The organism is Pasteurellaceae bacterium RH1A, from assembly GCA_012221805.1.
Classification (GTDB): domain Bacteria; phylum Pseudomonadota; class Gammaproteobacteria; order Enterobacterales; family Pasteurellaceae; genus RH1A.
On sequence record CP015195.1, the window covers coordinates 1034514 to 1265199 of the forward strand.

Sequence of the window (230686 nt, forward strand, 5' to 3'; positions counted from 1 at the left end):
CCGCCCCGCCTGGGTTGGCCACGGTGAAGAGGCGTTCATAGAGGCGGAATTCGGCTGGTTGGTTGTTGCTGGCCGATACCCAGTGAATTACGCCCTTGACCTTACGCCCGTCCGCTGGGTTCTTGCCCAAGGTTTCAGGGTCGTAGCTGCAGAAAATGGTGGTAATCTTACCGCTTGCATCCTTTTCCACTCGTTCAGCTTTAATCACATAGGCATTACGCAAACGCACTTCCTTGCCTAGCACCAAGCGTTTGTAGTGCTTGTTGGCCTCTTCACGGAAATCGGCTTCGTCAATGTAAAGCTCTTTAGTAAAAGGCAGTTGGCGGTCGCCTAATTCTGGACGATTTGGGTGGTTTGGTGCGGTTAAGAGTTCCTCACCCTCAAAGTTTTCAATCACCACTTTTACTGGGTTGATCACAGCCATAGCCCGAGGGGCATTTTCGTTAAGATCTTCACGAATACAGGCCTCAAGGGCAGAGTATTCCACCACGTTGTCCTGCTTGGTCACCCCGATACGGCGGCAGAATTCACGCAGGGAGGCAGGCGTGTAGCCACGGCGGCGTAGGCCAGAAATGGTCGGCATACGCGGGTCGTTCCAGCCATCTACAATCCCATCTTGCACTAGCTTGAGTAACTTACGCTTAGAGGTCAGCGTGCCCTCTAAATTGAGGCGAGAGAACTCGTACTGGTGCGGCAGTGGCCGCTCAATCGAAATGTTTTCCAGCACCCAGTCGTAAAGACGGCGGTTGTCTTGGAATTCCAGGGTACAGAGCGAGTGGGTAATGCGTTCGATGGCATCGGAAATACAGTGGGTGAAGTCGTACATTGGGTAAATGCACCACTTGTCGCCTGTTTGGTGGTGGCTGGCGAATTTAATGCGGTAAATGACTGGGTCACGCATCACAATAAAAGGGGAAGCCATATCAATCTTAGCCCGTAAGCAGGCCTTGCCCTCTTCAAACTCGCCATTTTTCATTTTCTCAAAGAGAGCCAAATTCTCTTCAACCGAGCGGTCACGATAAGGACTGTTCTTGCCTGGTTCGGTCAGGGTTCCACGGTATTCACGAATTTGGTCTGGCGAAAGCTCGTCCACATAGGCCAGGCCCTTTTCGATTAACTCAATGGCATAGGCGTAGAGTTGATCGAAGTAGTCAGAGGCATAGCGTGGTTCGCCCTCCCATTTAAAGCCCAACCATTCTACATCGGCCTTGATGGAATCCACATATTCCACATCTTCTTTAACAGGGTTGGTGTCGTCAAAACGCAGATTACAAAGGCCCTGATAGTCACGGGCAATGCCGAAGTTGAGGCAGATAGATTTGGCGTGGCCAATGTGTAAATAGCCGTTTGGCTCAGGCGGGAAGCGGGTGTAAACGTTATTATGTTTACCTGTTTTTAAGTCTTCATCAATAATATGGGTAATAAAGTTGGCACGAGGTTCGTTCTCGTTATGTAAAATTGTATCGCTCATTGTTCAACCTTTTTTAAGAAAATATTGCACCGTATTCTACACGTTTTTAGGCCTAATTCAATTCTCAAGGCCTGCCTATGGCAATAAAAAAAGCCACCGCAAAGGGTGGCTCAAGGAAGGAATTTGCTTAGGGCATATCCTCAATTTGCTCACGGCGGTATTTTCGGCAAAAATTCGTCATCTACTTTGTCAAAAATACTCGCCAAATTTCAATTTGTCTGCGTTTTTTTCCTCGTATCTGTCGCTTTTTGCTCGAAAAACCGACTCGTTTTCAAATTGAGGACACGCCCTAGTTTCTGATTTTTAAGAAACGTAAGATATAAATCAATAAACTTGCACCTAGCACGCCGAAGAGGAGGCCTGAGAAGGTGAAGGCGCCTGCTGCTTGGGCAGAACCGATGCCGAGTAGGTCGCCAAAGACCCAGCGGCCTAAAGAAGAACCGACAATACCGATGATGATGTTCATCAACAAGCCCATATCACTTTTCATTACTTTTTCGGCAATCCAACCAATGAGTGCACCGACAATAATTGCTGCAATCCAGCCCATAAAATACTCCTATAAGTCGTGAAAATGAAAGAAAATGCTTTTTTTGTGTGATGATAACGCTGTTACCAGACCCTTAAAAAGTAACATAAATTTTACAATTAAACAAGGCCAGAACCTTAAACCAAGTTAAACTTGGGTTAAGTCAAAGCGGATTTTTGTAAAAATTCCCCCAAAACCCACCGCTTGTTGCCTATCCATTTGAGCCAAAATCGCCTATAATTGTCTGTATTTTTATTTATAGGTAGTTAAAAAATGTCTGAACAAGAAAATCAAGAAATCGATCTGAACGGCGAAATGTTGGCCCGCCGTGAAAAATTAGCCGAACTCCGCCGCCGTGGCAATGCTTTCCCCAATACCTTCCGCCGTGAACACAAGGCAGCCGACCTGCACGCCCAATACGACAGCCTTGACGGCGAAGCCCTCAAGGAACAGGAAATTCCAGCCGTAGTGGCAGGCCGGATTATGCTGCGCCGTGCCATGGGCAAGGCCACCTTTATTACCATCCAAGATGTCAGCGGCCAAATCCAGCTCTATGTGGCCCGTGATAGCCTGCCAGAGGGCGAATATGCCAACACGGTTGCTATGTTGGACTTGGGCGATATTATCGGCGTGAAAGGCACGCTCTTTAAAACCAAAACTGGCGAATTAACCGTGCGTGCCAGCGAGCTACAAATTCTTACCAAGGCCCTACGCCCACTGCCAGACAAGCACAAGGGCTTGACCGACCAAGAAACCCGATACCGTCAGCGTTATTTAGATCTGATTGCCAATGAAGAATCCCGCCGTGCCTTTATTATCCGCTCTAAAGTGGTGTCTGGCATTCGTCAATTCTTCCTTGATAAGGACTTTATTGAAGTCGAAACCCCAATGTTGCAAGTTATTCCAGGCGGTGCGGCAGCCAAGCCGTTTGTGACCCACCACAATGCCTTAGATGTGGATATGTACCTGCGAATTGCGCCAGAACTCTACCTCAAACGCCTGACTGTAGGCGGCTTTGAGCGGGTCTTTGAGCTTAACCGTAACTTCCGTAATGAAGGGGTGTCGGTACGCCACAATCCTGAATTCACCATGATTGAGTACTATCAGGCCTATGCCACCTACCACGATTTGATGGACAATACCGAAGAACTTCTGCGTAAACTGGCCATCGACATTCTAGGCACCACCACCGTGCCTTACGGCGAATATGTTTTTGACTTTGGTAAACCATTTGAGCGGATCACCATGCACGATGCCGTGGTTAAATATGGCAAGGGCATTAAACGTGAAGACCTAGATAACTTTGACAAGGCAGTGGAAATTGCCAAGGGCTTGGGTATTGAGATCCAAAAATCCTGGGGCTTGGGTTCAGTCGTCAATGCCATTTTTGAAGAAGTGGCCGAGCACCAACTCATTCAGCCAACCTTCCTCATGGCCCACCCAGCGGAAATTTCCCCACTGGCCCGCCGTAACGATGAAAACCCAGAGGTCACCGACCGCTTTGAACTCTTTATCGGCGGCCGTGAAATCGGCAACGGCTTCTCAGAATTAAATGATGCCGAAGATCAGGCCGAACGCTTCCAAGCCCAAGTGGCCGCAAAAGAAGCAGGCGATGACGAAGCCATGTTCTACGATGACGACTACATCGTCGCCCTCGAACACGGCCTGCCACCAACCGCAGGCGAAGGCTTAGGCATTGACCGCTTGGCCATGATCTACGCCAATGCCCCATCTATTCGGGATGTGATCCTCTTCCCAGCTATGCGGCAGAAATAAGATGTGCTTACTAGGCCCTGTTGAAAAACAGGGCTTTTTTATGCTGTTTTAGATAAAGGACAAGAAGAGAGTGGATTAAGATTTTTATAGAAAAGTCGTAATGGAGGCGTGTCCCGGAGTCGAACCGAGCTACATGGATTTGCAATCCAGTGCATAACCGCTTTGCTAACACGCCGATGAGGAGAAAAAATGGAGCGGGAAACGAGGCTCGAACTCGCGACCCCGACCTTGGCAAGGTCGTGCTCTACCAACTGAGCTATTCCCGCATTGAATTGTTCGAAAGAACAGGGCTGTATTTTACGAGTTTTGCCTTGGCTGTCAAATGGAATTTGATAAAAATCAGTTATGTGCCGAAAAAAAGGGCGTTATGGCGATTTTTTGGTAAATTTTGTTGCCTCTTGGCTTGAAAAGTTTTACTTTATTGAAAATCACTCTTATTTATTCTTTCTCTATTTTCAATAAAGGAGCCTCCTATGCGTTTAAAAACCTTAGCCATTGCTATTTCTAGTCTTTTTTTAGCCAGCCAAGTGAATGCGGCTGATTTTTCCAAGGAAACCGAAGCCTACAAGCAGTTTGTGATTGCCCAAATTGATAATTTAGTGACGGATACGGAAAAATTTGTTGGCTACCTCAAACAGGGCGATGTGCAAAAAGCCAAGCAAATTTACCCGCTTGCACGGATGTATTTTGAACGTTCCGAGCCTATTGCCGAGAGTTTTGGCGACTTAGACCCTCGCATTGATGCCCGTTTGGCGGATTTGGCTGAAGAGGGTAAAACTGAAAAAGATTGGTCTGGCTTCCACAAGATTGAGAAGGTGCTTTGGGAGCAAAACACCACCAAGGGCACAGAAGCAACGGCCGATCAGCTCTTAAAAGATGTTAAAGAATTACGGGCCAAGATCCCAACGGCAGAAGTGACGCCAGAGCTGATGATTACGGGGGCAGTGGACTTGCTCAATGAAGTTTCCACTTCAAAAGTGACCGGTGAGGAAGAAATTTTCTCTAAAACCGACCTTTACGACTTCAAGGCCAATATTGAGGGGGCGGAGAAGATTTTTGAGATCTTCCGCCCAGCTGTGGAAGCCAAAAATAAGGATTTAGCCAAGGATATTGAGAGCAAATTTGCCGCAGTCAATATGTTGTTAGATAAGCACAACCAGGCCAAGGGCAGCTTTGATTATGTGGGCTATGATAAACTGTCTGAAGCCGACATCAAGGCCCTAGCAGAAGCCGTGAATAAATTGGGCGAGCCGCTTGCCCAAATGGGTGTAATTTTAGAATAAGGACATCCTATGAGCACGCATCATGCCAATGAGCGGCGGGATTTCCTCAAACAAGCAACATTCCTCGGTGCTGGCCTTATGGCTGGCACCTCGGCCCTTGCCTTGGAACCTCGCCCTGCTCCTAAAATTCACAATGCCTTTCCTTTTTTCGGCCAGCACCAACAGGGCATTGCCACACCCGCCCAAAAGCATATCTATTTTATGGTCTTAGACCTCCACACCCAGGAGCTAGCACCCATCCAGCAAATGTTTAAGACCTGGACCCACTATGCCGCCCAGCTGACAAGCGGTAAAAATGTCAAAGAATATAGCAAAAATGCCTATGTGCCACCGGCCGATACGGGCGAAGCCGATGGGCTTAATCCATATAACCTAACCCTAACCTTTGGGGTAAGTAGCAGCTTCTTTGATAAGCTCCAACTTAATCAATATAAGCCTAAGGAACTGGCCGATCTGCCCCATTTCCCTCGGGATCAGCTCCAAGCTAACTACACAGGGGGCGATATTTGTATCCAAGCCTGTGCAGATGATCCCCAGGTGGCCTTTCATGCGGTGCGGAACCTTGTTCGAGTGGCCCGTAGCCACATTACCATGAAATGGAGCCAGATGGGCTTTAATTCCTTTGAGGGTTCAGACACGCCCCGCAATCTCTTTGGCTTTAAGGACGGCACGGCCAACTCCACTAAGCAAGAAGACTTGGATGCCACGGTTTGGGTGGACAGCCCAGATTGGCTAAGGGGCGGTTCCTACTTGGCCGTCCGCCGGATTAAGACCTTCCTAGAAACCTGGGACAGAACCAACCTCTTTTCCCAGGAAGAAACCTTCGGCCGCCACCGTGATACAGGCGCCCCAATCGGCAGCCACAAGGAATTTGACCCAGTTGATATTCATAAGAAGAACGATAAGGGCGAACCCCTTATCCCTGAGCCTTCCCACGTCCATTTGGCCAAAAAGGCCGGCGTGCCTATTTTACGCCGCTCCTTCTCCTATGCCAGCGGGGTGGATGACAAGGGCCAGTTTGATGCAGGCCTGCTTTTTATCTCCTTCCAAAAAGACCCGGCCCAGTTCATCAAGATCCAAAATACTTTTGGCAATATTGACAAGCTCAATGAATACATCACCCATATAGGCAGCGGTTTGTTTGCCTGCTTTGCGGGGGTAAAGGATGAGCAGGATTATTTGGGCAGAGCCTTGTTTGAGGCGGTGCAAGCAGGGTAGAAATAAGGGATTTATATCTTATTTGCCCCCCTCCGCCTTCGGCACCTCCCCCCGCAAGCGGGTGGAGGGAAGTCTATCTTGATTTTTCGCTCCCTCCGTTTACGGGGGGAGCTGCCCGAAGGGCTGAGGGGGAATCAGAGGGGTTTTATGCCTAAAATTATATTTTTAATATTGGCTTTCTTTAGCAGTACCTTAGCTTTCGCCAAGGTCGATACCAGCCCGCTTTTTGTGCATTTATCAGATGCCATGGCAGCGGTGAAGCGGCAGGATGCGGAGGCAGCCAAGCCCTATTTGCAGGCGCTTGAGCAGGGCTTCATCGCCCTGCCTGACCATACTTCTGCTGCAGGCAAGCAGGTGGAAAGTAGCCTGGCTCAGTCTTTAACCAGCCCAAACTTGGCCAACTTTGAGCAGCTTTCCAAGGCCCTTTATGCCTTTGAAAAGGAACAAAACCCGGTCGATTACACCCAAAAACGCCAGACCTTTGCCAAACGGGTGATGCCTGTTTACCAAAAGCTGCAACAAGCGGTGCAAAATCAGGAGTTATCTGCAATTCAGGCCGAATACAAGCGTTTTAACACCACTTGGACGATAAACGAAAAGGTGGTGCGGGAAACCAGCCTGGGCCATTATGGCCAAATTGAAACGGCCATTACCCTCTTGCGGATTGCCATGCTGTCGGAGCCGGCTAACTTTCCTGACATGGCTAAACAGGCCGAGGTGCTAGGCCAGGCACTGGCAGATTTCAAGGCGGGTAAGGTGCTTCAACCCCAACAATCTACGGTTGCCAATGCGCCACAAACCCTGCCTGAGGGCATTGCCTTGCTTGAGAAAAGCTACCGCCATTTTGAGCAAGATCAGCTGGAAGAGGGCAGAGCCGACATTACTCTCTTTATCCAGCAATGGGCTATTTTTGAAGGGGAAGTCCGCACCCGTGATGGAGGGCTTTATACCCGTGTAGAAAGCGACTTGCCGCTGATTATGGTGAAAGGCAATGAGCCGAGTAACCTGGCTCGTTTTCAAGGCCTGATCAGCGATCTCAATCGCCTAGATCTGGCCGGGGCTTATGGGGTGGTGGATGCCATGCTGATCCTGCTGCGTGAAGGCATAGAAGCCCTCCTCATCATTATGGCCCTGCTCACCGCCCTTAAGGCCGCCCAACAGCCCAAGGCCAAGCGTTGGGTTTATGCGGGAGCAGGTTTGGGACTTTTTGCCAGCCTGCTTGGGGCCATCGCCTTACAGCAGTTCTTTCCTGCCCTGTCAGCCGGCACTAGCCGAGAAATTTTAGAGGGCGTTGTGGGGATTGTGGCCGTGGTTATGATGCTCTTTGTTGGCGCCTGGCTGCATAGCAAATCTTCCCTTCTTGGCTGGAAACGTTTTATCGACAAACAGGTCGCCCAGGCCCTGGCCACGGGCAGTTTGGTGTCTATGCTAACGCTCAGCTTCCTCTCCGTCTTTCGAGAGGGGGCAGAAACCATTCTCTTCTATGCGGGTATGATGCCCCTCATTAGCCTTGAGGATCTGCTCTTAGGCATTGGGCTGGCCTTGGTCTTGCTTGGCTTGATCGCCTTACTTATCAAGCAAACCGCCCAATGGCTGCCCCTTCATCATCTTTTTAAGGCCATGACCGCACTTATCTACCTCTTGGGCTTTAAGATCTTGGGGGTTAGCGTTCACGCTCTACAACTGACCAATGTTTTCCCAACCAGCCTAGTTGAAGGCCTGCCTAATCTCCCGCTGATTGGCTTTTACGCCAACTGGCAAGGCATAGGGGCGCAGGTGGTTTATTTGATTTTAATTCCTGTGGTTGCAAGAATGTTTAGAAAATAGACCGCTTGTAGCCTTAGAGGTTGTTGATAATTCAAGAAAAATGCTTGTTAGATAAGAAATAGGGAAGTGAAAACCTGTGAGATCCACTCCCCTCTTTAGCAAAGAGGGGCAGGGGGAGATTTGGCAGAAGAAATAGCAACGAGAGATCTAGGCATATAGGACAAAATAGTTGGTCTTTTTGCACTTTATGCCTCTATAGGACAAAAAAGTTGGTAAAGATTATTTTAACAGATCCTTACCAACTCTTTTTGTTCAAAAAGTCCTGTATAAACAAGATCTTATGCTTTCTTGTTAAACCGCTGTGCGGACGTAATTTGTCTTTTAGTTCCTTAAATAAACCTTCAATCCTATTTGTTGTCTTTTCAATATTTAATTCAGGATATTTCTCATAAGTAAAAATATATTCATAATAACGCTTAATACTCGCAGCAGCACTTCTTACACTTCGATGTTTATAAGGGTATTTCCCTTTTTCATTTGGTTTATCTGACCGTTCACTTAAAAACTCCTGGTGTTTTCTCTTCCATTCATATATTTTTAAATAAAATTCATTTTTAGAGCTGGTTTTAAGCGTCTTAATAATACTTTTTAATTCTCTTCCTGCATGTGATTGATGTTTTTTTCTCAATGCCCTCATTACGATTGCTACAAGATGAAACTGACACATCTGTGTTGGTGTATTGAACAAATCTTTTAAGAGGCCTCTACGCCCATCACAGGTAACTGATTGAATAATATAATTTCTTTCCCTTAAACGGTTCATGGCCTTCTTGTAATAGATATCTTTTTCTGTTTTGACTATTTGGTGATAAACCACCTTTTTTGTAGAGCTATCAATAAACACCATTACACCAAAATCTCGGTGAAAGAATGTTGTATCAATAATTAAGTTCAAGTATGTATTTTGAGGTTTATTTAAGGAGGATTTAGGGTGCTTCTCTAAATATCTTCGAATAGTTCGAGAAGAGCAAGAATATTTTTCTGCTAACTGTACTTGTGTTTGTTTTCCAGATGAATAATCAAGCCAAATTTTTTCAGGATCTAATTTATTCTTAAAGGTAAATGTTTTATTACAGCTAAGACATTTGTAACGCTGTACATTATTTTGTTTGCCATACTTCTGGATCGGGGAATGTTGGCAGAAAGGACAGTTTTTTGTGCATATTTCAAAAAGAGGGCTTAAAGCCTTGTACTATAAGGCTTTAAGCCACTTTTTACCAACTATTTTGTCCTATATGCCGAGATCTATTTTCGGAGAAAAAACAAACAAGATAATTTCTTACTAATTATTCCCTCACTCCGCTATCACTACTGCCAAATCTCCCCTGCCCCCTCTTTGCTAAAGAGGGGAATTACATCTCTAGTTCATCAGAGATCACGACAACCGCAAATTTTTCCGAATTATCAACAACCCCTAGGCAATTTCCTTAAATTGGATAAGCCCATTTTGGCTGTAGTCGGTCAAGTCTTCTTCATCTTGCACCACTGGCGTATTGGGAATATCAGCCTTGTCGAAGGCGATGTCTCCTTCAAGGCCCTCAATCAGCTGGCCGCGTTTAAGCCCTTTAAAATCAAAGAGTTTTGGGTCACAAAGGTGCGATGGCGTGATGTTTTGTAGGGCGCTGAACATGGTTTCAATCCGTCCTGGGTAGAGCCTGTCCCAGTTTTGGAGCATTTCCTTGACCACCTGGCGTTGCAGGTTGGGCTGGGAGCCGCAGAGGTTACATGGAATAATGGGGAACTGCTTGGCCTCGGCATAGCGTTCGATGTCCTTTTCCTTGCAGTAGGCTAGGGGGCGGATAACAATCTGCTTGCCATCGTCACTAATAAGTTTGGGCGGCATACTTTTCATCTTGCCGCCATAGAACATATTAAGAAAGAGGGTTTCCAGCATATCATCACGGTGGTGGCCCAGGGCGATTTTGGTCGCACCCAGTTCGGTTGCGGTGCGGTAGAGAATGCCACGGCGCAGGCGGGAGCAGAGCGAGCAGGTGGTTTTGCCCTCAGGGATTTTTTCTTTCACGATCCCGTAGGTGTTTTCTTCCACAATCTTATAATCCACCCCAATACTCTTGAGATATTCAGGTAAGATATGCTCAGGAAAGCCGGGCTGCTTTTGGTCTAGATTGACGGCCACGATGTCAAAATGGATAGGGGCATTAAGGCGGAGGTTGAGCAAAATATCCAAGAGGGTGTAGCTGTCCTTGCCGCCCGAGAGGCAGACCATCACCTTGTCGCCCTCTTCAATCATATTGAAATCAGCAATGGCATTGCCCACATTGCGGCGGAGTCTTTTATGTAACTTGTTGATGTTATAGGCAATTTTCTTTTCGTCTTTGGAGGTTTGTTCTAAATGCATGGCTTAATAAATGGGGTTTTAAAAAAGAATGGTGCATAGTAAAGATTTGGCTATTTTTTGCAAGGGTTAAGTGTTGATTTGGCGCAGATAAATTTGCAAAAAATTGATGAAAATAAACCGCTTGTTTGATGCAATCGTTTGCTTAAGTGGGTTAATTTGGGTAAAATCTCGCCCTCTTTTTTATTCGAGGTCTCCTTATGTCTTTATTTCAACTTGAAGCCCGTGGCTCTTCTGTTCGTCAGGAAGTGGTTGCAGGCTTAACCACCTTCTTGGCCATGGTCTATTCGGTTATCGTTGTGCCTAATATGCTCAGTGCCGCTGGCTTTCCTGCCGATTCAGTCTTTATCGCCACCTGTTTGGTGTCGGGCTTGGGGTCGATTTTGATTGGCCTGTGGGCCAACGTGCCCATGGCCATTGGTGCGGCCATTTCCCTAACCGCCTTTACTGCCTTTAGCCTGGTGCTGGGCCAGGGTATTTCTATTCCTGTTGCCTTGGGGGCCATTTTCCTGATGGGGGTGGTCTTTACCCTGGTTTCGGTAACAGGCATTCGGGCCTGGATTCTCCGTAACCTGCCTGCCAGCATTGCCCATGGGGCGGGGATTGGTATTGGCCTCTTCCTCTTGCTTATCGCCGCTAACGGCGTAGGCCTGGTTGTGGGTAACCAAGCTGGCCTGCCGGTCAAGATGGGCGAGTTTACCTCCTTCCCTGTGCTGATGGCCTTGCTTGGCCTGGCTGCCATTATTGGCTTGGAACGTTTGCAGGTCAAAGGCTCTATCCTTTGGGTGATTATTGCCATCACGGTGATTGGTTTGATTTTTGACCCTAATGTAAAATTCAGCGGCCAGATTTTTAAAATGCCAAGTTTTGGGGAAAACTCCCTCTTCCTTAATTTGGATCTTATGGGCGCCCTTAACACGGCCATTCTGCCTGTGGTGTTTGCCCTGGTGATGACGGCCATTTTTGATGCCACAGGCACCATTCGTGCAGTGGCAGGCCAGGCCAACTTGTTAGACAAGGACGGCCAGATTATTAACGGCGGCCGTGCCTTGACCTCCGACTCCTTGGGCAGCGTGCTGTCTGGCCTCTTCGGCACAGCCCCTGCTGCGGTTTATATTGAGTCTGCCGCAGGCACTGCCGTGGGTGGCAAAACAGGCTTAACCGCGGTTGTGGTGGGCGTGCTTTTCCTACTTATGCTCTTCTTCCAGCCGCTGGCCTTCTTGGTGCCTGGCTATGCCACCGCCCCTGCCCTTATGTATGTGGGCTTGCTCATGTTAAGCAATGTGTCTAAATTGGATTTTGAGGATTTTGTTGGTGCCATGTCTGGCCTGGTTTGTGCGGTCTTTATCGTGCTTACCGCCAACATCGTGACGGGGATTATGTTGGGCTTTGCCGTCTTGGTGATTGGCCGTGTGATTTCAGGCGAATTCAAGAAACTCAATATCGGCACGGTGATTATTGCTGTTGCTCTTGTGGCCTTCTATGCCTTGGGTTGGGCCATTTAGGTAAAGAAAATGGTGGGTTTTGACCCACCATTTTTTTAGAGCTCAACACTTAACTTATCATAAGCCCGTTTAGCCTTTTCTCTGGCCTTTTCCACGCTCTCATCTCGAGCCAATACCACACCTAAACGGCGGTGGCCATTGACTTCGCCCTTGCCAAAGAGGCGGATATTGGTGCCAGCCTCTTCCAAGACCTTATCTAAATTGCCAAAACTCACCTGCTTGGATTTCCCCTCAACCACCACAGCCCGGGAGGCTGATGGGCTGATGAGGGCGATTTCAGGAATAGGCAGGCCTAAAATAGCCCGAGCATGGAGGGCGAATTCAGACAGTTCTTGCGAAATCAGGGTTACCATGCCGGTGTCATGCGGGCGTGGGGAGACCTCGTTAAAGATGATTTCATCGCCACAAACAAAGAGTTCCACCCCGAAAATCCCCCTTCCGCCCAGGGCAGTGGTAATCTTTTCGGCCGTTTCTTGGGCTCGCTTGAGGGCCAGATCTGACATTGCCTGGGGCTGCCAGGATTCACGATAATCCCCGTCCACTTGAACGTGGCCGATTGGGGCCAGGAAGGAGGTTCCATGGATATGGCGAACAGTGAGAAGGGTGATTTCATAATCGAACTTGATAAAGCCTTCTACAATCACACGGCCACCACCAGCCCGGCCACCTTCCTGAGAATAATCCCAAGCCTTTTGGATATCGGCTTCTGACTTAACCACACTTTGGCCGTGGCCAGAGGAGGACATAATGGGCTTGACCACGCAAGGGATACCAATCTCTGAAACCGCTTGTTGGAAGGCCTCAAAATTCTCCACAAAGCGATAAGGCGAGGTTTTCAAGCCCAGCTCTTCAGCGGCCAAACGGCGAATGCCCTCACGGTTCATGGTCAGTTGGGTGGCCTTGGCGGTTGGGATGATCGTGTAGCCTTCTGCTTCGAGTTCAACAAGGGTTGCGGTGGCAATGGCTTCCACTTCTGGCACGATAAAATCAGGCTTTTCCTGTTCAACTAGGGCTCTAAGGGCCTGGCCGTCTAACATGGAAATGGTATAGGCCCGGTGGGCGACCTGCTGGGCTGGGGCGTTTTCATAGCGATCAACGGCGATCACTTCCACGCCTAAGCGTTGGAGTTCAATGACGACTTCCTTGCCCAGTTCGCCTGAGCCGAGCATCATTACTTTAGTCGCTTTGGGGGTAAGAGGGGTTCCGAGGGTTATCATGTTTGTTTCCTTTTCTTGTGTTTAAATAAGAAAAACCTCCCAACAAGCGGGAGGTTTTGGGCCAATTTATGCAAATAGGTGTTGGTGGGCGGCCAACTGTTCACGGGTCAGGCTAAATACGCCTAGGCCGCCGTTTTTAAACTCGATCCAGTTAAAAGGCACGCTTGGGAATTGTTCCATCAAATGCACCATGGAGTTGCCGACTTCGCAAACCAGCACGCCATTGTCGCTTAAATAAGCAGAAGCGGTTGCTAAAATGCGTTTGGTGATTTCTAGGCCATCGTGGCCTGAGCCTAGCGCCATTTCAGGCTCGTGGTGATATTCTTCTGGCATATCGCCTAGGTCTTCGGCATCCACATAAGGCGGGTTGGTGACGATCAGGTCGTACTTGTCTTGGGCTAGATCGTTAAAGAGATCGGATTGGAAAGGGTAAACTCGCTCGATCATTTGGTGGCGGTCGATATTGATTTCCGTAACGTTAAGGGCATCGGCAGACAGATCAACGGCATCCACAATGGCATTGGGGAAGCGGTCGGCACAGGCAATAGCAATGCAGCCCGAGCCGGTACACATATCCAAAATCCGTTGTGGTTCTGCCCGTAAAATGCCGGTGAAGCCTTGGCCAATCAGTTCGCCAATGGGGGAGCGGGGCACGATGACCCGTTCATCCACATAAAATTCCAAACCACAGAACCAGGCTGAATTGGTTAAATAGGCTACAGGTTTACGCCAGCCCAAGCGTTGTTCCACCATATTGATAAGGCGTTGTTTTTCGGTCAGGGTCAGGCGGGAGGCATAGAAGGTTTCAGGCACATCAATGGGCAGATAAAGACCGCTTAAAATTAACTGATGGGCCTCGTCCCAGGCATTGTCGTAGCCGTGGCCGTAATAGAGATCGGAGGCGTTAAAGCAGCTATAGGCCCAGCGCATCATATCCAAAATGCTGTGCAGCTCATCGGCAGCATTGGAGGCCTGGATCTCATCGAGGAGATCCAAATTATATTGAGGGTCAATCATAAGATTCTCGTTTATCCAAACATGGCAGTGTTATACCATATTTTGCTTTGTGTTAGAATGTTGCGGATTGATTAGAGGTAAAAAAATGTTAAATGAAGAAGAATTAGCCCTTTTTCGTGAAGCCGTAAAGGGCACGAAAAAGATCAAGCAAGACACCTTTGTGGCCAAAACCCAGCCCCGCAAGAAGGTTAATGAAGTACGGGCCTTGCAGGAGCAGAAGGACACGCTTTTCTACTTTTCGGACGAGTATGAACCGCTCTTGAGTGAAGAAAATGACAAGGTTAAATACCGCCGCTCGGATGTTGATCCGCATATCCTCAAGCAGCTCCGCAGGGGGGATTTCCAGCCCGAACTCTTTTTAGACTTACACGGCCTGACCCGGGAAAAGGCCAAACTAGAGCTGGCCAGCCTGATCTTGGCCTGCGAAAAGGAAAAGGTCTTTTGTGCCAGCATTATGACCGGCTTCGGCACCTGTACCCTCAAACAGCAGATTCCCCGCTGGTTGGTGCAACACCCCAAGGTTATGGCACTGCATCAAGCCCCTAGAGAATGGGGCGGGGATGCGGCCATTCTCATTTTGATTGAGCAAGAAAGCTAGCCATCTTTATTGCCGTGGGTAACGAGTTACCCACGGTTAGGCATCATCATTCCCCTTTGGGGAATTAAAGTTTAAGATTATTTTAAGATTTGCCTGCTTAAATAGCAGGTATCATTATTCGGAAGGCAAAAACCATGAAAAAACTCCTGATTTTACTGCTCCTCGCTCTAGCAGCTGGTGCAGGCTACTACTATTGGCAGGATAACCAAACGCCTGCAACAACCTACTTAACCGAACCTGTCCAACGGGGCAATGTGGAAAAAAGCGTGATCGCCACAGGCTCGATTGAAAGCACCAACGAGGTGGATGTGGGGGCCCAGGTGTCGGGCAAGGTGATTAAGCTCTATGTCAAACTTGGGCAGGAAGTGAATAAGGGCGATTTAATTGCCGAAATTGACTCCACCACCCAGGTCAATAACCTCAACACCAAAAAGGCCCAATTAGCCAGCTACAAGGCCCAGCTCAAGGCCAAGCAAACTGCCCATACCATTGCCACAACCAACTATAATCGCCTGGCCAAGCTCTACAGCCAAAAATCGGCTTCACAGGTAGAAATGGAAAATGCTAAGAACACCCTTGATGCCGCCAAGGCCGAAATTGAAGCCCTGCAAGAAAGCATTAAGCAGGCTGAAATTGAGGTGGACACGGCTCAAACCAATGTGGGCTACACCAAAATTACCTCGCCGATTGACGGCACGGTGATTTCAACCCCGATTTCAGAGGGCCAGACGGTCAATTCCAACCAATCCACTCCAACCATCGTGAAAGTGGCTAATCTGGATAAAATGCTGATCAAGCCTGAAATTTCAGAAGGCGACATTACCAAGGTTAAGGCCGGCCAAGCGGTGACCTTTACCATTTTATCTGACAGCCGCACCCAGTATGATGCGGTGGTCGATTCGGTTGATCCTGCCACAACCACCATCAGCGATAACAGCTCAAGCACCACAACCAGCACCAGTTCCAGTGCCTCAGCGGTTTATTACTACGCCAATTTAGTGGTGGACAACCCCAACCGTGTGCTACGCATTGGGATGACCACCGAAAACAGCATCAAAATCGCCCAGGCCAATGATGTGCTTTATGTCAGCAATATGGCCCTACAACGCCAGGGCAAGGCCTATTTTGTCAATGTATTGAACGGCCAAAACCAGCCAGAAAAACGTGAGGTGGAAATTGGGGTGCAAAACGACTTCCAAACTGAAATTAAATCAGGCCTAAATGAGGGCGAGGAGGTTATCGTTTCCCAAGTTGCCGCAGGCGAGAAGGTGGGCAGTGCTGGGCGTGGGCCGAGGATATTTTAAGTAAGTGATGCTAAGTAAATTCCCTCCCCCGCTTGCGGGGGAGGGAGTTCCCTTAAGAGAAAACAAAATGAACATCATCGAAATCAAAAACCTCAACCGCTATTTTGGTGAGGGGGAAAATCGGGTGCATATCTTAAAGGATGTGTCGCTTTCGATTGAAAAGGGCGATTTTGTCGCCATTATCGGCCAGTCGGGGTCGGGCAAATCGACCCTGATGAACATCATCGGCTGTTTAGACACGGCCACCAGCGGATCTTACAAGATCGATGGCAAGGAAACCGCCCAGCTTTCGGGCGATCAGCTCTCAGATCTGAGAAGCCAAAAATTCGGCTTCATCTTCCAACGCTACAACCTCCTTTCCAGCCTGACCGCAGCCGAAAATGTTGCCTTGCCGGCTATTTATGCAGGTAAATCACAAAAGGAACGCTTGGAAGGGGCTGTGCAGCTTCTGCATAAACTGGGCTTAGACGGCAAAGAGGCCAACAAGCCCAGCCAGCTTTCAGGCGGTCAGCAACAGCGGGTCAGTATCGCCCGTGCCTTGATGAATGGCGGCGAAATTATCCTGGCCGATGAACCGACAGGGGCCTTGGACTCGGGCAGTGGGGCAAACGTGATGGAAATCCTCCGCCAGCTCCACAGCGAAGGCCATACCATTATTATGGTCACTCACGATAAAGATATTGCCGCCTCGGCCAATCGGGTCATTGAGATTAAAGATGGTGAGATTATCGGCGACAGCCAAAAAGAGGCGGTGCAAGCGGTCAAAAATGGCCAAAAACCTGCAAAAATGCGTTTTGGCTTCAGCAAGGATCAGCTGGTCGAAGCCTTTAGGATGTCGGTCAGTGCCATCATCGCCCACAAAATGCGGTCGCTTTTGACCATGCTGGGGATCATTATCGGCATTACCTCGGTGGTGTCGGTGGTGGCTTTGGGTAACGGCTCCCAACAAAAAATCCTGGAAAATATCAGGGGGATTGGCACCAACACCATGTCTATTTTTAACGGCACGGGCTTTGGCGACCGCCGTGCCCTGCCTAATTTAACGGTGGGCGATGCCAATGCCTTAGCCAAGCAAAGTTATGTGCAGAGCGTAACGCCCAACTCATCGTCTAGCGGCACCCTGATTTACGGCAACCAATCTTTTTCTTCCACCAGCTTGCGTGGGGTGGGTGAACAGTATTTTGATGTGGAAGGGCTTAAACTTAGACAGGGCAGTCTGATTTCTGCCCAAGATATTGAGGAAAATGCCCAGGTAGTCTTGATTGATGAAAGTGCCAAGCGGGCCATTTTTGCCGATGAAAACCCGTTGGGCAGGGTGGTGATTTTTAATAAACGCCCCTTGCGGATTATCGGCGTGGTGAGCAACCGCCAGCAAATGGGCGGGGCCAGCAGCTCGCTTAACCTTTATGCCCCTTATACCACGGTGCTTAATAAGGTGACAGGTGGGACGACCATCTCTTCCATTACGGTGAAAATTGCTGATAACGTCAATACCACCGTGGCAGAGAAAAGCCTGACCGAATTTCTAACCATGCGACACGGCAAAAAGGACTTCTTTATCATGAACAGCGACACCATCAAGCAGACCGTGGAAAGCACCACTGGCACCATGAAGCTCTTGATTTCCTCTATCGCCTTTATCTCCCTCATTGTGGGTGGGATTGGTGTGATGAACATTATGCTAGTGTCTGTTACTGAGCGTACCAAGGAAATCGGCGTGCGGATGGCCATTGGAGCCAGGCAGTCCAACATTCTGCAACAGTTTTTGATTGAAGCAGTGCTGATTTGTATGATTGGTGGTGTAACAGGCATTTTGCTCTCTTCTGCCATCGGCCTCTTATTCAACACCTTTATGAGCGATTTCAGCATGGCCTTTTCCACAGGCTCTATTATCGCTGCCGTTGCCTTCTCAACCCTAATCGGCGTGGTCTTCGGCTATATGCCGGCCAAAAAAGCCTCCCAGCTTAATCCCATTATGGCGCTTGCGAGGGAGTAGTTTTCTTCTCTTTTTTCTGTCAAGTGCTGGTAGGGTGGGCATCCTTGCCCACCGATTCAACACAGTTATCAATGGTGGGCAAGGATGCCCACCCTACAGGCGAGCTAATTTACACTAAGCCTGATTGCTTTTCTTGCGACTAAATACCCTATTTCCATCCCTTTTTGGTCTTTTTTAAGGCTTAAACTGCTTAAAATTCACAATCTTATTGTGCAAAAAAAACCAGTGTAAAATGTTGAAATTGCAATCGTTTGCTAAGGTCTGTTGATGTTTCAAGCATAAAAATCAACCTATTTATTGCCTAGTACGGCTCTGCCGTGCTGGGGATAAAGGATTAGATAAATTTGCTTATTTTATATACTTAAAACATTAACACGCCCTATTTTTAACTTACTATTTTGGAGCTTTCTATGCGTATTAAGAACACTTTAGGCCTTTTGGTTTCGCTTGCTTTGTCAGTCGGCTTTTCTCAAACCACCCTTGCTCAAGACTTTCAGAATATGAATAAGGAAAGGTTGAGTTTTTATGCTGAGGGAGGGAATGCGGAGGCGCAAGTTTATTTAGGTCATAAATATTACCTTATTCAAGATTATTCAGAGGCCTTTAAGTGGTTTAAGAAGGCTGCAGAACAGAGAGATATGTACGCTCAATATAATCTTGGGGTGATGTATTATCGAGGAGAAGGCGTAAAACAAAACTATAAACAGGCTTTTGTGTGGGTTAAAAAAGCAGCTGAACAGGGTTATAAACAGGCTCAATTCATGATTGGCCATATGTATAGTACAGGGGAAGGTATCAAGAAAAATTATGAACAAGCTTTTATGTGGCTTAAAAAAGCAGCTGAGCAAGGGCATAAAGATGCTCAATCTGATATTGGCACTATGTATTACGCTGGAGAGGGTATAAAACAAAATTATGAGCAGGCTTTTATTTGGCTCAAAAAAGCTGCTGAACATGGAGATACATGGGCTCAATACGGTCTTGCTGGAATGTATTATTATGGTCAAGGGGTTACAAAAGATCTAACTAAGGCCAGGGAGTATTGGACTTTATCTTGTAATCAAGGCCATAAAAATGCCTGTGAAAATTTGAAGCAACTATCTTCTCAATAAGCTGACCACTTATTTCCCCAAGGCTGTTGATATTCTAACCATTATCTTGGATAATTCTTCAGCCTTGCTGAACTTGTTTATACACAGTGGGTTGCCAGTCAATTTCTGATGTGAAGGAAAATTTATGCCCCAGTTTATCTCTAAATCTAGCCTAGCAGCCCTGCTAGGCTCGTTTTTATTTGCCCCCGCCTTGTTGGCACAAGAGAAACCAGCCAAAAACTATGAGATCGTATGCTCTTATCAGGCACGGATTTCCAATATTGATAAGGTCAATCACAAGGGGGAAAGCCTGGTGTCAGGCCACAATGCTGCCAGTGTGGTGGCCATGATTCGTCAAGACAGGGCCAATGTGAATAAGTACGACATCCGCAACCGAGAAGATGTGGGCGACTGCGGCTTTGACACTGTGGCCTCCCGCAACCAGTTGGAACAAGCCTTCCACCGCCTCAAGCCCAGCCCAGAAACCATCAAGGCCTTTGTGGAGGGCAATCCACTTATTCATGCCTACTTGGTTAAGGGTAAGTTGACGGGGCAGTATTATTTTTTCCCTCGGGTGGTAAACGAGGCCGACATGAAAAAAAGTGAGCCTGAGAAACAAGTGGCCAAGCCGCAACCAGCTTCGCCTAACAAGCCTACCCCTCAGCCTGAACCCCCTGAAAAAGAAGCCAGTCTGCCTGAAGTGGATCTGGTGGTGCCTAAGGGGTCGGATGGCATTTATTTCTAAATAATCAGAAGCGAAGAAAAGAATGAACGTGAAAAAAAGTATGCTTATGCTTTGCCTCTTGGCAGGTTTTTCGAGTGCCCAAGCCTGGGCTGAGGCGCCAGCAGAAAGCCTTGAAAAGATGGTTGAACGGGTTAAGCCCTCTATGGTAACGATTTGGGATCTCCGAAATTTATATTTCCCAACCTTCAAGAAACAACAGGAGCTTGCAGCCTATTGCAAGTTAAAGAGAGAAGGGAAGAGCGAGAAAAAGATTAAGCAAGAATTGGCAGAAGATACGCTTGATCTGAAAGCCCTTTTTTCCGCCATGGTTGAGGGGCGGAAAAAGCGGGGTTCTTTGATTTCCCCTGCAAAATTAAGCACCTATACCCAAAAAGCCAGTATGGGCTATTTTTTGAGTGGGAATGGTTCTGGTGTGGTCGTGGATGAAACTCATGGTTATATTCTAACCAATAATCACGTTGTGGTGCAGAATGCCTTAAGTCCTACTTGTGAAGAATTGGAGACAGAATTCGACTTGCTCTTGGTTCAATTTGAGGATGGCCGCCTCTATCGAGCCTTTGTGGTCGGGCGGGATGATAAAACCGATCTGGCTCTGCTGAAATTAGTCGATAGCCCAGAGAATCTTAGTGCGGTGCCTTTTGCAGACTCTGATGAACTTCAGGTGGGGCAGGCCTCCGTGGCTATTGGCTCGCCACATGGCTTAGATCAAACCGTGACCAAGGGGATTATTTCAAGCCTAGATCGGTTCTCAAGCAACCCAAGCTATAAACTCTATATGCAGCTGGGGATGGAAAATGAGCAGTATAAAAAGGAAGAGCGTTTTATCACCTATATCCAAACCGATGCAGCCATTAATAGCGGAAATTCAGGCGGTGCCTTGCTTAACCTCAAGGGCGAGCTTATCGGTATTAACACAGCCAAGCATTCCAAGGGCGAAAGTATTGGCTATGCCGTGCCAAGCAATATTGTAAAAGGGATGCTGGCCCAATTTAAGGAATATGGCTTTGGCAATTTTGGCGCCCTGGGAGCCATGGGAAATCAAATTAATGATGGGCTAAGACGCTCCTATAAATTAGCCAACAACATCAAAGGCCTCTTTATTACCGAAGTGCTGCCCAATTCGGCTTCTGCCAAAGCGGGCTTGAAGGTGGGGGATATTTTAACCAGCTTCAACGGCAAGGAAATTAGCGATCCCTTTGCCTTTCGAGCCATGGTTGCCACCAGCGGTGCCAACAGTCAGGCCACGATTAAGTTACTGAGCAAGGATGAGAGTGGCCAATATATGCCTAAGACACTTTATCTTACCCTAGATAGCCGAGCCTTAGATAAAAAAGCCTTGGCTCATCAGCTTATTTCCTTGCCGCAATTTGGGTTTGACTTGAGCTTTGATCCTGAAACCAAAAAAGGCTGTGTGATTTCAATTAAAGATAAACAGGCCAAGGCTTATGGCTTTGAAGATAAAGATCGTATTACGGAAGTCAATGGCAAGCCCGTTGGGCAATTTAGGGAATGCTTTATGGAAATGGAAAGGGCCTATGATATTGATCAGGCAGATTTGCATTTCACTATTGATCGCAAGGGACTGTCTAGGGTGGTATCTATTAAGCAATAGCTAAACCCTTGGAACAAGCGGTGCAGAAAATCCAACTTTTTGCACCGCTTGTGTTCTTAAAAAGCCCTAGGGTCTGTTGATAATTTGCTTAAAGGTCATTAAATCCCCCCCTCCGCCTGTACAACATAAACATCCTTTACATTTTTCTCTAAGGACATCGTTTACATTGTATGGTTAATATGCCAGCTACTTGCTGGAGTAATTTTCTTCTCTCGGTCATCCATTTGACCCAGAAAATGAAAACGGTAATAAATGTGCCAAATACCATCGGCGTAAGGCACAAAAGCAACGGTTTCTTGCTTTAAAATTTGGCTCAGGTAGTAAATTTCACCTTGCCAACAGAGTTCGCCACTGGGTTTAACTCGACGAAGTTCAACACCTTGACCGTAGTCATAGTCTTCAATCTTGCCGGTATAAATACGACTTGAGGGCTGATAAAGACTTGCTGGCGTCTGACGTTTTTTGTCATCATCAAGCAGGCTTTCGTGGCTACGCTCATGGTTATATTCGTGCACAAAAGCATCGAACATGGCCTGTTGGTCTGCAAGATTCCCTGCAATGGCCTCACGCTTGAGTAAACAAGCCTTGAGGCTACGGTGCATTCGCTCATGATGCCCATTTTGTTCGGGGTGGGCGGGGCGAATACGCTCGGGCCGAATGCCCAGGTCAATCCACCATTTGGCCAGCTTGCTTAAGCCACCCAGGGCAGTTGAGGCAAAGGGCGAGCCATTGTCGCTACGAATATTCCAAGGCAGCCCGAACTCGTAAAAAAGTCGTTCAAACTGGGCTTTTACAGGGTCACCCAAGGTATTGGGCAGGGCCTGACAAAGCAATAAGTAACGGCAAAACTGGTCGCTCACCGTTAGCGGGTAGCACCATTTCTGGTCACCTAGCTGGAATTGCCCCTTGAAATCCACGCACCAGGTTGTATTAGGGGCGTCACATTCGGCAAAGGGCAAGCTGTCTGCTGGCGTGTGACGGCGAACCTTGCGGGGCTTGACCAGTCCTGCTCGAGCCAAGATTAAATCGCCTGTGCTATCAGCCGGTTTCTTGGCTTCAGGAAAGCGTTGCTCAAACAGGTCAAGCAGCTTTTTTGCCCCCCAATCGGGGCGTTTGCGTCGCTCACTGACCAGCCACTCAACAATCCATTGTGGCGTGGCATTGGGCGAATAATGTGGCTTTCTGGATAGCTCTTGCAAACCAGGAAAGCCGCCTTGTTTAAAGCGTTCAATCCATTTATTGGCTGTTGGACGACTGATTCCGAACTGTTCACACAGGTCGGATTTTGTAAAGCGTTGGGACAACCAAGCCTTGATAAATAACGTTTTTTGTTCCATAGGATTCGTTTGTTTCCAAGCCATTTTCTTCACCAAAGATAAGATGTTTGGTGCGATTTTACGGCAAAGAATGTAAACGATGTCCTTGGGTTATGATGTAAAGGATGTTATCAGGTTGTACCCGCCTTCGGCACCTCCCCCGCAAGCGGGTGGAGGGAAGTTTTTCATCAAGATTTTGTCTAACTTTCGCTCCCTCCGCTTGCGGGGGGAGCTGCCCGAAGGGCTGAGGGGGGAATTATCAACAGTCCCTAGTACCCCATGGTTTTGCCTTCTGGGTTGCGAGGGTCGGAGTAGCCGTAGAAGCCGTCTTCACGGGCTTGGATGATCTGCACACGGCCCATTGGGGCTTTTTCGCTGATCTTATAGCCTTTCTCCTTCAAAATGGCCAAGGTGTCTGGGCTGAGGCCTTCCTCCACCCGCAATTCATCAGGCAACCATTGGTGGTGAACCCGTGGGGTGACAATGGCTTCAGCAGGGTTGAGCTTGTGGTCGATGGTGTTGATAACACTTTGCAGCACGGTGGTAATAATTCTTGCCCCGCCTGGGCTGCCGGTGACCAACCAAGGCTTATCATCTTTCATCACCAGGGTTGGGGTCATGGAGGAAAGTGGGCGTTTTTTGGCCGCAATAGAATTGGCCTCGCCCCCAATCAAGCCAAAGGCATTGGCCACGCCTGGCTTGGCCGAGAAGTCGTCCATTTCATTGTTGAGTAGGATGCCCGTGCCTTCCGCCACAATGCCGCTGCCAAAGTTGAGGTTGAGGGTATAGGTCACGGCCACGGCATTGCCGTTTTTGTCCATCACGGAATAGTGGGTGGTTTGGTCGCTTTCATAAGGCTGAGGTTGGCCAGGCTTGATTTCACTGGATGGACGAACCTGGTTCGGGTCGATTTTGCCAGCTAATTCATCGGCGTATTTTTTGGAGGTTAAGCCCGCAGCCGGCACCTTAACGAAATCTGGGTCGCCCAAGTATTCGGAGCGGTCGGCATAGGCCAATTTCATGGCTTCGGCCATGTGGTGGATGGTTTTGGCACTGTTGAGGCCGTAGTCAGCCAGCGGATAGCGTTCAAGCATATTGAGGATTTGTACTAGGTGGATCCCGCCCGAGCTTGGTGGTGGCATGGTAACCACCTTGTAGCCCCGATATTGGCCCTCAATCGGTGCACGCTCTATGGCTTGATAGCCCTTCATATCTTCAAGGCTAATCAGGCCTTTGTGTTTTTCCATTTCGGCCACAATTTTTTGGGCAATATCGCCTTCATAAAAGGCCTTGGCTCCGTCTTTGGCAATGAGTTTTAAGGATTGAGCCAGATCAGCCTGCACCAAGAGATCGCCCTCTTTGAGTACTTCGCCATTTTTAAAGAAAATGGCCTTGGAGCTTTCCCATTTGCCCAAATTATCGGTTTCAGCTGCTAGGGTCTTGGCCAGGGCAGGGCCAACAATAAAGCCTTCTTCGGCCAGCTTGATGGCCGGTTCAATCACTTCAGCCAGGCTCATGGTTCCCCATTTTTTCAGGGCATATTCCATGCCTGCCACCGTGCCAGGCACGCCGACTGCAAAATGGGTGTAGAGGGAACGGCCGTCAATCACCTTGCCCTCTTGGTCTAGGTACATATCACGGCTGGCCTTGAGCGGCGCTACTTCACGGAAATCGACCGAGAAATTCTTGCCCGACTGGGCATCGTGCAGGACCATAAAGCCGCCCCCGCCGATATTACCCGCATTTGGCAGTACAACCGCCAGGGCAAAGCCCACAGCCACACTGGCATCTACCGCATTGCCGCCCCGTTTTAAGATTTCCAGGCCGACCGCTGTTGCCAAGTGTTGCTCACTGGCCACCATGCCATTTTTGGCATAAACGGGGTGGAAGATGTCCTTACTGCTGTCGTAACGAATGGCCGCTTGCTCAGTGGCAGACGGCATAGCAGGGGCATTGGCGAAAGCCGTTGCCGCCCCCAAAATCAGGGCTGCAACCAGGCTCTTTTTAGCAAATTTTTTCATTGTTCCTCCTTTTTGAAAGTGCCCTTGAGAGTAGCGAAATCCCTGTAGAAAAACAATAACATTTCATTAACATTTTTCTAAAATGTGATCATCATCACATTGCTTTTTCAAGAGAGGATTTGCAAAAAAGAAGGAATTTTTTACCGCTTGTTGGCTTATTGAAACCTTAAATTGCCCTGATTGCCCAATTCGCCCATTGAAATCATCGCCGACAGCACCCGTCAGGGCCTGGGCATTGGGCGGATTTTTGAAGTGAATATGGCGCAATTTACTGATAAGGACGACTTTATCCCCATTCTCAAACGCCACTGGCGACAATATCCGCCCCTTTATCTCTATTATGTGCAGACCCAACACCGCCCACAGAAGGTGCAGGTGGTGATTGAGTTTTTGTTGGAGAAGAGTGGGCAGGGCTAGATTTAGCAATACCCAAACAATAATTGTGATCCTGATCGAAAAATTAAACATCCAGTATTGAACTGGATAAAAAGATGATTATACTAGCCCTATAAAACTGACAATAAAACCAGTATTAAAAGGCGAAAAATGAGTGAAATTAAGTTGTTTGAAGAACAGAAAGTACGGTCAATTTGGGACGAAGATCAGGAAAAATGGTATTTTTCCATTGTGGATGTGGTTGCTATTTTAACGGAAAGTGTTGATCCAACCGCATATTGGTGTAAGCTCAAACAACGTCTCAAGGTAGAAGGTAATGAAACCGTGACAAATTGTCACGGGTTGAAATTACTTAGGGACAAATTGTCCCCAAGTAAGTATGTTGACATATCAGACAAAGCACAGCCGTTTTGCAAAATTTCTCGCAAAATCGACCGCTTGTCCTTACCAGTGTAACACCGCAGATTCTTCCACAGGCACACGCCCTAGGTGTTTTTTATTCTGCTGAGCATCCCAATCTGGGTGGCCGAAGGCGATGCCGTGTAGTAGCTTGTAATTTTCAGGTACGCCCAATTCACGGCGAATATCATCGGCAAACATCGATAAAAAGAGCATTGGAATACCGCCAAAACCACGAGCCGTTAAAGAGAGTAGGAAGGTTTGCGAATACATACCAACGTCGCTGGCAAGATTTACATCGTGGTTATCAATGCTTGGCATAAATAAAAAGGCCATATGTGCCGCACCGTAGCCTGTGATGTTTTGTTCAATGACAGGCTGACGGCCTGCCTTGTCTTCACGGGATACGCCAAAGCTGGTGGTAAAGACATGGGCATATTGCTCACGCCAGCGTGGCTCATAAATGCCTGTGTACTTCATCTGGTTAAATTCAAAGTCAGGGCTGAATTTACCTTCCGCAAAACGTTCAGCAAAGATCTTATGCAAACGCTGTAAGGTTTCGCCTGATGCAATATGCACCAGCCAAGGCTGGGTATTACAGGCGGACGGGGCATTTTGAGCATCAGCTAAAATTTGTTTGATTTCACTTTCTGTCATCGGGGTCGGCAGAAATTTGCGGATGGATTGACGGGTTTTTACCGTGGTTTCAAAATCTAACATTGTTTTTTCCTTTCTTCTGAAATGTCTTGATGGCGGCTATTCTAGCTCTTAAAAACAGATGGATGAATAGTCAAAAGTGGGAAGATGATTTTCATATTTGGAAAGCTAAGCCTGGCCGTATTTTTCTTGAATATGAAATGCCTAACTCTTAAAATAAGGCAACTCTTAGCAAATATGGAAAGACTATGAACCTAAACGCCCTTCGTCTCTTTGTTTCTGTCGTCCAAGATGGCAGCTTGTCCAAAACGGCCGAACGCCTGTCTGTGCCCATTGCTACCATCAGCCGTCAGATTGTCGATCTGGAAAAATCCCTGAAAATTCAACTCTTTGACCGCCAGAAAACGGGGGTGAAACCCACTGTGGCTGGGCAGAAACTCTATGAGCAGGTCTATCAAAGTATGGATAATTTGCTGCAGGTTGAGCAGGCTTTTGGTGAAAGTTCTGACGAATTGAGTGGAAAATTGCGGATTTCCACCAGTGCCGGGGCGGAAAAAATTTGGGGCTGGATTGATGAGTTTTGTGCCCTGTATCCGCAGGTCAGCGTGAATTTGCAGGTAACCGACCGCCTGTTGGATTTGGTGGAAGATGGCATTGATTTCGCCTTTCGCAGTGGCGATTTACACACCGACAATGTGGTCGCCAAACGGGTGATGACCGCCCGAGCCAAATGGCTGGCCCATCCTGATCTGCTGGCACGTTTCGGCAGGCCCCAAAGCCCGGCTGATTTGGTCAAGTTCCCCTTGGTCGCCTGGACTAAGGGCGATCAAAAAACCGCCCAAATCCCAATGGGCAAGAAGATCCTGTCCCTGCCCTATGCCTTTGCATCCAACGATATGTACGCCATCATCTACGCCATCAAAAGCGGGCGGGGTCTGGGCCTGTTAGATGAAAACTTCGCCAACCGCCTAATTCAAGAAAATGGACTGATCGAAGTCTTGCCAGACCACCCAATGGACGACTACCCTGTGCATTTGATCTACCTAAGACACCGCCACCAGTCAGCGGTAATGCGGGCTTTTTTGGATTTTATTGATAGCAAGGTGGCTGGGGCTTTATAGGACGCTGGAATAACTTGGATGAATTTGAAACCGTGACAAATTGTCACGGGTTGAAATTGTCTACTGCAAACAGCAAAGAGCGGTCGTTTTGCAAAATCTTTCACAAAAACAACCACTTGCTGTTTATCACAAGCCATTTGACAAGCCCTGACTGCTCGCCCAGAATGATTGATATTGCTAAGGACTAATTCAAAAAGATGACCACACTTGAACCAGAACAACGCCTAGAAGTTGCCGCCACCTTGACCTTTCTTGGCGGCTTTATCGACAGCTATACCTATTTAAATTTCGACCGAGCCATCCCCTTAACACAAACGGGCAATGTGCTTTTTCTCACCCACGATTTTGTTGAACAAAATTGGACAGGGGCAGGAGTTAAGCTTGCCAGCCTGATTAGCTTTATTATCGGCATTGCCCTGGCTCGTTGGGTCAGCCACAAAATGCAGGGCCGGTTTTGGCAGCCTGTGATTTTAAGCCTATTTGCCCTTTTGAGCCTGCTGGCTTATGCCCTAATCAGCCTAGCCCAGCCGATTTTGGTCTTAATTCCGCTGGCCCTTGGACTGGCCTTGACGACAGGGTCCTTTACCAAGGTCAATAACCAGGCTTTTAACGATTCCTTTACCACCGGCAATATCAAAAAAGCTGTCTTTCATTGGAGCAATTATTGCCTGTCTAAAGCCCCACAGGAAAGGAGCATTGCTGGCATTTTTACCCTGCTCGCCCTTGCCTTTATTTCGGGAGCGGTTACTTCAGCCTACCTACAACCCCTGCTTGCTGCCGAAACCCTGCTTATTGCTCCCCTAATAAGTCTCTTACTGGCAGCTTACTTGGCCTATTTGAAAGGAAGGTAGTCTAGGAAAGGTAAAGGGAAATCAAGTACGGTCGTTTTGCAAGAATTTTGACAAAAACGACCGCTTGCTCTGCTTATTTCAAATTCTTCTTAAAGAACTCATCAAACTTGTCGTAAGGCACCTTGCCAGCGGCATCATCATAGAGATCTACGTGAGTGGCGTTTGGTACGATGTAAAGTTCCTTATCTTTTGAGCCCAGTGAGGCAAAGGCTTCTTCCGCAAAGTAGCGTGAATGGGCATTTTCGCCGTGAACCACCAGGGCTGGGGTACGCATTTCAGCTGCTCGTTGCAGGATTGGCATATTCAAGAAGGACAAGCCCATTGTTTTTGACCAACCTGCGGTTGAATTGACCGAACGAGCGTGGTGGCCACGAGAGGTCTTATAGAAATCCGCATACTCTTTCACAAATTTTGGCGTGTCGGCCGTGTGGGTTTCAGGTGCTGGCAGGTGGTCGTTGGCTGCGGTATAAGCTAGCTCACCACTTTCTGCATCTGCCCAGCGTTGGGCATTCATTGTTTCCTTCATTTTATAGCGATCTTCTGCGGTCATCGCTGGTTTACGATCATAGGTGCCTTGGGCGTTCGGGGTGAAGTCGATTTCATAACCCTGAGCCATCACCTTGGTCATATCGTACATTGTAGAAACCGCCACGGCTTTGACACGGGTATCGGAAATCGCTGCATTAAGGGCGAAGCCACCCCAGCCACAAATACCTAAAATCCCGATTTGATCACGATTAACGAAATCTTGTAAGCCTAGGAAATCCACCGCGGCTGAGAAGTCTTCGGTGTTGATGTCTGGGCTGGCAATGTTGCGTGGTTCGCCGCCGCTTTCGCCCGTGTAAGAGCCGTCAAAGGCAAGAGTGACAAAGCCACGTTCTGCCAAGTGTTGGGCATATAGGCCTGATGATTGTTCCTTCACCGCACCAAATGGGCCACTGACCGCAATGGCAGGCAATTTGCCCTTGGCATTTTTCGGCACATAGAGATCGCCCACGATGGTAATGCCGTAGCGGTTTTTAAATTGCACCTTGTGGTGTTCGACTTTATCAGATTGTTTGAAAATCTTATCCCAGTTATTGGTCACTTGCACGGTTTCTACCCCCTTCATTGCGGTGATGTTTACGTCTGCCAAGGCAGATGTACTGAAAGTCGCTGCCATTGTTGCAGCCAGTAAAGTGGTTTTTAAAAATTTAGTCATTTGCTTTTCCTTTCTGTAAATGGTTAAAAAGAACAGGCGAATTGCCTTGGAATGGGGGCATTATAGGCAGGGAATATTGAAAATAAAATTGCTAATTTACGAATAGACTGTTCTTGTTTTGAGAATAATTCTAACGTAAGATGCTTGTAAATTTTTTGATTTTGACGACCGCTTGTTGTCTGCCAAGGAAGCCTATGAACAAATTTGATGCTATTCAATACTTCTGTATTGCTGCTGAAACCCAGAATTTTCGGGAAACAGCCAATCGCTTGGCCATTTCGCCCTCCGTGATCACCCGTGTGATTAACGAGTTAGAAGCCCAACTAGGCGAACAACTCTTTAAACGCAATACACGCAATATCAAGCTCACTGCCTTCGGCGAGGCCTTTTTGCCCAAGGCAGAGCAGTGGTTAAAAGACAGTGAACGGCTCTTTATCAAGGCAAAAGAACAGGATGAAATGGCAGGCATTGTGCGGATTACTGTCCCAGCCTGGCGACATAATGATTTGATATTAAAGGCACTTTTTGAAGCCACTGCGCCTTATCCAGACTTAATTATTGATTGGCGAGATGATATGAACAAGCTGGATTTGGTAGAACATCGCATAGATATGGGCTTACGCATTGGGCTGGAGCCCAACCATGATTTCATCGTGCGAACCATTACGCAAATCGGTGATGTGCTGGTAGCACGCCCCAACCTAATTGCCGAATTGGGGCCGCCACAAGATCTGGAGGACTTTGCCCAGCGTTACCCTTTTGTAGCGCCCATCAATCCAGCCACCGGCAGGCCTTGGCACTTGCAGCTTAATCCTGAGCAAGCGCTCTTGCCACGCCGCATTAATTTCTACCATAGCGAACCTTACAGCGGTTTACAGGCCATTTTAAGTGGCAAGTCAGCTGGGTTGGTCAGCGATTTTATTGCCAAACCCTATCTTGAAAGTGGCGAATTGCAGCAGCTTCTTCCTCAAATCCCCATTCAAAAATGGCAGCTCTTTTTATACCGCCCCTATCAAACCGTCACCAGTACAAGGGTGTTAAGGGTGTTTGACTTGATGACGGAAATTTTGCATAGGGTCTTCAGGCCTGGCTAGATAGAGGGGAAGAGCAAATTAAAGATCTTTGGGTTGCCAGGCCTCAATCTTGAAAGAAGTTATCCAGCACGCAAGCTTTTCTGTACGCCGTAAATGGAAATCAGGGCCAGTGCAAAACCGAGTAGGGCTTTGCCGCCCATGCTTTGCCCTAAGAACAACCAGCCAAGTACAAAGGCACAGACTGGGCTGAGTAAGCCGAGTGAGGAGACGGCGGCGGGCGGAAGTTTGTTAATGCCACGAAAATAGAGAAAATAAGACAGGACTGCACCAAAGAGGCAGAGATAGAGATAGCCACCGATGTTGGCAAGGCTGAGTCTATCGGGCAGGGTTTCATAGGTGAGTGCCACAGGGACGAGTACTAGCCCGCCAAGCAACAACTGCCAGCCGGTAAAGGCCAGTATGGAAAGGCTGTGCTGCCATTGTTTGGAAAAATACACCCCCAGTGCCATGGAAAAGGCCCCGGCCAGGGCGGCCATGATGCCTATGCTGTCAAAGGCAGCCTGTGGCGAAAGTACCAAAAGCCCAATGCCGATCACGCCAAGTGCCGCAGCTCCCCAGGCCGTTTTGGGCGGCCTTTGCTTGCCAATTAGCCACATGAGTGCCAGCACCATCAAGGTTTGTGTGGAAGAGAGAATGGCCGCCACACCACCTGGCAAGCGGTAAGCGGCAATAAACAACATGGCCTGGAAAAAGCCAAGATTAAGCACAGCAAGCATGAATAGCTTCAGCCATTCGTTTCGTTTAGGCAGCTCACGAGTGTAGAGTAGCAGTAGCAAGCCAGCAGGCAGGCAACGCAGGAGGGCCGCAGTAAAGGGGCGGTCGGGCGGCAGAAATTCGGTGGTGACTAGATAGGTGCTGCCCCAAATCAGCGGTGCCAGAGCAGTGGTGAAAATAATGGCCAAAGGATGGTTCATAATGCTCTCCTTATTCTACTGATTGCACAAGGCGATGAATGCTTGGCGGATTTTGGGGCTGTTTGTAAACATGATAAACTCCTTTAAAATATAAATAGATTAAATTGTCTTGAAATCAAGATATTTTTACTATATTGATAAATTATCTTGATGTCAAGATAAGTAATCGACTTTTACTAAGAGAGCAGCAAAGCATGAATACAGCCCAAGATGCCCACGATGCTGTTGATGCCATCGTGGCACAATGGAAGCAAGAAATCCCGACACTGGCCAGCGAAAACATGGCTTTGATTGGCAGAATTCGCCGCATCAGTATGATGTTGAATGCCTATTTAGAGCAGGAATTCGTTAAACACAGCCTCAATAACTGGCAATTCGATGTACTCGCCACTCTGCGCCGTAGCGGCCCGCCCTATACGCTGACACCAACCGCCCTATTTTCCAGCATGATGGTCAGCTCTGGCACCATGAGTACCCGCCTAAAACACCTGGAGGCCGATGGCCTGATCGAACGCCTGCCCAACCCCGAAGATGCACGCAGCCTGTTGGTAAAATTAAGTGATAAGGGATTTGAGTTGATCGAAAAAGCGGTATTTCCGCATGTGGACAATGAAGCACGCTTGCTGGCCAGCCTGCCTCAAGAGGTGCGCCAGCGGCTGGAGGCGGATGTGAAGTTACTGTTGAAGGTGGTGGAAGAGGCAGTTGGGGGTTGAGGTAGAGCAACAAGCGGTCATTTTTGCAAGATTTTTCGCAAAAACGACCGCTTGTTGATGAGAATGCAAAGGTGTTTTTCGTAAATCTATTCCACCCCTTCCCACCAAGGATCAAACTGATAAATCTCAGGCTGGTACTTTTCGCCCTGCTTCGGCACATCAAGCCGCAGCTGTTTTGTCTGAGCGGTTTGAACCGCCAGTTTAATGGACTGATCCCAAGGGTTTTTGCCTAGGTTAAACACGCCCCAGTGGATAGGCAGCATGGTTTTTGCATTCAGATCCAGGCTGGCTTGTACGGCTTGGTCGGGGAACATATGGGTGTTGGGCCAGCCTGGGTTGGCGGCGTCGATTTCCATAAAGGCCAGGTCAAAACTGCCGTATTTCTGCCCTAGTTGGGAGAAGTGCTTACCGTAGCCTGAATCGCCACTCCAAAAGAGCCGCTTGCCTGCTCCTTCAAAGACAAAGGAGGCCCAGAGGGTCTTATCTCGGTCATCTCGCCAACGGGACGAATAATGCACCGCAGGCTCGGCTGTGTAGGTTACTCCAGCAAGCGTGATGGACTCGCCCCAGCCTAGCTCGGTGATTTTATCCGCAGGCACGCCCCAGGATTGCAGGCGAGCACCTACGCCCAGTGGGGTAACAAAATGAGGAACCTTGTCTGCCAAGTAACGCATGGTTGCGGTTTCTAGGTGATCATAGTGATCGTGGGTAATGATTACCACATCTAGGGCAGGCAGGTCTTGGCGAGCTAATGGCGCAGGCTGAAAGCGAGGGACAAGAAAGGGCAGAGCAATCGGAGCAGCGTTGTCGAACACGGGGTCAATCAAGATCCGTTGCTTGTTTAGCTCCAAAATGGCCGATGAATGCCCCAGCCAATAATAGGCTAAGTCTTCAGGCGATCCAAAGCTGTTCTTATCCAAATTGACCACTGGCAGGGGAGATTTGGGAGCATAAGGCTTGTGTGGCACCCAACTGCCTTCGCCCGTTACTTTATCGGCATAAAAAACCAAGGGTTCAGGGCTTTGGAACTGGCCATTTTGATAGTAGGGCAGGTGTTCAAAACGCTTGCCATCAGGCAGGTCACCAATGTTCTGATAAACGCTATAAGCCGCTATACCTAAACCAAGCCCAACCACACCTAGGGTTGATAGGCTATACTTTAACCATTTTTTCATTTGCTTTCCTGTTTGAAATTAAAAAAAGGGTATTTTACACCTATTTGCTGTGTTTAGCTCAAACTATCATCAAAATACCGAGCCTGATAATCCAGCCTATCCTGCTCGGTAATGGCTCGAACCACACGGCAGGGATTGCCCATGGCCAGGCTATTGGCTGGAATATCTTTGGTTACCACCGAACCTGCGGCAATCACCACATTATCCCCAATGGTTACGCCACCTAAGATCACAATACTTCCGCACACCCAAACATTATTGCCAATCACAATGGGCTTGGCAGTTTCCCAGCCTTCAGCCCTTAAGCTTGGGTCAAGGGGATGATTTACGGTATAAAGGCTGACATTGGGGCCGAACATCACATTATCACCGATTGTCACACCACCGTTGTCTAAAATGATGCAGTTGGCATTAGCATAAAAGTGCTTGCCCACCTCAATAAATCTACCGTAATCGCAATGGAAAGGGGAGTTGATCTTGGTGGTTTCATCTGCCTTGCCTAGAATTTGCTGGAGTAGGGCCTGTTTTTCCGCCTTTTGGCTGGGGCGGAGGACATAGTTATAGTCAAAGAGCCTTTCTCTGTTGGCTTGCCGTAGGGTGGTTAGTTCATTTTCATAAGGCTGATGGGCTAAGCCCTGAAGCATTTTTTCTTTTTCGGTCAGCATTGTTTTTCCTATTTTTGGGTTAAATCATAAGACCAATCGATTAGTTTGCGCATTTCATCCCAGTCAAAACCACGGTCTAGCACAATGGTCAGCCAGTGTTTTTTGTTCATGTGGTAGGCAGGCAAAACGTTTTTATCTTGTTGCAGAATGCTCACCATATCTGGCACACATTTAAGGTTGAGAAAATCGGTTTCCCCCGCTTCTGGAAGCCCCAATTTTGCCTTGCTTATTCTACCAATCAGGGCGAACCACTTGCCTTTGGCGCTGGCGTGGCGAAGCACGGCATAATCAGGCAGGTTTTGCCAGAGATATTCAGCTTGCACGCTATATTGGTTGGCAGCGTAGTCTAAGATGGTTTGGCGTTGGGACATGGTTCTTCCTTTTAAAGGTTTGTATGTAGGGATATTACATCAAGAATCCACACTTTTTTATTTTTGCAAGCAATAAAAATAAATTTTTCGATCGGGATCGCAAAATTACTTATCCAGTATTGCACTGGATGTTTTTTTATTTATACTAAAGAACTGTAAATTCAATCAGTATCTAAGGACAAGATGATGAACGAGATTAAGCTCTTTGAAAGCCAACAAGTGCGGTCGGTTTGGGACGAAGAAAGGGAAGAGTGGTTCTTTTCGGTTGTGGATATAGTGCAAGTTCTAACTGGCTCAGATAATCCACGTCGTTATTGGAGCGATTTAAAGCGAAAGATGAAGAAAGAAGGAGTAGAAGATCAGTTGTACGAAAAAATCGTACAACTGAAGTTGCCATCTTCAGATGGAAAATCCTATAAGACGGATGTGGCTGATACACAAACGGTTTTCCGTGTTATCCAATCCATCCCCAGCCCCAAAGCAGAGCCCTTTAAACTCTGGTTGGCAGAAGTAGGCAAGGAACGTTTAGACGAAATGCAAGACCCTGAACTTTCTATAGACCGAGCGTTGGCCCAATATCTCAAGTTAGGTTATTCAGAAAGCTGGATTAACCAGCGTTTAAAAAGCATTGAAATTCGCAAGGAATTGACTGATGAATGGCAGAAACGGGGCGTGCAGGGCAAAGAATTTGCCTTGTTGACGGATTTACTCACTAAAACCTGGTCGGGCAAGAGCACCAAGGAATATAAGGTTTTGAAGGGGCTGAAGAAGGAAAACCTGCGAGACAATATGACCAACACCGAGCTGATTTTAAATATGTTGGCGGAAGCATCCACCAAGGACATTTCCCAAGCCCTTGAGCCAGAAACCTTGGCGGAAAATATGCAGGTTGCCCAGCAGGGTGGCGATGTGGCAAAAACGGCGCGAGAAGCCTTGGAAGCCCGTACAGGCAAGAAGGTGGTCACATCTGCCAATGCGACAACAGCAATGCTGGGGCAGTCTAAGGGCTTGAAAAAGGCTTAATCAAGGAGCAATTATGAACGAGATTAAATTATTTGAAAGCCAACAAGTGCGGTCAATTTGGGATGAAGAACGGGAAGAGTGGTTCTTTTCGGTGATTGATGTGGTGCAAATTCTAACCGACAGTGCTGATCCCAAGCAATATGTCAAGAAAATGCGTAGCCGTGATCCTGAGCTCAATCTCAAGTGGGGTACAATTTGTACCCCAGTTCAAATGCTGGGCTTAGATGGAAAGAAACGTAAAATTCAGGCGGCAACAATACAAGGCATTTTCCGTATTATCCAATCCATTCCATCACCCAAGGCAGAGCCTTTTAAGATGTGGTTGGCGGAAGTGGGCAAGGAGCGGATTGATGAGATTATCGACCCTGAATTGACCATCGACCGTGCCTTGGCAACCTATCTGAAAAAGGGTTATTCACGGGAGTGGATCAACCAACGCCTGCAAGCCATTCAGGTACGTAAGGAGCTGACCGACACCTGGCAGGATCATGGGGTGAAAGAAGGGCGGGAGTTTGCCATTCTAACCAATGAAATTTCTAAGGCTTGGAGCGGAATGACCACCCGAGAATATAAGGATTTCAAGGGCTTAAAGAAGGAAAACCTGCGGGATAATATGTCCACGCTGGAGCTGGTGCTCAATATGTTGGCAGAAGCAACCACAACGGAGCTAACCAAGGCAGCCGATCCCCAAGGCTTAGAAGAGAATAAAAAAGTGGCACAAGAAGGCGGTAGCATTGCAGGTGACGCACGGCGTGCTATTGAAAGCAAAACCGGCAAGCCTGTGGTTAGCCCGAAGAATGCAGTGGATTTTTCAAGGCTGATTGAAGATGTGGTCAAGGCGGTGGAGGAGAAGTGATGCAAGCGGGGTAATTTGGGGAAAATTCTGCAAGATAGGTTGTGCTTGGGTTTCCCTATTCTATAGCTTATCCCTTCCCACTCTAGCCAAACAAAACTCCACAAAAGCCTTCACCAAAGCCGACGGATGCCTGTGTGCCAGATAAAGAATATGCAGATCGAACACGGGCTTGTCAAAATCTGCCAGTATTTCCTGCAAGCCCTGTTCGGCAATCAGGCGATTGACATTTAAGCCTATGAAGCTTCTCATTTTGAAATTAATAGGTGTATTATGCAAATTTGCTTTTATTTGAAAAAATTTAGTTAATTTTAAGACTACTTATCCCCGCCCCAACCTGCTACAATTTCCCAAAAAGCAACAAAGGAAAGCGTATGAACGGTTTTGATCTTATCGGCGCCCACATCGGTGAAATTGACACAATGATTGATGACTGGATTAGCCAGTTGGGTTTGGGCTATAACCATTTTGCGGTCTTGCACACCCTTGCCAGCAGCCCCGATGGGCAGTGCACCCAAAAGCAGATCTGCCAAGCCTACTACCTGCCTAAGCAAACGGTTTTTAATGTCTGCAAGGAATATAAGGAAAAGGGCTGGATTGACTTTCAACCCAGCCCGCAAGATAAGCGTGAACGCCTAATGCAGCTCACCGAGTTGGGCAAGCAGCAGGCGGAGCCGATTGTAAGGCGGACCAACCAGCTCTTTGATGGGGCCTTGGCTCAATTTGGCGCCGAAAAAAGTGCCCTGCTCTTTAGCCTGATGAGCGAATTTTGTCAGGTTTGCTATGCTCAAATGGATAAGCTTAAGGAAGGATAGTCTTAAAATTTACTTGTTAAAAGTCCTAAAAATGACTATTATAGCCACCATATAGTAAATTTTAGGACTTATTTTATGCAGACAACCCAATTATCCCTTGAAAATCCTTCCCCCAATGCCCTTCGCACCCTAAAGCAGATTGCCTATAACTACCGCCACAAGCTGCTCTACACCTTTGGCTTGGTTGCCTTGGAAAATGGCTTATTCCTGCTCTATCCCTTGGTCGGCAGCTTTGCGGTGAATGCCGTCTTGCAGGGCAAGACTTGGCAGGCTCTGCTGTATGCCTTAATGATTTTAGTGATTTGGGTGGTCGGCTCTGCCCGTCGGGCGGTGGATACCCGCACCTTCGTGCATATCTATGCCAGCCTTGCCGTGCCCGTGATTCTCAATCAAAAAGCCAAGGGAACTACATCGTCCGCCACCGCCCACGCCGCCCTTTCACGCCAGTTCGTGACCTTTTTTGAAGAACACCTACCCGTGCTGATTACCGCGATTTTCTCCATTGTCGGCTCGGTGATAATGCTGCTCTTGATCGAATTTTGGGTTGGTTTGACCGCACTTTTGGTCTTGATAGGCTTTGCCTTGGTGCTGCCTAATTATATGAAAATCAACGACCGCCTGTATTTCAAACTCAACAACCGCCTTGAAAACGAAGTCAAGGTGATTGAAGGCAACCGCTCCCACGCCCTTAACAAGCACTACGGCCTGCTATCCAAAATTCGCATTGCCATATCCAACCGAGAAGCCAGTAGCTATCTCTTTATCGGGCTGGCAATGGCCGTGCTTTTTGCCACCAGCCTGATTAGCCTAAGCCAGCAAGCCGACGTGCAGGCAGGGCATATTTATGCCGTTATCACTTATTTATGGATCTTTGCAATGTCGCTAGATGATATGCCCCGTTTGGTGGAACAGTTCTCCGAGCTCAAGGACATTGGCCAGCGAGTGGAAGTGTAGGGCAAGCGGTGCAAAATCCTTGATTTTTTGCACCGCTTGCAAGCCTTTAAACCATCTCCTTTCCCCCAAAACTCCCCCGCCATTCACTAGGGCTCACCTTAAACCTTGCCTTAAAACGTTCCCGAAAATGTGTTACCGTGCCGAAACCCACTTGGTAGGCGATTTGTTCAATGGTTAGCCCGCTATTTTCCAATAATTCTTGGCTGCGGTTCAGGCGTGCCACCGTTAGCCATTCCACTAGGTTCATTCCTGTTGCCTTGTGAAAATGGCGACTAAAGGTGCGGCGGCTCATTTGGCTGCGGTCGGCCAGATCGGCTAGCGAATGGGCTTGGTCCAGATGGGTTTGCAGGTAGTCTAGTAGGCGGTTGATCCGCTCATCGGGGGTGTTTTTCGGCACTTGCATTTGGATAAACTGTGCCTGGCCGCCCGTGCGGTGGGGGGCGGAAACCAAGATTCGGGCTAAGCGGTTGGCAACATTCGCCCCTTTTATTTCACGGATCAGGTGCAGGCAACAATCCAGCCCTGCCATCGCCCCTGCTGATGTGGTGATCTGACCGTCAGTGATGTAAAGGCTGTTGGTGTCTAACCGAGCCTTTGGAAAACGAGCGGCGAAATCCTGCTCTGCCAGCCAGTGGGTGGCGGTTTGCTTGCCGTCCAGTAAACCTGCATAAGCCAAGCCATAAGCCCCATAACAAAGCCCAACCAATTTTGCCCCACGCTGGTAGGCGGTTTGCAATTTTTCCATAAAGTCGCTTGATGGCATACCGCCAGCCCAGCCTGCAATCACGATCATCTCTGCCCAGTCAAAAAGCGACAAATCCCCGTCCACAGGCACAATCGTCCCCAGGTCGCTGACCTGATTTTCTCCCGTCTCGGACGCAATTTTCAGCTCAAACAGGGGAAAGCCGTCCAGTTCCGCCTTAAAGAGCGAATGGGGAATGCTGAACACGATATGGTTGAATTGGGGATAGGCGTATAAGACGATTTTTTGCATAAATTGAGTTCATTTTGAGTGACAAGTGGTCGCATTTTAGCAAAATCTTGCAAATTGGCACAATTATTTCTCTCTTTGGCATAAATGCCACTTTTGACCTATCTATAAATCCGTAAAATAGGCTACGTTCATTCAACATCTTAACAAAGGAAAATTTTATGAAATTGAAAGCAAAATTAACCGCACTTCTTATCAGCTCAACCCTTGCGATGTCTGCCTTCGCCCAAGACAGCTACCAGCATATCCGCAATGCTACGGCAAAAATTGAATACGCAGGGCAGACCTTTTTGGTCGATCCTTTCTTTGCTAAAAAAGACTCAATGGCAGGTTTTGCAGGCACATTTAATGAAGAAAAACGTATGCCGCTGGTAGATCTACCGATGTCCACCGACAAGGTTTTAGACGGTGTAGAGGCGGTGATCGTGACCCACACCCACGAAGATCACTGGGACGAAACGGCTGCCCAAACCATTCCTAAAGACTTGCCGATTTTTGTGCAACATCAGGCTGATGCCGAGAAGATCCGCAACCAAGGCTTTAAAAATGTGCAAGTGCTTAACGGATCAGCCGAGTTTAATGGCGTGAAATTAAGCAAAACAGGCGGTTCTCACGGGACAATCGAAATGTATGCGATCCCTGAACTGGCGAAAGGGTTAGGCGATGCAATGGGCGTAGTTTTCCAAAAGGACGGACATAAAACCGCCTACATTATGGGCGATACCATTTGGACGGCAGACGTGCATAAGGCACTCACCACCTATCAGCCAGATATTCTAGTGATGAACACAGGCTTTGCCCGCATTAAGGGAATGGAAGACGGCATTATTATGGGCGTAGAAGATGTCGCCAAAGCCAGCCGTTTTGCGCCGAAGGCTCAAATTATCACGGTACATATGGACACCGTAAACCACACAGCCACCAGCCGTGCAGATATGCGGAAATTCGTCCAAGGCGAAGGCATTGCAGATAAGGTCGCTGTGCCTGAAGATGGGGAAGTGATTAAGTTTTAAGCTTGCAAGCGGTGTAAATTTTTGGAGAATTTGCACCGCTTGCTTTCTCCTACTCCCCCAAAAGTGGCAAACTATGTAACAAGTTCCGCAACTTAATCACTTCTCTTGGCATTGGCTCGGCGATGGTTAAGCCTACCAGATCATAGGCCTGGGCAATGTCGCCAATCAAACGGCTGACGGCGGCCACCTTAATTCCATCAGGATCTGCCGCCACGGCAGTGCGAAGATCGGCAGGATCAAGGGCGTCTAAATCCAGATGGATCAGCACCTTACGCTTGCCTGTTGCTTGCAAGAAGGCCAGCACATCATCGCTCTTAGCATTCACACTGGCAGAACTGATCTTGGTCACGCCAAATTTTTCCACCCGTTCCACATCTGCAGGATAAGAGCGAAAGCCCACAATGGCCGCATTTTTAGGCTCAATAAAGGCAGGTAGCTTGCCGATAATCTGCTCATCACCCTTGCCAGCCAAGGCAGAGAGTGCCATTGCGTGATAGCCCACATAGCCTTCATTGGGCAGGGTCAAATCGGGGTGGGCGTCAATCCAAACCACCGCCACATCGCCCTGATACTTGTCCGCCAAATAGCTAAAAGGAGCAACGCTGACCGAGCATTCCCCTCCCAACGTAACAATGCGGTCAGGCTGGTGCTGCTTGATAATGTCCAATGCGGCTTGCAGTTGGGCAGTGACGGCAGGATAGGCATAAATCCCCTGCTGGGTCGCCACCTGTTCGCCTGTATAGTCAAGGCTAACAGGCACGGTCGCCTTGGCCGCCTTGCTTGCAGGGGCCAGCCATTCCAGCAGTTGCGAGCCGATAAAATAGCCCTGGGCCGCATCTTGCTGGCTGAGTTCTGGCACAAGTGGTTGCATAATGGCAGGATCTGCCCCCTGCCATTGGGGAAAGGTTAAGCGTAGGGTCTTGTTCATTTTTCTTCCTTTAAGTGAATTGCAAAGTGCGGTCATCTTAAGGGGGATTTTATCCCTTGTATATGAATTATTCTTTCTGCTTAGAAAAATCCATTTTTATGATGAGTTAAGAAAAAACTTGCAAATAGTCTATAACAGGACTAAAATAGTCCTGTTTTAGACTTTAATTCACTAAAGAGGTAATATAATGAACCAAAATCAAGCTATCCCAATGAGCCTTAAAGAGCGTCTCTTTCACTCGGTCTTATTTGAACTGGGGGCGATTGCTGTCTCTAGTCTCTTAGTCTTAGCCTTTTCAAATGTGGAGACTGGCACAGCACTTAGCGCAGGTATTGCCATGGCAATCATGGCCATGGTGTGGAACTTTGTGTTTAACTATGGCTTTGACAAGATCTTTACCGCTCCTCGTGAAACACGGGGCTTGGGCTTACGGATTTTTCACACCATCAGCTTTGAAGCAGGCTTGCTGATTTTTACCATTCCGATGATTGCCTATCTCTTGGATTTAAGCCTCTGGCAGGCCTTTTTAGCTGATGTGGGGCTGACTGTGGTTATCACCGTTTATGCCCTGATTTTCAACTGGGTTTACGACAATCTGCGCCTGAAATTTGTGGGAGGTCAATATGAGCCAGTTTGATCACCTAGGCCAAACCGCCAGCCACCTGTTCGGGCTTTATGAAGGCTGGGCCAAGAGCAAGGGGCTGAACTATGCCAGCCTTGCCGTCCTGCATGCCTTGGTTAAAAACACGGCCAGCACCCAAAAGCAGATTGGCCGCCAGTGGGCCTTGCCCAAACAAACCCTGTCTGCCACCTGCCAAAAGCTGGCAAAGGACGGCTTAATTGGCTTTTCCAACACGGAAACAGACGGCAGGGAAAAGCAGCTCTACCTGACAGAACAGGGCAAAGCCTTCGCTACTTCCCTCATTTATGAGCTAGATGAACTTGAGCAACAGGCCCTTGACGACTTTGGGCGTAAAAGGGCGGATAAGTTTGTGGGGGAAATGATGATTTTTGTGGAAAAGCTAGAAGGCCTTATGCAAAAAGCCTCTTAGGCAGGCTCCGATTTACCCTTAAGATAGGGAAAGTTAAAGCCTTGTACAGTCTTCCTGTGCAAGGCTTTTTTGTGGAGCAAGCGGGTCAATTTCAGTCAAAATTTGCAAGAAATTTGGTGAAATTGACCGCTTGTTAGGCCTTATTGGGTCTTAATGCCTAAGGCGTGGGCGGCAGCACGGAAGACGTCGGTGTTATCGACATAGAACTGGCTGGCCTTCGGTGCGTTGTAGTAGCGGCCGAGGTTAGGTTCTTCTTTGGCGATACTGGTGAAGTAGTCTGAGCCTGCGCCCTTGGCGAAGAGCGGGACCAGTTCACGGGTGTGGTTGTCGGAGTACCAACGCACCAGTGGTAGGGCGCCTGCGCCTTGGTTGATGATTGGGGCGTAGATGTTTTGGTTGGAATCTGGGCCTTGGAGCAAGCCGTTGCCGTGGTCAGTGGTGACAACCACCATGGTTTCCTCCCAGGAGCTGTTTTTCTCAACCCAATCCACCACAGCTTCAACAGCCAGGTTGAAGTCGATTTGCTCTTCCACCAAGCGAGGCAGGTTGTTGGCGTGGGCTGCCCAGTCCACCGCACCGCCTTCCACCATGAGGAAGAAGCCCTTAGGGTTTTGGCTCACAATGTTGAGAGCACCCTTGGTCATGGTGGCTAAATCAGGTTGATTGTCCAGTAAATTGCCTGCAGCCACACCCGTGCGGTTAAATTGCAGGGTGGCGTGGTTTTGCACCGTGCCGATGAGCTTGGTTTTGCCTTTGAGATCTAACTTGCCAGCAGCCAAGGCCTCAAAGTCGGCCTTGCTGTCAATCAGGGCATAGTCGGTTTTGCCAGCGGCCAGGCGATCCCAAGCCTCCTTGCCGCCTACATAACGGAAGGCTTTTTCATCTTTAGGTTCGGTTTTCTTGCCGTTTTGGTCGTAATAAGGGTGGCCGGCGCCCATGATGACCGAGGCCAGGCCAGAGTCAATGGCTTCTTTGGCGATGTCGGCATAGTTGTTGCGGTTAGGCGTGTGGGCTAGGAAGCCTGCGGGTGTGGCGTGTGACCACTGCACCGAGGTAATCACGCCCAGGGCCTTGCCCTGCTCCACCACATATTCGCCGATGTGTTTGAGGCGGGTGTCATCGTTAGACCAGTTGATGGCGCTGTTGTAGGTTTTTTGTCCAGTGGCAAGGGCTGTGGCGGCTGCAGCACTGTCGGTGAAGTCGGCACGGGAGTAGTCGTAGCCCTTGAAGAAGCTAGGGTAGTTGCCTAGGTTGCCCTTGTAGCCCAGGTCAGACTTGCTGTCGTCCCAGAGTGATTTGGAGTCGAACTGAACCGAGCCTTCTAGGCTCTTGGTCGGCTTTTTGGAGGTGTTGAGCGGGTGGGTGGAGGCGAAGAGTTGGACGTCAAATTTATCGTAGGCTTCACGGCCTAGGGCGCCGTGGCGGTAGTAGCTGGCGGCGTGCCAGGTGTTGATGCCGGCACCGTCGGTAATCAGTAAAATCACGTTTTTAGCCTTGCCCGATTCAGGGGCTTGGGCGGTGTTGGCCAGAGTGGCCTGGCTGCTTGCAAGGCCTGCTAGGATGGCGGCAGTGATTTTCAAAGATGATTTCAGTTGCATAATGGTTCCTCTTAGTTGAAGCATGTTGAATGCGGGGCTAAGAGTAGCAAGGCAAGATGACAGTTTGATTACATAGAAAAATTTTTTTAGGCAGAAAAGCAAACAGACCGACAAGCGGTCTGTTTTCGTGCTTATTTTACAAAGCTGTCGAAGGTCAGCTCGTAGTTGTCGCCGTCACGGTTATAGGAAATATAGCGTGGGAATTTTTCATCAGCGTGTTTTTTAACCATAATGTCCTTATTACCAGTTTTGAATTTATAGGTAATTTCTTGCGTGGTTTGACCATTCTTTTTCACGGCCTTTTGGGTCTTGTTAATAACCACATTTTCCATTGGGTAGAGCTTCTTGCCGTTGGTGATTTGGAAGCTCTGCGGCAGCTTGTCGTAATAGCTTAATTGAAAGGCCATGGTAAAGAGATCGAAGGTTGGCAGGGTGAGTGCCTCAGACTTAGGCTTGCCGTCTTTTACCTTGCCATATTGAATGGTTTTGGAGTCGATTTCACTCATGGCATAGGTTTTGCCGTTGCGGGTGTCACGGTAGCTCAGCATATTGAACTGGTTATTGCGTTCCGTTCCCTTGGAGGCAAAGACAATGTTATACAAAGGCACGTTGATCTTGGCCTGAATGGTGTAGTTGCCCCCGCCATTGTTGAAATGAACATAAGCCGGCATCAGGTAGTTGGAGCTGTATTTAATGTTGAAACTTTCCGCCATCACACTGGATGAAAAGGCAAGCAAGGCAGCTAAAACATACTTGAAAGATTTAAACATTTATTTTTCCTCTAATTGGGTGCGTTCAAACAGACGCAAAATGGCGTTGTTGTCCCGCAGTTGCTCAGCCTCTTCCACCTTCATTTTGCTTAAATGCGGTGAAAAATACTGAATAAAATCATACATATAATTGCGTAAAAACATACCACGTTTAAAGGCAATTTGGGTCATGCTGGATTGGAAAATATGGCTAGCCTTGATGGCAACCAAGTCGCTATCGGCTGGCGTATGCGCCATAGAAGCCATAATCCCCACCCCCAAACCTAGGCGAACATAGGTTTTGATGACATCCGCATCGGTGGCGGTAAATACGATATTGGGCAGGATTCCACTCTTGTTAAAGGCGTGATCCAAGTCCGACTGACCAGTAAAGCCAAAGGTGTAGGTAATTAAATCGTATTTTCCAAGCTCTTCGACAGTCAGTTGCTCGTTTTGGTTCACAAATTTTGCCAGCGGATGGTCAGGTTTCACAATAACTGAGCGATTCCAAAGGTAGCAAGGCAGGAGAATGGCATCTTCAAAGAGATATTGGGCCTCGGTGGTAATAGCAAAATCCACCTCACCATTAAGGAGAGCAGAATAAATTTGGCTGGGCGAACCCTGGTGTAAATGTAGGCTAACTTCAGGATACTTGTTTTTAAATTTCTCAATCACAGCCGGCAGCATATAGCGGGCTTGGGTGTTGGTGGTGGCAATCCTAAGTGTGCCTCGATTAGGCCGGGTCTGTTCTTCGGCGACAGACTTAATGCTTTGGGCCTTAACCAAAAGCTCACGGGCAATGGCCACAATCTTTTCCCCCGCAGGAGTCAGGGCCTTAATATGCTTGCCGTTACGCTCAAAAATATTGATGCCTAGCTCACTTTCCAGCAAACGCACCTGCTTGCTGATCCCAGGTTGAGAGGTATAGAGGACTTCAGCCGCCTCAGTGATATTGAGGTTTTGATTGACGATTTCGACAATATAACGCAGTTGTTGGAGTTTCATGTTTGCCTTCCTGTTAGATGTATAAAAGGGATTTTATAGTACAAAAAGGCATAAGAATAGGGCAGTTTTGCAAAAAATCAGCCCAATTGGGCCGCTTGTTTATAACCGATTTTTATAAGATATAAGGAAATGTAAATCCTTGCCCTAGGTAACCTTGTTAGCTGAGGGAATAAAGCTTTGTGCTCTCGCCCAAAATTTGCTACCCTGCACCGATTTTTTCAACAGAGACTTTCCATGACTGAACAAACCTTTATTTTGGGTAAAGATGCCGCCCTTGAAGAGAGCATTGCAAAATTCCAAGCCAAACTGACCGCTTTGGGCTTTAACATTGAAGAAGCCTCCTGGCTCAGCCCTGTGCCTAATGTTTGGTCTGTCCATATTCGGGATGCCGACTGCCCGCAGTGCTTCTCCAATGGTAAGGGGGCTAGTAAAAAGGCAGCCCTTGCTTCAGCGCTAGGCGAGTATTTCGAGCGTTTGTCCACCAACTACTTCTGGGCCGATTTCTACCTGGGGAAGGACTTTGCCGAGGGTGATTTTGTCCACTACCCAAGCGAAAAATGGTTTGAAATCCAGGATGAAGAGAGCCTGCCAGAAGGGATTTTAGACCCATTCTTGCACAGCTACTTCAACCCAACCGGCGAACTCACGCCAGATCTGCTGATTGACTTGCAATCAGGCAACTACGACCGTGGTATTGTGACCCTGCCTTATACTCGCCAATCCGACCAGGCCACGGTTTACATTCCACAAAGCATTATCGCCAATCTCTTTGTGTCTAACGGGATGTCGGCCGGCAACACCAAGAACGAAGCTCGGGTGCAAGGCCTGTCTGAGGTCTTTGAGCGTTTTGTTAAAAACCGCATTATTGTAGATGCCATCAGCCTGCCTGAAATTCCGCAAAGCGTGATTGATGGCTACCCAAGCATCAAGGCCTCAATTGAAAAATTGGAGCAAGAGGGTTTCCCAATCCTCTGCTACGATGCCTCTCTAGGTGGCCAGTTCCCAGTGATTTGCGTGATCTTGCTCAACCCAAATAACGGCACTTGCTTTGCCTCTTTTGGTGCCCACCCGAATTTCCAAGTGGCTTTTGAGCGGACGGTAACTGAATTGCTCCAAGGCCGTAGCCTCAAGGACTTGGACGTATTCGCTCCACCATCCTTTAGTAATGAAGATGTGGCCGATCACGCCAATTTAGAAACCCACTTTATCGACTCAAGCGGTCTGATTTCCTGGGATCTTTTCAAATCGGAAGCCGACTACCCTTTCGTCCACTGGGATTTCTCTGGCACCACCGAGCAGGAATTTAATAACCTAATGGCTATCTTCAAGGAACTAGGCCAAGAGGTCTATATTATGGACTACGAGCACTTAGGCGTATATGCCTGCCGTATCCTGGCCCCGGGTATGTCTAACATCTACCCTGCAGACGACCTCATTTATGCCAACAACAATATGGGCATGGACTGGCGGGAAATCCTCCTTGATCTACCGCATTTCCACCACGACAAGGCAACCTATCAGGAACTCTTGGACGAATTAGACGAACAGGGCATTGATGACCTAACCCGTGTGCGTGAGTTCCTCGGTATCGTGGCTGAAAAGGGTTCTGCCCTCCAAACCCTGCGGATTGGCGAGCTGAAATCCATGTTGCATTTGGCGCTAGGTAACCTAGAAGAAGCCCTAGACTGGGCCAACTGGACAGCCAATATGAATGCCTCTGTATTCAGCCCTGAGCGGAACAACTACTACCGCTGCCTCATTCAATCGCTTGAACTCTTCTTAGATGAAGAGCGTGAACCAGAGCAATATCGCATGGTCTTTGACAAGATGTATGGAAAAGAAGATGTTGCGGCTGCCTGGAGGGTCATTAGAGGCGAAAATCCTTTTGATGGCTTGGTTGCGACCGATGAGAGTTTGGAAAATATGCAGGCCCACCAGAAGTTGTTGAATGCCTATCGCAAGTTGCATGTGGCCAAGCAGAAAGCCTAAAACAGCTTTTTAGATGGCGCCAGCCTCCAGGCTGGTGCTTTTAATATCAATGAGTTATCAGCACCAGCCTGGAGGCTGGCGCTATCGGTGTATGATTGAGAAATTAAGCCAAAGCCTCTCTCTGCACAATAAAGAGCTGCTCAATGCCCTGTTGGGCCAGCTCTAGCAGTTGTAACAATTCCATATGGGAGAAAGGCTCGCCTTCCGCAGTGCCTTGAACTTCCACCAAACGGCCGTCTTCAACCATAACCACGTTCATATCGGTTTCGGCGTTTGAGTCTTCCACATATTCCAAATCACACACGGCTTGGCCATCCACAATGCCGACAGAAATGGCTGCTACCAAGCCCTTCATTGGGTTGGTTTTTAGCACACCATCGGCTACCAGTTTATTAAGGGCATCAGCCAAGGCTACACAAGCCCCGGTGATGGAGGCGGTGCGGGTGCCGCCGTCTGCCTGGATAACATCGCAATCTACCGTAATGGTGCGTTCTCCTAGGGCTTGTAAATCGACTACGGCTCTTAGTGAACGGGCGATCAGGCGTTGAATTTCTAGGGTGCGACCGCCTTGTTTACCCTTGGCGGCCTCCCGTTGGGTGCGGCTGTGGGTGGCACGAGGAAGCATGCCATATTCTGCCGTCACCCAGCCCTGTTGCTTGCCCTTTAAGAAGCGGGGAACGGTGTCTTCCACGGTGGCGTTACATAAAACCTTGGTTTCGCCGAACTCAATCAGCACTGAACCTTCGGCATAGCGGGTGTAGTTACGGGTGATTTTGACAGGACGGGTTTGGTGGGCGGGGCGATCGTTAGGACGCATGGTTTCCTCTTTTTATGCTAAAAAATTTCGCCCATTCTAGCAAAAAACAGTACAATGTGCGGAATTTTTGTTAAAAGAGGACAACAAAATGATTTACAGTATGACAGCCTTTGCTCATTTAGAGCTAAAAAAAGACTGGGGCAATGCCGTGTGGGAGTTGCGTTCGGTCAATCAACGCTTTTTAGATACCTACTTCCGCCTGCCGGAAAACTTCCGCAACTTAGAAGCCACTCTGCGTGAAAAATTGCGTAATGCCCTAACCCGGGGCAAGGTGGAATGCAGCCTGCGGATTGAATTTAACGCCGTCCAAAATGCTGAATTGGCCCTTAATCAGGACTATGCCAAGCAGGTGCTTAATTCCCTTAAATGGCTCAAAGAAACCGCTAACGAGGGCGAAATCAACCTGGTTGATGTCCTGCGTTACCCAGGTGTGGTGGACAGCCAGACCCAGGATTTAGACCAAATCACCCAAGACTTACTTGAGGGCTTTGAGCAAATCCTAGCCGACTTTATCGCCATGCGGGGCCGTGAAGGGGCCAACCTACACCAGCTTATTCAGCAGCGTTTGGAGGCCATTTCCCATGAAGCTGCCAAGGTGCAGGTGCAGATGCCGTCCATCCTGCAATGGCAAAAGGAACGCCTACAACAACGCTTTGAAGAACTCAACCTGCAACTGGAGCCTCAACGCCTAGAGCAGGAAATGGTCTTGCTGGCTCAAAGGGTGGATGTGGCCGAGGAGCTGGATCGCCTACGCCTGCACGTTAAGGAAACCACTTCCGTGCTTAACAAGGGTGGGGCCGTGGGCCGTAAGCTGGACTTTATGATGCAGGAACTCAACCGTGAGGCCAACACCCTAGCGTCTAAGTCCATCAATGCCGATGTGACCAATTCTGCGGTCGAAATCAAGGTGCTTATCGAACAAATGCGTGAGCAAATTCAGAATTTAGAATAAGGATATCCCATGACCTGCCAATGCCAAAAACTGACTACCCAAGAGCCAAACCTCTGCCTGCCGCTGACTCAGTATCGCCTGATCGAGATCGCAGGGGCGGATGCTGAGAAATATCTCCAAGGCCAATTAACCTGCGATGTTGCCAAGTTAGAAATCGGCCAGCAAACCTTAACCAGCCACTGCGACCCCAAGGGCAAAATGAGCGCCATTTTCCGCCTTTATCGTGCGAGGGCTGAGCAATTTGTCGCCCTTATTCATGCTGATCTTCTGCCTGAAGCCTTGGTGCAGCTGAAAAAATATGCGGTCTTCTCTAAGGTGACCTTCACCGAGCTGGACACGCCTATTTTCGGCACCACAAGCGGGTCAATTTTTGCAGAATTTTGCAAAAATGCCACCGCTTGTAAGATTGAAGGCGGCCAAACCCGCTACCTTCTATGGGGCGATCTTGCCTTGCAAACTAATGGAGAAGCCGAGTTATGGGAACTCATGGATATACAAGATGGCCTCCCCGTCTTGCTCAAGCCCAACCAGTTCGAGCATATTCCCCAAGCCGTCAATCTTCAGGCCTTGGATCAGGCTATTTCCTTTAGCAAGGGCTGCTACATCGGCCAAGAAACCGTGGCTCGGGCCAAGTACCGTGGAGCTAACAAACGGGCCATGTTTACCCTAGCTGGCCACTTTGAGAACGAAATTGTTCTGCCTGAAACGGCAGCCAGCGTGGAATTGCAACTGGGCGAAAACTGGAAATCCACCGGCACCATCTTGCGGGCCATTGCCCACCAAAATACCCTTTGGGTGCAGGTTATCCTCAACAAGGATATTGAGCCAGACAGCCGCTTCCGTGTGAACGGGGTGGAGCTTGCCATTTGCCCACTCCCTTACAGCTTAACGGACTAAGCCCATGAAATATGATTGGATTCTCTTTGACGCCGATGAAACCCTCTATTCCTATAATTCCTTCATCGGCCTCAAGTCAATGCTGGCCCGCTATGGCCTGGATTTCACGCCCCAGGACTATGAGGCCTTCCAAGCGGTCAATAAGCCCCTTTGGGTGGCCTATCAAAACAAGGAAATTGAGGCGGCGGATATTCAACGTATCCGCTTTGAAAAACTTGCCCAAGAGACCGGCCAGGATGTCTTTAAGCTCAATCAAGAGCTGATGGCCGAAATGGCCACCGTCAGCTTGCCCCTGGACGGCACCATGGAGGCTCTTGACGCCCTGCATGGTAGGGTCAAAATGGGTATTATCACCAACGGCTTTACCGCCCTGCAGGAAGCCCGGCTCAATAACACCCAAACCACCAAGTATTTCGACCTGCTGGTGGTATCCGAACAGGTAGGCGTGGCCAAGCCCGATCGCAGGGTCTTTGAACACGCCTTTGAGCAGATGGGGGACTTTGAGCTAAGCAAGGTTTTGATGGTGGGTGATACCTTGGCTTCCGATATTCTAGGAGCAAACGGGGTAGGGATTGATTCCTGCTGGCTCAATGCCCATGGACAGGCCAATGATACGGAAATTGTGCCGACTTATGAGATTACGAATTTGCGGGAGTTGATTTCACTTGTGAATAAGGAATCAATGTAGATAAGCTACTGTTTACAAGTGTAAACAAAGTGATTATAATTTCTTCAATTAAAAAGGTTGGCTATGGCAAAACATCCCAATAAACATATTCAAGCTGCATTAGAGTATGCTCAAGACCATGGCTGGGAAATTGTGCCATCAGGCAAGTCAGCCCATGCTTTTTGTCGATTACGTTGCACACAAGGGCATACGGAACATCAAATGAGTATATGGAGTACACCTAAAAGCCCTGAAAACCATGCCAAGCAAATATTGCGTAAAGTAAAAGAGTGCGGAGAATAATCATGAACCTTTATCATTTTTCTATTTTGATTCGTGATGCCAACAAGGCCACTGAAGCATTAGAAGATAGGCTATTTGAAGCAGGCTGTGATGATGCCTTGATCTGTTTTAATAATCAGACGGTCTATTTGGAATTCGATCGTGAGGCAGAAACAGCCAAGGAAGCTATTGAATCAGCCATGAGTGATATTCGTGCAGCAGGTTTTAAGGATCTGATTTTACAAGAGTCAGGGGTTAGTTCCTTGGCTGAAATTGCCAGCCGTGCAGGTTTAACAAGGGCGGCTATTTCCAATTATGCAAGAGGGAAACGGGGAGAAGGCTTCCCGATGCCAGTTTATGGTGTGGCAAGCGGTTCTCCGCTTTATTCTTGGCGTGAAGTGGCTAATTGGCTCTATGAACATAAGCACTTGCCCAAAACCCAAGTTGAAATTGCTAATTTTGTGTGCTAGATAAAGTTGTGTTGGTATTTATCTGCTAATTATTTTTATAAAAGAAGAAAAAACCTATGAACGGAGCAGAACTTTTAGTCAATGTCACCCCCAGTGAAACTCGGGTGGCCTTGGTGGAAAACGGAATTTTAAAGGAAGTCCATATTGAGCGGGAGGCCAAGCGGGGCCTGGTTGGCAATATTTACAAGGGCAAGGTTACCCGGGTTTTGCCGGGGATGCAGTCGGCCTTTGTGGATATTGGCCTGGAAAAGGCTGCCTTCTTGCACGCCTCAGACATTGTCTCCCACACCGAATGTGTCGATGAAAACGAGAAGAAGCAGTTTGTCGCCAAGGACATTCGGGAGCTGGTGCGGGAAGGCCAGGACATTGTGGTGCAAGTGGTCAAAGACCCACTGGGCACCAAGGGCGCCCGGCTGACTACCGACATTACCCTCCCTTCCCGCTACCTGGTCTTTATGCCTGAAAATAGCCATGTGGGCGTGTCCCAGCGGATTGAAAGCGAGGAGGAACGCAACCGCCTCAAGGCCTTAACCGAGCCCTATTGTGATGAGCTGGGCGGCTTTATTGTTCGCACGGCGGCCGAAGAAGTGAGTGAAGAGAGCCTAGAGCAGGATGCCCTCTTCCTCAAACGCCTCTGGCGTAAGGTGATGGAGCGCCGGGCCAAATACCCCAGCAAGTCCATGCTTTATGGCGAATTAGCTCTGGCCCAACGGGTCTTGCGAGACTTTGTCGGCACCCACATCAATTCCATTAAGATCGACTCCAAGATCACCTATGAGCAGGTGACTGAATTCTTGTGTGAATTTATGCCTGAGCTAACCAACTCGGTCGATCTTTACACCGGCACCCAGCCTCTTTTTGATGCCTACGGGGTGGAAGAGGGGATTCAGAAGGCCCTGGACAAGCGGGTCAATCTCAAGTCGGGTGGCTATCTCATTATTGAGCAGACCGAGGCCATGACCACGATTGACATCAATACCGGGGCCTTTGTTGGCCACCGCAACTTGGCCCAGACCATCTTTAACACCAATATCGAAGCCACCCAGGCTATCGCCCACCAGCTCCAACTGCGAAACCTGGGTGGAATTATCATCATTGATTTTATTGATATGCTGGACGATGAGCATCGGGAGCGGGTGCTGCAATCCCTGCAAGAGGCCCTGAAAGGAGATCGGGTTAAAACCAACGTTAATGGCTTTACCCAGCTGGGTTTAGTTGAAATGACCCGTAAACGCACCCGGGAAAGCTTGGAGCGAGTGCTCTGTGCCGACTGCCCAGCCTGCCGAGGCAAAGGGACGCAAAAAACCGTGGAGACGGTCTGTTATGAGATCCTGCGTGAAATCGTCCGCCTCAACCACCTCTATAAGACCGAACGCTTTGTGGTCTATGCCTCCAAGGATGTGGGCGAATACCTGATCAACGAAGAATCCCACGCCCTCCTAGCCGAATTAGAGGTCTTTATCGGCAAGAAGGTGGAAATTAAAATTGAGCCCTATTACTGCCAAGAGCAGTTTGATGTGGTGGTGATGTAAAATTATTTAGAAATGCCCTGCTTAGTGAATAAAGCAGGGCATTTTTCATATAAATATTCATAAGGTTTGCATATTTTGAGCTTTTTTGTGAATAAGATCACAAATTAGACAAAAGGCGCTTGATATATGGTCTTTAAACCGACAAAATTCAAACTATGTAATGTTTGTAACAAAGCGTAAATAATGTTACAGAAATATTACAAAGGGCGATCTGGCTAAATTTAGCAGGTTTCTTTCCCACTTATCAGTAGGATATTTCTATGAAAAAACATTTGATTTCGGCAGCATTTGCCAGTTTGGTGATTGGCCTGTCCTCCCAAGCCTTTGCAAAAACCAAGATTGTTTTCTCCCATTATCTTAACAAGGATTATGTCAATAGTATGGTAGAGGGCTTTGAAAAGGCCAACCCTGATATTGATGTGGTGATAATGAACTGTGGATTTAGAGATTGCCATGATAAGCTCACCACCGCACTTGCAGTAGGTGAAGGGGCACCAGATGTGGTGACCATCAGCACCATTAAATTAGGCACCTTTGCCAATTCAGGTGGCTTGGCCAATCTTAAGGCTGAGCCTTATCATATGGAAAAATTGGGCTGGAAATTTGATGAGTCCATGCTAACGCTTTCAGAAGATGCCAAGGGCAATATTTACGGGGTGCCTTTTGATACCGGCCCTGTCGTTATGGTTTACCGTAAGGACTTGTTGGATGCTACGGGTATGACCATTGAAGAAGCAACCAAAGACTGGGATGCCTTTATTGCCTTTGCTGAAAAACTTAAACAAACCACAGGCGCCTATGTCCTGCCTGCGGCTACCAGCTTGATTAACCCATTGGTAGTTGGCACCAACAATGACCCAGGCAAAACTGTTTACCTCAAAGACGGCAAGCCAAACTTGGCCTCTAAGGAAATCAAGTTCTTGGTCAATATCGTCAAACAACTCTATGATAAAAAACTGGTGGCCAATTTAGACGGTGCCTCCAACGATCAGGAATTTATCAAGCTCTACCGTGAGGGCAAGCTTTTTGCCGATATTGATGGCCCTTGGATTGACGGCCGGGTTACCCTCGAATACGATCCAGAAGGGGCGAAAAAAGGCCTCTGGCGGGTATCGGGTGTGCCGAGTAACACCAACGTGAATGCAGGTGGCACGGTTTTCTCCATTCCAAACCAAAGCAAACACAAGCCAGAGGCTTGGAAGTTTGTGCAATATCTAATGGAAGATAAGAACCTCTTAGAAATTGCCAAGGTTGGCACCCTGCCAGCTCGGACAGAAATCTATTCTGATCCTTACTTCGACCAGCCAAATCCATCCTTTGGTGGCCAACATACCATGAAACTTTATACGGAATTGGTACAGAAAAATAAACCTTATTTAGCCTCTTCAGTCGATAATGTGGCCAATGAAATTCTAAATAGCGCCATTAAGAAAATCTTGGCTGAAAATGCCGATATGGATAAAACCTTAGAAGATGCCAATAAATTATTGCAACGCAGAATGCGTTCCATTAAATAAGCCCCTGCCCATACACAAAGGCTTGTGTATGGGCTTCCTTTTCTGTTGAGTTGAGTGAGTATGAAGAAATTAAGCCGAATTTTATATGATCATCGGGTGGCTTATATTTTATTGTTACCCTTCTTAATTTTATATTTAACCTTTAATGTCTTTCCTATTTTCTTCTCAGGGCTTTTATCTTTTTATACCTGGAACCCTGTTATGGGCTTGGAGTCCATGGAATTTATTGGTTGGGAGAATTATTATTTTGCCTTAACCGATGAAATCTTTTGGCTATCCCTTTGGAATACCGTCAAGATTTCTTTTATTTCAGGCCTATCACAACATATCTTAGCTATTTCGCTGGCCTATTTCTTGCTCCATATTATTCGCCGTGGGGCGGAGTTTTTTAAGGCGGCCATTTTCCTGCCCTATATTACCTCAAGTGTCGCAGTCAGTTTGGTGGTCTTTAATATTTTTGCCCCATCAGGTGTGGTGAATGCTTTTTTAAGCCAGCTTGCCAACTGGCTCTATTTAGAGGATTTATTAGCTCGCCTGCCTCTGGATTTCTTCGATACAGAATGGATTCGCTTAACCATTGCCAATCAGGTTACCTGGAAATATACCGGCATTAATACCGTGATTTACATGACAGGTATTGCCTCGGTTTCCAAAGAACTTTATGAAGCCATTGATATTGATGGTGCCAATAAATGGCAAAAATTCCGCTATATTACCCTGCCGCTCTTAGCGCCTTATATTTTCTTCGCTACGCTTATGACCATTATCGGCAATATGCAAATGTTTGAAGAACCGATGATGCTAACCCACGGCACAGGCGGAATTTCTAATTCGGGTATGACAGTTTCGCTTTATTTATATAAGATGGGTTGGGACTGGAATGATATGGGCACAGCTTCTGCCATTGCCTGGATTCTCTTTATTATTACCTCCCTCTTTAGTGCCTTATTTTTCTGGTTATTTGGCAAACGTGGATTTAAAAAGGACGGTATATGATTAGAACGCATTTTCGTATAGATATTGTCCAAGTTATTATCTATATTTTTGTGTCAATCTTGGCCTTTATTTCTATCTTCCCTTTTTTCTGGTCGGCTCTTCTCTCCACGCAGGATAATTCCTCTATTTTGGGGATGTCTTTTGCGGTGGGCGATCAGTTTTTCCAAAATTATCAGGACTTGGCCAAGGATATTCCCTTTAACCGAGCCATGCTCAACACCTTTATTATCACCCTGCTTTCCACCATTAACTCAGTGGTCTTATCCGCAGCGGCAGGTTATGCCTTTGCGGTCTATAATTTTAAGGGCAAGAATATCCTCTTTACCCTGCTTTTACTGACCATGATGGTGCCTTCCGTGGTTAATTTGGTGCCTTATTTCTTTATTATTAAGCATTTGTCTCTCATCAACACCCTCACGGCCATTTGGTTGCCGGCAGGGGTTAATATTTTTGGGATTTTCCTGGTGCGCCAATATGTGTCTTCCTCCATTCCTAAAGAGATCTTTGACAGTGCCAGAGTGGACGGCCTCAATGAATTGCAAATCTTTTGGCGTATGGGCCTGCCCATGATGCGTTCTTGCCTCTTAACCATTGCCATTATGGTGATTGTGGCGGCTTGGAATAACTTTATGCTGCCTCTTATTGCCCTGCAAACGCCAGACACGCAGATCTTAACCCTGGTGCTACGCTCCCTAAATGGTGCACATGCAACACCATGGAACCTAGTGATGACAGGCAGTTTCCTGGCCATGTTGCCGCTCTTGATTATTTTCATGCTTTTCTCCAAAAAAATGATGGAAAGTTTAACTGAAGGTGCTGTAAAAGGATAAGACCATGCAAGAACTCACATTTTTATTTCCAAACCAAACACAAGCCGCCAAAACCCTTTATATCGGCTTGGGTGACCAAGAAAAATTGACCCTAGATAGTCAAAGTGAACAATATGATGCTCAGTGCATCAAAACTGCCTTTAGCATTGCCGATCTTCAAGACTTAGGCACCTTGGCGGCTAGCCAATTTAGCCGTGCCCAAGCCCTCAACTTTGTTTTTGACCTCAAAGTCTTTGAACAAATTAGCCCTGTTGAAGTGGCCCAGTGGCTGGCCTTTGGCCTGCATGTAGCTTCTTACAAATATCAGCACAAGACCAAGGCGGCCATTGACCTGCCAGCCTGTGCTTTTAGCCTGTCTTCAGATGATCAACACCTGCAACAAGCGGTTAAAAATGGCCAAATTCTTGCAAATGCCCAGCTCATTTCCCGTGAGCTAATGAACCTGCCGGCCAATGTGCTTTACCCTGTGGCCTTTGTGGGTGCCGTTAAGGCCCTGGGTTTACCTGGCATTGAATGTGAGGTCTTGAGTGAAAAAGCCCTCGAAGAGCAAAAATTCGGCGGCCTCTTATCCATTTCCCAGGGCAGTGCCAAGGAAGCTCAAGTGCTCATCTTGCGTTACCGCCCAGCTGTTGCCCAGGCCAGCAAGCATCTGGCCTTGGTTGGTAAGGGCGTAACCTTTGACACGGGCGGCATTAGCATTAAACCTGCCCGTTTTATGAGCACCATGAAGTTTGATATGGGCGGAGCAGCCGCTGTGATTGGGGCCATGTATGCGATTTCAGCCTTGGCTTTGCCCCTTAATGTCACAGGCTTGTGTGGCCTGGTGGAAAATATGCCATCTAGCACGGCCATTAAGCCAGGCGATGTGGTTATGATGCGTAGCGGCACCAGCGTAGAATTTATTTCCACCGATGCAGAAGGCCGTATGGTCTTGGCGGATGTCTTAGATTACGCTCAAGAAACCTTGGCGCCTGACTACCTGATTGATATTGCCACCCTAACAGGCGGAGCCGGCATCGCTTTGGGCAAGGGTTATTCGGCCTTAATGGGCAATCATGATGATTTTATCAGCCAGATTAAGGCCGCAGGCAAGACCTGTGGCGAGCCAGTTTGGCATATGCCAACTGGAGATTGGTTTAAACGCCCGCTTGAATGCCATTTTGCTGATCTTCGCCACGGTGGCGAAGATCCACACGGCAGCCCTTGTGTAGCGGCCACCTTCCTAGAGTATTTTGTCAAGCCCAACCAGCCCTGGGCCCATTTAGATATTGCCGCCATGTCCTATGAAATGGGGCATCGTAAGATCTACGGTGAAACAGCCTCAGGCTATGGTGCCTTGCTCTTGACCCATGTTTGCCAACACTTGAGCCAGCAAGAAGGCGGGGAGGAATAAGATGGCCTATGTAGAAGTCAAAGCCCTGGCCAAAACCTATAAAAACGGGTATCAGGCCATTAAAAATGCCAGCCTTGAGATTGAACAGGGCGAATTTATTATCCTCTTGGGGCCATCAGGCTGTGGTAAATCAACCCTTTTGCGGATGATCGCCGGCCTTGAAAGCATCAGTGCAGGCGATCTGATTATTGACGGCCAGCGTATGAATGATGAGCTGCCCAAGGATCGGGATATTGCCATGGTCTTCCAAAGTTATGCCCTTTACCCCCACATGACCGTTTACGACAACATGGCCCTGGCCCTTAAAATCCGTAAAGTGCCCAAGGAAGAGATTGATAAGCTCATTAAAAACATTGCAGAAATGCTCAATCTCACCCCCTTCTTGCAGGTCAAGCCTGGCCAGCTTTCAGGTGGCCAACGCCAGCGGGTTGCCCTGGGCCGAGCCATTGTCCGCCGGCCTAAGGTCTTTTTATTTGATGAACCCCTTTCCAACCTAGATGCCAAGTTGCGCAGCAAAATGCGTCAGGAAATCTGTGCCCTGCACAAGGAAATTGGGGCAACCATTATTTATGTAACCCACGATCAGGTTGAAGCCATGACCATGGGGGATAAGGTGGTGGTGCTAGACCAAGGCGTTATCCAGCAAATCGGCAGCCCTAAAGATCTCTATGAGCAGCCAGACAACAAGTTTGTGGCAGGCTTTATTGGCTCGCCTATGATCAACTTTATTGAGGTCTTAGTTGAGGTGGAAGCAGAGCAAATTGTGTTGAGTGCAGAAAACAGTTACCGCCAAAGCCTGCCTCGGGCCGATTTTGAATACCTGGTGGCTTATGATGGGCAAAAGGTCTGTTTGGGGATTCGGCCTGAAGATCTGGAAGTTAGCCAGAGCGATCAGGGTTTTGTCGGCCAGTTTGATTACAGTGAATACCTGGGATCTGAATCCAACTTCTCTATGACCTTAAAAAACGGCGACAGCATTATGTTCAGAACCCCAAGCAATGGTGCGGATGTACAAGGCCACCGCCTGCTGCCAAAGCCTGAACGCCTGCATTTCTTTGACCTGGCCACGGAAAAACGCATTACAAGGAGTTAAGATGATCTTAATTGCAAATTCAGAGGCCTACCCAGGCTTTGCCGAAAGTGTCAAACGCCTAGAGTCCCAAGAAGATGGCCTAAGAGCCATGATTGAAGGCATTAAGCTGGTTGAATTAGACCCTCGGGTGAGAACAGTCGGCCATGGCGGCTGGCCCAATGTGCTGGGGGAAGTAGAACTGGATGCCTCGGTGATGGACGGCAATAATTTAAGAACAGGGGCGGTTGGTTCTGTCAGGGGCTTCCTGCATCCTGTAGAAATTGCCTATCGGGTCATGACCGATCTTAATCATGAAATCCTTGTCGGCCCTGGTGCTGAACGCTTTGGGGATGAAATTGGTGCCCTTAGGGGGGAAAACCTGATTGAGGATTCCAAACGGGTTTGGTGGGAGAAACTGGAACAATCCATGACCGCAGAAGAAAGAGCCGCTTTTCCTAACATTCCGTTGGCTAAATTATCCAACAATGCCACCGACCCTGAACGAGTGCGAGATACCACTGTTTTTCTGTCTAGCGATTTTCAGCAAAAAATTAGCGTAGCCACCTCCACCTCTGGCTGGGCCTGGAAATACCCTGGCCGATTGGGCGACAGCCCTATTGTCGGTGCAGGGCTTTATGCCGACAGCCGCTATGGCGCTTGCGCCTGTACCCACACGGGCGAGATGTCCATTCGCTGTTCAACCGCCCATTCGGTGGTCTTCTACATGAAGATGGGCCTGAGCCTAGATGAGGCCGTTTATCGGGCCATTGATGATCTGACCTACCTCAAAGATGGTTATACCGAGGGCGTGACCATCCATGCTATCGACAACCAAAACCAGCACAAGGTGGTTAGCCTCAACTGCCCAGGCCCCATTACCTACTGGTTTTGGCAGAGCGGTATGGCCCAGCCCGAAGAAAGAGAAGCTGAAATTATCACCATCTAATTTGTAAAAAAAGGGGCAATTTGCCCCGCTTGTTTGATTGACTGCGAGGAGCCTATGTTATTTTCGCCACGCCAAGTTCACCTAGATTTCCACACCAGCCCCTTGATTCCTGAGGTGGGCGCCCAATTTGACCCAGAGGCCTTTGCCCAGCAGCTCAAGCAAAGCGAAGTCACGTCCATCACCTGCTTTGCCCGTTGCCACCATGGCATGCTTTATTACCCCTCCAAAATCCACGCCCCAGCCGTTCACCCCCAGCTAGCCAATCAGGATCTCTTGGGCGAGCAGCTCAAGGCCTGTAAGTTCCACCAAATCAAGGCCCCTGTTTATATGCCCATTCAATGGGATCAGTATGTGGCCGAGCATTATCCGCAATGGTGTATGCGTAACAAGGAGGGGGGCGAGATTGTTGCCTCTTGGTCTAAAGCAGGTTATTTTGAAGACGGCTTTTATACCTTCTTATGCGTCAATTCGCCCTATCGTCAGTATGTATTTGAGGAAGTGGAAGAGCTGCAAAATCTCTATGAAATTGATGGCTTTTTCTTCGATATTGTCTATCCCAAGGCCTGTTACTGCCGCCATTGTCTAGACAAAATGCAGGCTCAGGGCGTGGATATTTATGATGAAAAGCAGGTTCTGCAATTTTCTGTTGATAGCCTAGCCACCTTTAAGTTGGAGCTCAGCCACCGTGTTTGGGAGAAAAAGGCCAATGCCACCACCTACTATAACACCTCCCACATTCACCCAGGCTACCGCAAATTCCTGCCGGCGCTATCCCATATTGAGGTGGAATCCCTGCCATCAGGTGGCTGGGGCTACGATCACTTCCCGGTTGTTGGCCGCTATGCCCGCACCCTGGGCAAGCCTGTGGTGGGGATGACGGGGAAATTCCACACCTATTGGGGGGATTTTCATTCCCTCAAAAATCAAGAAGCCCTAGAGTATGAATGCTTCCTAACCAATGCTATGGGGGCTTATGTGTCGGTGGGCGATCAAATGCACCCCGATGGCCGCTTATCTCAAGCGGGTTATGATTTAATCGGCAAGGTTTTTCGCCAGCTTAAGCCTCTGGCTCCTTACAGCCACGAAAGTCAAAGTGTCAGTGAAATGGCTATTCTTAACCCAGAAGAATACCAGCCAGATGCCGATCTTAATGTCACCCGCTGCCTACTGGGCGCCACCCGCCTCTTGCAAGAATGTGCCTTCCAGTTTGATATTATCGACAGCCACAGCGATTTCAGCGCCTACAAGCTCTTGGTTTTGGTTGATGATTATTACCTGACAGACCAGGTTATCGCTAAACTCCAAGCCTTCTTGGCCACAGGTGGCAAGCTCTTGGTGGCGGGTAAAAGTGCCTTTAATGCCGAATTAACCCAAACCCTTGTGCCAAATTTACCGCTTGAGCCACAAGGCCAAGTTCCCTTTAGCCCAGACTATATTCTCACCACAGAGGATTACCCGAGAACCGCTCAAACTCAACTGCCAGCGGAAGAATTGGTTATGTATCAGGGCAGTGTAGGCATTCAGGTGACAGATCCAAAAGCCAAGGTTTGGGCAAAGGTGGTAGCCCCTTATTTTAACCGCCAGGGCCGCCAGTTCTGCTCCCACCAGCACACGCCATCAAGCCATAAACTTTCACACCCAGCCATCGTACAGGCCGGCAATATTATCTACTTTGCCCACCCTGTCTTTAACATTTACGCCACCAAGGCCCCCGCTGGGTGCGTCAATTGGTCTTTGACAGCTGTACCGCTCTGCTGGGCAGCCAACTGGTTAGCCACAATGGCCCAAGTTCCCTCATCGCCCTGCTAAACCACCAGCCAGAGGCCAGACGCTATGTTCTCCACCTTCTGCACTACCTTCCTGAAAGTAAGTGTAAGGACTTGCTGATTATCGACAGTAAAATCCCCCTGCATGGCCTCAAACTTAAGGTGAGGCTAACAGACATCAAAGAAGTGTTTGCGGTGCGGGAAAACACAGAGATTGCAGATCTGCATATCGAAGCCAACCAGGTTAGCCTTGAGCTTAGTCAGCTAAATGGCTACCAGTTGGTCTGTTTGGCTTATTAAAAAAGGGGCCTTATGCCCCTAAGTTTTATTGGCCCAAGGCTTTTAAAATCGCCCTAACCTTTTCGCCATCAGTCACTTCAATCAGGCTATCCTGCTCAGCATTGCCTGCTCCCATGGTGGCTGAGCTGGCACTTTCCATCAGGCTTTTGCGTTGCCCCTTGGCGGAAAAATGCACTTGAGGCACGCCTGTCTGTTTCACTATTTGGGCCACATTGCCAGCATGAATGCCACAGCCTGCCATGATGTCGATTCGGCCTCGAGCCTTTTCTACTAGAGTTTTGAGCAGGTCAGTACCTTGGTCAGCCGTGCTGGCCTGGCCAGAGGTCAAAATACGGTGGCAGCCTAGGTCGATAAGCTGTTCAAGGGCTACAAGCGGATCAGCACAAAGATCAAAGGCACGATGGAAGGTGATTTCCATGCCTGGGGCTGCTGCAATCAGCCTTTGTGTGGTGGGCAAATCAATTTCGGCTTGGGGGGTTAAAGCCCCAATCACAATATGCTTGATTCCAACCGAGCGGGCAAAGTCAATATCGGCCAGCATAAGATCAACCTCTTCTGGGCTAAAGAGAAAATCCCCTGCACGAGGGCGGATCATCATGGCCAGCGGAATGTGAGAAAGTGCCAAGGCCTGCTTAACCAAGCCATAAGAGGGCGTAATCCCGCCCACAGACAGGGCTGCACAGAGTTCAATGCGATCAACAGGGAATTGATTAACCGTTAAAACCGATTCAAGATTATCAACACAGATTTCAATATGGGGCATGGTGGTCTCCTTGGGGGCAAACAAGCGGGCTGAAAAAGGCTAAAATTTGCAAGCCACTATAGCAAATTCCCCGAGCCTACCCAAGTCAAAAAAACGACAAAATATTTGTCATCGCAAGCATTAAGTTCTATCATTCTTCTATTGTAAAAAATCAGCTATTTTGACCCGCTTGTATGACCCAGCCTCAACTTGAAACCCATCCCTTTCCTGCCATCTTGCCTGCCCATGCCAGGGTGATGATGATGGGAACCTTTCCGCCCACGCCTGAAAAACGTTGTATGGAATTTCACTATCCCAACTTCCAAAATGATATGTGGCGGATTTTCGGGGCGGTCTTTTTTGATGATGTGGATTATTTTCGAGTGGGCCAGGAAAAGTGTTTTGATCCGGCCAAAATTGAGGCCTTTTTGCGGGAGCGGGGAATAGCTCTTTGTTCTTCGGCTCAAACCGCCATTCGGGAGAAGGGCAACGCTTCGGACAAGTTTTTGAAGATTGTGGAGCCTGTCGATTTAGCCGCCGTACTGGCACAGGTGCCAGACTGCCAGTGGCTCTTTACCACGGGTGGGCTGGCCACTGAAACCCTCTTGAGCCTCTTGCCTCACAAGGTGGCGGCGCCCAAAACCAATGCCTTTATTGCTTATCCTTACCTGGCTGAACGCCCGCTCTATCTCTATCGCCTGCCCTCAACCTCTCGGGCTTATCCGCTGAGTTTAGCTAAGAAAATTGAGGCCTATCGTCACTTTTTCCAAGAGGCGGGGCTGTTATGATCTACGATTTACACAGCCATAGCACGGCGTCAGATGGTACGCTCAGCCCAACGCAATTAGTGGAACGGGCGGTGGAGCAGGGCATTGATATGCTGGCTTTGACCGATCACGATACCATCGCAGGCGTCAAAGAAGCCAAAGCAGCTGCCCAAAACCAGGCCCTGCAACTGATTGCTGGGGTGGAAATTTCCATTTTATGGAACAACAAGAGCATTCATTTGGCGGCTCTGAATGTGGACGAAGACAACCCAACCTTGGTCAATTTGCTTGCCCGCCAGGCTCAACTTCGGGAGGCACGAGCGGTTGAAATTGGCGAAAAACTTGCAAAAGTGGGCATCCCTCAGGCCTATGAGGGGGCTAAGGCTTTGGCTAATGGCGAGGTAACACGAGCCCATTATGGACGGTTTTTGGTCAATCAAGGCATTGTTAAACATGATGAACAGGCCTTCAAACGTTATTTAGGCCTGGGCAAACCGGCCTACGTTAAGCCTGTGTGGTGCAGTATGGAAGAGGCCATTGCTGCCGTGCACGCCGCAGGCGGGGTTATCAGCCTGGCTCACCCCTTACGCTATAAGATGACCGCCCGTTGGATCCGCCGCTTCTTAGAAGATTTCGCCCAAGCAGGCGGCGATGGCTTGGAAGTGGCAGGCTGTGGCCAAAGCCCCGACCAGCGCCAGCTTCTGGCCCGCTGGGCAGATGAATTTGGCCTCTATGCCTCGGCAGGATCGGATTTCCACTACCCAACAGGTTGGATTGAACTGGGAAAAGATTTAGCCTTGCCCCAGGGCTGTCGGCCGATCTGGGAGGCGTTTGGTTAAGTTTCTATTCAAACCTATTTAGAAGGGTAATTTATGCAATTAAGTGATAATTCAAAAAGTCTTAATAACGATGAAATATTAGCCATAATAAGATTAATATTTTTCATAAAATTTGAAGCAGATGATCCTGAGCTGTTGATTTATGCTGGAAGTCCAACAATCAATTCAGCCTTAGAAAAGATGCTACTTTCCCATCCTTTTTATAAAGATAGAATGGAGCATTTTGGTCAGCTTAATCAAGAGAGTTTAGATTTTGTGAAATCCAAAATATTAAAGGATAGTAGGCTGAATGAAAATATGCTAAAAGAATTAGTGAATAATTGTATCTTTCCCTATAAATAATTGTTTTATTTCTAAAGCCGATAAACCTCTTTTATTTGAAGAAAACTATTACCTAGCACGAGCCGTGCTAGGTTACTTATTTCAGCCAGGCTGTGGCTGCCAGGTTCAAGCAGCGGAGCTGCTTAATGAAATAACCCCATACGGCTCGTATGGGGTTTTGTTTTTATAGTATCTACAGGCGTTTTTGTTGTTCCACAAAAGCCTTATGCAGATTCTCCACAGGTGGCGGGACTTGCAGATAGAAGCCTTGGCTTTCAATCTTATCTAAGACTTCTTGGTTGCTGGCCTGTTGCAGCTGTTTTTGACCCTTGAGGTTAAAAAGCATAACAAATTGCGGCTTGCCGAAGACCTGGCGGAGTTCGTCAGGCACGGGGTCGAAGTGATCACGTTTGGCAACATAGAGGTACATCCCCTCTTTTTTCGGGCTTTTATAGATGGCGCAGAGCATGGTTTAGTCCTTTCTTTTCTTAATATTCATCATCATAGGCCGGGCCTGTGTAGTTGTCGAAGCGGGAATATTGGCCTTGGAAGGTCAGGCGTACCCGTCCAATCGGGCCGTTACGCTGCTTGCCGATAATGATCTCGGCAATGCCCTTGGTTTCGGGGTTGTCGTGATAGACCTCATCACGGTAGATAAACATAATCAGGTCGGCATCTTGTTCGATGGAGCCAGATTCCCGCAAGTCGGAATTGACAGGGCGTTTGTCGGCCCGTTGCTCTAGGCTTCGGTTGAGCTGGGACAGGGCCACCACAGGCACTTGTAGCTCCTTGGCTAGGGCCTTGAGGGAGCGGGAGATTTCGGCAATTTCCAGGGTACGGTTGTCGGCAAAGCCAGGCGCCCGCATCAGTTGCAGGTAGTCCACCATAATCAGGCTTAAGCCACCGTTTTCCTTGTAAACCCGTCGGGCCCGAGAGCGGAGTTCGGTTGGGGTCAGGCCGGAGCTGTCGTCAATGTAGATATTCTTGCGTTCATTGAGAATGGCCATGGTGGTAGAAATCTTGGCCCAGTCTTCATCATCGTGGATTTGGCCAGTACGGATCTTGGTTTGATCAACCCGAGAAAGAGAGGCCAGCATCCGCATCATAATCTGGTCGGCCGGCATCTCTAGGCTGAAAATCAGCACAGGCTTGGCCGGCTTTTTGCTGACCAGGTTGCCCTCTTCATCATATTCTTCAATATTTTCCAGCGAGGCATTTTCGCACAGGTTCATGGCGAAGGTGGTTTTCCCCATAGAAGGGCGGGCGGCCACGATAATCAGGTCGGAGGCTTGGAGGCCAGCGGTTTTTTTGTTCAGATCCAAAAAGCCTGTCGATACGCCCGTGATGCCGCCGTTGTTGCGGTTCTTGGCCAGGGTTTCAATTCGGCTTAGGGTTTGGAAGAGGATGTCCTCCACTTTTTGAGGGCCTTGGTCGCTGGAGGTGCGTTTTTCGGCAATGTGGAAGACCGAGCGTTCAGCCTCGTCCAAGACATCCTTAACGGACATCCCTTTAGGGTTGTAACTTAGCCCCGCAATATCGTTGGCGGCGGCAATCAGTTCACGGCGAATGGCCCGCTCGCTAACAATATCGGCATAGGCCAAAATGTTGGCCGCACTTGGGGTGTTTTTGGAGAGTTCGGCCAAATAGGCAAAGCCACCCACATCCTGCAAGATGCCACGGTTTTTCAGGCGTTGATCCAGAGTGATGATGTCAATGGGCTGGCTGTCACGGCTGAGGCTGGTCATTTCCTCAAAAATCAGGCGATGGGCGTAGTTGTAGAAATCGCTGGCCTGAACCCGCTCGGCCACGTTGTCCCACTGCTCATTGTTGAGCATAATGCCGCCTAAGACGGCCTGTTCTGCCTCAAGAGAGTGGGGGGCGACAGTGATTTGTTCGACTTGCTTGTCTTTGGGCTGTTTATCTTTGATTTGATTGTTTGGCATAGGACGACCTTGGGAAAGCAAGCGGTTGTCCTTTGCAGATTTTTTGCAAATTCCAACCGCTTGTGGAGGGTTAGTTGATATTAAAGGCCTCGGTATAAGGGATCATACCGCGTTTTAACATTCTCGGTACGCCCGAACCATAGGAGCCGCCGAAGCGTAGTTCAAAGTTGATGCCAAAACGATTGTCATAGTAGAAATCGTTTTTGCCATCAGGCTTGCCCTCTGGGGTCGAGGTCAGGCGGCGGGCAGTGTAGAGGGTGGCCGACCAGCAGCAGGTATTATAGGTTACACCCAACTGGCTTTCCACCGGCTTTTTCAGGGCCAGGTCGTGGTAGTGGCTGACCATAACTGAAACCTTGTCGGTCACTTCCCAGCCCAGCACGCCACCCAGTTGCTTGATATCCTGGTTATAGCGGTTGCCGCCGGCTTGGAGGTTTTGGTCGATATATTCCTCGCTGGCAAAGCGGTAGCTCAACTGAATTAGCTTGTCCTTGCTTGGCTTGTATTGCAGGGTGCTGTTGGCAATTGAGGTTTGATTGAGACGGGTGTCATACTGGTAGCTGCCCCGCCAGTTCCATTTAGGGTGGAATTTCCAGTTGGACTCCAAGGCCCAGGAGGAGGAACGCTTGGCGTTGGCATTGGTAGTCGTGTCATCAATCCGAGACTGGGTTAAGAAGTAGATCTGGCCGGCACTGAGGTTGAAGCGTTCTTCGCCCGTGGTATCATCAAAGAAGCGGGTGGTGCCGCCCAGGGTGATGCGGTTGGCCGATTCAATACGGTCGAGGCCGCTGAAGGCTCGGTCACTAAAGAGGGAGAAGAAGTCCTGCTGGCGTAGGGCAGAGTCGTAGCCCAGGCCTAGGTTGGTCTGGCGGCTGGAGCCGATGTCGGCCTGATTGCGGTAAGGCCGATAAACATACTGCACACGGGGTTCAATGATCTGGTTGTAGCCACTCACGAACTGTCTGTCATTGGTCAGGGTGGTTTTGAAGTCCAATTTGACTTGTGGAATCACACGGCTAACGCTGGATTTGACCTGCTCGGCATTGGTGCCTGAGCCTGATTCTTGGCGGTAGTGGGTGGCGTAGAGCTTGGTTTCCAGGTTCAAGCTGCCGTAGCGGTTGGCCAGCGGAAAGTTGAGGCTGGGTTCAGCGTGGAAACGCCAGGCCTTGGGCATGAGCGAGCTGTCATTCTCAAAGCGGGCCACTTGGGAATAAAAACGGAAGTTGCCATTACCAATCAGATCGTTTTTGTAGTAGTTAAAATCAATCTGCGGAAGCACCCGATAAGGCCCGATGGACACATTGTCAAAGACCTGGAACTTCTTGCCCGAAATGGCGATATTGTAGTTAGGCTGGTAGTAGCCTAGCTTGAAACTTTGGGTGGCATAGCCGTCAGTGCTGGAACCGTAGCTGGAGTCAAAGTCGGAGAAGTAGCGGCGATCACTTACCCGAGTGTAGTCCACATTCAAACGCCAGTCGCTCAAGAAGCTGACATTGTGGCGCCAGTGGAGGAGGTAGCGGGCTTGGTCACGGTTGGTCCAATCCCGCATACGGTCTTTTTTCATATATTCGGCGGCCATCAAACCCTGGCCAATGCCGGTTAAATAGCGAAACTCGGGGCTAATCTGCCAGCCACGACGAGTGTAGTAGGTTGGGGTGAAGGTGGCGTCCATATTGGGGGCAATGTTCCAGTAGAAGGGCTGGGAATAGTAGAAGCCATTTTTGCTGGAACGTCCAATTTCAGATGGCAGCAATAAGCCCGTGCGGCGGCGATCGCCAATCGGGTATTGGAGGTAAGGGGTATAAAGCACCGGCACGCCCAGCACACGGAATTTGGCGTGCCAGAGTTCGGCATATTCTTCCTTAACGTGCTGCACCATTTCCTTGGCCTCAAGCGACCAGGCATTATCGCCCGGCAGGCAGGCGGTGTAAGTGGCGTTTTTCAAAACCCGGGTATCGCCCGCTAAGGCCACATCACCCGCAGTGCCTCGCCCTTGGCGGCCGACAAATTGATACTCGGCATTGCCTAAATTGGCCTCATTAGTCAGCAGGTTCATGGAGGCATCTTGGCCGGTTACATTGATAAGGTTATCCCGATAGTCAAACTTGCCCTGCAAAAAGGCCTGGCGGTGGGCATCGCCCTCTTGTTCCACCCGCACTTGGTCAGCAATAACCGAGCGGTTGCCTTGTTTCACGCTGACATTGCCTGTGTAAGTGGCATCACGGGGCTGGTTGATAAGGGCAGAATCGGCCTCAATATAAACAGGCATTTGGGTTTGATCGTCCTGCACGAGCTCGCCAGTAAAGTGAGGCACGCCCAGTAAACATTGAGCCTTAAGATCAGCGGCAGCATATTGGCTGTAGCAGGCAGTCGCAACCGCAACTGCCAATAAACTATAAGAATTTTTCATAAGCACCTCTAAATAATGCGAGAGAACTGTTGGCGGCGGGCCTGTTGTCTGGAATAAATATCAAAGCAGAGGCAGATATTGCGAATCAGCAATCTTCCCCGTGGGGAAACCTGAATGCCCGTCTCGCCAATCTCCAACAAACCATCCTTAGCAAGCGGTTCCAAAAGGGCCAAATCTTCCACAAAATAGTCTTTGAAGCTGATGCCGTATTGGGCCTCAAGCGGGGCATAATCCAGCTTAAAGTTGCAAATGAGCGCCTTGATCACATCCCGGCGTAGGCAGTCGTCACGGGTCATGGTCAGCCCTTTGTGCAGGGCAATGCCCCGCATTTCGACTTCGGCATAATACTGTTTTAACTCTTTATGATTTTGGGCATAACTGTCGCCTAAAAGACTGATGGCGGATACCCCCATTCCTAAGAGATCGGCATCTTCTTGGGTGGTGTAGCCCTGGAAGTTACGGTGCAAAATGCCTTGTGCTTGGGCAATGGCCAGCTCATCATCTGGTTTGGCAAAGTGATCCATGCCGATAAACTTATAGCCATTTTGGCCTAAAAATTCGATGGTTTGTTGCAGGATGGTCAGCTTGGTTTCAGGGGCCGGCAGCATTTCATCCTTAATCTTGATTTGGGCAGCGAAGCGGCTTGGCAGGTGGGCATAGTTAAACACGCTCATGCGGTCTGGGTTGAGTTCTACCACCTTTTCCAATGTAAACATAAAACTCTCAACCGTCTGTTTTGGTAAACCGTAGATCAAATCGATATTGGTGGAGGTAAAGCCCAGTTCCCGTGCTCGTTTCATGAGGGCAAAGATAAAGTCCTCGTCTTGTTCACGATTAACTAATTGTTGCACTTCCTTGTTGAAGTCCTGAATGCCCATGCTGATACGGTTGAAGCCGATTTCCCGCAGGTGATCTAGCATATCCAGCTCAATTTCACGTGGATCCATTTCGATACTGATTTCAGCATCATCCGCCACATTGAAGTGCTTACGCAGCATGGCCATGAGACGCAGGGACTGATCCTCATCCAAGTAGGTCGGCGTGCCACCACCCCAGTGGATCTGGGTCACGGTGCGGTTTTTAAAGAGTTGGGAACGGTACTTGATCTCTTTTTCTAGGTAGTCCAAATAGATGTCCACCTTGTGCTGGTGGCGGGTGATTATTTTGTTACAGGCACAGAAATAGCAGAGCTTGTGGCAGAAGGGGATATGCACATAGAGCGAGAGCGGCTTGTTAGGGTAGCGGGCCGCCGCTGCACGGAAATCGTCATCGTTATAGCTGTCGTTAAACTCCAGGGCCGTTGGGTAGGAGGTATAACGGGGGCCAGACTGGTTATATTTTTGAATAAGGTTTAAGTCCCAAATAATTTCAGACATTAGATATCCTTCTTAAACTGTTCAATATCGTTTAATAATTGCGGTAATTCTTTTTTGATGGCTTCTTGGTGCTCAGCTTCTGCGGCTTCACGTTCTAAATCCAGCTTCATCCGCTGGTTGCGGGCCAGGTTCTTGCGTTCGTCCAAAATTGGGTGATCGGCCACCACTTCATAAAGGGCGAACATAGCAGGGTAGGTGGCCAGCTTGAGCCCTAAAACATCAAGCAGGGCCTTGAGCCGCAAGACACCTTCAGAAAAATCACACTGCTCACTTTGCATGGCACGGGCGATGACCTCAATGCTATCGATAATCTTCAAAAAGCGGGCCTTTTGGGCCTGTTCAATGGCGGCTTGGTTAAGCCTTTTCTGCTTGGCTAACTTCAAGAGGAGGTAAACCACATAGCCTGCCAGAGAAAGAATAATCAGCAGGGCTAGGATAATAAGGAAGAATTTCATGTTGTTTCTCTAGCTGGATAGCGCCAGCGTCCTCGCTGGTGCTGATAATGCTTTATATATAAGGCACAAGCGTGGACGCTTGCGCCATCTCTAGATAATTGCTGTCGGACTATCTAAACTGATTAATATCCACCGTCTCAAACTGTTTCAAGAGGGCATCTTCGCTCTCTTCTTCGTCCTCAATACCCAGCAAGTCCATAAGCTCATCAATACGGTCTAGGCTCTCATCTAAGAACTTCTGATCCTCGGCAGAGAGTTTTTTGCCGTTTTCCATATCATCCAAGAGCTGGTGTAAGCATTCATTGTTCTCTAATTGGGCTAATTCCTGCTCCAAATCGGCTTGCGTAGGGGCTTTGGGCTCCACAGGCACAGGCTGGATAAACTTGCCCTTTTCAGGCTGATTGATAAATTCCACCACCAGCGGCACTTTTTTGCGGCTGCCAATGCGAGGGTCTTTCACCTCTTTGGCCTGTGTTTTTTTCTGCTCAACCGCATCTAAATGGCGGGTGCCAGAGGGTAAGCCCTTGTGTTTACGTTTCTTCTTGGCTTCACGGGCTTGTTGGTCTAATTCATAGCGGGTTGGCTTGCGGTTTTTGCCATAGCTGACTTTTTGTCCAGGCTTAGGGCTGTCGCTCTTGCGGGCGGGCATAATGTCGGTAATCCGACGGCTTTTCTTTTGACGGCTCATAATAGGTCTAATTTATCCAAAAATCTTAAAGGCGGATTGTACCATACTCAAGCCAGTGGCGGTAGAGAATAAAAGCGGGTGGAAAAGGGCGGAAAGTTGCAAATGGCCCTGCTTTAACTACAGGTAAACATAAGGTAAAAATCCCGCCCTGAAACTCCCTATTCAGTCTTTTACGATCGGGATTGCAAAAAAGTAAGGTGCAAATTTTTAGAGAATTTGCACCGCTTGTTGCTCGATGGATAATCTGTTTCACCACATCGCCATCCATTCAATGGAATCATAGTTCCAATTTTTATGTTTTTATGGTGTGTTGGAACTGTACTTCCATTTTTTCAGCGTAATTTGTGGGACAGTGCCTCACAATTATTTAAAAAACCCGTAAAGCTATCGCCGCACAAGCTTGGGCATCCGCCAAAGCGTGGTGGTGATTGCTCAGGCCAAAGCCGATATGGCTTGCCACGGTCTTGAGTTGGTGGTTGGGCAAGTGAGGAAAGACCTTTTTTGCTTGCTGACGAGTGCAGTAAAAGCGGTTTTGGTGGAGTGGCAAATCATAAGCCGTCAGCACCGCCTTCAGGCAGCTTTCATCAAAGGTACTATTGTGGGCAACCAAGGGTAAATCGCCAATCAATGCCTGTATTTCCTGCCAGATGATTGGAAAGGGGGCAGCCAGGGCGGTATCATCTGGGGTGATGCCGTGAATTTCGGTGTTCTTCTCATTGTAAAAATTAGGCTCAGGTTGGATCAGGCGGTAATAATCGCTCACGATTTTCCCCTGCTCAACAAAGACCAAGCCCACACTGCACACGCTGGAGCGATTATGGTTGGCGGTTTCAAAATCAATAGCAACAAAAGTATTCATATTTATCCTATTAAAATGTAAAAGTGCGGTTACTGATAAAACTTATAGCCTAGTGTAAGTCAGTAGGCTATAAGTACGGCATACTTGAAGGAAAATTTATGATGCCTCGGTTTCTTTATTTTTCCCTTCATATCGAGGTTTATACTTATAGTGTAAACTTGCCTCGATGAGAGATAGTGCCAAATCACCTAATTCTGCATCAATGATAATTTCAATCCGATCACAATTATTTCTAATCCAATCACCGACATTTTCTTCATTAACGCCAAAAGTGCCATCGCTTAAAAGTGATTTCGCTAAATTACTCATTGCTGAATTTGGAAGATAGTGTTGTGATACAAATCTAGCATTGCTTTTAGCACCAACTTTTCCAATTTTTAAATAGTCATTCTGATATTTAAAAATATAAATTCCCATTTTATTTTCAGGTAAATTATTCGGTTTATGTGGTGCGCTAAGAATGTTAATTTGATAACAATCTTGAGGAATTTCTTCACCTATAATACAAGATACATCAGAAATTACTTTTCTTAATTCTTTTTCAAAAGAGCTTATTTTGATTTTGTCTGCATTTACTTCTTCATTAAGATAATTAACAAATCTACGCCCCATAGCCTGGGTGTTATCTGTATCTTTGTATTCAAGACCATTTTCTTTATAAAATTCACGTAATACACCTAGCGTATTGGAAACTTCAATACCTACGCTATCATTGTCATAAATTTTAAGATGATAATTACCATATTTGGCTTCTTTTTTAATATTCATAATACACTTCTGGGGTGTTGGCACACGAGTTTCAGTTGTCATTTCGGTTCTCCAGTAGGAATAGTATTTTATAAATACCACCTAAAATAATATTCAGGTGGCGTTTTTTATGTTTTTTAAATTTCAATTTTGCATCTTGGAATTAAAGACTTTAATTCATCTAACTTAGATTGATTTTCCTTAAAATAATGAGCTAATGGGGTATATTCTATTTGCAAATGCTCTAATTGTGGTAGGGCTTTTGCAAGTTTAAATAGTTTTTCTATTTCTTTCTCAATATTTTCATCACCCAACTTCACATTGCCAGAAAGTTCAAGGTGTAATAGGTGTGTAAATTTATCTAATCCATCTGGTATTTTTTTTAAGTCTAAACATAATAATCGTAACTTAGACAAGTAAGGCATATATGCAAACTGTTCAATGTGGTTAAGATTAAAAGAAGGGAATAGTGGCCCATTATTTTTTTCAGTAAGCATTTCTAACCTGCTTACCCCCAATTAATGTCTAACTCTTTTTCATTTATCAATTCTGTCTTTAATAAGGAATAAATATAGCCATTTCTATCATTATATAAATTACTATCATAGAAAACAGGAATAATACCCTTTTCATCTTCTCCGTAATGCTCTTCTAAATTATTATAGACAGTATGAAGTAACATAAATTTTGTTGCTGGTTCAAGACTTAACCACCAATCCCAATCAGGATCGTCGCTAGACTCTACTGCAGTTGATTTTTTTGCCTGTTTAGTGGCGTATTTTTCTGGGTCATTTACAAAATCAATTAAGTCATTCCCCATTTGGCGAGTGGTTGATTTCTTTTCATCATATTCCAAACCTTCTTTTTGAAAATTTCACTTAAAAAAGGTCTTACTCTACCTTCGGAAATTTTAATGTGCACCTTACCATCTTCATCAATCATAATATGATGATCTTTATTATAAATAGCTTCTTTTTTAATATTCATAAAACACCTCTGTGTTGTTGGTTGATATTATTGGCTTGCGATGTTATCGCAAGCCAAGGGAAATAATCTTAAAGCTCAATCTCGCAATTTGGCATTAAGGCTTGGAGTTTAGCTAATTCATCTTGATTGTCTTCAAAATGATAGGCTAATACTGTGCCTGAAAGATCTAATCTACGTAAATTTGGCAAGCCTTTTGCCATTGCAAAGATGTCTTCAATATTTTGTTCTTTATCATCTTCGCCTAAGCCTGAACGAGCAAAATTTAATACTTCTAAATTTGGTGATTTATCTAGTCCCCTTGGAACAACATATAAGCTGTCAGCTCTATAGAAACTAATTTCTTTTAAATTTGGAATATAAGCAAGCGGGGAAAAATCAAGAGAAAAATCCATATCGAGAAGGCTTTGTTGCTCAGACTCAAATGGCTCTGTCATATAAATGTTATCATCTGCAGCATCAGCATCGAGAATAAATTCACTAATAGTATACCAAGCTGCTCCATTTCTATCATTTTGAAGTTCTTCATTATAATAAACCTCAAGAATGCCATCTTCGTCATACTCATATTCTTCTTCTAACTGATCGTGATAAAGATAGAGCAAGCTAAATTTCCAATCCTGTGGTAAATTTACCCACCAATTCCAATCTTTTTCTGGTTTGCCAACTTCATCAATAAAGTGTGAAGCGAGTTCTTCTTCTGTCCAATCTTTTTCATAATCAATCCAATTGCTACGAAAATCATTCCACCAATCTAATAGTAAAGATAAAATGGCAATATTACTTTCAGGGATAACGTTAATTGAACCATCATCTAATTGTTCAATGCGGTATTTAATGGTTTCGCTCTCTTCACGAGAACCATAAAATAAAGCTGTTCTTTTCCCCTCTGAGCGAAGAACACTTTCAGGATCGTGCTGTTGAATAAAATCAATTAAGGCGGCTCCTAATTGTTTTTTATCCCAGCTTTTATCATAATTAAATTCTACTTGGTCATTTTCTTTATTATAAAAATTATTCGCTATTAAATATAATGGGATTAATTCATTTTTTGGAATAATGTTAACAGTGCCGTTTTCCAGCAATTCTACCGTGTATTGATGTTCTTCAAGATCGTTATCAATAGCTTCAATATGCGATGGAAAAGAGAGTGATTTTCTAACGGCGGCGTTGTTGGTTGAGTTTGCGTTAGACATACTTTTGGGGCTCTCCATAGTTGGGTTATTAACAAAATGAATTAATTGATTGCCCATTTCACGAGTGGTGGATTTCTTTTCATCATATTCCAGCCCTTCTTTCTCGAATACTTCACGTAAAAAAGGTCTGACTTTGCCTTCAGCAACTTTAATATGTACCTTGCCATCTTCATCAATCATAAGATGGTAATTTCCGTATTTGGTTTCTTTTTTAATATTCATAAAACATCTCTGTGTTGTTGGTTAATAATATTGGGTTGTGATATAGCCACAAGCCAAGTGGAACTGATGTTTATTCTTAGCCCAATTTATTTAATTGTTCTAAGCGTTTTTCTCTTTCGTATTTATCAATATATTGGATAACCTCATCAACAAATTCTTTTGCATTATCATTTTGAGCATACCAAATATTATTATTCCCGAAACCTCCAGTCTCTGTTCTCGCGTGAGGAATAAAAAATTCCCTATCTTTAACTGGCAATAAGGTGGCTTCTGTTGCCTTAATTCTATATTTATCAATACCATTTTTCTGATGCAATTGAGGAATGGGCTGAAACTGCTCCTTAGCGAATACTCTTGCGTGGCGATACCAACCAACAATCTTCATTTTTGAGCTTCCAGCTTCTTCATCTTTATCTGTTGCTACCCAGACGACAGTGACATCATCAACATATTTATTATCAATCCCACCACCTAACTTGGCTAGATTAAAAGCACCTGCATTCAATACTCGAACATACCCATAAAAACAACCATCCTCAGAATTACGTGCGAAGTTGCACACTTCGAACCCCGTGCCGTTTTCTTCTACATAAGAACCACCGCCTTCGATGGTATCTGTTTCGGTTTGGCCTTGATAATTTTTCATCCAGCCGATACGACAAAATAAAATAGTCATAAGCAATTCCTCTCTTTAAAAGTGAATAAACATTTTGGTATTACAAGGCTGGTTTGTTATTTAATAACAAACCAACTACTAATCAGGCTAACATTTAACTTCACAATTTGGATTAAGTGCCTTAAATTTTTCAAGAGCTACTTCATTTTCTTGAAAATAAGAGCGGAAAACAGAGTAACCCATCCATAAAATTTTAAGGTTAGGTAATTCCGCAAAAATACTTGATAGTATTTTAATGTTTTCTTCAATGTCCTCTTCACGACATTGAAAACTATCCAATGAAAGCTCTGATAAATTTTTTAATTTTGCTAAGCCTGTGGGTAAATTACTCTTAAGGTCAAAGCTACCTAATCCTAAATAACTTAAATTTGGTAGATAAGCTAATGACTCAATATCAATATCATCGAGAGAAAAACTTGATTTTTCCCCTAAGATCATCCCCATTCTCATGTAGTCAAATCTACATTGTAACGGACTAAAACGCTCTATTTTTAAGATGGCATCATTTAAAAATTTACGAATATATCCATTCTTATCATTGTACAAATCATTATTATGATAAACAGGGCAGATACCTTTAACATCTGTACCATACTCTTTTATTAAAGCGCCATAGTTTTCATCGTTGCTATCTTGGCATGTTATCATGAGTGAAAATTTTGTTTGGGGGCTAAGACTTAACCACCAATCCCAATCTGCCTCAGGGTTACGAGTAATGCTATTTGCTGACAAATTTTGTGTGCTCATAAAAACGTCCTTTCTTTTTAAATATATTTAACATTAGCTAAATTTCTTAATTCTCTGCGTACAATTAGATTACCATACAAATATACGCCCCAAGGTGATCGTGAAAGCTCTATGACATTTAACTTAGCTAGTGAATTTGCAATTTCAAATAAGGTTTTAATCCCCTCATCTAATTCTTCTTGTGTAATAGTATAGTTAAAATCGGTCTTACTTGATAAAGTTGATATTGTGATTTCGGTTAATCGCTCTAATTTATCCAATCCCTTTGGTATTTTTGTACAAGCTAATATATCAGCATTAATAAAAACGCTTTTCAGCTTTTTCAAAGTGGCCAATGGCGCTAAATCAATATTATTATTGAAAGGTACTTTCTCCATATATTCTTCATACGATATTGGATGCATAATGTTTAACTTTTTTAGTTCAAAAATATAATCTGTCGAAGCAAATTGACATAATCCATATACGTCATCAAGCCGTTTACTATTACGATAAATATCCAGCAATTCTTGCTTATCTTCATCAGAAGCATAACGCGCTAAATGTTCATGAACGTTATAGATTAATAAATATTTTAAATCAGTCGAAAGGCTAAGCCACCAATTCCAACTTGCTTTATTTTTCGATTTATTAAGTTGATCGATAAATTTCGCTCCTAGTTGTTCTGGCTTCCAGGTCTTATCACGCTTAAAACTCGCTTCATTTGACCTCTCATTCCAATGCTCAATACATAAGAGTAAGATTGCAAGGCTGTTTTCAGGGGTAACTTGCACTGAACCATCATTAAAGAGCTCAATGGTATGTTTAAAGGCATTATCTTCTTCATTGCGATAAATATAGACTGCACTTTTCTTCTCATCAGAAATATTGACATTATCAGGGTCGTATTTCTGAACAAAATCAATTAAGGCTGTCGCAAATTGGCTTTCAGTCCAATCATTTTCATATTTAATATGTTCATACCTACCTTCTTCATTCCTATAATAAGCATAAGCCGCCAATAATCGTAGAGCTTCTAATTGGCTATGAGGCGTAATGCGAATAGATTTATCGCTTAAGGCCTCAATGGTATGTTTAAAATATTCAACCGGTTGATTAACCGAGCTGTAAGCCGCTTGCCAAGGGAAAATAGCGGATTTTTTAACGGTAATTTCTTTGGTTTTTGCCACCATAGTCTCATCTCCATTAGGGTGAGGGATAAACAGATCAAATAACAAACCTAGGCTTGCCATCTCGTTTTCAGTGTTTCTATATAAGCGAAAAGTATAAAAAAACACCAATCAAGCAAACAAACATAAAAAAACCACCAAAAAACAGGGTTCTTTGGTGGTTTGGGGTAATCAGATACGAAAAAAACCAGCCAAATAACCAAAAGCTGCTCTACCTTGCCGCCCAAAAGGGCAGCAAGAGGACGAAACGAACTTTTATCTTGTAAATTGGCGGGTTTTTATACAGTTTAAATGGAACGTAAAAACACGAAAATTGCTCCAGCGTTTGCTTGTTTTTTAAGTATATATTGTTTTTTTTTTGCGCAATCAGGGGTGGGTTTAGATGATGTAAAAACATTCAATTAGTTTAGAGAAGTTTGCGTGAGATCAAATGAATAGGTAGGCTGCGACATAATTTGGTAAAATTTTGGGGTTGCCTACCGCTTGTCACTCAATGGGAAATCTATTTTCACCAGATAAATCACAGGCACACAGTCAATAAAATGGAACCATCGTTCCAATTCTTATGTTTTTATGATGTATTGGAACTGTACTTCCATTTCTTCCCAGCTTAATTTGTGAGACAGTGTCTCACGATTTTGAAGATCCAAATAAAACTTACCCACTAGGGAAGATGTTTCAAGTATAAAAAATAATCTCTTTGATACCTAGCACGGCAGAGCCGTACTAGGTTACGGATAGTTCAGCCCCTTTGGGGCTGTGAAGTTAAGAGCAACAAAGCTGCTCACCTATTAGCGGCCTGAGAACAGGACATAAAAAAGCAGTCAGATTTTGTTAATTTTTGCCAAAATCTGACCGCTTGCTACTGTTTATCGCTTAATCATAAAAATCAAACTAACAGGCAAGATTCCCCTTTACATTCTCTTTTTCTTCCCCCTATAATGTGTTTACATTTTTAAACTTATAAGCAAGTCTATTATGCCCCAGCAAACAATGCAACTGATGAAGGATTGTATTCCTGTCTTTACCGTCTTAAGCGATGAAAACCGCCATAAAATTCTGCGGCTCTTACTGGAAAACGGCAGAATGAACGTGAATGAGATTACCGATCACCTGCACCTTTCTCGCCCTGCGGTGTCGCATCATTTGAAGATTATGTTGCAAGCCGGCACGGTGGCGGTGGAGCAGGTAGGCAAGGAACGGTTTTATTCGCTGGCAATGGCTGAGCAGGTGGCGAAATTAAGGGAACTGGTTGCGCTCATGGCGGTTCATTGTCCAGAAACACAAGTGAATTAAGATATATGTAAGGACGCAGACATGCGTCGCAAACCTTATCAGAATGCATATATCGCTCGGACGCATGCAATGCGTCCCTACAAGACCCTATTTTTTTATCCGAATAAGTTTAAATTTTTAAACTATTAAACATAAGGAAAACACAATGCTATTTGATACCTTTACCTTTCAAAACGGCAAAACCGCCAAAAATCGTATTTTTAAATCGGCAATGGAAGAACAATTAGCCCAGGAAAGTCAGCCAACAGAAAAACTGGTTAAGCTCTACGACACTTGGGCCAAGGGTGGGGCTGGTGTGCTGGTTACTGGCAATGTGATGGTGGCGGAAAATGGCAAGGGATCGCTCAAAGATGTGGTGGTCTCAGACGATCGTAGCCTGCCAATGCTGAAAAAATGGGCGGCAGCGGGCAGGCAAAACGACACGCTTTTGATTATGCAGATCAACCACGCTGGCAAGCAGTCGCCAGCCGCGGTAAACAAAAGGCCCCTGGCCCCAAGTGCCGTGCCACTGGTGGGGATGGACGGCTTTATCAATCCGCCACGGGAGCTGGCCGCTGACGAAATTGAGCGCTTGATTGAGCAGTTTGTACAGACGGCGGTGATTGCTGAACAAGCGGGCTTTTCAGGCGTGCAAATCCACGCTGCCCACGGCTATCTCATTAGCCAATTTCTCTCGCCCCTCCACAACCGCCGTACCGACAAATGGGGCGGTTCGCTGGAAAATCGAATGCAGTTCTTGCTGGCAATCTATCAAGGTATTCGGGCCAAGGTGGGCAAGGATTTCTTGGTGGGCGTGAAACTCAACTCGGCCGACTTCCAAAAGGGCGGTTTTGACGAAGCAGAGTCGGTGCAGGTGGTGGCGAAACTCTCCCAATTAGGCATTGATTTTATTGAAATTTCAGGCGGCAACTACGAAAGCCCGCAAATGCTGGCAGAGAAATCCAGCACTCAAAAACGGGAAGCCTTCTTCCTAGATTACGCCGAAAAAGCCCGATCCGTCAGCCAAGTGCCGCTCATTATTACAGGCGGTTTTCGCTCGCAAGCGGCCATGGAAAATGCTTTAACCAGCGGTGCGGTGGACTTGGTCGGCGTGGCTCGCCCCTTCGCCCTTGTGCCTGATTTAGCCAACCAAATCCAGGCTGGCACTTATCAAACGCTGGAAACCAAGCGGATTAAAACGGGTTTTAGCCCTGTGGACAAGAAGGCCGGGGCAATGCTGGAAATGAACTGGTATATGAGCCAAATGGACTTAATCGGCCAGGGAAAATCACCCAACTTAAGGCTTTTGCCTTGGAAGGTCTTGTTCAAAACCCTGTGGGAAAATGGCAAAGCGGGTTTAAATACGGGGCGGAGCTAGGGCTTGCAAGCGGTCAAATTTTTCTTATTTTTTGCAAGAAATTATGCAAAAATGACCGCTTGTTGAATAGTCTTTAACATCAAAATGATATGCTAATCAAGGAACACTATGTCTGACATCAAAATCCACTGCCTAACCACGGGTTGGGTGCAAATTAAGGTTCATCACCAGCTAGCTCGTCTCTTTTTACGCCCCTTGCGTGTCCTGGACGTGCTGACCGATATGAAATGGTCGCCGAAATTGCCTATCGGCTGCTGGCTGATTGAACACCCTGAAGGCTTGATTATGGTCGATACAGGCGAATCCAGCCGAGCCAATGACAAGGGCTATCAACCTTGGTGGCATCCATTTATGCAGTTTTGCGAACGCCGTGGCGTGCTGCCTAGCCAAGAAGTGGGGGCGGTGTTAAAGGCTAAGGGCTTTGATCCGCTGGCAGTCAAAACCGTGGTGATGACCCATATGCACGGCGATCACGCAGGCGGGCTTGGCAATTTCCCTAACAGCCGTTTTGTGTTAAGCGAGCAGGAAAAACAGGCCATTGATGCCAGGAATGCGGCCTTTAATGGCTATTTAAAAATGCACTATCCTAGCTGGTTCAAGCCTGAAGCCATCAAGTTTGACGGCGGGGCTTTTGAGAATTTTGAGCACTGCCACAAGCTAACGGCTGACGGCAAAGTCTTGCTCATTCCAACGCCAGGCCATACGCTGGGGCATTTGTCGGTGGTGGTGGATCAGGGCGATCATTATGTGCTGATTGCAGGCGATGCGTCCTATGCGGAAGACTATCTGCTCAAGGGCGAAGTGGACGGGGTATGTATAGATGAAAAACTGCATGAGCAATCCACCGCCCAACTGCGTGAACTCTGTCGCCGCAAGCCCACCATTACCCAGTTTGCTCACGATAGCGAGAGCGAAACACGTTTGTTGGCCAAAACCTTCACTGTGCCTGAAAGCGTTTTTTAAAGCGCTAGCCTTTTGCCAACATTTTGCAAAATCTTCCCCAAATTCAACCGCATGTTATGCCTTAATGCCCTATAATAGGGCATTTTTCATTTCCTGATCTTGGAGAATTATGATGCAACAAACCTATTGGATTGAGCCTTGCAGTGGACTGGGCTTGGCGGTGAAGGCGGGGCAGTTTATCAGTGTGATCAATGTTGAAGGTGGCCAAGTCGCAGACTTTTTTGCCGAGTGTCTGGACGAGCCAACCGAATTTTTATCGGCGGCAGTTACCCTTGATAGCAACGAATCTCTTAGGCTTAATCTGAATGATCTGATCTACACCAACCGCTATCGCCCAATGTTTAAGCTGATTGAAGACGATGTGGGCAAGCACGATTTGCTCTTTCCCTGCTGCCGCCCTGAAACCTATGACTTCTTCTATCAAAATGGTCAAGGCCACCCCAACTGCTTTGATAACATCAACCAAGCCTTGGGCAGTCAGCGATCACTGATTCAGCCCATCAATCTCTTTATGCACACTCAAGTGGACGAGCAGGGCAAGATCCACATTCACCCATCGCCAGCCAAGGCAGGGGATCGGGTCATCCTGCAAGCCTTGATGGATGCTCGTATTGGCATTGCGGCTTGTAGTGTGTCGGAAGGCGTTTGTAATAATGGCAGGTGTACCGCCATTCAGGTGGTGGTGAGCGGGTAGGATTTTTTGCGATTCGATCGAAAAATGACTAATTTAGGCTTGCAAGGCTGAATTTTTGCCTTATACTTAACTGTAAGTTTTACCAGTATCAAGACAGAAAAGCATGACCAAAACCGAGCTTATCCGCTCATCAGTAGCGGAGTATTTAACCTTTATCACTGCCACGGGCGAGAACCAAATCAACGCCGTTTATGCCGATGAAAATGTCTGGCTAAGTCAGAAAATGATGGGGATGTTGTATGATATTGAATCGCACACCGTTACCTATCATTTAAAAAAAATCTTTCAGACAATGAGTTAGCGGAAGATTCAGTTACTCGAAAATTTCGAGTAACTGCCGACGACGGCAAAAACTATAACATCAAGCACTACAATCTTTCCGCCATTATTGCCGTGGGTTACAAGGTCAATTCTGAGCGAGCGGTGCAGTTTCGCAAGTGGGCGACGGAGATTATCCAAACCTACACCATCAAGGGCTTTGCGATGGATGATGAGCGGCTCAAAAATGACGGCACGATTTTGGGCAAGAAATACTTTGAAGAACAACTGGCCCGCATTCGGGAAATCCGCTTGTCGGAACGCAAGTTCTACCAAAAAATCACCGATATTTACGCCACATCGGTGGACTACGACCGCACCGCCAGCACCACCAAACGCTTTTTCGCTACTGTGCAGAACAAGCTCCACTGGGCTATCCACGGGCATACCGCCCCTGAGCTGATTGTCGAACGAGCCAACGCCAGCCAGCCCAATATGGGGCTGACCAGTTGGAAGGACGCACCGCAGGGCAAAATTCATTCCTTTGATGTCGTGGTCGCCAAAAATTACCTGACCGACAGTGAGCTTGCCCAACTGCAACGGCTGGTGTCTGCCTATTTGGATATGGCAGAAGATATGGCGCAACGCCAAATCCCGATGACAATGCAGGACTGGGAAAATCGGCTCAATCGCTTTTTAGATGCCACCGACCGAGCCATTTTGCGAGATGCAGGCAAGGTCAGTACCGAAATTGCCAAAGCTCACGCACTTAGTGAATTTGAGAAATATCGAGTGATTCAAGACCGAGAATTTGAAAGCGATTTCGACCGAATGCTACGGGGAGAATAGAATAAATATAAGCACAAAAAAACCGCCCATCTAGGCGGTTTTCTTACAAGCGGTCATCTTTGGCAAGATTTTTGCAAATTTCTGGCCTTTTTAAACCGCTTGTTGAAGGCTTACTTAGGCTTTTGGGCCTGCTGCCACTAAAGCTTTACCTTCATCGTTGGTGGCGTATTTGGTGAAGTTTTTCACGAAACGGCCTGCCAAGTCTTCGGCTTTTGCCTGCCATTGGGCTTGGTCTGCGTAAGTATCACGTGGATCTAAGATGGCTGGGTCAACGCCTGGTAGGGCAGTTGGCACTTGTAAATCGAAGATTGGAAGCTGTTTGGTTTCCGCTTTTTCGATTGAACCGTCTAAAATGGCATCGATAATACCACGGGTATCTTTAATGGAGATACGTTTGCCTGTGCCGTTCCAACCTGTGTTCACGAGGTAGGCTTCTGCACCAGAGGCCTGCATACGTTTCACTAATACTTCAGCGTATTGAGTTGGGTGGAGCGATAAGAAGGCTGCACCGAAACAAGCTGAGAAGGTTGGAGTTGGTTCGGTAATACCACGTTCTGTACCGGCAAGTTTTGCTGTGAAACCAGATAAGAAGTAGTATTTGGTTTGCTCTGGGGTCAATTTAGATACAGGTGGCAACACGCCGAAGGCATCTGCGGTTAAGAAGATGACCTTGGTTGCGTGGCCTGCTTTAGACACAGGGGCAACGATGTTGTCAATGTGGTAAATTGGGTAAGATACACGGGTATTTTCTGTTTTTGAACCGTCTGCGAAGTCGATTGAGCCATCTTCACGCACTGCCACGTTTTCGAGTAGGGCATCACGGCGGATTGCACGGTAGATGTCTGGTTCATTTTCTTCAGAAAGGTTGATGGTTTTGGCATAGCAACCGCCTTCGTAGTTGAACACACCATCATCGTCCCAACCGTGTTCATCGTCACCGATTAATTGACGTTTAGGATCGGTTGAAAGGGTGGTTTTACCTGTGCCTGATAGGCCGAAGAATACCGCAACATCACCATCTTTGCCCACGTTGGCAGAGCAGTGCATTGATGCAATGCCTTTAAGTGGTAACCAGTAGTTCATGAGAGAGAAGAGACCTTTCTTCATCTCACCGCCGTACCAAGTACCACCGATTAATTGGATACCTTCGGTAATGTTGAAAGCAACGAAGTTTTCAGAATTTAAGCCCTGTTCTTTCCAGTTCGGGTTGGTCACTTTAGAACCGTTCATCACCACGAAATCAGGTTTGAAGGTGGCCAGTTCTTCTTCAGATGGGCGAACGAACATATTTTTTACGAAGTGAGCCTGCCATGCAACTTCTGTTACGATACGCACGGCCACACGGCTGTCTTTGTTGGCGCCACAGAAGGCATCAATAACAAATAAACGTTTGTTGGAAAGTTGGTGGGTAACAAGCTCTTTAAGGCTGCGCCAAGTTTCTTGGGTCATCGGCTTGTTGTCGTTTTTCACGGCTTCAGAGGTCCACCATACGGTGTCTTTGGTGTTTTCATCAAGTACGATGAATTTGTCTTTTGGTGAACGGCCAGTGAAAATGCCGGTATCAACTGCCACAGCGCCTGAAGTGGTTACACGGCCTTTTTCATAGCCTTCCAAACCAGGTTTGGTTTCTTCTTCAAAGAGTTGTTCATAGCTTGGGTTGTAAACAATTTCTTTGACGTTAGTAATACCAAGGGTTTCTAATTCGCTGATAACACGTTGTTGGTTTGACATAATAAGTACCTCTTATTGGTTAAAATTAAAAACTGGTGCTATTGTAAAACTTTTTCTACCTAAAAAATGTTAGCTAGATCAAATTTTTGAAAAAAACTTAAAAAATTTACAATTCTTTTTCTTGTAAAACACGGTAAAATGCTTGGTATTGATAGTAGGCAATCTTTGGAGGAAAAGATGCAACAAACCCTAGCCATTATTAAACCCGACGCCACAGGCCGTCACTTAATTGGTAAATTGCTGTCGCACATGGAAGAGGCTGGCTTTACCATTAAGGCCTTGAAAAAACTACAGCTTAATCAGGCCCAGGCCGAGGGCTTTTATGCCGAACACCAAGGCAAGGCCTTTTTTCAGCCCCTGGTGGACTATATGATGTCAGGCCCTTTGGTGGTTGTGGTGCTGGAAAAAGACAATGCCATTGAAGACTATCGAACCTTGATGGGGGCAACCGATCCAACTAAGCGAGATCCCAATAGCCTACGGGCTAAATATGCCTTGAGCTATACGGAAAATTCCCTACACGGTTCAGACTCACCAGCCTCTGCTGAACGAGAAATCGCCTATTTCTTTAGCCCGAGTGAGATTATTTAGCTAGTCAGCCTGCCTTGCGCAGGCTTTATCTTACTTACAAATACTGTTATCATATACAGCATCTTCCTTATTCATTTCCTGATTTAATGAAACTCCAGCAAGCGATCAAAGACGCCTTTAGCCCCGATGGCCGTTTGAGCCACAATATTCAGGGCTTCCGCCCCCGTGCCGCCCAGCTTGAGATGGCACAAGCGGTTGGCCGAGCCATAAAATTTGCAAGTGCCACAGTGGTGGAGGCCGGCACAGGCACGGGCAAGACCTTCGCCTACCTAGTGCCAGCCCTGCTTTCAGGCAAGAAAACCATTGTTTCGACAGGCTCCAAGAACCTGCAAGATCAGCTCTTTAACCGTGATCTGCCCACCATCCAAAAGGCCCTTAAATATTCGGGCAAGGTGGCCCTGCTCAAGGGCCGAGCCAATTATCTGTGCTTGGACAGAATGGATCACCTCATTGCCATGGGCGTGGTGGGGGATAAGAGTGTGCTGGCCGATCTGCGTAAGGTACAGAAGTGGCAGACCGGCACGGAATCGGGCGATTTAAGCGAATGTATTAGCATTGCCGAGGACAGCCCCATCCTGCCTCAACTGGTTAGCACCACCGACAACTGCCTGGGTTCAGACTGCCCCCATTATAAGGACTGCTATGTGGTGCAAGCCCGTAAGCGGGCCATGGAGGCTGATCTGGTGGTGGTTAATCACCATCTTTTTTGTGCCGATATGGCGGTTAAGGAGTCCGGCTTTGGTGAGATCATTCCCAATGCCGAATTGGTGATTTTTGACGAGGCCCACCAACTGCCTGACATTGCCAGCCAGTATTTTGGTCAATCCCTGACTTCCCGCCAGCTCTTTGACATCTGTAAGGACTGCAATATTGTCTATCGCTCAGAACTCAAGGACTTGGCCCAACTGGGCAAGGCTGCCGACCATCTACAAAAGGTCGTCCAAGACTTCCGCCTGCTGATGGGCGAGGGTGTTAGCTCGGTGCGGGGCAACCTGCGGGATCTCTTTAATGATAAGAAGGTGGTTGAGGGGCTGGTTAAGCTAGCTGAAAACCTGGATTTCTTAAGCGAAGTGGTCAAAAAATCCCTGGGCCGGTCTGAAACCTTGGATAAGATCTTTGAACGGATTGCCGAGGTTAAGGCTTTACTCAAAAAACTCAGCGATACCACGGTGACGGGCTACTGCTATTGGTATGAGGCCAACGGCCGCTCCTTTGGCCTGCATATTACGCCTTTAACCGTGGCAGACAAGTTTGGCGATCAGCTCAAGGCCCAAGAAACAGCCTGGGTCTTTACTTCCGCCACCCTTGAAGTGGGCGGAAAATTCGATCACTTCTGCCAACGTTTAGGCGTAGAAAATGCCGAACAACTGGTCTTGCAAAGCCCCTTTGATTACCCTAATCAATCCCTGCTCTGCGTGCCCCGCTACCTGCCTGAAAGCAATCGTTCCCATACGCTAAACGCCTTGGCCAAGATGCTCCAGCCAGTGATTGAGGCCAACAATGGTCGCTGCTTCCTGCTCTGTACCTCTTATTTTATGATGCGGGGCCTGGCTGATTACCTGCGGGAGCATAGTAAACTCAGCGTCCTCTTACAGGGGGAGACCAGCAAGAGCCGCCTCTTGGAAAAATTTATTGCCGAGCCCAATAGCGTGCTGGTGGCTACCCAAAGCTTCTGGGAGGGGATTGATGTGCGGGGCGATGCCCTGTCCTTGGTTATTATCGACAAATTGCCCTTTGCTTCACCCGATGATCCACTCCTAAAGGCCCGAATGGAAGACTGCCGCCTACAAGGGGGGGAACCCTTTAACGATATTCAGATCCCCGAGGCGGTGATTACTCTCAAGCAAGGGGTAGGGCGATTGATTCGGGATGTAACCGACCGAGGGGCAGTGATTATCTGCGATTCCCGCCTGGTTAATCGGGCCTATGGCGCGACTTTTCTCAAGAGCTTGCCGCCTTCAAAAAGGACGAGGGATTTGGAAAAGGTAATAGGTTTTTTGAAAGGATCATAAGATGGCGCCAGCCTCCAAGCTGGTGCCTTATATATCAATAGGTTATCAGCACCAGCGAGGACGCTGGCGCTATCTTTATGAGGATAAAAGAAGAAAATATGCTAAACAAACTCAAACAACCCCTAAGATGGCGCCAGCCTCCAGGCTGGTGCCTTATATATCAATAGGTTATCAGCACCAGCGAGGACGCTGGCGCTATCTTTATGAGGATAAAAGAAGAAAATATGCTAAACAAACTCAAACAACTCACCCTGGCCCTGGCCATCCTCTGGGGTATGCTCTACCTGGGCAAGGGCCTGGCCTGGCTTTTGCCCATTGGCATTGCCGACAGCATTTGGGGCCTGCTTATCCTCTTTATCTGCCTCTTAGCAGGCCTCATCAAGGCCGAATGGATAAGCCCCGTGGCCCTGCCTTTTAACCGCTATATGGCCATCTTCTTTCTGCCCATTTGTGCGGGTATTATTGAGCATGGCGATTTATTCGTTAGCCATGTGGACTCCTTCTTCTTGGCGGCCTTTGTTAGCAGCGTGATTTCCATTGTGGGCGTGGGCCTTTTTGCCCAAAAGCTCTTAACCAAAAAGGAGAAGCAGGATGACTAATCTCTGGATTTATGCCTATGGCCTGCTGACCGTGGTGGTCTTTGTGATCAGCCTTAAAATCAGCCAAAAATTAAAATCCACCATTCTCAACCCCTTTATTATTGGCTTAACCTTCTTGGTTCTGATCCTGCTGGGTGCCAAGATCCCCTATCAGGCCTATTATGAGGGCAATGCCCTGCTCAATAATCTCCTGGGCGTAGCAGTTGTGGCTTTAGCTCTGCCTTTTTATGAACAGTTTGCCCAAATCCGCCGGCAGTGGAAGCACTTAGCTCTGATTATGGGCTTTGCCACGCTTTTATCTATGATAAGCGGTGGGCTTCTGGCCTTGCTGTTTGGGGCTAATGAGGAAATTATTGCATCCATTCTGCCTAAATCCGTTACCGCCCCGATAGCCATTGCTATTGCAGGGGAAATCGGCGGCCAGGGAGCTATTGCTGTGGTGGGCGTGATGGTGGCCGGGATTACAGGCTCGGCCTTTGGCATAGCCCTTTTAAAGATCTTCAAGGTCAAGCATCCCCAAGCCATTGGACTCAGTATGGGTGTGGCTTCTCATGCCCTGGGGGTGGCTCGCACCATGGAAATCGACCGCCAAACAGGCTCCTATGCCTCCATCGCCCTGGTGCTTTGCGGTGTCCTGTCCTCCTTGGTCGCACCTTTTGTGTTTAAAGCGGTGCTTTTGCTTCAATAATTTGCAAAAACTTGTCCTCTATAAACCGCTTGCAGACCAAATTTGGTAGAAATCCATTTTGCCCTTACAATAGCGATAATTTTTATTTAGAAGGCTCACTTAATGTCGAATATCAACTATTCCTTAGACGAGATCACCCAAGATCAATCGACCTGGAAAACCTTTAAACGCCTCTGGCCCATGATTGCTCCTTTTAAGTGGGGGATTGTCGTGTCCATGCTGGCCATGATGATCAATGCAGGCACCGATGCCTATATGCTTTCCCTGCTTCGGCCCATGCTGGATGTGGGCTTTGCCTCGGCCACAGGCGGAGAGGCCCAGGGCTTGGGCGAAGGCTCCTTCCTCAAGTGGTTGGCCTTTGTGATTGTGGGCTTGATTGTCCTGCGGGGGCTGTCCAACTTTGTGGCCTCCTACTGCCTGGCCTGGGTAACGGGCAAGGTGGTGATGACCATGCGCCAAAGGGTTTTTAAGCACCTTATGTTTATGCCGGTCACCTTCTTCGATCAAAACTCCTCCGGCCGCCTCCTTTCCCGCATTACCTACGATTCCGAGCAGATCGCAGGGGCTTCGGCAGGGGCCTTGCAGACCATTGTGCGAGAAGGGGCCTATGTCTTCTTCCTGGTCTTTACCATGTTCTACAATAGCTGGAAGTTGTCCTTGGTGCTTTTTGTGATTGGCCCCCTCATTGCCATCATCATTAGTACCGTTTCAAGACGCTTTCGTAGCCTCAGCCGCAATATGCAGCAGTCCATGGGGGATATGACGGCCAGTGCCGATCAAATGCTCAAGGGCCACAAGGTGATTTTGTCCTTTGGCGGCCAAGAGGTGGAAGAAGATCGCTTTAACCGTTCCAGCAATGATATGCGCCGCAAGGGCATGAAGTTGGCGGCGGCCACTGCTATTTCCGACCCGATTGTCCAAACCATTGCCTCTTTAGCTCTGGCCATCGTGCTTTTTGTGGCCGGTTCGCCAGAATTGATTGGTGAGGAATTAACCGCAGGCGAGTTTGCGACTGTGCTATCAGCCATGTTTGCCATGATGCGGCCGCTTAAGTCGCTCACCAACGTCAATGCTCAGTTCCAAAGAGGAATGGCCGCCTGCCAAACCCTCTTTACCCTCTTTGATCTTAAAACCGAAGAGGACAAGGGCAACCTGGTGGTTGAGCGGGCCAAGGGCGACATTCGCTTCGACAATGTAACCTTCACCTATGCCAATAAGGACAAGCCAGCCCTGAAAAATATCAGCTTCAGCCTGCCAGCAGGTAAAACGGTTGCCTTGGTTGGGCGTTCAGGTTCGGGTAAATCAACCATTGCCAACCTCATTACCCGTTTCTATGAAATTGATGAGGGGAAAATTAGCCTAGATGGCCACAATATTCAGGACTACACCCTCAATAATTTAAGAGAGCAGTGTGCCATTGTTTCCCAACAGGTTCATCTCTTTAACGACACCGTGGCCAACAATATCGCCTATGCGGCCCAGGATAAGTACAGCCGAGAGGAAATCATCAAGGCTGCCACTGCTGCCCATGCCATGGAATTTATCGACAAAATGCCGCAGGGCCTGGATTCTATGATCGGCGAAAATGGGGTCAGCCTGTCAGGCGGCCAACGCCAACGCCTGGCCATTGCCCGGGCGCTTCTGCGTAATTCGCCTGTCTTGGTGTTGGATGAGGCAACGTCTGCCTTAGATACCGAATCAGAGCGGGCCATTCAGGCTGCCCTTGAGGAACTGCAAAAAGATCGCACCGTTCTGGTTATTGCCCACCGACTTTCTACCATTGAGAAAGCCGATGAAATCCTGGTGGTGGATCAGGGCGAAATTATTGAGCGGGGTTCTCATCAGGAATTGCTGGCAAAAAATGGAGCCTATAAGCAGCTCCATAGTTTGCAGTTTGGGGAGTAGCGAGTAGGGTGCGTGTAAACGCACCATGAGCCTATACCTGTTTTAAAAGGTGCGTTTACACGCACCCTAGGCCGGATTATCAATATCCACAAACTCCACCTCTAGCCCATATTGCGTAGCCAGCCACTGGCCTAGAGCCTTGACCCCATCTCGTTCGGTGGCGTGGTGGCCGCAGGCGTAGAAGTAGATGCCTTGCTCACGGGCCGAGTGGGTGGTTTGCTCGGAAATTTCCCCAGTAATAAAGGCATCAATCCCCTTTTGGGCGGCTAAATCAATATAGCCCTGGCCGCCGCCAGTGCAGATGGCCACTGTCTTAATCAGTTTTTGCTCAAAACCCACAAAGTCCCCACAGAAGGTGGGTTTGCGGCTCAGAGCCTTTTCTAAGCGTGCCTCTAATTCTTGGGCGGAAATGGCCTGCTCCAGCTCCCCATAAACAGGAATGGAAAGGGCCTTGTCTTCCAAACCCTTCAGATTTTTGACCCCAATATGCTGGGCCAGTTGGGCGTTGTTGCCCAGTTCAGGGTGCATATCCAGCGGCAGGTGGTAGCCAAAGAGGTTGATATCATTAACTAAAAGCTGCTTGATACGCTTGCCCTTCATGCCCCGAATGCAGGGGGATTCAGACTTCCAGAAATAGCCGTGATGAACCAAAAGGGCATCGGCGCCCTTGGCAATGGCGGCTTCAATCAAGGGCAGGCTGGCGGTTACGCCTGTCACGATTTTGCGAATTTCTCGCCGGCCTTCCACTTGCAGGCCGTTAGGGGCGTAGTCGGAAATGGCTGGGCTGTTAAGTTTTTCGTCTAAGATGTTTTCCAGTTGAAGATTGGTTAGCATAAAATGTCCTCTTGATAGCTTTCCCCACATTTTAACCCAATTTCACAATTAGGCTACTGCAAGCGGGCGGTTTTGGGCTATAATTTGCAAGTTTTCATTTTAAAAGGAAAAATTATGTCAGTTGCCATTCAAAACACCGATTCTTGCATTGTTATCGCCATTGCAGGGGCGTCTGCCTCGGGCAAGAGTCTGATTGCTTCCACCATCTACAAAGAACTCAAAGAAGAGCTGGGCCAAGAGGACATCGGCATTATCTCCGAAGACGCCTACTACCGTGACCAAAGCCACCTGGCCATGGAAGAACGTGTGCAAACCAACTACGACCACCCCAATTCCATGGATCACGCCCTTCTGGTTCAACACCTCCAAGCCCTCAAGGCTGGCCAAAGCATTGAAATTCCTGAATATAGCTATGTTGAACACACCCGCCTGCCAACCGTGCGTAAGTTTGAGCCAAAACGGGTCATTATTTTAGAAGGCATTTTGCTTTTAACTGATGAAAAAATCCGCAATGAAATCAACGTATCCATCTTCGTAGATGCCCCGCTCGACATCTGTTTTATCCGCCGCCTGCAAAGAGATATGCAAGAACGTGGCCGCTCCATGGAGTCGGTGGTCAGCCAATACCGCAAAACGGTTCGCCCAATGTTCCTGCAATTTATCGAACCTTCTAAGCAATATGCCGACATTATCGTGCCAAAAGGCGGCAAGAACCGGATTGCCATTAACATCTTAAAAGCCCAAATCCGCCAACTCTTGGGGCAAAAATAGGAGGCCTTATGCGTTTATGCGATCTGGATATTGAGCGTTATTTAGACGAGGGCATCATCAGCCTGGATCCCCGCCCTGCCAATGAGAAGATCAACGGGGCGACCATTGATGTGCGTTTGGGCAATTCCTTCCGTGTTTTTCGGGAGCATTTCACGCCCTATATTGACTTGAGTGGCCCAAGCGAGGCTGTGGCAGCCCAGCTAGACAAGGTGATGAGTGAGGAAATTATCATCGGCGATGATGAGGCCTTTTTCCTCCACCCAGGTGAACTGGCCTTAGCCACCACGCTGGAGTCGGTCAAACTGCCGGCCAATATTGTGGGCTGGTTGGACGGCCGTTCCTCCCTGGCCCGCCTTGGCCTCATGGTGCATATCACCGCCCATCGGATCGACCCAGGTTGGGAGGGCAAAATTGTGCTGGAATTTTATAACGCCGGCAAATTGCCCCTGGCCCTGCGCCCTAATATGGCCATTGGCGCCTTGAGCTTTGAAATTTTAAGTGGCCACGCCGCCCGCCCTTACAATGCTCGTAAGGATGCCAAATATAAGAACCAACAAAGTGCGGTCTCCAGCCGTATCAACCAAGATTAAAATGAACAAGCGACTTTTTCTCTTCCTGCCCGTGCTGGTGATCTTGATTTTTGCCGGCTTTTTGGGCTTGGGGCTTTATCAGGCCCAGCAGACCGATGATCAGGGCCTGATTGGCAAGCCCATTCCTGACTTCTACCTCAAGGATCTGCACAACCTTCAAACCCAACGCAGCCTGCAAGATCTGCCCAAAGAGGCCTTTGTCCTCAACGTTTGGGCCAGCTGGTGCACCTACTGCCGCCAAGAATTCCCCCTCTTACATAAACTTGCAGGCCAGGGCATTAAGGTGGTTGGGATAAATTTTGCCGACCAAAGACAAGCCGCCCTTAATACCCTAGAAAGCCTGGGCAATCCCTACCTTTTTAGCCTACAAGACACCCGAGAGCTAACCCTGCAACTGGGCGGCAATCAAGCCCCTCAAACCTTTTTGGTGGACAAGCACGGTGTTATTCGAGCCTATCACCTGGGCCTGATGCGAGAGCTGGAATGGCAGCGGGACTTCCTGCCTGTCTTGCAGCAGTTAAAATAAGGATAGCGCCAGCGTCCACGCTGGTGCTTAAGGCTTTGATATATAGGCACCAGCGAGGGCGCTGGCGCCATCTCAACTAGACGGTTCGCCATGAAATCTTACTTTCTTGCAATTTTCCTGCTTTTTTCCACCGCTTGCTGGGCCGAAACGGTGGACACCTACACCTTCCAAAACGAGGCCGACCGCAGCCGAGCCGTGGCCTTGGCCAAAACCCTGCGTTGCGTGCAATGCCAAAATCAAAATTTGGTTGAATCCAACTCCCAGGCCGCCTTTCAGCTTCGCACCGAGGTTTATCAAATGGTGGAGGCCGGCAAGAGCAACGAGCAAATCAAGGCCGAACTGGTGGAACGCTTCGGCGATTTTGTGCTTTATCAGCCGCCAGTAAACTGGCGAACCTACGTCCTTTGGGGCCTCCCGCCGCTACTTTTGGTTTTGGCTTTTGGCTTTGCTTGGCTTTATCTCAAGGGAAGAAAGGGCGGGGAAACCTCACAACAAGCGGTCGAAAATGAGGAAAATTTTGCAAAAAATCCCCAACATTCAACCGCTTACCGCCTGCCTAGCTGGCTAATTTGGGGCTTGGTGCTTGCCTTTCCGCTGGCTTATTATGCCTACACCGGCCGCTATCAAGCCATCAACCAAGGCCAGAACGAATTTAAAGAGGCCATGGCCATCCGCCAAGAGCAAAGCCATGAAGCCCGCAAGGAAAGCCTGGTGGAAGCCATCCAAAACCGCCTGCGCCAAGACCCCAACAAAGGCCAAGACTGGTTCGAGCTAGGCCAGGCCTATATGCAGGCCAATGAATTTGACAATGCCCTGGAAGCCTACTCCCGGGCCAGCATCTTACTGGGTCGAAAACCCATGATCCTAGGCGCAGGCGCCACCGCCCTCTACTACCAATCCCACAAAAAAATGACCCCAGATGTCAGGGCCTGGATTGAAGAAGCCCTGGCCGGCGACCCAAACGAAAGCGCCAGCCTGGCCCTCCTAGCTTCCGAAGCCTTCGCCAAGCAGGATTACGATCTGGCCCTTAAATACTGGCAACAAATTTTAGACAGCGGCCGTACCGATATTGAACGCCGGGCCATTATTCGGGCTATGGAGAATGCCGAGAGGTTGAAAGGGAGAGGGAAATGATACTGGGGATTTGTCTTACAGCTATGTGATATTTTTAGTCGTCCTCCCCATCAGGAATAACCGCACCCACTACGGTCGTAGTCGTCTTCACCGCTGCACCAACAACCGTGGTTGCCGCTGAAACTGCGCCGCCGACCACAGACGTGACCAAGCAGCCTGTAAGCAGGCTGCTTAATAAGATGATGGAAAGAAATCCCTTCATTTTTCCCTTATTCAAAACTTACCCAGCCTGTTGCTGTGGTCGAAATGGATTCCTTGCCAGCGGCCAGTGGCAACTTGGTGACACTTTTGGCGGAAGCATCTCGGGCTTCAGCCATAGCATAAGCCACAGGCGCTTGGCGGGTCATCACTGGAAAATACTGGCCCAGCTCTACCTTACCGACAGTAAAGCTCTTGGCATTTAAGCCCTTGCGGACGATTTCAGCCTTGTGCTGGAATTTTTGCACCGCTTCAAGGGTGATTTGGTCTTCAATTTCAGCCGCTTTTTCAGGCGAGATGGAGAAATTGATGTAGTCGATGGCAATTTCATCATTGAGATTTTCCAGCACCTTGGCCATGGCGTCAAAGTCCTTGCTTTTGAGGAAGACATTGCCGTGGGCTTCCCAGCCGATGACCTTGCCCTTGCTGTTGTAAGAAGGGTTATTGGTGATGCCTTCGGCCACCACCTCAATGCTTGGGTGTTTTTGGGCGGCCTCAATCACAGTGTTGAGGTTGCTGGAAACCTGCTTTTTGATGGGGGCTAGGTTTTTGCCCTCCTTGCGGCTATAAACTGAAGCCGACATGAGGTCTTGTTCCACAATCCGTTCCACCTGGGCAGAAAAGTGGAAAACGGGTTTGGTTGGTTTTTGGGCTTCGCTTTCATTGGCCATAAGGGGAGCGGTGGCCAAGGCAAGCGGTAACATTAGGGCATATTTGTTCAATTTCATAAATCCTCCGTTGAAGTCGTCTATCAGACGCTGCAAGCATCATTTAGTTCCAAGACCAGGGCTAAATTTTTATCATCAGGCGAAATCTGCCAGCGGACATTGTGGCCTGCTAGTTTCATGCCATAAATGCGGTCAGACGGCTTACCCTGTTGATAGGCTGGGCGGGGGTCTTGGGCAATGACCTCTCGGATAAAGCCTAACGGGTCGCTAATGCCAAATTTTGCAAAATTTTGCGATTTTTGCACCGCTTGCAGGGCTTGGGGGCTAAATTCCACCGCCAATTTGGCTTGAGGTTTATCTTGGGCGAAGCCTGATTGGGCCTCGGGTTCGCTGTCAGCATAGGTGATGTAGGGTTTGATGTCCAAAATAGGCGTGCCATCGACCAAATCCACACTGGCCAGCTGTAAGCACACTTCGCCCTTTTCGATAATAACCTTCTCCAAACCAACCTTAGACAAGCCCAGGGGATTAGGCCGATGGGTGGCCCGGCTGGCAAAGACACCCACCCGCTCATTACCGCCTAAGCGGGGCGGGCGGACGGTGGCGTGCCAGTCCCGCTCGGGAATTTGGTGGAATTGGAAAATCAACCAAAGATGGCTAAAGGCTTCCAGGCCCCGCACTGCATCGGGTGAATTATAGGGCGACAGCAGGCGTAAAATTCCCTTGCCCTGGGCCACCAAGTTGGGCTGGCGGGGGACGGAAAATTTCTCTCCGTAGGGGCTGTGGATGATGCCGATGGGGCTTAATGTTAAAGATTGCATAAAATTGTCGTATAATCTGTTGAAAATATGTAAAAGATCAAAATCTTTCAGGCCAAAGTAGGATATGATGAAGCCTATTTTAATCTTGCTATTTTAACTCGAAGAACCTGTTTTAATGAATAAAAACTCCACTTTTTCCATTTGGTTTTCTACCGCCCGCCCCAAAACCCTTCCCCTGGCCCTAGCCTCTATTTTGGTGGGTTCAGCCCTGGCCTATTGGGCGGGAGCCTTTAGTGGCCTGATTACTGGCCTGGCCTTTTTAACCACTATTTTGCTACAAATTCTCTCCAACTTTGCCAATGATTATGGCGATCACATCAAAGGCTCCGACACGGCCGAACGCATTGGCCCCCTTCGGGCCATTCAGCACGGGGCCATTACGGGGGCGCAGCTCAAAAAGGCCCTTTATGTAGTGGGTGCACTAGCCTTTCTTTCAGGCTCTGTCTTGATTGGCTATGCAGTGCAGTCGGTGCAAGATATTGTGGCCTTTGCGGCCTTGGGGGTGGTGGCCATTGTGGCGGCCATTACCTACACGGTGGGCAAGAAACCTTATGGTTATTTGGGCTTGGGTGACTTGTCTGTACTGATTTTCTTTGGCTTTTTGGCCGTAGTCGGCACCTTCTACCTGCAAGCCCGCAGTCTGCCTGCCAGCATTTGGCTGCCGGCCTTTGGCTGCGGTTTGCTTTCGGTGGCTGTCCTTAACATCAATAATCTGCGGGACATTAACCAAGATCGTCAGGCCGGCAAAAATACCTTGATTGTCCGCATTGGCAGCCAAAAGGGGCGGCGTTACCATGTTGCTCTCTTGAGCTTGGCTCTGCTGTCCTACTTGATTTTCTCCCTCAGCCACCTCAATGCCTGGGGCCTGCTTTTTTTGCTGGCCACGCCGCTTTTAGTTAAGCACGGCCTGTTTGTTTACCGCCACCAAGATCCTGCCGAATTACGCCCACTTTTAGGTCAAATGGCAGGCCTGGCCTTGATTACTAATCTCTTGTTTAGTCTCGGGATTTTTCTTCAATAAAAGCAGGGTGGGGAAGCCCCGCTCTCGATTTTAGGTATAAGCTATGAACAACATCACCCCCCATCTCCCTACTTTCCTCCAGGAACCCCTTTTCTGGGTGCTGGCCCTGCTGGTCTTTGCCATTTGGCAATTTATCCGCAATAAACTGCGGATGGATGTGGTGGCCCTCTTGGTGATGGCCTTTTTTAGCCTGTCGGGCATTTTGACGGTTCAGGAAGTCTTTGCCGGCCTAAGCGACCCTAACGTGGTGCTAATTGCCCTGCTCTTTATTGTGGGCGAGGGGCTGGTGCGAACGGGGATTGCCTATCAGGTCAGCGAATGGCTCATGCGGGTGGCAGGTGCCAGTGAGGTGCGGGTTTTGGTTCTGCTTATGCTCTCCATTGCGGTACTGGGTTCTTTTATGAGTTCGACGGGAATTGTGGCCATCTTTATTCCTGTGGTGCTGGCCATTTGTTCCTCCATGGGCATTTCGCCTAAACGGCTCATGATGCCCTTAAGTGTGGCCGGGCTTATTAGCGGCATGATGACCCTGATTGCCACCCCGCCCAACCTGGTGGCCCATTCTGAATTGGTGAAAGCTGGCCTAGAGGGTCTCAACTTCTTTAGCTTTACCCCGCTAGGCCTAGCGGTGCTGCTCATGGGCATTGGCTATATGTTGATTGCTCGCAAGTGGTTGGATAATGGCGAAAGTGTTGAAGTGGTTAGCCAGCAGGGCCAGTCCATGTCCCAACTGATAGCTGAATACCAGTTGCAGGGCAGGGCAAAAATGGTGGTGGTTAATCCTAAGTCGCCTGTGATTGGCCGCACCATTTATGAGCTCAAATTGCGTAATGAACACCACCTCAATGTGATTGCTATTCAACGCCTTAAACGCCTGAGCCGTGTGACCATCAGTGCCTTTGGCGAAACCAATCTGCGGGAAAAGGATATTTTGCTCATGGATATTGGGGTTTCGGATGAAAAATTCGCCTCCCTGTGTGAAATGTTGGGCCTCAAGCAAATTGAGGTCAAGGGCGATTATTTCTCCTCCCATTCTAAGTCGGTGGGCATGGCAGAAGTGGCCCTCATGCCAGAGGCCGAGAGTATAGGCAAAACCATCAGTGAACTGGGCTTCCGCTCCCGCTATGGCTTGAGTGTGGTCGGTTTTAAGCGGGACAATGAGATCCTGACCCAAGATATTATCCACACCCCGCTCAAGCTGGGCGATGTGCTTTTGGTCATGGGCGTGTGGTCGCAAATTCAGGAGATGGACAAGCAGAACAAGGACTTCTTCCTGCTTAAAACCCCAGTCGAAAGCAAGCAGGCTGTGCCGGCTGCCAGCCAGGCTCCGCATGCCATTTTCTCGGTTTTGACCATGGTGGTGCTGATGATTACGGGCTTAGTGCCTAATGTGATGGCCGCCCTGATTGCCTGTCTTATGTTGGGCAAATTCCGCTGTGTGGATATGAAGAGCGCCTATGAGTCTATCCACTGGCCTAGCCTGATTTTGATTGTGGGTATGATGCCTTTCTCGATTGCTATGCAAAAAACGGGCGGGGTGCATTTGGTTGTTGAAGGCTTCTTGCAGGCTACTTCTTCGCTGGGGACTTATGGCATTTTGGCCGGTATGTTTGTTTTGACAGCCTTGATCAGCGCCTTTATTTCCAACACCGCCACTGCCATTTTGATGATGCCTATCGCCATTGGGATTGCCCAAAAATTAGGTTATTCCCCTGTGCCTTTTGCTATGACGGTGGCCATGGCAGCTTCTGCGGCCTTTATTACCCCTGTGTCCTCGCCAGTGAATACCATGGTTTTGGCCCCAGCAGGCTATAAGTTTATGGATTTTGTGAAGGTTGGTTTGCCTTTTGCGATTTTGGTGATGGGGTTGTCGGTGTTCTTGATTCCTGTTTTGTTTCCGCTTTAAATTAAACCGTAGCAATCTACTGCCTTATCTCGATCTAATTCCCCTCTTTAGCAAAGAGGGGTTAGGGGAGATTTGGCAGAAGTGATAGCAAAGAGAGTGCTAAATTCGGAGAATATTTCACTCTCAAATCTATGATTAATCACTCCCTCTCTCCGTTTTTTCTTATGCCAAATCTCCCCCTGCCCCTCTTTGCTAAAGAGGGGAGTAGATTGTAGGGATTTTGAATTCATCTTTCTTATTAAGTAGGCTAATTTTTGCTGCCTGTAATTGGAAATATAGTTGTTACGAAGCATAAAAAAACCGCCTGTATTCAAGGATACAAGCGGTTTATTTTTGCGCTTTTCTTGCAAGTTTAATGCAGGGCGGTAACAATCACCATAAAGACCTTTAAGACCGAGGCATTAACCAAGTCAATAAAGAAGGCCCCCACCATTGGAACAATCAAGAAGGCCTTGTGGGATGGGCCGAAGCGGCTGGTAATGGCCTGCATATTGGCCACTGCCGTTGGGGTTGCGCCCAAGCCGAAGCCACAGTGGCCGGCACTAAGCACGATGGCATCGTAGTCCTTGCCCATGGCTCGGTAGGTGATAAGCATGGCAAAGAGGGCCATCAGGGCAACTTGCACCAAGAGGATAACCATGACTGGCAGAGCCAGGCCGGCCAGTTCCCAAAGTTTAAGCGACATAAGTGCAATGGCCAAGAAAAGCGAAAGGCCCACGTTACCCAGCACGTCCACAGCTGCATCGGCTACCTTAAACTTAAAGATATGGGCTAGGGCATTACGGATAATCACGCCGGTAAACAAGCACCACACAAAGGTTGGCAGCTGTAAAACCGTTCCCTTGGTTTGGGCATCTAGGTATTTGCCCACCAAAAGGCAGATGGACATCATGGCGATGGTTTCAATCAGGGAGCGGGTATTGATTTTCCGCTTGTAGGTTGGGTGCTCAAAGGCTTCTTGGACATCGTCCGTCTCATCGTTTTCAGGGTTGAGGGCTTGTTTGTTGCGGTTGAGCAAGAAGCGGGCCACAGGGCCACCGATAATCCCACCAAAGACCAAACCAAAGGTCGCACAGGCCATAGCCAGCTCAGTCGCCCCAGTAATGCCAAATTGCTTGGTCAGGGTTTCTGCCCAGGCCGCCCCCGTGCCGTGGCCACCTGTTAGGGTAACAGAGCCAGCAATCAGGCCGTAGGCTGGGTCTAGGCCCAAGAGCATGCTGCCAAAGACCCCGACCGTATTTTGCAGGGTGATAAGCAGGGCAGCAATGATAACAAAAATAACCAAGGGTTTGCCGCCCTTAATCAGGCGGGCGAAGTTGGCACTTAAACCGATGGAGGAGAAAAAGACCAGCATCATGGTCGATTGAAGGTTGGTGTCGAAACTAAAGGTGTAATCGCCCAGCTTATAGGCCAAGGTTAGGCCCAGGGCCACGATAAAACCGCCGACAACGGGTTCAGGAATATTAAAGGCCTGTAAAATGGCAATGCGTTTTACCAGAAAATAACCGAGTAATAAGACAAGACTGGCCAGGGCCAGGGTCTGATAGGTATCAAAAATCATATTGCTCCTATTGAATTGTTATAAGAAGCGGGCGTTTATACCATAAAAAAGTAGGGATTTAAAATTTTTACCGGCAACTTGCTTGTTTTATATCAAATAAACCTGGCTTTTAAGTTTTCTTTAAGCATTCTCTGGTCTAATTTGCCGCAAGAGATTTTGCAAAAATAGGGTAAAATAAGCCCGCTTGTTGGGTTTTTGGAGAGAATTTATGCGTATTTTATTGATTGAAGATGATAAATTGATAGGCGAAGGCTTAAAGTTAGGCCTAACCAAGCTCAATTTTGTAGTGGATTGGTTTAGCGATGGCAAGTTGGGCTTTGAGGCGCTTTTTTCGGCCGAATATGATGCGGTGGTCTTGGACTTGACCCTGCCTAAGATGGACGGCCTAGACATTCTTAAACAATGGCGGCGGGAAAATCAGGATATTCCCGTGCTGATCTTAACCGCCCGAGATACCCTGGATGAGCGGATTTTAGGCTTCCAAACTGGGGCGGATGACTACCTCTGCAAGCCCTTTGCCCTGATGGAAGTTTCCGTTCGCCTCCAGGCCCTGATCCGCCGCCGCTTTCAACAAAGTTCGACTGAAATTGAGGTCGGCCCTCTCAAATTAGACACCAGCACCCATTCGGTAACTCTGGCGGGTGAGCCTGTGAATTTAACCGCTAAGGAATTCCAGCTCCTGCAACTTTTTGTCAATAATAAGGACAAGGTGCTGACCCGCTCCAGCATTGAGGAAAAACTCTACAGCTGGGACAGCGATGTCAGCTCCAATGCGATGGAGGTTTACATCCACAATCTGCGTAAAAAACTGGGCAAGAGCTGGATCAAGACCGTCCACGGCGTAGGCTATAAGCTCGGGAGCAACGATGCGTAGGTTCTTTGAAAATCGTAGCCTGCGGTTCCGCCTGGTGATTGCCCTTTCCCTGGTTAGCTTTGTGATTTGGGTACTGGCCATGGTGGTTGAATGGAACAAGGCCCGTGATGAGGTGGACAAGCTCTTTGATGCCCAGCAGGTGCTTTTTGCTGAACGCCTGGCCTCGTCTGATATTTTCCAGGGCTTCCACGAGGTCCGCCATCGGGGCCTGCGTAGGGGAGCCAAGAAGGTGGATGATGATGCCCTGGCCTTTGCGGTTTATACTGAAAATGGCCAGCTCATCACCCACGATAATCGCAATGGCCGCTATATTCCCTTTGCCCCCAAACGGGGCTTTTCGCAGGTTACCATCTATGAGGACGATGGCGATAAGGACGAGTGGCGGATCTTCTGGCTCAAGCACCGGGATATTTTTATTGCGGTAGGCCAGGAGCTGGACTATCGGGATGATCTGATCAATGACATTGTTTTCGTCCAGCTCTGGGTATGGCTGGCGGGCTTGCCCCTGCTTATTTTAGCCATTCTCTGGGTGGTCAATCGGGAATTGCGTTCCCTCCGCCTGCTAAAAAAACAGGTGACCCAACGCAAGCCGGATGATTTTTCGCAAATTTCCAAGCAAAATCTACCGCTTGAAATCTTCCCTCTGGTGGATAGCCTCAATAATTACCTGGCCCGTACCCAGACCATGTTTAACCGGGAGCGACGTTTTACCTCCGATGCCGCCCACGAATTGCGAAGCCCCTTGGCTGCCCTACGGATCCAAACCGAGTTGGCCCAATTAACCATGGACGACCCCAAAGAGCATAGCCAAGCCCTGGGCAATATTACCCAAAGTATTGACCGAATTGCCCTTTTGATTGAGCAGCTCCTAACTCTGTCCCGCCTGGAAAATCTGGTGGAGTTGGACGAACTTGAGCCCATTGACTGGCAGAGGCTGATTGAAAGCAATGTGGCCCAGCTCTACCTCCAGGCTGAGCAAAAGGGCAGTGAGATTGAGGTAGAGGTGGAGCACTACCCGCAAAACCAGCAGGGCAAGTCCATGTTGCTTTCTTTGGTCTTGCGTAACCTGATTGAAAACGCCATCAACTACACGCCAGAAGGCTCTCTGATTCGGGTCTCTTTGTCTGAACAAAAATTAGTGGTGGAAGATAATGGTACCGGCGTAAGTGAAGCGGATTTAGCCAAGCTGGGCCAGCCCTTCTACCGGCCGGTGGATAGGCCAGACAGTGATAACAAGGGATCTGGCCTAGGCATTTCTATTGTTAAACGAATTGTCGAATTGCACCGCTTTAAGTTGAATTTAAGTGCCAGTGAATTAGGTGGTTTGAAGGTGGAAGTGATCTTCTAAAAAAAGCCCCTCTTTGGCTGACAAAGAGGGGAAGGGAGTCACAATGGAGGTTTTTGTTTTTATGTTTTATGCTTCAATGCCTTCAAAGAGGGCGGTACTGAGGTAGCGTTCTGAAGCCGATGGCAACACGGCAACCACTAATTTGCCTTCAAATTCAGGCAATTTGGCAATACGGTCGGCGGCGGCAACAGCAGCTCCAGATGAAATGCCGGCCAAAATGCCTTCTTCAGCCATAAGGCGGCGAGCAGTGGCAATGGCGGTTTCGCTATCCACCTGTTCTACACGGTCAATCAGGCTTAAATCCAAGGTTTTGGGAATAAAGCCCGCCCCGATGCCCTGAATTTTGTGTGGGCCTGGTTTGACTTCTTCGCCATTGCGGGTTTGGGTGATAACCGGCGATTCAGCGGGTTCTACCGCAACCAAGGTCACATTTTTGCCCTTATCTTGCTTAAAGTAGCGGCCTGTTCCTGTAATGGTGCCGCCTGTGCCTACGCCTGCCACAAAGGCTTCAATCTGGCCCTCGGTAGCCTCCCAAATTTCAGGGCCGGTGGTTTGTTGGTGGATGGCTGGGTTGGCTGGGTTTTCAAACTGCTTGAGCATCACATAACGGTTAGGATCGCTGGCCACAATTTCTTCGGCCTTGGCAATCGCCCCCTTCATGCCTTTAGCCCCTTCGGTTAAAACCAGGTTTACCCCCAGGCCTCGCAAGAGGCGTTTGCGTTCATTACTCATGGTTTCAGGCATGGTAATGGTAATCGGGTAGCCACGGGCGGCGGCCACATAGGCCAGGGCGATACCCGTATTACCGCTGGTGGCTTCAATGATTTCCTTACCCTCTGTGAGCAGGCCATCTTTCTCCGCCTGCCAAACCATGTTGGCCCCGATACGGCATTTAACACTAAAACTTGGGTTACGGGCTTCAATTTTGACTAGCAAATTGCCCTGGTTGCCGAAGTTTTTTAAGCGTACAAGCGGGGTGTTGCCAATGGTTAAAGAGTTGTCTGCATAAATGGTCATAAGCGCCTTCCTTTTGAGTATTTGTAAAAATTGAGGCCAATCATACCGCTTGTTTTTAGGCAAGTGTAGTGGTTAAAGTTTATTTGATATAACGGATGGTTATATAAGCAAATCCCAGGCCTAGCTTTGCATTGTGGGCCTATACAAGCTAAAATCATCACTATCTCTCTGCCAACCTAGGAAGAACTTATGTTACTTATCGATCTCGCCGCCCAAAGCCTGGCCCCTGAAGAAAAGGAGATGCTAGAACATCCCCTGGTTTCAGGCCTCATTCTCTTTACTCGTAATTTTGAAAGCCGTGAACAGGTGACTGATCTGGTCAGACAGGTACGTGAACAGGTCAAAAAGCCGCTTTTGATTACAGTTGATCAGGAGGGCGGCCGAGTGCAACGCTTCCGTGAAGGCTTTACCAAATTGCCAGCCATGCAGGCCTTCTTACAACTCAATCGGCCTGATCTAGCCCAAGAAGCCGGCTGGCTTATGGCAGCAGAAATGTTTGCCCTCGGCATTGACTTGAGCTTTGCCCCAGTACTGGACTTGGGCCACTGCTGCAAGGCGATTGGGGATCGTTCCTTTGGAGAGAAACCCAGCCAAATCCTGCCTATTGCCGAAGCCTTTATTGATGGCATGCGGGAAATGGGCATGGCAGCCACGGGCAAACATTTCCCGGGCCATGGTCATGTTTTAGCCGATTCACATTTGGAAACCCCCTTTGATGATCGCCCCCAAGAGGCCATTTTCAGCCACGACATCCAGCCCTTCCAGCAACTGATTGCCAAGGGCAAGCTCTCGGCTATTATGCCGGCCCATGTGATCTACACCCAGTGCGACAGCCAGCCGGCCAGCGGTTCCCACTACTGGCTCAAGCAGGTTTTACGCCAGCAGTTGGGTTTTGATGGCGTGATTTTCTCTGATGATCTGGGCATGAAGGGGGCGGGCTTTATGGGCGATTATGTGGAACGCAGCCGCAAGGCCTTGGAAGCGGGTTGCGATTTGCTGCTTTTATGTAACGAGCCACAAGGCGTGGTTCAGGTGCTGGATAACTTAAAAACCCAACCGACCCAATCCCAAAAAGAACGGCATTTTTCCCTTATGAAAAAACGGGATCTGAACTGGCAGGAACTGACTGCCAGCCCACGTTGGCAAAAAATGCACCAGGAACTAGCCCAGCTGCAAGAACAATGGTTGGAGTGGAAGGAAGCCCATGCCTAAGGCAATAAACTGTTCGCATTTTAAACGTAAGGACTGCACCTCCTGCCTCTGGCTAGACCAGGACTACGCCCAGCAAATCGCCCAAAAAGAAGCCGACCTCAAGCGGTTGGTTTCGCCCTATTTCTTGCAAACTAGCCTCTGGTTGCCAGCCGTTCAATCTCCCCTAATCGGTTTTCGCAACAAGGCCAAGATGGTGGTGTCAGGCAGTGTGGAGCGGCCGATTTTGGGGTTACTCAAAGACCCGACCGATCCGCAAAGTGGGATAGATCTGACAGATTGCTCCCTCTATCCAGCCAGTTTTGCCCCGCTTTTTCCCATTCTCAGGGACTTTATCGGCCGGGCTGGGCTGGTTCCCTACAACATCGCCAAGCAAAAGGGCGAACTCAAATATATTCTCATCAGCCAAAGCGGCTTTAACCAGTCGCTTATGATCCGCTTTGTGTTGAGAAGTGAAAACAAGCGGGCCCTAATTGAGCGAGAATTGCAAAATTTCCTGAAAAAACTACCGCTTGCTTCAGTAGTTAGCCTCAATATCCAGCCCCAGCATGCGGCAATCTTGGAGGGGGAAACCGAGATTTTTCTGACCGAAAATCAGGTGCTGGAAGAGCATTTTAACGGCATTCCGCTTTTTATTCGCCCTCAGGGCTTTTTTCAGACCAATCCAAGGGTGGCCAGCCAGCTCTATTTGACTGCCCAAACCTGGGTACAAGACTTGCCGATTAACAAACTTTGGGATCTCTTCTGCGGCGTGGGCGGCTTTGGCCTGCATTGTGCGGCTGCCTTGCAGAAGAAAAATCCAGATGTGGAGCTAACCGGCATTGAAATTTCAGCCTCAGCCATTGCCTCCGCCACTCTGTCTGCCCAAAAATTGGGCCTGCAAAAGGTGAAATTTGCTTCTCTGGATTCGGCCCAGTTTGCTTTGAATGAGCAGGGTAATCGCCCCGATTTGGTTATCGTTAATCCGCCAAGGCGGGGAATTGGGCAGGATTTGGCTGTCTTTTTAAATCAGCTAGGCTCGGATTATTTGATTTATTCCAGCTGCAATGCCCAAACCATGGCCCGAGATTTTGCCCATTTAAGCCACTATAAACTGGCTAAAATTCAACTCTTTGATATGTTCCCCCACACGGCCCATTATGAGGTCTTGTGCCTACTGACAAAAATTTAGAACGGATAAGTTTTATTTATAAGCAAGTAAAATTTTTTTTGTTAAATTTTTGTGAAAATAAGATCTATGTCACATTATTTTTTTTTAGATGGGGCATAATAGGCAAACTTTTGTTTTTCGCTTCAAGATTGTCAAATGAAGTGAATTTTTTATCTTCTGTAAACACACAATAAGGTTAGGTCTGTATGCAAAATACTTCTGTGTACAAAAATTTTGATGAGTGGATAGCCTCTTCTCCATTTGGCGGGTCAAACCAGTCTTATGTTGAAGAAATTTATGAACAATATCTGGCGGACCCAGACAGCGTGGATGCTTCTTGGAAGGCTACTTTCGATGCCCTGCCAAAGGCTACGGCAGCCGAGCAGCCCCATTCCCAGGTTCGGGATTATTTCCGCCGTTTAGCGCGTGAAAACCAGGCCCAGGCCGTGACGGTAATTGACCCTGAAGCCAGCGCCAAATTGGTTAAAGTCCTGCAATTTATTAACGCCTACCGCTTCCGGGGCCACTTGGAAGCCAAATTAGACCCCCTCAACTATTATCGTTGGAAAACCTCCCAAGTTCCAGAATTGGACTACCGCCACCATGGCCTAACCGAGGCAGACCTAGACGAAACCTTTAACATCGGCCACTACGTTTACAATAAAGAAACCATTAAGTTAAGCGAGTTGGCAGACAACCTGCGTGAAACCTATTGCGGTTCCATCGGTTTAGAATTTATGCATGTTCAGGACATGGAGCAGAAAAACTGGCTCCAGGCCAAGATGGAAAGCGTGCTCAATAAGCCTTTATTTACCCAGGAAGAGCGAGTTAATCTCCTACAAGAATTAACCGCTGCTGATGGCTTGGAACGCTACTTGGGGGCTAAATTCCCAGGGGCTAAACGCTTCTCGCTTGAAGGATCGGACGCCTTTATTCCAATGATGAAGGAAATTATTCGCCACGCCAGCCGTCAGGGCATGTCTGATGTGGTCTTTGGTATGGCCCACCGTGGTCGTCTTAATATGTTGGTCAATGTGCTAGGTAAACGCCCAGCCGAACTCTTCGATGAATTTGCTGGTAAACACGGCGACCACAACCGCACGGGTGATGTGAAATACCACCAAGGCTTCTCGGCTGATTTTGCTGTGGACGACAAGCAAATCCACCTGGCCCTGGCCTTCAACCCTTCTCACTTAGAAATTGTAAGCCCTGTGGTTATCGGCTCGGTGCGGGCCAGACAAACCCGTTTAAATGATGAAGAGCGTAACAAGGTCTTAGCCGTTACCGTACACGGCGACTCCGCTGTAGCCGGCCAAGGTGTGGTGCAAGAAACGCTCAATATGTCTAACGCCCGTGGTTACACGGTTGGCGGGACTATTCGTATCGTTATCAACAACCAGATCGGCTTTACCACCTCCAACCCGAACGACACTCGTTCAACCGAATACTGTACCGACATCGCCAAGATGATCCAGGCGCCAATTATTCACGTTAATGGTGACGATCCTGAAGCCGTGGCCTTTGCTGCCCGCATGGCGGTTGAATACCGCATGATCTTCAAACGGGATATTTTCATTGATCTCATTTCTTACCGCCGCCACGGCCACAACGAGGCCGATGAGCCATTAGCCACCCAACCGATGATGTACAGCATCATCAAAAAACACCCAACTCCACGCAAGGTTTATGCTGAACGCCTCAAGGCCGATGGTATCATCACCGAAGAGCAAGAAATCGAAATGATGAACCTCTATCGTGACGCTCTAGACAACGGCGAGCGGGTTGTGCCTGAATGGCGGGATATGGATACCGCCAAGATGGACTGGCTCCAATACCTCAACTATGAGTGGACGGACCCCTATGAAAGCAAGTTCCCACTAGACCGCTTTACCACCCTAGCTAAACGGGTGACGACCTACCCTGAAAGCGTGAAAGCCCATTCCCGTGTCGAGAAGATCTACCAAGACCGCCGTGCCATGTATCAGGGCGAAAAATTGCTAGATTGGGGTATGGCAGAAACCATGGCTTATGCGACCTTGCTTGATGAAGGCACGCACGTTCGCCTCTCGGGCGAAGATGCTGGCCGGGGAACATTCTTCCACCGCCATGCCGTGGTTCACAACCAAAACGACGGCACAGGCTATGTGCCACTTACCCAACTGCATGCCAACCAAGGCCGCTTTGAGGTTTGGGACTCTGTGCTTTCTGAAGAAGCCGTGCTGGCCTTTGAATATGGCTATGCCACCACCACGCCAAAAACCCTGACCATTTGGGAAGCCCAATTCGGTGATTTCGCCAACGGTGCCCAAATTGTGATTGACCAATTTATCAGCTCAGGCGAACAAAAATGGGGTCGGATGTGTGGCTTGGTGATGTTGCTCCCACACGGCTATGAAGGCCAAGGCCCAGAGCACTCCTCAGCCCGTTTAGAGCGTTATCTGCAACTTTGTGCTGAACAGAACATGCAGGTTTGCGTGCCATCTACACCAGCCCAGGTTTACCACATGCTACGCCGCCAGGCCATCCGCAAAATGCGCCGCCCATTGATTGCCATTTCGCCAAAATCCCTGCTCCGCCACCCGCTTGCGGTGTCCAGCCTGGAGGAATTGGTGGATGGAAGTTTCCAAACCGTGATTGGCGAAATTGATGAGCTTGATCCGAAGGCAGTGAAACGGGTGGTCTTCTGTTCAGGTAAGGTTTACTACGACTTGCTAGAACAACGCCGTGCTAATGAGCAAAAAGATGTGGCCATCATCCGTATCGAACAGCTCTACCCATACCCGCATGAAGACGTGAAAGCCGTGCTTGAGCAATATGCCCATGTAACCGACTTTGTCTGGTGCCAAGAAGAGCCACTCAACCAAGGGGCTTGGTATTGCAGCAAGCATAATTTTGAGGCCTCCATTCCAGAAGGCGCCAAACTCAAATATGCTGGCCGCCCAGCGTCTGCCTCACCTGCGGTGGGTTATATGTCGCTTCATACCAAGCAGCAGAAGGCTTTGGTGGAAGAGGCTTTGAGTTTATAACGTAAGGGGCCTGCCAAGCTCGATCTGATCCCCCTCTTTAGCAAAGAGGGGTTAGGGGAGATTTGGCAGGCGAGAAAACGAAGTGAGAGCGTGAACAAGCGGGGCAAAAAGTTGAATTTTTTGCAAAATGTATTACCAGCTCCGTTTTCACTTCTGAAAAATCTCCCCCAGCCCCTCTTTTTCAAAGAGGGGAGTGGATCGAGGGAGAGTAGAGATTACCGAACCGAACACAAAAGGAAAATAATATGACTATCGAAATTCTTGTTCCAGACCTTCCAGAATCTGTAGCCGATGCAACTGTTGCAACCTGGCATAAAAAAGTGGGCGACACGGTTAAACGTGACGAAGTTTTAGTTGAAATCGAAACCGACAAGGTGGTACTTGAAGTGCCAGCCGCCCAAGACGGTGTCTTAAGCGAAATTGCCCAAGATACAGGGGCAACCGTTATCAGCAAGCAGCTTTTAGGCAAAATCTCTGCCCAACAGGCAGGCGATGTGAGTTCTGCCACCATCGCTCAACCTGAAGCGACTCCAGCCGATCGCAAAAATGCCGCAGTGGAAAACTCCCACGCCAATGCAGAAGATCAGGGCCCAGCTATCCGCCGCTTGCTTGCCGAACACGATCTCAAGGCTGAAGACATTACAGGTTCAGGCGTAGGTGGCCGTATTACCCGTGAAGATGTGGAAGCCGCCATCGCCAAACGTAAGGCCCAAGCTGCAACAGCTGCCGTTGCTACTGAGCAAAACACTGTCAGCACCGTTGCCTACTCTGCCCGCAGTGAAAAACGTGTGCCGATGACCCGCTTGCGTAAACGTATTGCCGAACGCTTGCTAGAAGCTAAAAACACCACAGCCATGCTGACCACCTTCAATGAAGTGGATATGCAGCCGATCATGAGCCTGCGTAAACAGTACGGCGAGAAATTTGAAAAACAACACGGCGTGCGTTTGGGCTTTATGTCCTTCTACATCAAGGCCGTGGTTGAAGCCCTTAAACGTTACCCAGAAGTGAACGCTTCGATTGATGGCGATGATGTGGTTTACCACAACTATTTCGATGTCAGCATTGCCGTTTCCACCCCACGTGGCCTGGTGACCCCAGTCCTGCGTGACTGCGACAAGCTCTCTATGGCTGAGATCGAAAAATCCATCAAGGCCTTGGCTGAAAAAGGCCGTGACGGCAAATTGACCGTGGAAGACTTAACGGGCGGTAACTTCACCATCACCAATGGCGGTGTCTTTGGCTCGCTTATGTCCACCCCAATTATCAACCCACCACAAAGTGCCATTTTAGGTATGCACGCCATTAAGGATCGCCCTGTGGCAGTCAATGGCCAAGTGGTGATTCGCCCGATGATGTATTTGGCACTAAGCTACGATCACCGTTTAATTGACGGCCGTGAGTCTGTGGGCTTCTTGGTGGCCATTAAGGATTTACTGGAAGATCCGACACGGTTGTTATTAGAGATTTAATCCATTTTAGACAAGGGAGAGCTGGTACAACCTGATAACATCCTTTACATCATAACCCAAGGACATCGTTTACATTCTTTGCCGTAAAATCGCACCAAACATCTTATCTTTGGTGAAGAAAATGGCTTGGAAACAAACGAATCCTATGGAACAAAAAACGTTATTTATCAAGGCTTGGTTGTCCCAACGCTTTACAAAATCCGACCTGTGTGAACAGTTCGGAATCAGTCGTCCAACAGCCAATAAATGGATTGAACGCTTTAAACAAGGCGGCTTTCCTGGTTTGCAAGAGCTATCCAGAAAGCCACATTATTCGCCCAATGCCACGCCACAATGGATTGTTGAGTGGCTGGTCAGTGAGCGACGCAAACGCCCCGATTGGGGGGCAAAAAAGCTGCTTGACCTGTTTGAGCAACGCTTTCCTGAAGCCAAGAAACCGGCTGATAGCACAGGCGATTTAATCTTGGCTCGAGCAGGACTGGTCAAGCCCCGCAAGGTTCGCCGTCACACGCCAGCAGACAGCTTGCCCTTTGCCGAATGTGACGCCCCTAATACAACCTGGTGCGTGGATTTCAAGGGGCAATTCCAGCTAGGTGACCAGAAATGGTGCTACCCGCTAACGGTGAGCGACCAGTTTTGCCGTTACTTATTGCTTTGTCAGGCCCTGCCCAATACCTTGGGTGACCCTGTAAAAGCCCAGTTTGAACGACTTTTTTACGAGTTCGGGCTGCCTTGGAATATTCGTAGCGACAATGGCTCGCCCTTTGCCTCAACTGCCCTGGGTGGCTTAAGCAAGCTGGCCAAATGGTGGATTGACCTGGGCATTCGGCCCGAGCGTATTCGCCCCGCCCACCCCGAACAAAATGGGCATCATGAGCGAATGCACCGTAGCCTCAAGGCTTGTTTACTCAAGCGTGAGGCCATTGCAGGGAATCTTGCAGACCAACAGGCCATGTTCGATGCTTTTGTGCACGAATATAACCATGAGCGTAGCCACGAAAGCCTGCTTGATGATGACAAAAAACGTCAGACGCCAGCAAGTCTTTATCAGCCCTCAAGTCGTATTTATACCGGCAAGATTGAAGACTATGACTACGGTCAAGGTGTTGAACTTCGTCGAGTTAAACCCAGTGGCGAACTCTGTTGGCAAGGTGAAATTTACTACCTGAGCCAAATTTTAAAGCAAGAAACCGTTGCTTTTGTGCCTTACGCCGATGGTATTTGGCACATTTATTACCGTTTTCATTTTCTGGGTCAAATGGATGACCGAGAGAAGAAAATTACTCCAGCAAGTAGCTGGCATATTAACCATACAATGTAAACGATGTCCTTAGAGAAAAATGTAAAGGATGTTTATGTTGTACAGCTTCGCTCCACCCGCTTGCGGGGGAGCTGCCGAAGGCTGAGGGGGGATTTGTACATTAGGATATTTTCTTCCCCCCTCCGTCACTCCGTGACACCTCCCCCGCAAGCGGGTGGAGGGAAGTGGATTGGAAGCTACGATATATCAATAAACACAACATAGGAACAAAACACTATGAATTTACACGAATATCAAGCAAAGCAGATCTTTGCACAATATAAATTACCTGTGGCTAAGGGCATTGCCTGTAAAACCGCAGAAGAAGCCGAAGCGGCGGTCAGCCAATTAGGTGGCGATGTTTGGGTGGCCAAGTGCCAGGTTCACGCAGGTGGCCGTGGTAAGGCCGGTGGCGTGAAATTGGTTAAAAGTGGCGCTGAGGCCAAGGAATTTGCCCAAAATTGGTTGGGTAAAAACTTGGTAACCTTCCAAACCGATGCCAACGGCCAGCCAGTTAATACCATCTATGTGGAAGAAGGCTCCAGCATTGATAAAGAATTATATCTAGGTGCAGTGATTGACCGCTCTTCCCAAAAAGTGGTCTTTATGGCCTCTAGTGCAGGCGGGATGAACATTGAAGAAGTGGCAGAGAAAACCCCGCATTTGCTCCATAAAATGCCAATCGACCCACTTGTAGGTGGTATGCCTTACCAAGGCCGTGAGCTGGCCTTTAAATTAGGCCTATCAGGCGACCAAGTTAAACAATTCACCCATATTTTTGTGCAACTAGCCAAACTCTTTGTGGAAAAAGACCTCGCCTTATTAGAGGTCAATCCATTAGTCACCACCAAAGATGGTGGCTTGCTCTGCTTAGATGCCAAAATGGTAGTTGATAGCAACGCCCTTTACCGTCACCCAGAACTCACCGCCTTCCACGATCCAAGCCAAAGCGATGCCCGTGAAGCGGAAGCTGAAAAACACCAGCTCAACTATGTGGCCTTAGATGGCAACATCGGCTGTATGGTAAACGGTGCAGGCCTTGCCATGGGTACCATGGACATCGTTAAACTCCACGGCGGCAAACCAGCCAACTTCCTTGATGTGGGCGGCGGGGCAACCAAAGAGCGTGTGGCCGAAGCCTTTAAACTGATTTTATCTGACAGCAATGTGAAGGCCATTTTGGTTAATATCTTTGGCGGAATCGTGCGTTGTGATCTCATTGCTGAAGGCATTATCGCAGCGGTAAACGAAGTTCACGTTGGCGTGCCAGTGGTGGTGCGACTCGAAGGTAACAATGCCGAACTTGGGCGTGAAATTTTAGCGAAAAGCGGACTTAGCATTTTAGCGGCCAGCACCTTAACGGAAGCCGCACAGTTAGCAGTGAAATCAGCGGAGGGCAAATAAGATGTCAATTTTAATCAATAAAAATACCAAGGTTATTTGCCAGGGTTTCACAGGCGGTCAAGGCACTTTCCACAGCGAACAGGCTCTGGCCTACGGCACAAACTTGGTTGGCGGCGTATCGCCAAACAAGGGCGGCACTACCCATTTAGGCTTGCCTGTTTTTAACACTGTGCGTGAAGCCGTAGAAGCCACAGGGGCAACTGCAACAGTGATTTATGTGCCAGCCGCAGGTTGTAAGGATGCCATTTTAGAAGCCGTAGATGCTGGCATTGAGCTGGTGGTGTGTATTACAGAAGGCATTCCAACCCTAGATATGCTGGAAGTTAAACAACGCCTCAACCAAACAGGCGTGCGGATGATCGGCCCTAACTGCCCAGGTGTGATTACCCCTGATGAGTGCAAAATCGGCATTATGCCAGGCCACATTCACAAGAAAGGCTCGATCGGTATCGTTTCCCGCTCTGGTACACTCACCTATGAAGCGGTGAAACAAACCACTGACGAGGGCTTTGGCCAATCCACCTGTGTGGGTATCGGCGGCGACCCAATCCCAGGCTCAAACTTCATCGACATCCTCAAGCTCTTCCAAGAAGATCCTGAAACTGAAGCCATTGTGATGATCGGCGAAATCGGTGGCTCAGCTGAAGAAGAAGCGGCTGCCTTTATCAAGGCCAACGTGACCAAGCCTGTGGTCAGCTACATCGCAGGTGTGACTGCACCAAAAGGCAAGCGGATGGGCCACGCAGGGGCCATTATCTCGGGCGGCAAGGGTACAGCAGATGAGAAGTTTAAGGCTTTAGAAGATGCCGGTGTCACCACGGTTCGCAGCCTGGCAGAAATTGGTTCTGCCTTGAGAAAGGTCTTGAATAAGTAGGCCTGACTTAGCTCACAAGCGGTCAAGATTTTCCTAAAATTTGCAAAAAGAGGGAAAATCTTGGCCGCTTGTTTTTAGCACTGACAGCCTCTTTGCCTTAAGGAAAAAATCTTTTCACTTTTTTTGAACCTTTCTTAAAAGCCCTAGTCTGATAGATTGCTAGATGCTTCCATACAGATTCAGATTAGCAAGTTTTTTTCATTTCCTTAAGTAGACCTCCGCCCGATACTGATTTTGGTATCGGGCTTTTTTTATGGTGTCAAAACCCGCTGGATGGCTCGCACCACGGCATCCGGTTTTTCGGCATGAACCCAGTGATCGGCATTGCTGACCACAAAGGACTTGGCTTGAGGGAACTGGGCTAAAATGCTGGCCGTGTCTTTTTCCTGAATATAATCAGAAAGCGCCCCTTTGATAAAGAGGGTAGGCAGCTCGACCTTGACCGGCTGCCAGTCCATAAGATGGGCATACTGATCTTTAAGGCCGCTTAGATTGAAGCGGAAGCGGTCGGGGCTTTCAGGATCAAAGGCCTTGAGCATAAATTGCTGCACGCCTTCATCAGTAATATGCTCTGCCATGACTTCTTTGGCGGCCTGGCGGCTGGTTGAGCCGGCGGCTTTTACGGCAAAAAGCCCAGCAAAAAAGGTATTATGACGGTTAAGCGGGTAGGCGATGGGGGCGATGTCGATCACGATCAGTTGCTCAATCAGATCTGGAGCGATGTCTGCCAATTTCATGGCCGTTTTGCCCCCCATAGAGTGGCCAATAACCGTGCATTTTGCAAGATTTAGCGTTTTCAACACCGCTTGCACGTCCTGGGCCATAAGCTCATAGTTCATTTGAGGGCTGTGGAAGGAACGGCCGTGGTTACGCAGATCCAGGCGGAGGATGTCGTAATCCTCGGCAAAGGCCCGGGCAATCACGCCAAGATTGTTCATATCGCCAAAGAGGCCGTGGATGAAAACCAAGCAGCCTTTTGAGGCTTGGCTGGATTTTTGGAATTGGTAGTTTAAAAGCATCGTCTCTTGCATAGATTGTCCTAAATTTATTCAAATATGTGGCAGAGGAAGTGTTAAATCCATGATTATTGCGTATAATGCCTAGAATTTTTTTGTAATCAAGCTGTGAGAGAAAAAACGATGAAAAAAATCGAAATTGATGACGAACTTTATCACTATATTGCCAGCCGAACCCAAGCCATCGGCGAAACGGCTTCCGATATTTTACGCCGTTTGCTCCGCCTGCCAGCCAGCCCCCAGCCCTTTGTGCTGGTGCAAGAAAATACCATCAACGAACTCAAGGCCCTGGCCAAGCCAGCTGCCAAAAAGCAGCCGACCGAAATTGTGGACAAGGCCAGCGACTTTGACAAGGGCGTGAAACGTATTGAGCAGCTTTTGAAATCTGAACATTTCGTGAGCCAAACCAAAAACGTACAGCGTTTTTTGATGCTCTTAAGCGTGCTTTATCGCTCCAACCCCGAAGCCTTTGCTCAAGCGGCCGAAGGTATTCAGGGCAGCGAACGCCGCTATTTCGCCCGTGATGAAGCCAGTATTTTGGCTTCCGGTAGCAGTGCCAAGGCCAAGCTTATTCCAGATTCGCCTTATTGGGTCATTACCAATAACAATACCGAACGCAAGGGGCGGATTTTGGTGCATATTATGGGTGAGATGAAATACCCTCAGCACTTGGTTGATAAGATTCGGGCCTTGTTTTACTAGCCTACCTTGATGATGGCGCCAGCCTCTAGGCTGGTGCCAATAGATTATCAGGCACCAGCCTGGAGGCTGGCGCCATCTTTGGCCTACACATAGATTGCAAAAATGACCATTCCCTCTTCCGCCTTCCCTCTCCTTTATTGGGCAGCCCTCAAATCTGCCGAGACAGCACTTGTGTGGCATAAGGCAGAAGAGGATGATCTTTCTCTTCCTTCCCAGCTTTCCTGGCAGGACTTATCTTGCCTGGCGGTCAAAATCGCCCAGGGCCTGCCTGACAATGCCCAGATTATTGCCTACTCTGGCCGGCATAAGTTCTTGGGCCTCTTGGCCTATTTAAGTGTCTTGGTGGCCCAGAAGCAGATTTTGGGGCTAAACCCCAGCCTCAAGGCGGGGCAGCTTGAGCAGATCTTGCAAGATAACCAAGTCGATTTCCTGCTGACAGACAGCCAGGTCGCAAGCCTGCTTGAGCAAGGTAATCTAGCCTTCAGGCTGCCTCACTATGATCTTAGCCAGCCTGCAACACTCACGCTCACATCAGGTTCTTCCGGCCAACCTAAGGCGGTGGTGCATTCGGTGCAAAACCACTTAGACAATGCCCAAGGCGTTTGCCAGCTTATGGATTTTACCGCTTCCAACCAGTGGCTGCTTAGCCTGCCGCTTTTTCATGTGTCAGGCCAGGGCATTGTTTGGCGCTGGCTCTTGCAGGGGGCTTGCTTGGTGCTTGAGGAAGATAAGGAGAGGCTTTGGCAGACCTTGGCTACGGTGAGCCACGCCTCTTTAGTCCCCACCCAGCTTCAACGTTATTTGCAAAAAAAGCAAGAAAATCAACCGCTTGCCCAACATATTCTCTTGGGCGGAGCCTCCATTCCCAATGAGCTGATTGAAGCCGCCCAGGCCCAAGGCATTGAGACCTACGCAGGCTACGGCATGACCGAAATGGCCTCCACCATTTGCGCCAGCCAAAATCAATTAAATCATGTTGGCGAACCATTGGCTGGCCGTGAAGTCTGTATAAGGGAGAGTGAAATTTGGGTGCGGGGGGCAGGCCTGGGTTTGGGCTACTGGTTAGGCGGCCAAATTGTTCCGCTGACCAATCAGGCCGGCTGGCTGCAAACTAAGGACAGGGGAGAGTGGATGCCTGATGGCAAACTCAAGGTTACCGGCCGTCTGGATAATATGTTTATTTCAGGTGGGGAGAACATTCAGCCCGAAGCCCTGGAGCAAAGCCTCTTTCAATCTGGCCTGGTGGAAACCTGTTTTATTGTGCCCCTGCCTGATGCCGAATTTGGCCAGCGGCCGGTGGCTTTGGTCGATTTTAAGGAGGCCTTTAGCCCGCAAGCGGTGCAAAAATTGCAAAACTTTGCAAGTGAGCGGCTGGAAGGTTTCAAACAACCCATGGCCTATCTGCCGCTTGAAAGCGAGAAATGGCAGCAGGGCGGGATCAAGATTTCACGCAAGCAATTAACCCAATATGCAAAACAGATTTTAGAAAAAGATGAAGATTAGACAGTATTTTTTCCTTTCCCTCTTTTGGGCCTGGTTTAGCACCAGCGCTTTGGCTGCCCCTGAAAATGTGGTCAGCGAAAGCGATCTACAAAGCCAGATTGACAGCATCAAGAATAGCTTGAGCGGTGAGAGTGCCAACAACAAGGAGGCTGAAGTCACCCTTTCTTTTTTGGAAAAGGCCAAGGTTGAGCAAAAAAATATCGCCGAGCTGGAAAAGAATATCAAGGGATCGCCCCAGCGCATCGACAGCCTACAGGCCGACATTCAATCCCTAAAGGCCCAGATTGATACGGTTTCCAGCCAGGATTTTGAAAGCCTGTCTGTGCTAGAGTTAGAAACACGCCAAAAAGAATTGCAGAAGAAGGTGCAAGACCTACAAGCGGCCAATGCAAGTGCTAATAACCGCTATTTACTGGATACGGCTTACCAAAATAAGAGCAAGAATGAAGAGCGTATTCAGGAAATTATCAATATCTTATCGGATGAGGAAACCAATAAGGCCACCCGTGATCGCCTAGTGGCCGAAATTGATTATTTGGAATTAAATAATAAATACCATCTCTTAATTACCCAAAATAACGAGCTTTTATCTTTATTAACGGAAACCGCCCGCAATAGGGATATTTTAGAGCTGCAATTAGTACAAAAACAGGTTGTTAGCCTCCAGGAGATGCTCAACCAAAAACGCTTGGCTCAATCCGAGGCCCAGGCCCAGCAAATTGCCAACCAGCAATCGCAAAAAAATGTTAAAAACCCGATTTTAAAGAAAGAGCTAGAAGAAAACAGCAAATTAAGCCAATTATTATTAGATCAAACCCAAAAATTAAATAGTCTGTCCCAGGATAATTTGCGGATTAACAGTATTTTCGACAGCCTGTCCCAAACCAAGCGTAATATTGATGAACAGATCAGCGCCCTGCAAGGCACGCTGGTGCTGTCTCGCATTATCAATCAGCAGAAAAGCGCCCTGCCAACCGAGCAGCTTATTCAAGACTTGGCCAAGGATATTGGTAATCTGCGGGTCATGATCTTTGAATTTTCCCAACAGCGGGATGAGCTTTATAATATTTCGGAGGTTATCAATAAAACCGAGCGAGAGCAGTTTTCTATTTTTAGTGAAGAAGAACGCAAAACCTTTGAGGATATTTTAGAAGAACGCAAAACCCTCTTAAATGATTTAATTAAAACCCTCAATAATGAATTAAATATTTCCAATAGCATTGAAGCTACTCAACGTCAGGTCACTTCTATCAGTGAAGCCTTGCAAAATAAATTAGAGCAGCAAAGTTTCTGGGTAAAAAGCAATAACCCCATGAATTTAACCTGGCTGGAACAATTCCCTGATTTAGCCATTAAGGAAATTCGGGAACTGACCAAATATGTGGGCTTTGAAAACCTCAATGCCAATATTCTGCCTATTTTGGTTTTTGAACTGGTCTTGCTCTTATTTTACGGCCTGATTGTTTGGAACAAGCCACGGATTAAACAGCGTTTGGCTTCCATCAACCAAAAGGTGAATACGCTCAAGAACGACAGCCATTGGCACACGCCAGAGGCCATGATTTGGACGCTGATTTTGGCTGTGCCCAGCACCCTTTTATTTGTTATCGGCTATACCCTGGCCCTTAGCCTCTTCTTCCAAGATCTCTTGGCCGGCTGGGAATGGGTAACCAAAATCACCATGTACTGGTTCTTCTTCGCCACGGTCTTATCGCTTTTACGCCCGAATGGCCTGGCCTACCGCCACTTCGGTATGCCCCAGGAGAGTAACCAGGTCTTCCACCGTATTATCAAGCAATCCACCTGGATTGTGGGGCTTTTGGTGGTCTCTTCGGTCTTTGCCCAGGTGGAAATCATCGGCTTTACCAACGATGTGATAGGCCAAGTAGTGACCATTATCGCCCTGGCCCTCTGCCTCTTGGTGGTGCGGCCCTTGCTGGATCGGGGTATTAACGAATATCAAAACGCCAAAACTGAAGACGGCACCAAGCGCAGCATCAGCCTCTTTAACCTGCTCCGCCTAATTCTTATTATTGTGCCGATTAGTTTGATTGTTTTAATCGTGCTAGGCTATTACTATACGGCAGTTTATTTGATTGACCACCTGCTTAATAGTTACTTTGTTGCCTTAATTTGGGTCTTTGGCCGCTACTTTGCCTACCGTTCTCTGACCATTTCCTCCCGTCGTATGGCCTACCGCCGCTTGCAGGAGAAACGCCAGAAGATCAAGGAGCAAATGCTAGAAGCCGGCAACAGTGAGCCAACCAAGAACGAAGAAGAAGCCATCAAGATTTCAACCGTAAACCAGCAGATCTTCCGCATGGCCGACTTGATTGGCTGGGCGGTCTTGATTGCCTCCCTTTATGCTATTTGGTCGGATCTGATCAGTGTGGCCTACTACCTAGACGGCGTGATTTTGTGGGAACACAATGATGGCAACAAGTTGGAATCTATCACCCTGCTCAACCTTATGCGGGCACTTATGTATGTGGTGGGAACCTATGTGCTGGTCAAAAATATTGCCGGGATCTTGGAGGTCACCTTCTTCTCCCGTCTCAAGCTGGCGACAGGAACGGGGCATACTCTAACAGCAGTGCTGACCTATGTTATCATCACCTTGGGCAGCATCTTGGCCTTTACTTCGCTGGGGATTTCCTGGGCAAGATCCAATGGGTCTTCACCGCGCTCTCAGTCGGTTTAGGTTTCGGGGTACGGGAGATTTTCGGCAGCTTTGTATCGGGCACTATCTTGCTCTTTGAACGCCCAATTCGAGTGGGGGATAAGGTCACCGTTGGCCAATATACGGGCGTGATCACCAAAATCCGCCTGCGCTCGACCACGTTGTTAGATTCGGATAACATGGAGGTTGTCCTGCCCAACCAGGCCTTTGTGACCGACCGTTTTATTAACTGGACGCTTAATAACACCGTGACCCGTATTAAATTTGTGGTTAATGTGGACTATGAGGCTGATCTCAAACTGGTTCGCCGCCTGCTGCTTCAAGCTGCTGAGGAGGCCCCGAAGGTGATGCAGGATCAGAAGGACTTTGCACCAGATATTTACCTCAAGGGCTACCATGAAAACGCCTTAACCCACGAATTAGTGGTTCATGTGCCTGAAATTGGTGATCGCACCAGTACGGAAAACTTCCTCTATTACCGCATCACCGAACTCTTGACTCAGCACAAGATTAAGCTGGCCTTTAAGCAGTTGGATGTTAATATTCAGGAGAGTGAAAAGGCTCAGGCCTTGCCAAATCAAGCCATACAAGCGGGTTAAAAAAAGCAAAAACTTGCAAATATGTAGGGGCGATTTATCGCTTAAAAGATGGCGCCAGCCTCCAGGCTGGTGCCCAATCCTAAGCACCAGCCTGGAGGCTGGCGCTATCAATAATGAGATATAAATAACAAAAAGGAAAAACACAATGTCAGGAAATTCAATCGGACAAGTCTTCAAAGTCACCACCTTCGGGGAATCCCACGGGATTGCCCTGGGTTGTATCGTGGACGGCGTGCCGCCTAATATGGCCCTTTCCGAGGCCGATCTACAACCCGATCTAGACCGCCGCAAGCCCGGCACTTCCCGCTACACTACACCCCGCCGGGAAGATGATGAGGTGCAGATTTTATCAGGCGTCTTTGAGGGCAAGACCACCGGCACCAGCATTGGCCTTATCATCAAAAATGGTGACCAACGCTCCAAGGACTATGGCGACATCATGGACAAGTACCGCCCTGGCCATGCTGATTTTACCTACCAGCAAAAATATGGCATTCGGGACTACCGAGGCGGTGGTCGTTCTTCTGCCCGTGAAACCGCCATGCGGGTGGCCGCCGGCGCCATTGCCAAGAAATACCTGCGGGAGCAGTTCGGCATAGAGGTGCGGGGCTACCTGTCCCAAATCGGCTCGGTTAAGATTGATCCGCAAACTGTGGCCAAAATTGAAGCCATTGACTGGCAGGCGGTGAATTCTAATCCCTTTTTCTGCCCAGATCCGCAAGCGGTCGAGCAGTTTGATGAGCTGATTCGAGAGCTCAAAAAAGAGGGCAATTCCATCGGGGCCAAATTAACCGTAATTGCCGAGAATGTACCCGTTGGCCTGGGCGAGCCTGTTTTTGACCGCTTGGATGCGGATTTGGCCCACGCCCTAATGTCCATCAATGCGGTAAAAGGCGTGGAAATTGGCGATGGTTTTGCTGTGGTAGAGCAGAAGGGTTCTGAACATCGGGATGAAATGACCCCAGAGGGTTTTTGTTCCAACCACGCAGGTGGGATCTTGGGTGGCATTAGTTCAGGCCAGCCTATTATTGCCCATATTGTCCTGAAACCAACTTCCAGCATTACCGTGCCGGGCCGTAGTGTTAATATCCATAATGAGCCTGTGGAGCTTATCACAAAAGGCCGCCACGACCCTTGCGTAGGCATTCGAGCTGTACCCATTGCCGAGGCCATGATGGCCATTGTGCTTTTAGATCATTTGCTGCGCCATAAGGCACAATGTCGTTAAGATGAACTAAGATGGCGCCAGCCTCCAGGCTGGTGCCAAAATTATAAGCACCAGCCTGGAGGCTGGCGCTAGCATGTTTTAGATATAAACAAACAACAAAGGAGAAAAGCGCCGAATGAAGAAATTTTCTTTAATGACCTTTTTACTCTTGGGCTGGTGGAGCGTGAATCTGCACGCTCTGGAGGCCAATGCCTTACCCAGCCAAGAAAGCCTCAATGCCCAGTTGGCGGAGGCGGAAAAATTAAGCGATGAAAAGGCCAAGGCCAGCCAGGTGGAGGTGCTCACGGCCTCGCTAGACTGGCTCAAGCAAATTGAGGCGCAAGAAAAGGCCAACCAAGCCCTGCAAGAGAAACTGGCTGGTGCGGACAGTGAAATCCAACAAAATAGTGCAGAAATTGAAGCACTCAAGGCCCAATTAGACAAGCAAGAGGCCAGTGCCTATCAACACCTTTCCCTGGCCCAAGCCCAGGCCGAGTTGGCCAGTCTGCAAACTCAGCAGCAGGATATGCAGGAAAAGGTCACCCAGGCTAACAGCCAGCTGGCCAGCCAGGAAACCCTGTCTGAACGCTCCCAAGCGGCCCAAGCCCAAGGCGCCTTGCGGACACAGGAGCTCAATCGGCTTCTGGCAGACAGCAGTTTAAGTAGCCAAACCCAGCAGCAGTATCAGCTGGAACAGGCCTTTTTGTCGCTCAAAGCGGTCTATAACCAAGAGCTGCTCAAAAATAATGATCAGCTCATTATGCTTTATCAAAGCCGCTATAACTTGCTCAACCTGCAAAGCCAGCTGCTGCAAAATCAGATTCTGGCCCTGCAAGAGGTGATCAATCAAAAGAACCTGGCCGAGTCTCAAGAGCAGCTTGCCCAATCCCAGCAGCAACAGCAGGCGGCAGGGCAGAGCAGCTTTATTCAGCGCCAGTTGGACAGAAACACCCAACTCAGCCAATTTTTGCTGGAGCAAACCGAACTCAGCAACAAGCTGACCCAAGACGATTTGCGCATGCGTAATGTGCTGGAAAACCTCAAGCAGACCCAAAGCACCATTGACGAACAGATCAGTGCCCTGCAAGGCACCTTGGTGCTTTCTCGCATTATTCAACAGCAAAGACAGCGCCTGCCTGAAAACTTGGATATTAAGGGCCTATCTAAGCAAATTGCCGATTTGCGGGTACAGATTTTTGATTATACCCAGCGCCGTAATGAGCTTTACGATCTCAATAGCGTAATCGCCAGACTACAAGCGGATCAAAATCAGGCTTTTTCTGCAAATGAAAAGGCTCAACTGGAAAATCTGCTGACCGATCGCCGCCGTATTCAGTCGGATATTATTAAGTCTTTGAATAATCAGCTGAATTTAGCCATCAATCTGGAGCTAACCCAGCAGCAGATCAGCCAAATCAGCGATCAGCTCCAGGCCAAATTAGATCAGCAAAGTTTCTGGGTAAAAAGCAATAACCCGATTTACTTGGACTGGTTCAAGGCCCTGCCTGCGGCGCTCTTATCCCAAATTGAGGGCATCAGCAACAAGATCAGCCTGCAAACAGACCTGACTGATCTGCCTTATCTCCTGGCCTTTGCGGCCATTTTGGCCCTGATTGGCGGGGTAATTTATAAGTTTAGGCCTCGTATTCGCCAGCGTTTGGCCCTGATCAACGGCCAGCTCAACACACTCAGTGCCGACAGCCAATGGCATACCCCTTTTGCCCTGGCCTTTACCGCCATTCTAGCCCTGCCAAGTGTGCTTTGGTTCTTGGCTGTCAGCTTGTTGGTGGGCTTTTTCGTGATGCGTAACCCTGCCGAAATGTGGCAGTGGGCGCTGGAAATGGCCGGCTACTGGTGGTTTTTTGCCTTCTTGGTGGCCCTGCTTCGCCCTAACGGGATTGCCAAAAACCACTTCGGCTTTAGCGATGAAAATGTCGAAAAATCCCGCAATGTGGCCTACCGTATGTGGATTGCCGTTACCCTCCTGCTCAACACTTCCGTCTTCAGCAGCGTGGCTGACAGCGGCATTGCCAACGATGTGCTGGGTGAAATCAACACCATTGCGGCCTTAATTTTCACCCTCTTTATCATTGCCCCTCGCCTGCGTCGGGCGGTTAATTCTTTCACGGGGGAAAAAGAGGGCGGCCAAATCAGCAGCCTGATCCTGCGTACCATTGTGATTGTGGCCCCAATGGTCTTAATTGGCCTGATTGTGCTGGGCTACTACTATACGGCTCTTAATCTGATCGACCACCTGATCCTGACCTATATGGCCTGGTGCGTTTGGATGTGGATTCGCCAGACCATCTACCGTGGCATTACCGTTTCCTCCCGCCGCCTGGCTCACCAACGCTTGGTGGAAAAACGTGCCGAGCAGGCCTTGGCCACCAAGGATGATGGCGTGGACGATATTGTTAAAATCACCCCGCAAGATGAGGGCTTGGAGCTCAACAAGGTACGCAGCCAGGTCATTCGTGTAGCCGATATGCTCCTTTGGACGGCCTTGTTTGTGATTATGTATTACATTTGGGCCGACCTCATTACCGTGGTTAGCTACCTGCGAGGCGTAGAACTCTGGACCCAGATCACCACCACCGAGGCTGGCACCGTGACCGAAAGCATCACCCTCTTTAACGGCCTCATGGCGCTCCTTATTATTGGGGTCAGCTATGCCTTGATTAAGAACCTAAGCGGGATTTTAGAAGTTTCCCTCTTCTCCCGCTTCAAGTTCTCCCAAGGCACGCCTTACACCATCACCACCTTGCTGACCTACGGCCTGATTGCCTTGGGCGGGGCCTGGGCCTTCTCCACCTTGGGTATGTCCTGGTCTAAACTCCAATGGCTCTTTGCCGCCCTGTCGGTAGGTCTTGGTTTTGGTTTGCAAGAGATTTTCGCCAACTTCGTTTCAGGCATTATCCTGCTCTTTGAACGCCCAATTCGGGTGGGCGATACCGTGACCATCAACGGCGTAACCGGCACCGTGGCCAGAATCCGTATTCGGGCCATTACTATGATCGACCCAGATCGTAAAGAAGTGATTATGCCTAACAAGTCCTTTGTGACCGGCCAGGTAACCAACTGGGCGCTTTCTAACACCGTAACCCGTTTGGTTGTTAGTGTGGGCGTGGCCTATGGTTCAGATTTAGAGCTGGTTAAACGCCTGCTATTACAAGCTGCTCACGAGCATGAGTTGGTCTTAAAAGACCCTGCTCCAAGCGCGCTATTCCTGGGCTTCGGTGCCAGCACCCTTGACCACGAATTGCGAGTTTATGTGCAGAGCTTGTCGGATCGGATGGTCACAACAGACTCTCTTAACCGCCGTATTAACCAGCTCTTTGCTGAAAATGATATTGAAATCGCCTTCAACCAGCTTGATGTCTTTATCAAAAACCAAGATACCGGGGCGGAAATGCCGGTGGTTGAGGTGAAGAAGAACTAAAATCCACTGATGATGGCGCAAGCGTCCTCGCTTGTGCCTTATCTATCAAAGGTTTATCAGCACCAGCCTGGAGGCTGGCGCTATCTTTAACCCTATAGGAAAGCACCATGAAACTTAAACATTTACTTATCACAAGCCTTGCCCTCACAACGGCTGTCGAAGGCTTTGCCACCCCTTGGGAGCAAATCCGCAGCCCTGTTGCAGGAAAGCCTCAATCCATCGGCGGTTATAGCAATGGCTGTATTATCGGTGCCCAGCCTCTGGAAATTAAGGGCACGGGCTATCAGGTTATCCGCACCATCCGTAACCGCTATTACGGCCACCCGCAGCTCTTAAGCTATCTTAAAAGCCTGGGCCAACGCAGCCATGCAGCCGGCCTGCCGCCCATTTTAATCGGGGATATGGGTATGCCTGCAGGCGGGCGATTCTCATCAGGCCATGCCAGCCACCAAACTGGCCTGGATGCCGATATTTGGTTGCGTTTCGGCCCTATGGACGACAAAACCGCCCATAACCCAGCCGGCCTGGCCACCATTATGGTTGATCGCAACACTCAACGGGTGGACGAGCGTTTATGGACGGCCCAGCATACCACCTTGCTTAAACTAGCGGCCAGCGATGCCCGAGTGGACAGAATTTTTGTTAATCCTGCCATCAAGGTCAAACTCTGCCAAACGGCAGGCTCTGATCGGGCCTGGCTTCGCAAGATTCGCCCTTGGTATGCCCACGATTCCCACTTCCACGTCCGCCTAAGCTGCCCGGCCGATGCACCGAATTGTGAGAACCAGGCACCTGTACCAGCTGGCGATGGTTGTGGGGCAGAACTCTATTCCTGGTTTGAGCCAGCACCTCCATCTTCAGGTGTGTCCAAGCCCAAAGCCCTGCCACAGCCGCCACAACTTTGCCAGATGATGTTGTCGCAGCAAGGGTTGAACTAAAAGATTGCCTTATAAGCGGCCTCAAATGGCCGCTTTTTTGCAAATCAGATATGCTAAAAAATTCCCACAAAGCCTGCCAATTCCTGTAAAATACGACCTATTTCTAACCGCTTACCCTAAGAGTTATGCACAACGAATTGGCACAAACCATTCCAGAGCTTATTGACTGGACCAGAACTCGGGAATTTTCCCTCAACTTACCCACCGATCGCCTGGCCTTTCTTTTGGCTATTTCCATCTATAATGCCGAGCATACCTCCGATGGGGAGATGAATGAGAGCGACTTAATCGATCTCTTCCGCCATGTTTCCACTGCCTTTGGCCAGTCTGAAGCCACCTTGAGCCTGCGTGCCAACAATGCCATTAATGACTTGGTTAAGCAGCGTTTCCTTAATCGTTTCAGCTCTGAATTTACCGAGGGCCTGGCCATTTACCGCCTGACCCCGCTGGGCGTGGGTGTGGCCGATTACTATGTCCGCCAGCGGGAATTTTCCTCCCTGCGCCTGTCTATCCAGCTTTCTATTGTGGCCGATGAAATCCAACGGGCGTCAAGTTCGGCCGAGGAGGGCGGGGATGAACGCTTCTGGCGGAATAATGTTTTTGCCCCGCTCAAGTATTCGGTGGCCGAAATTTTTGACAGCATTGACCTTTCCCAGCGGATGATGGACGAAAACCAGCAGGATATTCGGGAGCGGATCGCCCAACTCCTTAGCCAAAACTGGCATGAGGCCATCCTAAGCTGTGAGCAGCTCTTGGATGAAACCTCAGGCAACCTGCGGGAGCTACAAGATACCCTTAATGCGGCTGGTGACAAGCTCCAGGCCCAGCTCCTACGGATTCAAACCTGCCTGATTGGCCGGGACGATTTGGACTTTATCGACAATCTGATTATCAACCTGCAAAACAAGCTGGATCGGATTATGAGCTGGGGCCAGCAGGCCATTGACCTCTGGATTGGCTACGACCGCCACGTCCACAAGTTTATCCGTACTGCCATTGATATGGACAAGAACCGGGTCTTTGGCCAGCGTTTACGCCAGTCCATCCAGGGCTATTTCGACAACCCTTGGATGCTCTATGTGGCCAAGGCGGACTCGCTCTTAGACCTGCGGGATGAAGACCCAATTTTCAACGAGGCCGATGCGGTGGGCGAACTGCCAAGCGAACTGGAATATGAGGATATTTCCCAGGTTCAAGAACAGATTGTGGCTCTTATGCAGGCCCAATTAGCACCTTTCCGTGAACAGGCTAAACCGATTGATTTAGGCTTAATTTTACGAGAGCAACTGGCCCGCTACCCAGAAAGCCAGCACTTCGATGTGGCCCGAATCCTGGTTGATCAGGCCGTTAAATTGGGTATGGCCAGCCAGGACAGACAGGCCGTTTACCCAGAATGGCAGGCCATTAACCAGCAGGGCAGCCAGGTTCAGGCCAATGTGATTGATGAGTTTAATCGTTAGTAAGCAATGATTTACAAAATGGGTTACAAGTTGTAACCCAAATTAAAAGAGAATATTTATGACCGACACCACCGACCTTATTTCAAGCAAATTGGCCCAGGCCATTGCGAATCCGATTTTCCCAGAACTAGACAGCCAACTGCGGGCAGGGCGGCATATCAGCCTAGAAAGCCTAGATCAGCACGCCTTTTTAATGGACTTTCAGGCTGAATTAGAGCAGTTTTATCGCCGTTATCATGTTGAGCTGATTCGGGCGCCTGAAGGCTTTTTCTACCTTCGCCCCAAGGCCAGTACCCTGATTGCCCGTTCGGCTATGAGTGAAATGGAAATGCTGGTGGGCAAGGTGCTTTGCTACCTCTACCTTAGCCCAGAACGCTTGGCCCAGCAGGGGATTTTTAGCTATGATGAGGTTTATGAAGAACTGCTCAATCTGGCTGATGAAGCCAAGCTCCTCAGAGCCATCAACCCTCGCTCAACCGGGTCGGATGTGGACAAGGCCAAGCTGATTGAAAAGGTTGGCGGGGCTTTACGCCGCCTGCAAAGGATTGGTATGATCGTGCGTGTAGGCGATCAAAACAGCAAGAAATTCGTGATTTCCGAGGCAGTTTTCCGTTTTGGAGCCGATGTCAGAACGGGGGATGATCCACGAGAAGCCCAGCTTCGCTTAATCCGTGATGGTGAAGCTACGACCCCTCAAAGCCTTGAGGAGGTGGATGAAGAACAAGCGGATGAAAATAGCCCAGAATTTGCAAATGAGGAATAGGGGCTGTTGATCATTCAAGACAAATGTTTGTTTGATAAGAAAGAGGAACGTGAAAAACTTTGAGATCTACTCCCCTCTTTAGCAAAGAGGGGAAGGGGGAGATTTGGCAGAAGGAATAGCAACGAGAGGGCTATTTTCAGAGAAAAAATAAATAAGATAATTTCTGGCTAATTTTTCCCGGCATAGTAGACAAAATAGTTGCTGATTCGTCAAAAACTATGCCAAGTGGACAAAATAGTTGCTAATGTTTATTTTCTAAAATGTTAGCAGCTATTTTTATTCAAAAAATCCTTTATAAACATGGCTTTATGTTTTTTGCTTAATCCATTATGATTATTTAACTGTCGCTTCATATGTTTAAATAGCCCTTCAAGCCTATTTGTTGTCCTTTCTATATTTAAATCTGACCGTTCTTCAAAAGTAAATAAATATTTCATATACCATTTAAGGCTTGCATAAGCCCCTCTAACACTACGATGCTTATAAGGTAAATATCCCTTTTCATTTGGCTTATCACTTCTTTCTTTTAAATACTCTTCATGTTTTAAATACCAATAATGAAGGCGTTTGTAAAATTCATTTTTTGAACTCTCCACCAGTGTTTTTACGATAACTTTTAATTCTTTTCCCGCTTGTGATTGATGCTTTTTTCTGAGTTTTCTCATCACTATTGCAACCATATGAAACTGACACATCTGCACAGGTGCATTGAACAAGTCCTTCATCAGACCTCGCCTACCATCACAGGTAATGGATTGTATTATATAGCTTTTTTCTCTCAATCTATTAAGTGCCAGCTTATAGTAAACGTCTTTTTCTGTTCTTACAAAACAGTGAAATACCACTTTCTTTGTATGAGAGTCCATTAACACTAATACGCCGAAATTACGCTTAAAAAAGGTAGTGTCCATAATTATATTAAGCGATGTGCTTTGAGGTGGATGTAATAATGTTTTAGGAGCTTTATCAATATATCTTTGGATAGTTCTAACCGAACAATGATACTTATTGGCAAGCTGTTGATAAGTTTGTTTTCCTGAAGTGTAATCATCCCAGATCTGTATTGGGTCTAATTTCTTTTGATGGGTAAAGGTTTTATGGCATTGATTACAATAATAACGCTGAATGTTATTTTGTTTACCATGTTTCTTGATATTCGCACTTTGGCAGAAAAGGCAGTTTTTTGTTCATTTTTCAAAAAGAGGGCTTAAAGCCTTGTACTATAAGGCTTTAAGCCACTTTTTAGCAACTATTTTGTCTATTATGCCTTTTTCCCTCACTTCGTTATCACTCCTGCCAAATCTCCCCTAACCCCTCTTTGCTAAAGAGGGGAACAAATTTTAACCATCTATCTCCTCGCCTGTCTCATCCCACTTAAAATTGAGGGCGATGGAGTTAAGGCAGAAGCGGAGGCCAGTTGGCGGTGGCCCGTCGGGGAAGACGTGGCCCATGTGGGAGTCGCAGTGGCCGCAGCGGATTTCGGTGCGGTGGCGGCCCAGGCTGTAGTCGTCCAAATAACGCAGGGCAGTGTCGGAGACGGCCTCATAGAAACTTGGCCAGCCGCAGCCTGCATCAAACTTGGTGTCTGAACGGAAGAGGGCGTTGTGGCAGCGGGCGCAGCGGTAGGTGCCCACACGGTCTTCATTTAAAAACTTGCCAGTAAAGGGCCTTTCTGTGCCATGGTTGATGAGAATTTCAACTTGTTGGTCGGTGAGTTCGTCAATGTCTTTAATCATAAGCGTTTCCTTTCAAAAATCCTGCCTATTCTAGCTTGTTTACCTCCCTTGAGGTAGTTTTTTTAACGTTTAAAGAAGCTGCCTGTATTTGCTTCAATAAAGGAGCCGTGAATCAGCAAAATCCCCAGCCCAATCAGCACCAAGCCCAAACCTAGTTTTAAGCCCAAGGCCAGCTTTTGGCTGGTTTGGTGGGAAAAATACCAACGGCTGAGGGAAAGAGCCTTTTGGCGGGCGACCAAGACCAAATAGGCAAAGAGGCTTAAGGTTAGCCCTGTGCCGATCGACATCACTAACGTGGCAGCCATGCCCCAGGGGTAGAGATCAAGCGTATAGGCCAAAAAGAGCACCAAAATGGCACCCGTACAAGGCCTGGCCCCAATGCTCAAAATAATCATAGCCTGTTCCTTCCAGCCCCGAGCCTCTTCCAGCTGGCCCTGGCTGGGCAAATGCTGATGGCCACAGCCACAATTTTCGGTATGAATATGGGCAGGCTTGAGTGCAGAGCTGGCTTGACTAAGCGGGCGAATTTGTTGAATTTTCGGTTTTTTTACCCGCTTGTTAAGGCTTTTGGTTGCCTGATAAAGCCAATAAAGGCCGAACAAGATCATAATCGCAAAGCTGCCCCGTTCTACCCATTGCAGGGTTTGGTTAAAGTAGCTGCGAGAGAGGGTAAAGGCCACCACAATCAGGGATACCAGCAAAATGGCCACCAGGCCTTGCACCAGCGAGGAGAGCAGGGTTAAACGCATGGCTTGTGGTAGTTTGGTTTCTTCTAGGGCCAGGTAGCTGGTGAGGATAAACTTGCCGTGGCCTGGGCCGATGGCGTGGAAGACGCCGTAAAGAAAGCTGACACCCAAGAGGATCCAACCGGCCTGTTGGCTATTTTCCCCAATCAAACGCAGGGAGCTGGCCAGGCTTTGGTTGAAACTACGCTGCCAGTCCATAACCTGAAAGAGCAGGTAGGGGTAGAGCTGGTAGAGGGCCAAAGCTACACCGATAAGCAGTAAAACAAGCGGTAAAGTTTTCCCTATTTTTTGCATACTAAACTCACTTTTTGGGCGAACATGGCGCCTAGCGATTGGGCATCATCCGCTGGCATATCGGGCGTTTGGCTCTTGTCTAGGCTAAGGGCATAGTTCTTGATCTGGCTAGAGACCTGGGGTTCGGTCAGGCTGGCCGTGCAGAGCTTATCATCATTTAGGCTGACATCCTGCGGGCGCTCATAGCCCATATAGAGGTAGTAACTTGGCTCATAGGTGTAGAGCTGGAAGCTCTTGCCTTTGACGGCTTGGGGTTGGGATAAGTCAAAACGGAAGTGGTAGATTACCCGATTTTGCTTGATTTCAATGCGGGGCTTGTGCGGTTGAGCCTTGAATTTGATGGGCTGATTATGCTCATCGTAAAGGTAGCTAAAATAGTGGTTGCCGATGGCTGTTTGGCTTAGGTCGGCCACAATGGCTTCTTCCGCTTCTTGTTTGTTGGGGTTGGATTTAAGCTCATAAAGTAGCTCGCTGGAGGCCAAATCGTCTAAAGTCCAGGCCATTTCAAAGCCCTTGAGCTGCTCGTCTTCGATGATAATGCGATTTTTGATGTCTAGGAAGGCGTGGGGGTGGGCCAAGACTGTGGCTGAAAATAAGCTAAGAAAAAGGGGGATAAATCTTTTCATAAGTATCCTTGTAAAAAATCGTGCTTTTTTGACCGCTTGTTGGGGGATTGGTTCGTAGGGTGCGATTTATCGCACCATTTTTCTAAGAGAGGGTAAGTGGTGCGATAAATCGCACCCTACGGAAATGAGGTGAGTTGGTCGATAAGCCGAGTTCTGTCGTGGACAATCATTCATCTAGACAACACATCGCTATGCTGTTCAAGCAACCTACCCGAACTCTGGGCGGGCCACCCATTGAGTTCCTATTTGGTCTTGCTACGAGTGGAGTTTACCCTGCTGCGAACTGTTACCAGCCGCACGGTGCGCTCTTACCGCACCCTTTCACCCTTACCAGCCGAAGCTGGCGGTCTGCTCTCTGTTGCACTGGTCGTAGGCTCACGCCTCCCAGACGTTATCTGGCACTCTGCCCTATGTAGCTCGGACTTTCCTCTCGTTTACTTGTCCCACTAGGTCGCCCGAAGGCGGTTAAGGGCTTCAATAAACCAGCGATTGTCTAACCAACTCAAGGGATGGAGTATAGCCTAATTCCCTAGCTACAGCAAGATTTCATTTCAGCCTGAATCCAGTCCACAAAGTGGGCAATCTTAGGCGAGCTGGCCATTTCAGGCGGATAGACCACATAGAAGGTTTTTTCATCATAAAGCTCGGTTTTAAGCGGCTCAACCAAGTTGCCAGAGCTGATTTCATGCTGGGCCAAAATGTTATTGGCAATGGCCACGCCCTGTTCGTGCATGGCTGCTTGCAGGGCCATAAAAGTATGGCTGAAGACCGAACCAGACTCGGAATCCAGGGACTCTAAATTAAGATGCGCCTTCATTCTGTTCCACTTATTGTGGGTGGTAGAGTGGAGTAGGGTCTTGCCGATCAGGTCTTCTGGGCGGTTAATGGGGTTTTTCTCCAAGAACTTGGGCGAGGCCAGCACCACAATGCGGGCTTCAGCCAGGCGGATGGCTTCCACATTCTGCCAGTGCCCGGCTCCATAATAAATAGCCACATCAATTTCCTTGCCCAGCAAGCCTTCGTCCTGATCGACTCCCTTAATCCGCACCTCAATATCTGGGAAATTATTGTGAAAATCGTTGAGGCGGGGCACCAGCCATTGCATACCAAAGGTTTGGGGCACGCTGATGGTCAGGATTTGGCGGTTCTTGGTTTGGCGAACCTTATCGGTTGCAGTGACGATTTTTTCCAAGAGCGGGCGGATGTCCTCAAAGTATTGGGCGCCCAGCTCGGTTAGTTCCAGCATACGGTTCTTGCGGTGGAAGAGGGTTACGCCCAAGAAATCCTCCAAGAGCTTGATCTGGTGGCTGACGGCCGCTTGGGTCACAAACAGATCTTCAGCTGCCTTGGTAAAATTGAGATGGCGGGCAGCCGAGTCAAAGGCCTTGAGGGCATTGAGGGGAGGGAGTTTTTTATTCATAGCCATAAAAGGTGCTTATTACATTATTTTTTTTTATAAAAGAGATTAAAAATTCTCGTTTGTTGAAGAGGTCGGACAACATTATAATACAGGCCGTACTTAGATGGATAGTGGTAGCGAACTGAAAAGTTTGCTAGTTCGTATTTTTAAGTATGATGTTGTGTTTGCATATTGGTCTAGGAAACTAGACTGGAGTAACGCAAGTTACTCGTTTCACTTCCTGTATATTTTGAACCCTTTTGGTTTAACGCCGCCCACTTTGGGCGGTTTTTTTATGCCTAAAATTCATTTTATTCTAACAGAAGCCCATCAATTTGTCAGAGCAAGCGGTTAAAAATCCAAAATTTTTTGCAAATTTGCCTTAATCCCTTTCCAATTGGGCTGCTAATCGTGTAAATTTACACAATTTTCTATCACAACAAGAAGAAGGAACACAATATGGCAATCAAAGATTTAGACTGGCAAAACCTGGGTTTTTCCTACATCAAAACCGACTACCGCTTTATCGCCCGCTGGAAAGATGGCGAGTGGGATCAGGGTGAGCTCACCACCGACAGCACCCTCCACATTCACGAAGGCTCAACTGCCTTGCACTACGGCCAGCAATGCTTTGAAGGCTTAAAAGCCTACCGCTGCAAGGACGGCTCTATCAACCTCTTCCGTCCAGACCAAAACGCTCAACGTATGCAGGCCAGCTGCGATCGTCTCTTGATGCCACAAGTGCCAACCGAACTTTTTATCCGAGCTTGTAAAGAAGTAGTCAAAGCCAACCAAGACTGGGTTGCCCCTTATGGCACGGGTGCGACTCTCTACCTCCGTCCTTTTGTGATTGGTGTAGGCGAAAACATTGGGGTAAAACCGGCACCTGAATTTATTTTCTGCGTCTTCTGCTGCCCGGTGGGCAATTATTTTAAAGGCGGTTTAAGCCCGTCTAACTTCCTGGTGCTTGAGGACTACGACCGTGCTGCTCCGCATGGCACAGGGGCTGCAAAAGTGGGTGGCAACTACGCAGCCAGCCTCTACCCAGGTAAAATTGCCCACCAAAAGGGCTTTAGCGACTGCATCTACTTAGACCCAGCCACCCATACCAAAATTGAAGAGGTGGGATCAGCCAACTTCTTTGGCATTACCAAGGACAACAAATTTGTTACTCCGCTTTCGCCGTCTATTTTGCCAAGCATCACCAAATACTCCCTGCTTTATTTGGCCAAAGAGCGTTTGGGCCTAGAGCCAGTTGAGGGGGATGTTTATATCGATCAACTAGAACAATTCACTGAAGCAGGGGCTTGTGGCACAGCAGCTGTGATTTCCCCAATCGGTGGTATTCAATATAAGGATGATTTCCACATCTTCTATTCCGAAACCGAAGTCGGCCCAATCACCAAGCGTTTATACGCCGAGCTTACTGGCATTCAGTTTGGGGATGTGGAAGCACCAGAAGGGTGGATTGTTAAGGTAGAATAATTATTCCCTTTGAAAAAGAGAATTTTGTAGGGGCAAATTACATTTGCCCCAAAGCCATTATTGAGAAAATGGGGCGAATGTAATTCGCCCCTACAATAAATTCCTCAACCTATTCAAAAGGAACAATATGATCAAACGCATCGAAGTAGGCCCTCGTTTCTCCGAAGTCGCCATCCATAATGGCGTGGCCTATTTGGCCGGCCAAGTCCCAACCGATCCTAGCCAAAATGCCTTTGAGCAAACTCAACAAGTTTTATCCGAAATTGATAAATGGCTGGCCAAGGCTCGCACGGATAAGAGCAAGATCCTCATGGCAACGGTTTATTTAAGTGATATGGCCGATTATGCCCAGATGAACCAGGCCTGGGATGGCTGGGTGGCAGAAAACCAAGCACCGCCAAGGGCGTGTGTGGAGGCAAAACTGGCTGATCCAAGCTGGAAAGTAGAAATTGTGGTGACGGCAGCTGTCTAAGAAAAAACGCTCGATTGATATCGAGCGTTTTTTGTTTTATGCCCAGGCTAACGGCAGTGCTTCGACAGGCTCAGCAACCGCCTTGGATCTAGGTTTAGTAAGCGAAATTATTTAAAAATAATCTCATCTTTCGGTTCAAATTTTGAAGCATCAATCGGTGAATTGTCTTCAAAGTATTTTTTGAGGGACTCGGCATCAATAAAGCCTGTGTTCACATAGGTCGGGTGCTTTTTGAGTAATGGATAGCCGTCACCGCCTGAAGCCACATAGTCTGGCAGGGACATTTTATAGACCTTATCCGCCTCTAACGCCTTACCTTGAACCTTGATATCGCTCACTGTCTTATTGGCACGATCCACCACCATAGACACGCCATAGAACTGCGGATAGGCCCCAGTGTCAGGCTCTTTGAGGCCGGCAACATTGAGGTACTCCTGGAGTTCTTTACCAGTTAAATCAACGGTTGCAATCATATTGCCGAAAGGTTGAACGGTTAGGATGTTGCGGTAGGTGACATCGCCCTCTTCAATGGAGGTACGAATACCGCCTGAGTTCATCAGGCTTAAGTCCGCCTTAACACGCTCAGCCTGGGATTGGGCTATCAAACGGCCCAGGTTGGTTTGGAAGAAGCGGATGTGTTCACGCTTGCCGTCTAAATGGCCTTTCACGCTGCCCACTTTTACGCCCAAGAGCTTGTCGCCCTCGTCCTGGTATTTTTTGAGTTCTGCATAAAGGGCTTCATCGGCCTTGATTTCATCTTGATAAAGCTGGTATTCACGGCTGCCATCTTCTTTTTTGATGGTTTTCTTGAGGTTTACAGGAATGAGTTCATATTTAACCAGCTTGGTTTCACCGTCCTTAAACTCGAAATCAGCACGGCCAACATATTTACCCCATTCGCCAGCTTGGACGATCCAGGAGCCGTTTTGGAAGTCTGGCTTACATTCTTCGCCTGGCGTATATTTGAGCTTGAACTGGCCCTGTTCATCAATACAAACTGTATCGTGGGTGTGGCCACCGATGATAAGGTCAAAAGCGCCCTTGTCTAAAGTGCGAGCCATGGTTACATCGCCTGGGGCATTGGTGCCGTGTTGGCCGTCAAAGTAGTAGCCCATGTGGGTTAGGGCGATTTTGACATCTGGCTTTTCGTTTTTATTGAGTTCGGCTAGGGTTTCTTTAGCCGTTTCGATTGGGTTTTTAAAGACCACATGTTCAGTCACATCTGGGTTGCCCAGTTTGGCCGTGTCTTCAGTGGTTAAACCCACCACTGCAATTTTCAGGCCACCACGGTCAAGGGTAATGTAAGGGGCAACTAATGGCTTGCCGTCTTTTTTGAAAACGTTAGCAGAAATGAAGGGGAACTTGGCCCATTCGATTTGGCGTTCAAGCAACTGCATTGGGAAGTCAAACTCGTGGTTGCCCAAAACCATGGCGTCATAACCAATGGCATTAAGGCCCTCAATATCTGGGCGGGCGTTGAGCATATCAGACTCTGGCACGCCCGTATTCACATCACCTGCATTGAGTAGCACCACAGAGCCGCCCTTGGCTTCCACCTCTTTCTTGATGCCATCGACCAAGGTTTTTTGGGCAGCTAGGCCATATTCACCCTTGTCATTTTGCCAGAAGTGGCCGTGAATATCGTTGGTGTGAAGCACGGTGAAGGAATAGGTCTTGCCTGCCTCGTAGGCCATGGCCGATGTTGCACTCATCAGTGCCACAGACAGTAGGGTTTTGTTAAATTTCATTGCAACTCCTTGAAAGTGAAGGGGAAAACTAAAAGATTAAGAAGAGCCAAGTCATTCCACACATAACCATGGCCATAAAGACAGCGGCGGAGCCAATGTCCTTGGCTCGGCCTGAAAGCTCGTGGATTTCCTTACCAAAGCGATCTACCACGGCTTCCACGGCACTGTTGAGCAATTCCGCCAAGAGGACTAGAAGCACCGAGCCAACCAATAAGACCTTCTCAACTGCACCATCGCCTAAGAAAAGACCAAGTGGAACCAGGATTAAGGCACACCAGACTTCTTGACGAAAGGCAGCTTCGTGAATATAGGCAGCTTTCAAGCCCTGCATAGAATAGCCAGTGGCACGGATAACGCGTTGGAAATCGGCTTTGTTTTCGGGTTTCATGTTTTACACTCTAGAAAAAAATTGACCGCATTCTACCTGAAAGAAAACGGTTGCGAAAACAAAGAGCGTATGAAATTTGCTCAAGATCGCTAAAAAATCAAAATTTTTGTCAATTTTGCAAGTTTTTGGCCAAAAATCACCGCTTGATCTATTCCATTCTGCCTATTTTTCGGCTAATCTCATCACCCTATTTTTTAGGCGGATAGACGGCTAGATGCCTCTATCTGAATTTGGTCTTACAGAGTGAAATTTTATGAATAATAACTCCTTATCTTCAAAAATCCTGGGCGGTAACCTGGTGTTACGTATCGCCATTGGTTTGGTGCTGGGTATCCTTCTGGCTCTCATCAGCGCCGAATGGGCAACAAAAGTTGGCGTGCTAGGCCAATTTTTCGTTAAATCCCTGCGAGCCATCGCCCCAATCTTGGTTTTCGTACTGGTTATGTCTTCTATCGCCAATAAAGAAATTGGTTCAGACAGCCGTTTAAAACCGATTTTGGTACTCTATCTCTTGGGGACTTTTATCGCGGCCTTAACCGCGGTTGCCCTGAGCTTCATCTTCCCAACTACGCTTGAATTGGTGACCAGCCCTGATAACCTCAGCCCACCACAAGGGGTAGGCGAAGTGTTGAAAACCGTGATTTTTAACGTGGTAGATAACCCACTAGGCGCCTTAACCAACGCCAATTTCATCGGCATTCTTGCTTGGGCCATCGGCTTGGGTATCGCCCTACGCCATGCTGCACCAAGCACTAAAATCTTCCTAAATGATATGTCTAATGCCGTTTCCTTTGTGGTGAAAGTAGTGATTGCCTTCGCTCCTATTGGTATCTTCGGCTTAGTGGCCGAAACCACTGCCACCAACGGCTTAGATGCCTTTGTGGGCTATGGCCGCCTCTTGTTCGTGCTTTTAGGTGCTATGGCGATTGTAGCCTTTGTGCTTAACCCAATCTTGGTTTTCTGGAAGATCCGCCGCAACCCATACCCACTCACCCTAACCTGCTTGCGTGAAAGTGGCCTAACCGCCTTCTTCACCCGCAGTTCAGCGGCCAACATTCCTGTGAACATGGGCCTGTGCAAACGCCTAGGCTTAAAAGAAGAAATCTATTCAGTTTCTATCCCATTGGGGGCCAATATCAACATGGCGGGTGCTGCTATTACCATCACCGTGCTAACCCTAGCTGCCGTTTACACCCAAGGCATTCAAGTGGACTTCGCCACCGCCCTTCTCTTAAGTGTGGTTGCAGCCGTTTGTGCCTGTGGTGCATCTGGCGTGGCGGGCGGATCGCTGCTCTTAATCCCATTGGCCTGTAGCTTGTTTGATATTCCAAACGACATCGCGGCCCAGGTGATCGGGGTAGGCTTTATCATCGGTGTGATTCAAGATTCAGCCGAAACTGCTCTAAACTCCTCAACTGACGTGCTCTTTACCGCAGCGGTCAGCATGGCAGAAGATAACAAAGCCTAAAAAGCTCTAAGATAGCGCCAGCGCCTTCGCTGGTGCTGAAAGGCCTTGATAGATAAGGCACCAGCCTGGAGGCTGGCGCCATCAAGGGCCATCAAGGCTTAAGATTTCAAATCCACCCCCAGGGGTGGATTTTTTCTTTAGGGCGGCTGAAAAAACTTGCTATAAGCTCCTCCTCAGTCTTCCCCTTTTTCCTCCCCAAGGGAATGATTTTTTTCTCTTACAAACAAGCCATAATCCTGCCCAATCGTATTTTTATTATTGTTATGGAGCATTTATGTCTTTCTCCCAAACCTTTCAAACCCACTTTCATCAGCAGCTCAAGGCCTATTGTGGCGAGCGCCACCTTCAGCCTGAAAACCTGACAGCCAACCAATGGTACCAATTTATTGCCCAGGTCAGCCAAGGGGCGATTTTGCAAGATTTCCCAAAATCTGACCCGCTTGCAGGCGGCCGCCATGTTAATTACCTTTCTATGGAATTCTTAGTCGGCCGTCTTTTAGGCAATAACCTCTTAAGCCTGGAAGTTTATGATTTTGTGAAGGCAGAGCTGGCCAAATACGGCCAATCCTTGGTGGATGTGCTGGAGCAAGAAACCGACCCAGCCCTGGGCAATGGCGGTTTGGGCCGTTTGGCCGCCTGTTATTTGGACTCCATGGCCAGCCTCAAACAGCCTGCCACAGGCTACGGCCTGCACTACCAATACGGCCTCTTTAAGCAGGCCTTTGGTCAGGCGGGCGAGCAGCAAGAAACTGGCGACAGCTGGGGACGGGACTTCTTCCCCCAACAGGCTCACCGTGCCGACTTCCGCCAAACAGTGGGCTTTGGCGGCCAGGTTGAGCAGCTTGAGGGCGATGCTTACCGCTGGCAGCCTGAATGGACTGTTTTAGGCGAGGCCTTTGATCTGCCTGTAGTTGGCTACAAGGGCATTCAGCAGCCCCTGCGTCTCTGGCAGGGCTATAGCGAAACCGCCTTTGACTTGGCTCGTTTCAGTGATGGCCAATATTTGGCTTCTGAAGCCTCGGTTATTGATGCCACCAAGCTCACCAAGGTGCTTTACCCTAACGACAACCACCAAGAGGGCAAGGAACTGCGCCTGATGCAGCAGTATTTCCATGTAGCCTGTTCGGTGGCCGATATTCTCAAACGCCACTTGGCCCTGGGCAGAAGCCTGGCAGACCTGCCTAAGTTTGAGGTTATCCAGCTTAACGATACCCACCCAACCCTAGCCATTCCAGAGCTCATGCGGGTTCTGTTAGACCAGCATGGCCTAAGCTGGGATCAGGCCTGGGCCATTTGTTCCCAAACCTTTGCCTACACCAACCACACCCTCCTTCCTGAAGCCCTGGAGCAATGGGATCAAGGTTTGGTGGCCAAGCTCCTGCCTCGTCACCTGCTCATCATTGAGCGGATTAACCACCAGCTTTATGAGCAGGTCAGCGCCCATTTTGGCCCAGACCAGCTAGACAGCATTTGGGATCAGGTAGCTGTCCTAAAAGATCACCGCCTGCGTATGGCCAACTTATGTGTGGTCGGTTCTTTTGCGGTGAATGGCGTGGCTCAAATCCATTCGGATTTAGTGGTTAGTGATCTCTTCCCAGCCTACAACCAGCTCTTCCCAAATCGTTTCCATAACGTGACCAATGGCGTGACCCCTCGCCGCTGGATTCGCCAGGCCAACCCAGCCTTGAGCGCCTTATTGGATAAGCATATCCAGGGCGACTGGACCAAGGATCTAAGCTTGCTCAAGCAAATCGAGCCGCTTGCAAAAAATCCTGAATTTCAAACCGCTTACCAGGCCATCAAGGCTCAAAATAAGCAGGCCTTGGCGACAGAAATTGAGCAAACCCTGGGGCTTAAGGTCAATCCTCATGCCATTTTTGATGTGCAGATCAAGCGCTTCCACGAATACAAGCGCCAGCACCTCAACCTGCTCAATATTATTGCGACCTACCAGGCCATCAAGGCCAATCCTGATCAAGCCGTAACGCCACGCCTCTTTATCTTTGCTGGCAAGGCGGCGCCTGGCTATTTTATGGCCAAGCAGATTATTCAGGCCATCAACAAGGTGGCCCAAGTTATTAACCAAGACCCTGATATGCAGGGCAAGTTGCAGGTGGCCTTCCTGCCTAACTATAGCGTGAGTTTGGCGGAGAAAATCATTCCTGCGGCGGATGTGTCTGAGCAGATTTCCCTGGCGGGCAAGGAAGCTTCTGGCACGGGCAATATGAAGTTGGCCTTAAACGGCGCCATTACTCTGGGTACGCTGGACGGCGCCAATGTGGAAATTGCTGAATACGCTGGCCAAGAAAATGTGGTGATTTTCGGCCATACGGTTGAAAGTGTGCGGGAATTGCGTGAAAAAGGCTATGTGCCACGGGATTATTATGAGCAAGATTCCACTCTAAAAGCAGCCATTGATGCCCTGGCTGACGGCACCTTCAGCGAGGGTAATCTAGACCTGTTTGCGCCTTTAGTCGATAATCTCCTCAACCACGACTATTTCTGCGTGTTGGCCGATTTCGCCAGCTACCGCCAGGCCCAAGAAAGGGTTGCAAGTTTCTACCAAAACCAAACCGCTTGGCTTGAAGCCACCATCCTCAACACGGCCCGTTTAGGTGTCTTTAGTTCAGACCGCTCTATTCAGGACTATCAGGCCAGAATTTGGCAGAGATAAGAAGAAATAGCCCTCGATTGGGGGCTATTTTTTATCAATCCATCAACCTCCTCCACATCTGGCCAACAAACTCCCTTTCCTCCACAAACTCACAAGCCTCCACCACACTTGCTTGCTGCAAGAGATTTAAATGATGAATTCTGTTACGCAGCCCAGTGTAGCAAGCCTTGAGCTGCTCCCCCTCCTCTAAACTTAAAAGGTTACAGGCCACCGCCTCATCAAAAATCCGCACATTGTCCGACCAAACGGCCATCTGCGGGAAGCAGTGGGCATACTCTAACACCAGGCATTGGGCCATAAATTCAATGTCGGTAATCCCGCCCTGATCGGTTTTGATGTTGAATTTGCTGGCATCGCTTTGGGCTAAATGCTGGTACATCTTCTCCCGCATTTTGCAAATTTCGGCCCGTAACTCACCGCTTGCACGAGGCAGGGCCAGGGTGGATTGGCGGATTTGTTCAAATTCGGCTTTCAATTTTTCTGAACCATAAACACAACGGCTTCTCACCAAGGCTTGGCTTTCCCAGGTCCAGGCTTCTTCTTTTGGTAACGGTCAAAGGCCTTGAAGGTGCTGACCAAAAGCCCAGCCTCGCCTGAGGGCCGTAGCCGCATATCCACCTCATAGAGCACGCCAGCACTGGTGTTGAGGTTGAAAATCCCGATGATTTTTTGGGCCAGTTTGAGGTAGAATTGGTGGCTGGAAATCGATCGCTTACCACCCACGGTTTCGCCATCTTCAGGGGCCTGGTGGAGGAAAACGAGGTCTAAATCAGAATTATAGCCCAGCTCGATCCCACCTAGCTTTCCATAGGCAATCACCACAAAATCTCGTTGGCCCTCACTCAGGTGATCAGGCCGGCCAAAGCGTTGGCTTACCTGCCGCCAGGCCAGATTAACCACCGCCCCAATAATGGCTTCGGCCAAAAAGGTTAAGTGATCGCTAATCTTCATCACAGGCAGGGTGCCTAGAATATCGGCCGAGGCGATATGCAGGATCTGGCTCTGCTTGAATTGGCGGAGGGCATCGATCTGGCCCTCTTCATCATCTTCGGGATACGCAAGAGGTAATCTTGCAGGGCCTGTGGGTAGCCGTCCAGGGGTAGGACGGTGGCAATATTGGTTTGTTGGATCAACTCGTCCAAGAGCATTGGATGGCGGGCAATCTGCTCAGCAATCATAATGGACTGGCTGCAAAGGTGGAGCAAGCGGGGCAAAATCTGGTTGTTTTCTGCAAGCAACTCCAGATAGGTGGTGCGGGTGGTGATCTGGTCGATAATCTTGAGCAACCTTGGCAAGAGGGGCAGATAGTCCGCCCGCTGGCAGATTTCATCTAAGAGCTTGGGCATTAATTGACGCAAAATGGCCCGGCCCCGAGTGCCAATAGGCCGTTTGACCCAATCCTGGAAAGTGCCGTGAAGATGCTGGTAAATGCCCTCATAATCCTCGATCTTGACAAGATAATCACTCAAAACAGGGTTTAAGTCCTCAAGGCTAATCTGGTAATTGAGAATATCCCGCCACTGGGCCAGCTTGCCTGAAAGCTCCGCCTCATCTTCCTCATCTTCTTCCCCAATAAGCTGGGTAAAAATAGCCCGCACCTTATTTTGATGTTGGCCTAAAACCTCCAAAAAACTGGCCCAATCCTCAATAGGATAGTGGACTAGCTCATCGCCTTGTAAGAAGGATTGGCAGGCAAAGACCAACCGTTTACGGTCAGTTTCATCAGTTGGCAGGGTTTGGGTTTGCTGGTCTTTCATGGCCTGTAGCACATTTTCCACCTGGCGTAAAAAGAGGTAGGCAGAACGTAATTCTTCAACCTGTTGAACGGTCAGCAAATTCAGCCTGGCCAGTTGCGGTAGCACCTTGAGCAGGCTCCGCTCCCGCAGGGATTTATCCCGCCCGCCCCGGATAAGCTGGAAGGTCTGGACAATAAATTCCACCTCCCGAATGCCGCCTGCTCCCAGCTTGATGTTATCGCTTAGGTTGCGGCGTAGCACCTCACGGCTAATCTTGTGCTTCATCTCCCGCAGGGACTGAATGGCACTGAAATCCAAATAACGGCGGTAAACAAAGGGCCGCAAGAGCTGGCTCAAGTAGCGGTGGTTAGGATTAGCTGGGTCTTCGCCCAAAATTTTAGCCTTGATCATGGCATAACGCTCCCAGTCCCGACCCTGTTCCTGGTAGTAGTCCTCCATGGCCGCAAAACTTAACACCAAGGCCCCGCTGTCGCCAAAGGGTCGAAGCCGCATATCGGTGCGGTAGACAAAACCGTCCAAGGTGATTTGATCCAAGGCCTGAATGAGCTTTTGGCCCAGCCTTGTAAAAAATTTGCTGTTTTCCACTGCTTTCCTTGCCCCCACGGTTTCGCCCTGATCGGGGTAGGTAAAAATTAGATCTATATCTGAGGAAAAATTCAGCTCCCGCCCGCCCAGCTTACCCATACCCAAAATCAAAAGCTCCTGCACCTCCCCCTCTTCATTCATGGGTGTGCCGTAACGCTGGCAGCATTCCTTAAAGAGCCAGTCCCTAGCCCCTAAAATCAGGGCTTCAGCCAAGTCAGATAAACGCTCAAACACCGCTTGGGTAGAGGCCCGTTTGTTGGATTGCAGGTAGCTTAACTTGGCCAGTTCTCTATTGCGAAAATGGCGGAGCAGGCGGTGTAAATCCTCTTCGCTTTGGGCTTGTTCTAGCAGGTTTGTTAAACGTTTAGGGTAATTATCACACTCTGCCAAGGTTGGCGGATTGGTTAGCCAACTTTCCAGCAGATCTTTATCTTTTTTCAGCCAATCGGCCACGAAATCAGACATGGCGAGGGCAGTGACAAGCGGGGCAAAATGGGCAGAATCTTGCAAATTGAGCTTGTGGTGGCTAATAAGATTATGAAGGTTATGAGGGGAGAAGGAGAACATAATTTTTTCTCTGGGTTAAAAAGAGAAAGGACATATCAATGTCCTTTATATATAGATTAAATAATTGCTTCAATGCCCTTATGTTGCACAAGAGAAAGCAGTTTTAATGCGGTATTACTAGGTTTTTTAACCCCTCTTTCCCATTCTGAAACAAGGTTACTACTTACATTTAAATAACGAGCGAAAACGGATTGGGAAAAATTTTCTCGTTCACGCAGCTGACGAATTTCACTTGGTTCAAGGGATTTAACAGGGGTTAAACAGGCTTGATCAAATTGTTGCATGGTTACCTTATCGACTAAACCAATATCGTGTAGATCACTCATTAGCTCGTGAATAGCTGCATTTGCAGGGCTTTTATATTTACTCATTAGATACCTCAATAAAAATATTGCTCTTTATTGCTTGTTGAATTTGTTCTTCACTAAAAGAAAGAATATGGTTAGCAGCAGCTTTGAAATTTACCTCTTCTTCCACGGTAATATTAGTGCGATCATTTTTATCAAATCCATACAAAAATAAGCTAAATTGACTGCATTTATATACAATGATTGAACGATAACCTTTTGATTTTCCTCGATTATGCTTAGGTAAACGCTGTTTTATAACGCCAGAACCAAGATCAGCATCAATCAAGCCATTTTCAATATCGTGTATGGTCTTGCGTAAAGTCTTATCAGAAATATGTTCTTTACGAGCAAATTTATCAAAATGTTTGGATTTAAAAATTCTCATTAGAATATGTTGCTATCATCTTTAGTTTGATAGTAATCCCTGCTGTTATTGATGTCAAATCTTTTTATCGCTCCTTCAACAAAGCAATAATCTCCTTCAAAGCAGCAATCTCATCTTCCTTTTGTTGCACCGTCTGCTGCGAATGGGCCAGCATTAATTTTAACTTCTCAATTTCAAGGGTTAGATTATCACTGTTGCCGTAGTAGTTGGCGGAATGATCGCCATTTTCATTGATAAGGACCACGCCACTTTTGCCACTGTCGATCAGCTCCAAAATATCAATATTAAAAATATTGGTGATTTGTTCTAATTTATGCAAATTTAATTTGGTTTCGCCCCGCTCGATCTTGGCATAGCCATTGGTGGACATATTCATTTTAGCTGCCATTTCCTCTTGCGACCACTGGTTGGCCTCCCGGATAGTCCTGATTTTTTCATTTGTTGCCATAGATTCCTCTTTCCTTTTTTAGCCCCACAATTTGTGTAGGTAAGCCACACTTTTTGTTGTTAGCGGAGCTGATTTTTTGCCTCTAATATAGCTGATATTTTACACATATTTTCATTTAATTACACTTCTTAAATTAAGGACATTTTATGCGTAGCACGGTTAAAACAACAGCTCTTATGATTTTGGCTTCTCTTGGTCTGGCAGCTTGTGGCAGCAGTGGCAGCGGTTCCTCCTCATCTGCTCCGGCTAATAATGATCAAATCCAACAGCTTGAAGCTTTGAAAAAACAGGTAGAATCCGAACAACAAGCGGCGAAAAAAGCCCAAGAAGCTGCAAATCAGGCCAATGGCAAGGCTCAAACTGCTGAAGAGGCTAAAAAAGCTGCTGAAGCCGAACTGGCCAAGGCCAAACAAGCCCTTGAAGCGGCCCAAAAACAAAATGCAGATGCACTGGCCAAATTAAATGCTCAATTAGCCACAACAACCAAGGCCAAGGAAACAGCAGAAAGCAACCTTACCAAGGCCAATCAAGCCCTAAGCCAAGCCCAAGCCAATGCCAGCAAGGCACAAACAGATTTAGCTGCTGCTCAACAAGCTGTTGCCAATGCCAATAAAAAACTTCAAGAAGAAGTAGCGAAAACAACGGCGGAAACGACGGCAAAGCAACAGGCTCAAGCTGATTTAATCAAAGCACAAAATGAGTTAAACACAGCTCAAGACAATTTAACCAAAGCAAATGCCGGCTTAACTCAAGCACAAGCAGATAAAACCGCAGCAGAAAAAGCAAAAGATGAAGCCAATACTAAATTAGCTGAAGAAACAGCAGCTAAACAAAAAGCAGAAGATGCATTAAAACAAACCCATACTGCCCTTCAATATTGGGATAAGCAATGGCGCTATTTAGATGGTTCTTCATTCGGCAATATTACTAATCGTTATTCTATAGGGCGTTCAGCCGTTCGCATGGATTTATCAACAGCCCCGATTTCAGATGATGTTGTTATCCAATCTGTTGAAAAGGATGGGTGTATAACCCCACTAAAACCACGAAAGAAAAAGAAAGATAGGAATTTGGCGGAATTTTGCGGGAGTAGGTGGGCGGAACCGTTGAAAACAGGGGCTTCTAGGGGAAGCCCTTTTGTTTTATAGAGAGAAAAGAAAAAATAATGAATTGCGAAAAATTGGCGGAAAATGCCCGCTTGCACCGTTAAAACAACGAAAACCGCTCCAGCGGTTTAAGGGCGTTTAAGCCACGTTTAAATGATCCTCAGCCAAGAGTTCCTTCTCTTTTTGCTCTTGTATACTGGCCATGGTCTCAGCTGTGGTTAGAATGGCCACCTTTCCCTCCTCACTGGCCTTACGGAAACATCTCACCAAATGCCGCTCAATATTATTTAAGCCATCACTGGCCGGCTGGCTTAAGGCCTCATTAAGCACAGCTAGGGCCTCCTGGGGCGTAATATGGGCCTTTCCAGGCGGATGGGCTGGCTCTGGCTCTTTCAGTCCCTGCTTAAAGCCCAAGGCTCTCTGTACGCCTTCTGGCATATCTCCCACATAATATTCAAACACATTGCCTTTTTGGCCTATCACACGCCTTCTTTGCCAGTTTTCCTTTTTGGCTCTTTGAGCAATTCCCTGTGGAGTACCTGCCAACTCTGGCATTCCTATCAAATCTTTTATCAAGACCCACTCTTTCATTTAAAACTCCTTAAAAGAAAGTTATTTTCTTTTAACTTTATCTCAAAATAAACCTTTGCAAATCAAACACTTAAAGGAAAAATACAAACTTTCTTCAAAATCTTAAAAGAAAGTGTTTGACTTTCGTTTAGCTTTTAAATTAAACTTTGAACGAAAGCAAGGGGTAACACTAAGGGTTTACACCTAAGTTTAACCTAAAGCGAGTTTAAATTAAACGTAGGGAGAGCTTTATGCAGAAAAAAGATTGGAGCCGAAAACGCATTGTGTATGAGCTGCATGAGCGAAATATCACATTGCATTCGCTTTCTGTGAAATCGGGGCTTGCCCCCAGCACGCTGAAAAATGCACTACGGGTGAGTTACCCGAAAGGGGAGAAAATTATCGCTGAAGCCATTGGCGTGCCTCCGCAAGAAATCTGGGCAACACGCTATGCGGAACGGGAGAGCCGCTTATGTGGATAACAACTCAAGATTTATTAGGTTTGCCCGCAATGCCAAAAACGACACAAGGCATTAACTTTCGAGCAAAACAAGAAAACTGGCAACGGCGAAGAAAAGAAGGAGTAAAGGGGAATGTGTATGAATACCACCTCACCAGCCTCCCCCCTGAAACCCAAAAGCAGTTAAGACTGCAAGCTGCCCTAGCTCTTGTCCCCGTGGCCTCAAGCCCCGCCGCGCAGGACGACCCAGCCCTGATTGCCCGGCTCAACACGGCCACCGACCAAGCCAGGGACAAGGCCAAAGCCAAGGCAGAAGCCTGCATGCAGCTACAAGCCTTTATTGAAATGGGCTTTAGCTACCAACAGGCCGAAGCAGGGGCAGCCGAGGCCAAGGGGGTATCGGCAGGATCTTTAAAAAATTGGTATTACAAGGTCAAGGGCTACCCCGTCCACCTCTGGCAGGCCATCTTAGTGTCAGGGTCAGGCAAGGCAGCCAAGCCCAGCAAGCGGGCGGTGATTACCGAAGAGGCCTGGGACTGCTTTTTAAGCGACTACCTCCGCCCCGAAAAGCCTGACCTGCGTGCCAGCTACCGTCGCACCCAGGCCCTGGCTAAACAGTACAAGTGGCAAATGGCCAGCCTCCAAACCTTCCAACGCCGGCTGGAGCAAGAAGTCCCCTACGAGGTCATCTTGCTCAAACGAGAAGGGGAAAATGCGGTGGCCAAGCTAGTGCCTGCCCTGCAACGTACCGTCAAGGACATCTTGGCCGGCGAGTGGATCAACGGCGATGGCTACCAACACAACGTCTTTGTCGAGTGGCACACCGGCGAAATTGTCCGCCCTAAAACCTGGTTTTGGCAGGATGTCCGCACCCGCAAAATCTTGGGCTACCGCACAGCGATTTCGGAGAACACCGACAGCATTCGCCACGCCCTGATGGATGTGATTTTCAGCTACGGTATTCCCAAAACCCTCACACTGGACAACACCCGAGCGGCGGCCAACAAGGCCATGACAGGCGGGGTTGAGAACCGCTACCGCTTCAAGCATGACGAGCTTGACCCCAAGGGCCTGATGCCGATTTTAGGCATTGAGGTGCATTTTACCAGTGTCTTGTATGGCGAAGGCCACGGCCAGGCCAAACCGATTGAGCGGGCCTTTGGTCGGGGTGGCATTGGGGAAAAGGTGGATAAACGCCCCGAATTGTCCGACTTCTACACAGGTAAAAGCGTGTTAGACAAGCCCGACAACTACAACGGCGGCAAGGCGGGCGTGGCCTATGAGGTCTTTTTACAGGCCCTGGCCGCAGGGGTGGAGGAATACAACCAACAGACCGAGCGGAAAACGGAAATGTGCCTAGGCAAGTTGAGCTTTGACCAGGCCTGGGAACGGGACTACCGCCCAACCAACATCCGCCAGGCCAGCCCCGAGCAACTCCGCCTACTCTTCTTGCAGGCCGAAACGGTCAAGCTAAGAAAGAACGGAGCCTTTACCCTCAAGGCGGCAGGCAAGCTCTTTGGCCTAACCAATATCTACTGGGCTCAAGCCTTGATTGGTTCCAGCCATAAGAGAGTGGTGGCCCGCTTCGACCCCGACAACCTGCACGGCACGGTCTATGTTTACGACCTAGAGGGGCGATATTTGGCCGAGGCCATCTGCCGAGAGGCCAAGGGCTTTGGTGACACCCGAGCTTCACGGGAACAGGGCAGACTTTACCAACAAATCGTCAAGTCCGCCAAGAAACAGGCCCAAAGCCTGGAACTCTTGGAAGCCCACGAACTGGCCGCCCTGGCCCCAGCTGTGGAAGTGCCAGAGCCAGTTGAAAAGCGGGTTAAGACTGTACTGATAGATAGCATTATCCAAGACCGCAACGCCCTCAAGGTGGTGCAGGAAGAAGTCGAGCTTGAGGAAGAAGAACTCAGCGAATTTGAGCAAGCCTTCCAGCGAAGCGTTGAAATGATGAAAAACAAGGGCTAAAGCCTGACTTAAACAGGCTTTAAAGGAATTTAAACCACAATTTAAAGGCCGTTTAAACGGCTAAGGAGCACAAGATGAAACCATTTGGCAACACACAAGAAGCACGCTTAAACACTTCCCGTTATCGCTATATGCTTCAAAAAGCAAGAACGCAAGAAGAGGATGATATGAGTGAGTTTGAACAAGCCTTTATTAAGGGGTTTGATCAGTATCAAACTCAGGGAGCCAAAGCGTTAAGGCAAGAAATAAGCGTTACCGAGATGATGACGAGCGAGCAATATCAGCAACTGCAAAAATTTCAACAAATGGCAAGTGATCTTCTTGCAGTAATAGACGAAGCCTTCCCTGAAAAGAAAGGGGTAGCAGCACCGATCGCCCTCCGTGAGCTACTTTCGATTCTCCCACGTTCTCAAGCTCTTGGTTTATCGAAATTCCGCTCGGCATTACGGCTCGTAGCGAAACACGGATTTGTTGAATCCGTTGAGCCAAATTAAGTAGGAAAGCATTAGAAAAACGCCATAAACGTTCGTGAAAGTCTGCTACTGATGAAAACTTCATGGCTGGCATATAAAAGAGGAATTCAGCAAGCTCTTCTTCCCATTCTTGACTGGAAATAGGTGGAACAGGCAAAACTTCATCATTAGTGAGCCAAAAATAAAGATCCCACAACTCCATATCAAGGTCTTGAGGGCGGAAGAGGGCAAGAGCTTCACCATTAAGAATTGATCGAACATTTTCAGGCATATAAGGCAAATTCAGCATTTAAAACCTCCAATAAACAGGAACACCATTATGACACTAATCGACCAAATCAAACAACACCTAGCCAACCGCAACCTGACCCAAAACCAACTGGCCAAGGAAGCAGGCATCAACGCAGGGGCCTTGTCTGCCTACCTCAACGGCAACTACAAGGGCAGCATTGCAGAGGTGGAAGCAAAATTGACCGCTTACATTGAGAAAAAGGCGATGCAGGCCCGGGAGTTTGTCGAGGCCCCGGCCTTTATTGAAACGGCCACCGCCCGCCAAATCTTCAAGACCTTGGAGTTCGCCCAAATCGCCACCTGCATGGCCACAGTTTACGGAGCCAGCGGGGTGGGCAAGACCAAGGCCATCCAGCAGTTTGCCAGCAACCGGGCCAATGTTTGGCTGGTGACGGCCAGCCCAAGCCGCTCAAGTTTAAGCGAGATCCTCTACGAAATCGCCCTAGAGCTGGGCATGAGCGATGCCCCACGCCGCAAAGGCACACTCTCCCGCCTGATTGCCCGCAAAATCAAGGGCACAGAGGGATTGCTGATTGTGGACGAAGCCGACCACCTGCCTTATGAGGCCTTGGAAGAACTGCGAATTATGCAGGAAGAGGCCGGCATTGGCTTGGTTTTAGTCGGTAATGACAAGGTTTACAGCCGCATGAAGGGCGGCATCCACCCGGCCCACGAATACGCCCGCCTTTGGTCACGGATTGCCAAAAATACCAGCATCCAAAAGACCAAGCAGGCCGACACCAAGGCGGTGGCAACCGCTTGGGGTCTCAATGAAGACAGCGAAGCCCTGAAAGTGATGCAGGCCATCACTGAAACAGGCGGGGGACTGCGGATCTTAACCCAAACCCTACGCCTGGCCGGCATGGTGGCCAAGGGCACGGACAGCCTGATCACCGCAGACCTAATCAGCAAGGCCCGGGCAGAATTACTGGGCAAGGAGGCTTAAATGACACACTTAATCGAACCCAACCGCCCCCGCAACCAACGAGTTTATAGCCTAACCGTGGCCCTAGAAATCGCCCTGCTTGAGTGCGATGAACTGGGCCTAGAAGCCGAGCGGGTGGAATTTGATGGCAGGCTCCGGCCCCGCATTATCGTGGCCGACAACCACATCACCCGCCGCCTCTTACGGGAGGGCAAGGCCCAGTGCTACGGCACGGATGTGCGGGGAGGCCTACGCCAGCACCTTATACAAATGCGGTTGAGAGACTGCAACATCATTTGGAAAACTGAATTTTTAACCCACTAGGAGAACCTATGAAAAAACCAAGCAAAACCCGGGTAAAACAGCCAGCCAAACTGCGTTTTACGACTACCGAGCAGGTGCAATCTGCCATTAAGGAAATCGGCGATTTAAGCCGGGAGCATACCCGCCTGACCACGGAAATGAATGACCAGATTAGTGCGACCAGCGAGAAGTACGCCCCGCAACTGGAGAAGCTCAAGGCCGAAATGGAACCGCTCCAGCAGGCGGTGCAGGACTACTGCGAGGCCCACCGTGACGAACTGACCGACTTTGGCAAGACCAAGACGGCCAACTTTATCACAGGCGAAGTCCAGTGGCGGGCTCGCCCACCCTCAGCCTTGATTCGGGGAGTGGACAGCGTGCTGGAAAGTCTTAAACGCCTAGGGCTTGACCGCTTTATCCGCATTAAGGAAGAGATCAACAAAGAAGCCCTACTCAATGAACCTGATGTGGCCCGGGGGATTGCGGGTGTGACCATCAAGCAAGGGGTGGAGGATTTTGTGATTAGGCCGTTTGAGCAAGATGTTAAGTGATCCGCTGACCTATCTGATTATCGGGGCCATCCTAACCCTGATTGTTGGCTGGTTGGAGGAAGATTAGAGCCTATTTAAAGGTTCCTCCCCCCACCCTAGCCCTCCCCCGCAAGCGGGGGAGGGGATGGACAGAGGGGCCTTGATACTAGGTTTTAACCCAAGAGGAGCAAAAGATGACCAATAAACAATTTGATCGTTACAAACACTTCAGCCAGCAGGCGGCCATCGCCGAACGCAAGGAGGCATGGCAAGAGGCCTGTAACTTATGGACCAAGGCCCAGCAGGTAGCAGCAGGAAAAAACGAAGAATGGTGCAGAAATCGGGCTGATTTTTGTGACCGTATGGCAGAAAGACAAAAGTAGGAGGCATAAATGGCACAGGTAGCAAAAGCGGCATTGATTGAGCGGATAGAAAACGTGATAGACAACATGATCGCCGCACTCGAATGCGTAGAACTAGACGAATACACCCATGCCGACCGCCAATGGCGACAGGCACTCAACGAAGTCGGGCGGATTAAGTTAAACCTAAGTCTGCTCTCCAAAACCAAGGAGGATGTTATGTAAACGAACCACCCCACCCCGCCCACAAATCCCAAGATTGCAAGAATGCTGTGGGCGGGAGTGATTAAAGGCAAGGGCTAACCCTTGATTTTAATCATTCAAACAGGAAGAAAAAATGAGCCAAGAACAAGATCGCATTTTGCGTAAAATTAAGAAATTGCTGGCCTTAGGCCAGTCTAGCAATCCTTTTGAGGCGGCCAAAGCCCTTGAAATGGCCCAAAAACTGATGACTGAAAACGGCCTTAACCAAAATGATGTGGTTTTTAGCGAACATAATGGCAAGGCTAAATTTGCTATAAAAACTCCACGCTATGTGCAATTATTAGCAGGTGTCATTTGTAAAGCCTTTGGGGTGGAGGCTTATTTTTCCAACCATTATGGCGGAGCTGGAGAAGATAAAATGCATATGGTCTTCTTTGGCAAAGATGAAAGACCGCAAGTTGCTTCTTATTGCTTTGATGTCTTGTATCGCCAACTGCAAAAAGCCCGAAAAGACTTTAACGCCCAGCAAAGTAAACGCCTTAAACGGACGACCCAAATTGCACGAGCTGACCATTTTTGTGAAGGCTGGGTGGCAGGGGTAAATGAAGTGGTCAAAGCCTTTGTATCATCACCAGAAGAGCAAGAGGAGCTGGAGCGGGCTTATCGTCAGTTAAGTGAGAAACGCCAATTTAACGAAGCTGCCGTGCGTAAGGCTGGTGATGGTAAAGAACGCTATGGCAGTGAGTCCAGATTAGCTGGCTATGAACAAGGCAAACAGGTGCAGTTAAATCACGGCGTAAATGGTAAGGAAAACGTTAAATTAGGAGTAAGAAATGACTGACAAAGCCAAACTTATCCAACTCATCCATATTGGCAAAAGCCAGCTCAATATGGACGATTTTAGCTACCGTGAAATGCTCAAACGCCTGACCAACAAGACCAGCTCCACCAAGTGCACGCTGGTGGAGTTGCACAAGGTTTTGCACGAGTTGCAGGCCAAGGGGGCCAAGGTCAAGTGGTTTGCCAAAAGAAGCCCAAAACCGACCGCTTACAGCCCAGCGACAGGGGAACGGGCCGTGAAAAGTGACATCGCCCATAAAATCCGGGCCATTTGGATCAATATGGGCAAACAGGGCTTTTTAGCCGACCCCAGCGAAAAGGCCCTTAATGCCTATATGCGAAAAATTATGAATGTGGGCAGAAAGGTGCTGGTGCTTAATGTTGGGGCTTTAGATAGCGGTGATGCAGGCTATTTTCTGGAAATCCTCAAGCAATGGCACAAAAGGGTAATGCTTCAGGCTTTAAAAGGCCATGGCTGCCTGATGTCTGCTCAAAGTTCTTATGAGCAAGTAGTCGAACAATTCCAGCGTTATCCAAGGGGGTTAAGATGAGGCTTTGCCGTTGCCCCATTTGCCACAGCGACATCCACCTTGAGGCCCTAATTGAGGACGAGGCCGGGCGGGAACTCCTAGGCAAAATCACCCAACTCACCCACGGCTGTGCCCAGCCCATGGTGGGTTACTTGGGTCTCTTTAAGCCAGCCAAGAGCAGCCTCAACAACGCCCGAGCCTTGAAGATTTTAAGCGATGTCTTGGCGCTTTATCCCTGTTCCCAGCTCTTGGCACAAGCCTTATCTGAGACCGTTGCCAGCCTGCGGAAAAAACGCCAACAGGCCCTAGAAAACGGGCAAAGGGTGGAACCCCTGACCAACCATAACTACCTCAAATCGGTCTATGACACCCACCGGCCCATGTTTGCCCAGGTCAAAAGCGACAAACAGGCTGACAATGAACAGACCAAGACAGAACGCTTGGCCGAGCAGAAAAAACGAGATGCCATTTTGTATGTTGAACAATACATCAATCTGGGCCGGCGGGATTTGGTAGAAAACCAACCCCAATATCAGGTCTGGCTGGCCCATCAAGATGCCCTAGCAAAGCTCAAAAAATAAGCGATTAAATTTTATTTAAATCCCCTTTAAAGCCTGTTTAAATCAGGCTTTTTCCTTATTACAAGCGGTTTAAAAACGCAAATTTTTTACACATTTCAAACTCACTGGCTATAATTCCACTTAATACGGAACAGCCAGTGAGTTTTGTTTATGCAAGCAGACACCTTTGAAGAAAAAGCCCCCGAAGTCTTGGCCGACTTGGCCCGGCATATTGAAGCCGAGCTGGCCCAAAAGCACCAAATCAACCAAGAGGCCGCCAAGCAAATTGGGGTAGAGATTGCCCAGCGTATGGCCCAAAATTGGGGCGGTTGCGTGGTTTATATTCCTCGCAATTTGGTGCTTTTGCTCAACGAACGAGACATGAAAATCTACCAAGAATTTAACGGAAACAACCACCAAGAACTGGCCCGGAAATACCAGGTATCCACCCAGTGGGTTTATAAAATCGTCAAGCGGGTGCAGCGGGAAGAAATCGCCAAACGGCAGATAGATATGTTTGCTGCGTAAAAAAGCCACCGAAAGGTGGTTTTTTTGTGTAAAAAGTTGTAAATTTGAAATGAATAATAATTTACCAACCTAACTAAGGAAATCTATATGAAACACTATGTTGCAAAATTTATCTCTGTCTTATTTGTTGCTTTTGCCTTCAGCATGGCTTATGCCAAAGAAAGTCCTTTAACAATTAAGCAATTTGCCCAGCAAGTTAATGCTAACTTGGCTAAGTCTGATTCTGACTATCGAATGCCTACTGAATTAACAATTAACGAAGGCGAAGTGAATAACACCGCTCAATATATGTTTTCAGATACTTTAGGTGTTACGCTGGTACTTGATAAAAAGACAAGTAATGTGAAAAGCCTAATGACTGCACTGAGTGTATCTGACGATGGAAATCAAACCTTAAGAGACTTGATGTACCACGCAACTATCATTGCAGCCTATGCTGGAAAAAATGGGATGAAAACCGTTGGTGGACGTTATATTAAGATAACTTCCCAAGCTGTAGAAGAATTTGGGCAAACAGGTGAAGCCCAAAAGAGTTTTGTTCTAAATGGCAAAAAATATGGCATTACTATGATTCAAGGTGTGGGAATTATTGGATATGCAGAGCCTGTTAAATAAGGCTAAGGAGAAAGAAGATGAAAAAATTTCTTAAATTATCCCTCACTTTTTGCCTTGCCTTTGTTGCAGCGGTTATTGCCAAAGAGCAATTTGAATGTGGCAAACGCACCTGTAGCCAGATGAATTCCTGTGAAGAGGCCCGTTTCCACCTGACCCAGTGTGGGGTGAAAAGCCTCGACCGTGACAAGGACGGCATCCCCTGCGAGAGTATTTGCGGAGGCGGCAAGAAAAAGAAATAGCCCGCTCTTATTCTTTAAATCAGTTTAAAATCCAATTTCTAAGCCTTTCCTTAAACTCCAGTTAATTTCTACAAATTGCTGGAGTTTTCTTTTATGTACCGCTACCCCATCAAAAAAATTGTTATCCATTGCTCTGCCACCCGCAATGGCCAATCCCTTCGCACCAGCGACCAAAGCCCGGCCCAGCGAATTGACAGCTGGCACAAAACCCGGGGCTTTAAACGCCTGGCTGGCAATTTCCAACACTTTAACCCCCACCTCAAGCATATCGGCTACCACTTTGTGATTGATACTGACGGTACGGTCGAAACAGGCCGGGCTGAGGGCGAAACAGGTGCTCACGTCAAAGGACACAATATGCACTCCATCGGTATTTGCTTGGTGGGGGGCATTACGCAAGCGGGTAAAAACCATGCCGAATTTACAAAAGCTCAATGGCAAGCCCTGCACGCCTTACTGCGTAAGTTGGAGGCCAAGCACCCGCAAGCCAAAATCTACGGCCACCGAGATTTAAGCCCAGACCGAAACGGTGATGGCACAATTAGCCCTAATGAATGGGTTAAAGATTGCCCCTGCTTTGATGTGTGGCGATGGCTGGACAGTGAAGAAATTGTGAATGTAGAGCACTTATTTAAGGAGTAAACAATGAGTAAAAGAGTAAAAAACTCTTCTGTACCAAAAGGCGGCTTTGGTTATTACAAAACACCACGCATAAAACCAAGTAAAAATGCAAAAAATAATCGTGCTATCAACGGTGGCACAACTGCGCCTACTGCCTTTTACTTACGCTGGAGTTACTAATGGCACTTAAAGAATTAATTACTAACGACAATGGCCGCTTATCAACCACGGCCTTTATCCAGTTTTTCGGGGCGATTTTGATGTCAGGGATTTTGGCCTACTGTGCCTACCTAGACCGCCCCTATATGCCGGAGCTTTTTATGACCTTTGCCATTTTCTGCGGCGGTCAGGTGGCCACCAAGGGCTTTGCTAATGCCTTAAGGGGGAAAGAATGATGAGTTATATCATTATTTTGGCTTGTTTTGGGGGCATTGTCCTGGGCTTGACAGGCTATTGGAAACTCAAGCAAGCCCAAGCCGAAATTGAGGCCCTCTTTAAGGAGCGGCAGGAGCTTAACCAAAAAATCGCCCAACAAGCGGGGGAAATTATTGCAAAATCTGCGGAGGTAAAACATGCACAAATTCGCCAAAAATATCAAGCTGGCATTATGCCTGCCAGCTCTCACCATATTGATGAGCAGTTGCAGCAACAGGGCTGGTTTAGAGATGCCCCCGCCCGTGGTGGTGTCGGGTTGTCAGGCCTTCAGCCTCATCTATCCAAGCCGAGCCGACACGGAGGAGACCAAGCGGCAGATTCTGACTCACAATCTGATACATCAGGAAATTTGTAATGGAAATTTGGAACCTTATCAAAAATAACTGGGGCATTATTGTTAGTGTGATTGGCCTACTTGCCTCTATTTACTGGCTCAAGATGGACAGTATCTACGTTAAAAAAGCGGATTTCCGCCAGCAGCAGGGACAAATTGAAGCCCTAGACAGGCGGCTAGAAGAGGTTGAAAACGAAGTCCACCACCTACCTTCCGCCAAGGACGTCACTGATTTACGCATTGCGGTGGTGGAAATGAAGGGGGAAGCCAAGGCCTTGCGCACAGAGCTGGTGGGGCTTAATCGTCAAGTGGGCTTGTTACTGGAACAAGCTGTAACCAAGGGAGAATAAAGATGAAATCTATTTTTACCCAAGACCAACGCCTAGTGATTTTACGCTCCCTCTTGGACGCAGGCTATGATGCCAATGAATCCATTTTAGACGACTGCTTGGAACTCTACGGCCATAAAATCAGCCGTGACCTCGTCCGCAATCACCTTAACTGGCTGGAAGAACAAGGCCTAGTGCAGATTGAGCGGCTCAACGGGGGCTTTATGGTGGCCAAGATTACCCAGCGAGGGGTGGATGTGGCCAAGGGTGAGGCTTTTGTTGAAGGGGTAAAACGCCCAAGTCCTCGGTTTTAAAGGTCATTTAAAGGAGCTTTTATGACGGATAAAAACACCCGAGGGCGGGCCAGCAAGGTGGATTTACTGCCACCCAACATCAAAACCCAACTGGCCATGATGTTGCGGGACAAGCAATTCTCTCAGGCCCAAATTTTGGAGGAAATCAACGATTTAATCCGAGATTGTGGCCTGCCTGAGAAGATGCTTTTAAGCAAAACAGGCCTTAATCGCTATGCCTCCCGCATGGAGCAAATCGGGGCCAAAATCCGCCAAGCCCGTGAGGTGGCCGAGGTCTGGACAAAACAGTTTGGCGAAATGCCCCAGACCGATATTGGTAAGACCGCCCTGGAGCTGGTTAAGTACCTGTCCTTTGAAATGTCCTCCCGCTTTGCTGAAGACGGTATGGCCGAGCCCAAGGAGTTGGCCATGTTGGCTACCACCATTCAACGCCTGGAGCAGGCGGCCAGTTTAAGCTATGAACGAGAACGCAAGATTCGTAAAGAAGTGGTGGAGCAAGCCGCTAAAGCCGTAGAAGAAGCCGGTAAGCAGACCGGGGCCAGTATGGACGATGTGGCCAAAATGGTAAGGGCTGTCTATGGCATCGAATAAAACCGTCCTTTACGACTATCAGAAAAAATGGCTGGCCGATAAAAGCCGCTTTAAGGTGGCCATGTTTGCCCGCCAAACCGGCAAAACCTTCACCACTACACTGGAAATTGTGCTGGACTGCCTAGAGGCAGAAGCCCGGGGCGATAAGGCCCGCTGGGTCATTTTAAGCCGTGGGGAACGCCAGGCCAAGGAAGCCATGAACGAGGGGGTAAAACGCCACTTAGAGGCCATGGGCATAGCCTGCGAAGTGCTAGAAGTCCCCTTTGACCCGACAGTCAATGCCTTAGAGGTGGTTTTCCCCAATGGCTCCAAAATCACTGCCCTGCCTGCCAACCCTGACACCGCCCGGGGCTTCTCTGCCAATGTCTTTTTAGATGAATTTGCCTTCCATCAAGATAGCCGGGAAATCTGGAAGGCCCTCTTCCCGGTGATTTCGGCTGGCTGGAAGTTGCGGGTGGTATCCACCCCCAACGGCAAGGGCAATAAGTTTTACGAGTTGATGACTGACCTGACCAATCAGGAATGGTCACGCCATTCTGTCGATATTTACCAAGCCGTTAAAGACGGATTACCCCGTAATATCGACCAGCTCCGCAAGGGGCTGAATGATGACGATGCCTGGGCTCAAGAATTTGAACTCCAGTGGCTAGATGAGGCGAGTTCATGGCTCTCTTATGACCTGATTGACGGGGTAGAACACCCACAGGCCGGCAAGCCTGAACATTATACTGGCAATCCCTGCTTTGTGGGTATGGACATTGCGGTTCGGGGCGACTTAACCGTCATTTGGGTGCTGGAGCTGGTGGGCGATGTCTATTGGACCCGGGAAATCATCACCCTTAAACGAGTGGCTCTGCGGGAACAGCTAGAGGAATTGGGGCGAGTGATGCGGGAATACAATGTGATTGCCTGCCACCTCGACCAAACTGGCATGGGCGAAAAAATGGTAGAGGATGCCCAATACCAACATGGGGCCAGCCGGGTCCAGGGCGTACTCTTTAATGTGGCCTCCAAACTCAATATGGCCACCCTGGGAAAAAATGCTTTTGAAGACCGCAAAATTCGCATTCCCCAGGGCGACAATGCCTTGCGGGAAGACTTGCATAAACTCAAGAAAATCACAGGTTCAACTGGCCAGCCAAGGTTTATAGCTGAGAGCGACAGCCGGGGCCATGCGGATAGGACTTGGGCTTGCTTCTTGGCGCTTAATGCAGCCAGTAATGCCATTTTGCAACCAGTTAAAGCCCATAGCCGCAGGCCAAGAGCAAGTTTGAAATTAACAGAGGGATATTAAATGGACATCGCAGTTGTCATGAGAGGTTTAGCCTGCATTATCTTGATTATTTGTAGTGCAGTGCTTTTGTTTAAGGGTAACGCCTATTGGGGCTGGTTTCTCTTTGTGGCTTGTTTGGTGAAGGTATGATGAAAAAACAAGACTTGGTTAATGTGATTGCCTCCCGTGCCCGTGCCATTGACTACTGGGCAACAGGGCATTATTTGCCCAACCCTGACCCGGTACTCAAAAAAATGGGCCGGGATATTTCAGCCTATCGGGAGGTGCTGGCTGATAGTTTTGTCGCTGGCTGTGTACGCCGCCGTAAGGCAGCGGTGAAAGCCCTTGAATGGCGGCTAACCCCCAGCGGTAATCAGGCCTTTGATGAGGCTTTGGAGGCAGTATTTACTGGCCTGCCCCTATCAAACATTATGGGGCAAATCTTAGATGCCAGCCTCTTTGGTTATCAGGCTCTAGAAGTCTGTTGGCGGCACCTTAACAACCAATGGCTGCCGCAAACCATTGAGGGCAGACCACAGGAATGGTTTGTTTTTGATGAAGATAACCAATTACGGCTACGCACCAGAGATGCTTATCTCGAAGGGCAAGCCTTGCCGCCTTACCGTATGTTGCTGGCCACCCAAAATGCCAGCTACACCAACCCCTACGGCCAGGGCGACCTATCCCTATGCTTTTGGGCCTCCACCTTTAAAAAGGGTGGCTTTAAATTTTGGCTGGAATTTACCGAAAAATACGGCAGCCCTTGGCTGGTAGGTAAACACCCAAGACAGGCCACTTATAATGAAACTGAAGAGCTGCTCGACAGCATGGAAAAAATGTTGGGCACAGCTGTGGCCGCTATCCCTGATGACAGCTCCATCGGCCTGATTGAGGGGGCAGATAAAAGTGGCTCCTCTGAGGCCTTTGATAGTTTTATCAAGTACTGTAAGTCTGAAATCGCCATTGCCATTTTAGGCCAAAACCAAACTACCGAGGCCGAAGCCAACCGAGCCTCTGCCACCGCTGGGCTGGATGTGCTAGAGGCCATTCGGGCAGATGATGCCACCTTGGTTGAAGGGGTCTTTAACCAGCTGATTGACTGGATTATTGAGATTAACGATAAACAGGGCATCACACCTCCCCGCTTTGAACTCTATGAGCAAGAAGCCCTAGACCTCCAGCAGGCGGAACGGGATGTCAAACTGGCTGGGCTGGGCGTGCAGTTTAGTGAGCAATATCTCAAGCGGATCTACAACTTTGAAGAGGGGGATATCAGCCTACAAGCGGGGCAAAAATCTGAAAAATCTGCAAAAGTAGTTGAACTTCACGAACACGATAAGCCCCAGCTCATTGCCGAACGGATTTTAGAACAGCTGGAAGTTGAGGGTGAGGACTTGGTCGATAACTGGCTTCAGGCCGTCAAAGACAAGCTCTCACAGGCCGAGAGCTTGGAGGACTTTCGCAACCAGCTGGATAGCCTGATTCCTGAATTGAGTTTTGCGGAGTATGGGGAGTTGTTGGCACTCGGTTCAACCGTGGCTGAATTGGCCGGTCGCCAGTCTGTTGTTGAAGAAACCAGGGCTAAACCATGAAATTTACCTTTGAAGAACAGGCCAAATACTTTGAGAAAAAGCTCAATCTCAAAACCAACAGCTACTTAGATGTTTTGGGGCAAGAGCATGATTATTTCTTTATGGTGGCAGGGGCCAACCGCAATGAGGTCTTATTGGCCTTTCGTGAAGCGGTGGATGCCGCCATTCACAAGGGCGAAACCTTAGAGGCCTTTCGTAAACGTTTTGACGAGATTGTGGATAAGACTGGCTGGCAATATCAGGGCGGCCGCAACTGGCGAACCCGTATTATCTACGACACCAACGTTTATGGCGCCTACAACCGTGGCCGGCTGACCCAGCATTTGGAACTGGCTGAGGATATGCCCTATTGGGAATATCAGCACAATGATAACGCCCACCCCCGCCCACTGCACCAAAGCTGGGACGGCCTCGTCTTACGTTATGATGATCTGTGGTGGAAATACCACTACCCCATCAAGGCCTATGGCTGTCACTGCACGGTAGTTGCCCATGATGAAGCGGACTTAACCTACTTTGATAAAAAGATTGGCACAGCCCCCGAAATCGAAATGGAGCAGAAAACTGTGGGTGTGCGGAGTGGCAACCCCCGCACCGTGACCCTTGCCAAGGGCACAGATGTAGGTTTTGAGCCGCATAATTTTGACAACCTTAAGCAAAGCCGAAATGTCAGCCTAGATCAGGTTCTCTTTAACAAGGCCATTCAGGCTGAACCGAGACTCGCCAGCCTCTTAATTGATGATGTGCTACAAAGGCCGCAAGCGGTGGCCATGTTAAATGCAGCCATGAAGGATATGGTGGACAAGGTTGCTAGTGAAAAAGTCGCCCGAGGGGCCATGAAAAACGTGGGTATTGTGCCAGCTCAAGTGATTGATAAACTTACCAGCCTTAATAAAGCCCCACAGTCAGCGGTAATCGCCGTGCGTGATGAAGATGTTTTACACGCCTTGCGAGATAGCAAGCAAGCTAAGGGCATTAACCTACCGCTTGAGTTTTGGGAAAAGTTACCAGAAAAACTGCGAAATCCAAGGGCGATTTTGTTAGAGCAAGATCAGAAATTACCGACGTTGGTTTTTGTGTACGAAACTGAGCAAGGCAAGGTGGCCATAAAAATGGATTATGAAGTCAAAATCAAAGATCAATTAAGCAAGAAAAAGCTGGCACATAAGGTCAATTTGGTTCGGACTGCAAGTGTATTTACGGATAAAACTGGAATGCACAAATATGAAGTGTTATGGGGTGAGTTGTAACGGTGGTTTGCCTGATTCGAACAGGATAATGAGCCGAAGCACAACCTTTCCAGTAGGAAACCCCCACCGTTCTAAACACTATACTCCCAACTTATTTTTTAATCAATAGGGCAAATCAAGATGATTAAAATTACCCTCAACGACACCCAAGCGGTATCCTCCCTGCAACAAATTGCAAGGCAACTGGAAAGCCCTCGCAGGCTCTATGGTATCTTGGGCGAAAGCCTCAAGAAGATCCACAACCAACGCTTTAAGCAAGAAATCGACCCCGAGGGCAATCGCTGGCAGGCCCTTTCAGACCGTACCCTAGCCCTTAAACGCAAGCGGGGCAAGTCGCTTAAGATTTTGCGACAGGACGGCAACCTAGCCGACCGAACTGCCTACAATATCAAGGCCGATGGGGTGGAGTTTGGTTCCAGCCAGCCCTATGCTGCCCTTCACCATTTTGGTGGGCGAGCAGGCCGGAGGCGGAAGGTCACTATACCTGCCCGACCATGGTTGGGAGTGGGTAGGCGTGATGAAGATTACCTCTTGGAAAAAGCCCGTCATCACTTACGCCAAACCTTACGAAATATTCGCTAAGGGAGAGAAATTCCAAACAAGCCTTAAAACGCCCGCTGTGGCGTTTTATCTTCTAAGCCTAGTATTTTATCGAGCCGAAAAATTTAAACGCACTTAAACGCATTTAAACGGCTCTTAAACGATGTTCTAGTTTTAGATTAAGCCCATTTCGGCCAGCCTTGCAAATTTTCCCCTTTTTTGAGCCGCTTGTTTTCTTTAAACCAGTTTAAAAGTCAAAAACCTGCCCAAGGGTTATTCTTGCCTCATTCAAGGAGAAGCCCATGAACCTTATCGAAATTTTTAAAGCAGGCAAACGGCCTGATGCCAATGGCCTAGAGGTCAATATTACCCCGGCCATGTTGCAAGAGGCGGTTGCCGCTTATAGCCCTCAATACCACGAGGCCCCGCTGGTGGTCGGCCACCCTAAATCTAATCTGCCGGCCTATGGCTGGGTCAAGAACCTGATTTTGGACGGTGATCTACTCAAGGCCGAACCCCAGCAAATCGACCCTGCTTTTGCAGAAATGGTGGCCAGCGGCCGCTTTAAGAAGATTTCCGCCTCCTTCTATCTGCCTGACAGCCCTAATAACCCTAAAAAGGGCGTGCTCTACTTGAGACACGTGGGCTTTTTAGGGGCTATGCCGCCAGCCGTCAAAGGCCTAAAAGACCCGGTCTTTAACGAGGCAGACCAAGAAGGCATTGTGAAATTTGAGGAACCCTTTTATCAACCCACCCCAGAGGACAATCCCATGGATAAAGACAAAATTGCCGAACTAGAAGCCAAACTGGCTGAAGCGGAAAAAGCCAAGACGGAGGCGGAACAAGCCAAAGTAAGTGCTGAAAATGAAGCGGCTCAACTGAAAGCTGAAAAACAGGCCGCAGAAGAAGCCAAGGCAGAGGCAGAAAATACCTCTTTTGCCGAGAGCCTTATTCAAGGTGGCAAACTCTTGCCCAAAGACCGTGAGGCGGTATTGAGCCTGCTTAATGCCAAACCAGGCACGGCTGACTTTTCCGAAAGCAACTTTAAAGCCGATTTAAAGGCCTTTTTAAACAGCCTGCCTAAGCACTATGACTTTACCGAGCCTGTGGCCACCAAAGACAAGGTGGCTGAAGGGCAAGACCAAACCATCGCTTATGCTGAAGGCACCAATCCTGCAAGTATCGAGGCCGACCAGAAAATCCGTGCCTATATGCAAGAACACAAGGTGAGCTACACCGCTGCCTTTAACGCCATTTACCAATAGAAGAGGAAACCGTATGACAACCGCATCTCAAGAACGCCTAGCCAAGCTGCGTATCCAAGACCCTGTTTTAACCGAGCTGGCTCAGGGTTATGACAACAATGAATTAGTGGGTGAAACCCTAATGCCTGTGGTAGAAATGACTAAGATGGAGGGCAAAATCCCGAAATTTGGTCGCCTAGCCTTCCGCCTAACCACCACAGCCCGTGCCTTACGCACTGCGTCTAACCGTCTTACACCTGATGATGTGGGATCAATCGATGTGAACTTAGAAGAACACGACATCGAATACCCAATTGACTACTTGGAAGATCCTGAAGCCAGCTTCCCGCTCAAACAGCATGCCCAACGTACCACGCAAGACATTATTGCCTTGGGCCGTGAAAAGGAAATTGCTGATTTGGCCTTAAATGAGGCTAGCTATGACAGCAGCAATAAAATCACTCTCAGTGGTACATCTCAATTTACCGACAGCAAGAATTCTGACCCTTTTGCAATCATTGAAGCAGGGAAAACAGCCGTCAAGCGTTCTATCGGCCACGCCGTCAATGTCTGTGTTATTTCAGGCGATGTATGGTCGGTGATTAAAGCCCACCCTTTAGTCATTGAAAAAATCAAGTATTCCCAAAAGGCTATTGTGACTCCTGAGCTTTTTGCCGAACTGATTGATGTGAAGACCGTTAAAATTGGTGAAGCAGTTTATGAAGACCAGGGGGCGCTGAAAGACATTTGGTCAGGGGCGATTGTTTTAGCTTATGTACCAGAAAAGGCCAAAGACCAGAAACATAACCTCTACAAACCGTCCTTTGGCTACACGCCTCGCCGTAAGAGCGGCCTCTTTGTGGATACCTATGTAGAAAGTGGAGGCAAGATTGAATTAGTCCGTACCACCGACATTTACAAGCCCCATCTTTTAGGTGCTTCCGCAGGCTACTTGGTTAAGGGCTGTATTTAACCCTCTCTCCTGCCTAAAATCCCCTCCCTCGCCTGCGGGGAGGGCTAGGGTGGGGGGAGAAAATTCAAACATCAACAAGAGGAAAAACCATGAGCAAGATCATCGCCACCGTCAAAAACTGCCCTCTTTTGCATAACGGCAAGCGTTATGAAATTGGCAGCCAAATTGAGCTGACCGAAGCTGAGGCAGCCGAACTGGCTATTTACCTTGAGCAGGTACAAACCCTGGACATCAATCCACCTGCTTCGCCTGAAGAGGCTCAAGCACCTGAAGAGGCTCAAGCACTTGAGGAGGCTCAAACACCTGAGGAGCCTAAAGCCCCAAAGGCCGAGCCAATAAGGCCAAAGAGGCTGCCTAATGTATATCACGATTAACGAGCTGCTAATGGCCTTTAGCCGCAAGATTATGGTGCAACTCAGCAATGACGACCCGACCGCTCAAGAGCCTGATCTAGGGGTACTGGAAACCGCCCTTAAGGTGGCCAATGAGCGGATAGACGCAGCCCTGCGTTCCCGCTATGCCTTGCCGCTTAAAGACGTACCCACGCTCCTTAATCAACATGCCCTGACCTTGGCCCGCTACTGGCTCTACAGTCGCCGGCCTGAAACCAAAATGCCGGACACCGTGAAAGATACCTACAGCCAGGCCATCAAGGAGTTAGAGCAAATCGCCCAGGGCAAGTTGCACCTAGGTGTGGCCCTGCTCACAGAGGAGGGTGCAAAGGGTGACTTGCTCACAGACCAGAGCGAATTTGCGGTCAGGGCTGGCAAGCGACTTAACACCGAGGGTTACTGATGTCTGCCACCCAACCCATTTTAAGCGCCCTAGAACAGCACTTAAAAGCCGCCTTGCCTGAGTGGGAGGTGGAGCTCTTCCCCAATGACCCTGCGACCTATCATTTGTCGCACATCAACGGAGCAGTGCTGATTAGCTACCTGGCCAGCAAGTTTGATAAGCCCCGGCCAACAGCCAGGGTGACCCAAACCCGCCACCTGCAACTGGCCCTGACGGTCATCACTCGTGACCTGCATAGTGATGAAGGGGCCTTGGCTTTGCTTGACCAGCTCCGCCTGCTGGTGGTCGGCTTTAGGCCTCCTGATTGCGGGGAGTGCTATTTAGTCGATGAGTTTTTTGACGGCAAGAGCGAGGAAAGCGGGGTCTGGCAGTATCAGTTGATTTTGCAGACTGAGACCATCCAAGTCCAGCAGCTACAAGCGGTTGAAAACCAGCCAAAATTTGCAAATTTAATTGCAAGAACCTCTTACCAGCCCTTAAACCCAGGGCTTAAACCTAAACAAGGAGCATAATATGACAGCAGCCTTTCACCACGGCTCTGAAACCCTGCGTATCAACGGGGGCAGTGTACCCATTACCCAAACCGATGGCGCCATTATTGGCTTAATTGGTACAGCCCCGACTGGGCCAGTCAATACCCTAACCCTCTGCCAAACCAGCAAGCACTTTGCCCAGTTTGGTCAGGTCTTGGATAAGGGTTACACTATTTGCGATGCACTTAACATCATCAACCGTTACCAGGCCGGCACGGTCTATGTGGTCAATGTGTTAGATCCCGCCCGCCACCGTACCACCATTACCGGCGAAACCCTGGTGCAGGATAAGGATAACCTCACCGCCCAAACCGCCCACGCAGGCCTGATTTCCCTTAGCCTACAATCAGGCTCCAGCGACTTAAGCGAGGGGCGGGATTACAGTGTTGATCTGCTCACGGGTCAAATTCGTTTTACCGAGCTTAAGGCCGATTTAAGTGCCACCTACACCTATGCCGACCCAGCTAAGGTAACGGATGAGGATATTCGGGGCGCACTTAATACCAACACAGGCCAGCGGACAGGCTTTGAGCTCATGCGTATGGGCTTTAATGAGTTTGGGGCAGACGCCAAAATCCTGATCTGCCCTGAATTTGACAAAAGTGCTGGCATGATGGCCTCTTTGGCCACCCTTGCCGACCAGCTTAACGCCATTGCCTATGTGAATGCCCCTAAAGCTACCACCCTGGCCCAAGCCTTGGCAGGGCGTAGCTCTACAGGGACGATTAACTTCTACACCAGCTCCGACCGCCTTCAGCTCTTCTTCCCACATGTGGTGGGTGAACGTGGTGGGCTGGAAAGCCTGGCTACCCATGCTGCTGGCCTGCGGATGAAAACCGATGTGGAGCAGGGCTACTGGTTCTCGATTTCCAACCGTGAACTCAAGGGTGTGCAGGGTGTGGAAGTCAAATTGACGGCCCGAGTCAATGATGTCCAAAGCGAAACCAACCAGCTCAATAGCCGAGGCATTACCACGGTTTTCAACAGCTACGGTACGGGCTATCGCTTATGGGGTAACCGCCTAGCCTGCTATCCAACCGTGACCCATATCAGTAACTTTGAGGTGGTGCAACGCACGGCGGACTTAATTGATGAGTCTATCGCCCAGGCTGAATTGCAGTATATCGACCGCCCGATTGATGATGCTCTCTTGGACAGCCTCTTAGGCACGGTTGAAACCTATATGGGTACGCTTAAGTCCATTGTGGGCTATACCGTCAGCCTTGACCCTGATGCGGATTTGGTTGATGCCTTTAGCCAGGGCAAGGTGCCAATTCAGTATGAGTTCACGCCGAAAATCCCAGCGGAACGTATCACCAATACATCAGTGGTGACCCGTAAATACCTGGTCAATCTAACCAACCGAGGAGGTAACTAATGAGCGGCATGGTCATTAACCAAATTGACAACGCCAATGTCTATATCAATGGCAACAGCTTCTTGGGCAAGGCCAAGTCGGTCAAGCTGCCTGAATTTGATGTAGAGATGGTCGAGCATAAAAACCTAGGTCTGGTCGGTACCATTAAGTTGCCTACAGGCGTAAATGCCCTGGAGGGAGAAATTGTTTGGGATGGTTTCTATCCTGAAGTGGCTGCGCTTGCCAATAACCCTTACAAGGCTGCCCAGCTGATGGTGCGGGCTGATGTCAGTGTTTACAACGCCGCAGGCCGGGCGGCAGAAGTGCCTTTGGTCATGTTGCTTAACTGCAACTTCAACAAGGTGCCTTTGGGTGAATACAAGCCCAAGGAGGCGGCTGAGTTCTCCATGACCTATCAAGCCACCATGATTAAGCAGTCCATTGATGGCAAAGAGGTGCTCTATTTTGATGCCTTTACCAACAAATGGCGGGTGGCAGGCCAAGATGTTTTGGAAACCTACCGTAAAAATGTAGGGCAATAGCATTCTTAAAACCAGTTTAAAAGCGGTTTAAAGCCCCTTTAAGTAAACTCCTCTGTGATGATTAACCACAACTTGCAGAGGAGTTTTTATTATGTCAAAACCTGTAGAACCAACATCAAACTTAATTAACCTATCCAGCCCACTAAATCTGGCCGATGGTACAAGCCTAGATGCCTTAAAGGTGCGAGAGCCAACAGTGAAGGATTTTCGTGTTTCTTCTCAACAAAGCCACAATCAGGAAGAGCGTGAGGTAATTGTGGTTGCCCGTTGTTGCGGACTGACCATTGAAGACTTAGATAGCTTGAAATGGAAGGACTACAAGAAGGTGCAACGATTTCTTTTCGGGGAAGATGATAGCGAAGGACACGCTGAATAATATCTTGGCGGATTTGGTCTGGTGGTTTGGATTTTCTTTGGAAGATTTAGACGGACTGACCTTACAAGATATTGACGGCTGGCTTATTCAGGCCAACCGTCAGCAAAAGGCGGGTTATGCACGCTTGTAGTGCTTGCGGAGGGTCATAAGGCCTTCCGTAATAGCACCTAGAATAAAACCTACTGCGGTCAGGATATAGGAAAGCCCCATGCCTAAGAGGCCCCACACTAAGATGGTAAAAAGCGTGGCTGCTGCAAGGCCTAAGATAAAGCCAAACGTTCCCATATCGGAATGTAGGTAGGTAAGCGCAGGAACATATAGGGACACGATAATCCATGCCGTAAAGCCAACCATGCCTACTGCCCAAATAGCTTTGGTAATGTCTTGAGTTGTTTTCATATTTACCCTCCCAATTTCCCGTTTTTTACCACAGGATATTTTAAATGGCAAGTGAATTAACAATAGGGCTGGTCATTGGCGCCAGTCTACGTGGATTTGGTGCTGCTTTTGGGCAAGCCACTAAAGCTGTTTCCCAGCTTAATACCCGTATTTCGATTGCCCAACGCCAACAAGAAAGACTGGGGCGTTCCCTTAGTCGTGCCCTCTCTGATCCTAATCGTAATGTAGGCCAACTTAGCCGCCGCTATCAACAGTTAGGCGAGGCTATTCGCCGGGCCGAGCAAAGCCAACGCCGTTTAAATCAAGCAATCACCTCTCAACAAACCCATACCGAAAAACGCCGTGCCCTACAGGGTCAAATGTTTGAAACGGGTATGCACGCCATGGCCTTTAGTCGCCCTTTGATTTCATCGGTCAAAACCTTTATGGATCAGGAAGAGGCCGCCAATAACCTCAAAATTGCCATGATGAGGGCAGATGGTTCTATCGGGGCCTTTGAGGAAATCGGCAAAATTGCCAGCCAGCTAGGCACGGACTTACCTGGCACCCAAAAGGACTTTTATAACCTAGCCCTTGCCCTGAAAAAGCAAGGGGTGTCAGATGACATCATCAAAAGAGGTGGCCTAGAAACCGCTGCCAAGCTGAATGTTTTACTGGATATGGATCAGTTTGAAGGGGGTGAGTTCCTGGCCAAATTTATGGAATCTCACGGCCTCAAAGAAAACGAGTTAGAAAAATCAGCAGACTACTTGCAACGAGCCATGTATGCCGCTGGCCTTAACAAGGCTCAAATGTATGAGTCCATGAAATATTACGCCCCTAAACTCAACTCCTTGGGCTTAACAGGGGCAGAAAATACCGAGCAAATCTTGGCCATTGAGGGTATGGCAGGCATGCGGGGGCTGGAAGGCTCTACCTTCGGTACAGGCCTCAATATGATGCTGACCCGCATGAATAAGGGGCCTGAAATGTTGCGACAAGCTAAAAAAGGCATGAAGGCAGAAGCGAGGGATATGCTTGACTCTGTTGGGGTTGAATTTAACTTTTGGGACAAGAAGGGCAAATTTAAGGGCATAGAAGGTATGCTCACAGAAATGGAGAAATTCGAGAAAATCCGGGCTAAATATGGCGATAAGGGGGTGGACTTAGTCGCTAATGAAATGTTTGGTATTGAAGGTGGCCGCCTTGCCGATATTCTTGCTCAAAAGGGGAAAAAGGGCTTGGAGGAAATGCTGACCAAAATGCGTGAGCAGGCCAGCCTCCAAGAGCGAATTGCCCAGAAAACTAAAACGCTAGGGGCTGCGCTTGAAGCCCTAGGGGGTGTTTGGGAGTCTGCGGTAGGGACTTTTGGTTCTGCCTTTGCAGATGACATCAAGGCCTTTGCCAAGGAAGCCCAAGGTTTTATTGAAAATGTGATGACCCCTTGGATTGAGAAAAATAAGGGGCTGATTAAAACCGTTGTTTCTGTGGTAGGTGGTTTCTTAGCCGCTAAAATCGGTATTTTGGGGGCAACTTATGCCGTTAATCTTTTCCTCAGTCCTTTTAAGGCGGTGGCGGTGGTTGGCTCAAAGGTTAATGCTGCCTTTAATATGCTCCGCCTTGCCCGCTTTGGTGGAGCGGCACGCAGTGTTGGTTTATTCGGAACCGCCTTAAAAGGCCTTGGTTCTGCTTTTGGCCTTGCAAAAACCGCCCTTGTTGGACTTGGCCGTGCTCTCCTGATGAACCCTATCGGCCTTGCGATAACAGGTATTGCACTAGGCGCTTATTACATCTGGGACAACTGGGCAACACTTGGCCCCATGTTTGCAAATTTATGGGCAAATGTGACCGCTTACTTCAATGTTTTTTGGTCTTGGGTACAAGGAGCTTGGGCAGGGGTTTCGAACTGGGTTACGACTGCATGGGCAGGAGTTTCAACCTACTTCGGTGAACTATGGGCAAGCATTGGCAATTTCTTTGATTCAGGCATTAGCAATATTTCTGCCAGCATTCTCAACTGGTCGCCTTTAGGCCTGTTTTTCCAAATTATGCAGCCTGTGATGAGCTGGTTTGGGTTAGATTTACCTACCAGCTTTAGCGAATTTGGCTCAAATTTGATTAACAGCTTGGTCGAGGGCATTAAGGCTGCATGGGAAACGGTTAAGGGCTTTGTATCAGGCATTGGTGATAGCATTAAAAATGCCTTTAGCTTTAATGATACTCAAAGCCATGCTGCCCAAATCAGTCAAACAGCCAATATGGCTGCTATGTCAGGCTTTTCCAATGGTGGTTTTACAGGCCAAGGGGGAAAATACGAGCCTGCGGGCATTGTGCATAAGGGTGAGTATGTGATGACAAAAGAAACCACCTCTCGTCTTGGAGTTAATGCCTTAAACAGCCTTAACTATGGTGGTGGCGATAGCCTGTTTGCAGATTATCAGCCTCTTAACCGCCAGCCCTCTCCACAAAGCCAAGCCACGGGCGGCATTGTGGTGCATTTTAGCCCCAATATCAGCCTAAACAGCAATGCCGGCCAAAGCGTGCGAGAGCAACTACAAGAAGCCCTCAAAATGGGCGCCTATGAATTTGAACAACTCTTTAACCGCATGATGGACGAGCGACAACGGAGGGCTTACTAATGGCTAACTATGCACTTTTAGGAACTATCGTTTTTGATCTCTTATCTGCGCCTGAAAGCCTTGATGAACGGCACGCTGCTAGCTTTGCCGAACATTCAGTGCTGTCAGGCAAACCCAAATTACAGGCCATGGGCATGGAGTTGGCAGAGCTTAACCTTAAGTTACAACTGCATCATCAACTTGCCCCAGTAGAGAGCCGCTATCAGGCCTTGTTAGCTGCCCAGGCCAGTCAAGAGCCTTTAGCTCTGGTCTTGGGTTTTTCCAAATTCAAGGGGCATTTTGTCATTACAGATGTCAGTAGCCAGGCCCTCTTTACCGATAGCCAGGGTAATGCCTTAGCCCGAGAGATCTCTTTAAGCCTGCGGGAATTTGCAGGCGATGTACAAAAGGGGCTTTGGGGTTCTGCCCTGTCCCTTGGGGGCAATTCGCCCCTGACCTCCATCATTCCCAAGGGTTTAAGTAATTTTGTGGAGCAGGCCACCCAAATGATCAGCCGTGGGGTCAAAATTGCCCGCCAGGCAAAGCAGGTCATTAGTGAGGTCAAAAGCACCTTGGCTGTGGTGAAAAACCTAAGAGATAATCCGCTTGCAGCCCTAAATGAGCTGGGTGCAGTCGTACAAAGCTTAGGTGGTTCAGTGGGTGGTTTGGCTGAAATGGCGGGACTGGGCGAGGCCTTTAAGGCTGTAACTGCCCATGTTAGTGGAGCCAGTGCCTTTATGGACGATTTAACCGCCCTTTCAAGCGAATTAAATAGTGCTTATAGCCTGTTTAAATCAGGTTTAAATGGCTCTGAAATGGGAGAATGGTTCGATTTGGGTGTGCAGGCCATTGACTCGGCCGAGGCCATTTCAGACACGCTTGCAAATTATTCGGCCAAATTAACCGCTTGGATTGCTGTTCGGCATGATACACAGGAGGACGTCAATGAGTGATGCGGTTATCTTACACCAAATCCAAGAGGGCGACCGCTGGGACAATTTGGCCTACCACTATTATGGCGACATTGGCCAAATGAACCGCCTGCTTAATGCCAACCCCCATATCCCCTTTTGTGAAATTTTGCCACAGGGTGAAACCTTGAAGGTGCCTGTGTTGGCGGTTAAAACCACCGATAACAGCGACCTTCCACCTTGGTTACAGGGAGGGGAAGAATGAAGGTACAAACCCCAGATTTTGAGCTCTTTTATGAGGCCAAGCAGATCACCCAATATATCAAGCCCAACCTCCTACGCTTGACCTATACCGACTATTTATCCGACCAGTCAGACGAATTACAGGTGGAGTTTGAGGATATTGAACAGAAATGGGTGGGCGCTTGGTTCCCTACTCAAGGCGATAAACTCAAGCTGCAATTAGGTTATCAAGGCGAACCGCTGGTGGATTTGGGCGGCTTTGAGCTGGATGAAATTGAGTGGAGCTACTCAGCGGGTACAGGTGGCTCCAAGGTAGCACTTAAGGCCTTAGGCACAGGGATTACCAAGTCCAACCGTACTCTTAAGCCCAAGGCCTATGAGAACACTAGCCTGGCGGAAATTGTGCGAACCGTGGCCAAGCGGCTTAAACTCAAGGTGACAGGCACAGTGGCCAATATCCCCATTGCACGGGTCACTCAATATCAGGAGCGGGATGTGGAATTTTTAACCCGCCTGGCCCATGAATACCATCACAGCTTTAAGATTGTGGGGCAAACCTTAGTCTTTACCTCTATGAAAAGCCTTGAAGACCGTTCGCCCGTGGCTACGATTGATTTTTCTGAAGTGAAATCTTTACGGCTGCGAGACCGCATTAAAAACGCAGTCGAAAAGGTGGAAGTGGTGGGCTTTAACACTCAGGCTAAAAAGCCTCTTAAGGCAGAAAGTAAGCGTAAGAGCAAACGCCCCAGCAAAAAGCAGGCCAAGGCCAGCACGGCCGATACATTGAAAGTAGTTACCCGAGGCGAGAGCCAGGCCCAAGTTGAGGCCCGAGCCCAGGCAGCCTTAGCGGAAAACGATGACCAACAGGCTGGGCAAGTTACGGTGATCGGCAATCCCAAACTGGTGGCAGGCAATACCATTTGGCTGACAGGACTCGGGATGTTTAGTGGCAAATACCTGATAAAACAGGCCCGCCATAACCTGGACAAGAACCAGGGCTACACCACGGATTTAGAGCTTAAAATGATTGAATTTAGTGAGGAAACCCCGAATGCGAAAACCGCTAGCCACCCATAATTTTATGGCAACCTATCAAGAGGGTATTGTTTCAAAGGTTGATCCAAGCACCCATAAAATCCGCTGCACCCTGCCAGCCCTAGAGGATTTAGAAACTGCCTGGCTGCCCTATTTAACCCCCAATGCAGGCGGCAACCAGTTTTACTGCCTGCCTGATGTAGGGGAGTTGGTGGCGATTTTGTTAGATGCTCAAGGTGAAAGCGGTTGCGTTTTGGGTACAATTTACAACAGTCAAGACCCAGTGCCTCTTGCAGACAGTGACATCTGGCTACACAAGTTTAAAAACGGCACGGAAATCAGCCACAACAGAAAAACAGGCGATGTGGTAGTCAAAACCAGTGGAACTGTGACCGTGACAGCGAACCAAGCCATAGTCAATGCCCCCACGCAAATTAATGGTGATACCACCATCAAGGGCAATCTCAATGCTAGCGGCAACATTGTTTCCGCCACGGAAGTTTCTGCACCAAGTGTCAAACAAGGTTCTGTTTCCTTGGGTAGTCACGTGCATTCAGGTGTGGAAACTGGAAATAAACGCTCTGGACCTCCTATGTAAATTTTTGGTCAAACTTGACCGCTTGTATTCTTTAAAGCAGTTTAAAAGCGGTCATTCCCTCCCCTTGCTATTCTTAATTTATGAATAGCGAAATCATTTTAAGACACACCCACTGGCAACTTTCTCCCCTGAATGAGGCTCAACCCATTCAAGGGGAGGATGATTTGCACCAGTGCATTGCCACCATATTAAGCACCCGTAAGGGCAGTGATGTGCTGCGTCCAACCTTTGGTTCTAGCCACTTCGACTACCTCGATCAACCCTTCGACATTGCTGTACCCAATATGGTGCGAGAGATTTTTATGGCACTTAGTCAGTGGGAAAAACGCATTGAGGTACAAGCCGTCAAGGTATCAGGCCTGGCTCCCCATTTTCATTTTGAGATTGTTTGGGTGGTAAAAGATGAGGTCGCTCGCCAAATTTACACCACCTATTTCAGCCAAGGGGCCAGCCATGCAAATTGAAAACCGCTTTGATCTAACTGTGGTCAGCGAAGATGTTAAGGCCATTTTAGCCGAGGCCATCTCTGACTATGAAGCCCGCACGGGCAAGGTTTTACAGCCAGCCCATATTGAACGGCTAATCATAAACACCTATGCCTACCGTGAATTATTGGTACGAAAAGGCATTAACGAAGCCTTTCGTCAAACCTTTCCGCAAACTGCAACGGGACTAGCCTTGGACTTATGTGGCGAACCGCTGGGCTGTTATCGCTTACAAGACAAACCCGCCCGCACAATTTTACGGTTTTCAGTTAAGGGTGAACACACTTCCATCGTTATTCCCAAAGGAACCCGGGTGGCAGTCAGTGATGAACTGGAATTTTTAACCCTAAACGATGATGTCATCACCCCGCTGATTGCCTATGTTGATATTGAAGCCGCCTGCAATAAGGTGGGCGAAATCGGCAACGGCTGGGAAGTGGGGCGGGTTAAAAGCCTCAAGAGCCGTTTGCAAACCAGCTCGACTGTTGAGGTAAAAAACATTGATGTTTCCAGTGGTGGGCTCAGTGAAGAAGCTGATGACGACTACCGCAAACGTATTTTGGCCGCCCCCGAGGCCTTTTCCACCTGTGGCTCCATTGCTGCTTATGACTACCATGTGCGAGCCGTCTCTCAAGCCATTGCTGATGTTAAGGTTACCAACCCCCGTGGCGGGCTGGTGCGGATTGCTGTGCTGACTAAAACCGGCTTGCCCGACAGCCGCTTGTTGTCGGATATTCGTGATCATATTAGCGGTGAAATCCGCCGACCACTTTGCGACAGTGTGGAGGTTATTTCTCCTACGCAACGTAATTACCGCATTGAGGCACGTTTAACCCTCTTGGAGGGCTACCGTGAAGACCTGGTCAAGGCTCAAGCACGAGATGCTCTGCAAAATTATCTGGCGGATAAAACCAAGGTGCTGGGCAAGGATATTGTGCCTTCTGCCATAATTGCCGCCTTACGAGTCGATGGCGTTTATGACGTGAACTTAATCCAGCCTGCGAAAACGGTGGTTGCCGAAAACGAATGGGCAAATTGCACGGCAATAGCGATTGAGGTCGAGGAGGTGCGTAACCATGGCTAAATTAGTTTATGCGGACATGATTGCTAACGACTCTAAATACAAGGCCTTGGCCGATTTAAGCCTCAAACTTCCCCAACTCAATATCGACAGCATTATGACTACCTTAGTCGAGCTCTTGGGCGATGAGTTTTTGCCCCTCTTGGCAGAAAAATGGAGTGTGACGGGTGATGATGGCTTGTTAATTGCTGATAGTGACAATACTAAGCGAAATCTGATTAAAAAAGCAGTAGAGCTACACCGCCACAAAGGGACACCATGGGCAGTCCGTGAGGTTTTGCGTCAGTTAGGCTTTGGCGAAATTGATCTAGATGAAGGATTGAAAAAGCGTGATTACTCCTCTCACACAGGCGTGGCTCAAATTCCTGCTGTGGAACGTTGGGCACATTATGCAGTGAGACTAAATCAACCCATTACCAACGACCAAGCCCTTAATATTCGTAAAATTCTGCGTGCCTTTGCCCCCGCTCGCTGCACGCTAGCGGTGCTGGACTATAAGGCAGCAGCTTTCCGCTACAACAATAAAATCCGCTATAACGGTATGTATAACTATGGCTCTGTTTAAGGACAATTTATGGCAAATTTAAACGAACAAGACAAATGGGAAAACCACATCTACCGCATTGAGGAAAACGACCCCGTAGTCGGTGGTGAAAATGGTATTACCAATAAACCAACTAAACAGTTGGCCAACCGTACTGTCTGGCTTAAAAAGGCCTTGGAGGCTTTAGGGCTAAAAGCTAAGCCTAAGAAAATCACAGCAACATCAACCAATAGCCAGGACAGCCTTGGACACACCCACGAAATTGCTAAAGCCAGCACCTCAGAAGCAGGCCTTGTGCAACTCTACTCTGGCACTGACAGCGAGGATGAAACCAAGGCAGCTACGCCAAAGGCCGTCAAAACCGCCCACGACTTAGCCAACAGTAAGTACACTGCCCAAGATGCTACCACTAGCCGTAAGGGGCTAACCCAGTTAGTAGATAACCTTACCACTGCCGACACGACCAAAGCTTTAACAGCCAAACAAGGTAAAGCACTCAACGATGGCAAACTTGGCAACAGTGGTAATCAAACACTTAGTAATGGTGTATTAAATCTCAGTCGAAACACATGGGAAAAACTCAGGGCAACAAACAATGATGGGTCGTTTTGGAGGTGGGAAACTGCTCCTGTATCAAGTGGCGAGAATGGGGCCAGATTTAATTTTGTCTTTACAGGCGCTGGCAATACAGGCGAGCTTGGCAGAATATCTTTCCCAAGGGTTGCTAAAGGAGAGATAGCCGCTTATCAATCATGGGTAACAACTGCTTTAGATGCCAAAGATAGCCTAAAAACCATCAACTATGCGAGTAATCAAAGTGATAACTATGCTCGCACTGGCTTTTATCGTGCTAATAATTTAGCGATGGGGGCACATCGTTTACCCAATATGGAAATCCATATTACCCATCCAGAAGCCAATGGCAACCACTACGCTAGAGGACTTGGTTTTACTTATGGACCTAATTTTGGTGTCCTTACCACTGCCTGGGATAAAGATGGTAATTACATGGGCTATAAAACTGTGCTAACAGAAGATAACGGTGTCATGCTAGCAGGTTCACAAACCATCAGCGGTACAAAAACTTTTGCTGGAGGGGTTAAAGTGACCCATAGTAGCAAGTCCGTATCTGCTACTTTTGGCATGAGTACAGGTGATGTTTATTTGCATAATCCAACATCAAATAAGCTGCTACAGCTCAAAGATAACGGCACACTATCTTACAGCAACGACAAAGTATTGTTGTATTCAGACCGTTCAGACGCCGTTAATCTTGACCGTACAGATAAGCTTGCTACATCTAAGGCGGTCAAGTTGGTTAATGACAATGCCAACACCCGGGTGGCTAAGGCGGATATATCCCATCTCACTAACGGTACGTCCAAAGTCAAGGTGTCCAGCGAATTTGCTTTAGGAAATGTGGCTAAAAATACCCTGCCCATCGGCTCTATTGTGGCCTTTCCTTCGGCCATTCGCAATCCGAGCGGTTTTTTAAAGGCTAACGGGACAAGCTTTAATGCCCAGACTTACCCTGACCTCTATACTGCGCTTGGTAACAGCAATCAACTACCAGACCTGACCCGGTCAGATGTCGGTCAAGTGGCTTATTTTGCGGTGGATAATATCCCTGACGGCTGGATTGCCTTTGATGATATCGCTACTCAAGTAACGCAATCTACTTATCCAGACTTGTATGCTCATCTGATTGCAAAATATGGTGCCATAAGTGCCGTACCTAAAATGGCTGACCGCTTTGTGCGTAATGCAGGACAAGGATTAGTGGTTGGCGATACGCAGAAAGGGACATTGGTTGTCTCCGACTCCGTTGATGCAACAACATCTTTAAGTTTGGCCATAAAAAATGTGTTGCCTACATATAAGCAGACAGGAGATAGCCTAGGAGCAGATATTGTTGATGTGCCAGCAGATTACCCTAATGCAATAACAGTCTGGGTGGGTGGATCAGTTGGTAGAGGAGACGCAGATAGATACTCATCAAACCCGGGTAGAGATGGACATTTTGCTGGAGTAGCACGCCCTAAGGCTATTGCACTTAAAGCCGCTATTAAAGCCAAACCGCAATTTGCGGATGTGCAATTTTGGATTAAAGCCTATGGCGAGGTCATCAATACAGGACAGCTTGACGCAAGTAAATTAGCACAGGATTTACACAATAAAGCCAATCTCAATCATACCCATACTGTAAGCGATATTGCAGATTTTGGGCAGGGGGTGGCTGACCAGTTTAGCTATCACAAAATAGGTAATTTTGAGGTGCGTAAATATCCTGATGGGACAATGATTCAGACTTACCGTTTTGTCCCGCCAAATGGTTATTCAACTGCCCGACACCTTGCGGATGCTAACTTTAATTGGGCAGTCTCATTTATAGAGACTCCCAAGATATTTACCCAGCTAATGCGCTCCAACCCGACCGAATTAAGCTCTATTGACAATTTTATTATGGTGAATATTTCTAAGTGCACAGGCTCAAAAGTATTCTTTGATGCTTACGAAGATCACTATGATAAAGGCAAGTTTGCTGTGGATTTTATGGCCATTGGCCGCTGGAAATAGGAGTCTCAAATGACAATGTATTACAAAGACGGTTTTTACCCAACCGACCAAGCTCCAGAAGGAGCTGTTGAGTTAGACGAACAAACTTACATTGCCCTACTAGAGGGCCAAAGCCAAGGTCTGCAAATTATCAGCAATGAACAAGGATATCCAATTTTAATTGATCCAAAACCTAGCCCCTACCACGAGTTGCAAGGCACAGATTGGGTCATTAACCCCGAAAAACAAGCGGCTCATCAAGCCCAAAAATTTGCAAAAATCCGAGAAGACATCAACCGTTTGCGGGACGAAAAAATCAACGGCGGGGTATGGGTTGAGGCCGTAGGCAAGTGGATAGACACCGATGCTACGGCCGAACGTAATATCCTGTCGGTCAAGGCCACTTTTGACCTGATGGGCGACAAGGTGGAGGCTATTGCTTGGACTTGTGCGGATAACTCCATCTTAATGTTAGGTAAGGCTGAACTGATGGCCATCTGGCAAACCCTTATGCAGGCCAAGACCGGTAACCACGCCAACGCCCTCAAGCACAAGGCAGCCTTGGATGAGGCCGAAAACCCGGAGGACTATGACTATAGTACAGGTTGGACGCAAACTTATGCGGAGTTTTTAGAGGAGAGCAGCAATGTATAAAGTTTATCTTGCTCTTTATAAGGGGCGAGCTACAAACTGGCAAGAGCGTTTGGAAGATTGGCTAATTAGAAAACTCACCAAAGGCCAATACAGTCACTGCGAGTTAGCTATCTATAAGTATGATATTCGTGACCATTATTACAAAGAGGAGTGGTATGAGTGCTACTCATCCAGCCCTCGAGATGGTGGTGTACGTTGCAAAAATATCCACGTTTCAGACCTCTCTAAATGGGATTTAATTGAGTTACCTCACGTAACCGAGGCACAAATCAAAGCCTATTTTGAGCAAACCAAGGGGCAGAAATATGATTGGTGGGGTGTGTTGGGTATAGTGTTTGGCATTAAGCAAAAGAGAACCAAGTATTTTTGTTCTGAATGGTGCTTTAATGCCATTCAGAATAGTGATGAGGGTTGGCGATTTAGCCCAAATCAGTTGGCCGTAATTTTCAAAAAAGGAGTTTGATGATGGGAAAAGCAAGGCATAATTTTAACAGACAGACAGACAGACAGACAGACAGACAGACAGACAGACAGACAGACAGACAGACAGCATAGCCCGATTTAAACAGGCCCCGCTACCCTTTACAGGTCAAAAGCGGATGTTTCTTAAGCACGTAACACAAGTTTTACATGAGAATATCACAGGAGATGGCAAAGGCTGGACGATTATTGATGTATTTGGCGGAAGCGGACTACTTGCCCATACCGCAAAACGTGAAAAGCCCTTGGCACGAGTGATTTACAATGACTTTGATGGCTACGCCAAACGGTTAAAACACATCAAAGACACCAATAAACTGCGCCAAGAAATCTTCAAAATTGTTGATGGAACAGTACAAAAAAATAAGCGAATGAGCAAGGAGTTAAAGGCTGAAATCATTAGTAAAATTAATGAGCTTAAGGGCTATAAAGATCTAAACTGTCTGGCTTCTTGGCTCTTGTTTTCAGGCCAGCAAGTGGCCACCTTAGACGACCTCTTCAGCCACGATTTTTGGCACTGCGTACGCCAAAGTGATTACCCTGAGGCCACGGGCTATCTTGATGGCATTGAGGTTATAAGCGAGTCCTTCCATACTTTGTTGCCTAGATTCAGCGACAGAGACAAGGTCTTACTATTGCTTGACCCACCTTATCTTTGCACAAGACAGGAGAGCTATAAGCAGGCGACTTACTTCGATTTAATCGACTTCTTGCGATTGATTGACTTGACTAAGCCTCCTTATATGTTCTTTAGTTCGACTAAAAGTGAGTTCATTCGCTTCATTCATTATATGGTTGAGAGCAAGAGGGAGGGCTGGCAAAATTTTGAGGGAGCGGAGCGAATTGTGGTAAATGCCTCGGCTAGTTATTCAGGCAAGTATGAGGATAATTTGGTGTATAAGTTTTAGGTAATTTAAAAGCCCTTTAAAGTGGATTTAAAGGGCTTTGTCTTGCCATTAAAACAGCGAAAATTGCATCTAGCAAAACATTCGCAGTTTTAATGTTTGCGTTTCGCAGTTTTTTTGGCACGCTACAATGGGCAAAAAGTGGGTGATCTCTATTTCGTTAATCAGGCCTACTCTTCTTATACTCAATTTGCACCAATTGATACAAGTGAAAATGCCCCATGGTATTCAGGTAATGATTTTGTATTGATTGCACCTGATGCCTCAGCTAAGGCCATCCAAGATAAAATCATCGCAACTTATAGAGGCAAATCATTAGATTACAACTCTCCTGGTGATGATCAGCAAGGTGTTGTGACGACATCCGATTTTAGTTTAACCGCAGACTTTGCCAATAATACAGTAGAAGGCCGCATAACAAACCGTCAAAATGGCCGGCATGATATTGTCTTAGAAAAAGCGGGGATTACACCATCTGTATCAGTCTATGGCTTTACTATTCCGCATTACGGTTTTACAGGTGTAGCTAAAACAAAAAGAAAAAGCGGTGGTGAGCGTGTAGGTTCTTATGTGGGGCTTTTTGCAGGGCCTAATGCGGAAGAAGTAGTTGGATCGGTTGATGGTGTCGGAGGTGGTGTAACCTTCGGTGGTAAACGTGATTAGCCCTATTTAAACAGACTTTCAAAGGACACTGCAAGGTGTCCTTTTCCACTTTACATAAAACCTATGAAAAAACACCTTTTACTTCTCCTATTCCCAGCCACCGCCTTGGCCTTGCCTAAATTGGATATTAAACCTGCTGAGCCAACGCTGCCCAGCCCGCAAGCGGTGCAAATTTCCCCAAATCTTGCAAAGTCTGAAAAACTGACCTTGAGCGAAGAACTAAGGGCTAACCCTGAGCTAACCCGCCAGATGATTAACCGAGCCATCGACAGCCAGCAATTTGAGCTGTTGCCTGAATTACTGCGGATTTATGAGCAAACACCCCAGCCTGATAAGGTCTTAATTGACTATGCCAAGGGCATTATTTTGAGCCAGCAAGGGGAGTTGGACCAGGCCATTAGGCTCTACCGTGGCATTATTGCTCAATACCCCAATTTTCAGCCCGTCCGCCTGCGTTTGGCCCAGTTTCTCTTTGCCGATCAGCAAAATGAAGCGGCGCTGGATCAGTTTCGTAAGCTACAAGCGGAGCCACTGCCGCCAGAAATTGCAAATAGGGTAGATCAATATTTGGCTGCCCTGATTGCCCGTAGCAGTTGGCACTTTAATTTCGGCCTGACCTATGTGCGGGAAAATAATGTCAATAATGCCTCTAAGGCCCGCTACATTTACCTGGGCAATGTGCCCTTTGAAAAGAACTCCGAGTCCCTGCCCCAAAAGGCTAATGGCTTGAGCTATCATTTTAATTTAGCCCGAAGTTTCAATCTCTTAGGTTCGCATTATTTACATGTTGAAAATCAGTTCAGCGGCAAATCCTACTGGGACAATCACGCCTTTGACGACCAGCAAAACCGTACCAGCCTGGGCTATCAGTTCCAAAATGCCCAAAGCCGCCTGGCCCTCTTGCCCTTTTATGAAATGCGTTGGTATGGCAACCACCGTTATAACCGTGGTTACGGCTTACGGGTAGAAGCTGAACATTGGCTAAGTCCCCGCTGGCAAGTTTCCTTGGCGGGCGAAGTGGGGCAGCTCAAATATCGGGCGGGAAATACCGCTCTGAATGGCACAAACGGGTTGGTTTCTGCCACACTCTTGCATGCCTTTAATGCTAAATCTTATCTCTATGGTGGGGTGGATTTCCTGCGGGATTTAACCCAAGATCGGAGGCTGGCCTCCAAGCGTTACAGCGGTCGGCTGGGCTGGAGCCAGGAATGGTGGTGGGGGATCTCCAGCCGTATGCAGGTCAGCTACGGCAAGCGGAAGTTTGACCAAAAACACGCCCTCTTCAACCGCTTGCGTCAGGACAGAGAATTAGATGTCAGCCTAACTCTCTGGCACAGAAATCTGCATTTTTGGGGGATTACACCAAAACTGACTTACAGCTACCGCCGTGTGAATTCTAATTTGCCAGATCTCTATGGCTATGATCGCAAGCGGTTTTATGTGAGTTTTGAGCGATCCTTTTAGGAGATCTTAAACTGATCCAAAGACAAACTTTTAACTTTCTCACTTTCCGCTGCCTGGTGGCTGGTGAAAATCACCATGCCGCCTGCTTGGCAGTGAGCTTCAATATGGCTAATCAGCTTGGCCACGCCAGCCTTATCAATGGCGGTAAAGGGTTCGTCTAAAATCCATAAGGTTGCCTTGGTTAGCCATAATTTGGCTAGGGCCACACGGCGTTGTTGGCCAGCGGAGAGGTGGGAGCAGGGCAGATCTTCCCGCCCGATGAGGGAGACTTTTTCTAGGGCATTCCACAAATCATCATCGCTCAAGGGCAGGCCTTGGATTTTTTGGTAGAAGCGCAGGTTTTCCCAGGGAGTGAGTTCGGGTTTGACGCCAGCCTGATGGCCTAGGTAGAAAAGTTGATCGTAGTAATTATCACGCTGTTTGCTGATGGCTTTGCCATTCCATTCCACCTGTCCTTCAGCAGGTTGGGCTAGGCCAGCTAAAATGCGGAGCAGGCTGGTTTTGCCGATGCCATTATGGCCTTCAATTTGGACCCAATCGCCGGTTTGTAGGGTAAAGTTGCAGCCTTCAAATAAACGGTTTTCGCCCCGTTCGCAGGCCAGATTGACTAAGGAAAGTTGGTTCATTTATAGCCCTAAAATTTCTTTAACAAAGGGAACGGTCAGCTTGCGTTGTGCCTGCAAGGAAGCCCTGTCCAGTTTATCCAGTTTTTGAGAGAGAATGTGCAGATCGGGCGGAAAGCGTTTAAGCAAGAAGTTGGCCACTTCATCAGACAGCTCCAGCCCCCGATTTTTGGCATTGCCTTGTAGGATAATCCGCATTTGTTCCTCTTTTAGCTCGCCCAAGAGGTAAACCTCACCCCAGCTTAGGCGGGAGCGTAGGTCGGGCAGTTTGACCGCCAGCTTATGAGGCGGGCAGTCGCTGCTAATGAGCAGGAGGGTTTTTTTGCCCGTGTGGAAGAGGTTTTGCTGCTCCCGAATTTGGTTGAAGAGGTTGAAGATGGCAAGCTCCCATTCTTCATTGCCGGCCACGGCCTGAATATCATCTAGGCAGACCACATCTAATTGATCGGCATTGTCTAGTACAAGCGGGGAAAAATAGCGGGATTTTTGCAAGGGAATGTAGCTAGACTGGCGGTTTTGCAGGAGAAAATGGTTGCTGACCGCCTTGAGCAGGTGGCTCTTGCCGCTGCTTTTATTGCCCCAAATATAGAAGAAGGGTTGCTGAACCTCGGCAAAATTTTGACGCAGCGAATTCAACAGCACCAGGCTGTTTTCTGCATAAAAATTGTCGAAGGTTTCATCTTCAATTTGATGAATGGGCAGTGGTAATTGCAAAATCAGGCTAACTCTCAAGAACATTAGGCAAAGAATAGCCCAAAATGGCAAAAATTTCATTAAAAATTAGATAAAATCCTTGCAAAATCTAGGGGGTAACTTAGAATGCCGATGTCTTTTGACACTTCGACCTTGGTCGAAAACTTCTTTTTAATCACTTTCTTTTAGGAGAAACTAAATGAAAAAATGGGCTGTTGCTTTAACAGGTGTGGCAATGTTAGTGGCTGCAAATGTGGCAAACGCAAAAGAGGACACGGTTCATCTTTATACTTGGACTGAATATGTACCTGAAGGCTTGTTAGATGAATTCACTAAACAAACGGGTATTAAAGTAGAAGTTTCAAGCCTTGAATCTAACGAAACCATGTACGCTAAACTCAAGCTACAAGGTAAAGACGGCGGTTACGATGTGATTGCCCCAAGTAACTACTTTGTGTCAAAAATGGCGCGTGAAGGCATGTTAAAAGAACTCGATCACAGCAAATTACCTGTGATTGCAGACCTTAACCAAGACTGGTTATCCAAACCTTACGACAAGGGCAATAAATATTCTCTGCCACAATTATTGGGTGCGCCGGGGATTGCCTTTAACAAAGATACCTACAAGGGCGAAGATTTCACTGCTTGGGGTGACTTATGGAAGCCTGAGTTCAAGGGTAAGGTGCAACTCTTAGACGATGCCCGTGAAGTGTTTAACATCGCCTTACTTAAATTAGGCCAAGATCCAAACACTAAAGATCCTGCGGTAATTAAAGCAGCTTATGAAGAGTTATTGAAATTACGTCCAAACGTGCTTTCCTTCAACTCTGATAACCCAGCAAACTCCTTCATTTCAGGTGAAACCGATGTGGGCCAATTATGGAACGGCTCTGTGCGTATTGCCAAGAAAGAAGGTGCGGCCATTGATATGGTCTTCCCGAAAGAAGGCCCGGTATTATGGGTGGACACCTTGGCCATTCCAGCCAACGCTAAAAACCCAGACGGTGCGCATAAGCTCATCAATTACCTCTTAAGTGCCCCAGTGTCTGAAAAATTGACGCTTGAAATCGGCTACCCGACTTCAAATATGAAGGCGCTTGAGTTGTTACCGAAAGAGATCACCGAAGATCCAGCCATCTACCCAACTGCTGAAGTGCTCCAAAACAGCCAATGGCAGGACGATGTAGGTGATGCGATTGAGCTTTACGAGCAATACTACCAAAGATTAAAAGCAGCTAACTAAGTTGCATGAGAATATAGGGCTGTTGATGAAAATCGACAGCCTTCTTTTTTGAACAAGCGGTCTAAATACATGAATAATTTGCAAATCGACAGCCCAGACTGGAAACCCTCTGCCCCCATTGCCAACCTAATCAAACGGGCCAAAATCTTGGCCAATATCCGCCAGTTCTTTACCGACCGAGGCTTGCTGGAAGTGGAAACGCCAGTCTTGAGTGAATTTTCGGTAACAGATGTGCATCTTTCAACTTTCAACACCCAATTCCTTTCGCCCTTTGAAAATGAGGCCAAAACCCTGCACCTGATGACCAGCCCTGAATACCACATGAAGCGTTTGCTGGCGGCCAACAGCGGGGCCATTTTTCAGATCTGTAAGGTTTTTCGTAACGAAGAATCGGGCAGACGCCACAATCCTGAATTTACCATGTTAGAGTGGTATCGGCCGCATTTTGATATGTATCGCCTGATTAACGAGGTGGACGATCTCCTGCAAGAAATTTTAGACTGTGAACCAGCCGAGTCTTACTCCTATCAATTTGTTTTCCAAACCTATGTAGGATTAGACCCACTTTCGGCCAGCAAGGCCCAATTGGTTGAAAAAGCCCGTCAAGAGGGCCTGCAATGTGAAGATGATGAAGAGCGGGATACCCTCTTGCAATTCCTCTTTAACCAAGTGGTGGAACCTAAAATCGGCCAGGACAGGCCAACAGCCGTTTATCATTTCCCCTCCACCCAGGCAGCCCTGGCTCAAATTAGTTCAGAAGATCACCGAGTGGCCGAGCGTTTTGAGTTCTACTACAAGGGTCTAGAGCTGGCCAACGGCTTCCACGAATTAAGCGACCCGCAGGAACAAATGCGCCGCTTCAACCAAGACAACTACCAACGAGAAGCCATGGGCCTACCGCCTCAGGACATTGACCACCGTTTCCTAGCTGCCTTAAAAGCTGGCATTCCCAACTGTTCAGGCGTGGCCTTGGGGCTTGATCGCTTGTTGATGGTGGCCATGGGTGTGGAGAATATTGAGGAGGTGATTTCTTTTGGGGTAGAGAGGGCTTAAATTAAACCCCGATAATAATCCCACTCAAAATACTGCCCTGGGTCGATCTTGCGTTCTGGGGCAATTTCATTATGACCGGCAATTCTTTCCAAGGTGATTTGCGGATAGGCCTGCATGATTGCTCGGGTTAAACTGGCTAGGGCCTGATACTGTTCTTCGGTAAAGCATTGATTGTTAGAACCTTCCAACTCAATGCCGATGGAAAATTCATTGCATTTTTCTCTTCCTTCAAAGCAGGAAAGGCCAGCATGCCAGGCCATGTCTTCAAAATTGACGTATTGGGTGACTTGGCCACAGCGTTTAATCAAGCAGTGGGCGGAGACCCGCAAGTCCTTTATTTCCTCAAAATAAGGGTGGGCACTTGGATCCAGCTTGCCCTGGAAAAAATCATCAATAAAATCGCCCCCAAATTCCTCGGGTGGCAGGCTGATATAGTGAATGACCAGCAGCGAAATATCTTGCTTATCTGGCCTTTGCGAAAAATGCGGGGAAAGGACCCGCTTGCAGGCCTTCAACCAGCCATTTTCAATCTCAAATTCGTTTTTCATTCCATTTCCTTGATGGTTTGCGGTAGAATGTGGCTATTTTAGCTCAAAGAGAAATCCAATGCTTAGTTATCGTCACAGTTTTCACGCAGGCAACCACGCCGATGTTCTTAAACACCTGGTCTTAACCCTGATCTTGACCTCCCTCAAACAAAAAGATAAGGGCTTTTTCTACCTCGACACCCATTCAGGTGTGGGGCGTTACAGCCTGCACAGTTTTGAGGCGGAGAAAACCAGCGAGTACATCGAAGGCATCGCCCGCCTTTGGGAACGTGACGATCTGCCCGAAGAAGTGGCCCTCTATCTCAAGGAAATCAAAAAAATCAACCGAGGCAAATTGCGTTACTACGCAGGCTCCCCCCTGCTTGCCGTGCAACAACTGCGGGAGCAAGACCGAGCCCTATTAACCGAACTCCACCCCAGCGATTATCCTTTATTACGCCAAGAATTTAGCAAAACCCCTAATGTGGTAACCAAACGTGAAAATGGCTACCAACAACTCAAAGCCGCCCTGCCACCCAAGGAAAAACGGGGCCTGGTGCTGATTGACCCGCCTTATGAACTCAAAGAAGATTATGAATTGGTGGTCAAGGCCATCCAAGAGGGCTACAAACGCTTTGCCACAGGCGTTTATGCCATTTGGTATCCGGTGGTGCTACGCCAGCATAGCAAACGAATTGTTCGAGGCTTGCAGGAAACCGGCATCCGCAAAATCCTCCAAATCGAACTAGCCGTCCGCCCCGATTCCGACCAACGTGGTATGACTGCCAGCGGCATGATTGTGATTAACCCTCCTTGGCAGCTAGAAAGCCAGATGAAAAAGGTACTGCCTTATTTGGTGGATGTGCTTGTGCCAGAGGGGACAGGTTCTTGGACGGTGGAGTGGATTACGCCTGAGTAAGACCTGCAAGTGGTTCAAAATTTCTAAAAATTCACAAAAAAGGAAAAACAATGCAAACCTACAAACACGCCTTTATCGAATTTGCCCTCAGCCGTAATGTGTTGAAGTTTGGCGAATTTACCCTCAAATCTGGCCGCATTAGCCCCTATTTCTTTAACGCCGGCCTCTTTAACACCGGCCGAGATTTGGCCAAATTGGGCGAGTACTATGCCCAGGCCATTCAGGCTGCCAAGCTAGACTATGATGTCCTTTTCGGCCCAGCCTATAAGGGGATTCCTATTGCAACAACCGTTGCCGTGGCGCTTGCCAACCAATTCGATGTGGACAAACCTTGTTGCTTTAACCGTAAGGAAGCCAAGGATCATGGTGAGGGCGGAAACCTGATCGGCAGCCCACTCAAGGGCAAGATCCTCTTGGTGGACGATGTGATTACCGCCGGCACCGCCATTCGGGAGTCTATGGAGCTAATTAAGGCCAACCAAGCCCAGCTAACTGGCGTGATGATTGCCCTTAATCGCAAGGAAAAGGGCAAGGGGGACTTATCCGCCATTCAAGAAGTTGAGCGAGACTACGGCTGCCAGGTCTTTTCTATTATTGATTTTGATGATTTAGTGCAATTTATCGAACAATCGGAACAATACGCCCCATTTTTGCCGAAGATGCGGGAGTATAGAGAGAAGTATGGGGTGTAACTTTTCGCTCCCCCTGCTTGCGGGGGAGCTGCCGAAGGCTGAGGGGGCTAATCCCCCTCCGTCACTTCGTGACCCCTCCCCCGCAAGCGGGTGGAGGGAAATATACAGAATAAACAATAAAAAATAGGAGCATTCATGTCTAAAAACCTACCCTTCCACGCAGACACTGTGGGATCTTACTTAAGAAGCGATGCTTGGAAACAAGCCCATGCAGACTACAAAGCGGGCAAAATTTCCCTCGAAGTTCGTGATGAAATTGTTGAAGCCGAAGTTGAAAAGCTGGTACAAGCCCAGTTAGATGCCGGCATTCAAGTGGTGACAGATGGCGAATACCACCGCTCTTGGTGGCATATCGACTTCCTTGAAAACCTCAATGGGATTGAAGGCTATGTGCCAGAAAAGGCCTATGCCTTCAAGGGTGTAGAAGTCCGCCCATATAACACCCGCTGCTGTGGCAAGGTGTCTTGGAACCCTAATCACCCCTTCATTGAACACTTCAAAAAATTCAATAAGATTGTAAACGGCCGGGCCGTGGCTAAATTCACCATCCCAAGCCCTAACCAACTTATGTACCCAGTCCAATGGGATCACGGCATTTATGCGACTCGTGAAGAATTTGCCAAAGACGTGCAAGAGGCCTACAAGCAAGCCATCAAGGCCTTCTATGAAGCCGGCTGTCGCTATCTGCAAATTGATGATGTCTATTGGGGCTCGCTCTGTAACAACTTCCAGCAACCGACTTTTGAAGCCGACAAGGCTCAGGCCGTGGCCAACATTCAAGCCATTCTTGCTGACAAGCCAGCGGATATGATCATCACCACCCACGTTTGCCGAGGCAACTACAAGTCCTCCTACCTCCTAACAGGGGCTTACGATCCAGTGGCAGACGGCCTCTTTGGTCAAACCAACTATGACGGCTACTTCTTAGAATACGATGATGAGCGTTCAGGTGGTTTCGAGCCGCTTAAGCACTTCGCCAACAACAAAGGTAGAGTAGTGCTAGGCCTCATCAGCTCCAAGTTCCCAGAATTGGAAGACAAGGAAGCCATCAAGGCCCGTATTCAAGAGGCTGCCAAATATGTACCACTTGAGCAACTTTGCCTCAGTCCACAATGTGGCTTCGCCTCCACCGAGGAAGGCAACGTGATGACCGAAGCACAGCAATGGGCCAAGGTTAGACACGTTGAAGAAATCGCTCGTGAGGTTTGGGGCGAGGATTAAGATTTAGGGCCTGTCTCAAAGAGGACAGGCCCTTTTTATGAGTAAAATAATATCTCTAAAATTAGCCGCATTTCTCGTCTAAATGGAACAAACAGACTTTTTAGTATTAAAAAATGTGACCAAATCATTTGGTAAGGCAACCGTGATTGATAACCTTAACCTGTCTATCAAAAAAGGCACCATGGTGACCCTTTTAGGCCCTTCAGGCTGTGGGAAAACCACGGTATTGAGATTGGTTGCAGGCCTAGAAAACCCGACCTCGGGGCAGATTTTTATTGATGGGGAAGAGGTTACCCATAGTGCTATTCAGCAGCGGGATATTTGCATTGTTTTTCAATCTTATGCCCTCTTTCCACATATGTCGATTGGCGATAATGTAGGCTATGGTTTGAAAATGCAAGGCGTGCCTAAAGCAGAACGTTTGCAGCGTGTTAAAGAAGCCCTTGAGTTGGTGGACTTAGCAGGCTTTGAAGATCGCTTTGTGGATCAAATTTCAGGTGGCCAGCAGCAGCGTGTGGCCCTTGCCAGAGCCCTAATTTTAAAACCCAAGGTGCTCTTATTTGATGAGCCACTCAGTAACCTTGATGCGAACTTGCGCCGTGCCATGCGGGAAAAGATTCGGGAGTTACAGCAGCGTTTAAATATTACCTCCCTCTACGTCACCCACGATCAATCGGAAGCCTTTGCGGTGTCTGATGAGGTTATCGTGATGGATAAGGGGGTAATTAAGCAAAAAGACACGGCTAAAATGCTGTATTTACAGCCTAATTCCCTGTTCTTGGCCAATTTTATGGGGGAATCGACCATTTTAGAGGCTGTCCGTCAGGATGATCAGATCCAAATCGGCGATTACACCTTTACTCTCAAAGATGCCCAGCGTTTTAATGTGCCAAATGGTGCTTGTTTGGTGGGTGTCCGCCCAGAAGCGGTAGAACTGCATGCAGAAGGCCAGCCAAATCAACATTGTGAGATCAAGCAGGCCGTTTATATGGGGGCTTATTGGGAGATTATTGTGCTTTGGCAGGGCAGGGAGGTGATGGTAAACCTTAATCCAACTGATTATGATAGCGAGCAAAAAGATTACTATATTAAACTCAAGGAAAAAGGTATATTCTTGCTGAATAAAGCCTAAAGCCTTATGCTTTAATTTTAATAGGGTGGGCCTGGCCCACCTTCATCTTTATTTAGGTTAAATAAGATAAGAGGTAGACAATGACAAATCCTATTCGACTCACCCAATACAGCCACGGGGCGGGCTGCGGCTGCAAGATTTCCCCTAAGGTGCTAGAGCAGATTTTGCATAGCGAACAGGCCAAATTTATCGACCCCCACCTCCTGGTGGGCAATGAAACCAAGGACGATGCGGCGGTTTATGACATCGGTAATGGGGTGGGCATTGTCAGTACCACCGACTTCTTTATGCCTATTGTCGATGACCCCTTCGACTTCGGTCGGATTGCTGCCACCAACGCCATCAGCGATATTTTCGCCATGGGCGGCAAGCCCATTATGGCCATTGCCATTCTAGGTTTCCCGATTAACAAATTACCTGCCCAAGTGGCCCAGCAAATTGTTGAGGGCGGCCGTTTCGCCTGCCAGCAGGCAGGGATCGCTTTGGCAGGCGGCCATTCCATTGACAGCCCAGAACCGATTTTCGGCCTGGCGGTAACAGGGATTATTTCAACCGAGCAGGTCAAGAAAAATGCTTCAGCCCAGGCTGGTTGTGAATTATTCCTAACCAAGCCGCTGGGCATTGGTGTCCTGACCACAGCGGAAAAACAGGGCAAGCTTAGAGATGAGCATAAGAACCTGGCCCGGGATGTGATGTGCCAGATGAACCTGATCGGGGCGGAGTTTGCCAAGGTGGACGAAGTTACCGCAATGACTGATGTAACAGGCTTTGGGTTGTTGGGGCATTTAAGCGAAATCTGCCAAGGCTCTAACCTGCGGGCAGAGGTGGATTTCAGCCAAATCCATACCCTAGACGGGGTCAAAGACTATATCGCCCAAGGGGCCGTACCAGGCGGAACAGGGCGGAACTTTGACAGCTACGGCCACTTGATTTCGCCTTTAACCGATGAACAAAAGGCCATCTTGTGCGATCCGCAAACCTCAGGCGGCCTCTTAATTGCGGTTAAGCCGCAAGCGGTCGAAAAAGTACAAAAACTTGCAAAAGCCCAGAGCGTGCCGCTTTTCCCAGTTGGCCGATTGCTGGATGCGGATGCAAATAAAGCACTCATTGAGGTGAAATAATGCAAGAGTTTGATGTGGTGATTGTTGGCGGGGCGGTAACCGGTTCAGTGCTGGCCTTGGCCTTGAGTAGTTTTAGCCAGCATGGGATGCGGATTGCCATCGTTGAGAAATCTGCCCCTAACTATGAAGAGCAGGGCGGCTTTGATGCCCGCTCTATTGCTTTGGCCCAGGGATCTTTGCAAAAATTTGCCCAAATCCAACCGCTTGTAGGGGAGAATTTGGGGCTGCTTATTCAAAGACTGGGTACGCCCATCAAGCAGATCCAGGTCTCTGATTTAGGCCATTTTGGCAAGACCAACCTGTCTGCCCAAGAGCAGGGCCTGGCCCAGTTGGGTGTAGTTGTGCCCCTGGCTGATCTGGGGCGGGACTTGAGTAGCCTGATCAAGCAAGACACTAACATCAAACTTTTTTGCCCCGATACGGTGGCAGACATTCACCGCAGCCAAGAACAATGTCAGATTAAGCTGGCAAGTGGCCAAGAACTCGCCTGCCAGCTCCTGGTAGCAGCGGATGGCATTCAGTCCAAAATCGCTCAGGCCTGCGGGGTGGAAACCCTCCAACTCAAGGACTATGAGCAGTCGGCCATCATTGCCAATGTAGCCATCAGCCAGGTGCACCAGGGCCAGGCCTTTGAACGCTTTACCAGCCAAGGCCCTCTGGCCCTCCTTCCCCTTAGGGATAAACAGATGTCCCTGGTCTGGTGTGTAAAAAATCCAGAGGAATTGACCGCTTGTTCTGATGAAACCTTCCTAGCTCGTTTGCAAGAAGCCTTTGGCTGGCAGTTGGGCAAGTTTGAACAGGTCAGCCAACGCTTTGTCTATCCGCTCAGCTCCCAAAGGGCTGCCAGCCACATCCACCACCGCCTGGCCATTGTGGGCAATGCCGCCCAGCTCCTCCACCCTGTGGCAGGCCAGGGCTTTAATTTGGGTTTAAGGGATCTCTATGAACTGGCCGCCCTGCTAGGCCAGGCCTATTTGAAGGGGCAGGATTTGGGAGCTTACCAGCTCCTGCAAGCTTACTCTCAGGCTCGTCAGGCCGATCAGGCCCGGATCATCGGGATAACAAGCGGGCTGATTTCCCTCTTTTCTTGCGAATTTCTGCCAGTGCAGGTGGTGCGTAATCTGGGCTTGATAGTGGCTTCCCATCATCAAGTTGCTCGGGATCGGGTGGTTAATCAGGCCTTGGGGGCGTATTAGCCAAGTAGTCACAGATGGCGCCAGCCTCCAGGCTGGTGCCCAAATTATAAGCACCAGCCTGGAGGCTGGCGCTAGCATTTTTCCTTACTGCTCACTTCTTAACTTAGCCAAAACCGCCTTCAGCTGTTTATCCAAAGGGGCGGTAATCCGCATTTCCTCTTCCGTTTTGGGGTGGATAAAACGGATGGCATGGGCGTGGAGGAAGAGGCGCTTGAGGCCCAGGGTCTGCATTTTCTCATCAAAGGCCTTGTCGCCATACTTGTCGTCAAGGGCGATGGGGTGGCCGGCAAATTGGGTGTGAACCCGAATTTGGTGGGTGCGGCCGGTAATGGGGGAGGCCTTAACCAAGGTGGCCTGGGCATAGCGTTCTTCAATGGCAAAGCGGGTTTCAGACGGTTTGCCTTCTTCGCTAACCCGTACAATCCGCTCTCCGCTGGCCAGTTCGTTCTTATTAAGCGGGGCCTTGATCACCTTGCAATGGGCCTGCCATTGGCCTCGTACCAGGGCCAGGTAGTCTTTTTGTACCACCTTTTCCCGCAGTTGTTCATGCAGGCTGCGTAGGGCAGAGCGTTTTTTAGCCACCAAGAGAATGCCTGAGGTATCTCGGTCAATACGGTGAACCAGCTCTAAAAAGCGAGCCTGGGGGCGTAAAGCTCGTAGGGCTTCAATAACCCCAAAACTCAAGCCGCTACCACCGTGAACTGCAATGCCAGAAGGTTTGTTGATAACCAGTAAAACCTCATCTTCATAAAGAATCTGGCTTTCTAGCTCGGCCACCTTATTGAGCTTGGTGGAAATGGGGGCTTCATTTTTTTCGGCCACCCGCACAGGCGGGACCCGCACGACATCATCGGCTTGGAGCTTGTATTCAGGCTTGATCCGCCCCTTGTTTACTCGCACCTCGCCCTTACGTACAATACGGTAGATAAGGCTCTTGGGCACGCCCTTGAGCTTGGCTAGCAGGAAGTTGTCGAGCCGTTGGCCAGCTTCGTCGTCGCTGATGGTGAAAAATTGCACTGCTGCACTGATGATTTTTTCGTTATTCATATTATTCTTAGCTTGGAACGTAATGGGGCAAATGTTACCATACTTCCAGCCCAAATGGCCTGCTCATTTGGGGGCAAATTGCCGATTTCTCTGAAAAATTCCCCGCTTAACGTGATGTAGATCACAATTCTAGAAACTCATCTCCTTGCTTGATTGACACAGGCTTTCTTAGTGTTATGATGTCTTTAATCCAAATTTAATTCTAGATTTGATTAATTCACTTCATTTTTAGGATTAATCCTGATCGTGATTGTGCAGATGCAGTTTTCCTGATTTCAATCATTTTCTTAAACGCTCTTAACCAAACTAGAGGTGGTTTATGACTCAACATTTTGAACTTAATCAATCCCGTCGTGGCTTTATGAAATTGTTAGCAGGCGTTGGTGCAGGCTTGGCCTTCACAGGTACTTTAGGCTCCTTTTCACCAAATGCCTTAGCTGCTCCAGCCAAGGGTAGCACCATTGAAGCAGGTATTGCCTACCCGCTATCAACAGGTTTCGACCCAATGAGCTCTACCGGGGCTTCAGCCATGGCGGCCGACCTACACTTCTTTGAAGGCTTGGTGGATTTACACCCTGCAACACGTCAGCCTTACCTGGCCCTTGCTGCCAAAGAGCCTGAAATGGTTGATGATGTGACCTATCGTATTACCTTACGTGATGGTGCGGTCTTCCACCACGGTGCACCTGTAACCACCGAAGACGTGGTTTTCTCTTTTGAACGTGTGTTAGACCCGAACACCAAATCACTCTTTGCTCAATTTATTCCATTTATCCAAAGCGTGAAAGCCGTTGATGATAAAGTGGTTGAGTTTAAACTTAAATATCCATTTGGCCTCTTTAAAGAGCGTTTAACCATCATCAAAATCGTGCCAAAAGCCTTAATTGAAGAAAAAGGCCAAGCCCACTTTGATGCCAACCCAGTCGGTACTGGCCCATATAAATTCGTGTCAGCGGTGAAAGATGACCGTATCGTCTTTGAAGCCAACCCAGCCTATAACGGCCCATACCCAGCCACCGTTGAGAAAATGACCTGGTTCTTACTCTCTGACGATGCTGCCCGTGTAGCTGCCCAAGAGTCTGGCCGTACCCAAGCCATGGAAAACGTCCCTTACTTAGATGCTGATCGCTTAAAACGTAAAGGTGATGTGGAATCTGTCCAATCCTTCGGCCTGATCTTCTTAATGTTTAACTGCCAAAAAGCACCGTTTAACGATAAACGTGTTCGCCAAGCCCTCCACTATGCGATTGATACCCAAAAATTAATCGACATCGTCTTCCTAGGCAATGCGAAAGCGGCAACCTCTTATGTTCAAGAGACCCACCCAGACTATGTGAAAGCGACCACGCAATTTGATTACGACTTGAAAAAAGCAGAAGCCTTACTCAAAGAAGCTGGCGTAACCAAACTCGAATTCACCACACGTTCAACCGCCCACAAATGGGTTGTGGACTCTGTACAGGTGATTTTGGAAGACTGGAACAAGATCCCAGGCGTGAAAGTGAGCAACATTGCTTCCCAATCACCATACAATGATGGTGTGGATGCGGGTAACTTTGATGTGCTTCTTGCCCCAGGTGACCCATCTGTATTCGGTAACGACTTAGACCTTCTCTTAAGCTGGTGGTACCGTGGTGATGTATGGCCGAAAAACCGCTTCCGCTGGTCTGATACGGCTGAATATGCAGAAGTCCAAAAATTACTTGATGCTGCCGTTGCTGCCAAAACACCTGCTGAAGCCCGTGAGATTTGGGGTAAAGCCATCAACATCATTGCTGAAGAAGCTGCCCTTTACCCAATTGTTCACCGCAAACTTCCAACTGCATGGAACAATAAACAACTCGAAGGCTTCCAACCGTTACCAACAACGGGTATGTCCTTCTTAGGGGTTTCTCGTAAGTAGGCTCTAATGAAATTCCCTCGTATAGAGGGAATTTCAGTTCCCCTCTTTGACAAAGAGGGGCTAGGGGAGATTTTAAAGCGTGAAAACGGAGTTAATAAAATTGTTTAGCAGGCTGATAAGAAATTATCTCAGGCTCTTCTTTTATGAGCTTCATATCGCTTCTGTCAAATCTCCCCCTTCCCCTCTTTTCTAAAGAGGGGAGTACCTTACAAGCGGTGCAATCTTCTCAAAAATTTGCAAAAAATCTTCAATTTTGACCCGCTTGCATACCAAAATCCTATCCACTTGCTTTATTTAGGTCGGAGAAAAAAATGGAAATCGTACTTCGTTTACTGATGCGGCGCTTAATGGCATTACCTCTTATGATGCTGGGCGTGAGCGCATTGGTTTTTATCATTTTACAATTTACCCCCGGTGATCCAGCCTCGGTTGCCTTGGGTGAAAGTGCCAGTGAAGCTGCCAAAGAGCTTTATCGCCAACAACACGGCTTGAATGACCCTGTACTGGTGCAATACTTCCGCTTTATTGGTAACGTGCTTGTCCTTGATTTTGGGGTGACCACACCGCCAGAACAACCTATTACTTCCCTTATCGCAAAATCCTTCCCCCTCACCCTTCAATTAACCTTTATCGGGGTGTTTTTTGCGGCTATTGTTTCTTTTTCCTTGGGTATCCTTGCCGCCCTTCATCGTGACCGTTGGATTGACCAAGTTATTCGCTTACTCTCAGTGGCTGCGGTGGCAACACCATCTTTCTGGCTGGGTATTCTTTTAATTCAATATTTCTCCCTTGAGCTAGATTGGTTGCCATCAGGGGGCTTTGTGCCATTTAGTGAAAACCCTGTGGAATATGCCCGTTCTATGATCCTGCCATCCCTGGCCTTAGCGGTGCCAGTTTGTGCTTCTTTAATCCGTGTGGTGCGTACCACCATGGTGGAAGAAATGGACAAGGACTATGTGCGTACTGCCATTGGTAACGGCGTGCCTTATTCAACCGTTATCCGCCACAACGTCTTGCGTAATGCCCTCATTACCCCTGTTACCGTGCTTGGTTTACGTGTGGGCTACTTGCTGGGTGGTGCCGTGGTTATCGAACAGATCTTTGACTTGCCGGGCATGGGTAAACTCATTTTTAACGGTATCGTCAACCACGACTTACACCTCGTACAAGGTGTGGTGCTCACTATCGCCTTTACCTTTGTATTGGTGAATATCATCGTAGATATTCTTTACCTCCTCATCAATCCAAAAATTCGGAGTCTATAATGTTTCGCCAAGGATTAGCTGATAGACTTGCTTCAGGCGGGGCAAGATTCAAAGCATTATCAACCGCCTCTAAATTGGCTCTCGCATTTATCGTCCTTGTGGCATTGATGGCAATTTTTGCACCACTGGTTTCGCCTTACGATCCACTGCAAACCCTCCGTCCAGTTCAAGCGCCAAGTGCAGATTATTGGTTCGGAACTGACCGCTTAGGGCGTGATATTTTCTCTCGTATTGTTTACGGGGCACAAACCTCACTCTTTATCGGCCTGGGTGCAGTTGGCCTTGCCATTGTGCTGGGCAGTATCTTGGGTGCAACCGCAGCCACTGCGGACAAATTCGGCAACGAAGTCATCATGCGTTTGATGGATATTTTGATGGCCTTCCCGGGTATCGCCTTAGCTGCTGTATTACTTGCTACTTTAGGTAACGCCGTGCCAATCATCATCCTTGCCATTGCTATTGTTTACACACCACAGCTTGCTCGTGTCGTACGTGCTAACGTCGTATCTCAATGGGAAGAAGATTATGTGCGTGCTGAACGCGTAATTGGTGGTAGCCGTACCTACATTCTGCTTAAACACGTGGTGCGCAATACCGCAGCGCCTGTGCTGGTATTTGCAACCGTGATGGTGGCTGATGCGATCGTACTTGAAGCCTCTCTCTCCTTCTTAGGCGCAGGTGTACAATTGCCACAGCCTTCTTGGGGGAACGTGCTCTCTGAAGGCCGTAACATCGTCTTAAGTGGTTTCTGGTGGGCAACAACCTTTGCTGGTTTAGCCATCCTTTTAACCGTGCTTTCACTGAATATCTTGTCTGAAGGCTTAACCGATGCTTTAGTTAATCCAAAACTCAAAGCCAGCCCGAAACAAAAAGCCAACGATGTGGCCAAACCGCTTTCAACTGACGTGCAAGAAGCGATGGCTGAAGGCTTAGCGCTCAAACGCTACTTGGCTCAATTGCAAGAAGTCGAAAGCAAACGCACCGACCGTATGAAACTCAACCCAGATGCCAAACCGATTTTACAGGTCAAAAACCTTTCCATCCGTTTCCCAAATCGCTATGGCGAAACCCCATTAGTGGATGATATTAGCTTCACTGTTCACGAGGGCGAAACCATGGGCTTGGTGGGTGAGTCTGGTTGTGGTAAATCCATTACTGCCTTCTCCATCATGGGCCTGTTACCGAAAACGGCCAAGATTACGGGTGAAATCCTCTTCACCGACCGCTCTGGCAAACAGCATAATCTCTTGGAATCCAACGAGCTTAATGCCTTACGTGGCCATGAAATCTCCATGATCTATCAAGATGCCTTGAGTGCCCTTAATCCATCTATGCGGATCAAGGATCAAATGGCCCAGCTTATTAGCCGTGGTGGTAAGCAAAGTGCTGAGACCTTGCTCCAATGGGTAAAACTCGATCCAGAGAAAACCCTCAACCGCTATCCGCATGAACTTTCAGGTGGCCAACGTCAGCGTGTTCTCATCGCCATGGCCCTGGCTCGTGAACCAAAACTTTTGATTGCTGATGAACCAACGACGGCACTAGACGTAACCGTTCAGGCAGAAGTCATCAAGTTGCTCAACGAATTGCGGGAAAAACTCGGTTTTGCCATGGTCTTTGTGAGCCACGATTTGGCCTTGGTTGCCCAAATTGCCCACCACATCACCGTTATGTATGCCGGCCAAGTGGTGGAAGCAGCGCCAACCTCGCCACTCTTAGAGAACCCAACCCACGAATATACCCGTGGCTTACTTGGCTCCGTGCTTTCAACCGAAGCCCGGGCAGAGCGTCTCTACCAAATTCCAGGCAGTGTGCCATCTCCGTTTGACTTTGCTAAAGGCGACCGCTTCGCCAGCCGCTCGCTCAGACCAGATGCCAACCCTGATAAACGCTTGAAACTTGTGCCAGTCGGCGATCACCCTAAACACGTTTGGGCATCACACTTGGAGAACTAAGATGAGCAGTATTAAAGTAATCAAAGAACAGCCAATCATTGAATTGGAAGACATTGTGGTGCAGTTCCGTTCTCGTGAAGGCACGCTCTTTAACCCCAAAAAATTCACCGCAGTCGGTGGGGTAAACCTGCAAATTCACGCAGGGGAAACAGTTGGGATCGTAGGCCAGTCTGGTTGTGGTAAATCCACCATGGCCAACGTGATTATCGGCCTACAAAAACCAACATCAGGTATTGTTAAATTCAACGGCTTGCAGATGAAATACGGCAGCACCGAAGCCCGCCGTCAGTTCGGCCGCCAAGTGTCGGTCATTTTCCAAGACCCCGCGACAGCCCTTAACCCACGTATGCGTGTGCTAGATATTCTCAAAGACCCGATGGATATTCACAACATACTGGAACCACATGAGCGAGAAAAACGCGTTTATGAGCTACTCTCTCGCGTGGGGTTGCCACGCTCAGCCGCCCTTGTTGAACCTACTCGTTTATCAGGTGGTCAAAAACAGCGTGTGGCGATTGCGCGTGCGCTGGCGCTCAACCCGAAACTGATTGTGGCAGATGAACCAACTTCCGCCCTTGACGTATCGGTACGGGCCCAGGTACTTAACCTCTTGGCCGACTTGAAAAAAGAGCTAAACTTAGCCATGGTTTTCATCTCCCACGACCTACAAACCGTTCACCAAGTTTCAGATCGAATTGTGGTCATGAACGGCGGTAAAATCATCGAAAGCGGCCCAGCCCACGAGGTATTTACCAATCCAAAAGATGAATACACCCGAACCCTACTGGCCGCAGCGCCATCGCTTTTGTAGGTTGCATTAAGCACAAAAGGCGGTAAGAAAAATCTTACCGTCTTTCTTTTCGGCATAAAAATAGGCATATAGGACAAAATAGTTGGTCTTTTTGCACTTTATGCCTCTATAGGACAAAAAAGTTGGTAAAGATTATTTTAACAGATCCTTACCAACTCTTTTTGTTCAAAAAGTCCTGTATAAACAAGATCTTATGCTTTCTTGTTAAACCGCTGTGCGGACGTAATTTGTCTTTTAGTTCCTTAAATAAACCTTCAATCCTATTTGTTGTCTTTTCAATATTTAATTCAGGATATTTCTCATAAGTAAAAATATATTCATAATAACGCTTAATACTCGCAGCAGCACTTCTTACACTTCGATGTTTATAAGGGTATTTCCCTTTTTCATTTGGTTTATCTGACCGTTCACTTAAAAACTCCTGGTGTTTTCTCTTCCATTCATATATTTTTAAATAAAATTCATTTTTAGAGCTGGTTTTAAGCGTCTTAATAATACTTTTTAATTCTCTTCCTGCATGTGATTGATGTTTCTTTCTCAATGCCCTCATTACGATTGCTACAAGATGAAACTGACACATCTGTGTTGGTGTATTGAACAAATCTTTTAAGAGGCCTCTACGCCCATCACAGGTAACTGATTGAATAATATAATTTCTTTCCCTTAAACGGTTCATGGCCTTCTTGTAATAGATATCTTTTTCTGTTTTGACTATTTGGTGATAAACCACCTTTTTTGTAGAGCTATCAATAAACACCATTACACCAAAATCTCGGTGAAAGAATGTTGTATCAATAATTAAGTTCAAGTATGTATTTTGAGGTTTATTTAAGGAGGATTTAGGGTGCTTCTCTAAATATCTTCGAATAGTTCGAGAAGAGCAAGAATATTTTTCTGCTAACTGTACTTGTGTTTGTTTTCCAGATGAATAATCAAGCCAAATTTTTTCAGGATCTAATTTATTCTTAAAGGTAAATGTTTTATTACAGCTAAGACATTTGTAACGCTGTACATTATTTTGTTTGCCATACTTCTGGATCGGGGAATGTTGGCAGAAAGGACAGTTTTTTGTGCATATTTCAAAAAGAGGGCTTAAAGCCTTGTACTATAAGGCTTTAAGCCACTTTTTACCAACTATTTTGTCCTATATGCCTGTTTTTGGGGGCATATAGGAAGAAATAGGCATATTTACTTCTCAACAAACTGATTGCTCTGCTGTAAGAGCTGCAAGAACATGGCCAGTGGTGGGCGGCTGGCTTTTTGTTTGTTCCCTTCGCTATCATAGTAGTCCAAATGGCCCTTGCGGTCGATTTGGTACTGTTCCCCAGTCGGCAAAATAGCCACATTCCACTGATAATTTGAGGCCAAGATCCAACGGCGGTGATTTTCTTGGGTTAAGTCAATCCCTTGGGCAAAGTCGCTGACAGGGTTTTGCACCTTAAAGAACTGTTTCAAGAGAGTGGGCATAATATCCAACTGGCTAGACAGGGAGTTATAGCGGTTGGGTTGCCCCTGCCAGTAGGCCAAGAAAGGTACTTCAATTTGGTCTTGGGCAAAGCTGTTTGAGTTTAAGTCCTTGCCTGCTTTTTCTGCGGTGATAAGGATGAGGCTCTTATGTAAAAGACCCTTGCCCTCAAGGCGCGTCCAAATAGTTTGGAGGGCTTGATCTAGGCTGGCCTTGTTTTCACTGGCCAAATCCAAGTAGCTAAAATGCGGCTGATTGGCGGCTTTTTCCAGCCAGGCCTGCCATTGGCCAATGGCCTCTGCATTGTCTTTGGCTTGTGGCAGCTTGAAGTCTTTAAAGAGGGAGCGCCCATAAATCGGCTCGGCAAAGCCATTGTGAGAGAAGAGCCCCAACTCGTAATGGGCGGCTTGCAGAGCCTGGATCAACGGAGAGGGAGTTTGTTCGTTTAAGATAGCATCAGTATAACGGCCGCTGAGGCTGTAAAAAAGGCTAACCAGGCTGGCCGCCTTGCTGTCGCCGCCGCTGTAGTGCTGCATAAAGCGTTGGGATTGCTGACTGATCTGCCAAAGTGTGGGCATGGTTTCAGGGGCAATGTCCTGATTGTTGAGTTCAGACAGGTTGATAATAACCAGGTTAATGGGCTGTTCAAGCGGGCCAAAGACAAGATTATTTTTCGGGTAATTTAAGAAAAAGGTGTCGGCCCGGCCCTGTTCTTCCGCCCGTTGGGCCAGATCTTGCTTGTCCACAAAGCCGTGCTTTTCTAAAAAGCTGCGAGCCGTCATAGGGTAGGAAAGTGGGTAGTTGGCCTTTTGGGCGGTAATGGGGCGGTAAACCGTCATATCGGCCCAGGCGTAAACCAGGTGGGTCAGGGTAAAGCAGGCCAGGAAAAAGAGGGCCACATACTTGCCCCATTTTTGGCGGCTGAAGCTGCGTAACTTGTTCCAACACCAGCGGGAGTAGAGCATTTGGGCCAGCAAAATCAAGGGCATGGGCACAAAGAGCAGCTGCCAATGGCGGGCCAATTCCCCTTCATCAGGATTGACCAACAAGTCCCAAACTAAGGGGGAAAGATGGAGGTAAAAACGCTTAAAGACCTCAGTATCCACCAAGAGCACCGTTAGCCCCGCACTGGCCACCACCACAGAAATGGCTCGAAAGGCTCGGTTATGCTTAATCACAAAGCTGAGCGGGAAGAGCAGGAGCAGGTAAACCGCAAAAATCACAAAGCTGAAATGGCCAAAGAGGCTAACGAAAAAGTAGAGCTTGCCCAAAAGGGTGTTGGGCCAGTCGGCCTCAAAGGCATAGCGGGAGGCAATCAAGAGCGCCAGCACAATGTTAAAAAGCGCAAACCAATGCCCCCAGGCAATACGTTGCGAGGTTTCTTCTCGGTATTGACGAGAGTTTTCAGGGAGCAGCTGGCGAACTTGGTTTAGCATAGGTTAGTGAATAGACTTTAAGGAGTTTTTCAGGGCATCAGCAAAGGCCTCGGCCAAGACTTCACGTTGTTCAGGGCTGCGGATGCTGTTTTGCAAAATATTACTGACCACATTGCCCAGGGCCATAAGGGAGAGATCCGCAGGTGCCTTGTGCTTTTCCAGCACAATGATGAGGTCGTTTAAAAGGGCGTCAAGTTGTTGGTCTTGGTATTTAGATTTGCTTGCCATTTGGATTGATTAAGAGAGAAAAATTGAGCCAATAGTAGCACAAATTAGGGAGAATAAAAATAGGCCAAAAAACGGAAGACAAGCGGCTCTTCCCTATTAAAATTTGCAAATTCCTACCATTTTTAGGCCGCTTGATGGTTGTTTTTCTCTCTTTATCTTCGCATACATGGCATGAAGCAAAAATTTTTCTGTTCACAAGCACAAAAAATGATTTTTTCGATCTGGATCGTAAAAATTGATGGCTAAACTTGTTTTATTGGCTCAAAGCGTGAAAATGCTTGAGAGAAAATTCTTGCAGCAAGTTTGGTTTATACTCATAATACACATCTAAAAATAAGGAGAGCAGTAAGAATGAATAGCAAAAAAATGATAAAACTGCTCAAACAAGACGGTTGGTATCTTGATAGCGTGAGCGGAAGCCATCACCACTTTGAACACCCAACCAAAAAGGGGAAAGTTACCGTTCCCTATCCAAGAGAAGAACTTGGATTTTTAGAAAAACTTATTCGAAAACAAGCGGGGCTATAAACCCCTTTAAGGAGCCTTATGTTATATCCAATCGCTTTTCAAAAAGTTTCAGATGGTTATGTTGTGGCTGTGCCTGATATTTCAGGCTGTTTTTCCGCTGGCAATACGCTAGAAGAAGCCTTTGCCAACACCAAGGAGGCCATTACCAGCCACCTAGAACTCTTGGTGCGTGATGGCGAAGAAGTACCAAAACCAACCAGCATAGAGAGCCATCAAGATAACCCTGATTATGCGGATACTGTCTTTTCGGTGGTCGATGTGGACATCACTCATTTACTGGGCAAGGCTGAACGCATTAACATCACCATGCCTGGCTACCTTATCAAACGTATTGATGAATTTGTTGCCGTCCATAAAGAATATAAGAACCGTAGCAGCTTTTTATCTAAAATTGCGGCCGATAAGATTTTGGCTGCTTAATACCTCCTAGGTTCAAACGGCGCCTTAAAACGCACCCTACCCAAGCGGTTAAAATCAGTGAGAAATTTGCAAATTCCTACCATTTTTAGGCCGCTTGATGATTTCCTTTTCCTTCTTTATCTTTACCTTTACTTGCATTACAAACAGCATTACAATATCTACCATTAACCCAATAAGGAGTATTACATGGCAACCTTAAATGTTCGTTTAGACGACAAGCTCAAACAAGAAACCTATGCCGTATTGGCCGATCTTAACATTAGCCCAAGCGAAGCAATCCGCCTTTATTTTCAGTACATTACTGATAATCGAAATCTGCCCATCAAGCAGACCGTTATAACGGAGGAAGAGGACGAGTTACTTCAAACCGTCCGCTATCGTCTTGCTAATCCACAACCAGGTATTAGAGTAACGCTTGATGAACTATGAATTAGAATTTGACCCTCGAGCCATGAAAGAGTGGCGGAAGTTGGATCAAACGGTTCGGGATCAATTTAAAAAGAAACTGGATGAAGTCCTTAAAAATCCTGAAATTCCTGCCAACAAACTTAGCGGTTATCCAAACTGCTATAAAATCAAATTGCGTAAACTTGGTTATCGCTTAATTTACCAAGTGAAAAATGATGTTGTGCTTGTTTTTGTTCTGGCCATTGGCAAACGAGAGCGAGAAGCAGCCTATGACACGGCTAAAAATCGTTTAGTGAATTAGGTATTGGCACAAGCGATCACTCTCCCCGCTGGCGCCAGCCTCCAGGCTGGTGTCTTATATCAAACCTTATCAGCACCAGCGAGGACGCTGGCGCTATCAAAGGCCTGCGTCCAACCTGGATAGTCCTGGTGCTGCTGTATTGGACACTGGCTTTACCCAATAAAATTAACGTTGGCACAGCCTTTGCCGCAGGCATTGTTTGGGATTTGATCTTAGGCTCTATCTTGGGTATTCATGCCCTTGTCTTGTCCTTTGCCATTTATTTTGTGGCCAAATACCACCTGATTCTACGCAACCTCTCTCTTTGGCTACAAAGCCTCTTGGTCATGGGCTTTATTGTCCTCATTCGCTGTGGCATTTTCTTGGTGGAATTTATTTTACACAGTGCAGAATTTAACAGCCAAGAATTGGCCGGTGCAGTCATCAGTGGTGTGCTTTGGCCCTGGATCTTCCTGCTCATGCGCCATATTCGCCGAGGCTTGCATTTGCGTTAAGCATCCCACAAGCGGTCACTCCCCCTCAAAAACTTGCAAATTCCCACCATTTTTAAGCCGCTTGATAGTGGCTTTTTTCATATATTAGATTTGTTTTACCCCCCAGCACGGCAAAGCCTTACTGGGTTAAGCATCTTGAGCAGCTTTGCTGCTCCTCATTTCATAGCCCCAAAGGGGCTGACTTATGCGTAACCTAGCACGGCTCTGCCGCGCTAGGCCCCCCGTTGGCGCCAGCCTTTGCCCCCACAAGCGGTCACTTCCCATCAAAAATTTACAAATTCCCTCTTTAAAAGCCATTTTCTTTGCTTATTGAAGCACTAAATCACCCCCAACCTTTCAACAATTTTTTAGGCAATCGTTTACATTTGGCTAACAAGATGAAATGTAATGATGTTTTGCGTTGAACGTAAAGACAACGTAAGTTGTTAATTTACAAAAGAATTCACCTCCATTTGAAGTGATTATAACTTATTGATTTATAAGCAAAAAAAAAAAAAAAAAAAAAAAATAACTCCGAGCGCTCAACAAAAAATCAATATTTTCGTTTACATTGTGTACAAAGCTAATATAAAATAACCTCCCTCAAAAAAATCGCTGATTTTTGTTGAGGATTTAGCCGTTGTAAGTGCTAAAAATAATCATATTTCAAAGATTAATTTTTCATCAAAAATACAAAATTTACCCCTAAAGAGGTAATTGTGGGGTTGTTTATTTTGTAAGGTTTTAAGGGAATAAACGACTAATGATTGTTTGTGATTAGTTTTTGCTAGGTCTAGCAAAAGATTAATCTTTGAAATGCTCTATTGTGATATAGGATTAACAACAAATGAATAAAGTATTCAAAGTAATTTGGAACCATGCCACCCAAACCTGGATGGCCGTGTCTGAATTAACAAAAGGTAAGGGCAAGACTAAATCGTCTAAAAGCCTTACAGTAACTGCCGCAGCCCTAGGAGTGATGGGCGCAGTCGGCACTCTCACCACCCTAGACGCCAGTGCGGCAGGTCAATTTGGTGGTAACGGTAATGGTATCGGTATCTATGAAAAAGGCGAAAAAGTAGCAACCGCCACCCACCAATGGGCTATTGCCATCGGTAGTAATTCTAGCGCTCTTGGTGAGTATGATGTTGCCATCGGTGGACACGCTAAGGCAGATAGCCGTATTGCTGATGGATCTGCTGTTGCCATCGGTAAGCAATCCAACGCCACAGGCAACCGTACCACTTCCATCGGTACACACGCTGAAGCGGTTGCTGATAGAGCCACTGCCATCGGTACAGAGTCGAACGCTTATGGTAATTTCTCATCTGCGCTAGGTTTCCAGTCTAACGCATCGGGCGTTAATTCAACAGCATTGGGTAACGGAGCTCAAGCAAAAGGCATAGATAGTATTGCTTCAGGTACGCAGTCAAATGCAGCAGGCGAAAGATCAATTGCTATTGGTGTGGTTTCTACTGCTGAACAATATGGTTCTGCTGCATTAGGCCAATACGCTCACGCCAATGGAGAGCATGCGTCTGCACTGGGTTCTGGTGCTCAAGCCAAGGGTAATTTCACGTTATCCAGCGGTTATCAAGCGAAGGCTGATGGCCAAAATGCCACTGCATTAGGTACCAAAGCCAATGCCACAGGCGAAAACTCAACCGCTGTCGGCCGTGGGGCAACCACCAATGCAGGCAATGCCACCGCACTAGGTACAGGCTCACAAGCCCTAGCTCAAGGCTCAACAGCACTGGGTAAAGGTGCTAATGCTGCTGCTACTGCAACATCAGGCGTGGCAATCGGTGATGGCAGCTCAGTTACTCAACCTAACAGCGTCGCCCTAGGTGCAGGCTCTGTGGCAAATCGTACAATTGTCAATACCAACAACATCGTTAAAGATAAAAACCATCCGAATTTTAACGACATCTACTACAACTTCGTAGAAGAAGGCAGTAAGGGCAGAGCGGAGATTCTTAAAACTGTTACAGATATGGTGGGTACGGTTGCTGTTGGTAACTCAACACACACTCGCCAAATCACAGGCGTGGCAGCGGGTTATGAAGACTCTGATGCGGTGAACGTTGCCCAGCTTCGTGCCTTGGCAGAACATGTCAAAGAAAACACCAAAAACACCCAAGCATCTGTTGCAGTTGCACCAAACAATGCTACCTATGTAACAGTAACACCAAACACCACAGCCAATGAAAACGGCACTGTTCGTTATGATGTGGGTGTAAACACTCAAGTTATCAATGTAAACGCAACAACAGGCGATGTAACACAATCAGCCACCAATGGCTTGGCAAGAGCTAACAACGTTGCCGACACCATCAAGCGTTCAGGCTGGCAGATTGCTGGCAATGATAAAGCCAGCCTTGGCGTGGTTAATCCAGGCGAGAAGGTGAGCTTCCAAAACGGTGCCGCCACCAAAGCGACTGTAACCACCGAAGGCAACAACTTCAACGTCAAATACGATGTTCAAGTTGATGGCGACACCATCAAAATCGAAAACGGCGTGTTGAAGTCTAATGTTACCGACACCAACACCCAAGCGTCTGTTAGTACAACCACACCAGACTACATCTCGGTAACCACCAACGTTAATGCTAACAATCAAACCACCAACTACACCTTGGCAGCCAAAACTGGCACGATTGACACTAACACAAACACTGGTGCGATCACCGTTCCAGACTCCAACCAAAACGGTCTAGCAACTACCACTAACGTCGTAAACGCCATCAACGCAAGCGGTTGGGGTGTTGCAGGTGATAACGGCGCTCGTGTTGGTGTGGTGAACCCTGGCGAGCAGGTAAACTACAAAAACGGCGATGCGACCAAAGCAGTAGTAACCGCCAATGGCACCAACTTCGATGTTAAATACGATGTTGAATACGATGGCACTACCATCACCAAAAACGCCCAAGGCAAACTACAAGCGGTTGCGCCTGCACCAAAAATTACAGATATTACCACGGTAAATCAAGGCGATCTTATTAGTATTGCCACCGTGGTTCCTGATGGTGAAGGCGATGCTTTCTTAAATGCTTCAACCATCGTTCGTGGATTGAACAACACAGGCTTTAACCTAAGCACTTCAGGGGCTGGCAGTAACAAGACAGGCGCAGATCATCGTATTGCCAATGGCGAAACGCTCGATCTTGCCACAGGTGATTATATTAATATCACCCTAAAAGATAATGGCTATATGATTGGTGCTAGAACAGGCACGATTGCTACTCCAGTAACTGACATCACCAATACCGATGCAGGTAAGGTTACCACCCCAGCCACAAACGGCTTAGCAACTGTTCAAAACGTGGCAGATGTGGTCGCCAAATCTGGCTGGCAGCTACAAGCCAACGGCGAAACCAAAAACCTAGTAAACCCTGGTGAAGCGGTGAACTTCGTTGATGGCAAAGGCACCAAAGCCAATGTATCAGCCGATGGCAAAAATGTAACCTTTGATGCCAACGTAACTGAAATCAAAGCTGGCAATAACGTTACTGTTAATAACCAAGACGGCGTAGTAACCATCAATGCCAACAACACCCAAGCCACTGTCGTTGCCAAAACTGAAGGCGGCAAGGCACAAGGCGTAACTGTTACACCAAATGCGACCAAAAACGCCAACGGCACCACCATCTATGAAGTCGCTGCTAATGTTGATGGCAAAACCATCATCATCAACGACCAAGGTCAGTTGGTTGCCAATACGACCGATATTCACTATTTCAGCGTGAATTCAACAGGCGGCGGCAACTATAACAATGATGGTGCTAAAGCACCTGAAGCCATTGCTGTTGGTAAAAATGCAGCGGCAGAAGGACCAAGTGCAGTAGCCCTAGGTTTCAACTCAAAAGCTCAAGCAATCTCATCTGTCGCCATCGGTGATAGTGCAAGAGTGGCTGATGATGTTGATGGCGGCGGTGTAGCCATCGGTAGCAGTTCATCTGTCTTGGCAGGTCGTGCTGTGGCGGTAGGTATCGATGCCAAAGCTAACTCAACCAGCTCTGTCGCCATCGGTGATAACGTGCAAGTTGCTGCAACATCGAACAACTCTGTTGCTATCGGTAACTCAGCCCGTGCCAATGATGGATCAGACGACTCTGTAACCATCGGTAACAACTCATCAAGTAGCGCCCAAGGCGGCTTGGCACTTGGTGATGATGCTGATGTGTTAGATGGTGATACCAATGCTGTTGCCCTAGGTCGTGGCTCTAAAACTGAAAAACCGACCAGCACCAATAAGGCCAGCGTAAACGGCATTGACTACGAAAACTTCGCAGGCAGCGTATCAAACTCTGTGGTCAGCGTGGGTAATGCAACTGCCAAACGTCAAATCACCAACGTAGCCGCAGGCCGTATCAGTGCGGATTCAACAGATGCCATCAACGGCTCACAGCTATACTTAACCCAAAAGGCCCTTGGCAATCTAGCCAGCAGCACTGCAACCCACTTAGGTGGCGGCGTGCAGGTGAACAAAGATGGTTCATTAACAGCTCCTGTTTATAACATCTACACAGGTAACGTTGCACCAAACACCGCAGGCAGCAGCACAACATTGTTTGGCGCACCAGCCAACAACGTAGGCGATGCCCTAACCAACCTAAACACCTATGTAAACCAAGGTTTCTGGGTGGCTGACAAGGGTGCAAGGATCGGCAACGTAACCCCAGGTGACACCATCAATTTCGTTAATGGCAAAAACACCAAGGTAAACACCACTACCGAAGCAAACGGTGTAACCACTGTTACCTTTGACGTGGAAGGCCCGAAAATCACCACAACCCCAACAGCTGACGGCATAACCATCACCATCACCAACACTGATGGCACAAAAGAAGAAGCCGAAGTTAGACATGGTACTAACGGTAAAGACGGTAAAGACGGCACTAATGGTACTAACGGTACAGACGGTCAAGACGGTCGTGATGCTTCAGCTACTGTTGTAGACAATGGCGACGGCACCCACACCATTACCACCACAAGCGGTGACGGCACTGTAACCACTACCACTGTTAAAGACGGTGCAGCAGGTAAAGACGGTAAAGACGGTGCTAACGGTACAGACGGTCAAGACGGTCGTGATGCTTCAGCTACTGTTGTAGACAATGGCGACGGCACCCACACCATCACTACCACAAGCGGTGACGGTACTGTAACCACTACCACTGTTAAAGACGGTGCAGCAGGTAAAGACGGTAAAGACGGTGCTAACGGTACAGACGGTCAAGACGGTCGTGACGCTTCAGCTACTGTTGTAGACAACGGCGACGGCACCCACACCATCACCACCACAAGCGGTGACGGCACTGTAACCACTACCACTGTTAAAGACGGTGCAGCAGGTAAAGACGGTAAAGACGGTGCAGCAGGTAAAGACGGTACTAACGGTACAGACGGTCAAGACGGTCGTGACGCTTCAGCTACTGTTGTAGACAACGGCGACGGCACCCACACCATCACCACCACAAGCGGTGACGGCACTGTAACCACTACCACTGTTAAAGACGGTGCAGCAGGTAAAGACGGTAAAGACGGTGCAGCAGGTAAAGACGGTGCTAACGGTACAGACGGTCAAGACGGTCGTGATGCTTCAGCTACTGTTGTAGACAATGGCGACGGCACCCACACCATCACTACCACAAGCGGTGACGGTACTGTAACCACTACCACTGTTAAAGACGGTGCAGCAGGTAAAGACGGTAAAGACGGTGCTAACGGTACAGACGGTCAAGACGGTCGTGACGCTTCAGCTACTGTTGTAGACAACGGCGACGGCACCCACACCATCACCACCACAAGCGGTGACGGCACTGTAACCACTACCACTGTTAAAGACGGTGCAGCAGGTAAAGACGGTAAAGACGGTGCAGCAGGTAAAGACGGTACTAACGGTACAGACGGTCAAGACGGTCGTGACGCTTCAGCTACTGTTGTAGACAACGGCGACGGCACCCACACCATCACCACCACAAGCGGTGACGGCACTGTAACCACTACCACTGTTAAAGACGGTGCAGCAGGTAAAGACGGTAAAGACGGTAAAGACGGTGCAGCAGGTAAAGACGGTACTAACGGTACAGACGGTCAAGACGGTCGTGACGCTTCAGCTACTGTTGTAGACAACGGCGACGGCACCCACACCATCACCACCACAAGCGGTGACGGCACTGTAACCACCACCACTGTTAAAGACGGTGCAGCAGGTAAAGACGGTACTAACGGTACAGACGGTCAAGACGGTCGTGACGCTTCAGCTACTGTTGTAGACAACGGCGACGGCACCCACACCATCACCACCACAAGCGGTGACGGCACTGTAACCACTACCACTGTTAAAGACGGTGCAGCAGGTAAAGACGGTACTAACGGTACAGACGGTCAAGACGGTCGTGACGCTTCAGCTACTGTTGTAGACAATGGCGACGGCACCCACACCATCACCACCACAAGCGGTGACGGCACTGTAACCACTACTACTGTTAAAGACGGTGCAGCAGGTAAAGACGGTAAAGACGGTACTAACGGTACAGACGGTCAAGACGGTCGTGACGCATCAGCCACTGTTGTAGACAATGGCGACGGTACTCACACCATCACCACCACAAGCGGTGACGGTACTGTAACTACTACTACTGTTAAAGACGGTGCTAATGGTAAAGACGGTGCAGCAGGTAAAGACGGTAAAGACGGTGCTAACGGTACAGACGGTCAAGACGGTCGTGATGCTTCAGCTACTGTTGTAGACAATGGCGACGGCACCCACACCATCACCACCACAAGCGGTGACGGCACAGTAACCACTACTACTGTTAAAGACGGTGCAGCAGGTAAAGACGGTAAAGACGGTACTAACGGTACAGACGGTCAAGACGGTCGTGACGCATCAGCCACTGTTGTAGACAATGGCGACGGTACTCACACCATCACCACCACAAGCGGTGACGGTACTGTAACTACTACTACTGTTAAAGACGGTGCTAATGGTAAAGACGGTGCTAACGGTACAGACGGTCAAGACGGTCGTGATGCTTCAGCCACAGTTGTAGACAACGGCGACGGCACCCACACCATCACCACCACAAGCGGTGACGGCACTGTAACTACTACCACTGTTAAAGACGGTGCAGCAGGTAAAGACGGTAAAGACGGCACTAATGGTACTAACGGTACAGACGGTCAAGACGGTCGTGACGCTTCAGCCACTGTTGTAGACAATGGCGACGGCACCCACACCATCACTACTACAAGCGGTGACGGCACAGTAACCACCACCACTGTTAAAGACGGTGCTAATGGTAAAGACGGTAAAGACGGTGCAGCAGGTAAAGACGGTGCTAACGGTACAGACGGTCAAGACGGTCGTGACGCTTCAGCCACTGTTGTAGACAATGGCGACGGCACCCACACCATCACCACCACAAGCGGTGACGGCACTGTAACCACTACCACTGTTAAAGACGGTAAAGACGGTGTAGATGGTATTAACGGTCTAGATGGTCGAGATGGTGAAGACGGCCGTGATGCTATTGCCAACGTTGTAGACAATGGCGACGGCACACACACCATCACCACAATCAGTGGCGACGGTACAATGACCAGCACAACTGTCAAAGACGGTACTAACGGTAAAGACTCATCTGCTACTGTTAAAGACAACGGCGATGGTACACACACTGTAACCGTAACCAGCGGTGACGGCACAGTAACCACAACAACCATCAACGATGGTACTGATGGTAAAGACGGTAACTCTGTAGCGATTAAGAGCACCACCAAAGATGGTGATACCACTAAGGTTGTTCTTGTAGAGAAAGACGCAGCTGGTAATGAAATCGCAGGCTCTGAGAAGAACCTAGAGATTAAAGACGGTACTAACGGTAAAGATGCATCAGCTACTGTTAAAGACAATGGCGACGGCACCCACACCATCACCACCACAAGCGGTGACGGCACTGTAACTACTACCACTGTTAAAGACGGTAAAGACGGTGTAGATGGTATTAACGGTCTAGATGGTCGAGATGGTGAAGACGGTCGTGATGCTATTGCCAACGTTGTAGACAATGGCGACGGCACCCACACCATCACCACAATCAGTGGCGACGGTACAATGACCAGCACAACTGTCAAAGACGGTACTAACGGTAAAGACTCATCTGCTACTGTTAAAGACAACGGCGATGGTACACACACTGTAACCGTAACCAGCGGTGACGGCACTGTAACCACAACAACCATCAACGATGGTACTGATGGTAAAGACGGTAACTCTGTAGCGATTAAGAGCACCACCAAAGATGGTGATACCACTAAGGTTGTTCTTGTAGAGAAAGACGCAGCTGGTAATGAAATCGCAGGCTCTGAGAAGAACCTAGAGATTAAAGACGGTACTAACGGTAAAGATGCATCAGCTACTGTTAAAGACAACGGCGACGGCACCCACACCATCACCACCACAAGCGGTGACGGCACTGTAACCACTACTACTGTTAAAGACGGTAAAGACGGTTTAGATGGTATTAATGGTCTAGATGGTCAGGATGGTCAGGATGGTCGTGATGCTATTGCCAACGTTGTAGACAATGGCGACGGCACACACACCATCACCACAATCAGTGGCGACGGCACAATGACCAGCACCACTGTTAAAGACGGTAAAGACGGTAAAGATGCAATCTTCAAAGTTGCAGGAAATGATGATGTGAAGAGCACCATCAACTCCGATGATACCGTGAACTTTGTAGATGGCAAAGGCACAACAGTAACTGTAACAGGCGAAGGCACTGGCACAGTAACCAACGTGTCTTACGACGTGAATGTTGATGGCGACACAGTGAAGATTGTTGATGGCAAATTAACTGCCAAAAACACCCAATCAACCACCAACAGCACCAATAAAACGGTTAAAATCACTGAAACCAACAATGAGAATGGTACGAAAAACTACGACCTAGCCGTAAACACTGGCAAAGGCTTGGAAGTTAATACTACCACTGGTGCGATTGATGTTGCGGTTGATGGCGATACCATTGTCTTTGATGGTAACAACATCAAAGCCAACACAGGTGAGCTAACCAACACTGACGGTAAAGTAGATGTACCAGCCGCACCAACAGCCTTAACCAACACCACCACGGTTGCTGATGCAATCAACAACTCTGGTTGGAGAACCACACTGACTGATGGTGATACAGAAGTTATCAACCCAGGCGATAAAGTGGACTTCGTTGATGGTGTAGGCACCAAAGCCAATGTGGAAGCAGATGCTGATGGCAATGTGAATGTAAGCTACGATGTCAATGCGGTAAACGGCAACGGCACAACAGTGAAATTCAACGATGCTGACAACTCATTCCAAGTTGACGTGAATACCGTTGGTGGTAAGGTAACAAATGGTAAAGTGGAAGCTCCAGTTAATACCACTGGTGGCAACACTTACTACAATGCAACCACTGTAACCAACCTGATCAATGAAGCTTCGCACAACATCACCGCTGACAACAGCAAAGGTGGCGTAAATGGTACACAGGTTAAAGCAGGCAGCTCAGCAGCTAAAGTGAAAGCGGGTGATACCGTAACTTATGCAGCGGGCAAAAACCTAGTGGTTAATCAATCTGGCACAACCGTAACCTACGGCTTGAGCGAGAATATTGATATCACTGGCAACGCGACAGTAAACAAAAACTTGACCGTGAATGGTGATACCACAGTAGGTAACTTGACTGTGAAACCTAACAGCAAGGTTGATATGGGTGGAAACCGTGTAACTAACGTTGCAGACGGTAAAGATCCAACCGATGCTGTGAACGTTCGCCAATTAAAAGGCGCAATCAGCAATGTTAATAACAACATTAACCGCGTTCGTAAGAATGCTAATGCTGGTGTAGCCTCTGTGGCGGCCATGAGCAACATTCCACAAGTTTACCTACCAGGTAAATCTGGTGTAGGTGCGGGTGTGGGTACTCGTGGTGGTGAAACTGCTGTGGCAGTGGGCTACTCAAGAGCGTCTGATAATGGTAAACACATTATCAAATTCTCAGGAAGTGCAGATTCCCAAGGCAAATTCACTGGCGGTGCAGGTTATATGTACCAATGGTAATCAGCTATTAACCTAAATAATAGAAATGCGACCTTCGGGTCGCATTTTTTATGGCTGCAAATAGTCCAAAGTTTTGGTTGGATTTATCTTGTATTTGATCCTAACTTTGTATAGAATACGCACTCTTTTTGGTGCTAGGTTTTGCCTGGCGTTTTTTTAATTACATATGGTATCAGACAGCCGAGTTGTATGCTCTGATGGCGATATGGCTTCTTTAGAGGTTCCCCATGAAACAAGGTATTCACCCGAATTACACTGAAATTACTGCAACCTGCTCTTGCGGTAATGTGATCAAAACTCGCTCTACAGTGGGTAAAGACTTAAACCTAGATGTGTGCGGCAACTGCCACCCATTCTATACAGGTAAACAACGTGTTGTTGATACAGGCGGCCGTGTTGAGCGCTTCAACAAACGTTTCAGCATTCCAAGCACAAAATAAGCGCTTGAAAGCAAGCAAAGCCCCGCAAATGTGGGGCTTTCTTGTATGCAAGCGGTCTGAAATCCCCACTTTTTTGCAAAAATGGACTTCCAAAGCCTTAAACTTTTCCTCGATGTGGTGCAAAGCCGCAGTTTTATCCGCACGGCTGAACGCAATTATATGAGTGCTTCCACCCTTTCCCGCCAGATCCAACGGATCGAACAGGAAATGGGCCAGCCGCTTTTGCTACGAGATAATCGTCAGGTCAGCCTCACCGAAGCGGGGGAGCGTTTTCTACATTTTGCCCAACAAGCCTGGGCCGATTGGCAGCAGTTGCAACAGGAATTTTCCCCAGAAAAACAGGCCCTGGAAGGGGAGCTGAAGCTCTTTTGTTCGGTTACAGCTTCTTATAGCCACCTGCCAAGGCTCTTAACCCGCTTCCGCCAGCAATATCCTAAAGTGGAAATCAAGCTACTGACTGGCGATCCTGCCCAAGCGGTAAGCAAGGTGCAGTCCCTCCAGGCCGATCTTTCCCTGGCCGGTAAGCCTGAACACCTGCCAGCCAATATGGTTTTTCATTATATTGATGATATTACCCTTTCCTTGGTCGCCCCTCGGGTCGCCTGCCTGGCCACTCAACTCTTGCAGCAAGCCCCCATAGACTGGCAAAGCGTACCCTTTATCCTGCCCGAAGACGGCCCAGCCCGTAAGCGAATTGATGCCTGGTTTAAGGCACAAAAAATCAAAACCCCGCAGATTTATGCCACGGTGGCAGGCCACGAAGCCATCGTCCCCATGGTCGCCCTAGGCTGCGGCGTGGCCCTTTTGCCCGATGTGGTGCTGCAACAAAGCCCCATGAATAACCAGGTTTCTTATGTCGATCTGCCTGCGCCTATTTCACCTTTTGAGCTGGGTATCTGCGTGCAGGAAAGAAGATTGCAAGAGCCGATTGTGAGGGCGTTTTGGGATGTGTTAGGAGGATTTACCATCTAGTACGAGTCGTGCTCGTTGTGGTACTAAGTCCAGGAATGGGAATAACCCCATACGGTTTGTATGGGGTTAGGGGGGAATTACATAAAGTAACCTGTTGGCGTAACGCTCTTATCTTCAAAGAAGCGGATAAGGCCAATGACCACACGGAAAATATACCAGGCTCCAATAGCAAAAATGACCAAGAAGCCAATGCCGATGACGCTAAGTACAGCACCGGCAATCAAGCCTAGGGCCGTGACCCAAAAGGTTCTAAATAAAAAGGCAATGTGATCTTGATAAATGGTGCCCTGCATTTCTTGGCGTTTTACATAGGCCATAATCACGCCGACCACGGCAGTCAGCCCGCCAACAAAGACGCTTAAACCAAACAAAACATAAATGGCCAGCATATAGTTACGCTGGGAATCGGTGTAAGGAACAGGTAGGTTATTCATAATCTCTCCGAAAAAAAAAGGCATAATAGACAAAATAGTTGCTAAAAAGTGGCTTAAAGCCTTATAGTACAAGGCTTTAAGCCCTCTTTTTGAAAAATGAACAAAAAACTGCCTTTTCTGCCAAAGTGCGAATATCAAGAAACATGGTAAACAAAATAACATTCAGCGTTATTATTGTAATCAATGCCATAAAACCTTTACCCATCAAAAGAAATTAGACCCAATACAGATCTGGGATGATTACACTTCAGGAAAACAAACTTATCAACAGCTTGCCAATAAGTATCATTGTTCGGTTAGAACTATCCAAAGATATATTGATAAAGCTCCTAAAACATTATTACATCCACCTCAAAGCACATCGCTTAATATAATTATGGACACTACCTTTTTTAAGCGTAATTTCGGCGTATTAGTGTTAATGGACTCTCATACAAAGAAAGTGGTATTTCACTGTTTTGTAAGAACAGAAAAAGACGTTTACTATAAGCTGGCACTTAATAGATTGAGAGAAAAAAGCTATATAATACAATCCATTACCTGTGATGGTAGGCGAGGTCTGATGAAGGACTTGTTCAATGCACCTGTGCAGATGTGTCAGTTTCATATGGTTGCAATAGTGATGAGAAAACTCAGAAAAAAGCATCAATCACAAGCGGGAAAAGAATTAAAAGTTATCGTAAAAACACTGGTGGAGAGTTCAAAAAATGAATTTTACAAACGCCTTCATTATTGGTATTTAAAACATGAAGAGTATTTAAAAGAAAGAAGTGATAAGCCAAATGAAAAGGGATATTTACCTTATAAGCATCGTAGTGTTAGAGGGGCTTATGCAAGCCTTAAATGGTATATGAAATATTTATTTACTTTTGAAGAACGGTCAGATTTAAATATAGAAAGGACAACAAATAGGCTTGAAGGGCTATTTAAACATATGAAGCGACAGTTAAATAATCATAATGGATTAAGCAAAAAACATAAAGCCATGTTTATAAAGGATTTTTTGAATAAAAATAGCTGCTAACATTTTAGAAAATAAACATTAGCAACTATTTTGTCCACTTGGCATAGTTTTTGACGAATCAGCAACTATTTTGTCTACTATGCCAAAAAAAAGCCCTCTAGGGAAAACCTTAGAGGGCCAATTTGTTTAAAAGTTCGCGTTGCGTGGTGAACGTGGGAATGGGATCACTTCACGGATGTTCTGTAAGCCGGTTACATAGACAATCAAACGCTCAAAGCCAAGGCCAAAGCCTGCGTGCGGAACCGTGCCGTATTTACGCAGGTCACGGTACCACCAGTAGTCTTCTTTGACCAGGCCCATCTCTTCCATACGCTTATCTAGCACATCCAAACGCTCTTCACGTTGGGAACCGCCGATGATTTCGCCAATGCCTGGGGCCAGAACGTCCATGGCCGCCACGGTCTTGCCATCATCATTTAAACGCATATAGAAGGCCTTGATGTCTTTCGGGTAGTTTTTCACCACCACTGGCGACTTGAAGTATTCTTCGGCCAGATAGCGTTCGTGTTCAGAGGAAAGATCAATCCCCCATTCCACTGGGAATTCGAATTTCTTGCCAGATTTAAGTAGGACTTCGATGGCATCGGTATAGTCAATTTGGGCGAAGTCGGAATTGACGAATTGCTCCAAGCGGGTAATGACATTGCTGTCCACATGTTTGGCGAAGAATTGCAGATCGTCCTGGCGTTCAGCCAAGACCGCCTTAAAGACGTATTTGAGCATATCTTCGGCCAATTTGGCATTGTCGGCCAGGTCAGCAAAGGCCACTTCTGGTTCTACCATCCAGAACTCAGCCAAGTGGCGGGTGGTGTTGGAGTTTTCGGCACGGAAGGTTGGACCGAAGGTGTAGATCTTACCTAGGGCACAGGCGTAGGTTTCGCCGTTTAACTGGCCTGATACGGTTAAGAAGGATTCCTTGCCGAAGAAGTCTTGGCTGAAATCTACCTGGCCATTTTCGCCCCGTGGTAGGTTTTCTAAATCTAGGGTAGATACCCGGAACATTTCGCCTGCTCCTTCGGTATCAGAAGCTGTGATAAGTGGAGTGGCGACCCAGTAGAAGCCCTGCTCATGGAAGAAGCGGTGGATGGCCTGGGCCAGGCAGTGACGGACACGGGCCACTGCACCGATCAGGTTGGTACGTGGGCGGAGGTGGGCCACTTCACGCAGGTATTCAATGGAATGACGTTTGGCAGCCATTGGGTAGGTATCTGGATCTTCCACCCAACCTAGCACTTCAACCTTAGTGGCTTGGAGTTCAACCGCTTGGCCTTCAGCTGGCGATTCTACAATCACACCGGTTACCACAACAGAGCAACCTGTTGTTAAACGGAGGACTTCAGACTGGTAATTTTCAATATCGTTATTAACAATGGCTTGGATAGGATCGAAGCAGGAGCCATCATAAATGGCTAAGAAGGAAAGGCCTGCTTTGGAGTCACGGCGGGTACGCACCCAACCACGGACAGACACGGTTTGACCAACCGCAACCTTGCCTGAAAGCACTTCAGACACAGTAGGAAATGTGGACATGTTTACCTCAGTTTTTTGAATATTTATTGCTAAATCTAATGTCGAAATAAAATCCCCTCCCCCGCTTGCGGGGGAGGGTTAGGGTGGGGGATTGCCGTAGGCAAGAAGCGGTATTAAAAACAGTAAAATTTGCAAAATTTTCTGAAATTTTGACCGCTTATTATATTAGGCCCCCCACCCCCGCCCTCCCCGCAAGCGGGGGAGGGGGTTATTTCACGCTGGACACGCTCCAGTTAAGAGCAATGGCCAGACAAAATAGTTTTCAAATTATAGCCTTATTCCCCTCCTGATTGTATTGTTTTTTCCACCCAAAAAGCGAAATTTGCAAATAAAGGGCAAATTTCTCCCGCTTCTTATTTTAAATCCTGGCAAATTGCGGTATAAAAAGCCCCTTGCAAACACATTATTAAAGGAAAGCATGACCATGGAACAACTCACTCTCCAGCCCATTTCCCGTGTAGAGGGCCAAATCAACCTGCCAGGCTCCAAGAGCCTGTCCAACCGAGCCTTGCTCTTGGCCGCTCTTGCTCAAGGCAGGACCCAGGTGACCAACCTCCTCGACAGCGACGACATCCGCCATATGCTCAAGGCCCTCAAGGCTTTGGGGGTAAACTACCAGCTCTCTGACGATAAGACCATCTGCACAGTTGAGGGCTTGGGTGGGGCCTTCCGCTGGCAAAATGGCCTCTCCCTCTTCTTGGGCAATGCTGGCACAGCCATGCGGCCGCTGACCGCAGCCCTCTGCCTTAAAGGAGAAGCGGAAGCAGAAGTGATTTTAACCGGCGAACCCCGCATGAAGGAGCGGCCAATTAAGCATTTAGTTGATGCCCTCAAACAAGTAGGAGCCAGTGTCCAATACCTAGAAAACGAGGGCTATCCGCCTGTGGCCATTCGTAATACCGGCCTTAAGGGCGGCAAGGTGCAGATCGATGGCTCCATCTCCTCCCAGTTCTTAACCGCCCTGCTTATGGCAGCCCCACTGGCCGAGGGCGATATGGAAATTGAGATTATGGGAGACTTGGTCTCCAAGCCCTATATTGATATTACGCTTGCCATGATGGCCGATTTTGGCGTAACGGTTGAAAACCAGGCCTATCAACGCTTTCTGGTCAAGGGTAATCAAACCTACCGTTCCCCACAAAAATATATGGTTGAGGGGGATGCCTCTTCAGCCTCTTACTTCCTCGCAGCGGGAGCCATTAAAGGCAAGGTGCGAGTGACCGGGATTGGGAAAAAATCCATCCAGGGCGACCGCTTGTTTGCTGATGTGCTGGAAAACATGGGGGCTAAAATCACCTGGGGCGAGGACTTTATTGAAGCCGAGCGGGGTGAGCTTAAGGGCATTGATATGGACATGAACCACATCCCTGATGCGGCCATGACCATTGCCACCACCGCCCTTTTTGCTGAGGGGGAAACCGTGATCCGCAATATCTACAACTGGCGGGTCAAGGAAACCGATCGCCTGGCAGCCATGGCGACCGAACTGCGTAAGGTGGGGGCGACCGTGGAAGAGGGCCAAGACTTTATCCGCATTCAGCCCCTAGCCCTAACGGACTTTAAGGAGGCAGAAATTGCAACCTACAACGATCACCGAATGGCCATGTGCTTTGCCCTAGTTGCCCTTTCCGACACGCCAGTGACCATTCTCGATCCAAAATGCACGGCCAAGACCTTCCCGACCTTCTTTGCCGAGTTTGAAAAGGTTTCCGTGCGGGAAGCACAAGCGGATTAAAAAGGACGAAAACTTGCAAATGGCAGATCAAGATTTATTAAACCAGATCCACATCGTACTGGTGGAACCCTCCCACAGCGGCAATATTGGCTCGGCGGCCCGGGCCATGAAAACCATGGGCTTAAATAACCTGCGCCTGGTTGCTCCCAAGCAGGGTATTGATGAACAGGCCCAGGCCTTGGCCGCAGGGGCAAAAGATGTGCTTGAACAAGCTCAAATTTTTACCTCTTTTGAAGATGCTCTAGCTGATTGCCAGTTGGTTATCGGCACCAGTGCCAGACTTCGCCACTTGCAAGCCAGCCTGATTGAGCCTAGAGCTTGTGGAGAACTGGCTGTCCAGCGAGCAGGGCAGGGCAAGGTGGCTATCGTTTTCGGACGAGAACGGGTGGGGCTGACCAATGAAGAACTGCTCAAATGCCATTACCATCTTAACGTGCCGACCAATCCTGAATATGGTTCGCTTAACCTGGCCATGGCCGTACAACTAGCCGCCTATGAAGTGCGAATGGCCTGGCTCAATTTGCAAGAAAAGACAGAAACCCAACCGCTTGCCAGCTATCCATCTTTTGACGAGCTAGAACACTTCTTCCAGCATACCGAAAGGGTTTATCGGGATCTAGGCTTTATCCGCAACGAGGGCGTGATGGCCAAACTCCGCCGCCTCTATCAACGGGCAGAGTTGGAGCAAAATGAATTGAATTTATTGAGAGGAATGCTGACGGCAGTGGAGAGAAAGTAGAGGTTTCAAGGATAGCGCCAGCCTCCAGGCTGGTGATGATAAGATACTGATATATAAGGCACCAGCCTGGAGGCTGGCGCCATCAGTGAATATCCTTAGGCCATTGCTAGAAGGTTTCTTTAGCCTCTTTAACCAGATCCTCAGGCACATTCACACCTAATTCTTTGGCGGTTTGTTGGTTTATGGAAAGATCTAAATCTTTTAAATCCGCCGTTGGAATGCTGCCTGCTTTCTCGCCTCGTAAAACACGGGCAGCCACCTTGCCAGTTTCCACGCCAATATCATATTGGTTGATGGAGTAGGCGGCTAAAGCGCCACGTTTTACGGTGTCACGGTCGGCGGCAATCACAGGGATCTTGGCTTCAAGAGCGGCCTTGTGGAGGGCTTCATAGGCGGAAACCACGCCATTGTCTTCAGTAATGTAGATGGCCTGAACCTTGCCATTGAGGCTGCGGGCAGCGGTGCCGATGTCTGCACTGCGTTGCACGGCCACAGGCACAACCTTAATGCCCGCTGCTTGGGCGGCCGTTTCTAATTCTTCCAAGACAAAGACGGAATTCACTTCCCCGGCGCTATAAACATAGCCCAAACTTTTCACCTCTGGCACCAAGGTTTTAATCAGCTCTAACTGCGGTTCAATAGGCTTGTGATCGGAAATGCCAGTTACGTTGGTGCCAGAGGCTTCACGGGATTTAACTAGCTTAGCGGCCACAGGATCGGTAATGCCTGAAAAAACGATAGGGATAGAGCGGGTTGCTGCCACAACAGGCTGGGCTGATGGGGTAGTGATTGGAATGATGATGTCCACCTTGTCGCCAACGAATTTACGGGCAATTTGAGCGGCGGTTGCTGTGCTGCCTTGGGCAGATTGGAAGTCAATTTTGATGTTCTTGCCATCAACAAAACCTTCACGAGCTAATTCTTCCACAATGCCCTGACGGATGGTGTCTAAGGCTGGGTGTTCAACAATGGCGGTGATGCCGACATTTTTAAGGCCTTCTGCAAAGCTGTTAAGGGAAAGGGCACCAAGGGCGGCCACTAAAAGGGTTTTGCGTAAATTCATGTGAAACTCCTGAAAAATAAAATCTGTATCAATGTACTATCATAATAGTACAAACTGGAAATAAGATAAACAATTTAGGCAGGCTTTGCAAGAGGGAGAAAGAAAAATTTACAATTTAGGCACTAAACCTCATCAATCACCAGCTCAAACCAGTCAATCACATCTTTCTCATGTACACCGTGTTTGATCAGAATATTGGCCTTTTGAACCGAATGAGGATCTTTAGAAATTAGCGGGTGCCAGTCAAAGAGGGGCTTGCCCTCATAAAGCAGGCGGTAGGCACAGGTTTGGGGCAGCCAGCCGAAATCGGGCAGGTTCTTTTTGGTCAGCTTGGTGCAGTTGCTTTCCAGTTTAAAGCGGTTGGCATAGTTGGTGCAACGTCCTGTTTCTACATCCAAGAGGTTGCAGGCCACACGGGTGTAGTAGAGCCGCTCCCGCCGGCCGCGGCCTTGGATGTATTTGCGGTAGCAGCATTTGCCGCAGCCATCGCAGAGGGCCTCCCATTCGGCTTCATTCATCTCTAGGAGCGATTTGGTCTGCCAGAAGCCTTCTGCAAGCGGGGCATTTTCGGCCTTTTTTTGCAACATTAACGCACCACAACGGCCGTGCCGGTTGCCACCACAATAAACATACCCTTATCGCCGCCCATGGATTGGTATTCCATCGACACGCCCACCACGGCATTGGCGCCGACCTTTTGGGCTTCCTTTTCCAGTTCCTTGAGGGCATTTTTGCGGGAGTGGTTGAGCTTGCTTTCATAAACGCCCGAACGGCCGCCGATCACATCGGTAATGCTGGCAATAAAATCCCGAATAAAGTTGGCACCTGAAACGACCTCGCCAAAGACCAGGCCCTTGTATTCCACGATTTGCTTGCCCTCAATGCTTGGGGTGGTGGTAATAATCATAATGAAACTCCGAGTTGTTGTTTAAGGGATTGTAGGGCGCGGGCGCGATGGGAAATCTGCTTCTTGCGGGCTGATTCCAACTGGGCAAAGGTGCAGTTTTCTTCAAAGGAGAAGAAAATCGGGTCGTAACCAAAGCCGTTTTCGCCCCGAAATTCCCGTAAGATCTGGCCTTGGTATTCGCCCAGAGCAATAATGGGGTTGGGGTCAAGTTCGTGACGCAGGAAGACTAGGCAGGTCACAAATTTGGCCGTGCGGGCTTCATCAGGCGTGTCGGCCAGCTTGGCCAGTACCTGTTCACAGTTAGCACGGTAATTATGCTCCTCTCCTGCATAGCGGGCGGAATAGAGGCCGGGTTCGCCATTTAAGGCGTCCACACACAGGCCAGAATCATCAGCAATGGCCGGCAGGTCAGTCATCTTGGCTGCAAAACGAGCCTTTAAGAGGGCATTTTCCACAAAGGTTAGGCCGGTTTCCTCAACAGAGGGCAGGTTGAACTGGGTTTGCGGCAGGACTTCAAAGCCAAAGCCTGACAGAATATCCGCCATTTCCTTAACCTTATCTTGATTGCCCGTGGCCAGCACGATTTTGGTTTTTTGCATAGAAGAACTCCTTTTGAGGAGGAATTATACTGTAAGCCTAGTTTTAAGGCATTACTTTTGTAGATGGCTTTTGGCCATTGCATCTAAAAAGTTGATAAAACTGCGTTTTTGTTCGGTAGAGAGTTGCGACCAATGGTAATCCAAACGCATTTTTAGAGCATCGCTTCTGACGGGGACATAGGTGCGTTCATCACTAAAGGTAAGGCCGTTTGCTTGGCTATCAGCAAAAAACCAGCTGATGGGAGTGTCAAGTATAACGGCTATATTAACCAAATGGGCAACGTTGATTTTGGTTGCACCACGTTCATAGCGTGAGAACTGCTGTTGTGATACCCCGATTTGCTCTGCTAAATTTTCTGCACTTAGCCCAACTTCTTTGCGGCGTTGCTGTATCCGTTTACCTATTGCCAAATCGACTTCGGCAGCGACAAATCTGCTCATTGATCTTCCTCAAATATTTACTCAATGAACGATATTTTTCTTATTTTTACGCTTGCAATGATTGTTGTCATGTTGTAAATTTGAGTAAATACTCAACCAATGACTAAATGAGGTCTTTTTATGAAAAACATCAAACATTTATCACTTGCAACTCTAGTGTTGGCTCTCGCCGCATGTGGCGGAGGTGGTGGAGCTGGCACGGCTCAAACCCCTGATGGCGAAAAAATCAACTTAGAATTAAGTGACAAAGGGCAGATCGGCGGCAAGACACAAGAAGGCATTTTTGTTGGACAAAACAATAATGCTTCTTTCTATGGAGCTTGGCAAAAGGATGATAAATCCTTACATGAATTGCGTTATCAAGGTACAAAAACGGAAATTTTACCTCGAGGATCAGCAACTTATTTTGGTGATAGCTACTGGATTAGTGGCTGGACTGGAAATGTTGCCAATGGTGGTAAAACACGTTTAGATGTGGATTTTGATAATAAAACTATTGAGGGCAGTATTGATTATACCCTTGCTGAAGGCAGACGGGATATTACCTTACATAAAACCAACCTATCGGGTGCAGAGTTTTCAGGAAAAGCTAGTGTATTGCTTAATGACAGTGGAACTTATAAAGGGGCCTTATTTGGAAAAAATGCTGAAGAAGCCGCTGGCCTTGTTGAGTTTAGTAATAACAGCAGTTTAAACACTTCGTTTGGCGGAAAACGCTAATTTTCCCTCCTATAAATAGGCTGAAAGGCGATTGGGGAGCTTGTCACTCCATAAACTTTTTGGCCATTTTATCCAATATCTCAATACCTTAACCACCTTTAGGCACGTTTACCAAGTGCTTCATCAAGCGGTGCAAAATCCCTATTTTTCTGCAAATATTCCTTTGGGTATCATTCTAAATAACTTTTGGTTATAAGATACAGAAAAAGGATCTTTGCCCTTAAAAGTGATCGTTTTAGCATAGGCACAATTTTTACTTACTTAGGGAACAATATGATTTTACTAAACTTAGCAGTCTTCGCCTTGGGGCTTGTGCTCTTGGCCAAGCTCTATCGCAGCAGTCAAAAACTGGGCCAAACCGTCTTTATCGCCCTCCTTTTGGGGCTTGCAAGCGGGGCCATTTTGCAGATTTTTTACAATAAGGATGTGATTAACGGCACCTTGGATTGGGTAAACCTCATCGGCAATGGCTATGTGCGTTTGCTGCAAATGATCGTGATGCCGCTGGTCTTTATTTCTATTTTATCGGCCATTACCCGCCTTAACCAGGCCTCTTCCTTGGGCAAGATCAGCTTTAGCGTGCTGTCCGTGCTGCTGGTCACCACGGCCATTTCTGCGGCCATCGGTATTGCCATGGTATATCTCTTTGACCTCTCGGCCGAAGGCCTGGTGGCTGGCGAGCGTGAATTGGCGGCTCAAGCCCGTGTAGAGGGCAGGGTAGATACGGTTAGCAACCTAAGTGTGCCGGCCATGCTTCTGTCCTTTATTCCAAGAAACCCTTTTGCGGAACTGACTGGAGCCAACCCAACCTCCATTATCAGCACGGTGATCTTTTCCGCCCTCTTGGGCTTGGCGGCCTTGAGTTTAGGCCGTGAAGACCAGGCCTTGGGCGAGCGTATTAGCCAAGGCGTGGACACCCTCAACAAGCTTATTATGCGTTTGGTGCGTTTTGTCATTCGCCTGACCCCTTACGGCGTTTTTGCCCTTATGATTAAGATGGCAGCTACATCGGCCTGGGCAGATATTGTCAATCTGGGCGGCTTTATTGTGGCTTCTTATGCAGCCATTATCTTGATGTTTATCGTGCATGGGATTTTGCTATTTTTGGCCAAAATCAACCCGCTTGATTACTACAAAAAGGTTTGGCCAACCCTGAGTTTTGCCTTTACCTCTCGATCCAGTGCGGCCACTCTCCCACTCAACATTGAAACCCAGACTAATAAATTGGGCAACAACAGCGTGATTGCCAACTTTTCCGCCACCTTTGGGGCAACTATTGGCCAGAACGGCTGTGCGGGGATTTACCCGGCCATGTTGGCGGTGATGGTGGCGCCAACCGTGGGGGTGGATCCGTTTAGCTTGCAATATATTGCCACTCTGATTTTGGTGGTGGCTATCTCTTCCTTTGGGATTGCTGGCGTGGGCGGCGGGGCAACCTTTGCAGCTATTGTGGTCTTGTCTAGCCTCAACTTGCCGCTGGCCTTGGTGGGCTTGCTGATTTCCATTGAGCCGCTCATTGATATGGGCAGAACGGCCTTGAATGTGAATGGCGCCATGGTGGCTGGTACGATCAGTAATAAGTGGCTTAAGGACTAAGCCAGATTTTGATTAAGGCAAAAACTAGGCTATAATCCGCCAGTTTTTGCCTTCTTTATTTTTAGGAATTTTTTTGATGTTTAAATCATCTTTAGTGCTTTTTTCTGCTGCCGCTTTGGCCGCCTGTTCTGGCTCCCAGCCAACCTTTCAAACCATTTCGGACAAGCAAATGCAGGCCTATATTGTGGCAGCCAACCAGGCTGAACAATGCCTCTATCCGCAGATCCAACAGATGAATAACCAGGTTCATGCTTTTTATGAGTCCTTGCCTATCAATGAAACGGCTTTTTTGCATACTTATAGCGATGAATTGTTAAAGCAGGAAATTGGGGAGACGGCCTTTGACAATATTCAGCGTAATACCCAGGCAAGAGAATATTTTGAAAAACAATTTACCCGTTTAAACCACTCCAAACCCACCAAACTTAATCCGCAGTTTTGTGCAGAAACCAGGCTGAAACAGCGGGAGTTTTTGGGCCAGTATGGGCGGGTGATTTAAAAATCTCCCTCCGCCTTCGGCACCTCACTGATGGCGCCAGCCTCCAGGCAGGTGCCTTATTTTTTAAGAGTGATGAGCACCAGCGAGGACGCTGGCGCTATCTATAGTAGATTGGGGCAAATGTGATTTGCCCCTACAAACCTCAAATCTCCGTCTTTTCCTTATACTCACACAAATCTTCAATCAAACAAGAACCACAGCGAGGCTTGCGGGCGATGCAGGTATAACGGCCGTGGAGAATAAGCCAGTGGTGGACATCCACCTTAAATTCGGCAGGCACGACTTTTAGCAATTTTTCCTCTACCTTCACCACATCCTTACCTGGGGCAAAGTTGGTGCGGTTGGCTACCCGAAAGATATGGGTATCGACTGCAATAGTGGGGTGGCCAAAGGCCGTGTTAAGTACCACATTGGCCGTTTTTCGCCCTACGCCAGCCAAGGCTTCTAGGGCTTCTCGGGATTCAGGCACTTGGCTATTATGTTTTTCAATTAAGTCCCGACAGGTTTTGATAATGTTTTCTGCCTTGCTGTTGAAAAGCCCGATGGTCTTGATGTATTCCTTAAGCCCATCTACGCCCAGGGCCAAAATGGCTTCGGGGGTATTGGCCACAGGGAAGAGCTTATCTGTGGCCTTATTCACGCCCTTGTCGGTGGCCTGGGCAGATAAGATTACGGCAATTAACAGCTCAAAGGGGGAGCTGAAATTGAGTTCCGTGGTGGGGTGGGGGTTGTTGTCCCGTAAGCGACTTAAGATTTCGACACGTTTTGCTTGGTTCATATCTCTCTAAATACCTATCCTAAAAACGAAAAATAGCCCTGATCCCACAACATCTTGCCCACCATCACCAGGGAAATGGTCACGATCATAGGGCGAATAAGTTGTTTGCCCTTGGTCACCACCATTCTAGCCCCCATGGCTC

The 230686-nt window shown here is 48.1% G+C and carries 219 protein-coding genes, 2 tRNA genes, 1 other RNA gene and 4 pseudogenes (2 of these 226 only partly in view); 150 read left to right on the plus strand and 76 right to left on the minus strand.

The window, feature by feature from the left end:
• Window positions 1-1471, minus strand: partial view of a glutamine--tRNA ligase gene (locus A4G20_04825; protein QIW15700.1) — the 5' portion only. Its footprint begins 200 nt before the window's first position; 1471 of the gene's 1671 nt are visible here — the first part of the coding sequence; its start codon is at window positions 1469-1471; its stop codon lies off the left edge, out of view.
• 289 nt (window positions 1472-1760) lie between these two features.
• The gene (locus A4G20_04830; GenBank protein ID QIW15701.1) at window positions 1761-2021 is read right to left on the minus strand and encodes a transglycosylase; all 261 of its coding nucleotides are present in this window, start codon (window positions 2019-2021) and stop codon (window positions 1761-1763) included.
• A 252-nt stretch (window positions 2022-2273) separates the two neighbouring features.
• On the opposite strand from A4G20_04830, the gene A4G20_04835 reads away from it, so the two are divergent.
• On the plus strand, window positions 2274-3776 hold the full coding sequence (locus tag A4G20_04835) for a lysine--tRNA ligase (protein ID QIW15702.1): 1503 nt from the start codon (window positions 2274-2276) through the stop codon (window positions 3774-3776).
• A 101-nt stretch (window positions 3777-3877) separates the two neighbouring features.
• Here the strand turns inward: A4G20_04835 and A4G20_04840 are convergent.
• Both A4G20_04840 and A4G20_04845 read right to left on the minus strand, forming a co-directional pair.
• Window positions 3878-3951, minus strand: a tRNA-Cys gene (locus A4G20_04840).
• Window positions 3952-3966: 15 nt separating this feature from the next.
• Window positions 3967-4042 (minus strand) — tRNA-Gly (locus A4G20_04845).
• A gap of 207 nt (window positions 4043-4249) precedes the next feature.
• Between A4G20_04845 and A4G20_04850 the strand changes: the two genes are divergently transcribed.
• From A4G20_04850 to A4G20_04860, 3 genes are all read left to right on the plus strand, one after another.
• The gene (locus A4G20_04850) at window positions 4250-5059 is read left to right on the plus strand and encodes an iron ABC transporter substrate-binding protein (GenBank protein ID QIW15703.1); all 810 of its coding nucleotides are present in this window, start codon (window positions 4250-4252) and stop codon (window positions 5057-5059) included.
• A gap of 9 nt (window positions 5060-5068) precedes the next feature.
• Entirely contained in the window at window positions 5069-6277 is a 1209-nt protein-coding gene (locus A4G20_04855) for a peroxidase (GenBank protein ID QIW15704.1), read from the plus strand.
• A 147-nt stretch (window positions 6278-6424) separates the two neighbouring features.
• The gene (locus A4G20_04860; GenBank protein ID QIW15705.1) at window positions 6425-8104 is read left to right on the plus strand and encodes an iron permease; all 1680 of its coding nucleotides are present in this window, start codon (window positions 6425-6427) and stop codon (window positions 8102-8104) included.
• A gap of 235 nt (window positions 8105-8339) precedes the next feature.
• On the opposite strand, the gene A4G20_04865 is transcribed toward A4G20_04860, so the two are convergent.
• Together A4G20_04865 and A4G20_04870 are read right to left on the minus strand one after the other, a co-directional pair.
• Entirely contained in the window at window positions 8340-8951 is a 612-nt protein-coding gene (locus tag A4G20_04865) for a transposase (GenBank protein QIW15706.1), read from the minus strand.
• A 567-nt stretch (window positions 8952-9518) separates the two neighbouring features.
• Window positions 9519-10463: a tRNA 2-thiocytidine(32) synthetase TtcA gene (locus A4G20_04870; protein ID QIW15707.1), complete on the minus strand. Its 945-nt coding sequence runs from the start codon at window positions 10461-10463 to the stop codon at window positions 9519-9521.
• A 197-nt stretch (window positions 10464-10660) separates the two neighbouring features.
• On the opposite strand from A4G20_04870, the gene A4G20_04875 reads away from it, so the two are divergent.
• Window positions 10661-11965 (plus strand): permease, encoded by a 1305-nt coding sequence (locus tag A4G20_04875; protein ID QIW15708.1) that lies wholly within the window; start codon window positions 10661-10663, stop codon window positions 11963-11965.
• 35 nt (window positions 11966-12000) lie between these two features.
• Here the strand turns inward: A4G20_04875 and A4G20_04880 are convergent, their stop codons facing one another.
• On the minus strand, window positions 12001-13182 hold the full coding sequence (locus A4G20_04880) for a phosphoribosylglycinamide formyltransferase 2 (GenBank protein ID QIW15709.1): 1182 nt from the start codon (window positions 13180-13182) through the stop codon (window positions 12001-12003).
• Between the two features lie 66 nt (window positions 13183-13248).
• Window positions 13249-14199 (minus strand): ribosomal protein L3 N(5)-glutamine methyltransferase, encoded by a 951-nt coding sequence (locus tag A4G20_04885; protein QIW15710.1) that lies wholly within the window; start codon window positions 14197-14199, stop codon window positions 13249-13251.
• A gap of 85 nt (window positions 14200-14284) precedes the next feature.
• On the opposite strand from A4G20_04885, the gene A4G20_04890 reads away from it, so the two are divergent.
• The 6 genes from A4G20_04890 (at window position 14285) to A4G20_04915 (ending at window position 21545) form a co-directional block, all read left to right on the plus strand.
• Window positions 14285-14797 carry a hypothetical protein gene (locus A4G20_04890; GenBank protein ID QIW15711.1) on the plus strand — a complete coding sequence of 171 codons (513 nt, stop codon included), beginning with the start codon at window positions 14285-14287 and terminating at the stop codon, window positions 14795-14797.
• 134 nt (window positions 14798-14931) lie between these two features.
• Window positions 14932-16101 (plus strand): efflux transporter periplasmic adaptor subunit, encoded by a 1170-nt coding sequence (locus A4G20_04895; GenBank protein ID QIW15712.1) that lies wholly within the window; start codon window positions 14932-14934, stop codon window positions 16099-16101.
• A 67-nt stretch (window positions 16102-16168) separates the two neighbouring features.
• The gene (locus A4G20_04900) at window positions 16169-18097 is read left to right on the plus strand and encodes a macrolide ABC transporter permease/ATP-binding protein MacB (GenBank protein QIW15713.1); all 1929 of its coding nucleotides are present in this window, start codon (window positions 16169-16171) and stop codon (window positions 18095-18097) included.
• A gap of 416 nt (window positions 18098-18513) precedes the next feature.
• A complete protein-coding gene (locus A4G20_04905; protein QIW16853.1) occupies window positions 18514-19209 on the plus strand; it encodes a hypothetical protein in 696 nt (231 codons plus the stop codon).
• Window positions 19210-19333: 124 nt separating this feature from the next.
• The gene (locus A4G20_04910) at window positions 19334-19933 is read left to right on the plus strand and encodes a hypothetical protein (protein QIW15714.1); all 600 of its coding nucleotides are present in this window, start codon (window positions 19334-19336) and stop codon (window positions 19931-19933) included.
• Window positions 19934-19955: 22 nt separating this feature from the next.
• Window positions 19956-21545: a hypothetical protein gene (locus A4G20_04915; protein ID QIW15715.1), complete on the plus strand. Its 1590-nt coding sequence runs from the start codon at window positions 19956-19958 to the stop codon at window positions 21543-21545.
• A gap of 161 nt (window positions 21546-21706) precedes the next feature.
• Here the strand turns inward: A4G20_04915 and A4G20_04920 are convergent, their stop codons facing one another.
• The gene (locus A4G20_04920) at window positions 21707-22906 is read right to left on the minus strand and encodes an integrase (protein QIW15716.1); all 1200 of its coding nucleotides are present in this window, start codon (window positions 22904-22906) and stop codon (window positions 21707-21709) included.
• Window positions 22907-23130: 224 nt separating this feature from the next.
• Window positions 23131-24882, minus strand: a complete 1752-nt coding sequence (locus tag A4G20_04925; protein QIW15717.1) for a gamma-glutamyltransferase — start codon at window positions 24880-24882, stop codon at window positions 23131-23133.
• Between the two features lie 180 nt (window positions 24883-25062).
• Here A4G20_04925 and A4G20_04930 point away from each other — a divergent pair, with 180 nt between their 5' ends.
• Window positions 25063-25299, plus strand: a complete 237-nt coding sequence (locus A4G20_04930) for a hypothetical protein (protein QIW15718.1) — start codon at window positions 25063-25065, stop codon at window positions 25297-25299.
• A 129-nt stretch (window positions 25300-25428) separates the two neighbouring features.
• A complete protein-coding gene (locus tag A4G20_04935; protein QIW15719.1) occupies window positions 25429-25734 on the plus strand; it encodes an ATPase in 306 nt (101 codons plus the stop codon).
• Here the strand turns inward: A4G20_04935 and A4G20_04940 are convergent.
• Window positions 25723-26397 carry a nitroreductase gene (locus A4G20_04940; protein ID QIW15720.1) on the minus strand — a complete coding sequence of 225 codons (675 nt, stop codon included), beginning with the start codon at window positions 26395-26397 and terminating at the stop codon, window positions 25723-25725. The two genes, A4G20_04935 and A4G20_04940, sit on opposite strands and share 12 nt — an antisense overlap.
• A 185-nt stretch (window positions 26398-26582) precedes the next feature.
• Between A4G20_04940 and A4G20_04945 the strand changes: the two genes are divergently transcribed.
• On the plus strand, window positions 26583-27455 hold the full coding sequence (locus tag A4G20_04945; protein QIW15721.1) for a transcriptional regulator: 873 nt from the start codon (window positions 26583-26585) through the stop codon (window positions 27453-27455).
• A gap of 197 nt (window positions 27456-27652) precedes the next feature.
• Window positions 27653-28306: a hypothetical protein gene (locus tag A4G20_04950; protein ID QIW15722.1), complete on the plus strand. Its 654-nt coding sequence runs from the start codon at window positions 27653-27655 to the stop codon at window positions 28304-28306.
• 73 nt (window positions 28307-28379) lie between these two features.
• Here A4G20_04950 and A4G20_04955 read toward each other — a convergent pair whose 3' ends face one another.
• The gene (locus tag A4G20_04955; protein QIW15723.1) at window positions 28380-29507 is read right to left on the minus strand and encodes a hypothetical protein; all 1128 of its coding nucleotides are present in this window, start codon (window positions 29505-29507) and stop codon (window positions 28380-28382) included.
• 194 nt (window positions 29508-29701) lie between these two features.
• On the opposite strand from A4G20_04955, the gene A4G20_04960 reads away from it, so the two are divergent.
• Window positions 29702-30601: a LysR family transcriptional regulator gene (locus tag A4G20_04960; protein ID QIW15724.1), complete on the plus strand. Its 900-nt coding sequence runs from the start codon at window positions 29702-29704 to the stop codon at window positions 30599-30601.
• A gap of 59 nt (window positions 30602-30660) precedes the next feature.
• On the opposite strand, the gene A4G20_04965 is transcribed toward A4G20_04960, so the two are convergent.
• Window positions 30661-31515: an ABC transporter permease gene (locus A4G20_04965; GenBank protein QIW15725.1), complete on the minus strand. Its 855-nt coding sequence runs from the start codon at window positions 31513-31515 to the stop codon at window positions 30661-30663.
• A 194-nt stretch (window positions 31516-31709) separates the two neighbouring features.
• Here A4G20_04965 and A4G20_04970 point away from each other — a divergent pair, with 194 nt between their 5' ends.
• Window positions 31710-32228, plus strand: a complete 519-nt coding sequence (locus tag A4G20_04970) for a MarR family transcriptional regulator (protein ID QIW15726.1) — start codon at window positions 31710-31712, stop codon at window positions 32226-32228.
• An 86-nt stretch (window positions 32229-32314) separates the two neighbouring features.
• On the opposite strand, the gene A4G20_04975 is transcribed toward A4G20_04970, so the two are convergent.
• From A4G20_04975 to A4G20_04985, 3 genes are read right to left on the minus strand one after another with little or no spacing between them, the layout of a single operon-like run.
• Entirely contained in the window at window positions 32315-33403 is a 1089-nt protein-coding gene (locus A4G20_04975) for a multidrug transporter (GenBank protein QIW15727.1), read from the minus strand.
• Window positions 33404-33456: 53 nt separating this feature from the next.
• Window positions 33457-34068 (minus strand): galactoside O-acetyltransferase, encoded by a 612-nt coding sequence (locus A4G20_04980; protein QIW15728.1) that lies wholly within the window; start codon window positions 34066-34068, stop codon window positions 33457-33459.
• An 8-nt stretch (window positions 34069-34076) separates the two neighbouring features.
• Window positions 34077-34439 (minus strand): hypothetical protein, encoded by a 363-nt coding sequence (locus tag A4G20_04985; GenBank protein ID QIW15729.1) that lies wholly within the window; start codon window positions 34437-34439, stop codon window positions 34077-34079.
• Between the two features lie 183 nt (window positions 34440-34622).
• Between A4G20_04985 and A4G20_04990 the strand changes: the two genes are divergently transcribed.
• Both A4G20_04990 and A4G20_04995 read left to right on the plus strand, forming a co-directional pair.
• Window positions 34623-35462, plus strand: a complete 840-nt coding sequence (locus A4G20_04990) for an antirepressor (GenBank protein ID QIW15730.1) — start codon at window positions 34623-34625, stop codon at window positions 35460-35462.
• A 13-nt stretch (window positions 35463-35475) separates the two neighbouring features.
• A complete protein-coding gene (locus tag A4G20_04995; protein ID QIW15731.1) occupies window positions 35476-36318 on the plus strand; it encodes a phage antirepressor protein in 843 nt (280 codons plus the stop codon).
• A 60-nt stretch (window positions 36319-36378) separates the two neighbouring features.
• On the opposite strand, the gene A4G20_05000 is transcribed toward A4G20_04995, so the two are convergent.
• On the minus strand, window positions 36379-36567 hold the full coding sequence (locus A4G20_05000; GenBank protein ID QIW15732.1) for a hypothetical protein: 189 nt from the start codon (window positions 36565-36567) through the stop codon (window positions 36379-36381).
• Between the two features lie 122 nt (window positions 36568-36689).
• On the opposite strand from A4G20_05000, the gene A4G20_05005 reads away from it, so the two are divergent.
• The gene (locus A4G20_05005; protein ID QIW15733.1) at window positions 36690-37130 is read left to right on the plus strand and encodes a DNA-binding protein; all 441 of its coding nucleotides are present in this window, start codon (window positions 36690-36692) and stop codon (window positions 37128-37130) included.
• A 75-nt stretch (window positions 37131-37205) separates the two neighbouring features.
• A complete protein-coding gene (locus A4G20_05010; GenBank protein ID QIW15734.1) occupies window positions 37206-38084 on the plus strand; it encodes a hypothetical protein in 879 nt (292 codons plus the stop codon).
• Window positions 38085-38130: 46 nt separating this feature from the next.
• On the opposite strand, the gene A4G20_05015 is transcribed toward A4G20_05010, so the two are convergent.
• The gene (locus tag A4G20_05015) at window positions 38131-39078 is read right to left on the minus strand and encodes an AraC family transcriptional regulator (protein ID QIW15735.1); all 948 of its coding nucleotides are present in this window, start codon (window positions 39076-39078) and stop codon (window positions 38131-38133) included.
• Between the two features lie 158 nt (window positions 39079-39236).
• On the opposite strand from A4G20_05015, the gene A4G20_05020 reads away from it, so the two are divergent.
• Window positions 39237-40088, plus strand: coding sequence for a hypothetical protein (locus A4G20_05020; protein ID QIW15736.1), 852 nt, complete (start codon window positions 39237-39239; stop codon window positions 40086-40088).
• A 49-nt stretch (window positions 40089-40137) separates the two neighbouring features.
• On the opposite strand, the gene A4G20_05025 is transcribed toward A4G20_05020, so the two are convergent.
• Entirely contained in the window at window positions 40138-41052 is a 915-nt protein-coding gene (locus A4G20_05025) for an arginase (protein QIW15737.1), read from the minus strand.
• A gap of 169 nt (window positions 41053-41221) precedes the next feature.
• On the opposite strand from A4G20_05025, the gene A4G20_05030 reads away from it, so the two are divergent.
• Both A4G20_05030 and A4G20_05035 read left to right on the plus strand, forming a co-directional pair.
• Window positions 41222-41653, plus strand: a complete 432-nt coding sequence (locus A4G20_05030; GenBank protein QIW16854.1) for a hypothetical protein — start codon at window positions 41222-41224, stop codon at window positions 41651-41653.
• The gene (locus A4G20_05035; protein ID QIW15738.1) at window positions 41640-42068 is read left to right on the plus strand and encodes a hypothetical protein; all 429 of its coding nucleotides are present in this window, start codon (window positions 41640-41642) and stop codon (window positions 42066-42068) included. Before A4G20_05030 ends, A4G20_05035 begins: the two co-directional genes overlap by 14 nt.
• Before the next feature lie 140 nt (window positions 42069-42208).
• On the opposite strand, the gene A4G20_05040 is transcribed toward A4G20_05035, so the two are convergent.
• From A4G20_05040 to A4G20_05050, 3 genes are all read right to left on the minus strand, one after another.
• Window positions 42209-43648 (minus strand): alkaline phosphatase, encoded by a 1440-nt coding sequence (locus A4G20_05040; protein ID QIW16855.1) that lies wholly within the window; start codon window positions 43646-43648, stop codon window positions 42209-42211.
• Window positions 43649-43797: 149 nt separating this feature from the next.
• Window positions 43798-44436, minus strand: a complete 639-nt coding sequence (locus A4G20_05045; GenBank protein ID QIW15739.1) for a hypothetical protein — start codon at window positions 44434-44436, stop codon at window positions 43798-43800.
• Window positions 44437-45420, minus strand: a complete 984-nt coding sequence (locus A4G20_05050; protein ID QIW15740.1) for a transcriptional regulator CysB — start codon at window positions 45418-45420, stop codon at window positions 44437-44439.
• 234 nt (window positions 45421-45654) lie between these two features.
• Between A4G20_05050 and A4G20_05055 the strand changes: the two genes are divergently transcribed.
• On the plus strand, window positions 45655-47409 hold the full coding sequence (locus tag A4G20_05055; protein QIW15741.1) for a ribosomal protein S12 methylthiotransferase accessory factor YcaO: 1755 nt from the start codon (window positions 45655-45657) through the stop codon (window positions 47407-47409).
• Window positions 47410-47512: 103 nt separating this feature from the next.
• Here the strand turns inward: A4G20_05055 and A4G20_05060 are convergent, their stop codons facing one another.
• Window positions 47513-48226, minus strand: coding sequence for a ribonuclease PH (locus A4G20_05060; GenBank protein QIW15742.1), 714 nt, complete (start codon window positions 48224-48226; stop codon window positions 47513-47515).
• An 88-nt stretch (window positions 48227-48314) separates the two neighbouring features.
• Here A4G20_05060 and A4G20_05065 point away from each other — a divergent pair, with 88 nt between their 5' ends.
• From A4G20_05065 to A4G20_05120, 12 genes and pseudogenes are all read left to right on the plus strand, one after another.
• A complete protein-coding gene (locus tag A4G20_05065; protein QIW15743.1) occupies window positions 48315-49178 on the plus strand; it encodes a YicC family protein in 864 nt (287 codons plus the stop codon).
• A 9-nt stretch (window positions 49179-49187) separates the two neighbouring features.
• Window positions 49188-50075, plus strand: a complete 888-nt coding sequence (locus A4G20_05070; protein QIW15744.1) for a hypothetical protein — start codon at window positions 49188-49190, stop codon at window positions 50073-50075.
• Window positions 50076-50079: 4 nt separating this feature from the next.
• Window positions 50080-50763 carry a noncanonical pyrimidine nucleotidase, YjjG family gene (locus tag A4G20_05075; GenBank protein ID QIW15745.1) on the plus strand — a complete coding sequence of 228 codons (684 nt, stop codon included), beginning with the start codon at window positions 50080-50082 and terminating at the stop codon, window positions 50761-50763.
• Between the two features lie 284 nt (window positions 50764-51047).
• Complete coding sequence (locus A4G20_05080) at window positions 51048-51494, plus strand: hypothetical protein (protein ID QIW15746.1); 447 nt, start codon at window positions 51048-51050, stop codon at window positions 51492-51494.
• A 56-nt stretch (window positions 51495-51550) separates the two neighbouring features.
• Window positions 51551-53026, plus strand: a complete 1476-nt coding sequence (locus A4G20_05085; GenBank protein QIW15747.1) for a ribonuclease G — start codon at window positions 51551-51553, stop codon at window positions 53024-53026.
• 260 nt (window positions 53027-53286) lie between these two features.
• Complete coding sequence (locus tag A4G20_05090) at window positions 53287-54543, plus strand: ABC transporter substrate-binding protein (GenBank protein ID QIW15748.1); 1257 nt, start codon at window positions 53287-53289, stop codon at window positions 54541-54543.
• A 60-nt stretch (window positions 54544-54603) separates the two neighbouring features.
• Window positions 54604-55539, plus strand: a complete 936-nt coding sequence (locus A4G20_05095) for an ABC transporter permease (GenBank protein ID QIW15749.1) — start codon at window positions 54604-54606, stop codon at window positions 55537-55539.
• The gene (locus A4G20_05100; protein ID QIW15750.1) at window positions 55536-56369 is read left to right on the plus strand and encodes an ABC transporter permease; all 834 of its coding nucleotides are present in this window, start codon (window positions 55536-55538) and stop codon (window positions 56367-56369) included. Before A4G20_05095 ends, A4G20_05100 begins: the two co-directional genes overlap by 4 nt.
• 4 nt (window positions 56370-56373) lie before the next feature.
• Complete coding sequence (locus tag A4G20_05105; protein QIW15751.1) at window positions 56374-57762, plus strand: leucyl aminopeptidase; 1389 nt, start codon at window positions 56374-56376, stop codon at window positions 57760-57762.
• 1 nt (window position 57763) lies between these two features.
• Window positions 57764-58855 (plus strand): glycerol-3-phosphate ABC transporter ATP-binding protein, encoded by a 1092-nt coding sequence (locus tag A4G20_05110; protein QIW15752.1) that lies wholly within the window; start codon window positions 57764-57766, stop codon window positions 58853-58855.
• A gap of 1 nt (window position 58856) precedes the next feature.
• Window positions 58857-59780: an asparaginase gene (locus A4G20_05115; protein ID QIW15753.1), complete on the plus strand. Its 924-nt coding sequence runs from the start codon at window positions 58857-58859 to the stop codon at window positions 59778-59780.
• Between the two features lie 54 nt (window positions 59781-59834).
• A pseudogene (locus tag A4G20_05120) lies at window positions 59835-61846 on the plus strand (hypothetical protein).
• Window positions 61847-61871: 25 nt separating this feature from the next.
• Here A4G20_05120 and A4G20_05125 read toward each other — a convergent pair.
• On the minus strand, window positions 61872-62609 hold the full coding sequence (locus A4G20_05125; GenBank protein ID QIW15754.1) for a copper homeostasis protein CutC: 738 nt from the start codon (window positions 62607-62609) through the stop codon (window positions 61872-61874).
• A gap of 173 nt (window positions 62610-62782) precedes the next feature.
• Between A4G20_05125 and A4G20_05130 the strand changes: the two genes are divergently transcribed.
• Genes A4G20_05130 through A4G20_05140 form a run of 3 tightly spaced genes read left to right on the plus strand, consistent with a single transcriptional unit; the run spans window position 62783 to window position 64536 of the window.
• Window positions 62783-63376 carry a DNA glycosylase gene (locus tag A4G20_05130; protein ID QIW15755.1) on the plus strand — a complete coding sequence of 198 codons (594 nt, stop codon included), beginning with the start codon at window positions 62783-62785 and terminating at the stop codon, window positions 63374-63376.
• A complete protein-coding gene (locus A4G20_05135; protein ID QIW15756.1) occupies window positions 63373-64194 on the plus strand; it encodes a phosphatase in 822 nt (273 codons plus the stop codon). Before A4G20_05130 ends, A4G20_05135 begins: the two co-directional genes overlap by 4 nt.
• A 33-nt stretch (window positions 64195-64227) precedes the next feature.
• Window positions 64228-64536 (plus strand): hypothetical protein, encoded by a 309-nt coding sequence (locus A4G20_05140; protein QIW15757.1) that lies wholly within the window; start codon window positions 64228-64230, stop codon window positions 64534-64536.
• A 172-nt stretch (window positions 64537-64708) separates the two neighbouring features.
• Here A4G20_05140 and A4G20_05145 read toward each other — a convergent pair whose 3' ends face one another.
• From A4G20_05145 to A4G20_05215, 15 genes are all read right to left on the minus strand, one after another.
• Entirely contained in the window at window positions 64709-64984 is a 276-nt protein-coding gene (locus A4G20_05145; protein ID QIW15758.1) for a hypothetical protein, read from the minus strand.
• Window positions 64985-65003: 19 nt separating this feature from the next.
• On the minus strand, window positions 65004-66458 hold the full coding sequence (locus A4G20_05150; protein QIW15759.1) for a replicative DNA helicase: 1455 nt from the start codon (window positions 66456-66458) through the stop codon (window positions 65004-65006).
• 70 nt (window positions 66459-66528) lie between these two features.
• A complete protein-coding gene (locus tag A4G20_05155) occupies window positions 66529-68868 on the minus strand; it encodes an LPS assembly protein LptD (GenBank protein ID QIW15760.1) in 2340 nt (779 codons plus the stop codon).
• 8 nt (window positions 68869-68876) lie between these two features.
• A complete protein-coding gene (locus A4G20_05160; protein ID QIW15761.1) occupies window positions 68877-70244 on the minus strand; it encodes an oxygen-independent coproporphyrinogen III oxidase in 1368 nt (455 codons plus the stop codon).
• The gene (locus A4G20_05165) at window positions 70244-70699 is read right to left on the minus strand and encodes a coproporphyrinogen III oxidase (protein QIW15762.1); all 456 of its coding nucleotides are present in this window, start codon (window positions 70697-70699) and stop codon (window positions 70244-70246) included. Before A4G20_05165 ends, A4G20_05160 begins: the two co-directional genes overlap by 1 nt.
• A 109-nt stretch (window positions 70700-70808) precedes the next feature.
• Complete coding sequence (locus tag A4G20_05170; GenBank protein ID QIW15763.1) at window positions 70809-71387, minus strand: GTPase-activating protein; 579 nt, start codon at window positions 71385-71387, stop codon at window positions 70809-70811.
• Between the two features lie 367 nt (window positions 71388-71754).
• Window positions 71755-72246, minus strand: coding sequence for a DNA polymerase III subunit epsilon (locus A4G20_05175; GenBank protein QIW15764.1), 492 nt, complete (start codon window positions 72244-72246; stop codon window positions 71755-71757).
• Window positions 72247-72342: 96 nt separating this feature from the next.
• Window positions 72343-72807, minus strand: a complete 465-nt coding sequence (locus tag A4G20_05180) for a hypothetical protein (GenBank protein QIW16856.1) — start codon at window positions 72805-72807, stop codon at window positions 72343-72345.
• Between the two features lie 323 nt (window positions 72808-73130).
• On the minus strand, window positions 73131-73490 hold the full coding sequence (locus A4G20_05185; protein QIW15765.1) for a hypothetical protein: 360 nt from the start codon (window positions 73488-73490) through the stop codon (window positions 73131-73133).
• Window positions 73491-73501: 11 nt separating this feature from the next.
• A complete protein-coding gene (locus A4G20_05190; GenBank protein ID QIW15766.1) occupies window positions 73502-73813 on the minus strand; it encodes a hypothetical protein in 312 nt (103 codons plus the stop codon).
• Window positions 73798-73980, minus strand: coding sequence for a hypothetical protein (locus A4G20_05195; GenBank protein QIW15767.1), 183 nt, complete (start codon window positions 73978-73980; stop codon window positions 73798-73800). Before A4G20_05195 ends, A4G20_05190 begins: the two co-directional genes overlap by 16 nt.
• Window positions 73981-74048: 68 nt before the next feature.
• Complete coding sequence (locus A4G20_05200; GenBank protein ID QIW15768.1) at window positions 74049-75395, minus strand: hypothetical protein; 1347 nt, start codon at window positions 75393-75395, stop codon at window positions 74049-74051.
• A 76-nt stretch (window positions 75396-75471) separates the two neighbouring features.
• Window positions 75472-76071, minus strand: a complete 600-nt coding sequence (locus A4G20_05205; GenBank protein QIW15769.1) for a hypothetical protein — start codon at window positions 76069-76071, stop codon at window positions 75472-75474.
• Between the two features lie 87 nt (window positions 76072-76158).
• A complete protein-coding gene (locus A4G20_05210) occupies window positions 76159-76818 on the minus strand; it encodes a hypothetical protein (GenBank protein ID QIW15770.1) in 660 nt (219 codons plus the stop codon).
• A gap of 17 nt (window positions 76819-76835) precedes the next feature.
• A complete protein-coding gene (locus tag A4G20_05215; protein ID QIW15771.1) occupies window positions 76836-78050 on the minus strand; it encodes a hypothetical protein in 1215 nt (404 codons plus the stop codon).
• 915 nt (window positions 78051-78965) lie between these two features.
• On the opposite strand from A4G20_05215, the gene A4G20_05220 reads away from it, so the two are divergent.
• The 5 genes and pseudogenes from A4G20_05220 to A4G20_05240 all read left to right on the plus strand — a co-directional run bounded on the left by A4G20_05220 (window position 78966) and on the right by A4G20_05240 (window position 83404).
• Window positions 78966-79283, plus strand: coding sequence for a transcriptional regulator (locus A4G20_05220; GenBank protein ID QIW15772.1), 318 nt, complete (start codon window positions 78966-78968; stop codon window positions 79281-79283).
• Window positions 79284-79428: 145 nt separating this feature from the next.
• Window positions 79429-80640: an NADH oxidase gene (locus A4G20_05225; protein QIW15773.1), complete on the plus strand. Its 1212-nt coding sequence runs from the start codon at window positions 79429-79431 to the stop codon at window positions 80638-80640.
• Between the two features lie 108 nt (window positions 80641-80748).
• Window positions 80749-81603, plus strand: coding sequence for an MBL fold metallo-hydrolase (locus A4G20_05230; protein ID QIW15774.1), 855 nt, complete (start codon window positions 80749-80751; stop codon window positions 81601-81603).
• 112 nt (window positions 81604-81715) lie between these two features.
• Window positions 81716-82297 carry a hypothetical protein gene (locus tag A4G20_05235; GenBank protein QIW16857.1) on the plus strand — a complete coding sequence of 194 codons (582 nt, stop codon included), beginning with the start codon at window positions 81716-81718 and terminating at the stop codon, window positions 82295-82297.
• Between the two features lie 103 nt (window positions 82298-82400).
• Window positions 82401-83404 (plus strand): annotated as a pseudogene (locus A4G20_05240) (cell filamentation protein Fic).
• Window positions 83405-83518: 114 nt separating this feature from the next.
• Here the strand turns inward: A4G20_05240 and A4G20_05245 are convergent.
• Complete coding sequence (locus A4G20_05245) at window positions 83519-85135, minus strand: phosphoenolpyruvate carboxykinase (ATP) (GenBank protein QIW15775.1); 1617 nt, start codon at window positions 85133-85135, stop codon at window positions 83519-83521.
• Between the two features lie 177 nt (window positions 85136-85312).
• Between A4G20_05245 and A4G20_05250 the strand changes: the two genes are divergently transcribed.
• The 5 genes from A4G20_05250 to A4G20_05270 all read left to right on the plus strand — a co-directional run bounded on the left by A4G20_05250 (window position 85313) and on the right by A4G20_05270 (window position 90930).
• Window positions 85313-85726 (plus strand): nucleoside-diphosphate kinase, encoded by a 414-nt coding sequence (locus A4G20_05250; protein QIW15776.1) that lies wholly within the window; start codon window positions 85313-85315, stop codon window positions 85724-85726.
• Between the two features lie 86 nt (window positions 85727-85812).
• Window positions 85813-87738, plus strand: a complete 1926-nt coding sequence (locus A4G20_05255) for an ATP-dependent helicase (protein ID QIW15777.1) — start codon at window positions 85813-85815, stop codon at window positions 87736-87738.
• Window positions 87739-87962: 224 nt separating this feature from the next.
• Window positions 87963-88337, plus strand: coding sequence for a murein hydrolase transporter LrgA (locus tag A4G20_05260; protein ID QIW15778.1), 375 nt, complete (start codon window positions 87963-87965; stop codon window positions 88335-88337).
• Entirely contained in the window at window positions 88330-89025 is a 696-nt protein-coding gene (locus A4G20_05265; GenBank protein ID QIW15779.1) for a CidB/LrgB family autolysis modulator, read from the plus strand. The genes A4G20_05260 and A4G20_05265 overlap by 8 nt, the downstream gene beginning before the upstream one ends.
• A gap of 102 nt (window positions 89026-89127) precedes the next feature.
• On the plus strand, window positions 89128-90930 hold the full coding sequence (locus A4G20_05270; protein ID QIW15780.1) for a lipid ABC transporter permease/ATP-binding protein: 1803 nt from the start codon (window positions 89128-89130) through the stop codon (window positions 90928-90930).
• Window positions 90931-90996: 66 nt separating this feature from the next.
• Here the strand turns inward: A4G20_05270 and A4G20_05275 are convergent, their stop codons facing one another.
• Window positions 90997-91764 carry a Nif3-like dinuclear metal center hexameric protein gene (locus tag A4G20_05275; protein ID QIW15781.1) on the minus strand — a complete coding sequence of 256 codons (768 nt, stop codon included), beginning with the start codon at window positions 91762-91764 and terminating at the stop codon, window positions 90997-90999.
• A 114-nt stretch (window positions 91765-91878) separates the two neighbouring features.
• Between A4G20_05275 and A4G20_05280 the strand changes: the two genes are divergently transcribed.
• The 4 genes from A4G20_05280 (at window position 91879) to A4G20_05295 (ending at window position 94785) form a co-directional block, all read left to right on the plus strand.
• The gene (locus A4G20_05280) at window positions 91879-92535 is read left to right on the plus strand and encodes a uridine kinase (protein ID QIW15782.1); all 657 of its coding nucleotides are present in this window, start codon (window positions 91879-91881) and stop codon (window positions 92533-92535) included.
• A gap of 8 nt (window positions 92536-92543) precedes the next feature.
• A complete protein-coding gene (locus tag A4G20_05285) occupies window positions 92544-93125 on the plus strand; it encodes a dCTP deaminase (GenBank protein ID QIW15783.1) in 582 nt (193 codons plus the stop codon).
• Window position 93126: 1 nt separating this feature from the next.
• Complete coding sequence (locus A4G20_05290) at window positions 93127-93651, plus strand: hypothetical protein (protein ID QIW15784.1); 525 nt, start codon at window positions 93127-93129, stop codon at window positions 93649-93651.
• A gap of 90 nt (window positions 93652-93741) precedes the next feature.
• Window positions 93742-94785 (plus strand): hypothetical protein, encoded by a 1044-nt coding sequence (locus A4G20_05295; protein ID QIW15785.1) that lies wholly within the window; start codon window positions 93742-93744, stop codon window positions 94783-94785.
• Between the two features lie 209 nt (window positions 94786-94994).
• Here the strand turns inward: A4G20_05295 and A4G20_05300 are convergent, their stop codons facing one another.
• Window positions 94995-95711 carry a hypothetical protein gene (locus tag A4G20_05300; protein QIW15786.1) on the minus strand — a complete coding sequence of 239 codons (717 nt, stop codon included), beginning with the start codon at window positions 95709-95711 and terminating at the stop codon, window positions 94995-94997.
• Window positions 95712-95734: 23 nt separating this feature from the next.
• Window positions 95735-96472, minus strand: a complete 738-nt coding sequence (locus A4G20_05305) for a tRNA-Thr(GGU) m(6)t(6)A37 methyltransferase TsaA (protein QIW15787.1) — start codon at window positions 96470-96472, stop codon at window positions 95735-95737.
• Window positions 96473-96587: 115 nt separating this feature from the next.
• Between A4G20_05305 and A4G20_05310 the strand changes: the two genes are divergently transcribed.
• Entirely contained in the window at window positions 96588-97493 is a 906-nt protein-coding gene (locus tag A4G20_05310; protein ID QIW15788.1) for a 1,4-dihydroxy-2-naphthoate polyprenyltransferase, read from the plus strand.
• A 43-nt stretch (window positions 97494-97536) separates the two neighbouring features.
• On the plus strand, window positions 97537-99399 hold the full coding sequence (locus A4G20_05315) for a citrate transporter (GenBank protein QIW15789.1): 1863 nt from the start codon (window positions 97537-97539) through the stop codon (window positions 99397-99399).
• 352 nt (window positions 99400-99751) lie between these two features.
• On the opposite strand, the gene A4G20_05320 is transcribed toward A4G20_05315, so the two are convergent.
• Window positions 99752-100960, minus strand: a complete 1209-nt coding sequence (locus A4G20_05320) for a sodium/glutamate symporter (protein QIW15790.1) — start codon at window positions 100958-100960, stop codon at window positions 99752-99754.
• Between the two features lie 208 nt (window positions 100961-101168).
• On the opposite strand from A4G20_05320, the gene A4G20_05325 reads away from it, so the two are divergent.
• Window positions 101169-101834 carry a DNA-binding response regulator gene (locus A4G20_05325; GenBank protein ID QIW15791.1) on the plus strand — a complete coding sequence of 222 codons (666 nt, stop codon included), beginning with the start codon at window positions 101169-101171 and terminating at the stop codon, window positions 101832-101834.
• Window positions 101827-103182, plus strand: a complete 1356-nt coding sequence (locus tag A4G20_05330; GenBank protein QIW15792.1) for a two-component system sensor histidine kinase QseC — start codon at window positions 101827-101829, stop codon at window positions 103180-103182. The genes A4G20_05325 and A4G20_05330 overlap by 8 nt, the downstream gene beginning before the upstream one ends.
• 66 nt (window positions 103183-103248) lie before the next feature.
• On the opposite strand, the gene A4G20_05335 is transcribed toward A4G20_05330, so the two are convergent.
• Window positions 103249-104199: a cysteine synthase A gene (locus A4G20_05335; protein QIW15793.1), complete on the minus strand. Its 951-nt coding sequence runs from the start codon at window positions 104197-104199 to the stop codon at window positions 103249-103251.
• Between the two features lie 189 nt (window positions 104200-104388).
• Here A4G20_05335 and A4G20_05340 point away from each other — a divergent pair, with 189 nt between their 5' ends.
• From A4G20_05340 to A4G20_05370, 7 genes are all read left to right on the plus strand, one after another.
• Window positions 104389-105411 (plus strand): beta-N-acetylhexosaminidase, encoded by a 1023-nt coding sequence (locus tag A4G20_05340; protein ID QIW15794.1) that lies wholly within the window; start codon window positions 104389-104391, stop codon window positions 105409-105411.
• Window positions 105404-106579 carry a 23S rRNA (uracil(747)-C(5))-methyltransferase gene (locus A4G20_05345; protein ID QIW15795.1) on the plus strand — a complete coding sequence of 392 codons (1176 nt, stop codon included), beginning with the start codon at window positions 105404-105406 and terminating at the stop codon, window positions 106577-106579. Before A4G20_05340 ends, A4G20_05345 begins: the two co-directional genes overlap by 8 nt.
• A 185-nt stretch (window positions 106580-106764) precedes the next feature.
• Window positions 106765-109584: a 2-oxoglutarate dehydrogenase E1 component gene (locus A4G20_05350; GenBank protein QIW15796.1), complete on the plus strand. Its 2820-nt coding sequence runs from the start codon at window positions 106765-106767 to the stop codon at window positions 109582-109584.
• 245 nt (window positions 109585-109829) lie between these two features.
• Window positions 109830-111056, plus strand: a complete 1227-nt coding sequence (locus A4G20_05355) for a dihydrolipoamide succinyltransferase (protein QIW15797.1) — start codon at window positions 109830-109832, stop codon at window positions 111054-111056.
• 121 nt (window positions 111057-111177) lie between these two features.
• Window positions 111178-112377, plus strand: coding sequence for an integrase (locus A4G20_05360; GenBank protein ID QIW15798.1), 1200 nt, complete (start codon window positions 111178-111180; stop codon window positions 112375-112377).
• A 216-nt stretch (window positions 112378-112593) separates the two neighbouring features.
• Window positions 112594-113760, plus strand: coding sequence for a succinate--CoA ligase subunit beta (locus A4G20_05365; GenBank protein QIW15799.1), 1167 nt, complete (start codon window positions 112594-112596; stop codon window positions 113758-113760).
• A 1-nt stretch (window position 113761) separates the two neighbouring features.
• Window positions 113762-114634, plus strand: a complete 873-nt coding sequence (locus A4G20_05370) for a succinate--CoA ligase subunit alpha (protein ID QIW15800.1) — start codon at window positions 113762-113764, stop codon at window positions 114632-114634.
• 251 nt (window positions 114635-114885) lie between these two features.
• Here the strand turns inward: A4G20_05370 and A4G20_05375 are convergent, their stop codons facing one another.
• Window positions 114886-115665, minus strand: a complete 780-nt coding sequence (locus A4G20_05375; GenBank protein QIW15801.1) for an acyl-CoA esterase — start codon at window positions 115663-115665, stop codon at window positions 114886-114888.
• Between the two features lie 108 nt (window positions 115666-115773).
• Here A4G20_05375 and A4G20_05380 point away from each other — a divergent pair, with 108 nt between their 5' ends.
• The 8 genes and pseudogenes from A4G20_05380 to A4G20_05415 all read left to right on the plus strand — a co-directional run bounded on the left by A4G20_05380 (window position 115774) and on the right by A4G20_05415 (window position 128941).
• On the plus strand, window positions 115774-116352 hold the full coding sequence (locus A4G20_05380; protein ID QIW15802.1) for a Negative modulator of initiation of replication: 579 nt from the start codon (window positions 115774-115776) through the stop codon (window positions 116350-116352).
• A 102-nt stretch (window positions 116353-116454) separates the two neighbouring features.
• The gene (locus A4G20_05385; GenBank protein ID QIW15803.1) at window positions 116455-117855 is read left to right on the plus strand and encodes an o-succinylbenzoate--CoA ligase; all 1401 of its coding nucleotides are present in this window, start codon (window positions 116455-116457) and stop codon (window positions 117853-117855) included.
• Window positions 117845-121134 (plus strand): annotated as a pseudogene (locus tag A4G20_05390) (potassium transporter KefA). Before A4G20_05385 ends, A4G20_05390 begins: the two are co-directional and overlap by 11 nt.
• A 145-nt stretch (window positions 121135-121279) precedes the next feature.
• Complete coding sequence (locus A4G20_05395) at window positions 121280-122362, plus strand: chorismate synthase (GenBank protein QIW15804.1); 1083 nt, start codon at window positions 121280-121282, stop codon at window positions 122360-122362.
• Between the two features lie 115 nt (window positions 122363-122477).
• Window positions 122478-125780, plus strand: a complete 3303-nt coding sequence (locus A4G20_05400) for a hypothetical protein (protein QIW15805.1) — start codon at window positions 122478-122480, stop codon at window positions 125778-125780.
• A 107-nt stretch (window positions 125781-125887) separates the two neighbouring features.
• Window positions 125888-126718, plus strand: a complete 831-nt coding sequence (locus A4G20_05405) for a penicillin-insensitive murein endopeptidase (protein QIW15806.1) — start codon at window positions 125888-125890, stop codon at window positions 126716-126718.
• A 125-nt stretch (window positions 126719-126843) separates the two neighbouring features.
• Entirely contained in the window at window positions 126844-128178 is a 1335-nt protein-coding gene (locus A4G20_05410) for a condensin subunit MukF (GenBank protein ID QIW15807.1), read from the plus strand.
• A 58-nt stretch (window positions 128179-128236) separates the two neighbouring features.
• Window positions 128237-128941: a chromosome partitioning protein MukE gene (locus tag A4G20_05415; GenBank protein ID QIW15808.1), complete on the plus strand. Its 705-nt coding sequence runs from the start codon at window positions 128237-128239 to the stop codon at window positions 128939-128941.
• A 263-nt stretch (window positions 128942-129204) separates the two neighbouring features.
• On the opposite strand, the gene A4G20_05420 is transcribed toward A4G20_05415, so the two are convergent.
• The 6 genes from A4G20_05420 to A4G20_05445 all read right to left on the minus strand — a co-directional run bounded on the left by A4G20_05420 (window position 129205) and on the right by A4G20_05445 (window position 133763).
• Entirely contained in the window at window positions 129205-129807 is a 603-nt protein-coding gene (locus A4G20_05420) for a transposase (GenBank protein ID QIW16858.1), read from the minus strand.
• A gap of 474 nt (window positions 129808-130281) precedes the next feature.
• Entirely contained in the window at window positions 130282-130677 is a 396-nt protein-coding gene (locus tag A4G20_05425; protein ID QIW15809.1) for a peptide-methionine (R)-S-oxide reductase, read from the minus strand.
• A 62-nt stretch (window positions 130678-130739) separates the two neighbouring features.
• Entirely contained in the window at window positions 130740-131717 is a 978-nt protein-coding gene (locus A4G20_05430; protein ID QIW15810.1) for a cobalt transporter, read from the minus strand.
• A complete protein-coding gene (locus A4G20_05435) occupies window positions 131705-132343 on the minus strand; it encodes an ABC transporter substrate-binding protein (GenBank protein ID QIW15811.1) in 639 nt (212 codons plus the stop codon). Before A4G20_05435 ends, A4G20_05430 begins: the two co-directional genes overlap by 13 nt.
• A 126-nt stretch (window positions 132344-132469) precedes the next feature.
• An RNA gene (gene rnpB / locus A4G20_05440) (RNase P RNA component class A) lies at window positions 132470-132848 on the minus strand.
• A gap of 24 nt (window positions 132849-132872) precedes the next feature.
• The gene (locus tag A4G20_05445) at window positions 132873-133763 is read right to left on the minus strand and encodes a transcriptional regulator (GenBank protein ID QIW16859.1); all 891 of its coding nucleotides are present in this window, start codon (window positions 133761-133763) and stop codon (window positions 132873-132875) included.
• A gap of 438 nt (window positions 133764-134201) precedes the next feature.
• Here A4G20_05445 and A4G20_05450 point away from each other — a divergent pair, with 438 nt between their 5' ends.
• Together A4G20_05450 and A4G20_05455 are read left to right on the plus strand one after the other, a co-directional pair.
• Window positions 134202-135227, plus strand: coding sequence for a branched-chain amino acid aminotransferase (locus A4G20_05450; GenBank protein QIW15812.1), 1026 nt, complete (start codon window positions 134202-134204; stop codon window positions 135225-135227).
• A 127-nt stretch (window positions 135228-135354) separates the two neighbouring features.
• Entirely contained in the window at window positions 135355-135699 is a 345-nt protein-coding gene (locus A4G20_05455; GenBank protein QIW15813.1) for a hypothetical protein, read from the plus strand.
• Between the two features lie 107 nt (window positions 135700-135806).
• Here A4G20_05455 and ushA read toward each other — a convergent pair whose 3' ends face one another.
• Both ushA and A4G20_05465 read right to left on the minus strand, forming a co-directional pair.
• Window positions 135807-137447: a bifunctional UDP-sugar hydrolase/5'-nucleotidase gene (ushA, locus tag A4G20_05460; protein ID QIW15814.1), complete on the minus strand. Its 1641-nt coding sequence runs from the start codon at window positions 137445-137447 to the stop codon at window positions 135807-135809.
• A 28-nt stretch (window positions 137448-137475) separates the two neighbouring features.
• A complete protein-coding gene (locus tag A4G20_05465; GenBank protein ID QIW15815.1) occupies window positions 137476-137835 on the minus strand; it encodes a diacylglycerol kinase in 360 nt (119 codons plus the stop codon).
• A gap of 253 nt (window positions 137836-138088) precedes the next feature.
• On the opposite strand from A4G20_05465, the gene A4G20_05470 reads away from it, so the two are divergent.
• Both A4G20_05470 and A4G20_05475 read left to right on the plus strand, forming a co-directional pair.
• Window positions 138089-139303: a serine/threonine transporter SstT gene (locus tag A4G20_05470; GenBank protein QIW15816.1), complete on the plus strand. Its 1215-nt coding sequence runs from the start codon at window positions 138089-138091 to the stop codon at window positions 139301-139303.
• Between the two features lie 274 nt (window positions 139304-139577).
• Complete coding sequence (locus A4G20_05475; protein ID QIW15817.1) at window positions 139578-141977, plus strand: maltodextrin phosphorylase; 2400 nt, start codon at window positions 139578-139580, stop codon at window positions 141975-141977.
• A 34-nt stretch (window positions 141978-142011) separates the two neighbouring features.
• Here A4G20_05475 and A4G20_05480 read toward each other — a convergent pair.
• The 4 genes and pseudogenes from A4G20_05480 to A4G20_05495 all read right to left on the minus strand — a co-directional run bounded on the left by A4G20_05480 (window position 142012) and on the right by A4G20_05495 (window position 146069).
• Window positions 142012-144886 (minus strand): annotated as a pseudogene (locus tag A4G20_05480) (bifunctional glutamine synthetase adenylyltransferase/deadenyltransferase).
• Between the two features lie 56 nt (window positions 144887-144942).
• Window positions 144943-145257, minus strand: coding sequence for a transcriptional regulator (locus A4G20_05485; protein QIW15818.1), 315 nt, complete (start codon window positions 145255-145257; stop codon window positions 144943-144945).
• Window positions 145250-145621: an addiction module toxin RelE gene (locus tag A4G20_05490; GenBank protein ID QIW15819.1), complete on the minus strand. Its 372-nt coding sequence runs from the start codon at window positions 145619-145621 to the stop codon at window positions 145250-145252. The genes A4G20_05485 and A4G20_05490 overlap by 8 nt, the downstream gene beginning before the upstream one ends.
• Window positions 145622-145685: 64 nt before the next feature.
• On the minus strand, window positions 145686-146069 hold the full coding sequence (locus A4G20_05495; protein QIW15820.1) for a transcriptional regulator: 384 nt from the start codon (window positions 146067-146069) through the stop codon (window positions 145686-145688).
• Between the two features lie 146 nt (window positions 146070-146215).
• Here A4G20_05495 and A4G20_05500 point away from each other — a divergent pair, with 146 nt between their 5' ends.
• The gene (locus A4G20_05500; GenBank protein QIW15821.1) at window positions 146216-147217 is read left to right on the plus strand and encodes a hypothetical protein; all 1002 of its coding nucleotides are present in this window, start codon (window positions 146216-146218) and stop codon (window positions 147215-147217) included.
• 96 nt (window positions 147218-147313) lie between these two features.
• On the opposite strand, the gene A4G20_05505 is transcribed toward A4G20_05500, so the two are convergent.
• Window positions 147314-147766: a hypothetical protein gene (locus A4G20_05505; GenBank protein QIW15822.1), complete on the minus strand. Its 453-nt coding sequence runs from the start codon at window positions 147764-147766 to the stop codon at window positions 147314-147316.
• A gap of 230 nt (window positions 147767-147996) precedes the next feature.
• On the opposite strand from A4G20_05505, the gene A4G20_05510 reads away from it, so the two are divergent.
• The 32 genes from A4G20_05510 to A4G20_05665 all read left to right on the plus strand — a co-directional run bounded on the left by A4G20_05510 (window position 147997) and on the right by A4G20_05665 (window position 169681).
• Entirely contained in the window at window positions 147997-148227 is a 231-nt protein-coding gene (locus tag A4G20_05510) for a transcriptional regulator (protein ID QIW15823.1), read from the plus strand.
• Window positions 148218-150182 carry a transposase gene (locus tag A4G20_05515; protein ID QIW15824.1) on the plus strand — a complete coding sequence of 655 codons (1965 nt, stop codon included), beginning with the start codon at window positions 148218-148220 and terminating at the stop codon, window positions 150180-150182. Before A4G20_05510 ends, A4G20_05515 begins: the two co-directional genes overlap by 10 nt.
• Before the next feature lie 74 nt (window positions 150183-150256).
• A complete protein-coding gene (locus A4G20_05520) occupies window positions 150257-150676 on the plus strand; it encodes a hypothetical protein (GenBank protein ID QIW15825.1) in 420 nt (139 codons plus the stop codon).
• 298 nt (window positions 150677-150974) lie between these two features.
• A complete protein-coding gene (locus A4G20_05525; GenBank protein ID QIW15826.1) occupies window positions 150975-151892 on the plus strand; it encodes a DNA transposition protein in 918 nt (305 codons plus the stop codon).
• Window positions 151893-152195 carry a hypothetical protein gene (locus tag A4G20_05530; GenBank protein ID QIW15827.1) on the plus strand — a complete coding sequence of 101 codons (303 nt, stop codon included), beginning with the start codon at window positions 151893-151895 and terminating at the stop codon, window positions 152193-152195.
• Between the two features lie 8 nt (window positions 152196-152203).
• Entirely contained in the window at window positions 152204-152725 is a 522-nt protein-coding gene (locus A4G20_05535) for a host-nuclease inhibitor protein Gam (protein ID QIW15828.1), read from the plus strand.
• Between the two features lie 173 nt (window positions 152726-152898).
• Window positions 152899-153087: a hypothetical protein gene (locus tag A4G20_05540; GenBank protein QIW15829.1), complete on the plus strand. Its 189-nt coding sequence runs from the start codon at window positions 152899-152901 to the stop codon at window positions 153085-153087.
• Between the two features lie 9 nt (window positions 153088-153096).
• Window positions 153097-153291: a hypothetical protein gene (locus A4G20_05545; GenBank protein QIW15830.1), complete on the plus strand. Its 195-nt coding sequence runs from the start codon at window positions 153097-153099 to the stop codon at window positions 153289-153291.
• A gap of 112 nt (window positions 153292-153403) precedes the next feature.
• A complete protein-coding gene (locus A4G20_05550; GenBank protein QIW15831.1) occupies window positions 153404-154111 on the plus strand; it encodes a hypothetical protein in 708 nt (235 codons plus the stop codon).
• Window positions 154104-154661: a hypothetical protein gene (locus A4G20_05555; protein QIW15832.1), complete on the plus strand. Its 558-nt coding sequence runs from the start codon at window positions 154104-154106 to the stop codon at window positions 154659-154661. The genes A4G20_05550 and A4G20_05555 overlap by 8 nt, the downstream gene beginning before the upstream one ends.
• Complete coding sequence (locus tag A4G20_05560; GenBank protein ID QIW15833.1) at window positions 154658-155221, plus strand: hypothetical protein; 564 nt, start codon at window positions 154658-154660, stop codon at window positions 155219-155221. Before A4G20_05555 ends, A4G20_05560 begins: the two co-directional genes overlap by 4 nt.
• A gap of 150 nt (window positions 155222-155371) precedes the next feature.
• Entirely contained in the window at window positions 155372-155728 is a 357-nt protein-coding gene (locus A4G20_05565; GenBank protein ID QIW15834.1) for a transcriptional regulator, read from the plus strand.
• Window positions 155729-155815: 87 nt separating this feature from the next.
• On the plus strand, window positions 155816-156343 hold the full coding sequence (locus tag A4G20_05570; GenBank protein QIW15835.1) for a hypothetical protein: 528 nt from the start codon (window positions 155816-155818) through the stop codon (window positions 156341-156343).
• Window positions 156344-156360: 17 nt separating this feature from the next.
• Entirely contained in the window at window positions 156361-156582 is a 222-nt protein-coding gene (locus A4G20_05575; GenBank protein ID QIW15836.1) for a nuclease, read from the plus strand.
• 93 nt (window positions 156583-156675) lie between these two features.
• The gene (locus A4G20_05580) at window positions 156676-157224 is read left to right on the plus strand and encodes an N-acetylmuramoyl-L-alanine amidase (GenBank protein QIW15837.1); all 549 of its coding nucleotides are present in this window, start codon (window positions 156676-156678) and stop codon (window positions 157222-157224) included.
• A 158-nt stretch (window positions 157225-157382) separates the two neighbouring features.
• Window positions 157383-157598, plus strand: coding sequence for a hypothetical protein (locus A4G20_05585; GenBank protein ID QIW15838.1), 216 nt, complete (start codon window positions 157383-157385; stop codon window positions 157596-157598).
• Window positions 157595-157993, plus strand: a complete 399-nt coding sequence (locus A4G20_05590) for a hypothetical protein (protein QIW15839.1) — start codon at window positions 157595-157597, stop codon at window positions 157991-157993. Before A4G20_05585 ends, A4G20_05590 begins: the two co-directional genes overlap by 4 nt.
• A complete protein-coding gene (locus A4G20_05595) occupies window positions 157993-158322 on the plus strand; it encodes a hypothetical protein (GenBank protein ID QIW15840.1) in 330 nt (109 codons plus the stop codon). Before A4G20_05590 ends, A4G20_05595 begins: the two co-directional genes overlap by 1 nt.
• A gap of 2 nt (window positions 158323-158324) precedes the next feature.
• On the plus strand, window positions 158325-158615 hold the full coding sequence (locus tag A4G20_05600) for a hypothetical protein (protein QIW15841.1): 291 nt from the start codon (window positions 158325-158327) through the stop codon (window positions 158613-158615).
• A gap of 21 nt (window positions 158616-158636) precedes the next feature.
• Window positions 158637-159206 carry a hypothetical protein gene (locus A4G20_05605; GenBank protein ID QIW15842.1) on the plus strand — a complete coding sequence of 190 codons (570 nt, stop codon included), beginning with the start codon at window positions 158637-158639 and terminating at the stop codon, window positions 159204-159206.
• Complete coding sequence (locus tag A4G20_05610) at window positions 159187-160500, plus strand: terminase (GenBank protein ID QIW15843.1); 1314 nt, start codon at window positions 159187-159189, stop codon at window positions 160498-160500. Before A4G20_05605 ends, A4G20_05610 begins: the two co-directional genes overlap by 20 nt.
• A gap of 125 nt (window positions 160501-160625) precedes the next feature.
• Window positions 160626-162071, plus strand: a complete 1446-nt coding sequence (locus A4G20_05615; GenBank protein QIW15844.1) for a hypothetical protein — start codon at window positions 160626-160628, stop codon at window positions 162069-162071.
• Entirely contained in the window at window positions 162068-163321 is a 1254-nt protein-coding gene (locus A4G20_05620; protein ID QIW15845.1) for a phage head morphogenesis protein, read from the plus strand. Before A4G20_05615 ends, A4G20_05620 begins: the two co-directional genes overlap by 4 nt.
• 120 nt (window positions 163322-163441) lie before the next feature.
• Window positions 163442-163903 carry a phage virion morphogenesis protein gene (locus tag A4G20_05625; protein QIW15846.1) on the plus strand — a complete coding sequence of 154 codons (462 nt, stop codon included), beginning with the start codon at window positions 163442-163444 and terminating at the stop codon, window positions 163901-163903.
• A 260-nt stretch (window positions 163904-164163) separates the two neighbouring features.
• Entirely contained in the window at window positions 164164-165126 is a 963-nt protein-coding gene (locus tag A4G20_05630; protein ID QIW15847.1) for a peptidase, read from the plus strand.
• Between the two features lie 13 nt (window positions 165127-165139).
• On the plus strand, window positions 165140-166078 hold the full coding sequence (locus A4G20_05635) for an inorganic pyrophosphatase (protein ID QIW15848.1): 939 nt from the start codon (window positions 165140-165142) through the stop codon (window positions 166076-166078).
• Between the two features lie 89 nt (window positions 166079-166167).
• Window positions 166168-166452: a hypothetical protein gene (locus A4G20_05640; protein ID QIW15849.1), complete on the plus strand. Its 285-nt coding sequence runs from the start codon at window positions 166168-166170 to the stop codon at window positions 166450-166452.
• Window positions 166436-166873: a hypothetical protein gene (locus A4G20_05645; protein QIW15850.1), complete on the plus strand. Its 438-nt coding sequence runs from the start codon at window positions 166436-166438 to the stop codon at window positions 166871-166873. The genes A4G20_05640 and A4G20_05645 overlap by 17 nt, the downstream gene beginning before the upstream one ends.
• Window positions 166873-167385: a hypothetical protein gene (locus A4G20_05650; GenBank protein QIW15851.1), complete on the plus strand. Its 513-nt coding sequence runs from the start codon at window positions 166873-166875 to the stop codon at window positions 167383-167385. Before A4G20_05645 ends, A4G20_05650 begins: the two co-directional genes overlap by 1 nt.
• A gap of 1 nt (window position 167386) precedes the next feature.
• Entirely contained in the window at window positions 167387-168784 is a 1398-nt protein-coding gene (locus tag A4G20_05655; GenBank protein ID QIW15852.1) for a phage tail protein, read from the plus strand.
• Window positions 168784-169305 (plus strand): phage major tail tube protein, encoded by a 522-nt coding sequence (locus A4G20_05660; protein QIW15853.1) that lies wholly within the window; start codon window positions 168784-168786, stop codon window positions 169303-169305. Before A4G20_05655 ends, A4G20_05660 begins: the two co-directional genes overlap by 1 nt.
• 91 nt (window positions 169306-169396) lie before the next feature.
• On the plus strand, window positions 169397-169681 hold the full coding sequence (locus A4G20_05665) for a hypothetical protein (protein QIW15854.1): 285 nt from the start codon (window positions 169397-169399) through the stop codon (window positions 169679-169681).
• Between the two features lie 114 nt (window positions 169682-169795).
• On the opposite strand, the gene A4G20_05670 is transcribed toward A4G20_05665, so the two are convergent.
• Window positions 169796-170080 (minus strand): hypothetical protein, encoded by a 285-nt coding sequence (locus A4G20_05670; protein ID QIW15855.1) that lies wholly within the window; start codon window positions 170078-170080, stop codon window positions 169796-169798.
• 44 nt (window positions 170081-170124) lie between these two features.
• On the opposite strand from A4G20_05670, the gene A4G20_05675 reads away from it, so the two are divergent.
• The 14 genes from A4G20_05675 (at window position 170125) to A4G20_05740 (ending at window position 184296) form a co-directional block, all read left to right on the plus strand.
• Window positions 170125-172698, plus strand: a complete 2574-nt coding sequence (locus tag A4G20_05675) for a phage tail tape measure protein (GenBank protein QIW15856.1) — start codon at window positions 170125-170127, stop codon at window positions 172696-172698.
• Window positions 172698-173630 (plus strand): phage tail protein, encoded by a 933-nt coding sequence (locus tag A4G20_05680; protein ID QIW15857.1) that lies wholly within the window; start codon window positions 172698-172700, stop codon window positions 173628-173630. Before A4G20_05675 ends, A4G20_05680 begins: the two co-directional genes overlap by 1 nt.
• On the plus strand, window positions 173623-173853 hold the full coding sequence (locus A4G20_05685) for a hypothetical protein (protein ID QIW15858.1): 231 nt from the start codon (window positions 173623-173625) through the stop codon (window positions 173851-173853). The genes A4G20_05680 and A4G20_05685 overlap by 8 nt, the downstream gene beginning before the upstream one ends.
• A complete protein-coding gene (locus A4G20_05690) occupies window positions 173850-174908 on the plus strand; it encodes a hypothetical protein (protein QIW15859.1) in 1059 nt (352 codons plus the stop codon). Before A4G20_05685 ends, A4G20_05690 begins: the two co-directional genes overlap by 4 nt.
• Complete coding sequence (locus A4G20_05695; protein QIW15860.1) at window positions 174883-175464, plus strand: phage baseplate protein; 582 nt, start codon at window positions 174883-174885, stop codon at window positions 175462-175464. Before A4G20_05690 ends, A4G20_05695 begins: the two co-directional genes overlap by 26 nt.
• An 80-nt stretch (window positions 175465-175544) precedes the next feature.
• Window positions 175545-175928 (plus strand): phage baseplate protein, encoded by a 384-nt coding sequence (locus tag A4G20_05700; protein ID QIW15861.1) that lies wholly within the window; start codon window positions 175545-175547, stop codon window positions 175926-175928.
• The gene (locus A4G20_05705; protein QIW15862.1) at window positions 175918-177033 is read left to right on the plus strand and encodes a phage baseplate protein; all 1116 of its coding nucleotides are present in this window, start codon (window positions 175918-175920) and stop codon (window positions 177031-177033) included. The genes A4G20_05700 and A4G20_05705 overlap by 11 nt, the downstream gene beginning before the upstream one ends.
• On the plus strand, window positions 177026-177595 hold the full coding sequence (locus tag A4G20_05710) for a phage tail protein (GenBank protein QIW15863.1): 570 nt from the start codon (window positions 177026-177028) through the stop codon (window positions 177593-177595). The genes A4G20_05705 and A4G20_05710 overlap by 8 nt, the downstream gene beginning before the upstream one ends.
• Before the next feature lie 9 nt (window positions 177596-177604).
• Complete coding sequence (locus A4G20_05715; GenBank protein ID QIW15864.1) at window positions 177605-180151, plus strand: hypothetical protein; 2547 nt, start codon at window positions 177605-177607, stop codon at window positions 180149-180151.
• Between the two features lie 9 nt (window positions 180152-180160).
• A complete protein-coding gene (locus tag A4G20_05720; GenBank protein QIW15865.1) occupies window positions 180161-180784 on the plus strand; it encodes a phage tail protein in 624 nt (207 codons plus the stop codon).
• Window positions 180777-181247 carry an enoyl-CoA hydratase gene (locus A4G20_05725; protein QIW15866.1) on the plus strand — a complete coding sequence of 157 codons (471 nt, stop codon included), beginning with the start codon at window positions 180777-180779 and terminating at the stop codon, window positions 181245-181247. Before A4G20_05720 ends, A4G20_05725 begins: the two co-directional genes overlap by 8 nt.
• A gap of 136 nt (window positions 181248-181383) precedes the next feature.
• On the plus strand, window positions 181384-182172 hold the full coding sequence (locus A4G20_05730) for a hypothetical protein (protein ID QIW15867.1): 789 nt from the start codon (window positions 181384-181386) through the stop codon (window positions 182170-182172).
• Window positions 182173-182268: 96 nt separating this feature from the next.
• Entirely contained in the window at window positions 182269-182832 is a 564-nt protein-coding gene (locus tag A4G20_05735; GenBank protein ID QIW15868.1) for a hypothetical protein, read from the plus strand.
• A 63-nt stretch (window positions 182833-182895) separates the two neighbouring features.
• Window positions 182896-184296 (plus strand): hypothetical protein, encoded by a 1401-nt coding sequence (locus tag A4G20_05740; GenBank protein ID QIW15869.1) that lies wholly within the window; start codon window positions 182896-182898, stop codon window positions 184294-184296.
• Here A4G20_05740 and A4G20_05745 read toward each other — a convergent pair.
• Window positions 184293-184922, minus strand: a complete 630-nt coding sequence (locus A4G20_05745) for a heme ABC transporter ATP-binding protein CcmA (protein QIW15870.1) — start codon at window positions 184920-184922, stop codon at window positions 184293-184295. The genes A4G20_05740 and A4G20_05745 overlap by 4 nt on opposite strands.
• The gene (locus A4G20_05750) at window positions 184923-185633 is read right to left on the minus strand and encodes a DnaA regulatory inactivator Hda (protein QIW16860.1); all 711 of its coding nucleotides are present in this window, start codon (window positions 185631-185633) and stop codon (window positions 184923-184925) included.
• A 178-nt stretch (window positions 185634-185811) separates the two neighbouring features.
• Here A4G20_05750 and A4G20_05755 point away from each other — a divergent pair, with 178 nt between their 5' ends.
• Entirely contained in the window at window positions 185812-186855 is a 1044-nt protein-coding gene (locus A4G20_05755) for a spermidine/putrescine ABC transporter substrate-binding protein (GenBank protein ID QIW15871.1), read from the plus strand.
• 69 nt (window positions 186856-186924) lie between these two features.
• The gene (locus A4G20_05760; GenBank protein QIW15872.1) at window positions 186925-187908 is read left to right on the plus strand and encodes an elongation factor P lysine(34) lysyltransferase; all 984 of its coding nucleotides are present in this window, start codon (window positions 186925-186927) and stop codon (window positions 187906-187908) included.
• Here the strand turns inward: A4G20_05760 and A4G20_05765 are convergent.
• Window positions 187905-188456, minus strand: coding sequence for an N-acetyl-anhydromuranmyl-L-alanine amidase (locus tag A4G20_05765; protein ID QIW15873.1), 552 nt, complete (start codon window positions 188454-188456; stop codon window positions 187905-187907). The genes A4G20_05760 and A4G20_05765 overlap by 4 nt on opposite strands.
• A 58-nt stretch (window positions 188457-188514) precedes the next feature.
• On the opposite strand from A4G20_05765, the gene A4G20_05770 reads away from it, so the two are divergent.
• The 6 genes from A4G20_05770 (at window position 188515) to A4G20_05795 (ending at window position 194716) form a co-directional block, all read left to right on the plus strand.
• Window positions 188515-189354: an rRNA methyltransferase gene (locus A4G20_05770; protein ID QIW15874.1), complete on the plus strand. Its 840-nt coding sequence runs from the start codon at window positions 188515-188517 to the stop codon at window positions 189352-189354.
• A 50-nt stretch (window positions 189355-189404) separates the two neighbouring features.
• Complete coding sequence (locus tag A4G20_05775) at window positions 189405-190046, plus strand: orotate phosphoribosyltransferase (GenBank protein ID QIW15875.1); 642 nt, start codon at window positions 189405-189407, stop codon at window positions 190044-190046.
• Window positions 190047-190181: 135 nt separating this feature from the next.
• A complete protein-coding gene (locus A4G20_05780) occupies window positions 190182-191267 on the plus strand; it encodes a 5-methyltetrahydropteroyltriglutamate--homocysteine methyltransferase (protein ID QIW15876.1) in 1086 nt (361 codons plus the stop codon).
• 82 nt (window positions 191268-191349) lie between these two features.
• Entirely contained in the window at window positions 191350-192399 is a 1050-nt protein-coding gene (gene fbpC / locus A4G20_05785) for a ferric transporter ATP-binding subunit (GenBank protein QIW15877.1), read from the plus strand.
• Between the two features lie 149 nt (window positions 192400-192548).
• The gene (locus A4G20_05790; protein QIW16861.1) at window positions 192549-193520 is read left to right on the plus strand and encodes a selenide,water dikinase SelD; all 972 of its coding nucleotides are present in this window, start codon (window positions 192549-192551) and stop codon (window positions 193518-193520) included.
• A complete protein-coding gene (locus A4G20_05795) occupies window positions 193520-194716 on the plus strand; it encodes a 2-octaprenyl-6-methoxyphenyl hydroxylase (protein ID QIW15878.1) in 1197 nt (398 codons plus the stop codon). Before A4G20_05790 ends, A4G20_05795 begins: the two co-directional genes overlap by 1 nt.
• An 84-nt stretch (window positions 194717-194800) precedes the next feature.
• Here A4G20_05795 and A4G20_05800 read toward each other — a convergent pair whose 3' ends face one another.
• Window positions 194801-195763: a 23S rRNA pseudouridine(955/2504/2580) synthase gene (locus A4G20_05800; protein QIW15879.1), complete on the minus strand. Its 963-nt coding sequence runs from the start codon at window positions 195761-195763 to the stop codon at window positions 194801-194803.
• A gap of 319 nt (window positions 195764-196082) precedes the next feature.
• Between A4G20_05800 and A4G20_05805 the strand changes: the two genes are divergently transcribed.
• From A4G20_05805 to A4G20_05820, 4 genes are all read left to right on the plus strand, one after another.
• Window positions 196083-197666: a peptide ABC transporter substrate-binding protein gene (locus tag A4G20_05805; GenBank protein QIW15880.1), complete on the plus strand. Its 1584-nt coding sequence runs from the start codon at window positions 196083-196085 to the stop codon at window positions 197664-197666.
• Between the two features lie 311 nt (window positions 197667-197977).
• A complete protein-coding gene (locus A4G20_05810) occupies window positions 197978-198931 on the plus strand; it encodes an ABC transporter permease (GenBank protein ID QIW15881.1) in 954 nt (317 codons plus the stop codon).
• On the plus strand, window positions 198931-200886 hold the full coding sequence (locus A4G20_05815) for an ABC transporter (protein ID QIW15882.1): 1956 nt from the start codon (window positions 198931-198933) through the stop codon (window positions 200884-200886). Before A4G20_05810 ends, A4G20_05815 begins: the two co-directional genes overlap by 1 nt.
• 1 nt (window position 200887) lies before the next feature.
• On the plus strand, window positions 200888-201697 hold the full coding sequence (locus tag A4G20_05820; GenBank protein QIW15883.1) for an ABC transporter: 810 nt from the start codon (window positions 200888-200890) through the stop codon (window positions 201695-201697).
• A gap of 148 nt (window positions 201698-201845) precedes the next feature.
• On the opposite strand, the gene A4G20_05825 is transcribed toward A4G20_05820, so the two are convergent.
• The 3 genes from A4G20_05825 to A4G20_05835 all read right to left on the minus strand — a co-directional run bounded on the left by A4G20_05825 (window position 201846) and on the right by A4G20_05835 (window position 204826).
• Window positions 201846-202457, minus strand: a complete 612-nt coding sequence (locus A4G20_05825; protein ID QIW15884.1) for a transposase — start codon at window positions 202455-202457, stop codon at window positions 201846-201848.
• A 428-nt stretch (window positions 202458-202885) separates the two neighbouring features.
• Window positions 202886-204598 carry a hypothetical protein gene (locus A4G20_05830; GenBank protein ID QIW15885.1) on the minus strand — a complete coding sequence of 571 codons (1713 nt, stop codon included), beginning with the start codon at window positions 204596-204598 and terminating at the stop codon, window positions 202886-202888.
• Window positions 204599-204601: 3 nt separating this feature from the next.
• Window positions 204602-204826 (minus strand): hypothetical protein, encoded by a 225-nt coding sequence (locus A4G20_05835; protein QIW15886.1) that lies wholly within the window; start codon window positions 204824-204826, stop codon window positions 204602-204604.
• A 351-nt stretch (window positions 204827-205177) separates the two neighbouring features.
• Here A4G20_05835 and A4G20_05840 point away from each other — a divergent pair, with 351 nt between their 5' ends.
• From A4G20_05840 to A4G20_05875, 8 genes are all read left to right on the plus strand, one after another.
• The gene (locus tag A4G20_05840) at window positions 205178-205354 is read left to right on the plus strand and encodes an addiction module toxin, HicA family (protein QIW15887.1); all 177 of its coding nucleotides are present in this window, start codon (window positions 205178-205180) and stop codon (window positions 205352-205354) included.
• A gap of 18 nt (window positions 205355-205372) precedes the next feature.
• Window positions 205373-205774 carry a hypothetical protein gene (locus A4G20_05845; protein QIW15888.1) on the plus strand — a complete coding sequence of 134 codons (402 nt, stop codon included), beginning with the start codon at window positions 205373-205375 and terminating at the stop codon, window positions 205772-205774.
• A gap of 186 nt (window positions 205775-205960) precedes the next feature.
• Window positions 205961-206203 (plus strand): bifunctional antitoxin/transcriptional repressor RelB, encoded by a 243-nt coding sequence (locus tag A4G20_05850; protein QIW15889.1) that lies wholly within the window; start codon window positions 205961-205963, stop codon window positions 206201-206203.
• Window positions 206193-206483 (plus strand): addiction module toxin RelE, encoded by a 291-nt coding sequence (locus A4G20_05855; GenBank protein QIW15890.1) that lies wholly within the window; start codon window positions 206193-206195, stop codon window positions 206481-206483. The genes A4G20_05850 and A4G20_05855 overlap by 11 nt, the downstream gene beginning before the upstream one ends.
• A 56-nt stretch (window positions 206484-206539) precedes the next feature.
• Window positions 206540-206977, plus strand: coding sequence for a rod shape-determining protein MreD (locus tag A4G20_05860; protein QIW15891.1), 438 nt, complete (start codon window positions 206540-206542; stop codon window positions 206975-206977).
• Between the two features lie 826 nt (window positions 206978-207803).
• A complete protein-coding gene (locus A4G20_05865; protein ID QIW15892.1) occupies window positions 207804-217067 on the plus strand; it encodes a hypothetical protein in 9264 nt (3087 codons plus the stop codon).
• Window positions 217068-217294: 227 nt separating this feature from the next.
• Window positions 217295-217507 carry a 50S ribosomal protein L31 gene (locus A4G20_05870; GenBank protein ID QIW15893.1) on the plus strand — a complete coding sequence of 71 codons (213 nt, stop codon included), beginning with the start codon at window positions 217295-217297 and terminating at the stop codon, window positions 217505-217507.
• An 81-nt stretch (window positions 217508-217588) separates the two neighbouring features.
• Complete coding sequence (locus A4G20_05875; protein QIW15894.1) at window positions 217589-218479, plus strand: transcriptional regulator IlvY; 891 nt, start codon at window positions 217589-217591, stop codon at window positions 218477-218479.
• A 77-nt stretch (window positions 218480-218556) separates the two neighbouring features.
• Here the strand turns inward: A4G20_05875 and A4G20_05880 are convergent, their stop codons facing one another.
• On the minus strand, window positions 218557-218913 hold the full coding sequence (locus tag A4G20_05880) for a hypothetical protein (protein ID QIW16862.1): 357 nt from the start codon (window positions 218911-218913) through the stop codon (window positions 218557-218559).
• Window positions 218914-219334: 421 nt separating this feature from the next.
• On the opposite strand from A4G20_05880, the gene A4G20_05885 reads away from it, so the two are divergent.
• Window positions 219335-219937: a transposase gene (locus A4G20_05885; protein ID QIW16863.1), complete on the plus strand. Its 603-nt coding sequence runs from the start codon at window positions 219335-219337 to the stop codon at window positions 219935-219937.
• 126 nt (window positions 219938-220063) lie between these two features.
• Here A4G20_05885 and A4G20_05890 read toward each other — a convergent pair whose 3' ends face one another.
• On the minus strand, window positions 220064-221467 hold the full coding sequence (locus A4G20_05890) for an asparagine--tRNA ligase (protein QIW15895.1): 1404 nt from the start codon (window positions 221465-221467) through the stop codon (window positions 220064-220066).
• A gap of 424 nt (window positions 221468-221891) precedes the next feature.
• Between A4G20_05890 and A4G20_05895 the strand changes: the two genes are divergently transcribed.
• Window positions 221892-223202: a 3-phosphoshikimate 1-carboxyvinyltransferase gene (locus A4G20_05895; protein ID QIW16864.1), complete on the plus strand. Its 1311-nt coding sequence runs from the start codon at window positions 221892-221894 to the stop codon at window positions 223200-223202.
• 19 nt (window positions 223203-223221) lie between these two features.
• The gene (locus A4G20_05900; GenBank protein ID QIW16865.1) at window positions 223222-223941 is read left to right on the plus strand and encodes a tRNA (cytosine(32)/uridine(32)-2'-O)-methyltransferase TrmJ; all 720 of its coding nucleotides are present in this window, start codon (window positions 223222-223224) and stop codon (window positions 223939-223941) included.
• A 106-nt stretch (window positions 223942-224047) separates the two neighbouring features.
• On the opposite strand, the gene A4G20_05905 is transcribed toward A4G20_05900, so the two are convergent.
• From A4G20_05905 to A4G20_05925, 5 genes are all read right to left on the minus strand, one after another.
• Window positions 224048-225004, minus strand: coding sequence for an ABC transporter substrate-binding protein (locus A4G20_05905; GenBank protein QIW15896.1), 957 nt, complete (start codon window positions 225002-225004; stop codon window positions 224048-224050).
• A gap of 122 nt (window positions 225005-225126) precedes the next feature.
• Window positions 225127-225591, minus strand: a complete 465-nt coding sequence (locus A4G20_05910) for a hypothetical protein (protein QIW15897.1) — start codon at window positions 225589-225591, stop codon at window positions 225127-225129.
• Window positions 225591-225911 (minus strand): hypothetical protein, encoded by a 321-nt coding sequence (locus tag A4G20_05915; GenBank protein ID QIW15898.1) that lies wholly within the window; start codon window positions 225909-225911, stop codon window positions 225591-225593. The genes A4G20_05910 and A4G20_05915 overlap by 1 nt, the downstream gene beginning before the upstream one ends.
• On the minus strand, window positions 225908-226510 hold the full coding sequence (locus A4G20_05920; GenBank protein ID QIW15899.1) for a non-canonical purine NTP pyrophosphatase, RdgB/HAM1 family: 603 nt from the start codon (window positions 226508-226510) through the stop codon (window positions 225908-225910). The genes A4G20_05915 and A4G20_05920 overlap by 4 nt, the downstream gene beginning before the upstream one ends.
• A 51-nt stretch (window positions 226511-226561) precedes the next feature.
• A complete protein-coding gene (locus A4G20_05925) occupies window positions 226562-226951 on the minus strand; it encodes a transcriptional regulator (protein ID QIW15900.1) in 390 nt (129 codons plus the stop codon).
• Between the two features lie 120 nt (window positions 226952-227071).
• Between A4G20_05925 and A4G20_05930 the strand changes: the two genes are divergently transcribed.
• The 3 genes from A4G20_05930 (at window position 227072) to A4G20_05940 (ending at window position 229766) form a co-directional block, all read left to right on the plus strand.
• Window positions 227072-227671 carry a hypothetical protein gene (locus A4G20_05930; protein ID QIW15901.1) on the plus strand — a complete coding sequence of 200 codons (600 nt, stop codon included), beginning with the start codon at window positions 227072-227074 and terminating at the stop codon, window positions 227669-227671.
• Between the two features lie 273 nt (window positions 227672-227944).
• Window positions 227945-229267, plus strand: coding sequence for an L-cystine transporter tcyP (locus A4G20_05935; GenBank protein QIW15902.1), 1323 nt, complete (start codon window positions 227945-227947; stop codon window positions 229265-229267).
• Window positions 229268-229343: 76 nt separating this feature from the next.
• A complete protein-coding gene (locus tag A4G20_05940) occupies window positions 229344-229766 on the plus strand; it encodes a hypothetical protein (GenBank protein ID QIW15903.1) in 423 nt (140 codons plus the stop codon).
• A gap of 142 nt (window positions 229767-229908) precedes the next feature.
• On the opposite strand, the gene A4G20_05945 is transcribed toward A4G20_05940, so the two are convergent.
• Window positions 229909-230544 carry an endonuclease III gene (locus tag A4G20_05945; protein ID QIW15904.1) on the minus strand — a complete coding sequence of 212 codons (636 nt, stop codon included), beginning with the start codon at window positions 230542-230544 and terminating at the stop codon, window positions 229909-229911.
• 14 nt (window positions 230545-230558) lie between these two features.
• Window positions 230559-230686 carry the 3' end of a hypothetical protein gene (locus A4G20_05950; GenBank protein ID QIW15905.1) on the minus strand. The gene runs 646 nt beyond the window's last position, so only the last 128 of its 774 coding nucleotides appear in the window; the start codon falls outside the window, past its right edge; it ends in the stop codon at window positions 230559-230561.

Excerpts from the sequence above, each read along its gene's own strand:
- A4G20_05670 (QIW15855.1), bottom strand. The coding sequence starts at position 170,080 with ATGAAAACAACTCAAGACATTACCAAAGCTATTTGGGCAGTAGGCATG.
- A4G20_05010 (QIW15734.1), top strand. The coding sequence starts at position 37,206 with ATGCAGACAACCCAATTATCCCTTGAAAATCCTTCCCCCAATGCCCTT.
- A4G20_05525 (QIW15826.1), top strand. The coding sequence starts at position 150,975 with ATGACACTAATCGACCAAATCAAACAACACCTAGCCAACCGCAACCTG.
- A4G20_05740 (QIW15869.1), top strand. The coding sequence starts at position 182,896 with ATGAAAAAACACCTTTTACTTCTCCTATTCCCAGCCACCGCCTTGGCC.
- A4G20_05900 (QIW16865.1), top strand. The coding sequence starts at position 223,222 with ATGGCAGATCAAGATTTATTAAACCAGATCCACATCGTACTGGTGGAA.
- A4G20_05095 (QIW15749.1), top strand. The coding sequence starts at position 54,604 with ATGAAGAAATTAAGCCGAATTTTATATGATCATCGGGTGGCTTATATT.
- A4G20_04880 (QIW15709.1), bottom strand. The coding sequence starts at position 13,182 with ATGATAACCCTCGGAACCCCTCTTACCCCCAAAGCGACTAAAGTAATG.
- A4G20_05055 (QIW15741.1), top strand. The coding sequence starts at position 45,655 with ATGACTGAACAAACCTTTATTTTGGGTAAAGATGCCGCCCTTGAAGAG.
- A4G20_05835 (QIW15886.1), bottom strand. The coding sequence starts at position 204,826 with ATGGCAAGCAAATCTAAATACCAAGACCAACAACTTGACGCCCTTTTA.
- A4G20_05630 (QIW15847.1), top strand. The coding sequence starts at position 164,164 with ATGAACCTTATCGAAATTTTTAAAGCAGGCAAACGGCCTGATGCCAAT.
- A4G20_04860 (QIW15705.1), top strand. The coding sequence starts at position 6,425 with ATGCCTAAAATTATATTTTTAATATTGGCTTTCTTTAGCAGTACCTTA.
- A4G20_05535 (QIW15828.1), top strand. The coding sequence starts at position 152,204 with ATGAAAAAACCAAGCAAAACCCGGGTAAAACAGCCAGCCAAACTGCGT.
- A4G20_04915 (QIW15715.1), top strand. The coding sequence starts at position 19,956 with ATGAACGTGAAAAAAAGTATGCTTATGCTTTGCCTCTTGGCAGGTTTT.
- A4G20_05150 (QIW15759.1), bottom strand. The coding sequence starts at position 66,458 with ATGCCAAACAATCAAATCAAAGATAAACAGCCCAAAGACAAGCAAGTC.
- A4G20_05865 (QIW15892.1), top strand. The coding sequence starts at position 207,804 with ATGAATAAAGTATTCAAAGTAATTTGGAACCATGCCACCCAAACCTGG.
- A4G20_05855 (QIW15890.1), top strand. The coding sequence starts at position 206,193 with ATGAACTATGAATTAGAATTTGACCCTCGAGCCATGAAAGAGTGGCGG.
- A4G20_05690 (QIW15859.1), top strand. The coding sequence starts at position 173,850 with ATGAAGGTACAAACCCCAGATTTTGAGCTCTTTTATGAGGCCAAGCAG.
- A4G20_05060 (QIW15742.1), bottom strand. The coding sequence starts at position 48,226 with ATGCGTCCTAACGATCGCCCCGCCCACCAAACCCGTCCTGTCAAAATC.
- A4G20_05445 (QIW16859.1), bottom strand. The coding sequence starts at position 133,763 with ATGAATAAAAAACTCCCTCCCCTCAATGCCCTCAAGGCCTTTGACTCG.
- A4G20_05510 (QIW15823.1), top strand. The coding sequence starts at position 147,997 with ATGCAGAAAAAAGATTGGAGCCGAAAACGCATTGTGTATGAGCTGCAT.
- A4G20_05415 (QIW15808.1), top strand. The coding sequence starts at position 128,237 with ATGACCGACACCACCGACCTTATTTCAAGCAAATTGGCCCAGGCCATT.
- A4G20_04835 (QIW15702.1), top strand. The coding sequence starts at position 2,274 with ATGTCTGAACAAGAAAATCAAGAAATCGATCTGAACGGCGAAATGTTG.
- A4G20_05920 (QIW15899.1), bottom strand. The coding sequence starts at position 226,510 with ATGCAAAAAACCAAAATCGTGCTGGCCACGGGCAATCAAGATAAGGTT.
- A4G20_04970 (QIW15726.1), top strand. The coding sequence starts at position 31,710 with ATGAATACAGCCCAAGATGCCCACGATGCTGTTGATGCCATCGTGGCA.
- A4G20_05625 (QIW15846.1), top strand. The coding sequence starts at position 163,442 with ATGATTAAAATTACCCTCAACGACACCCAAGCGGTATCCTCCCTGCAA.
- A4G20_05355 (QIW15797.1), top strand. The coding sequence starts at position 109,830 with ATGACTATCGAAATTCTTGTTCCAGACCTTCCAGAATCTGTAGCCGAT.
- A4G20_04935 (QIW15719.1), top strand. The coding sequence starts at position 25,429 with ATGAGTGAAATTAAGTTGTTTGAAGAACAGAAAGTACGGTCAATTTGG.
- A4G20_05340 (QIW15794.1), top strand. The coding sequence starts at position 104,389 with ATGTTACTTATCGATCTCGCCGCCCAAAGCCTGGCCCCTGAAGAAAAG.
- ushA (QIW15814.1), bottom strand. The coding sequence starts at position 137,447 with ATGAAATTTAACAAAACCCTACTGTCTGTGGCACTGATGAGTGCAACA.
- A4G20_05520 (QIW15825.1), top strand. The coding sequence starts at position 150,257 with ATGAAACCATTTGGCAACACACAAGAAGCACGCTTAAACACTTCCCGT.
- A4G20_04955 (QIW15723.1), bottom strand. The coding sequence starts at position 29,507 with ATGACTAAATTTTTAAAAACCACTTTACTGGCTGCAACAATGGCAGCG.
- A4G20_05600 (QIW15841.1), top strand. The coding sequence starts at position 158,325 with ATGAAATCTATTTTTACCCAAGACCAACGCCTAGTGATTTTACGCTCC.
- A4G20_05435 (QIW15811.1), bottom strand. The coding sequence starts at position 132,343 with ATGAAAAGATTTATCCCCCTTTTTCTTAGCTTATTTTCAGCCACAGTC.
- A4G20_05330 (QIW15792.1), top strand. The coding sequence starts at position 101,827 with ATGCGTAGGTTCTTTGAAAATCGTAGCCTGCGGTTCCGCCTGGTGATT.
- A4G20_05400 (QIW15805.1), top strand. The coding sequence starts at position 122,478 with ATGAAGAAATTTTCTTTAATGACCTTTTTACTCTTGGGCTGGTGGAGC.
- A4G20_05680 (QIW15857.1), top strand. The coding sequence starts at position 172,698 with ATGGCTAACTATGCACTTTTAGGAACTATCGTTTTTGATCTCTTATCT.
- A4G20_05140 (QIW15757.1), top strand. The coding sequence starts at position 64,228 with ATGCAATTAAGTGATAATTCAAAAAGTCTTAATAACGATGAAATATTA.
- A4G20_05725 (QIW15866.1), top strand. The coding sequence starts at position 180,777 with ATGTATAAAGTTTATCTTGCTCTTTATAAGGGGCGAGCTACAAACTGG.
- A4G20_05705 (QIW15862.1), top strand. The coding sequence starts at position 175,918 with ATGCAAATTGAAAACCGCTTTGATCTAACTGTGGTCAGCGAAGATGTT.
- A4G20_05365 (QIW15799.1), top strand. The coding sequence starts at position 112,594 with ATGAATTTACACGAATATCAAGCAAAGCAGATCTTTGCACAATATAAA.
- A4G20_05025 (QIW15737.1), bottom strand. The coding sequence starts at position 41,052 with ATGACCGCACTTTGCAATTCACTTAAAGGAAGAAAAATGAACAAGACC.
- A4G20_05655 (QIW15852.1), top strand. The coding sequence starts at position 167,387 with ATGACAGCAGCCTTTCACCACGGCTCTGAAACCCTGCGTATCAACGGG.
- A4G20_05155 (QIW15760.1), bottom strand. The coding sequence starts at position 68,868 with ATGAAAAATTCTTATAGTTTATTGGCAGTTGCGGTTGCGACTGCCTGC.
- A4G20_05425 (QIW15809.1), bottom strand. The coding sequence starts at position 130,677 with ATGATTAAAGACATTGACGAACTCACCGACCAACAAGTTGAAATTCTC.
- A4G20_05295 (QIW15785.1), top strand. The coding sequence starts at position 93,742 with ATGAAATCTTACTTTCTTGCAATTTTCCTGCTTTTTTCCACCGCTTGC.
- A4G20_05615 (QIW15844.1), top strand. The coding sequence starts at position 160,626 with ATGATGAAAAAACAAGACTTGGTTAATGTGATTGCCTCCCGTGCCCGT.
- A4G20_04950 (QIW15722.1), top strand. The coding sequence starts at position 27,653 with ATGACCACACTTGAACCAGAACAACGCCTAGAAGTTGCCGCCACCTTG.
- A4G20_05500 (QIW15821.1), top strand. The coding sequence starts at position 146,216 with ATGCGTAGCACGGTTAAAACAACAGCTCTTATGATTTTGGCTTCTCTT.
- A4G20_05795 (QIW15878.1), top strand. The coding sequence starts at position 193,520 with ATGCAAGAGTTTGATGTGGTGATTGTTGGCGGGGCGGTAACCGGTTCA.
- A4G20_05895 (QIW16864.1), top strand. The coding sequence starts at position 221,892 with ATGGAACAACTCACTCTCCAGCCCATTTCCCGTGTAGAGGGCCAAATC.
- A4G20_05080 (QIW15746.1), top strand. The coding sequence starts at position 51,048 with ATGAACCTTTATCATTTTTCTATTTTGATTCGTGATGCCAACAAGGCC.
- A4G20_05185 (QIW15765.1), bottom strand. The coding sequence starts at position 73,490 with ATGCTTACTGAAAAAAATAATGGGCCACTATTCCCTTCTTTTAATCTT.
- A4G20_05020 (QIW15736.1), top strand. The coding sequence starts at position 39,237 with ATGAAATTGAAAGCAAAATTAACCGCACTTCTTATCAGCTCAACCCTT.
- A4G20_04945 (QIW15721.1), top strand. The coding sequence starts at position 26,583 with ATGAACCTAAACGCCCTTCGTCTCTTTGTTTCTGTCGTCCAAGATGGC.
- A4G20_05420 (QIW16858.1), bottom strand. The coding sequence starts at position 129,807 with ATGGACTCTCATACAAAGAAAGTGGTATTTCACTGTTTTGTAAGAACA.
- A4G20_05770 (QIW15874.1), top strand. The coding sequence starts at position 188,515 with ATGCTTAGTTATCGTCACAGTTTTCACGCAGGCAACCACGCCGATGTT.
- A4G20_05570 (QIW15835.1), top strand. The coding sequence starts at position 155,816 with ATGAAACACTATGTTGCAAAATTTATCTCTGTCTTATTTGTTGCTTTT.
- A4G20_05450 (QIW15812.1), top strand. The coding sequence starts at position 134,202 with ATGGCAATCAAAGATTTAGACTGGCAAAACCTGGGTTTTTCCTACATC.
- A4G20_05195 (QIW15767.1), bottom strand. The coding sequence starts at position 73,980 with ATGAATATTAAAAAAGAAGCTATTTATAATAAAGATCATCATATTATG.
- A4G20_05350 (QIW15796.1), top strand. The coding sequence starts at position 106,765 with ATGCAAAATACTTCTGTGTACAAAAATTTTGATGAGTGGATAGCCTCT.
- A4G20_05100 (QIW15750.1), top strand. The coding sequence starts at position 55,536 with ATGATTAGAACGCATTTTCGTATAGATATTGTCCAAGTTATTATCTAT.
- A4G20_04995 (QIW15731.1), top strand. The coding sequence starts at position 35,476 with ATGAACGAGATTAAATTATTTGAAAGCCAACAAGTGCGGTCAATTTGG.
- A4G20_04830 (QIW15701.1), bottom strand. The coding sequence starts at position 2,021 with ATGGGCTGGATTGCAGCAATTATTGTCGGTGCACTCATTGGTTGGATT.
- A4G20_05270 (QIW15780.1), top strand. The coding sequence starts at position 89,128 with ATGTCGAATATCAACTATTCCTTAGACGAGATCACCCAAGATCAATCG.
- A4G20_05695 (QIW15860.1), top strand. The coding sequence starts at position 174,883 with ATGCGAAAACCGCTAGCCACCCATAATTTTATGGCAACCTATCAAGAG.
- A4G20_05715 (QIW15864.1), top strand. The coding sequence starts at position 177,605 with ATGGCAAATTTAAACGAACAAGACAAATGGGAAAACCACATCTACCGC.
- A4G20_05820 (QIW15883.1), top strand. The coding sequence starts at position 200,888 with ATGAGCAGTATTAAAGTAATCAAAGAACAGCCAATCATTGAATTGGAA.
- A4G20_05605 (QIW15842.1), top strand. The coding sequence starts at position 158,637 with ATGACGGATAAAAACACCCGAGGGCGGGCCAGCAAGGTGGATTTACTG.
- A4G20_05035 (QIW15738.1), top strand. The coding sequence starts at position 41,640 with ATGAGCCAGTTTGATCACCTAGGCCAAACCGCCAGCCACCTGTTCGGG.
- A4G20_05640 (QIW15849.1), top strand. The coding sequence starts at position 166,168 with ATGAGCAAGATCATCGCCACCGTCAAAAACTGCCCTCTTTTGCATAAC.
- A4G20_05005 (QIW15733.1), top strand. The coding sequence starts at position 36,690 with ATGAACGGTTTTGATCTTATCGGCGCCCACATCGGTGAAATTGACACA.
- A4G20_05145 (QIW15758.1), bottom strand. The coding sequence starts at position 64,984 with ATGCTCTGCGCCATCTATAAAAGCCCGAAAAAAGAGGGGATGTACCTC.
- A4G20_05110 (QIW15752.1), top strand. The coding sequence starts at position 57,764 with ATGGCCTATGTAGAAGTCAAAGCCCTGGCCAAAACCTATAAAAACGGG.
- A4G20_04890 (QIW15711.1), top strand. The coding sequence starts at position 14,285 with ATGTTAAATGAAGAAGAATTAGCCCTTTTTCGTGAAGCCGTAAAGGGC.
- A4G20_05105 (QIW15751.1), top strand. The coding sequence starts at position 56,374 with ATGCAAGAACTCACATTTTTATTTCCAAACCAAACACAAGCCGCCAAA.
- A4G20_05470 (QIW15816.1), top strand. The coding sequence starts at position 138,089 with ATGAATAATAACTCCTTATCTTCAAAAATCCTGGGCGGTAACCTGGTG.
- A4G20_05505 (QIW15822.1), bottom strand. The coding sequence starts at position 147,766 with ATGAAAGAGTGGGTCTTGATAAAAGATTTGATAGGAATGCCAGAGTTG.
- A4G20_05560 (QIW15833.1), top strand. The coding sequence starts at position 154,658 with ATGAGGCTTTGCCGTTGCCCCATTTGCCACAGCGACATCCACCTTGAG.
- A4G20_05550 (QIW15831.1), top strand. The coding sequence starts at position 153,404 with ATGAGCCAAGAACAAGATCGCATTTTGCGTAAAATTAAGAAATTGCTG.
- A4G20_05585 (QIW15838.1), top strand. The coding sequence starts at position 157,383 with ATGGCACTTAAAGAATTAATTACTAACGACAATGGCCGCTTATCAACC.
- A4G20_05360 (QIW15798.1), top strand. The coding sequence starts at position 111,178 with ATGGCTTGGAAACAAACGAATCCTATGGAACAAAAAACGTTATTTATC.
- A4G20_05345 (QIW15795.1), top strand. The coding sequence starts at position 105,404 with ATGCCTAAGGCAATAAACTGTTCGCATTTTAAACGTAAGGACTGCACC.
- A4G20_05225 (QIW15773.1), top strand. The coding sequence starts at position 79,429 with ATGCTATTTGATACCTTTACCTTTCAAAACGGCAAAACCGCCAAAAAT.
- A4G20_04870 (QIW15707.1), bottom strand. The coding sequence starts at position 10,463 with ATGCATTTAGAACAAACCTCCAAAGACGAAAAGAAAATTGCCTATAAC.
- A4G20_05125 (QIW15754.1), bottom strand. The coding sequence starts at position 62,609 with ATGCCCCATATTGAAATCTGTGTTGATAATCTTGAATCGGTTTTAACG.
- A4G20_05465 (QIW15815.1), bottom strand. The coding sequence starts at position 137,835 with ATGAAACCCGAAAACAAAGCCGATTTCCAACGCGTTATCCGTGCCACT.
- A4G20_05300 (QIW15786.1), bottom strand. The coding sequence starts at position 95,711 with ATGAAATTGAACAAATATGCCCTAATGTTACCGCTTGCCTTGGCCACC.
- A4G20_05455 (QIW15813.1), top strand. The coding sequence starts at position 135,355 with ATGATCAAACGCATCGAAGTAGGCCCTCGTTTCTCCGAAGTCGCCATC.
- A4G20_05665 (QIW15854.1), top strand. The coding sequence starts at position 169,397 with ATGTCAAAACCTGTAGAACCAACATCAAACTTAATTAACCTATCCAGC.
- A4G20_04895 (QIW15712.1), top strand. The coding sequence starts at position 14,932 with ATGAAAAAACTCCTGATTTTACTGCTCCTCGCTCTAGCAGCTGGTGCA.
- A4G20_04885 (QIW15710.1), bottom strand. The coding sequence starts at position 14,199 with ATGATTGACCCTCAATATAATTTGGATCTCCTCGATGAGATCCAGGCC.
- A4G20_05255 (QIW15777.1), top strand. The coding sequence starts at position 85,813 with ATGAAACTCCAGCAAGCGATCAAAGACGCCTTTAGCCCCGATGGCCGT.
- A4G20_05490 (QIW15819.1), bottom strand. The coding sequence starts at position 145,621 with ATGAGAATTTTTAAATCCAAACATTTTGATAAATTTGCTCGTAAAGAA.
- A4G20_05045 (QIW15739.1), bottom strand. The coding sequence starts at position 44,436 with ATGTTTAAATCTTTCAAGTATGTTTTAGCTGCCTTGCTTGCCTTTTCA.
- A4G20_05595 (QIW15840.1), top strand. The coding sequence starts at position 157,993 with ATGGAAATTTGGAACCTTATCAAAAATAACTGGGGCATTATTGTTAGT.
- A4G20_05085 (QIW15747.1), top strand. The coding sequence starts at position 51,551 with ATGAACGGAGCAGAACTTTTAGTCAATGTCACCCCCAGTGAAACTCGG.
- A4G20_05220 (QIW15772.1), top strand. The coding sequence starts at position 78,966 with ATGCCCCAGCAAACAATGCAACTGATGAAGGATTGTATTCCTGTCTTT.
- A4G20_05660 (QIW15853.1), top strand. The coding sequence starts at position 168,784 with ATGAGCGGCATGGTCATTAACCAAATTGACAACGCCAATGTCTATATC.
- A4G20_05940 (QIW15903.1), top strand. The coding sequence starts at position 229,344 with ATGTTTAAATCATCTTTAGTGCTTTTTTCTGCTGCCGCTTTGGCCGCC.
- A4G20_05290 (QIW15784.1), top strand. The coding sequence starts at position 93,127 with ATGAACAAGCGACTTTTTCTCTTCCTGCCCGTGCTGGTGATCTTGATT.
- A4G20_05375 (QIW15801.1), bottom strand. The coding sequence starts at position 115,665 with ATGCAAGAGACGATGCTTTTAAACTACCAATTCCAAAAATCCAGCCAA.
- A4G20_05930 (QIW15901.1), top strand. The coding sequence starts at position 227,072 with ATGAAAAACATCAAACATTTATCACTTGCAACTCTAGTGTTGGCTCTC.
- A4G20_05885 (QIW16863.1), top strand. The coding sequence starts at position 219,335 with ATGGACTCTCATACAAAGAAAGTGGTATTTCACTGTTTTGTAAGAACA.
- A4G20_05910 (QIW15897.1), bottom strand. The coding sequence starts at position 225,591 with ATGTTGCAAAAAAAGGCCGAAAATGCCCCGCTTGCAGAAGGCTTCTGG.
- A4G20_05555 (QIW15832.1), top strand. The coding sequence starts at position 154,104 with ATGACTGACAAAGCCAAACTTATCCAACTCATCCATATTGGCAAAAGC.
- A4G20_05315 (QIW15789.1), top strand. The coding sequence starts at position 97,537 with ATGAACAACATCACCCCCCATCTCCCTACTTTCCTCCAGGAACCCCTT.
- A4G20_04910 (QIW15714.1), top strand. The coding sequence starts at position 19,334 with ATGCCCCAGTTTATCTCTAAATCTAGCCTAGCAGCCCTGCTAGGCTCG.
- A4G20_05890 (QIW15895.1), bottom strand. The coding sequence starts at position 221,467 with ATGTCCACATTTCCTACTGTGTCTGAAGTGCTTTCAGGCAAGGTTGCG.
- A4G20_05070 (QIW15744.1), top strand. The coding sequence starts at position 49,188 with ATGACCTGCCAATGCCAAAAACTGACTACCCAAGAGCCAAACCTCTGC.
- A4G20_05645 (QIW15850.1), top strand. The coding sequence starts at position 166,436 with ATGTATATCACGATTAACGAGCTGCTAATGGCCTTTAGCCGCAAGATT.
- A4G20_05000 (QIW15732.1), bottom strand. The coding sequence starts at position 36,567 with ATGAGAAGCTTCATAGGCTTAAATGTCAATCGCCTGATTGCCGAACAG.
- A4G20_05875 (QIW15894.1), top strand. The coding sequence starts at position 217,589 with ATGGACTTCCAAAGCCTTAAACTTTTCCTCGATGTGGTGCAAAGCCGC.
- A4G20_05545 (QIW15830.1), top strand. The coding sequence starts at position 153,097 with ATGGCACAGGTAGCAAAAGCGGCATTGATTGAGCGGATAGAAAACGTG.
- A4G20_05635 (QIW15848.1), top strand. The coding sequence starts at position 165,140 with ATGACAACCGCATCTCAAGAACGCCTAGCCAAGCTGCGTATCCAAGAC.
- A4G20_05710 (QIW15863.1), top strand. The coding sequence starts at position 177,026 with ATGGCTAAATTAGTTTATGCGGACATGATTGCTAACGACTCTAAATAC.
- A4G20_05825 (QIW15884.1), bottom strand. The coding sequence starts at position 202,457 with ATGGTGTTTATTGATAGCTCTACAAAAAAGGTGGTTTATCACCAAATA.
- A4G20_05810 (QIW15881.1), top strand. The coding sequence starts at position 197,978 with ATGGAAATCGTACTTCGTTTACTGATGCGGCGCTTAATGGCATTACCT.
- A4G20_05075 (QIW15745.1), top strand. The coding sequence starts at position 50,080 with ATGAAATATGATTGGATTCTCTTTGACGCCGATGAAACCCTCTATTCC.
- A4G20_05590 (QIW15839.1), top strand. The coding sequence starts at position 157,595 with ATGATGAGTTATATCATTATTTTGGCTTGTTTTGGGGGCATTGTCCTG.
- A4G20_05210 (QIW15770.1), bottom strand. The coding sequence starts at position 76,818 with ATGAGCACACAAAATTTGTCAGCAAATAGCATTACTCGTAACCCTGAG.
- A4G20_05165 (QIW15762.1), bottom strand. The coding sequence starts at position 70,699 with ATGAAATTCTTCCTTATTATCCTAGCCCTGCTGATTATTCTTTCTCTG.
- A4G20_05430 (QIW15810.1), bottom strand. The coding sequence starts at position 131,717 with ATGCAAAAAATAGGGAAAACTTTACCGCTTGTTTTACTGCTTATCGGT.
- A4G20_05260 (QIW15778.1), top strand. The coding sequence starts at position 87,963 with ATGCTAAACAAACTCAAACAACTCACCCTGGCCCTGGCCATCCTCTGG.
- A4G20_05575 (QIW15836.1), top strand. The coding sequence starts at position 156,361 with ATGAAAAAATTTCTTAAATTATCCCTCACTTTTTGCCTTGCCTTTGTT.
- A4G20_05175 (QIW15764.1), bottom strand. The coding sequence starts at position 72,246 with ATGAATACTTTTGTTGCTATTGATTTTGAAACCGCCAACCATAATCGC.
- A4G20_05755 (QIW15871.1), top strand. The coding sequence starts at position 185,812 with ATGAAAAAATGGGCTGTTGCTTTAACAGGTGTGGCAATGTTAGTGGCT.
- A4G20_05275 (QIW15781.1), bottom strand. The coding sequence starts at position 91,764 with ATGCTAACCAATCTTCAACTGGAAAACATCTTAGACGAAAAACTTAAC.
- A4G20_05135 (QIW15756.1), top strand. The coding sequence starts at position 63,373 with ATGATCTACGATTTACACAGCCATAGCACGGCGTCAGATGGTACGCTC.
- A4G20_05285 (QIW15783.1), top strand. The coding sequence starts at position 92,544 with ATGCGTTTATGCGATCTGGATATTGAGCGTTATTTAGACGAGGGCATC.
- A4G20_05190 (QIW15766.1), bottom strand. The coding sequence starts at position 73,813 with ATGGGGAATGACTTAATTGATTTTGTAAATGACCCAGAAAAATACGCC.
- A4G20_05760 (QIW15872.1), top strand. The coding sequence starts at position 186,925 with ATGAATAATTTGCAAATCGACAGCCCAGACTGGAAACCCTCTGCCCCC.
- A4G20_05370 (QIW15800.1), top strand. The coding sequence starts at position 113,762 with ATGTCAATTTTAATCAATAAAAATACCAAGGTTATTTGCCAGGGTTTC.
- A4G20_04960 (QIW15724.1), top strand. The coding sequence starts at position 29,702 with ATGAACAAATTTGATGCTATTCAATACTTCTGTATTGCTGCTGAAACC.
- A4G20_05205 (QIW15769.1), bottom strand. The coding sequence starts at position 76,071 with ATGACTATTTTATTTTGTCGTATCGGCTGGATGAAAAATTATCAAGGC.
- A4G20_05515 (QIW15824.1), top strand. The coding sequence starts at position 148,218 with ATGTGGATAACAACTCAAGATTTATTAGGTTTGCCCGCAATGCCAAAA.
- A4G20_05215 (QIW15771.1), bottom strand. The coding sequence starts at position 78,050 with ATGGCAAGCCTAGGTTTGTTATTTGATCTGTTTATCCCTCACCCTAAT.
- A4G20_05730 (QIW15867.1), top strand. The coding sequence starts at position 181,384 with ATGTTTCTTAAGCACGTAACACAAGTTTTACATGAGAATATCACAGGA.
- A4G20_05935 (QIW15902.1), top strand. The coding sequence starts at position 227,945 with ATGATTTTACTAAACTTAGCAGTCTTCGCCTTGGGGCTTGTGCTCTTG.
- A4G20_05090 (QIW15748.1), top strand. The coding sequence starts at position 53,287 with ATGAAAAAACATTTGATTTCGGCAGCATTTGCCAGTTTGGTGATTGGC.
- A4G20_05805 (QIW15880.1), top strand. The coding sequence starts at position 196,083 with ATGACTCAACATTTTGAACTTAATCAATCCCGTCGTGGCTTTATGAAA.
- A4G20_04940 (QIW15720.1), bottom strand. The coding sequence starts at position 26,397 with ATGTTAGATTTTGAAACCACGGTAAAAACCCGTCAATCCATCCGCAAA.
- A4G20_05325 (QIW15791.1), top strand. The coding sequence starts at position 101,169 with ATGCGTATTTTATTGATTGAAGATGATAAATTGATAGGCGAAGGCTTA.
- A4G20_05495 (QIW15820.1), bottom strand. The coding sequence starts at position 146,069 with ATGGCAACAAATGAAAAAATCAGGACTATCCGGGAGGCCAACCAGTGG.
- A4G20_05265 (QIW15779.1), top strand. The coding sequence starts at position 88,330 with ATGACTAATCTCTGGATTTATGCCTATGGCCTGCTGACCGTGGTGGTC.
- A4G20_05235 (QIW16857.1), top strand. The coding sequence starts at position 81,716 with ATGCAACAAACCTATTGGATTGAGCCTTGCAGTGGACTGGGCTTGGCG.
- A4G20_05200 (QIW15768.1), bottom strand. The coding sequence starts at position 75,395 with ATGAATATTAAAAAAGAAACCAAATACGGAAATTACCATCTTATGATT.
- A4G20_05050 (QIW15740.1), bottom strand. The coding sequence starts at position 45,420 with ATGAAACTCCAACAACTGCGTTATATTGTCGAAATCGTCAATCAAAAC.
- A4G20_05405 (QIW15806.1), top strand. The coding sequence starts at position 125,888 with ATGAAACTTAAACATTTACTTATCACAAGCCTTGCCCTCACAACGGCT.
- A4G20_04980 (QIW15728.1), bottom strand. The coding sequence starts at position 34,068 with ATGCTGACCGAAAAAGAAAAAATGCTTCAGGGCTTAGCCCATCAGCCT.
- A4G20_04865 (QIW15706.1), bottom strand. The coding sequence starts at position 8,951 with ATGGTGTTTATTGATAGCTCTACAAAAAAGGTGGTTTATCACCAAATA.
- A4G20_05700 (QIW15861.1), top strand. The coding sequence starts at position 175,545 with ATGAATAGCGAAATCATTTTAAGACACACCCACTGGCAACTTTCTCCC.
- A4G20_05880 (QIW16862.1), bottom strand. The coding sequence starts at position 218,913 with ATGAATAACCTACCTGTTCCTTACACCGATTCCCAGCGTAACTATATG.
- A4G20_05870 (QIW15893.1), top strand. The coding sequence starts at position 217,295 with ATGAAACAAGGTATTCACCCGAATTACACTGAAATTACTGCAACCTGC.
- A4G20_05720 (QIW15865.1), top strand. The coding sequence starts at position 180,161 with ATGACAATGTATTACAAAGACGGTTTTTACCCAACCGACCAAGCTCCA.
- A4G20_04875 (QIW15708.1), top strand. The coding sequence starts at position 10,661 with ATGTCTTTATTTCAACTTGAAGCCCGTGGCTCTTCTGTTCGTCAGGAA.
- A4G20_05015 (QIW15735.1), bottom strand. The coding sequence starts at position 39,078 with ATGCAAAAAATCGTCTTATACGCCTATCCCCAATTCAACCATATCGTG.
- A4G20_05905 (QIW15896.1), bottom strand. The coding sequence starts at position 225,004 with ATGAATTTACGCAAAACCCTTTTAGTGGCCGCCCTTGGTGCCCTTTCC.
- A4G20_04985 (QIW15729.1), bottom strand. The coding sequence starts at position 34,439 with ATGTCCCAACGCCAAACCATCTTAGACTACGCTGCCAACCAATATAGC.
- A4G20_05250 (QIW15776.1), top strand. The coding sequence starts at position 85,313 with ATGCAACAAACCCTAGCCATTATTAAACCCGACGCCACAGGCCGTCAC.
- A4G20_05065 (QIW15743.1), top strand. The coding sequence starts at position 48,315 with ATGATTTACAGTATGACAGCCTTTGCTCATTTAGAGCTAAAAAAAGAC.
- A4G20_05385 (QIW15803.1), top strand. The coding sequence starts at position 116,455 with ATGACCATTCCCTCTTCCGCCTTCCCTCTCCTTTATTGGGCAGCCCTC.
- A4G20_05395 (QIW15804.1), top strand. The coding sequence starts at position 121,280 with ATGTCAGGAAATTCAATCGGACAAGTCTTCAAAGTCACCACCTTCGGG.
- A4G20_05845 (QIW15888.1), top strand. The coding sequence starts at position 205,373 with ATGTTATATCCAATCGCTTTTCAAAAAGTTTCAGATGGTTATGTTGTG.
- A4G20_04855 (QIW15704.1), top strand. The coding sequence starts at position 5,069 with ATGAGCACGCATCATGCCAATGAGCGGCGGGATTTCCTCAAACAAGCA.
- A4G20_05115 (QIW15753.1), top strand. The coding sequence starts at position 58,857 with ATGATCTTAATTGCAAATTCAGAGGCCTACCCAGGCTTTGCCGAAAGT.
- A4G20_05915 (QIW15898.1), bottom strand. The coding sequence starts at position 225,911 with ATGATTATTACCACCACCCCAAGCATTGAGGGCAAGCAAATCGTGGAA.
- A4G20_05540 (QIW15829.1), top strand. The coding sequence starts at position 152,899 with ATGACCAATAAACAATTTGATCGTTACAAACACTTCAGCCAGCAGGCG.
- A4G20_05850 (QIW15889.1), top strand. The coding sequence starts at position 205,961 with ATGGCAACCTTAAATGTTCGTTTAGACGACAAGCTCAAACAAGAAACC.
- A4G20_05780 (QIW15876.1), top strand. The coding sequence starts at position 190,182 with ATGTCTAAAAACCTACCCTTCCACGCAGACACTGTGGGATCTTACTTA.
- A4G20_05170 (QIW15763.1), bottom strand. The coding sequence starts at position 71,387 with ATGAGCCGTCAAAAGAAAAGCCGTCGGATTACCGACATTATGCCCGCC.
- A4G20_05485 (QIW15818.1), bottom strand. The coding sequence starts at position 145,257 with ATGAGTAAATATAAAAGCCCTGCAAATGCAGCTATTCACGAGCTAATG.
- A4G20_05160 (QIW15761.1), bottom strand. The coding sequence starts at position 70,244 with ATGTCTGAAATTATTTGGGACTTAAACCTTATTCAAAAATATAACCAG.
- A4G20_05230 (QIW15774.1), top strand. The coding sequence starts at position 80,749 with ATGTCTGACATCAAAATCCACTGCCTAACCACGGGTTGGGTGCAAATT.
- A4G20_05565 (QIW15834.1), top strand. The coding sequence starts at position 155,372 with ATGCAAGCAGACACCTTTGAAGAAAAAGCCCCCGAAGTCTTGGCCGAC.
- A4G20_05765 (QIW15873.1), bottom strand. The coding sequence starts at position 188,456 with ATGAAAAACGAATTTGAGATTGAAAATGGCTGGTTGAAGGCCTGCAAG.
- A4G20_05320 (QIW15790.1), bottom strand. The coding sequence starts at position 100,960 with ATGATTTTTGATACCTATCAGACCCTGGCCCTGGCCAGTCTTGTCTTA.
- A4G20_05925 (QIW15900.1), bottom strand. The coding sequence starts at position 226,951 with ATGAGCAGATTTGTCGCTGCCGAAGTCGATTTGGCAATAGGTAAACGG.
- A4G20_05675 (QIW15856.1), top strand. The coding sequence starts at position 170,125 with ATGGCAAGTGAATTAACAATAGGGCTGGTCATTGGCGCCAGTCTACGT.
- A4G20_04900 (QIW15713.1), top strand. The coding sequence starts at position 16,169 with ATGAACATCATCGAAATCAAAAACCTCAACCGCTATTTTGGTGAGGGG.
- A4G20_05815 (QIW15882.1), top strand. The coding sequence starts at position 198,931 with ATGTTTCGCCAAGGATTAGCTGATAGACTTGCTTCAGGCGGGGCAAGA.
- A4G20_05410 (QIW15807.1), top strand. The coding sequence starts at position 126,844 with ATGCACAACGAATTGGCACAAACCATTCCAGAGCTTATTGACTGGACC.
- A4G20_05280 (QIW15782.1), top strand. The coding sequence starts at position 91,879 with ATGTCAGTTGCCATTCAAAACACCGATTCTTGCATTGTTATCGCCATT.
- A4G20_04975 (QIW15727.1), bottom strand. The coding sequence starts at position 33,403 with ATGAAAAAATGGTTAAAGTATAGCCTATCAACCCTAGGTGTGGTTGGG.
- A4G20_05530 (QIW15827.1), top strand. The coding sequence starts at position 151,893 with ATGACACACTTAATCGAACCCAACCGCCCCCGCAACCAACGAGTTTAT.
- A4G20_05475 (QIW15817.1), top strand. The coding sequence starts at position 139,578 with ATGTCTTTCTCCCAAACCTTTCAAACCCACTTTCATCAGCAGCTCAAG.
- A4G20_05620 (QIW15845.1), top strand. The coding sequence starts at position 162,068 with ATGAAATTTACCTTTGAAGAACAGGCCAAATACTTTGAGAAAAAGCTC.
- A4G20_05580 (QIW15837.1), top strand. The coding sequence starts at position 156,676 with ATGTACCGCTACCCCATCAAAAAAATTGTTATCCATTGCTCTGCCACC.
- A4G20_05830 (QIW15885.1), bottom strand. The coding sequence starts at position 204,598 with ATGCTAAACCAAGTTCGCCAGCTGCTCCCTGAAAACTCTCGTCAATAC.
- A4G20_05650 (QIW15851.1), top strand. The coding sequence starts at position 166,873 with ATGTCTGCCACCCAACCCATTTTAAGCGCCCTAGAACAGCACTTAAAA.
- A4G20_04920 (QIW15716.1), bottom strand. The coding sequence starts at position 22,906 with ATGGCTTGGAAACAAACGAATCCTATGGAACAAAAAACGTTATTTATC.
- A4G20_04990 (QIW15730.1), top strand. The coding sequence starts at position 34,623 with ATGATGAACGAGATTAAGCTCTTTGAAAGCCAACAAGTGCGGTCGGTT.
- A4G20_05745 (QIW15870.1), bottom strand. The coding sequence starts at position 184,922 with ATGAACCAACTTTCCTTAGTCAATCTGGCCTGCGAACGGGGCGAAAAC.
- A4G20_04965 (QIW15725.1), bottom strand. The coding sequence starts at position 31,515 with ATGAACCATCCTTTGGCCATTATTTTCACCACTGCTCTGGCACCGCTG.
- A4G20_05245 (QIW15775.1), bottom strand. The coding sequence starts at position 85,135 with ATGTCAAACCAACAACGTGTTATCAGCGAATTAGAAACCCTTGGTATT.
- A4G20_05305 (QIW15787.1), bottom strand. The coding sequence starts at position 96,472 with ATGCAATCTTTAACATTAAGCCCCATCGGCATCATCCACAGCCCCTAC.
- A4G20_04925 (QIW15717.1), bottom strand. The coding sequence starts at position 24,882 with ATGAAAAAATTTGCTAAAAAGAGCCTGGTTGCAGCCCTGATTTTGGGG.
- A4G20_05130 (QIW15755.1), top strand. The coding sequence starts at position 62,783 with ATGACCCAGCCTCAACTTGAAACCCATCCCTTTCCTGCCATCTTGCCT.
- A4G20_05800 (QIW15879.1), bottom strand. The coding sequence starts at position 195,763 with ATGAATAACGAAAAAATCATCAGTGCAGCAGTGCAATTTTTCACCATC.
- A4G20_05685 (QIW15858.1), top strand. The coding sequence starts at position 173,623 with ATGAGTGATGCGGTTATCTTACACCAAATCCAAGAGGGCGACCGCTGG.
- A4G20_05775 (QIW15875.1), top strand. The coding sequence starts at position 189,405 with ATGCAAACCTACAAACACGCCTTTATCGAATTTGCCCTCAGCCGTAAT.
- A4G20_05380 (QIW15802.1), top strand. The coding sequence starts at position 115,774 with ATGAAAAAAATCGAAATTGATGACGAACTTTATCACTATATTGCCAGC.
- A4G20_05335 (QIW15793.1), bottom strand. The coding sequence starts at position 104,199 with ATGACCATTTATGCAGACAACTCTTTAACCATTGGCAACACCCCGCTT.
- A4G20_04850 (QIW15703.1), top strand. The coding sequence starts at position 4,250 with ATGCGTTTAAAAACCTTAGCCATTGCTATTTCTAGTCTTTTTTTAGCC.
- fbpC (QIW15877.1), top strand. The coding sequence starts at position 191,350 with ATGGAACAAACAGACTTTTTAGTATTAAAAAATGTGACCAAATCATTT.
- A4G20_05840 (QIW15887.1), top strand. The coding sequence starts at position 205,178 with ATGAATAGCAAAAAAATGATAAAACTGCTCAAACAAGACGGTTGGTAT.
- A4G20_05310 (QIW15788.1), top strand. The coding sequence starts at position 96,588 with ATGAATAAAAACTCCACTTTTTCCATTTGGTTTTCTACCGCCCGCCCC.
- A4G20_05945 (QIW15904.1), bottom strand. The coding sequence starts at position 230,544 with ATGAACCAAGCAAAACGTGTCGAAATCTTAAGTCGCTTACGGGACAAC.